This window comes from Vreelandella stevensii S18214, assembly GCF_000275725.1.
GTDB lineage: Bacteria > Pseudomonadota > Gammaproteobacteria > Pseudomonadales > Halomonadaceae > Vreelandella > Vreelandella stevensii.
On sequence record NZ_AJTS01000049.1, the window covers coordinates 112,907 to 297,715 of the forward strand.

Sequence of the window (184,809 nt, forward strand, 5' to 3'; positions counted from 1 at the left end):
TGGCGCGCGTGTGCCTGGGAGCCGAGCGGGAGCGGGTGGCGCAAGAGTCCGGACACCGTATTCATGAAGGCTTTACCCGGCCGGATGAAACCATTGCCCTGTCGGCCATGTACGCCGCCAACCACATGAAAGGGGTAGCGGCGATTGCCTGCATGACGGCGTCTGGCTATACGCCGCTCATCGCATCGCGGATTCGCTCCGGTCTGCCCATCGTGGGCCTGGCACACAACCCCATCGCTCAGCGTCGCATGGCGCTTTATCGCGGCGTGGTATCGCTGCCTTTCGATACCTCCGAGATGAGCGCCACCGAGCTGAATGACCAGGCGTTGACCCTGCTGGTCAAGCAAGGGGTCGCCAAACTGGGTGACCATGTCATCCTCACCCGTGGCGACCACATGAATGCTCACGGCGGCACCAACACCATGAAGGTGATGGTGATTACCGAGCAGCATGTGGAAAGTGCCAAGGCCTAAGCGCATGCGTTGGCTGCTGTGCCTCGGTTGCCTGCTGCTGGGTGCGCCTGCCATGGCAGGCGCACCCATCGTAGCGGCGGCCTCCAGTCTGCACTTCTTTTTGGAAGAGGCTTCTGAACGGTTTACCCAGCAAACCGGGCATACGCTGCGCCTCAACCTGGGCTCTTCCGGTAACTTCCGCCGTCAGATCGCCCAAGGGGCGCCCTTCGAGCTGTTTCTTTCCGCCGATGAGGGCTTCGTGCAAGCGCTCTACCGGGAAGGGCACGTCGAGGATGAAGGCGTGATCTATGCACGTGGGCGGCTGGCCTGGGTACAGCCTGCCGGTCGCTATCCTTCACCCGATGAACAGGCGCCCCTGGCGGGCGTGGAAGACGCCGTGGCCGCGTTGCAGAATGGCCAGCGCCTGCGGATAGCCATGGCCAGCCCCGAGCATGCACCGTATGGCGTGGCCGCCCAGCAAGTGCTGGAAAGGGCAGGGCTCTGGGAGGCCAGTCGCCCGCTGCGCATACAGGGGGAGAACGTTTCCCAAGCGATGCAGTTTGCGCTGTCCGACGACGCAAGGGGCGGGCTGGTGGCTTATTCGCTGGTGCTGGCGCCTGGGCTGGCGGCCCGTAGCGAGAGCGTGCTGATCCCCGAAGCGTGGCACACGCCGCTGACTCAGCGCATGGTGCTGACCCCTCACGCCGGAGAAACCGCCCAGGCCTTCTATGGCTGGCTGCAACAGCCCGAGGCCCAGGCCCTCTTTCGCGCCTACGGCTTCAGTACCGAGTGATGGACTGGACGGCGCTGGGGGTCTCGCTGCGGCTGGCGGCGTTGACGAGCCTGCTGCTGGTGCCACTGGGCATCTGGTGCGGGCGGTGGCTGGCCACGGCTCGGTTTCGTGGCAAGGGCGTCTGCGAAGCGCTGATTGCCCTGCCTCTGGTGCTGCCGCCCACGGTGCTGGGCTTCTATCTGCTGCAGCAGTTTGGACGCGATGCGCCGCTGGGCAGCGCCTGGGCAGCGCTCACCGGCAGCGGCCTCAACTTTACCTTCACCGGGATTCTGCTGGCCTCTTTGATTGCCAACCTGCCGTTTGCCATTCAGCCCATTCAGCGGGCCTTCGAGCATGTGCCCGTGCATTTACGCGAAGCGGCCTGGTGTAGCGGGCTCAGCCCTTGGCAGACCCTGTGGCGTATCGAACTGCCGCTGGTGTGGCCAGGCATCCTGTCGGCGACCGCGCTGACCTTTGCCCATACGCTGGGGGAGTTTGGCGTGATTCTGCTGGTGGGCGGCGCCATCGATGGCGAAACCCGAACGCTCTCCATTGCCATTTATGACCGAGTGCAGGCCTTCGACGAGCAGGGCGCGGCCACCATGTCGGCGCTGCTGCTGGCCATCTCGCTGGCGACGTTGGGGCTGGTCTATGGGTTGGCGGGCAGGCGCAGGTGGGCACGTGGCTGAGTTGACGGTGTCCGTGCATCAGGCGGGGCCCATCCCCTTGAACGCCAGCTTCCGCTGCGCGCCGGGGGAGTTACTGGCGCTGGTGGGACCATCGGGCAGCGGCAAGACCACGCTGTTGCGCGCCATTGCCGGGCTCTACCATCCTGCCCAGGGCCACATCAGCTGTGCCGGTGAGCGGTGGCTTTCGGCCGGGCAGGGGCCGCGCCAGGCACTGACACCCCAGCAGCGCAAGGTGGGCATGGTCTTTCAGGACTATGCGCTGTTCCCGCACCTGACCGCGCAGCAGAACGTCCAGGTCGCCATGGGTCACCTCCCCCCAGTGGCAAGACCCGCACGTGCCGCGCAATGGCTGGCCCAGGTGCGCCTGGAGGGGCTGGAGAACCGCTACCCCAGCCAGCTTTCGGGAGGGCAGCGTCAGCGGGTTGCCTTGGCGCGGGCACTGGCACGAGAGCCCCGCGTGCTGCTGCTGGACGAACCCTTTTCTGCGGTCGATCAGGTCACTCGGCGCCGCTTGCAGCGTGAGCTTGCGCTGTTGCGTCAGCAAATTGCCATCCCCATCGTGCTGGTCACCCACGACCTCGAAGAAGCGACGGCCTTGGCCGACCAGATCTGTGTGCTGCACAACGGCACCAGCTTGCAGCAGGGCGGCCCGGAGCGGCTGTTTCGCCAGCCTGACACGCCCCTGGTGGCGCGTTTGCTCGACCGCCACAATGTTTTTCAGGGGCAGGTGGTCAACACGGCCAGCGGGCCACGGCTGCAGTGGGGCGAGTGGTGGCTGGAAGTCGCTCGCGGCCTCGAACACTGCTCGGCGGGGGAGAACGTGACCTGGTATCTGCCGCCGTCGGATATCGTCTTGCACCGACGCGGGCGGCCCTCCCAGGGGGAGCGCGAAAACCCGGTGACGGCCACGGTGAGTGAAATGGTGGTGCTGGGCAGCATGACCTCGGTTTCGCTGCGCGTTTCGCATGGGGATATGCTACGTTTCGATATCGCTACCCACGCGGCCAAACGCAACCAGCTGGCGTTGGGGGAGCCTGTGACCGTCTCGCTGCTGGCCGAGGGAATTCACCTCATGACCTCGCCGCAGGCCACTGTATAGGAAGAAGGAATCTGTCATGACCCTGTCCCGCCGCCAACTGCTGAAAACCACCCTGGGGGTCTCCCTGGCGAGCTGCCTGCCGCTGTCGCTCGTGACCGCCATGGCCGCCGAGTCGGCCATGGTCGATACCCTGCCGCTGGCGATTCACAGCGAGGGCGGGCCGCATCGTCTGGAAGTGGAAGTAGCCGAAACGGTCGCCCAGCGTCAGCGTGGGCTGATGGGACGTGAGCACTTGCCAACCTCACGCGGCATGCTGTTCCGCTTCGAGAGCGAACAGCCTGCAGGCAATGCGTTCTGGATGTATCGCACGCTGATCCCGCTGGATATCGCTTACATCGATGACGAAGGCCGCATCGTGGCGATCAATACCATGCAGCCCTGTGAGTCCAGCACCCCGCGTGAGTGCCCCTCCTATCCTGCAGGCGTGGCCTACCATGCCGCCCTTGAGGTAAACGCGGGATACTTTGCCGAGCGTGGCATCCAAGTGGGCGACTGCGTGTCCGTGCCTGCGCTGGCCGGCTTTTGCCGCCCGGAGTAACTCCGCATACCAGCCAGCAGTGAGTGAAGACGCTGCGGCGAAAGTCGATGGCCAAAAGCAGCGGCCAGCGCTTCCCTTCACTCAGTGAGCGCCTACAATGGGGTGTCGCTGACGGGGCTTTCCCGTATGGCGCGGAGCGCCCGCCAGATCACGGCGTTCTTCACGACTCATAAAAATGAAAAAAGGATCGATAACAATGACGCTGACACGCTCCATGGCTCGTTTGACCGCTGGCTTGGCCGGTGCTGCACTGCTTTCCGCCGCTTTTTCTGCACAGGCGCGTGAACTCTCTGTTTCCACGGTGTTGTCCGATGCCTTCCCCTGGGGCCAGGCCGCTGAAAAATGGGCAGAACTGGTGGAAGAGCGCAGTGGCGGCGAACTGACGCTGCGGGTATACCCCAACTCCCAGCTGGTCTCCGGTGACCAGACCCGCGAGTTTTCCGCCATGCGCTCCGGGCTGATCGATGCGGCCGTCGGTTCGACCATCAACTGGTCGCCGCAAGTGCCGGAGCTCAATCTGTTCTCCTTGCCGTTCCTGATTCCTGACGAAGCCGCCGTGGACGCGGTGACCGGCGGTGAAGCGGGTGACATGGTCTTCGAGGCCATCGAGTCGCGTGGCGTCATGCCGTTGGCCTGGGGTGAAAACGGCTTTCGCCAGGTGTCCAACTCCCGCGGCCCCATCAGCCAGCCGGAAGATCTGGACGGCCTGAAAATTCGCGTGGTGGGCTCGCCCCTGTTCCAGGACACGTTCTCGGCACTGGGCGCAGACCCGACCCAAATGAGCTGGACCGACGCTCAGCCCGCCCTGACCACCGGCGCGGTCGATGGCCAGGAAAATCCGCTGTCGGTGTTCGACGTGGCGCGCATCGACCAGGTGGGCCAAGCGCATTTGACGCTGTGGAACTACATGAACGACCCGCTGATTTTTGCGGTGAACCAGCAAGTGTGGCGTACGCTCAGTGAAGAGCAGCAGACGATGCTGCGTGAAACCGCGCAGGAAGCCGGAGCGTGGGAAATCGCCATGACCCGCGAGCAGGAGCATGAGCGGCTGTCCGCCATTCAGGAACGCGGGGTGACCGTGACCGAGCTGACCGATGAGCAGTACCAGGCGTTCGTGGAGGCGACCCAGTCCGTCCATGAAAAGTGGGTGCCCCGCATCGGCGAAGCCCTGGTAGAAGCTGCGCAAGCGGCAATCGACGCACGCTGATATTTCGCTAGCCGCTGCCGCCGCTCCCGAGCGGTGGCTATTTGTGTGGGGTTGCCATGAAAGGCCTTCCTGATGCCCGGCCCGAACGCTGGCTGGGCGCCCTGGCGTTGATCATCATCTCGCTGATCAGCCTGGGGAACGTCATCACGCGTTACATTACCGGCGGTTCTTTCTCGTTTACCGAAGAGTTCTCGGTGTTTCTGCTGGTGGTGCTGACTTTTGCGGGCGCCTCCGTCGCCTTGCGCCACGACCGGCATATTCGCCTGGGCTTTCTGGAGCGCGCCTTGCCTCCAAAGTGGCGGGGCGTCCTGATCCTGTTCCAGGCGCTGTGTGGCTTGACGGTGTTGGCCCTGATTACCTGGTATGGCGGCAAGTTGGCCTGGCAGGAGCGGGAGTGGCAATCGACCTCGCCCGGGCTGGGGCTACCCCAATGGTGGTACTTGGTGTGGCTGCCGGTGCTGACACTGGCCATGAGCTGGCGATTGGTGCAACAGACCCGGGCGCGCTTGAAAGGGGAGTTTCCTCATGACGCCTGATATCTGGATGATTCTGGCGTTCGCGGGCCTGCTGATTGCCGGTGTGCCGGTGGCCTTCTCACTGGCGCTGGCCGGTTCTGTGGGCATTGTCGCGGGGCTCTCGCCCGACATGCTGGCGACCCTGGGCACCAACACCTATAACAGCATCGCCAAGTACCCGCTGATCGCCATTCCGCTGTTCATATTGACCGGACTGATTTTTGAGCGGGCAGGGGTCGCGCTGCGTCTGGTGCGCTTTGCTCAGGCCTTGATTGGCCCGCGCCATGGCGGCCTGGCGCTGGTGGCCGTGCTGGTATGCATGATCATGGGCGGCATGAGCGGCTCGGGCCCGGCCGATGCTGCCGCCGTGGCCATGGTCATGCTGCCCAGCATGACCAAAGCGGGCTACCCGAAACCGTTTTCTGCCACGCTGATTGCGGCCTCTGCGTCGACCGCGATTCTGATCCCGCCCTCGGTAGCGCTGATTCTTTACTCCATCGTCGTGCCGGGAGTGGACCTGCGGGCACTCTTTGCCGCTGGCCTTTTTCCGGGCGTGCTGGCCGGGTTGGCACTGCTGGTACCCGCCATGCTGGTCGCCAAGCGCTACGGCTGGGAGGGCACCCCAGTGGAGGGGGCCGAGCGGCTGAGCGTACGCGGCACCTTTCGTGATGCCCTGCCTGCGCTGTTTGCGCCGATCTTGATCCTCGGTGGCCTGCGCTCGGGCCTGTTCACGCCTACCGAGGCTGCCGTTGTGGCCGTAGCTTATGGGGCGCTGGTGGGGCTGCTGCTGACCCGTGAGCTGACGCTGCGTGATTTATGGCAGCTGCTGGGCGAAGCCGCGATCATTTCGGGGGTCGTGATGCTGATCATTGCTCTGGCCGGTATTTTCGCCTGGGCAGGCACCATGCTGGGCACGTTCCGGCACATGGCCGAGTGGATCATTGGTTTGACGGATAACGGCGTACTGCTGCTGATACTGGTGATGCTGGCCGTATTGGTGGCGGGCATGTTGCTGGATGCGATCTCCATTTATCTGATCATGATGCCGATTCTGATTCCGGTGATGCAGCATTTTGAGTGGAATCCGGTATGGTTCGGCATTCTACTGGCCATGAACATTGCCATTGGTCAGTTCACCCCGCCTGTGGCGGTCAACCTCATGGTGACCACCGAGGTCGCCAAAATTCGTCTGGAGCATACGATAGGCTGGGCCATGCTGTTCGTGCTGGCCATGGGCTGTGCGCTGGCGCTGGTGGCCATGTTCCCGAGCATTGCACTGTGGTTGCCGGGCGTGCTGGGCTATAACGTTTGATGCCTGGTGACAACACGCACAGCCCGTCGAGGATACCCTATGCAAAAATGGTATGGCCCAGGCGGGCATGTTTAACGCTGACTAAACGTTATAGATGCGCAAACCCCGCTAAACTTATTCCCAATGGCGTACCGAGGCAATCCGCCGCTGCCCTCAGCAATGAGGCGTTCACCGTTGGTTGCCCTCGACATCCAGGAGGGTGGTGGTGTTGCCTGGTGGGTAGCTAGTGAACGGTAAAAACGTCTCTCGTGGCTGCCATCGCAAGCGTGAAATGGCTGTGCGCTTCGCCAAGTGGTTTTTTTTTCGCTAAAGTAGTCACTGTCGGCAGTAATTGCCGAGGTTGATAACAGACTGTCTTGACAACGTTTTGGAACTGTAGCACCTGAAGGGAACCGTTCTGCAGGTGGTTGCAAAGCGCATAACGCTCACAACATCAAGATAAAGAGGTGTATTCATGAAACGCCATGTATTTTCTACTGCGGCCTTCTCGGGCGCGTTCATCGCTGCGGCTTCCTTCGCCTCTCCGGCGGTAGCACAGGACCGTTACATCACCATCGGTACCGGTGGCCAAACCGGCGTTTATTACGTCGTGGGTCAGTCGGTGTGCCGCATGGTCAACCGTGGCAGCGATGAGCACAACATTCGTTGTAACGCACCGTCCACCGGCGGTTCCGTGGCTAACGTCAATGGGCTGAAAAGCGGCGAGCTGGACATGGGCGTTGTCCAGTCAGACGTGCAGTACCGTGCTTACCATGGTGAAGCCAACTTTGAAGAGGACGGCGCGTGGGAAGAGATGCGTGCGCTCTTCACCATGCATGGCGAGCCGCTGACCGTAGTTGCTCGTGCCGATTCCGGTATTGAAAGCATTACCGACTTCCCCGGCAAGCGCGTCAACATCGGTAACCCCGGTTCTGGCCAGCGTAACACCATGGATGTGGTGATGAACGCGTTTGGTTGGGACGAGAGCACCTTCGCTCTGGCTTCTCAACTGGACGCTGCCGAGCAGGCGGCTGCGCTGTCTGACAACAACATCGATGCCATGGTGTACGTGGTAGGCCACCCGAACGGCTCTATCCAGGAAGCCACCACCACCATCGATGCGCGTCTGGTATCGGTCACTGGCGATGAAATCGACAGCCTGATCGAAGAGTACCCCTACTACACCCGTTCCGTGATCCCGGGCGGTCTCTACCGTGGTAACGACGAAGACGTCGAAACCTTCGGTGTGGCAGCGACCTTCGTGTCTTCCACGGCGGTAGATGAAGAGGTGGCCTACGAAACGGTCAAGGCCGTGTTCGAAAACTTCGACCGCTTCAAGCGCCTGCACCCGGCGTTCGAGAACCTGAACGAAGAAGACATGATCTCTGACGGTCTGACCGCACCGCTGCACGATGGCGCTGCGCGTTACTACCGTGAGCGTGGCTGGATCGAATAAGTACGGAAAAGCGATACTGCTGGCTAGGGTGAGCAGCGTCGTGATGAGTGATAAAGCGCGGGCACCTTGGGTGTCCGCGCTTCTTGTTGAAAGCACTGATTCACAGTGCTGACCATTAGGCAGGGCAAGCGTATGCGTGATGACAAACAACCTTCGGCAGCCGCAGGAAGTGACCTGGAGGATATGGTCGCTTCCAGCGATACAGGGGCAAGGAAACCCCTGGGGGTGCCGGGTAAGCTGCTGGTAAGTATTGCAGCCGCCTGGTCGCTGTTTCAGCTATGGATTGCATCGCCACTTCCTTTCATGCTCGGGTTCGGCGTTTTCAACTCTACGGAAGCGCGCTCCATTCACCTGGCCTTTGCGCTGTTTCTGGCCTTCATGGCCTATCCCGCGTTCAAGCGCTCGCCGCGTGATCGCGTGCCGCTGCTGGATTGGGGATTTGCTGCGGTTGCTGCCTTTTGCGGCGCCTATCTGTTTTTGTTCTTTGGTGATTTGGCGCAGCGTCCGGGCAGGCCCATCACCCAGGACGTGGTGGTCGGCGTCGTCGGCATTGTGCTGCTGCTGGAAGCCGCCCGCCGTGCGTTAGGGCCACCGCTGATGATCGTGGCCGGGGTGTTTATCGCCTACTCCCTGTTTGGGCCTTATATGCCGGGTATTCTGGCGCATCGCGGAGTCAGCCTGAACGGCTTGATCAACCACCAGTGGCTGGGCACGCAAGGGGTGTTCGGCATTGCAGTCGGCGTCTCTACCAGTTTCGTTTTCCTGTTCGTACTGTTTGGCGCCTTGCTGGATAAGGCAGGGGCCGGTAACTATTTCATCAAAGTGGCCTTCTCGATGCTGGGGCACTTCAAGGGCGGTCCGGCCAAGGCAGCGGTAGTGGCCTCGGGCATGACGGGGCTGATTTCGGGCTCCTCGATTGCCAATACGGTCACCACCGGTACCTTTACCATCCCCATGATGAAACGCGTTGGCTTTAGCTCCGAAAAAGCGGGCGCGGTGGAAGTCTCCTCATCGGTGAACGGCCAGATCATGCCGCCGGTCATGGGGGCAGCTGCCTTCCTGATGGTGGAGTATGTGGGCATTCCCTATGTGGAAGTGATCAAGCATGCGTTCCTGCCGGCCGTCATTTCTTATATTGCGTTGATCTACATCGTTCACCTCGAAGCACTGAAGGCGAACATGACTGGCCTGCCGTCCAGCAACCCGGCACGCCCGTTGATCAATAAGGTGCTGGGCTTCCTGACCGGCCTGATTCTGATCATGGCCCTCTCGTTTGCTGTCTATTACGGATTGGGCTGGCTAAAGCCGCTGTTGGGTGATGCGACCCCGTGGGTCGTCGCAGTGCTGCTGGCAGTGACCTATGTGGGCCTGTTGAAGATCGGTTCGGGCTACCCCGAGCTGGAGATGGACGACCCCAACTCCAAGGTCGTCACGCTGCCACAGACGCGTCCCACGGTCATGGTCGGGCTGCACTACATCCTGCCGGTGGTGGTACTGGTCTGGTGCTTGATGGTCGAACGGCTCTCGCCGGGGCTGTCTGCCTTCTGGGCAACCGTGTTCATGATCTTCATCATGGTCACCCAGCGGCCAATCACCGCTCTGTTCCGTGGCCGTAGCAAAATGGCCGCCGACATCAAGGAAGGTTTCCTTGACCTCTGGGATGGTCTGGTGGCCGGTGCCCGCAACATGATTGGGATCGGTATCGCCACGGCCACTGCCGGGATCGTGGTGGGTGCGGTATCCCAGACCGGCGTAGGCCTGGTGCTGGCCGACGTGGTCGAAGTGCTGTCCGGTGGCAACCTGATGTTGATTCTGCTGCTGACGGCGCTGCTGAGCCTGATTCTGGGCATGGGGCTGCCGACCACCGCCAACTACATCGTGGTGTCAGCACTGATGGCCCCCGTTATCGTGCTGCTGGGCCAGCAGAATGGCTTGATCGTTCCGCTGATTGCCGTGCATCTGTTCGTGTTCTACTTCGGCATCATGGCCGACGTGACGCCACCGGTGGGCCTGGCATCGTTTGCGGCCGCAGCGGTATCCGGCGGTGACCCCCTGCGAACGGGCTTCCAGGCGTTCTATTACAGCCTGCGCACAGCGGCGCTGCCGTTCCTGTTCATCTTCAATACCGACCTGCTGCTGATCGACGTGTCGTTTATGCAGGGGATCGTGATTTTTGTCATCGCGACCATCGCCATGCTGATCTTCGCGGCGGGTACTCAGGGGTACATGCTGGTCCGCAGCCGCTGGTACGAGTCGCTGCTGCTGCTGCTGGTCGCCTTCACCCTGTTCCGCCCCGGCTACTGGATGGACCGCATCCATGATCCGTACGAGTCGGTGCCGCCAGCTCAGTTCGCGGAAGCGCTCGGCCAAGTCGAGGATGGCAGTAATCTGCGGGTGCAGATCGCCGGTGAGGACAATTTCGGCGACCCCATGACCACGTATATTCTGGTGCCCGTACCGCGTGGCGATTCCGCTGAAGAACGCATGGAGCGTCTGGGCATGGAGCTGTGGGTAGACGGTGATCAGGCCACGGTCGACTTCGTGCAGTTCGGCGGTCTGGCGCAGGATCTGGGCTTCGACTTCGATCAGGAAATCATCGAAGTATTGGCGCCCGTCGACCGTTGGGCGAAAGAGTGGATGTGGATTCCCGGGTTCGCCCTCTTTGCTTTCGTTGTGTTACTGCAACGCCGCCGTCGCGACAAGGAACGTGCGGCAACGACTTCGGCGGCCACCTGAGGAGATGACGATCATGTATCAGAAAATCCTGTTACCGGTGGATCTGAACGAAGAAGCGTCTTGGAAGAAGGCCTTGCCCACGGCGATCACGCTGTGTCAGACCTTCGGGGCGTCGCTGCATATCGTGACGGTGCTGCCGGAGTTCAAGATGCCCATGGTGGGCGCCTATTTTCCGAAGAACTTCTCGGAAAAAGCTCACACGGCCATCAAGGAGGCGCAGCACACGTTCATCAAGGAGCATGTGCCCGAAGGGATCAAAACCCAGAGCGTGATCGTCGACGGCTCGCCCTGGGAGGCCATTATCAAGGTCGGCAAGAAAATCGATGCCGACCTGATCGTGATGGCCTCGCATACCAAGCGTAAGTTCGTCGATTACGTGCTGGGGCCCAACGCCGAGCATGTCGTGCACCATGCCAAGGTGTCGGTCATGATCGTGCGCTAGCCGCGCGCTCCGAAAGCTCCGACGCAACGCGCCAGGCATCTTGCCTGGCGCGTTTTTTTGCATATTAACCCGCGCTAACGCATCGAATTAATCGTTGGTAATCGGCCCTGTTGAGGATTTTTTGTACGCGACTCCGTCAAAACACGTCGCTCCATGGCAACTCAACTACATTAAAAGAGCATTAAGCCATTAACGTGGAATTAATGGTGTCATCACGCAGGGTAACGTTTTGCTTGCCTGGGTGTTTGGTGCAACAACGCCATTTGGGGTAAATCACGGGAGTTACGCCATGAATGCAACAACAAAAACACAGCCAGTGGCAGGTGTGCCCAACGTCAAGATCACCATTAACAAGGTCGGGATGGACAGGCCGCGGGCCTGGCTGGCCGCGGGTGTGGAAGATTTTCGTCGCGCGTCCGCCATCAGCCTGGCGTACGGGCTGTTCTGGGTGGGCTTGAGCATTGCCATTACGGCAGGTGCCTTTACGCTGGGTTACTGGTATTGGCTGCTGCCGATGATTGCCGGGTTCATGTTCGTGGGCCCGCTGGTGGCGGTAGGCTCTTACGGCATCAGCCGGGCACTCGAGCAGGGGCGTGCGCCCACCCTGGGGGACGCTTTTGGCAGTTGGAAGCCCCACGCGGGGCAACTGGCCATGATGGGCGTCATGATGATGATTTTCTTCCTCGCCTGGATTCGTCTGGCCACGCTACTGTTCGCGCTGTTTTTCGGTTTCGAAGTGCCTAGTCCGGCTACCCTGTATACCGCACTGCTCACTACGCCCGAAGGGCTAGGCATGCTGGCGGTGGGCACCGTGGCAGGTGGTGTGCTGGCCTTTGGCGCATTTGCCATCAGCGCCGTGGCCATTCCAACCCTGATGGATCAGGACTTGACCTTCATGGAGGGCATCGAGGCCAGCGTGCGCTGCGTGGCGCGTAACTTCCGCCCCATGCTGCTATGGGCTGCCATTCTGACTGGCTGTGTGCTGGTGGGCGTGATGACGTTCTACATCGGCCTGGCGCTGATTCTGCCTGTACTCGGTCATGCCAGTTGGCACGCCTACGAAGAGCTGGTGCGCTTTGAACCCGTTGAGCAGCTGAAAAGCTGAAAAGCTGACGGTACCTTGAGGCCACTGCTTCACCTGGCTGGCAGGATGTAACCGGCTCTTTACCAAAAACATCGTCATTAGCCTGACCCGGGAATCGAGATGGCGTACCCTAAGCGCCATCTCTTTTTATTTGTGCCTGTCGCAAGGTTTGGGCGAAGGGTGCGCTCAGCACAATACGATACGAGGGCTTGTTAGTGAAAGCGTTGTTATTGGGGTGCTTCATGCTGGCGTTCAGCATTCCTCATGCGGGGCTGGCAGAAATGACTGCGCCACTGGCGTTGCCAGAAGGACATGTCATGCTCACCGTCGATGGTCGTGTTGGGGCCACTAACGTAGGGCATCAAGCGCAATTTGATCGCGAGTTGCTGCTGACATTGCCTCAGCATTCGTTTACCACGGGAACCCCGTGGACAGAGGGCAAGAGTGACTATCGCGGCCCTTTGATGCGCACCCTGCTGGAGTTTCTGGAGGCAGAGGGCGAGACAGTCAAGGTGGCCGCACTGAATGGTTACGAGGCGGAAATTCCGGTCAGTGATTTTTACGACTACGATGTCATCCTGGCGCTCGCGCGTGACGATCGTGACATTCCAATTCGTGAGTATGGCCCCTTATGGGTGCTTTATCCCTTTGATCAGGACGAAGCACTGCTGAGCGAGCGGATGCGCTTCAGGTCGGTCTGGCAGGTCATGCATATCCATGTCGGCCAGTGAGCCTACGGCGCGGGCGCCACGTTTGCTGCGTTACCCACGGCGTCTCAAGCTGCTGGCCATCGTCACGGTGCTGCTGTTCGCGGCGGCGCTGGTGGTGGCGGGTCTCTCCGCCTGGCGCCAGGACAACCTGACCCAGAGCCTGCGCGAAGATACGGCCTGGGTGGTCTACAAACTCGACCGTGACGCCGTGCAGCTATTGAACCATTTGCTGGCGGAAACACGTACGCCACTCTCTGCGGCGGCCCAGGATGCGCTGAATCTGCGTTTCGAGCTGCTTTACAGCCGTATCAACCTGCTGCAAGAGGGCGAGGTCAGTTCACTCTTGCAGAATATTGGCGCGGCGCGTGAGCTGTTGGCATCGATTCAGCAGCAGTTGGATCGGTTGGATCCGATGTTCGAACCTTATGCCGAGGGGACGCCACTGCCCGTTACGGCGCTGGAAAGCGAGCTGCAGGCCCTTACCCGATTGACCGAGCGCTTCGTCATTGCCATCAATGGCTATCTCGCCGAATCGGCAACGGAAGAGCGCGCCTTGTTGAGCACACTCTACAAGCTACTCATTACGCTGCTGTTCGGGATGAGTTTTGCCGTCCTGCTGGTGATTGCGTTTCTGGTACGCGAGATGCGTGAAAGCGCGGCCGCGCGTCGTGAGCAGGAACAGCTGGGTAAGCAGCTTCAGGTGACCGCTCGCCAGGCGCAGGCCGCCAACCATGCCAAATCCGATTTCCTGGCCATGGTCAGCCATGAAATCCGCACGCCTCTGAACGGCGTGATCGGGATGAGCGAACTGCTTCGTGAGCCTGCCAGCCCCGCTCAGGTAGAAGATTACGCCCGCACGATCCACGAGAGCGCTAATCAGCTGCTGGCCATGATCAACGAGATTCTCGATTTCTCCAAGATCGAGGCAGGTCATTTGACGCTGGAAACGGCCCCCACGGCGCTCGCCCCCTTGGTGGAAGGCGTCATGGCACTGTTCGAACCCAGGGCTCAGGCCAAGGGCGTGCAGCTTTCGCTGGATATCGATGCGCTGGTACCGGCTTGGGTCATGATAGATGCAGGGCGCTTGCGTCAAATTCTGCTCAACCTGATCGCCAATGCCATCAAGTTCACCGATTACGGTAGCGTCACCATTCGGGTCAGCTCGACGGTCAACGTGCTGGTGTTTGAAATCCATGATACGGGCTGTGGGATCTATCCCGAGCAGCAGGCTGCCTTGTTCGAGCCCTTTCAGCAGGCTGACGAGAGCGTGGCCAGACGGTATGGCGGCACCGGGTTGGGGCTAGCTATTTGCAAACGCTTGTGTGAAGCCATGCAGGGCCGCATGGGGGTGACCAGCGAGCCGGGCCAAGGCAGCACGTTCTGGTGTGAGCTGCCGCTGGTCGAGGCGACCCCCGTCGATACCCCGCTACCTGCCGTTCCCTCCCGAGACTTTGCCGGTTTCTCGCTGCTGTTGGTAGAAGACAACGCCGTCAATCGGAAAGTCGCGGTGGGCTTATTGTCGCGGCTGGGGTGTGAAGTGGTGTGTGCCGAAAATGGCCGTGAAGCATTGAACATGGTCACGCGGCAGTCGGTGCATCTGGTGTTCATGGATATTCAGTTGCCCGATATGAGCGGCATCGAGGTCACGCGTCGACTGCGCCAACAGGCGGGGTGGTGTCAGCAGGTGCCCATTATCGCCATGACCGCGGGCGGCGCGGACGATGATCGTCAGCGCTGTCTGGCCGCTGGGATGAACGATTACATCACCAAGCCGCTATCGCTGTTGGCATTGAGCAATGTGCTGGCACTACACCTGACAGGTCAGCAGGGTCAGCCTCTGCCCAGTATGACCGACACGCGCGAGGAGCATGATGACGCGTGCCTGTTGGACGAAGCCGCACTGCAAACACTGTTGGCCTCGTTGGGCAGCGAGAGTGTGACGCAACTGATCGTGCTCTATCATCAGCAGATGAGTGACTATACCGCGCAGTTGGCGGGCTACTTTTCCAGCGAGGGGAGTATGGACAGCGATCAGGCACTGCAAGTGAAGCGGCTAGCGCACCAGCTGCGTGGCGAGTCGCTAAGCGTCGGCGCCGAGCGATTGGCGGCCGAGGCCAAGCGACTGGAACTGATGGCCGATATGCCCTCGCCCGAAGGTGAGCAACTGAGCCGGGCATTCAGCAGCTTGCGCCACTGCGCAGGTCGTACTCACGCTGCGCTGGAGAAGTGGCGACGTGACCATCAGCTATACTGACAACGGGATTCTAACTGCCGCGAGCTGCGCTACCGATCCGGCTCAAGCCGCCGCAGAGCTGGCTGCCCAGCTATATCATGCCGAGGCAGGCTTTCTGCTGTTCTTCTGTAGCGCAGAGTATTCGCTGGAAGCCTTGGCTGCGGCCCTCAACGAAGCGTTTGGGGCGCTGCCGATCAGCGGTTGTACCACGGCCGGCGAGCTGGCCCCACAAGGCTATGAACGGGGCTCCATTGTCGCGATCTGTCTGGATCGGCGGCTCTTCGCCGTCGAAACGGCGCTGATCGACGACCTCGAACAGTTCGACCTTGCTGTGGCTCAGTCACTGGTCGACACTCTGCTGGACCGCTGCCGACATCAGGCGGTGGCGCCGGTTAATGAGCACAGCTTTGCGCTCACGCTGCTGGATGGCTTGTCGAGCCGAGAAGAGCAGGTGCTGGCCACTCTGGACGCCGCGCTGGGCCGCATTCCCAGCTTCGGAGGCTCGGCCGGTGACGACAATCACCTGTCCCATACCCATGTCTACGCGAAGGGCCGTTTTCATACCCAAGCGGCCGTCGTGGTAATGATCAATACCCGGTTGCCGTTCGAGGTGTTTTCCACACACCACTTGCAGCCGCTGGAGCACAAGCTGGTGGTCACGGCGGTTGACCATGCGCAGCGGCGGGTGCATGAGCTGAACGGGCTGCCAGCGGCCCAGCTCTATGCCGAGCTGGTAGGGCGTCCGGTGGCGGCGCTGGACCCCGTGGTGTTTGCCCAGCACCCGCTGGCCGTGCGATTGGGAGGCCAGCACTACATTCGCTCCATCCAGCGCGTCAATGACGACGACAGCCTGAGCTTTTACTGTGCCGTTGAAAACGGCATCGTCCTCACCGCCATGCAGCCGGCCCCTCTGCTGGAGAATCTGGCGACCATGCTGGCGCGGGTGGAAACTCGGCTAGGGCCTCCAGTGGCCGTCATCGGCTGCGACTGCTTTTTGCGGCGCATGGCGCTCGAGTCGTTGGGCCAACTGGCTCAGGCCTCGATGCTGCTGCGCCATGCCAACGTGGTCGGTTTCAATACCTATGGTGAGCAGCACCATGGCATGCATGTGAATCAGACGTTTACGGGGGTGGCCTTTGGCGCTCTTCCAGCCTCCTGAGCAACACGGTGAACAGCCGACTCTGGCAACGCTGCAGGAGGAAAATCGCCGTTTGCGCAAAGTATGCCAAGCGTTGATGGAGCGCGTGGAGTCAGGCGGCAGTCCCAGCGGCGCCCCGTATGCCGCGTTCGAACGCTCGGTACTGCTGGCCGAGCAGGTGCGTGAGCGCACTGATGCCCTGCACCGTGCGCTGGACGAACTGGGGCGTGTGAATGCTCGGCTGTTGGCTGCCAATGCCCAGGCCGAAGCCGCCAACCTCTCCAAGACCCGCTTTCTGGCGGCGGTCAGCCACGATTTGCTGCAGCCCTTGAACGCCGCGCGGCTGTTTGCCAGCGCCTTGGAAACGCATACGTTGCCCGATGCCTCGCAGGCGTTGGTGGGGCATATCGGCCGCTCCTTGAAGGATGTCGAAGGCCTGCTGGGCACGCTGGTGGACATTTCACGGCTGGACGCCGGGGTGCTCCACGCCGACAAGGCACCCTTTGCCGTGAGTACCCTGCTGGATGCGCTGGCCGAGGAGTATCGTCAGGTGGCTGCCGTGCGTGGCTTGTCGTTTCACTACGTGGCGTCCCGGGCCTGGGTGGACTCGGATCTGGCGCTGCTGGCGCGAGTGGTGCGCAACTTCCTGAGTAACGCCGTGCGCTACACCGAGCAGGGGCACCTGTTGCTGGGGTGTCGGCGACGCGCCAACGGGCTCGAGATCATGGTGGGGGATACGGGCACCGGCATTCCTGAGGCGCAGCGGCGGGCGATCTTTCTCGAATTTCGCCGTGCCAGCCAGCCGCAGGGGGACCACAACCGCGGGCTTGGGCTGGGCCTGGCCATCGTCGATCGTATCAGCGCCATGCTGGAACACCCGATTGCGCTTACGTCGCGCCCCGGGCGCGGCTCCCTGTTCTCCATTCTCGTGCCCTATGCGGGAGCGGCCGGTGCAGCGCCTGCAAGTGGTGTGGGCGCTGGTTGGTGGCACGAAGACCCTCTACAGGGCTGCGTGGTGTGGGTGGTGGATGATGACCCGGACATCCTCGCGGGCATGCAGGCACTGCTCGGCGGTTGGGGTTGCCGCGTGCGTGCTGCCGCCACGGTGAGTGCGCTGGAGGCGGCCAGTGACGGGGAGCGACCTGCGGTTCTGCTGGTGGATTATCATCTGGGTGAGCATCGCGAAAATGGTATCGATCTGGCCGCGCGACTGCGGCGGCGTTACCCCGGCCTGGCGACCGTCGTCATTACCGCCAACCACGAAGCCGCGGTCAAGCGCGCCTCTCGGGAAGCAGGCCTGTACTACTTGCTGAAGCCTCTGAAGCCCCTGCGGCTCAAGATGCTGCTGGGAACGCTACTGGAGAACCATCCGCCAGGATAGGGCACGTTGGCTCAAGGGGAGGGCTTGCCCGACAGGCTGGCCGTACGCTGGGCAATATGGCTGCTCAGATCCTCTTCGCTGGCCAGCACGATGGCATGCACACGGCTGGACGCGCCCAGTTTGCGCAGGATGGCGGAAACATGGGTCTTGACGGTGGTTTCGGCAATCGTCAGTTCCCGCGCGATCTGCTTGTTCGACATCCCCTGGCTCATGCAGCTCAATACATCCAACTGCTTGTCGGTCAAGCGCGGTAGGCGCCCGGGTCGTTCGACGTCCTGGAGGGCGGTCGACGAGGAGACGCTGGCCGCGGCAGGAGCGCGCTGGGCAGGAGGGCGGCGCATGATATCGGCAGGCAGATACAGCTGGCCCTGGAGTATCTGCTCCAGCGCCGACAATAGCTGCTCGCCAGGGGTGGACTTGGGGATATAGCCCACCGCGCCCTGGGTGATGGCATCCAGCACCAGTTGGCGCTCCTGATGCGCCGAGACAATGGCCACCGGCAGCCAGGGAAAGGCGCTGCGCAACGTTTTCAACCCTTCCAGGCCGTCGGCATCCGGCAGGCTCAAATCCAGTAGCAGCAAGTCCAGCGTGTCGTGTGCCTCGATATGCGCCATGGCTGCCGCCAGGCTGTCAGCCTCCAACAGCTGCGTGTCGGCCAGCCCGCCGCGGATGACCGCTTGAAGCGCGTCGCGAAACAGCGGGTGGTCATCGGCCACTAGTAGCGAATACATGGCATCTCCTACCAAGGAATGAGGGTACATCCTGCCATTGGGCGATACCGGGATTGCCTTCGGTGACCAACACTGAATAGGCACCTTTTAATAATCATAATACTCAGGAGCAGCACCATGATCTACGCCAACCCAGGTGAATCGGGCTCAGTCGTCTCGTTCGAAAAACGCTATGGCAACTACATCGGCGGTGAGTTCGTACCTCCGGTGAAGGGCCAATACTTCGACAACATTAGCCCAGTCAATGGCAAAGTGTTCTGTGAAATTCCCCGCTCCAGCGCCGAAGACATCGAAAAAGCGCTGGATGCCGCCCATCAGGCAGCGCCTGCCTGGGGCAAGACCTCCGCGCAAGAGCGCAGCAACATTCTGCTCAAGATCGCCGACCGCATAGAGCAAAACCTCGAAATGCTGGCCGTGGCCGAAACGTGGGATAACGGCAAGGCCGTGCGGGAAACGCTCAATGCCGACATTCCGCTGGCGGTCGACCATTTCCGTTACTTCGCGGGCTGCCTGCGGTCCCAGGAGGGCACCGCGGCCGACATCGACGCCAATACCGTGGCCTACCACTTTCACGAGCCGCTGGGGGTCGTCGGGCAAATTATCCCCTGGAACTTCCCCATTCTGATGGCTGCCTGGAAGCTTGGCCCCGCGCTGGCTGCCGGGAACTGCGTGGTGCTCAAGCCCGCCGAACAGACGCCCGTTTCCATTTTGAAAGTGGCCGAGGTGATCGGTGACCTGCTGCCGCCTGGCGTGCTCAATATCGTCAACGGTTTCGGCGCGGAAGCCGGTCAGGCGCTGGCGACCAGCAAGCGTATTGCCAAGATTGCCTTTACCGGCTCGACGCCCGTAGGGTCGCATATTCTCAAGTGTGCGGCCGAGAACATCATTCCCTCTACCGTCGAGCTGGGTGGCAAGTCGCCCAATATCTACTTCGCCGATATCATGCAGGCCGAACCGTCCTTCATCGATAAGGCGGTCGAGGGCCTGGTGCTGGCTTTCTTCAACCAGGGCGAAGTGTGTACCTGCCCGTCGCGTGCGCTGATTCAGGAGAGCATGTACGACGAGTTCATGGCCAAAGTGCTCGAACGCACCAAAACCATCAAGCGCGGCAACCCGCTGGATACCGATGTCCAGGTGGGCGCTCAGGCCTCTCAGGAGCAGTTCGACAAGATCATGTCCTACATGGACATCGCCCGTGACGAGGGCGCGGAGTTCCTCACTGGGGGTGACAAGGAGACCCTCGACGACAGCATCAACAGCGGTTACTACATTCAGCCCACGCTGCTGAAAGGCAATAACCAGATGCGCGTGTTCCAGGAAGAGATCTTTGGCCCGGTGGTGGCCGTCACGACCTTCAAGGACGAAGAGGAAGCGCTGGCCATCGCCAACGACACCGAGTTTGGCCTGGGGGCAGGCGTGTGGAGCCGCGACATCAACGTGGCCTTCCGCATGGGGCGTGGCATTCAGGCAGGCCGCGTGTGGACCAACTGCTACCACCAGTACCCGGCCCATGCGGCCTTCGGTGGCTACAAGAAGTCCGGGGTTGGTCGTGAAACCCACAAGGTCGCGCTGGAGCACTACCAGCAGACCAAAAACCTGCTGGTCAGCTACGACATCAATCCGCTGGGCTTTTTCTAGCCTGCGTCTATGTATAACGCCGCCCGGCAGCTGCCGGGCGGTATTGTCAGCCCCCCCTGACGCTGACTCTATCGATAAGAGCCGTTTTCAAATGGCCGTATCGACCATCAAGAGGAGTTGCACATGGATAGCACAATGCGCGCGGCAGTGGTTCGCGAGTTTGGCCAGCCGCTGGTCATCGAAGAAGTCGATGTACCTCGTCCCAAACAGGGCGAAGTATTGATGAAAGTGGCGGCCTCCGGGGTTTGCCATACCGATTTACACGCCGCCCACGGTGATTGGCCGGTCAAGCCTTCGCCACCGTTCATTCCCGGGCATGAGGGCGTCGGCTACATCGTGGCCGTGGGAGAGGGCGTCTCCCATGTCAAAGAGGGGGACCGCATAGGTGTTCCCTGGCTCTACTCCGCCTGTGGCTACTGCGAGCACTGCCTGGGCGGGTGGGAGACGCTGTGCGAATCTCAGCAAAACACCGGCTATAGCGTCAACGGCGGCTTTGCCGACTATACATTGGCAGATGCAGGCTATGTGGGGCGCCTGCCGGAGTCGGTGGATTTCATCGACATCGCTCCGGTGCTGTGCGCTGGGGTGACGGTCTACAAAGGCTTGAAGATGACCGACACTCGCCCGGGCCAGTGGGTAGTGATCTCCGGGATTGGTGGGCTGGGGCACATGGCCGTGCAGTATGCCAAGGCCATGGGGCTGAACGTCGCAGCGGTGGATATCGATGACGGCAAGCTGGCCCTGGCTGAACGCCTGGGAGCGACGGTGACGGTCAACGCCATGAAAACCGACCCGGCGGCCTATCTGAAGAAGACCATTGGCGGTGCTCATGGGGCATTGGTCACGGCCGTTTCACCGAAAGCCTTCGATCAGGCGCAAAACATGCTGCGTCGCGGTGGCACGCTGGTGCTGAATGGGCTGCCGCCCGGTGATTTCCCGCTGCCGATCTTCAGCACGGTACTCAACGGCATTACCATTCGCGGGTCCATCGTCGGTACACGCAGCGACCTGCAGGAAGCGCTGGACTTCGCCGCCGAAGGCAAGGTCACGGCCACGGTAGCCACCGACACGCTGGACAACATCAACGACGTTTTCCAACGCATGATCGACGGCAAGATCGAAGGCCGTATCGTATTGGACATGGCGAGCTAATCGCCAGTGAATGGCATCACCTCAGGGGAAGGCTACTTCCCCTGTTTCAGTACTTCACCCAAGGTGCGCTATCGGCCACCACCTAGCCAGCGGCGAGACATACGTTCCGCGTGAGCAAGCGTACGGACGACCGCCAGTTTGCCTGTTTCACGCTTGATGCCTGCGCGCTTCAGTTTCAACGCCAGGCGTGGCGGCAGCCCCACGAAGATGATCCCTACGCCTTGCTCGCCCAGCTCTCGGCGCAGTGACGCCAGCGCCACGATGGCGGTGGTGTCCAGGCTGGGCACCTCGTGCATGTCCAGCACGACCATACGAACGTCGGGGTCCACGGTGCGTAGCGTGGCGATGGCCTTTTCAGCGGCGCCAAAAAACAGCGGGCCACTCATTCTGTAGAGCGCGGCCTCTGGTGGAAAGCACTCCCCTGTAGAGGGTGAGGCCAGGCGCTGAGTATGAGTCAGTTGAGCCATTCGGCGAATGAACAGGGCGGCTGCCAGCCCGATACCGACCGCCACCGCGATGACCATATCGAAAATCACCGTCAGCCCGAAGCAGATGAGCAGCACCGCCACATCGCTGGCGGGGGCGCTTTTCAGCGTATGCATGAAGTGGCGCGCCTCGCTCATGTTCCAGGCAATGATGAACAGCAGCGCCGCCAGAGAGGCCATGGGAACAAACCCCAACAGGCCTGCCAATGCCACCACGGCTAGCAATACCACCAGCGAATGCACCACGGCAGCGATAGGTGAAAAGGCACCGCTCTTGACGTTGGTGGCAGTCCGAGCCAAGGCCGCCGTGGCGGTAATGCCACCAAAAAAAGGCACCACCATGTTGCCCAGACCCTGGCCAATAAGCTCGGCATTGGGATCATGTCGGGTGCGTGTCAAACCATCCGCTACAACGGCACACAGTAGCGACTCGATGGCGGCCAGCAGCGCGATGGCCAGGGCGGGGCCTAGCAGCGCCTGAATCAAGGCAAAGTCGATCACCAGTGGCTGGCCATCCGCGCCGGGAAAATGCCACGGAGCGCTTATGCCTAGGGCGAAAGGGGGAATGCCGTTGCCGTGTTCACCGCCAAGCTCCCAACTGAAGCGAGACGCAATGGTGTCCACTTCTATTCCGCCCCACAGTAACAGCGTGGCGGCCAACGTACCGATGGCCAGGCCTGCCAGCGGCGCGGGGATGGGAGTGTGCAAGCGTGGCCAAACCAATAGCACGGCCAGCGTGACCAGTCCCACGCTGAGCTCTTCCAGCGACAGGCTCGGCAGTGCCTGGCCAATCAACAGCAGGTTGTGCAGGGTACTGTCGCCGAGCGTAATGCCGCTCAAACCCAGAAAGTCAGGCAGCTGCAGCAGCGCAATCACCACGCCGATGCCCGCTGTAAAGCCCAGAATGACCGGGTAGGGCACGTATTGGATCAGGCTGCCCAGCCTGGAAAGCCCGAGGGCCACCAGGATGACGCCCGCCATGAACGTGGCAATGAGCAGCCCGCCGAGACCATGGTGAGCGACGATAGGAAAGAGGATGACCACGAACGCTGCCGTTGGGCCGGAGATATTGAACCGCGACCCTCCGGTCAAGGCAATGATGGCACCGGCGACGATGGCGGTGTAAAGGCCGTGTTGTGGGGGCACTCCTGTGGCTACGGCCAAGGCCATGGAGAGGGGCACCGCGACTACGCCGATGGTCAATCCCGCCAGAACATCGCGCTTCAACCGATCCAGCGTATAGCCTTCACGCCACGCCTGTAACAGAGCACTACCAGGCATCGGGAATACATATCCCGACGTGCGAGCGTCACGAGACATGGGAAAGCCTCCTCAACGATAAGCCAAACAAGCTCTTACGCTACGCCTGAGCCTGCGTTCTCACAACAAGGCGTTAGTCTCGACCGTTCGTCTCGAACAGGCATAAAAAAATCCCGGCACGGTGGCCGGGATAGAGATTGCAGGGAGAACGTGCTGACGCTACATCTGGGCGTCTTCTGGTGGCTCGCCGATGGTGCCGGGCATGGCTTGCACATGGCCCATCTGCTCCCCGGCCAGGGTCAGGAAGTGCAGGTGGCGTTCGTACTCGGCCACCAGGTCGCCAATCACCTGACCACGGGTATAGCCGTTGAGGTCTTTATCCTGGCCGCCTTCGGCCAGATAGACATCCAGGCGCACGTAGAAGTCATCGTCTGCCGGGATGAAGCTCGGGGTGCGCATGCGGTGCGGGCAGACCTGATAGACAAAGCTGGTGGCTTCGCCAAAGTCGACCTGCAGCGTCAAGGTGGGCAGCGACTCGCCTTCCACCTGCTCTTCGGTCACGTTGGCGGTTTGGCCACGGCTTTCGAGCTCCTGGGCAAACTGGATCATGGCGGGACGAATCGCATGCTCGATGGTGGCCGCTGCCCCAGCACGGTTGGAGGTATCCAGCGCACGGTCCAGGCGCTCGCGCCAATCGCCGCCAGGCGCACTACCTGCAATCATGCGGCGTGCATCGGCCTTGCTGCCTTCCAGCTTCAAGGCTTTGTAGGTGCCTACCATGATGGCAAAAATCACCACCGAGAATGGCAGGGCGGTGATCACCACGGCGCTTTGCAGCGCGTTCAGTCCGCCTGCCATCAGCAGTGCCACGGTAATCAGGCCGATCACGGCCGACCAGAAAATGCGCAGCTTCACCGGGGCATCATGGTTCACGTCGCTCAGAATCGAGGTGAAGTTGGCCAGTACCAGGGCGCCGGAGTCGGCGGAGGTAATGAAGAACACAATGCCCAGCACGGTGACCACGGCGGCAGTGATACCGACGTAGGGGTAGTACTCCAGCAGCGTGTAGAGCGTGGTTTGCGGCGAGTTCAACGCCTGTTCGCCCAGCTCGACGACGCCTTGATTGGCGACCAGCTCGATACCGCTGTTACCGAAAATGGACATCCACACCATCATGAACGACAGCGGAATGAACAGCGCACCGGCGACGAATTGGCGAATGGTGCGGCCACGAGAAATACGCGCCAGGAACAGGCCCACGAAAGGCGTCCAGGCAATCCACCAGCCCCAGAAGAAAATGGTCCACCACATTTTCCACTCTTGGGCGCCTTCGTCGGCAAACGCATAGGTATCGAAGCTGGCAGTGACAAACCCGGAGAGATAGTCACCGGCGTTGTTCACCACTTTGTCGAGCAGGGTCAGGGTATCGCCGGAAAACAGCACGAACAGCATCAGCGCCAGCGCCAATAGCATGTTGAACTCGGAGAGGCGGCGAATGCCCTTCTCGACCCCGGTCACCACGGAAATGGTGGCCAGCACCACGACCAAGCCAATCAGGATGATCTGTACCGTCAACGTCTCGGGAACGTCGAACATGTAGTTGAGGCCGTAATTGAGCTGCAGAACGCCAATCCCAAGGCTGGTGGCGATACCGAACACGGTGGAAATGACCGCCGTGATATCCACGGCATTACCGATGGGACCGTGGATGCGCTTGCCCAGCAGTGGGTAGAGGGCGCTGCGGATCGCCAGTGGCAAGCGGTGGCGGTAGCTGAAGTAGGCGAGTGCCATGCCCATCAGCACGTAGAGCCCCCATCCCGAAAGCCCCCAGTGCAGGTAAGTCTGAACGACAGCGTTGCGCATGGCCTCTTGGCTTTCAGGCGTCAGGTCCGGCGGGGCCAGGTAGTGGGCCACCGGCTCTGCCACGCTGAAAAACAACAGGTCAATGCCAATGCCGGCGGCAAACAGCATGGCGGACCAGGAGAGCAGCGAGAACTCCGGGCGTGAATGGTCCGGGCCCAGGCGTATGCTGCCGAAGCGCGACATGCCGATCAGTACCACGAACACCAGGTAGGCGACGATGGCGAGCATGTAGTACCAGCCGAAGGTGGTGCTGACCCAGGCCAGGCCCGCGTCGAAGAAAGCGCCTGCCTGCTCGGTAAACAGCATGGTCATCACCAGAAAGATGAGTATACCGGCGACGCTGCCGTGGAACACCACGGGGTTGAGTCGATCCCGCGAGGGGAGGGTCGAGTTGTCTTTCGCCATGGAGGCGGACTCCTGTTGTTAAGACAAGGGGAAGAATTATTTTTGAATGAACGTTCAAATAAAATACGCGGTTTGCTACGCCAGTTCAAGTGACGAACCACTCACGTAAAATGAACGAAACAGGAGTATAGATAGCCCTGCGCCCAGCAGAGCTGGGCGCAGGGCGGTAGGACGAACGTTAAATCAACGCTTATTCAGCATTGGCCTGATCACCGTGGCGGCCACCACGCTTGCCGTGCTCCTGACGGTATTCGGCGTGCACGTCGTGCATGGCATCCCGCAGTGCCTGCTGCTCTTCATCTGACAGAATTTCTGCAACGCGGGCCTGATGCTCCTCACGCAGCGCCATGACCGCTTCACGATGCTCGGCATGGGCCTGATTCAGCGCGGTTTGCTGCTCTTCGCTCAGCTCGGCGCGCTGGTAAACTTCCTGGCGGCGCTCTTCCATGCGCTCATGCATGGCTTCACGGTCCATGCCACGGTGCTCATGATGGTCGGCTTGCGCGGTGAACGCCAGGGGCATCAGGGCAATGGCCAGAAGGGCGGGAGCAAAACGTTGGCTAAGAGACATTTTCATGGCATACCTCATGGGTCATTAATGGGCTAATGTTGACCATGGCAGTATCCAGGGGCTTGGTGTAAATCGGTTGCAGGAAGTGTGCAACAACCGTGGTCTTATGCGGAGGGGCAAGGATCACGCCACAGGGTGAGGGGAACAGGCAACAGGAGAACACCATGCCAGAACTTGGATTCATTGGCCGCTATGTGCGCCTGGGCGCGTTGGTAGCGCTGCTCAGTGGCTGTGGCGCCACCCATCAGGCCAGCCAGGGTGAACCGGCCATCGAACGCCAGGGCCTGCGGGAGGCGCTGCCGTTTACGGCGCTGGTCCAGCAGCGCTATACCCCGGACGACTGGCCCGAGCCGCTGGTGGCCGATGTGCTGCTCCCTCGCACCGAAGGCACGGGCCTGCGTCCGGCCGCCCTGCTGGTGCATGGGGGAGGTTGGCGTAACCGCAGCCGTGACGACATGGCAGGCATTGCCCGGCAGCTGGCTGAACAGGGCTATGTCACCGTCAATATCGAACACCGCTTCGTACCGGAATATCGTTTCCCCGCCCAGCTGCACGACTTGCAGCAGGCCATGGCCTGGCTGCATCGCCATGCCGACGAGTGGCAAGTGGATACGAACCGCATTGTCGGCGTGGGCTTTTCCTCAGGGGCCCACCTGGTGAGCCTGTTGGCGCTGGCGGGCAGTGAAGGCCCCTTGGCAGACCCCTACGGCGGCGAGCATGCCCGGCTTGCGGCGGTGCTGGCCGGTGGTTTACCCAGCGACTTGCTGAAGTTCAACGATGGGCGGCTGGTGGTGGACTTCATTGGTGGTACGCGCGCTGAGAAGCGTGACGCGTATGCCCTGGCATCGCCCGCGCGGCAAATCACTCCTCAAGCACCTCCCTTCTTCTTGTTTCACGGCCGCTGGGATCGGCTCGTGCCCGTCGATCACGCCACCGATTTTTATGCCGCGCTTCAGGCGCAAGGTACGCCCAGCGAGCTGTATCTTCAGCGTGGCCGAGGCCATTTCGCCAGCTTCCTGCTGCGCGGCAGTGCCATCGAGGCAGGCATTGCGTTTCTGAATCAGCAGGTCCAGTCGGAGGGTAGGCGCGGGGACTAGATGTTAGAGGGTTGTGTGAGGGCCGAACTGACGGGGCCAGTGCGTCTTGCGCTTGGCCCGTTTTTTTATTTGACGCCCCGCCTGGCGAAAGCAAAAATTAAAACGGTTGACTTAAACTCAGCGGCTGCGTTATTCCATGGAGAGCCTGTGCGGTAGAAAAACATGTAGAAAGCTAATAAAAACAATGGCCCCTTCATGAAAGGGCCCCAACGAAGAGAATGTGCATGTCAAATGATCACTTCTATGACAGCGCGCCGTGGGCACATCTTTATGGCACCAGCCATCACGCAATAGGTGACCAGCCGCAGCCGCGCTTTGCCAGTATTCCCGCGATGGTCACTGCGGCAGCCCAACAGTATGGCTCCCTCACCGCGTTCACCACCTGCATGCCCAACGGCATGAATGGCACGCTTGCTTATCGGCAGACGGACACTCTCTCCGATGCGTTTGCGGTTTACCTGCGTGAAATCCTGGGACTTGCCAAAGGCGACCGCGTTGCGGTGCAAATGCCCAACTGTCTCGCGCTTCCGGTGGCCATTTTCGGCGTTTTGAAAGCGGGCTGTGTGCTGGTGAACGTCAATCCGCTCTATACGCGTCGAGAAATGGAGCATCAGTTCAACGATGCTGGCGTCAAGGCGCTTGTCATCATGGATATGTTTGCCGACAAGCTGGAGGACGTGCTCCCCAACACTGGCATTCAGCACGTCGTACTCACTTCGCTTTCACAATGGTTTTCACCAGTCGTACGCACGGTATTGGATGCCGTACTGAAATATTGGAACAAAGCCATCCCCCAACACTCGCTGAACGCCGTGACGTTGAGCCAGGCCATTCAAACGGGCAGTGCACGGCAAGCCGAACAAGGCATTGACGTGGCGCGCTACTGGCAGGCTATCGCGCGTGAAGACACCGCGCTGTTGCAGTACACCGGCGGCACCACCGGTGTCAGTAAAGGGGCAGAGTTGACGCACGGCAATCTGCTGAGCAATTTAGAACAGGTCGATCTGGTGGTTGGCAGCCACATAGAGGTTGGCAAAGAGTGCGTTCTCACCGCACTACCCATCTACCATATTTTCGCGTTCACGGTGAACCTGCTGGCGTTCTACAGCAAAGGGGCGCACAACGTGCTCGTGCCCAGCCCGCGGCCTATTCAGAACTGCCAGCGCGCTTTTGATAACTACCCGATCTCCTGGATTTCAGGCGTCAATACGCTGTTCAACGCGCTGCTCAACGAAGAGTGGTTCACCGTGTACCCGCCTAAAAACATGAAAGTGGCGATGGCGGGCGGCACCGCGCTACATAAATCCGTCGCTGAGCGCTGGCGCGCGGTGGTCGGCACACCGATTGCCGAAGGCTACGGGCTAACAGAAAGCTCTCCGGTGATCTGCTTCAACCCGATTGGGCATGAGCGTGCTAACAGCATCGGCATTCCCGCGCCGTTTACTCAGGTGCGCATCGTCGATGAACAGGGCGTGACGGTTGCCCCGGGCGAGCCTGGCGAGATTATCGCGCGCGGCCCACAAATCATGAAAGGTTACTGGAACAACCCGGAAGAGACCGCCAAAACGTTAAAAGGTGGCTGGCTTTACACCGGCGATGTGGGAACCATGTCAGAGGATGGTCACTTTCAAATCGTCGACCGTAAAAAAGATATGATTCTGGTCAGTGGATTTAACGTTTACCCCAACGAAGTAGAAGACAGCATTGCGCGCTTACCTCAAGTGCAAGAGTCCGCCGTCATTGGTGTCCCCGACGATCAGACAGGCGAAGCGGTTCACGCCTACGTCGTGCTGCGTGAACAGGGGCTAAGCGCCAAGGACGTTATCCGGCACTGTAAAACAGAGCTTGCCGCCTACAAGGTTCCCAAAAAAGTGGTGTTCTGGGATGAGCTGCCCAAAACCCCTGTTGGCAAGGTGCTGCGCAAAGAAGTGCGTGCCATCGTGCAGGGCACTCACGCCGAGACTAAACAACAATAACCGCAAACAGCGGCAGGCTACGGAGTTACAGCACTATGCTAAGCCCATTGGAAGAAAGCTTACTGTCGATCATGATGGTGATCATCATGTTCGGCATGGGGGCATCGCTCACCTTCAAGGACTTCAAACTCTCCATGCGCCACCCCCAGGCCATTGGGGTTGGCTTTTCATCGCAGTATCTGCTGATGCCTTTTATCGCCTTTGCCCTGGCGCGCCTTCTCGACCTGTCGGTTGAACATACGGTAGGGCTAGTGCTGATGGGGTGCATGCCGGGCGGCACGACCTCCAATATTTTTGCCTACTTCTCACGAAGCCTGCTCAGCCTCAGCATCATGATGACCATCTGCTCCACGCTGGCGGGCTTTGTTCTGGTGCCGCTGTGGATGGCGTTTTATACCCAGGGGATCGATGACGCCTTCCGCATACCGCCCGACCAAATTGGCCGCCTGCTGTTCGTACTGCTGATTCCAACGCTGTTGGGCATGTGGATACGCCGTAAAAATGCCAACCTTGGCGCCGTCATTGAGCTGGTAGGCGGCGTGTTGGGGGCTATCGTGATCGTGTTTCTGGTGGTGACGTGGGCACCGCGCAACTGGCGCTTGCTGATGGAGACCAGTTGGCAGGTATATGCAGCGGTGATTCTGCTCGGTTTGGTGGGTTTTCTGTTCGGTTATTTATTCTCCCGCGTGCTCAAACTCAACCCGCAAAAAGCCCGCACGGTATCTCTTGAAACGGGGATTCAAAACGGCCCGCTGGCCGCATTGATCGTCATCATGACGTTCAGTGGCGAAACACAGCAGCTGATTCTGCTCATACCCGTCATGTATTCGCTGTTTATCGTGCTGAATTCCACAGCCGTAGCGGTGTTTTACCGCAAGCTAACGAAAAAGGAGGAATTGGCCCGCGATCAAGCCAAGGTCGAACCTTCGTAGGTCGGTCGGAAGGTTCAGCCGGAGGGCAGGCGCGGGGACTAGACTTTAGTTGGTTTTGATCCCCGTGCAAGGTTGATGACAGTTTCGTGGGATAGCGTTGTTCTCTACAGGCAGCCGCCTGATTCTAATAACACGCACAACAAGAGACATCGCTATGCTCAAGCAACCTGTCAGCTCGTTTCCTCGCGCGATTAAATCCCTGCTGGTGGGCGCCACCGTCACGGTAGCGTCACTGGCCATGGTGCTACCTGCTGCGGCAGACAGCTACCCGGAACGCCCGCTCAACATGGTCGTCGGGTTTGGTACCGGCGGCAGCGCCGATCGGTTGGCCCGTTTGATGTCGGGATACATCTCCGAAGAGATTGGCGTACCCATTCAAGTCACCAACCGCCCAGGGGCGGGAACTCAGGTCGCTTCCAACTACGTGCTGAACGTACCGGACGACGCCTATACCGTTTATGCCTCTACCTTTGCCCCTTACCTGACCAACTCGATTCTGACGGGTGGGGCCAATTTCAGCGTGGATGACTTCTCTTACATCAATTTTCAGTGGTTCGACCTCGACCTGATCGCAGCCAACAAGGACAGCGGTTACGACGACCTGCCTTCGCTTTTGGAGGCGATTCGTGAGCAGCGCGGCCAGGTGCGCGGTGCCGTGGTACAAGGCTCGGCGGGCCACCTGATGGTGCGGTTGCTGCTGGAAGAAGCGGGCATCCCCCAGGAAAACCTCAACCTGGTGACCTACAACAGCGGTGGTGAAGCGCGTTCGGCGGTGGCCGGTGGCCAAGTGGATTTCGTCTCCATCAGTGCACAGGGCAGCGAAGGCATTCGTGAGTTCCTGACGCCGCTGGCCATCGTCAACGACGAGCGTATCGAGCAGTGGGATGCACCGACCATCAATGAGGCCCTTGCTCCCATGGAGCTGGAAGTGCCTGTGCTGCAAGGCTCCATGCGCGGCTTCGCGGTGACCAGCGAAGTCGAGCGCCAGCATCCGGGCCGTTACGAAGCCCTCGCGGATGCCATCCAGAACGCGCTGGCGCGTAAGGACGTGCAAGAGCATCTGGAGCGCAATGAAATGGGCGGCGTATGGGTAGGCCCCGAGCGTTCCAATGAGCTGATGCGCGAAAACTACGACGTGTTCGAGAAGTACGCCCACCTGCTCAACTGATCACCCCATCGTCTGACGATCCTGTAGTGGCAGGCACCCTAAAGGGGTGCTTGCCAGGAGTTTACCCATGACGGCACAAAAACGTGACTATGGGGACGCGCTCGTCCTCATCGGTCTGGCGAGCTTTACGCTGTGGTATCTGATGGATGCCATTCGCGTCTCCGCGACCCCCCAGAACTTACTGCTGATTCTTCCCATGGCGCTGCTGGTACTGGCGCTGATTGCCCTGGAGGTGGTACTGCGCCTGAAGAAAGGCACGCTGCTGACCCAGGACCAGCAAGAGGAACCCCTGCTGCGTACGCTGCCGGTGGTGGGCCTGTTTGCCGCTTACGTGATGTCGTTGGAAACCCTGGGTTTCGACCTGGCGACGGTGGCGTTCATCGCGTCTTTTCTGATTCTCAAGGGTGAGCGCAACTGGCTGGCGGTATTCGGCTTCAGCGCGCTGTTTGGCCTTGGTGCAGCGTTCTTTTTTTCGCGAATGCTGCCTTACCCCATGACGCTGCTGCTGCTGCCCAGCTGAACGCATCGAAGGAGGCAACATGATTGATTTTGGTGCCGTCGAGCAGAGTATGAACCTGCTCTTCTCCAGCGCAGGCCCTTGGCTCGTGGTGATTCCCGGTATCGTGCTGGGGCTGATTTTTGGGGCAACGCCGGGCCTGCAGATCTCCATGGCCATGGCGATCTTCTTGCCCATGACCATGTACATGGACTTCATTCAGGCCATGCTGTTCTTGACGGCGATTTTTACCGGCGGCTCGTTTGGCGCAGGGATCCCGGCCATTCTAATGAATATCCCCGGGACTTCCTCGGCCATTGCCACGGCCTTTGACGGCTACCCGATGGCGCGACGCGGGCAGCACAACCAGGCGCTGGGAGTGGCGTTGGCCGCCTCGGTGGTCGGTTCGCTGATGGGCTACGTGGTGCTGTTCTTCATGATCCAGCCGCTCTCCTATATGGTCCTGCGCCTGGGGCCCGCCGAGATGTTCGTGGTGATCCTCTGGGGCATGACGCTGATCGCCAGCCTCAAGGGTGAACAGGTGCTCAAAGGCCTGGTGGCCGGTTTCGTGGGGCTGCTGGTGGGAACCATCGGGTTCAACGAGATTGGCCTGGCCCGTGGCACCATGGGGCAAACCTACCTGCTGGATGGGGTGCCGGTGATTCCTGCCATGATGGGCATGTTTGCGGCGTCCGAGCTGTTCAAGCTGGCCAACAAGGGGTTCATCGTCGAGTCGGCGGATGCGCGCAAGGTGCGTGCCAGCGAAATTTTTCAGGGCTGCAAGATGGCGCTGCGTCATCCTGTGGTGATGATTCGCGGTGGTTTGATCGGTGTGCTGGTGGGTGCGGTGCCCGGCGTCGGGTCGTCGGTTTCCAATCTGCTCTCCTACATCGAGACCAGGCGGCGGGATAAAGACCCGGACTCCTACGGCAAGGGCAACCCCAAAGGGGTCGTCGCGTCCGAGGCCGCCAACAGCAGCTCGGAGGGCGGCTCCATGGCAACCCTGCTGGCGCTGGGTATTCCCGGCGGTGGGGCAACGGCGGTGATGCTGGCCGCGTTTGCCATGCACAACATTACCGGTGGCCCGCAGTTCATCCGCCAGCAAACGGACGTGGTCTACGCCATCATCTTTGCCAACTTCGCCCAGGTATTCTTGCTGGTCATCGTGGGGATTTTGTTCATTCCGCTGCTGGCCAACATCGTCAAGGTGCCCATGCGCTATCTGATTCCTTCCGTGCTGGTATTGGCGGTCATGGGGTCGTTCGGGCTCACCGGCAACATGACCGGGCCTGCCACGGTGCTGGTGTTTGCCGTGATCGGCTGGATCTTCCGCCACTACGGTTACTCGGTGCCTGCGGCGGTCATTGGCATGCTGCTGGGGGCTCTGGCGGAGAAGTCGCTGCTGCACTCCTACCAGATCAGTGGCGGGGACATCACCTACGTGCTGGAGCGGCCTGCGACCCTGGCCATCCTGGCGCTGTTGTTGATTTCGCTGTTTGGCCAGCCGCTGGTCAAGCGCTTTCAGTCGCGGCGTGCGGCGGCCCGGGCGTAGCGCAGCAACGGGGGAACGGGTGAAAAAAACGCTGAAAACCATTGGTTTGGGATGTTTGGGTGGCCTGGTGGCCACCCTTTTTTCGCTGCCGCTGGCGTGGATGCTAGGGGCGCTGTTCATGGTCATGGGCGTTTCGCTGGCAGGCGTTCGCACCGGGGTAGACAAGCGCTTGCATCGCGTGGCCATTGCCCTACTGGGACTGTTCATCGGTAGTCGTATCCACGCGGACGAGCTGGTGAGCCTGGTGCAGTGGTACCCCAGCGTGCTGGCCATGCTGGCCTACATGGTGCTGATGCTGGCAGGAGGGTACTGGATCTTTGCTCGTGCCCGCGTCGGCAGCCTGAACGCCATGTTCTGTGCCTACCCAGGCAGCATGAACTCGGCCCTGGTGCTGGCCGAGCGTGCCCATGGTGACCTGCGCTGGATCGCCATTTCTCACTCGCTGAGGCTGGTCACCGTGGTATCGGGCGCAGCGCTGCTGGCCAGCCTGTTCGTCGACAGCGTGGCCTTGCCGCCCTCGGCCGAGCCGCTGTCGCTCATGGGGGTGCTGCCACTGCTGCTGGCTCCTGCTTGCTGGTGGCTGGGTCGCCTGATCCGCTTGCCGCTACCGGAGTTTCTGGGGCCGATGGCGGCAGGTGCCTTGATTGCCAATGTGGGCGTAGCCTACACGCTGCCCAATGAAATCCTGCTGGTGACCTTTCTGGTGCTGGGCTCCTCGGTGGGCTCGCGTTTTTCAGGCACCCACTGGAAACAGGTGGTGCGGGTAGGGCGGTTCGGCATGCTGTATGCGCTCTTTGCGCTGGTGGTGGCCGCGTTGATGGCCTGGCTGGTGGCCAGCGTCACGTCATTGCCGTTCGTGGCGGTGATGCTGGCGCTGATTCCGGGGGGCGTCGGGGAGATGGCGGTCATCGCCATGGTCATGGGGATCGACCCGGTTTACGTGGTCTCTCACCATATTCTGCGGCTGCTGTTGCTGATCTTCATGACGCCGCTGATGATCCGCCTGACGACGCTGGCAGCACCGGAAACGCCACCGTGACTTCCAGCCCGCCCTGAGGGCGATTGCGCACGGTAAGCTGGGCGCCGTGGGTAGTGGCCACCTGTTCGACGATGGCCAGGCCAAGGCCGCTGCCCGGTGCATGGGCGTTATCGCGGAAAAACCGTTCGGTGAGCTGCGGCAGCCGGGCGGGGTCCACCCCCACGCCGTCATCGTGCACGCTGAGTCGTACCGTATCGGCGTCATGGGTGAGGCCAATGGTAATGGTGCCCTGGTAAGGGAGCGCGCCGCCCGCGTGGAGGCTGGCGTTATCGATCAGGTTGATCACCAACCACTGCAGCAAAATGGGGTCGCCATGAATGGAGGGCAGGGACTCGGGCTGCTCGAAGGCCAGCTCCTGGCCCTTTTGGTAAATGCCGGTGGCGACCTGCTGGCAAGCCTGCTGGCATAGTGCGATCAGGTCAACGGCCTGCAGCTGGGTGAGTTCGAACAGCTCACTGCGGGTCTTGGCGTATTTCAGCAGCTGTTGCACGGTGTGCCCGGCATGCTCGGCAATGCGCTGAATCTCCAGCAGGTTGGCCCTGTTGGCGGGTGATTGCTCGCTCTTCAGGGTCATTTCCGTGAGTGCCCGAATCTCTGAAATGGGCGTGCGTAGCTGGTGGGAAACGTCGGCGTTGAGCTGTTGGGTGCTGGTAATACTGCTTTGCATGCGTTGCATCAGGTAATTGATGCTTTGCGTCAGGGGACGTATTTCCCTGGGCACGCTGTCGCGGATGGGCTGCAGGTCGTGGGGCGAGCGCTGGCGCAGTGCGCGGCTGATGGCGTTCAAGGGGGCAAGGCCACGGTGGATGGCGAGGAGCGCCAGCGTGATCGCCAGCAGCCCGGTCACCGCCGTGAGCCCGGCCAGGGTGACCATGAAGTCGTGGGTCAATGAGTGCCGGGTCTCTTTTGATTCCGCCACGATGACTTCGATGTCCACGACATCACGCCCGCGGCGAAAAGGGAAGGTCAAGGCCACGGCCCGCAGCTCGTTGCCTGCGTAAGCCACGTCGTAAAACAGCGGCGCGTCGAGGGAGTCGGGCGGATCGCCCAGCCCTTGAAAACCGGCAATCATGCCCCCCTGGGCTTCCCGGATACGGTAGAAAATCTTGCCCTCCCCACGACTGCCCAGCGTGCTGATGCTGAAGTAGTGCATGTTGATGCGTAGCTGGCCATCGGCGGTATATACCCGACGCTCCAGGCGCTGGGCGGCATTCAGCAGCATGGCGTCGAAGGCTTCGTTGATCTGCTTGCTCAGCAGCAGGTAGCTGGAGAGCAGGGCCAGGAAGGCCAGGGCGGTGAACGGCAAGGCAATCCACAGCAGCAGGCGACTGCGGATGGAGCGGGGTGTCTGGGTCAAGGCGCGCCTTCCTCCGAGGCGGGTGGGGCCAGGTAATAGCCCAGCCCTCGCACGGTTTTCAGGCCGAAGTCATGGCCGATCTTTTTGCGAATACGTGAAATGTAGGTTTCCACAGCGGCGTAGCTGATGGCTTCATCCGTCGAGGAGAGCCGGTCGATGATCTGGTCCTTGCTGACCAGCCGATTCTGATTGATCAGCAGGTATTCGATGACCTCCAGCTCACGGCGGTGTAGCGTGAGGGCCTGGCCGTCCACGCGCAGCTCCATGGCATCCGGAAAGAACTCCAGGCGCCCGCAGCGCAAGCTCTCACCGCCAAAATGCTTGGCTCTTCTGACCAGCGCGCGGGCTCTGGCGGCTACCTCGTTCAGCGAGAAGGGCTTGCACAGGTAATCGTCCGCACCGACTTCCAGCCCCAGAATGCGCTGGTCCAGGGTGTCGCGGGCGGAGATGATCAAGACGGGAATGGTGTTCTGCTGGTGGCGCAACAGGCGCAGCAACGACATGCCATCGAGCAGCGGCAGCCCCAGGTCGAGTACCAGCAGGTCATACCCCCCTTGCTGCAGCATGAGCAGCGCTTTTTCACCATCGCAGGCCACGTCGATGGTGAAGCTGGCCTCTTCTAACGTCGAGGCAATCGAGCGCGCAAGATTGTCGTTATCTTCTACGATGAGCGCTTTCATGGTGCATTGACCCGTAGCGGTGCCCAAGTGCGCCTGTCGACCTGCCAGGCTTACCCTTCGGGCTGATATTTGTAACCCACACCATACACCGAGCGAATGATTTCCTGCTCGGGCAGGGCTTCGGTGATCTTTTTGCGCAGCTTCTTGATATGGCTGTCGACGGTACGTTCGGACACGATGCGGTTGTCGCGATACATGTGGTCCATCAACTGCTCGCGGCTGAAAATACGCCCCGGCGACTGCATCATAACGCGTAATAGCTGAAACTCCACGGCGGTGAGCCCCAGGTCCTGGCCATTGACGAGGGCCTGCCAGCCCTCTTCATCCAGGGTGACCGGCGCTTGCCGTGTGGTCGGGGTGTGGCCGGTGGCCTCGGCAATGGCTTGGCTGCGGCGCAGCACGGCCTTGACCCTGGCCACCACCTCGCGGGGGCTGAACGGCTTGCAGATGTAGTCATCGGCGCCCAGCTCCAGCCCCAGCAGCCGGTCCACCTCCTCGACCTTGGCCGTCACCATGATGATGGGCAGCAGCGGCCACTGCTGGCGTATTTCCCGGCACAGGGTGAGGCCATCCTTGCCGGGCAGCATGACGTCCAGCAGTACCAGCGCCGGTGAGTGCTGGGTGAGCCAGGGCATCACGTCGCTGCCATGGCCGATGATGGTGGGGGCGAAGTTATGGCTGCCAAGGTAGTCCGCCATGAGCCTGGCAATTTTGGGTTCGTCTTCGACGATCAGCAGGGATGCTTCCTGGGTCATGGTCAACTCGCATTCAGTAAGGGTCAGAAGAAATCAGCGGAAAGCGCAGTGTCCAGGCCAGCCCGCCCAATGTCGAGGCGCTGGCTTCCATGGTGCCCCCGTGAGCACTCACCAGGGCGCTGGCAATTGACAGGCCCAGGCCGCTACCGCCGCTGGCACGGTTACGCGACCCCTCGACCCGATACAGGCGTTCGGTGAGCCGCCCCAGCTCGCTGTTGGGGACGCCGGGGGAGCTGTCCTGCCAGACGATGACGGCCTGACCGCGCGCGCAGCCGAGCGTGACGCGCAGCGCCCCAGGCGATTGCGTATAGGCACAGCTATTGTCCAGCAGATTGCTCCACAGCTGGCGCAGGCGTTGGGCATCGCCGCGAATCATGATGTCCTCTTCCAGCTGGCAGGTCAGGCTCAGGCCGCTCTGCTCCAGCCAGCGGTCGGCGTCGGTCAGGCGGCTGCCCAGACTGTCGCTCAGGTTCAGCGGGGCCAGCTGGATGTCCAGCGCTCCCGCATCGCTTTGCGAGAGCAGTCGCAAGTCGGAGACCAGGCGCTCCAGCTGAGCCACTTCCTGGGCCAGCGAGCTCAGGTTTTCCTGATTCAGCGGGCGAATACCATCCTGCATGGCTTCGATTTCACCGCGCAGTACGGCCAGCGGCGTGCGCAGCTCATGGGCCGTGTCCGACACCCAGCGTGCCCGGGCCTCGCGGCTGGCTTCCAGGGTGGCCGCCAGCACGTTGAAATCCCGGGCCAGGCGAGACAGCTCATCGCGGCCGCGTTCGGGCAAGCGGGTATGGTAGTCGCCTTCGGTGAGCCGCAGGGTGGCACCGGCCAGCGCCCGCGTGCGTCGGCCCAGCCACCAGGAGAGTCCGCCAGCCAGCAGCAGAGAGGCCAGGCCCAGCGAGACCACGATCAGGATCAGGTTGCGCTGCTGGCGCTCCAGAAAGCGGCTCTCCATGCGCTCCATCATCTCCTGGGGCGGGCGAAAGCCGAGGGCGCCAATGGCTTCACGCTGGCCATTGGGCGCCAGATCGCTGTAGAGGGTCATCCAGTGCCAGTTGCGGGAGCCCCGTGGAGTATCGCTGGGGGGAATGATGGCGTGGCCATCGGCATCCTGTAGAGCGAAATCCTGCGCCTCCCCCAAGGGAGATGGCCGATCACGATGCTCCTGGCCCAGCTCGAAGCGCACGATGTAGGGCCAGCGGTCGGGGGCCTCTTCCAGCCACGCCCAGCTGTTCTGAGTTTCCCAACGGGTAATGAGGCCGTCGGCCAGCAGCGTGGCACGGCGCTCCTGGGCCTGGTTCAGGTAGTCGAGAAAGCCGCGGTCGATACTGTAGGTGACCGCCAGAAATACGCTGGCGGCAATGGCCACATTGACGCTCAGGATGGCCGCGAACAGCTTCATGCCCAGCCGCGAAGGGCGCCACTGGCGCAGGCTATGTAACGCCTTCATGGGTTAGCCCTCTCGGGTTCGGGAGGGGGCGGTGCGCTGAGGCGTTCGCGCAGATTCTCCAGGCTGAGATAGAGGCAGGGCACCAGAACCAACAGAATGACCGTGGCGAATAGCATGCCAAAACCCAGAGAGATGGCCATGGGAATCATGAAGCGTGCCTGTCGCGAGGTTTCCAGAATCATCGGTGCCAGCCCCAGGAAGGTCGTCAGTGTGGTCATCATGATTGGCCGCAATCGGCGTGTGGCGGCGGCCACGATGGCTTCCCGAGGCGCCATGCCTTCGCGCCGCTTGCGGTTGGCGTAGTCGATCAGCACCAGGGCATCGTTGATGACCACGCCGGACAGCGCCAGCATGCCCAGCAGGCTGATGATCGACAAGCCAAAACCCATCAGCATATGTCCCCCAATGGCACCTACGATACCAAACGGAATGGCGGCCATCACCAGCAGCGGCTGCAAGTAGCTTCGGAAGGGAATCGCCAGCAGGGCATAGAGTGCCGCAATCATCAGCCACATGGCCTTGCGCAGCGTGGCCAGGTTGTCGGCGGTATCCTGCTGGCGGCCACCCATGCTGACTTCGAGGCCCGGCCAGGTATTGCTGAGGGTGGGGAAGACATCCTCCTGCAAGGTGGCGAGCACCTGATTGATGGCCTGGTCGCCCTCGGAGTCGGCGGTGACGGTGATGATGCGCCGTCCGTTGATGCGTTGCAGGCTGCTGGACGCCTGGCTGAGGGTGATGTCGGCCACCCGCGACAGCGGCACGCTGAGCCCCTCGGGGGTGCGTACGGGAAGCCGGTACAGCTCACTGAGACTATCGCGAGAGGCTTCCGGTAAGCGCACTTCGACGCTGACCTCTCGGCGGCCGATGAACTGCTCGACGGCGGTGGCGCCTTGCAGCGGACCACGCAGGGCCTGTGCCAGGTCACTGCCGGTCAGCCCCAGCGAGCGGCCTTCGGCCGACAGGCGCATTTCCAGCTGTGGCTTGCCGTCACCCAGGCCGCTGTCGATGTCCGTCAGCCCGTACTCTGCCAGCTGTTCGGCCAATCGTGTGGCGGCTGCCTCCAGCACCTGGGTGTTGGGGTGAGAAAGCCGCAGGCTCAGCGCGGCGCCGCTGCCGGGGCCGCCAAAGTCGGATTCGAAGCGGACCGATTGCGCGCCCAGCAGGTCGCCGGTCAGTTCACGCCACTCGCGGGCAATGCGTGAGGGTGGCCAGCTCTCCAGGCTTTCCGAAGCGATGTCGAGGCGTACGGAGAGGCTTTCGCCATCCAGACGGCTACGGGTGCTGGTGAAGCTCAACCCCTCTTCACGCTCGCTCAGGGCCGTGGCGGCGTCCAGCAATTGCTGGCTCAATTCGCGGCTGACGCTGATGTGGCTGCCAATCGGCAGGGTGACGCTGGCCTGCACCTGGTCGGATTCCACCCGGGGCATCAGCGAGAAGCCCAATCGGCCGCTCATGGCCCATGCTAAGGTGATCGCCAGCAGCGCCACGCCCAGCGAGACGGTCAGCAGGCGCTGGTTCAGTGCACCCTGCAGAAAGGGCTCGAAGCGCCGGTAGGTGAAATGATGCAGCCCCTGCTGCATGCGTAGCCGCACGGCCTCCAGAGGGCGCTGCCAGGCTGGAGTTTGCCTCGGCTTGTTGGCGTGGGCCAGGTGCGCGGGCAGGATCAGCAGCGCTTCCACCAGCGAGATCACGAAGACCGTGATCACCACGACCGGCACCGTGGCAAAGATCAGCCCCAAAAAACCGGGCAGGAACAGCAGGGGCAGAAAGGCCACGATGTTCGAGAGGATCGCAAAGGTGAGCGGCGTGGCAATTTCCTGGGCGCCCTTGACCGCCGCATCGCGGAACGAGTAACCCTCTTCGCGATAGCTGTAGATGTTCTCGCCCACCATGATGGCGTCATCGACGACGATGCCCAGCGCAATGATGAATGCGAACATCGACATCATGTTGAGCGAGACGCCTATCCAGGGCAGGAACAGCATGGCCCCGAGAAACGCCGTGGGAATGCCCAGCGTCACCCAGAACGCCAGTCGCGCTTCGAGAAACAGCGCCATCAGCACCAGCACCAGCGCCAGGCCCATCCAGGCGTTCTTGAGCAGCAGGCCGAGCCGGTCTTCGTAGACTTCCGAGCTGTCCCGGGCGATGTCCAGGCTCACGCCGTCGGGCAGGTTGGCGCGCAGCCTTTCCAGCTCGCCGCGTACCGCGTTGGAAATGCTGGTCGGAGTCTGGCCGCCAATCTGGTACACATCCACCGAGATGCCTGGCTGGCCGTTGTAGAACTCCTCTCGGTCGGTTTCGGCAAAGCCTTCACTAACCTGGGCAATGTCACGCAGCAGCACCGGCGAGCCCTGGGCCGTGGTCAGAATGGGCAGCTCGGCGAACTCTTCGGCGCTATTGCGGCGCCCCTGGTAGCGGATCAGCCATTCGCCCTCGGCGGTGGTCAACTGGCCGCTGGCCAGATCCAGTGCTTCGGCGGCGATGCGGCTGGCCAACTGCTGATGATCGAGCCCGTAGCGCTCAATGGCTTCATCGTCCAGGTGCACCTGGATTTCCCGGTCCCGGTTGCCGGAGAGCTCCGCCCGGGAGATGCCGCTGGTGGCCTGTAACTCGGCCCGCACGTTCTCGGCGGCGTCGTGCAGGGCTTCCTGGCCCACCCTGCCGTACACCTGCAGGCTGACGACGCTGCGCGAGCGGCCTGCCAAGGTAATGCGGGGCGGGTCGGCAGCGGCGGGCAGGGTGGTAATGGCATTAACGGCCTGTTGAATGTCCTGGTAGGCGCGCATCACATCCACGCCGTCGATCAGCGTTGCGCTGACCACGCCGCTGCCTTCGCTGGCGCTGGCGGTCATCTCGTCGATGCCTTCCACGTTGGCGATGGCGGCTTCCATGGGCAGCAGCAGGCTTTGCTCGATATCTTCCGGGGTGGCGCCTGGGTAGCTGATGGAGACCTGGACGATTTCCGTTTCGAACTCCGGAAAGACCTCTTTCTTGATGGCCATCGAGGCCATCAGGCCGCCCACGATGAACAGCACCATCATCAAGTTGGGGGCAACGCCGTGATCCACCATCCACGCCAACGGGCCTTTACGCATCATTGAGCGCTCTCCTGATCACGTGCCGGGGTGTCGCCGCGTTGGCGCAGGCGAACTTCCTGCCCCTCGCGGGGCTGCGCCAGGCCTGCAACGACCACGCGCTGGCCCGCTTCCAGGCCCTCCCGGATCAGTACGTCATCCTGGCCGCGATAAGCGAGAGTGACGCGGGTACTGCGCAAGCGGTTGTCGTCGTCCACCCACCAGACCTGCTCGCCGGGGCGAAGCGCGGCAGAGGGTAGCCTGATCAGTGGCTCCTGGGCCCGGGTGTGGAAGGTGAGCCGCATGACGTCGCCCAGCCGTAGGGCGGGACCCTCATGATTCAGGGCCAATGGGTCGTTCACGGCAATCAGCAGCTGGGCCTGCAAGCCGTTCTCTTCCAGGTTGGGCAGCACGGAGAGCAGCTCGCCCTCCCGTTCGGCCTGATCGGGCCAGCCTTGGCTGGTGAGCGTGACGCGACCGCCACTCTCCAGCCAGGCCAACGTATCGCCGGGCAGCGACGCGCGTACCCAGAACTGCTCGACACCCACCAGGCTGAGCACTTCGGTGCTTTGGCTCAGCAGGCTGCCAGCCCCCACCAGGCGCTCCTGAACCATGGCGCGCCAGGGCGCCGTGAGGGTGGCTCGTTCCAGGTTTAGCGCCGCCTGGTCGCGGACTACGCGCGCCTGGGTCAGCTGCGCCTGGGCCTGGCGCAGCTGGGGTTCACGCAGCACCAGCGCACGCCGTTCGGCGCTGAGCTGCCTGCCGAACGACTCGTACTCACTGCGGGCGCGCTGCTGTTCGGCCTGCTCCAGGGCCAGCTGGGCTTCGGCGTTTGCCAGTTGAGCCTGGGCATCCTCCAGTGCCAGCTGCAGGTCGGCCTGGTCGATGTAAGCCACCGGTGCTCCCTGCTCGACCACACGGCCGGGCAGTACGCCTTCGGCAAAACGTTCAAGCTGCCCGGCCACGCGGCTGGCCAGCAGCGTCGACTGTTCCGCTTCGACACGGCCAAAGCCACTCAGGGTAGGCGACTGTTGGCGCTGTTCGACGGTCATCACGTCGACCACCGGGGGCACGGGCGGTGGCGGTGGCCTGCGCTCTACCCTGGGTGGCTGGCTGATGATCCACCAGGCCACGGCAAGGCCGCCTGCCAGTACCAGCAAGGCGGCCAGGGCACCCAGGCCCAGGCGGCCTTGCTGTGAGGAGGCAAAAGAGCGAGGTGGAGTCATGGCCGGGGGGTATCCATTGGCTGAAGGCAAAAATGCCCGAGAAGTGGCAAGATCGTGCTAGCATCACCGATTCCTACGCAGCGATTAGGCAAGCATTGTGCAAATAGCGTGCAACCCAAACGCTGACGCGGTTTCCGATACCTGTCATCATTGACGTGAAAAACCATAGACTTCCTGGTCTGCATGACGCTATGAAAAACACCGCCACGCGCGATAAGTTGATTGATACCGGCGCTGAGCTGATTGCCCAGCAGGGCTATAACGCCACGGGTATCAATGCCGTTCTAAAAACCTGCGGTGTACCCAAGGGTTCGTTTTACCACTATTTTGCCAGTAAAGAGGACTTTGGTCTGGCGGTGATCGAGCGGTTTGCCAGCCAATACGATGCCAATCTGGCCACCTTGATGGAAGATTCGGCCGTGCCGCCCCTCGAACGTCTGCGTCGCTACTTCGCGGCAGGTAGGGCGCATATGCTCGACTGTGACCACTCCACGGGCTGCCTGATCGGCAACCTGGGGCAGGAGCTGGCGGGCCAGAACGACACCTTCCGCGATGCGCTCAACGTGGTCTTCCAGCGCTGGGAAAAACGCCTGGTCACGTGCTTGAGCCAAGCGCAGGCAGACGGCAGCGTGCCGGAAGCGTTGTCACCTGACACGCTGGCCAGCTTCATTCTCTCGGGGTGGGAAGGTGCCATCCTGCGCGCCAAGACGCTCAAGTCGCTGGCTCCCATGGAGCAGTTCGAAGCCATTCTGTTTTCCCACGTGCTGACGACTGCGACGCCACCGCCTCGTTAATGGCGCGCACGAAAATGGTACTCCCCTGCGGCGATATCGTTCTGAATGGCGGCCAGTAGCGCCGCATCCAGGGATGGGTCGTCCAGTGCCAGTAGCCCGCACTGGGCGAGCGCTTCGCGCAGGCTGGTCTGTTCATCCAGCCGCTGATACACCACTCTCACACAGCAGGGCATGCGCTCGCTGTTGTCTGCCACGCCCATCTTCAGCCCCGTCAATCGCGTTACCTGGCTTTGAAAGCTGGGAAACAGAATGGTCTGGGTGATCTCGTGACCGTTCAGAGTTTCGTGGTCGATCAAGAACAGCCGGTCCGCGAGTTTGACTGCCGCCCCCACATAGCGGTTATGGCAGGGGCGTTTGCCGGGGGCCACTGGCATCTGCGGCGACTACCGCGCCAGCGCGACTATCGATTTAGAGCACGATCAGGCGGATATCGACGCGGGTGTGAAGCTCACCTGCCCGATCAACGTGATGTGGGGTGCCCAAGGCGCGATTGAAGCCTGCTTCGATGCCTTGGCTGAATGGCGCAAGGTAGCGACGCAGGTAGAGGGCAAGGCGCTGCCCTGCGGGCACTACATTGCCGAGGAGGTTCCTGACCTGCTGCTGGAAGAGGCGCTGCCGTTCTTGCTGGATCCGCAATAAGCGATTCAAGCGACTGCCCAAGACGAAGCGGGCAAAAAACTGGATAATGGCCGCCATTCGCCTGATGCGTTGGCGCTCAGGCACACTCATTACTCCGGACGCCCGCTTATGGAAATCAAAGTTAACTATCTCGACAACCTCCGCCTGGAGTCCAGGTTCGACGACTTTACGGTCATCTCCGACCAGCCGATTCGCTACAAGGGCGACGGCTCGGCCCCTGGCCCGTTTGACTACTTCCTGGCGTCGTCGGCCATGTGTGCCGCCTACTTCGTCAAGGTGTACTGCAACGCGCGCAATATTCCCACCGAGAACATTCGCCTGTCGCAAAACAACATCGTCGACCCGGAAAACCGCTACAAGCAGATCTTCAAGATTCAGGTCGAGCTGCCGGAAGATATCTCGGAAAAAGATCGCGAAGGTATTCTGCGCTCCATCGACCGCTGCACGGTGAAGAAGGTCATCCAGACCGGCCCCGAGTTTCAGATCGAGGTGGTCGAGAACATCGACGAAGACGCCCAGGCGCTGCTGATGGGGGCACCCGAGGGTGGCAGCACCTTTATCCCCGGCAAGGACCTGCCGCTGGAGCAGACCATCGCCAATATGAGCGCGATTCTGGCGAACCTCGGTATGAAGATCGAGATCGCCTCCTGGCGCAATATCGTGCCTCACGTGTGGTCGCTGCATATCCGCGATGCGGCGTCCCCCATGTGCTTTACCAACGGCAAAGGCGCGACCAAAGAGAGCGCGCTGTGCTCGGCGCTGGGCGAGTTCATCGAACGCTTGAGCTGCAACTTCTTCTACAACGATCAGTTCTTTGGCGAAGAGATCGCGAACAGCGAATTCGTGCACTACCCCAATGAGAAGTGGTTCAAGCCGGGGCCGAATGACGAGCTGCCCGCCGAAATTCTCGACGAGCACTGCCTGGCGATTTACAACCCGGAAGGCGAGCTGGGTGGCTCGAACCTGATTGATACCAACTCGGGCCGTGAAGACCGGGGCATCGTTTCGCTTCCCTTTGTGCGCCAAAGCGATGGCGAAACGGTCTACTTCCCTTCCAACCTGATCGAAAACCTGTTCCTCAGCAATGGCATGAGCGCGGGCAACACGCTGGTGGAAGCTCAGGTGCAGTGCCTTTCAGAGATTTTCGAGCGGGCGGTGAAGCGGGAAATCCTCGAACAGGAATTGACCCTGCCCGACGTACCGCAAGAAGTGCTGGCCAAGTACCCCAGCATTGTCGAGGGCATCAATGCCCTGGAAGCCCAGGGCTTCCCGGTGCTGGTGAAGGATGCCTCCATGGGCGGGCAGTTCCCGGTAATGTGCGTGACGCTGATGAATCCGCGTACCGGCGGGGTATTCGCTTCCTTTGGTGCCCACCCAAGCTTCGAGGTGGCGCTGGAGCGCAGCCTGACCGAACTGCTGCAGGGGCGCAGTTTCGAAGGCCTGAACGACCTGCCGCTGCCGACCTTCAATTCCCAGACCGTCTCCGAGCCGAACAACTTCGTCGAGCACTTCATCGACTCGGTGGGCGTGGTCTCCTGGCGCTTCTTCAGTGCCAAACCCGACTTCGAGTTCAGCGAGTGGGACTTCTCCGGCAGCAACGAGGAAGAAGCCGAGACCCTGTTCGGTATTTTCGAGGAGCTGGGGGCCGAAGTGTACATGGCGGTACACGAAGACCTGGGCGCACCGGTGTGCCGCATTCTGGTGCCGGGCTACTCCGAGGTGTACCCCATCGAAGACCTGATTTGGGATAACACCAACAAGGCGCTGGATTACCGCGAAGATATCCTCAACCTGCACCGCCTGGACGACGCACAGCTGACCGATCTGGTCGAGCGGCTGGAAGAGAGTCAGATGGACGACCACGCCGATATCATCACGCTGATCGGTATCGAGTTCGACGAGAACACCGTGTGGGGCCAGCTGACCATCCTTGAGCTGAAGCTGCTGGTCTACCTGGCGCTTGGCCGTCATGAAGAGGCGCTGGACTGCGTGCAGATGTTCCTGCAGTACAACGACAACACCGTCGAGCGTGGCCTGTTCTATCAAGCCGTGAACGCGGTGCTGGAGATTGCCCTGGACGACGAGCTGGCGTTGGACGACTACCTGCCCAACTTCCAGCGCATGTTCGGCGAAGCCACCATGGCGGCGGTGGTTGGCTCGGTGGATGGCAGCGTGCGCTTCCACGGCCTTACTCCCACCAACATGCAGTTGGAGGGGCTGGAGCGCCACCAGCGCCTCATCGAAAGCTACAAGAAGCTTCACGCGGCCAGGGCGGCAAACGCGGGCATTGCGTGCCCCTAATCGGTGGTAATGATGTTACGGATGTAGGGGTTGGCGATGTATTAAGCACTCCGTAAGCTAAGCGTTATCCACGCCCTGGGCAGTAAGCTTTCCCACATATCTCGGGATAAGCCGACCCCTGGGGCGTTTTTCGTTTGAAGAAGGAAAAGAAGCCATGCCTACAGCAATGTTGATCGATGGTGGCTATTTTATTAAGCAGTTCAAGCGGATATTGTGATCAGCTCTCAATGTACCGCGACCCGGTAGGCCGCAGCGAACTTGTCCGCCATATCCGCGAGACGCTTGTCTAGCGTCCATAACTGCGTATCGGGCGTGATAAGTGTTGAGGCAAGTAAGCACATGTCGACTAAGCCGCAGCCCAGGCCATAGAGCTTTTCACGTTCGATGAAGTCCATCACCTCCGACAAACTAGCCTGATGACAGGGCCGCAAGAGGGCAACACTCTTTAGCGTTTGAGTGCGCGGGGAGGGAGGTGTCCCGCAGGCAAGCTCAGCTAAAACCATGGGGTGGTTGAGCACAAGATCTTTTTCGATCAATCCGATCAGGGCATCGTTTCGTTTTCTGAAATGATCCACCCAGACCGATGTGTCGACTAGCACGTTCATTGCGTTGAAGGCGCCTCGCGACGGCGGGGTATGTCGGGCATCTCTGGCGCAGTCCCACCCAAGGCTGCAAGGCGTCGACCGGCTTGCACGCGGACATAGGTCTTCATGGCCTCGCGAAAGAGGTCTGACGGTTTATCCATTCCCGGCTCGGCAAACGCCAATGCCTGCTCGTAGAGCTCATCGTCAATGGTAACAGTGGTTCGCATCGTTCACTCCTGCCTGGTCGTGCACTCGCTTGCATCGATATTGATGTTATTTAACGTCAATCGGTGCATCTTCACAAGTGGGCATCGCAGTAACATCATCAGATGACTGCTCGGTACATTCTCTCTAGCAGTCTGTCGGACTTGAGGTTAATGGATGAGCTGAGGCGTGGGTTCTTCACCCCCCCCTGTGTTGGTGTTGGTGTTGGTGCTGTTGTGTGGCTCTTAACCTGCCCCTCAGCTTCTGCAAGGCGGTTCTGACGCCTTGCCTGCTGGCCGGTTGGGCGCGGCGAGCCCTCAGCCCGCCGTCAACCGGTGCATCCGCTTGATATTCCACGCCATGGTGGCCAATCGCCACTCGCCGCTGACCTTATCCAGTCCGCGTAGCGAGAACTGCCGGAACCCCATCACGTGTTTGATGATCCCGAAGACCGGCTCCACGGTATGTTTGCGCAATGCGTAGAGCGCTCGGCCCGCCTGCGTCTTCAAGCGGTGTGCCATCTGTTCGACGGGGTCCTCGCTCTCCGGGGCAGGCGGATCCGCGGCGAAACGTTCAAAGACCGGAAGGTGATGGACGTCTCGCTTCATCGCCAACAGCGGTTCGATACCATGGTCATGGCAGGCCTGGATATTGCTGGCACTGAAGTAGCCGGTATCACCCAGCAGGTGGTCAGGTTTTCCCAGCGTTTCCGGGTAACCTTGCCAGGCCGTCAGTAGCGGCATGACTTGCTGCTTGTCATTGGTCGCCTGCGTGACGTGGACATGGGTCACCAGCAGACTCTCGGTATCAACCGCGGCTTGGGCGTTGTAGCACTGATCAAACCCCTTGCCGGTGACCGGCATGATGCGCGACTGCGGGTCGGTGAAATTGATCTGATCCTTGTCACGCGGGCCACCAGTGGGCGGTTCGGGGTCACGCCCACGGGGCTTCTTGCCGGCCTTGCGCTGCGCCTCCCGCCGCGCCACCTTTTCCTGATAGGCGGCTTGCTCGGTGGCGTCCCGCTCCTCGGCGCGCGCCTCGATCTTGGCCTTCGCCTCAGCGATGGCCGCCAGGCGGGCTTCACGGCGGGCAATCTCGGCGGGGATATCCATGCCGTCGGCCGCGTCCTCCTTGTCCGCCGACTCGGCCCGCTCGGTCAGCGCTTTCACCTCTGCCCTGAACTGTGCCTCCAGCTTCTTGGCATGGCCATACGACAACGCCTTGTGCTTGCTGGCGTTGGCCTTGAGCTTGGTGCCGTCCAGGGCGATGGTGCCAAGCTTGAGCAGCTTCATCTCGCGGGCCAGCAGCAGCACCTGTACGAACAACTGTTCCAGTTCCGGCAGAAAGCGGCGGCGAAAGGTGGCCAGCGTGTCATGGTCGGGATGGGTATTGGCGGCCAGGTAGCGGAACGCCACCGAGTCATAGGTGGCACGCTCGATCTTGCGGCTGGAGACCACCCCGGTGGCGTAGCCGTAGATCAGCAGGCTCAGTAGCACCGCCGGGTGATGTGCCTTGGAACCCCGCCCCATGTAACGCCGGGTCAACGTCGAGAGGTCCAGTTGTTCGACAACATCGACAACGAACCGCGCCAGGTGACCATCGGGCAACCACTCGTCTACCGAAGGCGGCAGCAGGTAATCGGTCTGGCGATCCACAGGGATGAAGCGGCTCATGGCGATCTTCTCAGCTCGGCGATGACGGTGGTCAGTATCTCACGGTGCAACGGAAAGACCGACAGGCTGCTAGCAGTCATCATCTCGCGGGGGCTGTATACGCCTGATGCACTGTGATGCACCCACTGGCGCAGTGAGTGCAACCAACTGCATCGCTGCGCCAAGCGTCATCCCGCTTTTGGCTTGGTACAACACTCTGCGCGCCTTTCAATCGCAAACAAGGACGCGATTACAACCATAACGCCAATATAAAAATGCGGAGACTATCCCATGCTCGATATGCTCAACGACCTCCTCTGGGGGAGGGTTCTGCTCGTATTACTGGTGGGCGTTGGTATCGGTTTTACCGTTGCCTCCCGCTTCGTACAGTTTCGTTATTTTGGTCAGATGTTCCGAATTCTGGGTTCCGGTCAAGCCTTCAAGCGTAATCAGCACGGCCACTTGAGCTCGTTTCAGGCGCTGGTACTGTCGGTAGCGGGGCGCGTGGGCGGCGGTAACATCGCCGGCGTGGCCGTGGCGATTACGCTGGGCGGCCCGGGGGCGATTTTCTGGATGTGGATCGTCGGTTTGATGGGCATGGCCACCAGCTTTCTAGAGTGCACCCTGGCGCAAACCTACAAACAGGCGGAAGGCGACGGTACCTACCGTGGTGGTCCGGCGTACTACATCGTCAAAGGTTTGGGCAAGCAGTGGCGCTGGCTGGCAGCGTTCTACTCGGTACTGCTGTTACTCACCTTCGGTTTTGCCTTTACCGCCTTGCAATCCTATGCCGTTGCCACTTCGTTTGGCGACGCCTTCGGCGTGCCGGTGCTGTACAGCGGTATTGCGCTGGCAATGCTGGTGGGCCTGATCATCTTTGGCGGCATCAAGCGGATTGCTCGCATCTCCGAATTCCTGGTGCCCTTCATGGCCGTGGGCTATATCGCCGTGGCGCTGTTAGTGATTGCCATGAACCTGGGGGATATCCCCGCGGTGATTGCCCTGATTGTCAAGAGCGCCTTTGGCCTGGAGCCGCTGGTGGGTGGTGGGATTGGCGCTGCCATCATGATGGGCTTGAAGCGTGGCCTGTTCTCCAACGAAGCGGGCCTGGGCAGTGCGCCCAACGTGGCTGCCGTGGCGTATGTGCCACACCCGGCCAACCAAGGCATCGTGCAGGCGTTCTCGGTGTTCATCGATACGGTGATCATCTGCTCGGCCACGGCGTTTCTGATTCTGCTCAGCGGCGTGTATGACCCCGCCGCCGGGGCGGGTGTCGAAGGTATCGCGCTCACCCAGGCTGCCTTGGCAGACCACGTGGGCGAGTGGGGCCGCACCTTCGTGAGCCTGGCGCTGCTGCTGTTTGCCTTCAGCACCATCCTCTACAACTACTACCTGGGCGAAAACAGCCTGAACTTCTTCAGCCGTGACAACCAGAACCTGTTCAACGCCTTCCGGGTGGCGATTGTACTGCTGGTGTGCTGGGGCGCGACCACCGATCTAGGCACCGTGTTTGGCTTCGCCGATGTGACCATGGGCCTCTTGGCAGTGGTCAACCTCGTGGCGCTGATCCTGCTGTTCAAGTGCGGCCTGCGCATTCTGAACGACTTTGATCGCCAGCGCCGCCAGGGCATCAAACAGCCGATTTTCGATGCCAACCAGCATCCTGATCTCGATCTGGACCCCAAAGCGTGGGAGCTGGATCCGGAAGAAGCTGAAGCGCTGAAGCAGCGGCTGGAAAGCGCGCCCGCGAAGTAAGTGCGTTTGTATTCAATTCGATAAGGAGTCCCCATGCCCCGCGTCCTCATGCTTTACACGGGTGGCACCATTGGCATGCAGCCATCGCCACAAGGTTATGTGCCCTGCGCGGGGCTGGCCGAGCGCCTGGCGGCACATTTGGCCTTGGGTGACCCCTACCGGCTGCCTGCCTTCGAGGTGGTGGAAATGCAGCCGCTGATCGACAGCGCCGAGCTGATGCCCGAGGCGTGGAATCGACTGATCGCGGCGCTGGAAGCCCACTGGCAGGTCTACGATGCCTTCGTGATTCTGCACGGCACCGATACCATGGCCTACAGTGCGTCGGCGCTGTCGTTCATGCTCGGGGCCTTGAACAAGCCGGTGATCTTCACCGGCTCTCAAATTCCGCTGGGTGAGCCCAGAAGCGACGCGCTGAACAACGTGGTCAGCGCGCTACAGCTGGCGGCTCATCCGGCCACACCCTGCGAAGTGAGCCTGGTCTTCCATGACCGACTGCTACGCGGTAACCGCGCCCGCAAGGTGCGTACTCAAGGCCTGGATGCCTTCGACTCTCCCAACTTCCCCTGGCTGGCCGAGATCGGCATTGGCATCACCTTTCCCCAGCCCTCGGCGCTGCTCAGCGGGGAGCCCAACTTTGCTCCCATCGAACTCGATGACGAGGCGGTAGCGGTGCTGCCGTTGCACCCGGGTATGGCGCTAACGCGCGCAAAAGCGCTATTGGCAGACGACACGCTGAAAGGCGTGGTGCTGCACAGCTACGGTGTGGGGAACCCGCCCAGCTTTGACGGTGCACTGCTCGACGCCTTGAAAGCGGCCCATGAGCGGGGCGTGGCGCTGCTCAACGTCACGCAGTGCGCTCAGGGAGAGGTCATTCAAGGCGCCTACGCCACCGGGGCGGCGCTCAATCAGGCGGGCGTGATCGCTGGAGGAGACATCACGTTGGAAGCCGCCGTGGCCAAACTCATCGTTCTGCTTGGCCGTGGGCTTTCCGGGCCAGCGCTGCGCAAAGCACTCAGCGCAGCGATGCGTGGCGAACGATCTTGCTGATTCAGCCAAAGAACCAGTAACACACCAGAATGGCGGTGGTGATGCCTGCCACATCGGCGACCAGGGCGCATCCCAGTCCATGGCGAATGCGGCTAATGCCTACTGCGCCGAAGTAGACCGCCAGCACATAAAAGGTGGTTTCGGTGCTGCCCTGGAACGTGGCAGCCAGTAGCCCAGGGAAGCTATCGACACCAAAGGTGTTCATGGTCTCGATCATCATGGCGCGGGAGCCGCTGCCGGAGAGTGGCTTTACAAAGGCGGTGGGAAGGGCATCGACAAAGCGGGTATCCCAGCCAATGCCTTCCACCAGCCAGCGAATGCCGCCAAGCCCGGCATCCAGCACGCCGCTGGCGCGCAGCACCCCAACAGCCACCAGCATGGCAATCAGGTAGGGTAGCAGGGTGATGGTAAAACTCAGGCCTTCTTTGGCACCCTCGATAAAGGCGTCATACACCTTCACGCCGCGCAGCGCGCCCACGACCAGGAACATGATCACAATGCTGAACAGCGTGAGGTTGCCAACCAGCGTGGAAGCGGCGGCCAGCGCTTGAGCCGACATCCCCGCCAGCGTGGTGATCAAAAGCCCCAGGGCCAGCGCAGCGGCCAGCAAGTACCCCAGCACCACCGGTTGCCAAAGCTTCAGACGCTGCATGATGGCCACCGCCAGCAGCCCGGCGAGGCTGGATGCACTGGTCGCCAGCAGAATCGGCAGGAACACCAGCGTCGGCTCTGCCGCCCCTTGCTGGGCGCGGTACATGAAAATCGTGACGGGCAGCAGGGTCAGCGACGAGGTATTCAGTACCAGAAACAGGATTTGCGCATTGCTGGCGGTATCGCGGCTGGGGTTCAGGGTTTGCAGCGAATGCATCGCCTTGATGCCAATGGGCGTCGCAGCGTTATCCAGGCCTAGAATGTTGGCGGCAAAGTTCATGCTGATCAGCCCCATGGCCGGGTGGCCGCGGGGCACTTCGGGCATCAAGCGGCAGAACAGCGGGTCGAGCACTCGCCCCAGCAGGCGGATTAACCCCGCCTTTTCAGCAATGGCCAGAAATCCCAGCCACAGCGTCATGGTGCCCAGCAGCACCAGAATGATATCGACGCTGACCCTTGCCATTTCGAACAGCGACTGCACCAGGCGGGCAAACACCTCGCTGTCGCCACCCACCAGCCATTGCCAGAGCGATGCCGCAAAGGCGGCAATGAAAAAGCTTAACCAGATTCCGTTGAGCATGGTGGGTGGGCGTCCTTGATGATCGAAGCAATACGCTAGCTGCGTATCCTACCCAAGGAGCGCCCGCTCACGCTAACCCGACAGCGAAAGAAAGAACAGAATCAGCGGCGGGGAGAGTAGCGAGAGGATAAAGCCGCTGACCACGGCAATGGGCACACAGGCCACGCCGCCATGCTGCTGAATCACGGGCAGGGTGAAGTCCATGGAGGTGGCCCCGCCATAGCCAATTGCCAGCGCGGTGTGGCGGTGGATGACCAGAGGAATCAGTATGAACGCCAGCAGCTCGCGGGTCAGGTCGTTGAAGAACGCTACGCCGCCCATCAGCGGGCCGAGCTGGTCGCCAATCAGAATGGCCGACAGCGAATACCAGCCAAACCCGGAGGCCATGGCCAGGCCTTCGTTCCAACGCAGCGAGAGCAGAGGGGCGGCGGCCAATCCTGCCAACAGCGAGCTGAGCGCCAGGGTGACCGCAATGGCGAGCCCCAGGCGGTTGAGCAGAATCTGCTTGAGCGGCATGCCCGAATTACGCAGCTGGCAGCCAATCAACACCAGCAGCACGTAGAGCACCCACTCTGCCAGCCAGTCCGCCATGGTAAACAGCGTTTCCCCCAGCACAGGGCCGAGCAGCAGTCCCAGCGCCACGCCACCGGCCACCACGGCGACGAGCATCAGCGAGCCGCCCATGGCCGCCAGTTTGCTGGTGGGGGCGTCCTTGACCACGGGAGAGCTCCCCGCGCTCAGGCGTACGCGTCTGGACAGCCACCAGAGGGCGGCAAGATTGAAGAGGGTGGTGATACTGAACAGCAGCAGGGCGTTACCCCCGAGGCGAGACAGCTGGCTACCCAGATTTTCAAGCCCCGCCAGGCTCACCCCCATGAACAGCAGTATCAAGTACACCGAGCCACTGACGGCTCGGTTGATGAGATTCAGCCACGCCGTGGAGCGAACGCGAACCAGATAGCCCAGAAACAGCGGCAACAATACGATCAATAATCCTGAGAGCATCTAGCGTTCATTACCCTCGTCAGGCGTGAAGCGTGTCATGGTGATGGCGGTCTGGCGACGCCCCTCCTTTTGGTACTCCGCAGAGAGGATCAGCCCGGGCCAGTCAGGGTGAAAATTGATCACCAGGTGACGGTCGGGTTTCTCGGCATCTACCAAGGTGACCGGCTGGGCATCGAAATCCCCAGCGGGGACGCTGACGCTGGCCGGGGGATTCAGGTAGTACTGGAAGTGCTCGTCTCGGCCCCGGTGGTCCACGAACGAGATATCGCAAGGCGCTTCTTGGGTGCAGTCTTCATGGCCGACCCGCCGTGACAGGTCGAACAGAGCCGTCTGGCGGTCCAGCGAGTGGATATCGGCTTCGTTCAGCTGGTAGCTGTCGCCCACGCCAAACAGCGAGTAGCTGCTGTTATAGAGCAGCGAGCGTGTGGCGTCATCGTCCACCGCAAAGCGGCTGCGCTCTTGGCCGCGCGCCACGGCCACGGAAAAGCTCATGTCGCTGAGCCAGTGCAGGCCTTCGTTGGATAGCGTATGGGTGATGGTCGCGCCCGGCCAACCACGAATCTCCAGCCGGTACTGTGCTTCGAACGGCTGCGGGGCAGCCCAAGCAACATCCTCGACGGGCTGCTCTGCGACGGCGGCTGTCATGCCAGACATACTCAGGGCACCCACGGCAATGCTCAGCCAGCGGCGAGCCGCAGTGACGTTAATATGACGCAAAGGCCATTCCTCCATTGAATATATGATCCTCAGAGCCCTTGACTCAGCCCTTGGTTCCCCTGCGTCGCTGGCCCGTTCTCAGCAAACGATAGCACTTGGCAAAGTATAACGTGCCGAGCAGTGGGCGTCAGTAGCCCGCCTCAGGGTTGACGGTGGCGAGAGGTTCACCGGCATCGAAGGCATGCAGATAGGAGATGACCTGATCGATGGCGTCATTCAACGGGGTCGGGGCCGCCATATGCGGCGTCACGATCACCCTAGGGTGCTGCCACAGTGGGTGGTTGGCAGGCAGCGGCTCTTCGTGGAAGACGTCCAGCAGCGCACCGCGCAGGTGGCCTGGCTGCTGTTCCGTGCCAAGGGCTTTCAACAGGGCTTGTTCGTCGATCAGACTCCCGCGCCCAGGGTTGATCACACTTGCCCCTGGCGGAAGTTGCGCCAGCCGGGCGGCGTTCAGGATATGCCGAGTGGCCGGGGTATCCGGCAGGATGGTCACGACGCTTTGCACCTTGCTTAACAGCTGGTCCAGGCCCTCGTCACCATGCAGGCAGCGTACCCCGCTGATCTGTTTGGCAGAGCGGCTCCACCCCCAGACCGGAAACCCTGCCTGCTGTAGCGCACTGGCCACGTAGCCACCAATGGCCCCGAGCCCCAGCACGCCCACCGGCCAGTCGGCCTTGTCGGCGACTGGCTGCGGCGCCCACTGGGCGTGGGCCTGCTGTTCGCGGTAGCGGTCCATGCTGCGGTAGAAGTGCAGCACGCCGTATAGCGCGTAGTCGGCCATCAGTTCGCTCATGCCCGCGTCGCGCAGCTTGACGATGGGCACGCCTTCAGGAAGGCCCGGCGTATTGAGCAAGTGGTCGACGCCTGCTCCGAGATTGATGATGCCCTTCAGGCGCGTTTGCTCCTGCAGCAAATGGGCAGGTGCCTTCCAGACGGCCAGGTAATCGGCATTGAGCCGCTCGCTGGCCGGGGCACCGCTGGTCAATACCGTGGCCTGCGGCAATGCGTCGGCAATAGCGGCCTGCCACTGCTCGGCATTGTCGATATGGACGACAATTTTCATGAAGGCTCCTTAGCTGCGGCTTCTGGGGGAAGCTCTATCATGAGCGAGAGAACCCGAAGACCGCAACCCATGCGAGGCGCGTCGCTTCGCGGTCAACGCCTCGTTAGAAGCGATGTTAACGGTCTATGCAATTTTTGACATAAAGGCTTTGACCGCTGACCAAGGAGGGGTGCTAGTATCGGGGCAAGGCGACATTGGCGGGCCAGCAGCGGCGGTGACCAGGTCGATCCTGTGGCCCAGTGCCGCGACTTACCGCGGGCGCTGGTTCTAAGTGATCTTTTATTGGCGAGTTGCCCGATGACAGAGGTTTCCCTGCCTTTCACCCGTGAAGAGTACGCCAGCCGTTTATGGAAAGTGCGTGCTGAAATGGCCGGTCGCGGCATCGATGTGTTGATCGTCAGCGACCCTTCCAACATGGCGTGGCTGACCGGCTACGACGGCTGGTCATTTTATGTGCACCAGTGCGTGCTGGTGGGGTTGGAGGGTGAGCCGGTGTGGTTTGGTCGCCGGATGGATGCCAATGGCGCGCTGCGCACCTGCTGGATTCACCCCGATAACATCACCTATTACCCGGATTACTACGTCCAGAACCCCGACATGCACCCGATGGAGTATCTGGCGCAGTCGATCATGCCCGACCGTGGCTGGCACACCGGCGTGGTGGGCATGGAAATGGACAACTACTACTTTTCCGCCAAGGCTTACCAAAGCCTGCTCAAGGAGCTTCCCCACGCGCGCTTCATGGATGCCAATGCGCTGGTGAACTGGTGCCGGGCGATCAAGTCTCCCCAGGAAATTGCCTATATGCGGGTCGCCGCCAGGATCGTCGAAGGCATGCACTCGCGCATTCTGGAAGTGATCGAGCCGGGGCTGCCCAAGAGCAAGCTGGTGTCTGAAATCTATCGCGTGGGCATCGAAGGGTTCATCGACGAAAACGGCAAGGTGTTTGGCGGTGATTACCCGGCCATCGTGCCCATGCTGCCTACGGGCAAGGATGCGGCGGCGCCACACCTGACCTGGGACGATACGCCGTTCCGCAATGGTGAAGGCACCTTCTTCGAAATTGCCGGGGTGTTCAAGCGCTACCATGCGCCCATGTCGCGCACCGTGTTCCTTGGCACGCCGCCCACCGACTTCATCCGCGCCGAATCGGCCTTGCTGGAAGGCATCGAAAACGGTTTGGCCGTTGCCAAGCCCGGCAATCGCACGGCCGACATCGCCATGGCGCTGGGGGCGGCCATGGACAAGTACGGTTTTGACCGCGGTGGCGCGCGCTGTGGCTACCCGATTGGCATCTCTTACCCCCCTGACTGGGGCGAGCGCACCATGAGTCTGCGCCCCTCGGACGAGACGATCCTGCAGCCGGGCATGACCTTTCACTTCATGCCGGGCCTGTGGGTCGATGACTGGGGGCTGGAAATTACCGAAAGCATACTGATTACCGAAGACGGCTGCGAAACGCTGGCAAACTTCCCCCGCCAGCTGTTCGTGAAATAGCCGCTCGTTCAATAAAAAGGATTTACCATGACGCTTCAACCGAACTCACTGCGGCCCAGCCCCATCTCTGCCACCGTCGACTTCGACGCCGACGGCGTGCAGCACGGCTTCTTGAAGCTGCCAATCTCCACCGATGAATCCGCCTGGGGGGCGGTGATGATTCCCGTGACCGTGGTGAAGAACGGCGAAGGCCCCACGGCCCTGTTGACGGGGGGCAACCATGGTGACGAGTACGAAGGCATAACGTCGCTGCTCAAGCTCTCCTCGACGCTCAAGGCCGAGGAGGTGACTGGCCGTGTGATCATCGTGCCCTGCATGAACACCCCGGCGGTGATGGCAGGCAAGCGCACCTCGCCGATGGACAAAGGCAACCTGAACCGCAGCTTTCCCGGCGACCCTAACGGCACGGTGACCTCACAAATTGCCGACTACTTCACCCGGGTGTTGGTGCCCATGAGCGATGTCGTGCTCGACCTGCACTCCGGTGGCCGCACGCTGGATATCCTGCCGTTTGGTGCGTCTCACGTACTGGATGACAAACACCAGCAGCAGGCGGCGCTGGAAGGCGCCAAGGCCTTCGGTGCGCCTTATGCCATGGTGATGTTCGAGCTGGATGCCGAAAAGTTGTTCGATACCGCCTGCGAACGTCAGGGCAAAGTATTCGTGGCCACCGAGCTTGGAGGCGGCGGTACCTCCACCCCGCAAAGCATCGCCATTGCCGAGCGCGGCGTGCGCAACTTCCTGATTCATTACGGTTTGGTAGAAGGCAACGTGGAGATGCCCGAAGGCGGGCAGATGTACCTGGATATGCCGGACGCCAGCTGCTACGTGCAGAGCCAGCACGCCGGCGTGTTGGAGCTGCTGGTGGCACTGGGCGACGAAGTGAAGAAGGGCCAGACCATTGCCTACGTTTATGACATGACCCGCAGCGGGTCGGCACCGGTAGCGTACCAGGCCGAGCGCGACGGCATTCTGATGGCGCGCCGGGCCCCTTCGTTGATCAATATGGGCGACACCCTGGCGGTGATCGCCGACGTTGTCGAACGCCTGGAGGCATAGCCCTCGGCATGATGAAACTGGATCGCTATGATTTAAAAATCCTCGATATCCTCTCCCGGGATGGACGGATCACCAAATCGAAGCTGGCCGAGGCGATCAATCTCTCGGTCAGCCCCTGTTGGGAGCGGGTGAAGCGCCTGGAGAAGGCGGGTGTGATCGAAGGCTACACGGCACGCATCAATGCGGACGTATTGGTGCCGCGCAACCCCGTGTGGGTGCAGATCGAGCTCAAGCAGCACAACGCCGAAAGCTTTGCCCGTTTTGAAGCGCTCGTGATGGCTACCCCCGAGGTCACCGAATGTGTGGCCGTGGGCGGTGGCGTTGATTATCTGGTGAAGTTCGAGGCCCGCACCATCGACAGCTACCAGCGGCTGATGGACAAGTGGCTGGTATCCGAGGCGGGGATCGAACGCTATTTCACCTATATCGTCACCAAGACCGTCAAACGCCAGTCCATCGCCATCGATAGTGATTTGTGCAGCCCGCTATAAGGTTGGCTGGGTTCCAATGGTCTCGTCAGGAGAGACGTTGCTGCCAGGGTTTGCGAGCGTGCCCGACCTGACGCGATTGCGGCCTTCACGCTTGGCCTCGTACAGCGCGTCGTCGGCCGCTTTGATGAGCCTGTCAATGTGTGCATCAGGGGCCACAGGGCCTGCGCATACTCCCACGCTCACGGTCACTTTACCCTCGGTGGTCGGGGCATGAGGCACTCCCAGATGAGCGACTTTCAGTCGAATGCGCTCGGCCAGCGCCACGGCGTTGGCCACGGTGGCGTGTTCGCAGCTCAATACCAGAAACTCTTCGCCACCAAACCGGCAGACGATACCGCTGCCCTGACAGGCTGCCTGAAGCGCGCCTGCCACCGCGCGGAGGCAGCGGTCCCCCTCGGAATGACCGTAAAAGTCGTTGAAGGCTTTGAAGTGATCCACATCGACGATGATGACGGCGACTGCCAGTGGCGTATCAGGCTGCGTCAAGGTGGAGGCAAAGCGCCCTAGGCCTCGGCGGTTGGCAAGCCCGGTCAGGGGATCCAGATAGGTCATTTTCTCCAGTTCGGCATTCCGGGCAGCCAACTCGGTACGCAGCTGCTCTACGCGTGTGTTTTCAAGGTAGAGCCGCAACGATTCGGACGAGAAGCGATAATTTGCCATGAGCGAGAGTACCAGCACCGGAACGCCCAAGGAGAGGTGGTTCATCACATAGTCAGGATGAGCCCCAGGCAAGAAGAATATCATGCTGTACAGGCAGGTAAAGATGAACAGCGAACCATAAAGGCTATATTCGAAGGGCGGTGTTGAGACGATGGTAATCACCAGCAAAAAGACGAGCCCTGCGTAGAAGTAGCCCAGCACGTCCGGGTCTTGTGAACCCAATAAAATGGCGCACCACACCACCGTGCCCAAGCAGACCACCAGTACCCCGGCCAGCTCTTTCTGGCGGATGGGCACGGGACGTCGATAATAGGAAAATAGCAGAAGGGTGGCGGGCCCCATCAGCAGAAAGCGCATCGCCAAAGAGCGCAAGGCGATATCGGGGAGCAAGTAGATATCCACCAATGTGTACGAAAAATAAAACAGCGCGAGCCAGCCCGTGAGCATTTTCATCGAGCGCAGCCGTGTCTCATGGCGATCCTGATCGTAGCGTTCTCGAACGGTCAGGTGGCCGATATGCTCGGAGAGCTGCTGAAAGTAGGGAAGTCGATACACGGCGTTATCTCTTGAGCGGCAAGCAGAGGCCAGCGGCAAGTTCAGGTGCGTGACTAGATCTCATATTACGTCAGAATCGCCCTGACAGAAGGCGGCAGCCATCATTTGCCACAATATTTTATATTCTTGTACAAGTTATATGGCAGGACGTGCGTCACCCAAAAAAAACGCGTGAAAATGCCCGTTCCACAAAAAAATCCCGCGTTTAAACGTTCACTTTCAAAAACACTTCGTGGGCTATCTCCCTTACGCTACAGGCATTGCAGCAAGCCCGCAGAGCGGCAGCTGAAACCCCTTTCTTGTAGCGTCACGGTCGTTGCCAATACCTGCTCTCAGCGTCGTGGCAGCCTCCTGGAGAAGAGTCATGACCACACTATCCACTGCCCTCGTGAAACGTCTGGAAGATCCACGCTTGTTCCGTCAGTACGCTTATGTGAACGGCAAGTGGACCCATGGCGAAGGTGGCCGTGAAGAGGCCGTGTACGACCCGGCAACCAACGAAGCCATTGGCCATATTCCGCTGCTGGAAGCGAATCAAATCACGGCGGCGGTGGATGCGGCTGAAGCGGCATTCGTCCACTGGCGGGCGCTGCGCGCCGATGAGCGTTGCGAACGTCTGCTGGCGTGGTACGACCTCATTCAAGCCAACCGCGAAGACCTCGCTACCATCATGACCCTGGAGCAGGGCAAACCACTGCCCGATGCTCGTGGCGAAGTGGAGTATGGCGCAAGCTTTGTGCGCTGGTTCGCGGAAGAGGGCAAGCGCACCTACGGCGAGACCATCCCGAGCCACATTCCCAATGCATCGCTCGGCACCATCAAGGAGCCGGTGGGCATTGCGGCGATGATCACGCCTTGGAACTTCCCGCTGGCGATGATCACGCGTAAAGCCGCCGCTGCGCTGGCGGCTGGCTGCCCGGTGATTGTGAAACCGGCCAACGAGACGCCATTTACAGCGCTGGCGCTGGCTGAACTCGCCGAGCGTGCGGGTATTCCAGAAGGTATCTTCAACGTCGTGCTGGGCGAGCCTGCGGAAGTCTCGAAAATTCTGTGCGGCGAGCCGCGCATCCGGGCGCTTTCATTCACTGGTTCCACCCGTGTTGGCCGCTTGCTCATCGAGCAGAGCGCCAACACCGTGAAGCGGCTTTCGCTGGAGCTGGGCGGCAACGCACCCTTTATCGTCGGGCCGGATATGGACCCCAAAGAAGCGGCCTACGCTGCCGTGGCCGCGAAGTTCCAAACCGCCGGGCAGGATTGCCTTGCCGCGAATCGTATTCTGGTACACGAATCCATTCACGATGAGTTCGTTGCCCAGTTCACCGAGCGCATGGCGGCACTCACCGTAGGCAACGGCCTGCACGGCGAAGTGGATCTTGGCCCTCTGATTCACCGCCAAGCGGTCGAAAAAGCGGCTGCGATTGTGGACGATGCCATCTCTAAAGGTGCCACCCTGATCGCGGGCGACCAAAGCCAAGCGCCGGGCGACAACTTCTTCATGCCGGTACTGCTGACCGGTGTGACGCCAAAAATGAAGGTATGGCGGGAAGAGAACTTTGCCCCGGTGGCCGGCATTACCGCTTATAGTAGCGACGACGAAGTCATCGAGATGGCCAACGACACCGAGTACGGTCTGGCCGCGTATATCTACACCCATGATATCCGCCGCATCTGGAAGCTGATGCGCGCTCTGGAGTACGGCATGGTGAGCGTCAACTCGGTGAAAATGACCGGGCCGCCCGTGCCTTTCGGCGGCGTCAAACAGTCCGGCCTTGGCCGTGAAGGTGGCGCGACGGGGATCGATGAGTACCTGGAAACGAAGTACTACTGCCTGGGCGCGCTGGGATCGGTATCGGGTAGCTAGGTTTGGGAGCCACAGCATCGCGTGCTGAAGCACCCTCCCACAACCCCCGTTAGGCGCTTGAATGGGCCCTGTGGGAGGCCGGCTCTGCCGGGCGAAGGCACCGCGAGGTGCCCATCATTAAGTCAGTCACCAAAGATAAAATACCCTCCCCAACAGTGGGGAGGTTTATCGTACAGAGAGAGTATTATGAGCTTGCATCAGGATCTGATTGAACGCGACCGCAAAGTCACCTTCCACGCCTCTACCCATCTGCGTGATTTCGCCCATGGTGATGCGCCGGGCCGTGTGATTACCGGCGGTAAAGGCATCCACATCGTGGACAAGGATGGCCGCGAGTTCATCGATGGTTTTGCGGGCCTTTACTGCGTCAACATCGGCTATGGCCGCACCGAAGTGGCGGAAGCGATCTACAAGCAGGCGCTGGAACTCTCCTACTATCACACCTACGTGGGCCACTCCAACGAGCCGCAAATCGAGCTTTCCGAGCGCGTGCTGAAAATCGCAGGCCTCAACATGTCCAAGGTCTACTACGGCATGTCGGGCTCTGATGCCAACGAAACCCAGCTCAAGATCGTGCGTTACTACAACAACGTGCTGGGCCGCCCGCAGAAGAAAAAGGTCATCTCGCGCATGCGCGGTTACCACGGCTCAGGCATCGCGTCTGGCTCGCTGACTGGCCTGAAGGCGTTCCACGACCACTTCGACCTGCCCATCGATACCATTCGCCATACCGAAGCGCCGCACTACTACCTGCGCGCCGCCGAGCAGCACGGCATGACCGAGCTCGAATTTTCTGCCTACTGCGCGGACAAGTTGGAAGCCATGATTCTGGAGGAAGGGCCGGACACCGTGGCTGCCTTCATCGGCGAGCCGGTGCTCGGTACTGGCGGTATCGTGCCCCCGCCGGAAGGCTATTGGGAAGCGATTCAGCCGATACTGGACAAGTACGACGTGCTGCTGATTGCCGACGAAGTGGTGTGCGGTTTTGGCCGTACCGGCTCCGACTTCGGCAGCCACCACTACAACATGAAACCTGACCTGATCACCATCGCCAAAGGCCTGACCAGCGCCTATCAGCCTCTTTCAGGTGTGATCGTTGGCGACAAGGTGTGGAAAGTGCTGGAGCAAGGCACCGGCGAATTCGGCCCCATCGGCCACGGCTGGACCTACTCCGGCCACGCCCTGGGCTGTGCCGCAGGCCTTGCCAACCTGGATATCATCGAGCGTGAAAACCTGGTAGGCAACGCGGCAGAAACCGGCGCTTACTTCCAGCAGCAGCTAAAAGCGACCTTCGAAGGTCACCCGCTGCTGGGCGACGTGCGCGGCGTTGGCTTGATGGCGGCGCTGGAGTTTTCGCCGGATGCCAAACAGCGGCTGCACTTCGACCCCATGCTGAAAGTCGGCCCGCGCGTCGCGGCGGCGGCCATGGAGGAGAACCTGATTGCCCGCGCCATGCCTCAGGGCGACATCCTCGGCTTTGCGCCGCCGCTGACCATCAACCGTGGAGAAGTGGACGAGATGATTGGCCGTGCCAAGCGTGCCATCGACCGAGTCACTGATGAGCTGGTGCGCTCAGGCGATCTGAAAACCGGCCAGCAGGAAGCCGCCTTTACCGTTTAATCGCCTGCGTTAGCCCTTTAAATGCCGCTGCCGATGCAGCGGCATTTTTGTTTTTGATCATGGCGTCTATGCTGAACAGTGTGAATAGCTGGACAGTGTAAATAGACAATAGAACGTTGATCGTTGAGGAGACGCTCACCATGCAACCGGTACTCGCCTTTGATGTATACGGCACGTTGATTGACACTCAGGGCGTCACCGTTGAGCTGGAACGACGCTTGAAAGATACCTCACAAGCGCTTGAGTTCGCCAAGCGTTGGCGCGAAAAACAGCTGGAATACAGCTTTCGCCGCGGGTTAATGGGGGCCTACGTGCCGTTTTCTGACTGTACTCGCGAAGCGCTGGTATTTACGAACCGTGCGCTGCAAGCCGGGCTATCCGATAACGATCACGACCACTTGATGGCCGTGTATACAGAACTGCCCGCATTCCCCGATGTAGTGCCTGCGCTGGACCAGCTGCGCGATGCAGGGATTCGCTGCGTGGCGTTTTCTAACGGCACATCAGACGCGGTGAACCAGCTCTTGAGCCGTGCAGGCGTGCAGCGCCATATGGATGCGGTGGTGAGTGTGGACGATATCAAACGCTTCAAACCCGACCCCGCCGTGTACGCTTATTTACGCAGTCAGCTTGAAGCGCGCCCAGAAAATACCTGGCTGATTTCAAGCAACGCCTTTGACGTGATTGGTGCCACGCAAGCGGGCCTGCGCAGCGTTTGGGTGCGTCGCCAACCGGATGCGCCCTTCGACCCTTGGGGTGGCGAGCCGGATATGACGGTGTCTGATCTGGAAATGTTGGCTGATCGTATGGTGCCATAGGTTGGTATCTGCACCTCCTGGTCGCATAATGAGTCGTGATTCCCCCTATCTGGAAGACAGCATGTCGAAAAAAATCTATTGCACTGCCAGCTTCAAACCCAAGCCAGGCAAAGAAGAAGCGGTCTTCAAGGCACTGCAAAGTCTCGAGCCCAACGCGCACCGTGAAGATGCTTGCCTGCTGTACACGGTGACTCGCCAGATCGATAACCCGTTTGCCCAGGGCACCAGCTACCCCATCGTGTTCCACGAGATTTGGGCCAGCCGTGAAGAGTTCGAAGCGCATTGCCAGCGTAAAGAGATCCAGGAATTCTTCGCCCAGCACGTCGAGTCGCCGGATGGTGACATCGAAGACGCCAACGTATGTGTCTACACCGATGAGCCGTGGAATTTCGACGCCCCCAAGGTGTCATGAGTGCACAACGTGTAGAATAGCCCCGCGAACGAGAGCGACTACGGAGCCAACATGACCGAAAAAAAGATGAACGTCGAAAGCTTTAACCTGGACCACACCAAGGTGAAGGCACCCTATGTGCGTCTGGCCGATATCAAGGAAGGCCAGCACGGCGACCGTATCCACAAATACGACCTGCGTATCTGCCAGCCCAACAAGGAGCACATGGAGATGCCCGCGCTGCACTCCCTGGAGCACCTGATGGCAGAGCTGTCGCGCAACCATACCGATAAAGTCGTCGATATCAGCCCGATGGGCTGCCAGACCGGCTTCTACATCGCGTTGATCAACCACGACGATTACGATGACGTGCTGTCGATCATCGAGCAGACGCTCAACGACGTCTTGACCGCTACCGAAGTGCCTGCCTGCAATGAGATGCAGTGCGGCTGGGCCGCCAGCCACAGCCTGGAAGGTGCTCAGGAACTGGCGCGTAACCTGCTGGCCAAGCGCAGTGAATGGACCGAGGTGTTTGCTTAAGCAGCCTTGAGTCGACTCAGCATGCAGAACGCCCCATCCGGGGGCGTTCTAGTGTGAGTTTGAGAAGCTGAGGGCAACTAGCGATGGGTTGATGAAAATGGGGTTGAAACGGCCTTGAGAATGATGTGCTGCCCCAGTTGCTCTGGCAGTACCCGAGCTGAGTACTCGCCCTCTATTTCTTGGCAGATCTCTCGATATGCGTGCAATTTAGGACCTTTTTGTACCTTCGGAGCCTGACTAATAAACACCATATCGTCAGGGTTATGGCCAGAAGCTTTAAGGCGGCGTAAATGCGCTAGCCACTTATCGCCCTTCTCAATAATTTTGCTGGCGTCATCCAAATCAAAGCTGATGGGTTTAATGGCCTGCCGTATGTGCGCGCCTTCCTGCCAGACAAACGGCAACTTTACACGCACGATATCGTTTCCTAGCGTTTGCTCTGTGTAACGACGGTTCAACGATTTTAGCCATTGCGTGACATCTTTGGTGAGCTGCTCTTCTGGTGATGCTACGTGCTTAAAATCATGATGAACATAGCGGTTGAATAGTTCATCTAGCGCTGCTTGTGGATCCTTTGCGGCTAGCGTGCCAGGCCTGCTAAAGCGAAACATGGCTTCACGAGGCTCTATCAAATCTTTGAAAATGCGCAGCTGCACCTCAGGTTGGGCTTGGTGTTGATTGGCTAGATCAACCGTCCTCTTGAGCTCTGTGACGAAATGTTGGCGTGCCTGAGTAAACACTTTCGCTGGCAGTTTATCGAAAAATTGTGTGATGCGTTTTCGAGCAACGGTTTCAACGCGTTGCAGGAACACACCGTTATTGCAGAGCATGATGACTCCCATGTTCGCGAACTCGCCCGTGTCCAGGTAGGGCTGAAAGCGCAGCACTGCATAATTACAAATAATGGCGCTCATATCAGGCTCCAAAAGGAAGGGTCGCGTAACCGTGCTAATAGATTGAAGCGCTCTGCCAGTGAGGGATATATCTCTGAGGTGGCATCGTCTATGTCGTAATAGATCCACTCGAGAGGAATCGAATCAATGATCATATCCCAATCGTTCAGGGCCGCGTCAAGCACCGCCTCGTGGCGTGCCCGCACCTCCAGGTCCGCAAAACAGGCACGCTGATGGCTAAATACATGATTTTCAAAATCGCCGTTAGCGTCGATAGGATCGAAAGCTAGATTATGATCAATCACCACCAAACCGCTCATTGAGCTCCATAGCAGGTTGACGTTGCCACCTTGAGCGCTCAGGCGACGATCCTCATTGTTAACCCACATATCGAATAGCAAAAGCCGCTGCTGTGTCACTTCATCGACTTCTGAGATTTGTGAAAAAAGCAGATCCTGACTATGCGAAGCGACCTTGGAGGCAAATGCCAGCCCACCCTTCAGGTCGTCGGCGCGAGGTTCCATGGAAAAATCTAGCATGCCTGCCGGAAATCGCATCAAAGCGTACTCAGCGATGGGTAATTCACACCGCCGTGCCAATTCAGCGCAAATAAGCTCAGCGACCAATGACGGCTGGCCAACGCCATTGATGCCTTTGACCACGTACTGTTCGTCCATGACATCACGCACAATAAATGGCTGCGTGCGGCCTTGAGTTGATTGGCGCAGAATTTCCTTGGCTTCTACGATGCGGGGCTTTTCCATCATCACCTCACCAGCCGCCAGTGTTCGTTTTCTTGCTGTGCCTAGCCGAGTGTATCGCGTGGCACGCGACTCGGGTGGCAAGGACTCTGGGCCAAGCGGTTTTAATCTTGGGGGCTGTTGGAATGCTTACCTCAGCTCCAGTGCTTTGCAGCTTGATTTGGGCACGAGAGGTTTCCGTGTCAAACATCAGCAAGCATCCTTTCAGGCAGGGGTTTAACCACGTTAAGTGGGGTTAGATAGTAGCATGCTTGAAGGCTGATAAAAGAAGTATGACGTGAGGGGGGCACGTCCCTGTGCATGAAAACGTTCTGCTCAAATATGTGTGTCAGCGGCCAGTTGCTCGATGGAGTGGGCGACATGGCGGGCGTCTTGCAGAATCTTGTTCACGATGGCATCGATTTCGCTGACGCTGGATTGGCTGGCTTTGCCTTGTTGAATCACCTGTTGCATGGCTTGCGTCGTGCGCTCTACCAAATGGCTGTTCTCTTTCAAGACACGGGTAATCTGCTCGACGGCTTCTGAGGCTCCTTTGGCTAGCTGACGCACTTCATTGGCTACGACGGCAAACCCGCGACCTTGCTCCCCAGCTCTGGCGGCCTCTACGGCAGCGTTCAAAGAGAGCAGGTTGGTTTGGCTGGCAATGTTGGCAATCGATTCCGTGATCTTGTTGATGCTCTGCGATTGCTTGTGCAGAGCATCGATCAACTCTTGTGCCTGTGCCAACGTCTGGGCTGCCTGCTCAGAGCCTTTGACCATCTCATCCAGGTGGTCCAGGCTGTCCTTCGCGGTGCGCTCTATTTGCGAAGTGCTGCTTTGAGCGGAACTGATGGTGCCCGACGTGGCATTGACCTTCTCGACCAAGGGGGTGATGTCGCTGGCAAACTTGACGACTTCTACGACATTGCCATCGCTATCCCTGACGGGGTTGTACGTGGCTTCCAACCAAATGCTTTTGCCCTGCGCCGTTTTGCGCTCGAACCGGCCCTTGGTGAAATGCCCTTGTGCCAAACGTGCCCAGAAGTCTGGATGCTCACGATAAAAGTTGTCGTGGCAAAACATGCGGTGGTGTTGCCCCACATATTGATTGGCACGGTAGCCAATAGCCGCTTCGAAGTTTTCATTGGCCTCCAGTATTTCTCCCTGAGGAGTAAACTCGATGACGGCCATCGAGGCATTCAAGGCTTTCAATACGGCTTCCTAGCGCTGAGCCTTTTGATGTCTTGCGGTGACATCGTTGGCAATCTTGAGCACGCTCTTTACCGTGCCGCGATAGTTGGTGATCGGCACGTACATGGCTTCCAGCCACACTTCTTCACCGCTGTCTTTGAAACGCCGGAATCGCCCGGTGAAACTCTCCCCTGATGCCAGCGAACGCCAGAACTGCTGGTACGCTGGCTGTTGAGCGTCTGTAGGGTCACAAAAGATGCGATGGTGCTGGCCTTTGATCGCGCTCAACTGGCAATCCATGACCTTGAGAAACGCAGGGCTTGCATGCTTGATCATCCCCTCTGGCGTGAACAGGATGCAGGCGGTATGGCCGAGTAACGCATGATAGAGCGGTGCATTGAAAAAATGGGTATCCATATTTTCCTTCTCTATAGACTGTTAGCTTGCTTAAGAGAGGGCAAGGGGAGGCTCCTAAGCTAACCATGGCACAGCAACTGCTTTTGAGCTAATTTATATTAGCCGCATGCTGTCCTGTCATTCACTCATTGGTATGAGGTTATGTTTGACAATATAGCAAGGCTTGTCTCATATTTGTTCAATTGTAAATGTTAAAAAAAGTGAATTTTCTTTCTATAAGTTGCTGATAAATAAAGATGGTGACGCTTTTCTTGAGGTCTTTGCAAAATCCGGTGGAAGACGCCAAGCCAAAGGGTCGCTTGTCTACTCTGGAAGCGGTAAGTGAAACGTACTGCGGGCCAGTGACATGAGGCGGGCATGCTAAATCAACGTTGGCAGCACATCAGCAAATACAAGCTCACCCAGGAGAACGAGTCGGATGCCCTGGATCATCTGATCGCTTCGTTGGCAGACTTCTTCGAGTTCCCTGTTGCATTGATCTCGGTGCTTGGCCAGAAGCAGTGGTTGATCGCCAAGGCGGGGCTGGACATGGATTTCACTTCTCTTGAGGATTCCTTCTGTCGCCATGTCGTCGAACGGCGCGCTCCGCTGGTCATCGAGGATGCCAGCCAGCACCCGGACTTTTGTGATAACCCCCTCGTGCTCTCCAGCCCATATATTCGCTTTTATGCAGGCGTGCCATTGGTGGCTGGCGGGCGAGAAGTCGGTGCTGTGTGCTTGATCGATGATCGGCCCAATACGCTGACCGCCAAAGACCTCAAATTTTTAGAATCGCTTAGCGTATTTATCAGTGATTACATCCGGCTCATCGACAAGCAGCGTGTCAGGTTAAGCAGCGCCGACTTTTCATTGATGATCGAGGCCGCTGATGTCGGCGTCTGGGATTGGGAAATTCCCAATGACCATAATGCCTTCAACCAACGTTGGTGTGAGTTACTGGGGCTCAAGCGCGATGAGGTGGAGAGTCGCTCGTCTTTCTGGAAAGGCAGGGTGCACCGTGACGATTACGTGCGGCTTAACGATGCGATACGTGCTCATTTGGCAGATGAAAGTGACGTTCTGAATGTGGTGGAGTACCGGCTTCGCCATGCGGAGGGTCACTGGCTATGGGTCAACACCTATGGGCGCACCGTGGCCAACGATAGTGCAGGTCGCCCACTACGCGTGACCTGCGTGATTCGTGATATCAGCGAAAAGAAGCGTATCGAGCTGCGCGAATACAAGCAGGTACAACTGCTGAATTTCATGAATCGTGCGCAGAGTGTCTTTCTCCAGGAGAAGAGTATTCGTCACTCCTGCGAGCTGATTTTCGATGATTTATTGGCTCTGGCGGAAAGTCAGTTCGGTCTAATCGGCCAAGTTGTGGTGCAGGAAGAGTTGGGCAAGACCCTGTTTATTCATGCACTTTCTGATATTAGCTGGAGCGAGGAAACGAAAGAACAGTACCGCACGTATCAGCGCGGCGAGCTGTTTTTCAATAATCTCGATAACCTGTTTGGCCACGTGGTGACGTCAGGTAACGTGGTCATGGCCAATCAACCCAGACGCCACCACGCGTCACGTGGAACGCCGGCTGGCCATCCTCCCCTCAAGCGCTTTCTGGGCCTTCCTATCAAGATCGGTGACGAGACCGTCGGCATGATCGGGCTGGCCAACAAGGAAGAGGATTACTGTGAAGAAGACGCGCTTTTCCTGCAGCCGCTTCTGGATACGTTAGGGGCTCTGTTCTACGCCTTGGAGGTCGAGCAGTCACGACTCGATGCCGAGCGTAAGTTGCGCTATCTGGCTGAAACGGACGTGTTGACCAAACTGCCTAACCGGCGTGCTTTTATCGAACGTATCCAGGGGTTCTATGCCCATGATGCCAGCGTGGCCAGAAGCTTCTGCATTGCCGTCATCGATATCGACTATTTCAAGACGATCAACGATCAATATGGGCACCAGGTGGGCGATGAGGTGCTTCAAGAAGTCGCTTTCCGCCTGAGCAGTAGCGTGCGCTCCGATGATCTGGTCGCACGCTTGGGAGGAGAGGAGTTTGGAGTAGGGATGTACGATACCAAAGAGGGCTGTTCGCTGGAGCATTTGCGCAAAGCGGTGGCCTTGACTCCCATCGTGACCAGCGAAGGCCCGGTAAACATCACCGTTAGCATCGGGGCTTGCCAAGTGAAGCCTGGCAGCGCACCTGCACAGTGGGAAAGCGACCTGCGCAGCGCCGATCTTGCCCTGTATCGCGCAAAACGCGAGGGCCGCAATCGAGTGAAATGGCACATGCCCTCTTCGGTCATCAACCCTTGAGGGGTCAGGCAGGGTCGATGGTCAGCAGTAACCGCTTTTGACCCTCTTGCAGGGCGGGGCTTCGATGCACCAGGCCATGCTGTTCTGAACCTTCCCAGGCGCTGCCCTTGATCAAGGCAATATCGCCGGGTTCCAGACGCTGTATGGCGTTCTCATCCAGCACGATCTCGGGGCGGTCGGGGTGCGGGGCGCCCAGACCTTGTCGGTTGACCGCGTCATTAGGCAGCCACTCGCTGCCTGGTCCTGAGTAGGTGCACACCAGTCGTACCCCCAGGTTATCGCAGTGAAAGCGGGGGCACATGGCCGCTGTGAGCAGGCGCAGGCGAATACCGACGCTGTCGGTATCGAACAGGTAGGCAATGGCCTGGGCAATGGTCGCCACATCCTCCACCAGCGCATCGCCTGCCTCAGGGGAGGGCAGCTTGCGTTTTAGGTCAGCCATGAAGGCTTCTTCCGGCGCTCCCAGCCAGGCATAGTGCCAATCGCGGGTGGTCTGAGACTGTGCATTGGCGCTTACTGCCAGCTCGGCGGGTAGCTTGCGCTGAAAAATGGCAATATTGATAGGTGCTTCAAAAATCTGTGGCAGGACGCTGATGTCATGCCCTTGGGCGGCATGAGAGGGCAGAGGCTGGGTCGGCGTTGAGAGCAACGGCGTCATGATGGGCTCCTCGGTAGAATCTGTTTGTGCTCATTTTGATATGTTATAACATGTTTTTAATGAGTGGCCACAGAGGGTAAGGGGCTTCCCTTCGGTGCCCGCCAAGACACGCACGAGGTTGCCATGCATGATACGACGCTGATCCCCGTCAACGTCCTGACGGGATTTTTGGGCAGTGGCAAGACCACGCTGCTCAATCGCTGGGTTCGTCAGGCCTCCATGCGCAATACGCTGGTGGTGATCAATGAGTTTGGAGAAATAGGGCTCGACCACCAGTTGCTGACCCATAGCGATGAGCAGGCGGTCGTCGAGATGAGCAGCGGCTGCCTGTGCTGTACGCTGCGGGGCGACTTGAGCCGTACCCTGCAACAGGCCCTCGACGCTCAGGCTGCGAAAGGCAAGCCTGCCCCTGAGCGAGTCGTGATCGAAACCACTGGCCTTGCGGATCCTGCCCCGTTATTGCAGCTCATGATGACGGACCATTGGCTGGCGCACCGCTTTCAGCTCGATAGCGTGATCTGCTGTATCGATGCCGCCAACGGTGATGCCACGCTGCGTACCCATCGAGAGTCTCAACGCCAGGTGGCCGTGGCCGATCGGCTATTGATCACCAAAACCGATCTGGTCGATGAACATCGTCTTACGGCACTGGCCAATCAATTGGCCACGCTGAATCCGGCGGCTGAGCAGTGGCAGGTGCTATCCGGCAACCTGAACCCTGAACTGCTGGTAGGCGCCGGGCTTTATCAAGCGGGTACAGGTCGATATCGCGTGGAAAGCTGGCTCAAGTCGGCGAGCTATCACACCACCTTGCTGGCCAGTGGGCAGCCGGAGGATTCTGGTAAGCAGCAGAGCCTCGCTCCCCTGGCGCCGCCCGCTGCGTCGGCGCATCACGACGATCAAATCAAGGCCTTCTGCTTCAGCGTAGAGGAGCGCATCAGCCCGGAAGCATTGGAGAGCTGGCTGGATCTGCTGATGGCCATGATGGGCGACAGAATGCTGCGCATGAAAGCCATCGTGCATCTGCAAGATCGAGACACACCGCTGGCGCTGCATGGCGTGCAGCATATCTTCCACCCACCGGCGTCGTTACCTGCCCACAGCGTCAGCGATCAGGTCTCCCGGTTCGTGTTCATTACCCATAACGTTTCCCCGGACACGGTGCGTCAGCTATATACGTTTTTCAACGCGAAAGCGGACAGTGTGGCTGTATTGTCTTAGCTCAAAAAGTTCTATAGTGAAGGGCGCTAAAGTCATATAAGGTATGAAAACCGGATACCCTTACTTGAGGAGCCACCATGTCACTACGCATCAATGCCGTTGTACCTGACTTCGAAGCGGAAACCAGCCAGGGGCCGATTCGCTTTCATGAATGGATAGGCGACAGCTGGGCGATTCTGTTTTCCCACCCCAAGGATTTCACTCCCGTTTGCACCACCGAATTTGGCGCGGTGGCTACCCTGAGCGCCGAGTGGGAAAAGCGTGGCACCAAGGTGATCGGGGTGTCCGTGGACGGTGTCGAAGATCACAAGCGCTGGGCGGGCGATATCGAGACCGTCAGCGGCAGTGCCGTGAGCTTCCCTATCATCGCCGATGAAGGGCTCAAGGTCTCCAAGCTGTTCGACATGCTGCCGGAAGACGCCTACTTGCCCGATGGCCGCACGCCTGCCGATAGCGCGACGGTGCGCTCGGTTTTCGTCATTGGCCCGGACAAGCAGCTGAAACTCTCCATGACCTACCCGATGACCGTCGGGCGCAATTTTGCCGAGATCCTGCGCGCGCTGGATGCGCTGCAAACCACCGCCAAGCACGGCGTGGCCACGCCTGCGGATTGGAGTGTAGGGCAGGATGTCATCATTCCTCCCAGCGTTTCCAATGAAGATGCTCAGCAGAAATTTGGTGAATTCGACGCGGTACTGCCGTACCTGCGTAAAACCAAACTGCGCTAAACCGTAGCACGCCCCGCCAGCCTGAGCTGGCGGGGTAGCTCAGCTCGCTTCGAGCGCGAGTCGCTCGATCGAGTGAGATACGCTTTGCGCTCCCTGCAATATCTCGTTAACGATCGCCTCAATCTCCTTTACGCTGTTCTGGCTATTCTGGCCCTGTTCCACCACCTGCTGCATGGCTTGTGTCGTCTTGCTCACCAGGGCGTTGTTCTCCTTGAGCACTCGGGTAATCTCACTCACGGCATCGCTGGAGCCCTTGGCCAACTGGCGAACCTCGTTGGCCACTACGGCAAAGCCACGACCCTGCTCGCCTGCGCGTGCAGCTTCTACCGCGGCATTCAGCGACAACAAGTTGGTCTGGCTGGCAATCCGAGCGATGGAGCTGGTGATGCTATTGATCTGGGCAGCCTGCTGATTGAGGGCGTTGATCAGTTGCTGTGCTTCGACCAGCGTCGAGGCGGCCTGTTGCGAGTCGGCAAGCACCTTCTGCAGGTGCGATAGCCCCTCTTGAGCGATGCGCTCGGTTTGGCTGGATGACGTTCTGGCGCTGCCGACGGTCGCCCTGGCGGCCTCGGCGGCGGTCATTTCGGCCGTGACGTCGGTGGCGAACTTGACCACTTTGACCACGCGCCCTTCAGCATCGAAAATAGGGTTGTAGGTCGCTTCCAGCCAGACTACCTGCCCTTGGGCATTGAGCCGGACGAACTTGCCCTGCTTGAACTCGCCGCGGGCCAGCTCTTGCCAGAAGTGGGGATGCTGTTGATAAAACTGGGGCTCACAAAACAGGCGATGGTGTTCACCGCGAATGCGGCTCAGAGAGTAGTCCATGGCCTGCTCGAAATTGTGGTTGGCTTCCAGAATGTAGCCATCAGGGGTGAACTCGATGACCGCCATGGAGCTGTCGAGCGCTGCCAGAATGGCCCGCTCCCGTGCCGCGTTCTGGTGTTTCTCGGTCACGTCGATGGCCACCTTGAACACCTGCACCACCTTGCCACGGCGGTTCTTGATCGGCAGGTAAGTCGCTTCCAGCCAAACCTCTTCCCCTTGGGCATTCACCCGGCGAAAGCGCCCCTGTTGGCTCACTCCTGCGGCCAGCGCTTGCCAGAAAGCCTGGTACTCCTGGCGGTTGGCATCTTCGGGAAAGCAGAACATCCGGTGGTGCTGCCCCTTTGTCTGTGCCAGTGAATAGCCCACCGTACTCAGAAACAAATGGCTGGCATCTTGAATCACGCCCTCAGGAGTAAAGTAGATGCAAGCAGTGTGTTGTGACAGTGCACTGTGCAACTGGTCAGATTTCAGGGAGGTAAGCATGGCCGTAAAATTCCGGGAGCGTTGTTATAAACGCTCCTAGAATAGACCAGTTGATTATAAAAAACACTGTTTTGTATCTTTATGGCACAAAATGTCACGTTGGTAATGTAAGGTATCTATTTTAATAATTATTAATTATTGACCTGCTCCACCAGGGCTTGAGCAAAGGTCGACGTCGTGCCAGTGCCGCCCATGTCGGGGGTGACCATGTCTCGGCGGGTTTCGAGCACTGCTCGGATGCCGTTGCGTATGGCGTCTCCCTTCTGCTGCATGCCCAGGTGGTCCAGCATTTGTGCTGCTGCCAGTAGCAGCGCACAGGGGTTGGCCATGTTTTTGCCTGCAATGTCGGGAGCAGAGCCGTGTACGGCTTCGAAGATAGCGGCTTTTTCACCGATGTTGGCGCCCGGAGCAAGGCCAAGACCGCCCACCAGACCGGCGCACAGATCCGAGAGAATGTCGCCAAACAAATTGGTGGTCACCACTACATCGAACTGATGTGGGTTTATGACCAGCTGCATGCAGGCGTTATCCACGATCATTTCCTGAAATTCGATCTCCGGATACTCGCTGGCGACTTCCCGGGCCACGTCCAGAAACAGGCCGGAGCTGGTCTTGATGATGTTGGCCTTGTGGACAGCCGTCACCTTTTTACGCCCGTTCTGCTTGGCCAGCTCGAAAGCGTAACGCACGATACGTTCGGAGCCCTGGCGGGTCACCTTGATCACGGAAAGCCCGGTATTGCCGTTGTCCACCATTTCCTGGCCATCGGAGAGGTAGGCACCTTCGGTATTTTCCCGCACGGTGATCATGTCGATGCCATCGTAGCGTGAGCGCGTGCCGGGAAAACTGATGGCCGGGCGAACGTTGGCATAAAGGTCAAAATGGCGGCGCAGCTGAACGTTGATGGAGGAGAAGCCCTTGCCAATGGGGGTCGTCAGCGGCCCTTTCAGGGCGATACCGTGTTTCTCGATGGCATCCAGCGATGCTTGAGGCACCAGCGTGCCGTGCTTTTCGAGCGCGACCAGTCCCGCATCGATAAACTCATACGTCAGCCCGCACTCCAGGGCCTCCAGCACCTTCAGGGTGGCGTCCATGATTTCGGGGCCGATGCCGTCGCCTTTGATCACTGCTACTGTCTGGCTCATGGGCGGATCCTCTTGTGAAGTGGTTGAAAAGTGATGGAGAGCAGGCGATGGGCCCGCTATTTGAGTGTCATGGTAAGCGATACTTCGGGGGCGGGTCATCGTCTAAACGTCCAGGGAGATGGGTGCGAAGCCCCCTGTTTACTGATAAAATGCTGCGCTCATGGCGGCCTCTCCGTCGCCGGACACGATAAAGCAGCAAGGTTTCTGTGTAATGAACGACACCATGGCAGCCATCGCTCTGCCGATACCAGGGCTGATGACTCCACCCTAGGTTTTCCTTCCTTTTCGGCGCCATGACGCTCTTCGTGTCATCTCGGTGCCATGGCATTCCGTTGCCGTTATTTGGCTATCGGCGCATTGGCGTCTTCGTTTGGTAGCCATCCTCTAAAAACTTTGATAACGCTGTGCTCACTCACTGCCTCTGTGCGGTCCTGGGGCGCAATATATATCACCCTCAAACCATGGATTCCCTGAATGGCACTTTTCAGCAAACATGAGTGGTTCTCCAATATCAAGGGCGACACGCTCTCAGGTATTGTCGTCGCGCTGGCGCTAATTCCTGAAGCCATCGCATTTTCGATCATTGCGGGCGTCGACCCCAAGGTGGGGCTGTATGCCTCGTTCTGTATTGCCGTCATCATCGCTTTTACCGGTGGCCGCCCAGGCATGATTTCTGCCGCCACCGGAGCGATGGCGCTGCTAATGGTCACGCTGGTGAGAGAGCATGGCCTGGAGTATCTGCTGGCGGCCACGCTATTGACGGGCGTATTGCAGATAATTGCGGGCTACCTGAAGCTGGCGGAGCTGATGCGCTTCGTTTCGCGCTCGGTGGTCACCGGGTTTGTGAACGCGCTGGCGATTCTGATTTTCATGGCCCAGCTGCCGGAGCTTACCAACGTGACCTGGCATGTCTATGCCATGACAGCCGCCGGGCTAGGCATCATCTATCTGTTCCCCTATTTACCGGTGGTGGGTAAGTCGATTCCGTCACCGCTGGTGTGCATCGTGGTATTGACCGTGGTGTACATGGTCAGCGGTATGGAAATTCGCAGCGTCGGCGATATGGGCGAACTGCCGGATACGCTGCCCGTTTTCCTGTGGCCGAACGTGCCGCTGAATCTTGAAACGCTGATGATCATTTTCCCTTACGCGGTCATGCTGGCGGTCGTGGGCCTGTTGGAATCGATGATGACGGCCACGATCGTGGATGACCTCACCGATACCTCCAGCGATAAAAATCGCGAGTGTAAAGGTCAGGGCATTGCCAATATTGGTTCTGGTTTAATGGGCGGTATGGCGGGCTGTGCCATGATTGGCCAATCGGTGATCAACATCAAATCCGGTGGTCGCACGCGCCTATCCACGCTGATTGCGGGTGTCGTGCTGCTGCTGATGGTGGTGTTCCTGTCGGAGTGGGTGTCGCAAATCCCCATGGCCGCGCTGGTGGCGGTGATGATCATGGTGTCGATTGGTACCTTTAGCTGGGAGTCCATTCGCGATCTGAAGAAACACCCGATGAGCACCAATATCGTCATGCTGGTAACCGTCGCCGTTACGGTGAGTACTCATAACCTGGCGATGGGTGTCTTTGTGGGTGTACTGCTGGCGGCCATGTTCTTCGCCAATAAAGTCGGCAACATCATGTACGTGGGCTCCAAAGAGCTCGTGCCTGGAGAGAAGCGCGAATATCAGGTGGTCGGGCAGGTGTTCTTTGCGTCGTCCGAGCGCTTCATGGCTGCGTTCGATTTCAAAGAGAGCGTCGACAAGGTCACCATTGATCTATCGAAAGCGCACTTCTGGGATGTGACCGCTGTGCAGGCCCTCGATCGCGTGGTGATCAAATTCCGCCGTGAAGGCACCGAGGTCGAGCTGGTAGGCCTGAACGAAGCTAGCGCCACCGTGGTAGATCGCTACGCGGAGCACAACGACCCGGAAGCGGTTGAAAAGCTGATGGGCGGCCACTGAGCACGGTAAGGAGAACAGCATGACTGAACAGGTAATCGCCGCCATTGACGGCTCCCAATTTGCCGAAGGCGTTTGTGACTACGCCGCCTGGGCCAGCCTGGCCCTGGAAGCACCTTTGACGCTTGTGCACATCGTGGATAACCACGCAGGCGTGCCCGAAGCGCAGGATTTGTCCGGCAGCCTGCGTTTTGGTGCCCGCGAAAAGTTGATGGAAGAGCTTTCGGCGCTGGATGAGCAGCGTGCCAGGGTAAACCGAGAGCAAGGCAAGCTGATGCTCGAAGCTGCCAGTGCCAGAGCGGTAGAAGGTGGTGTGAGTGCGCCCACTCTCCGCCAACTGAATGGCACGCTGGTGGAAACGCTGGTGGCGTTGGAGAAAGAGATGCGCTTGCTGGTAGTGGGCAAGCGTGGTGAAACCGACCATCAGGCAAGCGGGCATCTGGGCGCCCACCTGGAGCGTATGGTGCGTGAAATGCACCGTCCGATTTTGATGGTGCCCAGAGCCTTCAAGCGTCCAGAGCAGGTGCTGATAGCCTTCGACGGCAGCAAAACGGCCAGGAAGGGGGTCGAAATGTTGGCCCGCTCCCCGCTGTTTGCCGGGGCAACCTGCCATGTGCTGATTGTCGGGTCAGACACGGCGGAACATCGCAGCGAGCTGGCATGGGCGCTTGGCACCTTACGCGATGCGGGACATCATGCGCAGGGAGAAATTCGTGCCGGGGAAGTGGATGACGTTTTACAGGCGTATGAGCAAGAAAACGCCATCGACCTGCTGGTCATGGGCGCTTACGGGCACTCGCGGATTCGTCATTTGTTGGTCGGCAGCACAACCACGACCATGCTGCGCAATAGCCGAATTCCGGTACTGATTCTGCGCTGACCTACCATCTGCCGTCAGGAGTGTCATGCATGCCAGTCTTTATTCGAGACTGGCGTGTGCCTGTGCGCTTGGCACACAGACGTCACGGTGTGGGCGACGAGGCAAGCGCCCAGCGCTCTCCGGCCCAGGCGGCCAGCAGCCATAGCGGGACGCTGACCAGCACGTAGAGCGGTGCCAACCACCACTGGGGCTGTTGGGCGAGGTAGAGCGTTTCCAGGCTGAACAGTGAAAAGGTGGTGAAGCCGCCACAAAAGCCTGCCACCAGCAGAGGTTGGTGGCGTGCCAGCGCTCGGTGAGGAAAGCGCGAGGCGGTGGCTGCCAGCCAGCCGATCAGCAGCGAGCCCACGATATTGACCAGTAGCGTGCCCCAAGGGAAGTAGCTGCCAAGCGCTGACAGGGAGGCCAGTGACACCCCGTAACGCAGCAGGCTGCCTACGGCGCTGCCGAGCCCAACGGCCAGATAGGCGTTCATGACAACCCCCCGCCCAGCCACCAGCCCAGGGTAGCCATCAAAAGCCCCAGACCTAACGTACTGGCAACGTTAAGTGCCGCCCGAGCGGCTTGGCCGGACTGGTACAGCTCCAGGGTTTGCAGGCTGAAGGAGGAGACGGTGGTATAGCCGCCCAGCAGGCCGATGATGGCGAAGGCCCAGATGGGGTCGTGATGCTGCAGGCCATAATGTGCCAGCAGCCAGCCCGCCAAGAGCGCGCCGCTGGCATTGACGATGAGCGTGCCCCAGGGGAAGGCTTTGCCTAGCCGTTTCGCGGCGGCATTGGACACGGCAAAGCGGCCCATGCCGCCAAGCGCGCCTCCCAGCGCAATCAGAAAAAGACTGGCCATGCCAGTGTCCATGGTGGCCTCGTGTGGAGAGCAGAATCAAGGTCAAAAAGTGTAGCATGTTCGGCAAGGCCCTGAGAAAGGGCCTTGCTTGCTCTTATGCCTCAACCGTCATGTCGCAACCGTTGAAGGTCAAGCGGTGGCCATGGAGGAGTGCTCGACGGGGGCCTCGCTGGATGCCGCCATGTTGGCCATGTTGATGCCTGACAGCACGGCCTTGAGCGAGGCACTCACGGTGTCGCTATCTTCTGCCACGGCGCACACTCGTTGGCCGTCGATGTTTAGCTGCACGAAGGCAATGGCATTGGCCTCGCTGTTGCCCCCCAGTGAGTGCTCACTGTAGTCCAGAATGGCCACGTGGCTGCCGGTATGCTGCTTCCAGGCGTCGGTGAACGATGACATGGCCCCGTTACCCGTGCCGGAAAGGCGCAGCGTTTCAGTGCCGTGCCACAGGGTGATGTCGATGCCTTCCTGGTGGCCTTTGGAAAGCCGGTAATCCGCCAGAGAGAGTGGTGCATCCAGGGCAAACTGATCGAACATCACCTGGCGGACCATGGCGCTGGAGAGTTCGCTGTTGCGCCGCTCGCTCTCTTTCTGCACATAAGGGGCCAGTGCCAGCATCATCCAGCGGGGCAGGTGAATGCCGTAGTCCCGCTCCAGCAAAAAGGCCATGCCGCCTTTGCCTGACTGGCTGTTGACCCGGATCACCGCCTGGTAGTCGCGGCCGATGTCATGGGGGTCGATGGGCAGGTAGGCCACTTGCCATGGCTCATCCGGCTTCTGATGCTTGAGCGATTTACGAATGGCATCCTGGTGGCTGCCGGAAAACGCGGTGTAGACCATCTCGCCCACCCAGGGGTGGCGGGGGTGAATGGCAATGCCGGTGCACTCATGCACGACCTGGATGATCTCGTCGGGGTTGGAGAGGTCCAGCGCCGGGTCGATGCCCTGGCTGTACAGGTTCATGGCCAGCGTCACGATATCCATGTTGCCGGTACGCTCGCCGTTGCCCAGCAGCGTGCCCTCGACGCGATCGGCACCCGCCAGCAGGGCCAGCTCGGCAGAAGCCACTGCGCCGCCCCGGTCGTTATGGGTATGTACCGAAATGATCACGCTATCCCGACGGCTGATATGCTGGCAAAAGTACTCGATCTGGTCGGCGTGGTGGTGCGGGCCGGCCACTTCCACGGTAGTGGGCAGATTGAGGATGCACGGATTGTCCGGCGTGGGCTGCCACACATCCATGACCGCTTCGCAAATGGCCAGTGAAAAATCGATCTCCGTGCTGGAGAAGCTTTCAGGGGAGTACTGGAAACGCCAATCGACGTCGGGGTACTGCGCGGCATGGGTCTTGACCCAGGTGGCGCCCTGAACGGCGATGTCGGTAATGCCGTCGCGGTCCATCTCGAAGACCCGTTCGCGCTGAATGGTCGACGTGGAGTTGTACAGGTGGATGATGGCGCGCTTGACGCCCACCAGCGAGGCAAAGGTTTTCTCGATCAAATGCTCTCGGCACTGCACCAGCACCGCAATGGTGACGTCATCGGGAATCTGGTTCTCTTCGATCAACCAGCGCACGAAATCGTAATCCGGCTGGCTGGCGGAGGGAAAGCCGACCATCACTTCCTTGATACCGACCTTGATGATCTGGTGCCAAAAGCGCTGCTTCTGCTCGACGGTCATTGGCTCCAGTAGCGCCTGGTTGCCATCGCGCAGGTCCTCGCTCACCCAGATGGGAGCGTGGGTCAGTTCCCGGTCGGGCCACTGGCGATTGAACGCGGGTACCCGCGGGGCAGGGCGATACTTGCGATGATCGAAGGCAGACATGGTGAGTTCCTGAAAGCATGAGGTTGTTTGAGGCGGCCGCTTGTGGCGTGAGCCGCGTGCCAGGCCTCCGGGTAAGAGGCCCTGGGAGCAGCTGCTTTTGGCAGCCATGCTAGTGTAACCAGAATGCCGCGAAAGGTTATTGCGAAAATAAGCCAGTAGGCAAAAAAAGTGGCAGAATATGGCGGTTTTATGGATTTCATTAGTAGAGGCTGTCGAGCATGTCGGTGAATCCCCTGACGCTGGATCGTTATGACCGTCGTATCCTGGCTATTCTCCAGCAGGAAGGGCGCATCAGTAACCAGGAGCTGGCCGAACGCATAGGCCTTTCGCCATCCCCCTGCCTGCGCCGGGTTCGAGCGCTGGAAACCCATGGGCTGATTACCCAGTATCGGGCCGTGGTAGACGCTCGGCCGCTGGGCTATCAACTGATGGCGCTGCTGCATATTTCCATGGACCAACACACCCCCGAGCGCTTCGATAACTTCGAGCGCCACGTGCGTGACATCCCCAACGTGGTGGAGTGCTTGATCATCACGGGTCAAGCCGCCGACTTTCAGCTCAAGATTCTGGTCAAGGACATGGATGACTACCAGCATCTGCTGCTGCATGTCATCAATCGGATCGAAGGGGTCACGGGGGCGCATACCAGCTTTGTGTTGCGCCGCGTCTTCGAGCACCGCCCGGTACCTACCTGAAACGGGCAGTTCGATATGACCGGTCAGTTCGATATGGCATAGGCAGTGGCTTGCTGGCGGTTTACACTGCTTTTTTTAATCGATACAGGAGATTGAACCATGAGTATTCAGCGTCATGATACAAAAGCCCGCATGAGCCGTGCCGTGATCCATGGCGGCGTGGCGTATCTGTGTGGCCAGGTGGCGGGGCCAGAGGCGCGCCATGGCGATATCAAGGAGCAGACCGAGAGCATGCTGGCGCGGGTGGATGCGCTGTTGAAGGAGATCGGCTCCAGCCGCGAGCAGTTGCTCAACGCGACGATCTACCTCAAGGAGGGCAGCGATTTTGCGGCCATGAACGAGGTTTGGGATGCCTGGGTACCGGAAGGCCATGCACCGGCACGCACCTGCGTGTGTGCACCGATGCCTGCCGATGAGTTGAAAGTCGAGATTACCGTGACCACGGCGGTGGATGCGTAGTCGCCGCGTTACTTGGCTGGCTTTTCGGCCGGAAAACGCGTACCGCGCAGGCTGTCCTTGATCTTCTTCAGGTGCGGCAAAAAGTCTTCGCCGCGCCTGAGGGTGACCCCCGTGGCCAGCGCATCGATCAAGGTGAGCTGAATCACCCGAGAGGTCATGGGCATGTAGTGGTCGGTATCTTCGGGGGTGGCGACTTCCAGGGTCGCGGTGCACTCTCGTGAGAGCGGAGAGTCCGGTGCGGTAATCCCCAGCACCACGGCGCCTGCTTCGCGGGCCACCCTGGCGATATCGACCAATTCCCGCGTGCGGCCCGTGTAGGAAATGATCACCACCACATCACCCGTATGGCAGGCGGCAGCCACCATGCGTTGCATTAGCACATCCACATACGCCATGACCGGCAAGTTGAAGCGGAAGAACTTGTGCTGCGCATCCTGGGCCACGGCACCGGAGGCACCCAAGCCAAAAAAGTGAATCTGCTTGGCCTGGGTCAGGTAATCCACCATGCGCTCGACGGCGGCCATGTCCACCTCGCGCTGGGCTTCGTCCAGGGCGGCAATGGTGGCTCCAAAAATCTTGTGCGTGTACTGAGTGGCCGTATCGCCGGGCTCGACGGCACGGGTCACGTAAGGCGTTCCGCCGGCCAGGCTCTGCGCCAGCTTGATCTTGAAATCGGGATAGCCCTTGGCGCCGAAGTTGCGGCAAAAACGGTTCACAGTAGGTTCGCTGACGCTGGCCGCCTGGGCGAGGCTGGCAATGCTCAGGCTGGTGGCGGCTGCCGGGTCCTCGAGAATCACGTTTGCCACCTTGCGCTCCGAGCGGTTCAACTCTTCCAAGCGTTCTCTGAGGCGGTCTAGCAGATCATGCGCCATTAACTGACTCCGTGGCAGGCATTGAGGGTAAACGAGGCGTCCACTGGGTGTACCAGTGATAGAACTCATCGGCAGGTAGTGGACGAGCATAGTAATACCCTTGCGCCGCTTCGCAACCTATCCCTGAGTGTGTGAGCGTATCCAATCAAAGTATATTAGATAAATGTCGGGCGTTGGCCTGTAATCTTTAGCCGAGCCTGAGCAATTTCAGCAGCCAGCGGCGATAAGGAGGTCGCAGCCAGCGGCTGTTGGCGCGTTTGGCTTGATAAAACACTCCCCGCATATGGCTGAAACGCTCGAAGCCGTGGCGGCCATGATAAGCCCCCATGCCGCTTTCACCTACCCCCCCGAAGGGAAGCGAAGGCACGGCGTGGTGCAGCAATGTTTCGTTGAACACCAGCGCGCCCGAGCGAGTGCCCTCAAGCAGCCGCTGCTGCAGCGTCTTGTCATGGGTAAAGGCATACAGCACCAGCGGCGCTGGGCGAGCGTTGATGAAGCGCAGCGCGTCCTCCTGATGCTGTACGCTGATGATCGGCAAGGCACGGCCAAAGATCTCCTCTTGCATCAGAGGAAGCCCCTGATGGGGGTCGATCACCAGCGCGGGAGCATGCGAGCCGTGATCGATCACGCGGCAGCCTTGATCACGCGCTTGCTCGATCAGGCGCTCACTGCGTGTGGCGAAGTGTTCACTGACATGGCCGGTGGCTTCCCTGGCATTGGGGCGCTGCTGGCGTATGGCCTGCTCCAGTGCCTTGATCAGCGCTTCCAGGCGGCTGGCTTCTACAAGAACATAATCGGGAGCCAGGCAGGTTTGGCCGTTGTTGAATCCTTTGCCGAACACGATGGCTTCGGCGGCGCTCCCCATCTCCGCATCGCTGGCAACCAGCGCAGGCGACTTGCCGCCCAGCTCCAGCGTCACCGGGGTCAAGTTGGTCGCAGCGGCGGCTGCGACCAGACGGCCCACGCGGCTCGAGCCGGTAAAGACCAGATGGTCGAACGGCAGTGCGCTGAAGGCGGCGGCAACGTCCTCGCCTCCCTCGATCACCACGAACTCGTCATCGGTAAAGTATTGCGGCACCAGCTGGGCCAGCAGCGCGCTGGTATGCGGCGCCTGCTCGCTGGGCTTGAGGAACACGGTATTACCCGCGGCCAGCGCGTCCACGATGGGCATCAGCGCCAGGCACCAGGGGTAGTTCCAGGTGGCCATGACACCCACCACGCCCAGCGGCTGGGGCGAGATGCGTGCACGGGCTGGCCACAGCCGCCAAGGCATGGTGGCGGCTTGCGGGCGCATCCAGTGCCACAAGTGCAGGCGGGCGTGGCGAATGGCGTGCAGCACCGAGCTGATCTCGGCCAGGCGAATTTCCACTTCACTGCGCTGACCAAAATCCGCTTGAATCGCCTGGATGATCGCCCGTTGATGGCGCCGTGTCATGAGTGCCAAGCGTGCCAGACGCTCACGCCGAATGGCGAGGGTCGGGTAGGGCGCAGTGGCGGCGGTTTCCCGCTGCGCAGTCAGTAGGGTCTTGAGATCACGCTTCATGGCCACTCCTTGGAATCGTTCGACATTGACCATACTGGCAGGTTATAGAGGGGAAAACCCTCGGCGCCAGACATTGACAATTGTTCACATCGTTAATGGTAAAGTAAGCCATCCACGGCGTCTGCCCGTGCCCTGGGAGTTGTCATGCCTTCTCTGTCGTTGACCATTCTACCTGCCATCGAGGCCGTTTCGGCAAGCCAGTGGGATGCATTGGCTGCGCCGGGTCAGCCGTTCATGCGTCATGCGTTTCTCCAAGCGCTGGAGCAAAGTGGCTCGGTCAGTGCTGCCACGGGATGGCAGCCTAGTCATCTGTGCGTCTGGCAAGGGCAGCAGCTCGTCGGGGCGCTGCCGCTGTATCGCAAATACCACTCCTACGGTGAGTACGTGTTCGACTGGGGCTGGGCCGACGCGCTGGAACGGGCGGGAGGGCAGTATTACCCCAAGGCGCTGAGTGCGGTGCCGTTTACCCCCGTGCCTGGGCCACGCACTCTGATCGCCGTGGAGGCACCTGCTGCTGAGGTATACGCCTGTCTGGCCCAGGGCATCGAGCAGCTGTGTGAAGCCCGGGAGCTCTCCAGCTGGCATCTGCTGTTTGCCCATGAGCAGGAGGTGGGTGCCTGGCAACGCCAGTGGCCGCAACTTATCACTCGTGAAGGCGTACAGTTTCAGTGGCGTGACCAGGGGTTTGGGGATTTCGAAGGCTTTCTGGCCTCGCTGGCCTCCAAGCGCCGCAAGACGATCAAACGTGAGCGCCGATTGGTGGCCGAGCAGGGGATTACCCTGACGCGTTTGGTGGGCAGTGAGATCAGTGACGCAGACATGGCACACTTCTACCGCTGCTACACCATTACCTACCATGAGCGTGGTCGCCCACCGTATTTGAATCACGCCTTTTTCGAGCGCCTGCGTCATACCATGAGCGAGTCGCTGGTGCTGATCCAGGCCCGGTTGGAAGACCGCCCGGTGGCAGCGGCGCTCTGTTTTCAGGATGCCACGACCCTCTATGGCCGTTACTGGGGAAGCGAAGTGGTCGCCGACTGCCTGCACTTCGAAGCTTGCTACTATCAAGGTATCGAGTACTGCCTGGAAGCCGGGTTGACGCTGTTTGACCCCGGCACGCAGGGAGAGCACAAACTGGTGCGCGGCTTTGCCCCGCAGCGGGTGCGTTCGCTGCACTACATCGTTCACCCCGGGCTGGCCGCCGGGGTGGGGCAGTTTTGCCAGCAGGAAGCCGAGCATGTTCAGGCGTATCGGCAGGCGGCCAGCCAGTCTTTACCCTATAAGTCGCCTCTGGCGTCGCAGGACCCTGCGGCTTGATGGCATAATGCGCGCCGCTCTGGCTTTTATACAGGAACACTCTCATGCACAGATGGCTCTTGGTGATACTGCTGGCAGTGCTTGGCCTGATGCAGTACCAGTTGTGGCTGGGCAACGGCGGCTGGCGCGACCTTCAGCGGGTCGAAGAGCGTGTGGCTGAACAGGAAGCGGCCAATCAGCCCCTGCGCGAGCGTAACGCCCGACTGGCGGCCGAGGTCACGGATTTGAAAACCGGGCTGGCCGCCATCGAAGAGCGTGCACGCAGCGATATGGGCATGGTGCGTTCCGACGAGCAATTTTTCTGGGTGCCTGGTGTCGCCATCGAAAACGAGCTGCTGGGGATTCATGCGGGGTTGATCGCCCAGCCTGGGGTTATTCCACCGCGTGAGCGCGAAGGCGGTGAGCCATGAGTGAAACGCTCTGGCTGGTGGTGCCCGCCGCAGGGCAGGGCAAGCGCATGGGGGCTGATCGGCCCAAGCAGTATTTGTCGCTTGATGGGCAGCCGATCCTGGCCCATACCCTGGCCAGGCTAGCCCAGGCTTTTCCCGAGGCCCATCTGGTACTCTGCCTGGATCGCGACGACGGCTGGTTCGACCCGCATAGCGTACCGTTCAAGCGCTGGCAGCGGGTCGATGGCGGCCAGGAGCGCATGCATAGTGTGCTCAACGCGCTGCGTGCCATTCCCGCTCGTGCGGATGACATCGTCATGGTGCATGACGTGGCGCGCCCCTGTATCACCCAGCAGGATTTGCTGGCGCTGCATGCGGCCATCCAGCGCCACTCGGCCGGTGCGCTGTTGGCCATGCCGGTGGCCGACACCATGAAGCGTGACCGAGGTGATCAGTGCAGCCTGCGCACCGAACCCCGCGACGGGCTGTGGCATGCGCTGACTCCGCAAGGCTTTCGTTACGCGCTGCTGCTGCGCGCCCTGGAGCAGGCTGTAGAGCACGGTACGCTGGTCACCGACGAAGCCTCTGCCGTCGAAGCATTGGGAGAAGCCCCGCGGCTGGTCAGCGGTCGTCGCGACAACCTGAAAGTGACCCACCCCGGCGATCTGGCGCTGGCGGGTGCCATCTTACACACTCAACAAGCCGCCGCGTCGATGGCGGATAACGGCAACAGGAGCGCCTAATGCGAATTGGCCATGGATTTGACGTGCATCGCTTTGGTCCCGGCGACCATCTCATGATTGGAGGCGTCGTGCTGCCCTTCGAGCAGGGGTTCGTGGCGCACTCCGATGGTGATGTGCTGCTGCATGCCATCAGCGATGCGCTGCTGGGTGCCTGCGCGCTGGGCGATATCGGCCATCATTTCCCGGATACCGACCCCGCCTGGAAAGGCGCCGACAGCCGTGGCCTGCTGCGTCACGTCATGTCGCTGGTGCGCCATGCCGGCTACGAGGTGGGCAATCTCGATGCCACTTTGATGGCACAGGCCCCTAAAATGGCGCCTCATATCCAGGCCATGCGAACCGTCATTGCCCAGGATCTGGAAATCGCCCTGGGCCAGGTGAACGTCAAAGCCACCACTACCGAGCGGTTGGGCTTTACCGGGCGGGGTGAAGGTATCGCTGCCGAGGCCGTGGTGCTGCTGACCCCGCGAGCGTCAGCGGATGCTTGAACTTCCTGATTGGCAGCGCAGCCTGACGGCCGATTTCGGCCTGCCCGCCCCAGGCCACTACCGCACCGCGCCGGAAGATTTTCGGGTCGACGAGCAGCTCGACTTCATCCCCGAAGGGCAGGGTGAGCATCTCTGGCTGCGGGTGGAGAAGCGCAACCTGACCACGCTGGAGGTGGTCAGACAGCTCAGCCGACTATGCAGCGTGGGGCAGCGCGACATCGGCTACTCAGGAATGAAAGACCGGGTCGCCGTCACGCGACAGTGGCTCAGCGTACATCTGCCGGGGCGCCCAGCGCCTGAGGGGCTGGCAGCCGCTCTGGCCGAGCTGGGCATTCAGGTGCTGGAGCAGGCGCGCCACCCGCGCAAGCTGAAGCGCGGCGTGCACCGCACCAACCATTTTCAACTGCGGCTCAGTGGCGACGCCGTGCAGCGGGAAGACTTTACCGCGCGATGGGAAGCGCTGTGCCGTCACGGCGTCCCCAACTATTTTGGCCATCAGCGCTTTGGCGCGGGTGCCCGCAACTTGCAGCGAGCCCAGGCGGTGCTGGCCAAGGGCTGGCGCAAACGCGATGACCGCCAGGGCATGATGCTCTCGACCGCCCGCAGCTTTCTGTTCAACGAACTGCTCAGCGTGCGCTTGCAGGAGGGCAGTTGGTGCTGCCCGTTGGCAGGTGACACGCTGATGCTGGAAGGAACCCAGAGCGTGTTTGCCGTCGATTCAGTGGATAAGGCGCTGATCGAGCGGGCCGCCGCGATGGATCTTCACCCCACCGGGGTGTTGTGGGGTGTTGGTGAATTGGCGCAGGGGGCGGCGGCGGAGTATGAGACATTGCTTCGACAGCGGCATCCAGCGCTGTGTGAAGGGCTTGAAAAAAGTGGCGTCAAGCGTGCTCAACGGGCACTGAGGGCCTGCCTGGTGGCGCCCAGCATCACCCATGAAGACGGCGCTGTGCTACTCTCATTTGCCCTGCCGCGAGGTAGTTTTGCCACGGCGGTGATCGGCGAGTTGATCCACCATCCCGATACCGCCTGATGTACGTGTAAGGAGACCAACATGCGGCGACTGCTGCTTTCCAATGACGATGGCGTTCACGCCCCCGGCCTGAAGGCGCTGCATGATGCGCTCACGGCCCATGCGCACCTGCGCGTGGTTGCCCCTGACCGCGATCGTAGCGGGGCCAGCAATTCGCTGACCCTGTCTCGGCCGCTGTCGCTGACCGCACTGGACAGCGGTTTCTATAGCGTCGATGGCACCCCGGCCGACTGCGTCTATCTGGGCGTGAACGGCCTGTGGGACGAACGGCCAGACCTGGTTATCTCCGGCATCAATCATGGCAGCAACCTGGGCGATGACGTGCTCTACTCCGGGACGGTAGCCGCCGCCATGGAGGGCCGTAACCTGGGCATGACGGCCATCGCCATGTCGCTGTGCGGCACCCAGCACTTCGATACGGCCGCGCACGTAGCGGCCAGCCTGGTGGGGGCCTCTGATCGACTGTCGCTGCCGCCGCGTACGCTGCTCAACGTCAATGTGCCCGATTTGCCTTGGGAAGCCATCAAAGGCGTCAAGGTCACTCGGCTAGGGTATCGCGGCCCCGCTGAAAAGCCCGTGCCGGTGCAAGACCCCCGTGGCCGCACGCGCTACTGGATTGCCCCGGTGGCGGCCAACGCCGATGATGGCGAGGATACCGATTTTGCGGCGGTCGAGGCGGGCTATGTCTCGATTACCCCGCTGCAAACTGACCTGACGCGCCACCCGGCGCGCCGTGATGTACAGGACTGGTTGGATGCCTTTGCCTGATCTATCGCCTGGCGAGTTGAGAGGGCGTGGTATGACCTCTCAGCGCACCCGAGATCGCATGATCGAACGGCTGCAGCAGCAGGGCGTACAGGATACGCGGGTGCTGGAGGTCATGGCCCGTGAGCCACGCCACCTGTTCGTGGACGAAGCACTGGCGCACCGCGCCTATGAAGACACCGCGCTGCCGATTGGTTTTGGACAGACCCTGTCGCAACCCCTGACCGTAGCGCGCATGACCGAGCTGGTCTTGAAGGCGTCGCCCCGGCGTGTGCTGGAGGTCGGAACGGGTTCCGGCTACCAAACGCTGATTCTGTCGCGCCTGGTCGACACTCTCTACTCCGTAGAGCGCATCCACGCGCTGCACGCGCGTGCGGCAGAGCGGCTGTGGCGGCTGGATGCTCCGGCGACTCTCGCCGTGGCCGATGGGGGCGAAGGGTGGCCGGAAGCCGCCCCTTTCGATGTGATTTTGCTCACTGCCTGTGCGCAAACGCTACCCCAGGCATTGCTTGAGCAGTTGACGCCAGAAGGCGCATTGATTGCGCCGCTGGAAGAGTCCGACGGCAGCCAATGGCTGACCCAGGTCAAGCGCATTGGCTGTGCATTTGAAAAGCGCCGGCTCGAACCCGTGCGCTTTGTTCCCCTGTTGCAAGGAGTTGTGGATTGAAGCGTCGAGCGATAGAACTTTTTTTCAAAGGCGCTGGCATGGGAGCCGCCGATGCCGTTCCCGGAGTGTCCGGTGGCACCATTGCGTTCATTACCGGTATCTATGAAGAGCTGATCAACACCATCAAACAGTTTGGCCCCAGCGCCCTGGGGGCCTGGCGTCATGGTGGGCTGCGCGGGCTTTATGTCCACCTCAACCTGGCCTTCCTGACGCCTCTGCTGGCCGGTGTCGCCATCAGCCTGTTCAGCGTCGCGCACTTGGCGCTTTGGCTCATGGAGGCCCAGCCGCTGCTGCTGCAAGGCTTCTTTTTCGGGCTGGTGGCGGCCTCGGGGCTGGTCGTCGGGCAGGCGGGGGAGCGCTGGAAAATAGCCTATCTGCTGCCGCTCACCCTGGGGTTGCTGCTGGCTCAACTGCTGCCGGGCATGATGCCCCTGGTGTTGATGATCGGTAATGAAGCGATGGTCGTGGTGGTCGCAGGCGCCATCGCCATCAGCGCCATGCTGCTGCCGGGCGTGTCGGGGAGTTTTCTATTGCTCACCATGGGCCTCTACGGCACCATCATGGGCGCGATTCGCAGCTTCGATCTGGGTATCATCATCCTGTTCGGCATGGGTTGCCTGCTGGGACTCGCCCTGTCCTCACGGCTACTGTCATGGCTATTGAAGCGCTATCATGGGGCAACTCTGCAGCTGCTACTAGGGTTTATCGTCGGTTCGTTGCCGGTTCTCTGGCCTTGGCGTGAGCTGTTACGCTACCAGCTGGGCTCGGAGGGGCAAATGATTCCGCTGGCCTATCGCTATCTGTTACCCAGTGACTACGCCGTGCTGACCGGCGAGTCCGCGCAGGTCGCTGGTGTCGTATCGTTGATGGTCTTTGGAGCGCTGCTGGTCGTACTATTGAATCGTCGCGCAGTGACGCACTCCTCACGCTCAACGACCCCGAGCCATTGAGCGGGAATCGAATCATCGAGTGTGAGCGCACGGCATTGAAAAGGAGTAGGGATTGCATGCGTAAGGTTTTTATCGTGTCGGTGTTGGCGCTGGCGATCAGCGGCTGTGCCAACCAACAGCAGGGTACGCCACAGGTACGCGATTTGAGTGAAGCACGTCGCGTGGTTGAAAATACCCCTCAATACACCGTCAAGGCAGGCGATACCCTGTATGGCATTGCCTGGCAGCACAACCTGGATTATCGCCAGTTGGCGGCCCTGAACAACATCAGCCCTCCTTATCAAATTCACCCGGGACAAACCATCGCCCTGCGGGAAGGCGCGGGTGCCAGCACGGCCCCCAGTCAGGCACCTGCCACGGCGTCGCGGGGTGTGGTGGCCACTGGGTTACAGCCTCAGGCCACGGCCGTTGCCAGTAACGAGCAGGAACTGGACTGGCTGTTGCCCGATGAGAGCGCCATCGAGCGTAACCAGCGCCTGACGGCGGAGCCTCGCGCCGTGGAAGCTGCGCAGCAGGTGGCTGCCAATACAGCGCCGTCAGAACCGCCTGCATCGGCTGCTGCTGAGCCGCCGTCTGAACCTGCCGCCGAGCCCGAGCCGGCTCCCGAGCCCGCGCCCGCCGCAACGCCAGAGCCAACGCCTGCGGCGCAGCCTGCTCAGGCCGCTCGCCCGGATCGCTCCTCGCGTACCTTCACGCCTGTCGATAATGTCGACTGGCGCTGGCCTACCGATGGAGAGATTACCGGTGAGTTTGGTCAGGGTGGGAGCATTACTGCCGGGATTGATATCGCGGGGCAAAAGGGGCAACCTGTGCGAGCGGCAGGCCCCGGTATCGTGGTGTACGCGGGCAGCGGTGTGCGTGGCTACGGTAACCTGATATTGTTGAAGCACAACGATCAATACCTCAGCGCCTACGCACACAACGACAGTTTAAGTGTCAAAGAGAACGATGTCGTCGAGGCCGGTGAGGTCATTGCCACCATGGGCGATAGCGACGCAGATAGTGTCAAGCTGCATTTTGAGGTGCGCCGCGATGGCCAGCCACAGAATCCACTCGACTATTTGCCCGCTCGCTAGGCACCACGCTCTGAAGGTAACGTATTAGCTCGATCAAGGTAACCCGGACAGCTAACTAAGGCGTCATATAACAATAAGGTGCACGCGCACAGGGAGTGCGACCACCCTGACTTTTTCGAATGGCGGATAGGTGAGACAACGGGGGTATGACCATGAGTATGCTGGAGAAGGACCTACAGGAGATCGACCTCGACGAGGTTGAGGAAGCGCTGGATGAGGCCGATGACGATGCCACGGCTGAGGAGGCAGAGTTCGAGAAAGCGCTGGGTCGGGACGACCGCCAATCCACTCAGAGCCTCGATGCTACCCAGATCTACCTCAATGAAATCGGCTTTTCGCCGCTACTGACGCCGGAAGAAGAGGTCTATTACGGACGTCTGGCGCGCAAGGGGGATGCCCTGGGGCGCTCACGGATGATCGAGTCCAACTTGCGTTTGGTGGTCAAGATTGCTCGGCGTTATTTGAACCGTGGCTTGACGCTGCTGGATTTGATCGAAGAAGGTAATCTCGGGTTGATTCGCGCGGTGGAAAAGTTCGACCCTGAGCGCGGCTTTCGCTTTTCCACTTATGCCACCTGGTGGATTCGGCAAACCATCGAACGCGCCTTGATGAACCAGACACGCACCATTCGTCTGCCGATTCATGTGGTCAAGGAACTGAACATCTACCTGCGCGCGGCCCGTGAGTTGACCCAGAAGCTCGACCACGAAGCCACCGCAGAAGAGATTGCCGAGCATCTCGACAAGCCGGTGGAGACCGTCAAGAAGATGTTGGGGCTCAACGAACGTGTGTCTTCGGTGGACTACCCGATGGGCGGTGAAAGTGACAAACCTCTCATCGATACTCTCACCGATGATGACGTGCAAGGACCTGAGGCGTGCCTCGTGGATGGCGACGTGCGTGAGCATGTCGACCACTGGCTGGACGAGCTCAGCGAGAAACAGCGCGAGGTGGTGGTGCGTCGCTTTGGCCTGCGTGGGTATGAAGCCGCCACGCTGGAAGAAGTGGGTGCCGAAATCGGTCTGACCCGCGAGCGTGTTCGTCAGATTCAGGTGGAAGCGTTAAAGAAGCTGCGACGCTCGCTGGAAAAGCAGGGGCTTTCTCTGGATTCGATTTTCGAGGCGTAGCCTCGTCGAAGCCACTTGCCCCGGCCAGCACGTTCGACATGCTAGTCTACAGCGCACCGAGCATTTCACTCGGTGCGCTGTTTTTGATAGCCAGTTTGTCTGGCAACCGGGTAACACCCGCTAAACCCATATCCGTTCGCTAGCCGTGCGGATTATCAGCATCGCGCTGTCGTACGAGCGCTCTGATAAGTGAGATAGCCATGCGCCCGTTAGTGGCCCATATCGATCTGGACGCGCTGCGTCACAATTACCAATTAGCCTGCCGCTGTGCGCCTCAGAGCCGCTCGGTAGCCGTCATCAAGGCCGATGCCTATGGTCACGGTGCGCTGGCCTGTGCCAACGCCCTGGAAGCCGAGGTGCCCGCGTTTGCGGTGGCCTGTATCGAAGAGGCGTTGAGCCTGCGTGAAGGCGGCATCAAGGCCCCCATCATCCTGTTGGAAGGTATCTTTAGCGCTGACGAGCTGGCGCTGGTCGACCATCATGGCCTGTGGATCAGCGTGCACAGCCGCTGGCAGGTAGAGGCGCTTTTGGCCTATTCCCCGCAGCGACCGATTCCCGTCTGGTTGAAGGTCGATTCCGGCATGCACCGACTGGGGTTCTCACCCGAAGAGGCACCGCTGGTTTGGCAGCGGCTGTGCGATGCTCCGCAGGTCACCGCGCTGCATCTGATGAGCCACTTCGCCAACGCTGATGCCCAGGATGCCAGCTACTTCGAGCATCAGATGGGCGTGTTGCAGACCCTGGCGGCCACGTTGAAGGCACCGCTTTGCCTGGCCAACTCACCTGCCACCCTGGCCCGGCCAACGGCCCATGGCGACTGGAACCGGCCGGGTATCATGCTGTATGGCAGCGACCCCCTGGAAGTCGCCAGCGAGCTGACCCGGCAGCTGCGCCCGGTAATGACGCTGCGCTCGGAAATCATCGCCCTGCGTGAGCTGGCCGTCGGCGAACCAGTGGGCTACAGCGGACGCTGGAAGGCCCCACGCCCCTCGAAAATTGCCGTCGTCGCCGCAGGCTATGGGGATGGTTATGATCGCCATGCCGTGGATGGCACCCCGGTACTGGTCAACGGCCAGCGCTGTCCCATCGCCGGTAAGGTCTCCATGGACATGCTCACGGTGGATGTCACCGAGGTGCCCGACGCCGCCATTGGTAGCGAGGTCGTGCTGTGGGGGCGCGCCTCCCAGGGCAGCGTGCTGTCGGTGGACGAAGTGGCCCGCTACTGCGATACCATCAGCTATACCCTGCTGACCGGCGTGCTGCCCAGAGCACCTCGGCAGTACCATGGGGCCAACGTCTAAACGGTTATCTGTATGTCGAAATCTTATCCGCGCTCTTTTGCGCACCCCCGCTACTGGCCGACCTGGCTGGCCATTGGTGCCATGTACGTGGCGGCCTGGTTGCCCTGGCGAGTCAAGCTTTGGGTAGGCAAGATGATAGGCCTGCTGGCGTGGCGGCTTGCCAAGCGTCGGCGGCACATCACGGCCACCAACCTGGCGCTCTGTTTCCCCGAGAAAAGCGCCGATCAGCAGCGCCAGCTGGTCAAGGAAACCTTCATCGCCAACGGTATTGGGCTGGTGGAAACCGCCACTGGCTGGTGCCGCGATGCCGAAGGCCTGCGTCATCGCGTGGCCTATCATGGCCAGGAGCACCTGGCCCATGCCAAGGCTCAGGGCAAGGGCGTGCTGGTGGTTGGTATTCACTTCTCGACGCTGGACCTGGGTGGCGCGCTGCACTCGCTGTTTTTCCCGGCGGACGTGGTCTATCGCCCCCACAACAACCCGCTGTTTGAACGCTTCATGACCCGGGCACGCTCGCGCATTTTTGGCCAGGCCATCGACCGTCACGACCTGCGTGGCGTGGTGCGGCGGATCAAGGCGGGACATATCGTATGGTACTCCCCGGATCAGGACTTCGGTCGCGATGTCAGCGTCTTCGCTCCGCTGTTTGGTCAGCAGGCGGCGACCATTCGCCTGACGGCCAAGATCGCCCGCATGACCGGAGCGCCGGTGGTACCGCTGATGTTTCACCGCAATCCGGACAACCGTACCTACACCATCGAATGCCTGCCCGCCTTCGAAGACTTCCCCAGCGGCGATGAAGTGGCCGATGCCACCCGGGTGAACGAATTCATCGAGCGGGCCATTCGCAAGCACCCCGAGCAGTACCTGTGGCTGCACCGGCGCTTCAAGACGCGTCCTGAAGGCGACGCCGGGTTTTATTAGCGCGACCCCGGGTGTCGAGCCTGATGTCGAGTACTGAACGAGCATGAAAAAAGCCGCCCGGAAGCGGGCGGCTTTGCGTTATGCCAGCGGAAACTTTTGCCCGCAACCTCAGTCGAGATTGCGCGAGTAGAAGATTTCCAGCATCTCTTTGCGCAGACGGCCTTCGATATCGCGGGCTTCTTCGAAGGTGATGTCGCGGCGCGACGTGCCGAACAGGTAGTTGTCCAGCTCGAAGTCCTTGAGCAGCATCTTGGTGTGGAACATGTTTTCCTGATACACGTTCACATCGATCATCTGGTAGGCCTGCTTGGTATCTTCTGCCAGATAGTCCTGAATCGAAGTGATGTCGTGATCGATGAACAGCTTCTTGCCATCGACGTCACGGGTGAAACCGCGCACGCGGTAGTCCATGGTGACGATGTCGGAGTCGAAGCTGTGGATCAGGTAGTTCAACGCTTTCAATGGGCTGATATGCCCACAGGTGGATACATCGATATCCAGACGGAAGGTGCTGATGCCGTTGTCGGGGTGCGACTCGGGGTAGCTGTGTACCGTCACATGGCTTTTGTCCAGGTGAGCCACGACCGTTTCCGGCAGCGGGCCAGGTCCTGGCTCGGTTTGCCCTGGCGTCGGGTCATCCAGCTCGTGCTCGGCAATCAGAATGGTCACACTCGCGCCATGGGGCTCATAATCCTGACGCGAGATGTTCAGTACATGAGCGCCAATGATGTTGGTGACGTCTTTCAGGATCTGCGTCAAACGTTCGGCGTTGTAAAGCTCATCGATATAGTCGATATAAGCCGCACGCTGCTCTTCGGTTTTGGCGTAACAGATGTCGTAAATATTGAAGCTCAAAGAGCTGGTCAGGTTGTTGAACCCGTGGAGTCGGAGATTATCTGACACTTCCGAACCTCCCTATGGCAGATGAGGACACCCCGACGAGCCAGCGCCGGAACCGATAAACACTTGTCACCGTGCTAACGCAGCCGCCTTGTAAGCGACCCCGCACTACGCAGTAAAGGGAAAAACAAGCGGGCGTATTATGCCCGCCCAGGGCGTGGCTTGCATCCAGCCACGCCATTTTTTTTGATGCCGCAGCGTCACCCTCGTGGCCAGCCGACCTACGACGGCTCAAGCTTCGCGGATCTCATAGGAGTGAGTGATGTCGACACCGCCTTTGACCAGCATGATCGAGGCGCTGCAGTACTTCTCGGCAGAAAGCTCCACGGCGCGCTGGACCTGCTTCTCTTTCAGGCCGCGACCAGTGACCACGAAGTGGACATGGATCTTGGTGAAGACGGCGGGGACTTCATCGGCGCGCTCGGCATCCAGCTCGGCCACGCAGTCGGTGACCTCTGCCCGTGCCTTGTCGAGAATGTTGAGAATATCAAAAGCGGTACAGCTGCCCATGCCCATCAGCAGCATTTCCATGGGGCGAGGCCCCGTATTACGGCCACCGTGGTCAGGTGGGCCGTCGATCACAACGCTGTGTCCGCTTCCAGACTCCGCCACGAACTGGCGTCCATCGGTCCATGCTACCCGTGCTTTCACGTTGCTCTCCTCATGCTGGCGACGAAAGGTAAGTCGCGCAGCATAACATTTCCAGGCGCAGACGCACGGCTTCTCTCCATGTCGCCTGCACGTCCTCTATCGCAAACCCGTCAGGCAAGGTGGCGTTCCAGCGCCGCCAGCCGCTCTGGCGTGCCCACGTCCACCCAGTGGCCAGCGAAATGCTCGCCCGAGACACGCCCTTCGGCCATGGCCTGGCGCAGCAGCGGCGCCAGGGCAAACGCCCCAGGCGGCTCGCTGGCCACCAGAGCGGGGCGCAGCAGGCTGATGCCCGCAAAGGTCAGGCGTGACGCTCCAGCGCTCGCCACCCGGCCCTGATGCAGCGCGAAGTCGCCCTCAGGGTGTTGCACCGGGTTGTCCACCAGCACCAGATGCGCCAGATCCTCGGCGGCCAGCGCGGCAGCGTCCGGCAGGTAGTCGCACCACACATCGCCGTTGATCAACAGAAAAGGCGCCTCGCCCAGCAGCGGCAGTGCCTGGCGAATACCGCCGCCGGTTTCTAGCGGAGATGGCTCGTGGCTCCACTGGATGGATACCTGATGGGCGCTGCCGTCGCCCAGCGCGGCCATGATCTGCTCGGCACGATAGCTGACATTGATGACCAACTCATGAATGCCCGCCTGCCGCAGGCGCTCGATGTGATGCACGATCAGCGGCTTGCCCGCGACGGGCAGCAGCGGCTTGGGGCAGTGGTCGGTGAGCGGGCGCATGCGCTTGCCAAGGCCTGCGGCCAGGATCATGGCCTTCATGCGCTCTGCTCCGCCAGGCGCTGCATGATGGCGGGGCGCAGTACGCTGCTGGCCCACTCGGCAAACGCGCGATGGTCAGGCAGGGCCGCCAGGCTATCTTCCAGGTGATCGAGGAAGTGGGGCAGGCGGGCCAGGTAGCCCTGCTTGGCGTCGCGTAGCGTCAACCGACAAAAAATGCCCAGTACCTTGAGCGAACGTTGGGCTGCCATGGCATGGCACTGGACCAGAAAGTCCGCTTCCGAGGTGGTGCGGAGCAGTCGTCCCTCCTGGCGAGCTTGCTGGTAGAATAGCGATACCAGCTCGGCAAACTGGCTGGCGCTGAAACGGCAGTAACGCCCCCGCAGCAGCGAGATCAGGTCGTAGCTGAGCGGACCAGCTACGGCATCCTGAAAGTCGATCATCGTCAGCTGCTGAGTCTGGCACATGAGGTTCATGGCATCGAAGTCCCGATGCACGCTGACCACGGGCTGTGCCAGCGCGCTATGGATCAACGCCTGACGCAGCGCGGGCCACGACTCGGGGGCGGCCAGCCCTAGCCAGCGTTCCAGGCACCATTCGGGGAACAGATCGAGTTCACGCCCCAGCAGGGCCTCATCGTAGGCGGGGAGCGCCGCAGGGTCGGCACGATTCTGCAGCTGAGCAATCAGCGCCATGGCTTCCAGGTGGCGCTGACGGGTGCTGTCAGGGTCCGTGAAGGTGTCCTGAAGCGGGGTGTCGCCCAGATCCTCCAGCAGCAGGAAGCCCGCGTCCAGGTCGCTGGCGTGGATGTAGGGAACCGCTAGCCCGGCGGCATGCCAGCGTTTGCCGATGGCCACAAAAGGCGCCGAGTCCTCCTGGGCGGGCGGCGCGTCCATGACGATACGCGTGCTGCCATCGGGGAGCGTGAGGCGAAAATAGCGCCGAAAACTGGCGTCACCGCCCGCCGGTGCCAATTGAATATGCGCGGGCTCAAGGCCATGATGCTGCGCTGCCCACTGGGTGAGGGCGTCGATCCTGGAAGAGGACATGCAAGCTCCTTGCTGGTCGGGCATGATGCGGGCTGTATAATACCGATTCTGGATGCCAAGGATAACGAACATGGGCAAGCGAATCTCGCGCACCACTCCGGTTGCGCAAACGCTGTTGGGCAGTGTGCTCGCCGGTGCCTCGCTGTCAGCGGTGGCGCAGGGGCAGCCATTGCCTGCTGACGCGCTGGACTGGCAGCCCTGGGGGCAGGACGAAGCACGCCAACAGCTGTGTCGTGGGCGCTATGTGATGCCCGACTATCGTTTGCCTGCGCAAGAGAACCCGGAAACGCTCTCGGTGGAAACCGATGAAGCGGATTATGCCGCGGATGGCGAAGCGCTGCTGCGCGGCGATGTGGTCTTGCGTCGCGGCAATACCGAGCTGCAAGCCGATCAGGTCTTTGTTCCGGCGGACCGCCAACGCGTCGATGCCGAAGGTGACCTGGTCATCCGTGACGGTCAGGCCATGGTGCGTGGTGAGCAGGCCACGCTGATGCTCAACGAGGATCGTGCCTCGCTGCGCAATAGCCATTACGTGCTCTATGAGCAGCACCTGCGCGGCCAGGCCAGCCAGCTGGAGCAAACCGGAGAAGAGCAGTATCGCCTGCGCGATGCCACCTTCACGACCTGTGATCCGGGTGCCAACAGCTGGCAACTGGTGGGTAGCGATATCCAGTTGAATCAGGCCACCGGATTCGGCACGGCGCGTCACGCGCGCCTGCAGGTCAAGGACGTGCCGATTTTCTACTGGCCCTGGCTACGTTTTCCCATCGATGACCGCCGCCACACGGGGCTGCTGTCACCCACGCTGAGCTTCTCCAGTGACGGCTTTGACTATGCTCAGCCGTTTTACTGGAACATTGCGCCTAACCATGACGCCACCATTACACCGCGTTGGATGTCGGACCGTGGGCTGCTGCTCAATGGCGAGTATCGCTACCTGTTCGAGCAAAGCCAGGGGATCGTGGAGGGTGGTTTCCTGGGCAGCGATGGTGGCAGCAGCACTGGAGACAATCGCTTCGAAGGCGAAGAGCGCTGGTACATCGATGCGCAGCACGCCGGTGCCTTGGCCCCGCGCAGCGACTATCAATTGCGCTACGGAGCGGCCAGCGATGGGCGCTATTTCGACGACTTTGGTGGTGAGTTCGGCAGCGGTGATCGGGTCAGCATGGAGCGTCTGGCGCAGGTGGACTACCGCGGCGAGCGCTGGCAGCTGGACGCCAGGGCCCAGGGGTTTCAGCGCCTGGAAGACCCGCTCAGCGATACCGATCGCCCTTTCTACCGCCTGCCCAGCCTGACCGCCAATTCGGATTGGCAGCTGGGCAGCGGGTTTTATACCCAGTGGCGCTCCAACGCGACCTATTTCTGGCGTGACGTGGACGAGCGCCAGGTCCCCGAGCGGGAAGCCGCCATTGGTACCCGTCTGCATCTGACTCCCAGCGTGGGCTGGCGCTATGAGCAGCCCTGGGGCTATATCGAACCGCGCAGCGAGCTGTGGCATACCGCCTACGAGCTGGATTACGGTGACCGTGTCACGGACCGCGATACGTCGCCCTCGCGTAATGTTGCGATTACCTCCATCGACGGTGGGCTGATCTTCGAGCGCGAGCTGGAGCTGGGTGGGCGTGACTATCGTCAGACCCTCGAGCCCCGTATCAACTACGCCTACGTGCCGCGTACCAACCAGACCCAACTGCCGGACTTCGATAGCCGCGAACGGGCGTTCTCCTGGGATCAGCTCTGGTCCCCGCACCGCTTCTCGGGGGCTGACCGGGTCGGTGATCTGAATCGCGTCTCGTTGGGCGTGCAGTCTCGGTTGATCGAAGACAGCGCCGGGCGTGATCGTTTGACGCTGGGCGTTGGCCAGAGCCTCTACTTTGCCGAGCGGCGCATCGACAGTGACGGTGACCCGAGCACGCTGCCGCCGCGCCCGGAAGACGCCCCCGACGCCAATCCGCTGAGCCGCTATCAGGCCACGCGGGATCGCTCGCCGCTGGTGACCCGGCTGGACTGGCAGATCAATGACCGTTGGAGTACGGGCTATGAATGGCTCTACGACGATGAGCGTGAGCAGACCGAACGCTCCAGCGTCGACCTGCGTTATCGTCATCCTGATGGCCACGTAGTGAACCTTGGCTACCGCTGGGAGATCGAAGGGTTCGATCCTTCCGTGGTGCCCGGTGACGACGGCTTCCGCGACTACAGTCGTGAAGAGTGGGACCTGTCGCTGGCCTGGAAAGCCAGCCCAAGGATTGATTTGATTGGCCGCTACCTGCACGATCAAACCAACGATCGTCCTCTGGAGCAGTTGGCGGGCTTGCAGTGGAACGACTGCTGCTACGGCGTACAGCTTGTCTGGCGGGAGTGGATAGACGACAACGATACCGCCAGAGTGGAAGACGACTTTAGCGACCGTGGCCTGTTCCTGCGCTTTGTCTTCCGTGGTCTTGGCGGTGTTGGCCAGGAAGCCGACAGCTACTTTGAACAGGCGATCCCAGGCTACCGCCCCACACCCCTTTAACGATCACCTTGAATGGCGACTGAAAGAGACTTTTTATGACGATCAGAAAGACCCTGCGGACCCGCAAGCTCACCCAGCGGGCAAGACAGCTTTCAGCGGGCACCATGATGACGCTGTGCCTGGGCGCTGGCGCTGCCCTGGTACCCTTGACCGTTCAGGCCCAGAGCTTCGAGTCCACACAGCGTCAGCCGCTGGATAGCGTCGTGGCCGTGGTCAACGATGGTGTCATCATGCGCAGCGAGTTGAACGAACGCATCGCGGAAATCGAGCAGCAGGCGGCCGCTCAAGGCGGCCAACTGCCGCCCCGCAGCCAGTTGGCCCAGCAGGTGCTGGAGCGCATGGTGATGGACGAAATTCAGCTGCAGATGGCCAGCCGCGCCAACCTGAGCGTGGACGACACCGAGCTTAACCGTCAGCTGCGTAGCATTGCTGAGTCCAATGGCATGAGCCTGGATCAGTTTGCCGATGCCGTGGAAGCCGATGGCATGAGTCTGGCCAGCGTGCGTGAGGAAGTGCGGCGCGAAATGCTGATGCGTCAGGTGCAGCAGCGTCAGATCAGCCAGCGGGTCTCTGTCTCGGACCGGGAAGTGGAGCGCTTTCTCGAGCAGCAGCCCTCTCAGCAGGGCCAGTCGTTCATCGAAGAGACCCGTGCGCGCCACGTGCTGGTCGAGCTGACGCCCACCCGAGACGAAGCGCAAGCGCGTAGCCGTGCAGAGCAGGCTCGCCAGCGCCTGCAGCAGGGCGAAGACTTTGCCACCGTTGCCCGTGAGCTCAGCGATGACCGGGGAAGCGGCATGAACGGTGGCGACCTGGGTTGGGTACGCCCCGGCCAGACGGTGCCTGCCTTCGAAGAGGCCATGAGTTCGCTCAGCCCCAACCAGCTGTCCGAGCCGGTGCGCTCGCAGTTTGGCTACCACGTGATCGAAGTGCTGGAGCGCCGTCGTCAGGACGTGACCGAAGAGAGCCGTCGCGAGCAGGTGCGCCAGGCCATCTTCCAGCGTCGTGCCAATGAAGAGCTGGAAGTATGGCAGCGTGAAATTCGCGAACAGGCCTTCGTGGACATTCGCCTGTAATGGCGCTGCCGCTGCTGATCACCACCGGGGAGCCCGCCGGTATCGGCCCCGAGCTGACGCTGATGCTGGCGGCCCAGGGGCGTCTGAACAACACCGTGGCGGTAGGTGACCCGACGCTGCTCGCCCAGCGGGCGGCGTTGCTCGCGCTCACGGTGGAGATCGTGGTCGCCGAGCCGGGCAGCCAGCAGGTCTCCTCGCCAGGGCGCCTGGTGGTGTGGCCGGTCGCCTTGCGCGCACCGGCCACGCCCGGCGTGCTGGACCCTGCCAATGCAGGCTATGTGCTGGACACCCTGCAGACGGCAGTGGAGGCCTGCCTGGCCGGACACGCGGCGGCCATGGTGACTGCCCCGCTGCACAAGGGCGTGATCATCGAAGGCGGCTACCCGCACTTCACGGGCCACACCGAGTGGCTGCGTGACGCCTGCGGCGTGGATGAGGTGGTCATGCTGTTGGCCACGGACGCTGCGCTGCACGCCACGTCGCCACAGTGGCAGGGCGAAAGCGACCTGCGGGTTGCTCTGGTGACCACCCATCTGCCGCTGCGCGATGTGGCGGATGCCATCACCGGCGAGCGCATTGCGCGCATCAGCCGTCTACTGGTGGCGGACCTGCAGCGTCAATTCGGCATTGCCCAGCCTCGGGTGGCGGTGTGTGGGCTCAACCCCCATGCGGGTGAAGATGGCCACCTGGGCCGCGAAGAGCTGGAAATCATCACGCCCACCCTGCAGGCGCTGCGTGCCGAGGGCCTGAACGTGGAAGGCCCGTTTCCGGCCGATACCCTGTTTACCCCACGCCATCTGGCGGAGGTCGATGCGGTACTGGCGATGTATCACGACCAGGGCCTGGCAGTGCTAAAATACGCAGGCTTTGGTCAGGCTGCCAACATCACCCTGGGGCTGCCGCTGGTACGCACCTCGGTGGACCATGGCACGGCGCTGGACTTGGCAGGCCGCGGTATTGCCAACCCCTCTAGCCTGGGCGTGGCGGTGGCACTCGCCCAGCGGCTGGCCACCCAGCGTGCCTCCTCTCAGGCCGCCCCATGAATCAACCCTCCAAGGAACACTGTTAGATGTCTCAAGTGCCCCAGCAGCACCGTGCTCGTAAACGCTTCGGTCAAAACTTTCTCCGTGATCTCGGGATCATTTCACGGATTGTCCGTGCCATCGGGCCGCGTGAAGGCGATCGGCTGGTCGAAATCGGTCCCGGCCAGGGCGCGCTCACTGCTCCCTTGCTGGAAGCGACCGGCACGCTGGAAGTCATCGAGCTGGATAGAGATCTGATTCCGGGGTTGCGGGTGCAGTTTTTCAACTACCCCGAATTCGTGATTCACGAAGGCGACGCGCTGAAGTTCGATTTTGCCGCCCTCAAGGGCGATGGTCAGCCGCTGCGCGTGGTGGGGAATCTGCCTTACAACATTTCGACGCCGCTGATCGTGCACCTGCTGACCATGGGGTCAGCCATCGCCGATATGCACTTCATGCTGCAAAAAGAGGTGGTGGAGCGGCTGGCGGCCGAGCCCGGCAGCACCGATTGGGGGCGGCTCTCGGTGATGGCGCAGTATTACTGTCAGGTGGACCAGCTGTTCATCGTGCCACCGGAAGCCTTCGTGCCCCGTCCCAAGGTCGATTCCGCCATCGTGCGGCTGACGCCCCATGCATCGCTACCCCAGGTGGCCGATGATCCGGCCCTGCTTTTCGAGCTGGTCAAGCTGGCCTTTGGGCAGCGCCGCAAGACGCTGCGCAACAACCTGAAGGGGCGGGTCAGTGCAGAGGCCCTGGAAGCGTTGGGCATCGACCCTGCCCGGCGCCCGCAAACCCTGACCGTGGCGGAATACGTGACCATCGCCAATCATGTGGCCGCCAATGAGGACGTGGAACAGCGGAGTGGTGACGCGTGAGCGGGCTGGAGATCGAGGTCAGCGTCACGCCAGAGTTTCAGGACGCCGAGTCGAGTGCCAGCGAGGCCCGCTACGTGTTCAGCTACACCGTGACGGTGCACAACCAAAGCCCCCATAGCGTGCAGCTGATGGCACGCTACTGGAAAATCACCCAGGGCAATGGCGACAGCCAGGAAGTGCGCGGCAAGGGCGTGGTGGGTCAGCAGCCGCTGATTGGCCCGGGGCAACGGTTCCGCTATACCAGCCGAGCGATACTGCAAACCCCGGTAGGTGTCATGGAGGGTGCTTACACCTTGTTGAATACCTACACCCAGCGGGCGTTCGATGTGCCCGTCTCGCCCTTTCGGTTAGCGGTGCCCCGCCAGCTGCATTGAGGCGGGAGCCTTCGTCGGCGGTTTTCCATGCTCGGCAAGCCGCCCACGCCAGCCAACTCCGTCAATGCGTCAACAGGCCTTTACCCATGAGCACTTATGTCATTGGCGACCTGCATGGATGTCATGCCGAGTTTGTCGCCTTGCTGGATAAAATCAGCTTTGATCCCGCCCGCGATACGCTCTGGCTGGTGGGCGATTTGATCAACCGGGGGCCTGGCTCCCTGGCCTGCCTGCAGGAAGTGAGAGCGCTGGGCAGCGCCGCACGCAGCGTGCTGGGGAACCACGATTTCCACCTGCTGGTGGTGGCACGGGGGGGCGGCAAGCTCAAGCGCCACGACACACTGGACGACATTCTGTCTTCGCGGCACCGTGACGATTTGCTGGACTGGCTGCAAAGCCTTCCTCTTGCGGTACAGGCCGATAACACGCTGATGACCCACGCCGGGCTGCTGCCCAGTTGGAGTGCTGAACGGGCGCTGGCACTGAGCGGAGAAGTACAAGCAGCGCTGGGCAGCGAGCAGGCGGGGGCTTTCCTGAGCCAACTGTTCGGCAATCAGCCTGACCGCTTCCACGACCAGCTCGAAGGCATGGACAGGCTGCGCTGCATCGTCAATGTGTTCACTCGGATGCGCTTCATCGATGCTCAGGAGCGGCTCGATTTTGCTGCCAAGGAGGGGTTGGAGAGCGCGCCTGCGGGCTTTGCGCCCTGGTTCCAGTTTCCCCGTGCCGACGATCTGCGCCTGCTGTTTGGCCATTGGGCGGCGTTGGAGGGGCGCACCCCTGGCGCGAAGGTGGATGTGCACGGGATCGATACCGGGTGCGTGTGGGGTGGTTCGCTGAGCGCGCTGGTGCTGGAGAGCGGCCAGCGTGTCAGCGTGCCCAGCCAGCAGGGAGGCCGCTGATGTTTCAGCTGGATGCATACACTCAAGGGCTGGAGGTCTACCGCGTGGGGGGGGCCGTGCGGGACGAGCTGTTGGGATGGCCCGTGGTGGATCACGACTGGGTGGTGGTGGGGGCAACCCCCGACATGATGCAGCAGCGTGGATTCAAACCTGTAGGGCGCGATTTTCCGGTGTTCCTGCACCCGACCACCCAGGAGGAGTACGCGCTGGCGCGTACCGAGCGCAAGTCGGGCCATGGGTATGGCGGGTTCGAGGTGCACGCCAGCCCCGACGTGACACTGGAAGAGGATCTCTCCCGTCGGGATCTGACCATCAATGCCATCGCCCAGGCGGCGGATGGGCATTTGACCGACCCTTATCACGGACAGCGGGACATCGAGCAACGCTGGCTTCGCCATGTCTCCCCCGCCTTCAGTGAAGACCCCTTGCGCGTACTGCGGACTGCGCGTTTTTTAGCCCGCTATGCCTCCATGGGGTTTGCCGTTGCTCCGGACACTCTGGACTTGATGCGCGCGGTCAGCCGCAGCGGAGAGCTGGCGCATCTGGCAGCCGAGCGCGTGTGGGTCGAGACCGAAAAAGCGTTGGCCGAACCCAGCCCCGAGTGCTATTTCACGACTCTGGCCGCGTGTGATGCCTTGGTCGTCTGGTGGCCTGAGCTGGCAGCGAAAGCGTGTCTGGCTCAGGCCCTGGAGGCCATGCAGGCAGCTCCCGAACAGCGCGAGCCGCCGCTGGCGTACTGGCGCTATGCGCTGCTGGTGTCGGTGCTGAGTGAGTCACAGCGCGAAGCCCTGGCCGTGCGTTTGAAGTTGCCCAATAGCGTTGCGCAGCTGGCACGGCATAGCGCCTTGAGCAAAACATTGCTGGCAGCCCCACTGGAGGCCGAGAAAGTGCTGGGCTGGCTGGAGCGTCTGGATGGCTGGCGCAAGCCTGCCCAGGTCAGCGCGCAATTGCAGTTGCTGGAGCGGCTTGCGCCTGGCTTGCGCCCCGTGCTGGAGGCGGCCTGGCAAGCCGCCTGCGCGGTCAGCCCTCAGGTGTTGATGGGCGAAGGCTACCGAGGGGCAGCCTTGGGAGAAGCGCTGCGTCAACGGCGGCGCGAGGCCGTGGAGGCATCGCTTTAGCGCGCGTGGACCTTGCGCGGCAAGGGGTCGGCCTGGGAAACGAAGCGCCCTTGCCAATGAAACTCGATGGCCCACAGTCGCTGATGGCCCAGGGAAAAGCGTTGCCACAGCGTGGCGTAAGGCGTATCGCAGCGAGGGTGTCGCTCGTCGGGCAGCAGCTCGGCCAGCGGTTGCAGTACGAAAGCGTTCTGGGTGATTTCAGCCCGGGGCAGGGCTACGTCATCGACCACACCACAGGCATTTCCCACGGTCAGCAGGTCGATATCCAGGGCGCGCGGGCTACACTTGACCATGTCAGGCGTCCGCCCATGGGCCATTTCCAATGCCTTGGCCCAGGCCTGTAGTCTGGCCACGGACCAGTTGCTGTGGAACGCCACCACCAGATTGTAAAAATTGCGGCTATCCTTGAATCCGACCGGCTCGCTCTCGAAAATGCGCGATATCTGCAGTTCGCCAAACGTCTCTGCCAGGGCGTCCAGGCACAGGCGGATGTGTTTTTCCGGGTCGATATTGCTGCCCAGGCTAAGCGTGACCAGGTTCATGGGTCGCTATCCTTGCTAGCCTTTGGCAGGCTGCCGCGGGTGATTTCCAGGCCGACACTGGCCGCCTGGGGCACCGCACCGGGCTTGCGCACACGCAGGTGCAGCCAGCTAATCGGAAACTCGTGCTGTAAACAGGCGGCCAGCCGCTCGGCAAAGGTTTCGACCAGCGCAAACTGGTGCTCATCGGCGAACTGCTGGATTCGCTGGCAGATCGCGGCATAATCGAGGGTCAGACGCAAATCATCGGTGGCGGCGGCAGGCCGGATATCGGTGGCCAGCGAGAGATCCAGGCTCAGCGATTGCGTGATGGTGCGCTCCCAATCGTATACGCCAATCACGGTATCTACGGTGAGTGCTTCAATCAATATGCGGTCCACAGGCCATTCCCCAGCGTCGACAAGCGGGCGATTGTACTTGAGGACGACCATAAACGACAGTCAGGCGGCGGCGCTGGCTGATGAGAGGCAGGGTGAGCAGGGGATGCTGTGGATCGTCTTGGGGTACTTGAGCGGCAGTTGGCTGGCGGCAGTGAGTGTCTGTCGCTGGGCAGGCGTGGCCGACCCGCGCTTTTGCGGTTCCTGTAACCCCGGATTTTCCAACGTGTTACGGCTGTATGGCCCCCGGCTGGCGGCGGCCACCCTGGCGCTGGATGCCTTGAAGGCGGTGCCGGTGGTCTTGGCCGCCAAGTGGCTGGCCTTGCCGATTATGTGGCAGGGGCTGGTAGGGCTGGCGGTGCTGCTGGGCCACAGTTTCCCGCTCTGGTATGGGTTTCGAGGTGGCAAGGCCGTCGCCAGCGCCTTCGGGGTGTTGCTGGTGCTGGTGCCCAGCGTTGCGCTGCTCAGCGCCCTTGCCTGGGCGCTGATGGCATGGCGGTTGGGTACCGCTGCGCTGGCGTCGGTTGCGAGCGCGCTGTTGGCGCCGCTGCTGTGCGCCTGGCTGGCGCCAGCCTACACCGGCGTGGTGGGCGGCTTCAGCCTGCTGGTACTGGCCCGCCACGTGCTCAATATTCGTCGCTGGCGGCAGGGGGAAGAGCCCCACCTGCGCAAATAGGTCAACGGGTTATCGGGTGGTACTGAGGGGCGCTGTCAGCGTGTCCAGTGGCCAGCGCGGGGTGGCCTGCATGATACCGCTTTCGTCGCGCTCTCCTGCCGCCAGACGCTGGGCGCCCACGTAGGCAATCATGGCGCCATTGTCGGTGCAGAAGCGCCCACGAGGGTAGTAGGCACGGGCCTGGCGCTTTTGGGTCTCCAGGGCCAGGCGCTCGCGCAGCCGCGTATTGGCACTCACACCCCCCGCCATCACGATGCGTTTCAGGCCGGTCTCGTCCAGGGCTCGGCGGCACTTGATGACCAGCGTGTCCACGACGGCCTCTTCGAAGGCGCGCGCCACGTCGGCTTTGGCCTGCGCGTCCAGTTCGCCTGCGGCTTCCAGCTGGCGAATCGTCGTCAAGGTGTGGGTCTTCAGGCCTGAAAAGCTGAAGTCGAGCCCGGGGCGGTCGGTCATGGGGCGCGGGAAGCGAAAGCGTTTAGGGTCGCCCTGTTCGGCCAGTTTGGCCACCAGCGGGCCGCCTGGGTACGCCAGGCCCAGCATCTTGGCGGCCTTGTCGAAGGCCTCACCGGCCGCATCGTCTACCGACTCGCCCAAGAGTCGATAGCAACCCAGCCCCTGTACTTCCACCAGCTGGGTGTGGCCGCCGGAGACCAGCAGGGCCACAAAGGGAAAGGCAGGAGCCTCCTCCTCAAGCATGGGGGCCAGCAGGTGGCCTTCCATGTGATGCACCCCCAATACGGGGATGTTCAGCGCCCTGGCCATGCCATGGGCGGTGCTGGCACCGACCATCAGCGCCCCCACCAATCCCGGGCCCGCCGTATAGGCGATGCCGTCCAGGTCGTGGCGGGAAAGGTTGGCCTCTTTCAATACCTGTTCGATGAGCGGCAGCAGCTTGCGTGTGTGATCCCGAGAGGCCAGTTCGGGCACTACGCCGCCATATTCGGCGTGCATGGCGATCTGGCTATACAGGGCATCGGCCAGCAGACCCTGACCGCCGGTGTAGGCCGTGTCGTAAATGGCGACGCCGGTTTCGTCGCAGGATGTCTCGATGCCCAGTACACGCATGGCAAAAGCACTCATCTGATTGAAAAGGCAGGTACTCGAAACCGGCTAGTCTAGCATTGTCGTGCCCGCTGGGCGTAAGCATTTGCAAAGATGGCCAACCACGACTAGACTACTGTGCGCTGTAAAACTGGGTCGTACACCGTCTTGTTCGGTGTGCGTACTATCCGAACTCAAGACTCCTTAAGGTAGGTGAGTGCTTAATGCCTTCTGTAAAAGTACGTGATAACGAGCCGTTTGACGTCGCCCTGCGTCGCTTCAAGCGTTCTTGCGAAAAAGCTGGCGTTCTGTCTGAAGTACGTCGTCGCGAGCACTACGAGAAGCCGACTGCTGAGCGCAAGCGCAAAGCGGCAGCTGCCGTAAAGCGTCACGCCAAGAAGTTGCAGCGTGAGCGTAAGCGTTTCGAACGGCTCTATTGATCCGTACCTGGAGAGAGCCAGAGCAGTTGGCTGGTTGTCTCAAGAGGGATGCCAAGCGGCCGCCACCAGGTGGCCGTTTGTTTTTCGTTTCGTGTTGTCTGTTTTGCGCGGTTTAAGGTGATCAGGCGCGTGGCCTGATGACGTTAGACCCGCCCACAAGCGTGTTACGCGAGGATGCCCTCAGCCCATGGCAGGTCAAATTCCACAGCGATTTATCGACGATCTGCTTGGCCGCGTCGACGTGGTCGAGGTGGTGGGGGAGCGCGTACAGCTCAAGAAAGCGGGCCGTAATTTTTCCGGCCTGTGTCCTTTTCATCAGGAAAAAACACCTTCGTTTACCGTTAGTGCCGACAAGCAGTTTTATCACTGCTTTGGCTGTGGTGCCCACGGTAATGCGCTACGCTTTTTGATGGAATACGACAAGCTGCCCTTTCCCGAGGCAGTCGAGCAACTGGCCGGACGGCTGGGGCTGGACGTGCCCAGGGAAGGGGCGGACGACCCGCGTGCCCAGCAGCGGGAGAAAAAGCGCAAGGAAGGGGTCAATCTTCTCGAGGTGGCGGCCAGCTTCTATCGCGAGCGATTGAAGATGCAGGAGGGCCAGGCGGCCCAGCGCTACTTGCAGGGGCGCGGCCTCTCGCCAGATGTGATGACCACCTACGGGATTGGTTATGCCCCCGGCGGGTGGGAGGCGCTGAAGCAGCACCTGAGCGCCAAGGGCATCGGTGAGTCTGTGCAGATCGAGTACGGTCTGCTGATTCACCGCGAGGACACCGGGCGTACCTATGATCGCTTCCGCGACCGGGTGATGTTCCCGATACGCGATTTGCGCGGTCGGACCATCGCCTTTGGCGGTCGAGTCATGGGAGATGAGCAGCCCAAATACCTCAACTCGCCGGAGACGCCTGTCTTTCACAAGGGGCGCGAGCTCTACGGCTTGTACGAGGCGCGTCAGGCGACCAGCAAGTTGGAACAGCTGGTGATGGTCGAGGGCTACATGGACGTGGTGGCGCTGGCGCAGTACGGCATTCATAACGCCGTGGCCACGCTGGGCACCGCCACCACCGAAGACCACCTGACGCGCCTGTTCCGCCTGGTCAGTCGCGTGGTGTTCTGTTTCGACGGTGACCGCGCCGGGCGTCAGGCAGCCAGCCGTGCGCTGGAAACCGCGCTGCCGCAGATGATCGATGGCCGCGAGGCACGGTTTCTGTTCTTGCCGGAAGGGGATGACCCGGATTCGCTGGTGCGCCGCGAGGGTCGCGAGGCCTTCGAAGACCGCGTGACCTGCGCCATGCCGCTGTCGGAGTTTCTGTTCGAACAGGCTGCCCAAGGGCGCGACCTGCAGACGGTGGAAGGCCGCGAGCGCTTCGCCAGTCACGTGCTGGAGGCGCTGCAGAAGGTCCCGGAAGGCATGCTGAAGTCACTGCTGCTGGAGACGCTCGCCAAGCGAAGTGGGTTGGCCCAGGCGCAGTTGCAGGGGTTGCTGGACAAGCGCGTGGCGGCGGCCTCCAGGGTGTCGCCCCAGTGGGAGCCGGTCGATGCGCAGGCGGCGCCAGAAGAGCAGGCCCGCCCGCGCGGCGGTCGGCCATCGCGACAGGCGAGCACCTCGCGGACGCTCTCCACCGTAGGTCGCATCGTGCAGCTGTTGCTGCATGAGCCGACGCTGGTGGCGGCTCTGCCGGAAGCGCAGGATTGGCTGCCTGGCCAGGACCCGCAGGCGCCGCTGTGCCGCGACCTGATTGCCCTGCTACGCGCCGGACGCTACCGCAGCCCGCAAGTGGTACTGGCGCATTTTCAAGGCAGTGAAGAGGGGCGCGTGCTGGCAGAGCTGGCCGCGCGGGAGCTGCTAATTCCCAGGGCGACTCGTGAAGCCGAGCTGACCGGGCTGGTCGAGCACCTGGTCGAGCAGCAGCGCAAGCGTTCGCCTCAGGAAGAGTACGATGCCTTGCTGGCGCTGGAGCGCTCAGGGCAAAAACTGGATAAGGAGCAGCGGCAGCGGTTGGCCGGGTTGGTGTTGGAATTGACCCAGGGCCGCTAATGCACAAGGTGGTTGCAAGAGGTGAGGGGTTGAAATCTCGAACTTCAGGGCCACATAGAGGTTATGCCGCCAAGTATTGGCTAACCGAACAACCTAACACACCTGAATGATCGCGCAAATACGTTTCGCTGGAAAAAATCCAGCTATTTACGCTATACTGTTCGGCTTGTTGAGTTTAATCGATTCAGCGCCCCAGGTGTTTCATTCTTCTTCGTCGAGATAGGGTTTCTATGGCTGGAAATGCGCAGCAGCAGTCACGTCTGAAGGAGTTGATCGCGCGCGGCAAGGAACAGGGCTACCTGACCTATGCCGAGGTCAACGACCATCTACCCGAGGATATCGCCGACCCGGATCAAGTGGAAGACATCATTGGCATGATCAACGACATGGGTATCAGTGTCGTTGAAGAAGCGCCAGATGAAGACACTTTGATGATGTCGGATCACTCCACGGACGAATCCGCTGCGGAAGAGGCCGTTGCGGCACTCGCCGCCGTGGAAAGCGACGTCGGTCGCACTACCGACCCGGTCCGCATGTACATGCGCGAGATGGGCACGGTGGAGCTGCTGACCCGTGAAGGCGAAATCGAAATCGCCAAGCGGATCGAAGAGGGCACGCGGGAGGTCATGTCGGCGCTTGCGTATCTGCCCGGTGCCGTTGCCTCCATCCTCGAAGCCTACGACGCGACCCAGGACGAGGAAGCGCCAGGGCGCCTTTCCGACCTGTTCTCTGGCTTCATCGACCCCGACGAAGGCATTCCTGGGGTGGCCGAAGCGGAAACCCCTGAGCCGGAAGTCGATACCGAGCTGAGTGATGACGATGATATCGACAGCGACGATGACGATGATGACGAGGACACCAACGCCAGCGAAGGTGGCCCGGACCCGGAAGAAGCCAAGGCGCGTTTCGAGCAGATCCGTGAGCAGAACGCCGCCGTCGAAGCGGCGCTGGCCAAGTTTGGTCGTGGCAGTAGCGAGCTGAAGGCCGAGCAGGCACGTCTGGCCGAGCTGTTCTCGCCCATCAAACTGGTGCCCAAGCACTTCGAGCGTCTGGTGGGGCAGATCCGCATCAGCGTGGAGCAGGTGCGTGCCCAGGAAAAGGCGGTCATGCAGCTGTGCGTCAAGAAAGCCAAGGTGCCGCGCAAGACCTTCATCAAGTCCTTCCCGGGGCATGAGTCGGATTCATCGTGGCTGGACGCTTTCCAGGAAGCGCAGCCCAAGTATGCCGACCGTCTTGAGCCACTGCGTGCCGACATCGCACGTTCTCAGCGCAAGATTGCGTTCGAGGAAGACATGGTGCAGCTGACGGTGGCGGACCTGAAGGAAGTCAACCGCAAGCTCTCCATCGGTGAAGCGAAGGCGCGCCGGGCCAAGAAAGAGATGGTCGAGGCCAACCTGCGCCTGGTGATCTCGATCGCCAAGAAGTACACCAACCGTGGCCTGCAGTTCCTGGATCTGATTCAGGAAGGCAATATCGGTCTGATGAAGGCGGTGGACAAGTTCGAGTATCGCCGTGGCTACAAGTTCTCCACCTACGCGACATGGTGGATTCGTCAGGCCATTACGCGCTCCATCGCGGATCAGGCGCGGACCATTCGTATTCCGGTCCACATGATCGAGACCATCAACAAGCTCAATCGTGTCTCTCGTCAGATGCTGCAGGAAATGGGCCGTGAGCCGACGCCTGAAGAGCTGGGCGAGCGTCTTGAAATGCCGGAAGACAAGGTGCGCAAGGTGCTCAAGATCGCCAAGGAGCCGATCTCCATGGAGACGCCGATTGGTGATGACGACGACTCTCATCTGGGCGACTTCATCGAGGACAGCACCATGCTGCTGCCCATCGATATGGCGACCGGCGAAGGACTGATCGAAGCGACCCGTAACGTCCTCGGTGGTTTGACCGCTCGCGAAGCGAAGGTGCTGCGCATGCGTTTCGGTATCGACATGAATACCGATCACACCCTGGAAGAAGTCGGCAAGCAGTTCGACGTGACCCGAGAGCGGATCCGCCAGATCGAAGCCAAGGCGCTTCGCAAGCTGCGTCATCCCAGCCGTTCCGAGCCGCTGCGTTCTTTCCTGGACGAGTAATCCTGGACGAGTAAGCGTCGCTCGAAAAAAGCCCGCCGTGGAAACACGGCGGGCTTTTTTGTGGGTGGCTGTTGGGCAAGGTGCCAGTAGCACCTTGCCGCCTTTTGTTGAAGCCTTTACAGGGTGTAGTGAGTCGCGGCGCCCGGTCCTACGGGCAGACCCAGTACGAATACCCAGAGGAAGAACAGAAGGCTCCAGCCGATCAGCATGAACAGGGTATAAGGCAGCATGAGCGCTACCAGAGTGCCAATGCCCATATCCTTGCGGTAGCGGGTCGCTACGGCCAGAATCAGCCCGAAATAGCTCATCATCGGGGTGATCAGGTTGGTGACCGAGTCGCCGATCCGGTAGGCGGCCTGAATCACTTCCGGGGCGTAGCCCATCAGCATCAGCATGGGCACGAAGATGGGTGCCGTCACGGCCCACTGCGCCGATGCGCTGCCCAGCGACAGGTTGATGAAGGCGCACATGATGATGAACAGCGCAAATAGTCCAGGCCCGCGCAGCCCCAGGGACTCCAGCAGGTCGGCTCCGGCAATGGCGGTCACCGTGCCAAAGTTGCTCCAGTTGAACAGCGCCACGAACTGAGCGGCAAAAAAGACCAGCACGATATAGAGGCCCAGGCTGCTCATGCTCTTGGCCATGGCGTTCACCACGTCGCGGTCATTGTGCATGGTGCCTGCCAAGCGACCATAGATGAAGCCCAGCACGCTGAACGAAACGGCCACGATCACCACGATGCCGCGCAGGAAGGGGGAGCCGCTGATCAGCCCGGTCTCGGGGTCGCGCAGAATGCCGCCTTCAGGCACCACCATGATGGCCACCAGGGCGATGAGTGCCAGAGTGGCCAGGCCGGTGCCCTTCAGTGCCCGCTTTTCGGTGTCGGACAGGCCCTCCATGCGCTGCTGATCGATATCGCTGTCGGCATAGGCCGTGTCGAACTTGCCCAGCTTCGGCTCGACGATGCGTTCCGTGACCAAACCGCCAATCAGGGTGACGAAGAACGTGCTGGCAAACATGAAGAACCAGTTGGCTTCGGCTCCGACGATATACGCCGGGTCCAGCAGACGAGCGGCTTCCTGAGTGATGCCCGAGAGCAGCGGGTCGACGGTACCGATCAAGAGGTTGGCGCTGTAGCCGCCGGAGACGCCACAAAACGCGGCTGCCAGACCGGCCAGCGGATGTCTGCCCAGCGAATGAAAGATCATCGCCGCCAGCGGAATCAGCACCACATAGCCAAGCTCGGCTGCCATGTTCGACATGATGCCCGCAAATACCACGGCATAGGTGACGATGCGCGGTGAGCGGTTGAGTACCAGCGCGCGCATGCTGGCCGACAGCAGGCCCGAGTGCTCGGCCACACCCACCCCCAGCATGGCCACCAGCACGGTACCCAAGGGCGCAAAACTGGTGAAGTTGGTCACCATTTCGGTGACCAGGCGGCGCAGGCCCTCGGCGTTGAGCAATGAATTGACGGCAATCCACTCGCCTTCATTGGCTGGGCGTGGGTCGGCTACCGATACCCCTAGCGCCCCCGCAATGCCGCTGCCGACCACCACCAGTACACACAGGATGGCGAACAGTGTCACCGGGTGAGGCAGCAGATTGCCCAGCCATTCGACGCTATCCAGGAAGCGAGTGAACGCCCCGCGTTTTAGCGTATTTTCACGATTGTTTGGTGTATTCATAACGTTTGTGTCGTCAGTTGGTTGTTTTTTAGCAAAATTGCCCAAAGCGGTGTGGGGGACGACACTACGTGGATGGTCAAGGGGGCGCAAATGGCTTTACGTATAGCGGGATGTAAAAAATGAAATGCCGTCTCTGGTGGTGCTCCCAAAGACGGCAAAAAGAACCGATTGGCAGGGTGTCAGGCGCTTTTCTGGCGAGCAAGGTGCAGGCGTCGGGCCAGCAGGAGCAGCTCGATCATGGCAAACAGAATCAGGCTATAGCCCAGCAGCTCGACCACTTCTTCTGCCACATCCTTGAAAACCCGGACGTACTGCTCCTCCAATACGGCGCGCCAAAACACTTGCCTGCCATATAGACGTGAAAATACATAAGTAACCAGTACGCCGCCTGCAAACAGCCCAAAGGCAAAGCTATTGCTGAAGTGGCGAAACTCCTCCAGAAAACGCTGGCGCTGGTACACGACCCAGGCCAGTGAGGGGAGGATGATCATGGCGACCAGGATTTTCCAGGTATGCCGTGCGATGTACTCATCGAGAAAGTAGTCCTGCTCACGTACCAGCGAGGCAGCGAGGAAGGCCAGCAGCAGCAGGGTCACCGTGGGCCATACTTTCAGCACATGGCGTACGTAGAGGAGCAGGGTACAGCAACTGATCAGAATGAAAGTCTGGGTCAGCTCGGTGAACCCCAGCTCGGTATAGCGCACGCTAGGCAGATACAACGCTTCCAGATACGCGCCCTGGGCGATGCCTCCGATGAAGAGTATATAGAGTGTCGCGCGCAGCAGCGCAGTGCGAAAATCAATAGGCCAGGAGGGTGGCATCACGGTTCCTCTACGTCAGGCGAAATCAGTCAAACAACAAACATACATGAATGCATGTCCATTATATCGTCACTTTTCTGTGCTGACACGTCGAACGTGCCAGGAATGTCTCGACGAATGGCGAGCAACACTGCAAAGTAACGACATGAAAGCAATAACGACCGTTGAGGGGCGGATGTCACCATGGCCATTAGCGTCTTTGATCTGTTTCGGATAGGCATTGGCCCGTCCAGCTCGCATACCGTGGGGCCCATGCGCGCGGCGCGGGATTTCGTGATGGCGTTGCCGGAAGCGCCCGTGTCACGGCTGGTGGTGCGGCTGCACGGGTCGTTGGCCGCGACTGGGGTAGGCCACGGCACCGACAATGCGGTGGTGATGGGCCTGATGGGTGAAATGCCCGAGTCCATCGAGCCCGACAGCATTGCCGGACGCCTGGCGGCGCTGGACGACGGGACGCCACTGACGCTGCCCAATGGGCATTCGCTGCCCTTCGACCGTGCGCGAGACATCGAGTGGGACGAGACCTGTCTGGCCTTTCATCCCAATGCCATGGTGATCACGGCCTACCAGCAAGAGCGGGTCATCGCGACCAACACTTACTACTCGCTGGGCGGCGGCTTCTATGTCGACCAGGCCTGTGCCGATCAGGGCGGGCTGGATGAGGACAAGACGGCGCTGCCTTATCCGTTCGAATCGGGTAACGAGCTATTGGCACTGTGCCAGGCGAATGATTTGCGTATCAGCCAGCTGATCCTGGCAAACGAGAAAGCCTGGCGCAGCGAAGACACCATCCGTACCGAACTGCTGAAGATCTGGCACGCCATGCGTGACAGTATCGAGAACGGGTTGAAAGCCACCGGGCGGTTACCCGGCGGGCTGAATGTGCGCCGTCGCGCCAACGCCCTGCATCAGCAACTGCTTTCGCCGCCCGCCCAGCAGCGTCTGATCGTCAGCAGTTTCAGCGTGATGGATTGGGTCAACCTGTTTGCGCTGGCCGTCAATGAAGAGAACGCGGCCGGCAAGCGCATGGTCACGGCGCCCACCAATGGGGCTGCCGGTATCGTTCCGGCGGTGTTGGCCTATTACCTGAAGTTCGAACCCGACGCCTGCGATGCCGACGTGGTCGATTTTCTGTTGGCGGCGGGCGCCATGGGCATACTGTGCAAGAAAAACGCCTCGATCTCCGGGGCGGAGGTGGGCTGCCAAGGGGAAGTCGGCTCGGCGTGCGCCATGGCGGCGGCCGGATTGGCCGAAGTGCTGGGCGGTACGCCGCGGCAGGTAGAAAACGCTGCGGAAATTGGCCTGGAGCATAACCTGGGGCTGACCTGTGACCCGGTGGCGGGGCTGGTGCAGGTCCCCTGTATCGAGCGCAATGCCATTGCGTCGGTCAAGGCCATCAATGCCGCCCGCATGGCGCTGCATGGTGATGGCGACCACTTCGTCTCGCTGGATAAAGTGATCAAGACCATGCGCGATACCGGACGCGACATGCAGGACAAATACAAGGAGACCTCCAAGGGAGGGCTCGCGGTCAACGCCATCGAGTGTTAATCCGGCAGCGCGTGTCAGGCCTGGGGCAGGGTGCGGCCGATATTGGCCACCAGATAGTCCACCAGTTGACGAATCTTGGGTGACAAGTGGCGGTGGCGCGGGTAGACCGCCCACACCGCCGTATCGTGGTGCTGGAAGGGTTCCAGCACCGAGATCAGTTCACCATTGGCCAGATGCGGAGCGACGTAGTAATCCGGCAACTGAGCCAGGCCCAGCCCTTTCAGGGCCGCATCCAGCAGGGCTGGCCCCGAGTTGCCGCTCCAGCATCCCTCCACCTTGACCTCTCGCCGCTGGCCGTTCACTTCGAACAGCCAGTTGGGGCGCGACCCCAGCAGGCAGCGGTGTTGGCTCAGCTCGCCCAGCGTGTGGGGGCGGGGCGCCTGACGAAAATAGGCCTGTGAGCCCACCACGTATTCGCGGCGTTCGCACAGCCGCCGAGCAATCAGGCTGGAGTCTTTCAGCACCCCCATGCGAATGGCGATGTCGAAACCCTCTTCGATCAACTCCACCGGGCGATTGGTGAAGTGCATGTGTACTTCGAGCTGAGGGTGCAGGCGCTGGAAATCATTGACCAGCGGGGCAACGTAGCGCTCGCCGAAGGTCGTTGCCGAGGTCAGTTTCAGTAGCCCATGGGGTTTGGCCTGCAGCTCGCTGATTGCCTGCTCGGCATCACGCAGCCCATCGAACAAATGGCGGCAGTGCTCCACGTACAAGGCCCCGGCATCGGTCAGCCGAATCTGCCGTGTGGTGCGATACAGCAGCTGAACGCCCAGCTGATTCTCCAACTGGCTGACCAGCCGACTGATATGCGAGGTGGACACCTTCAAGTGGCGAGCCGCGGCCGAAAAGGTGCCGAGCCGTACGACTTCCACGAACGCTTCGATACGATCCCAGCGCTGCATGGCGCTCCTCATGTCCATCTGGCGGTGAAGGGTGGCAGCGAATGAGCAACGCGATTGTTGCTCAGTGGCAATAATCTTGTGAGTGTATCCCACTTTATCCCTTTCGCCTAGCTGGCCTACACTGCAAGCACGTTTATCCATCCACTTTATCGAGCGCTGTTGCGCCCAGCCAGTGGAACGTCGCTGCGCAACACCTCGGGGAGATTTGCATGAAATCACGTGCTGCGGTTGCACTCGAAGCGGGCAAGCCGCTCGAACTGGTCGACATCGATGTGGAAGGCCCCAAGGCGGGCGAGGTGCTGGTGAAGATGGCGGCCACCAGCGTCTGCCATACCGATGCCTATACCTTGTCGGGCGCCGACCCGGAAGGCAACTTCCCGGCGGTACTGGGCCACGAAGGTGCGGGTATCGTACAGGAAGTGGGCGAAGGCGTGACCAGCCTGAAGCCAGGCGACCACGTCATTCCGCTATATACCGCTGAGTGCGGCAAGTGCAAATTCTGCCTGTCCGGCAAGACCAACCTGTGTGGCAGCGTGCGCGCTACCCAAGGTAAAGGGGTCATGCCCGATGGCACGTCGCGCTTCTCGCTGGAAGGCAAGATGCTGCACCACTACATGGGCACCTCCACCTTCAGTGAGTACACCGTGCTGCCGGAAGTCTCGCTGGCCGTGGTTTCCAAGGAAGCGCCGCTGGACAAGATCTGCCTGCTGGGCTGCGGTGTCACCACAGGGATTGGTGCCGTGTTGAACACGGCCAAGGTCGAGCCGGGCTCCACCGTTGCCGTGTTTGGCCTCGGGGCGATCGGTCTGGCGGTGATCCAGGGTGCCGTGATGGCCAAGGCCGCCAGGATCATCGCCATTGATGTCAATCCGGACAAGTTCGAGCTGGCCAAGCAGTTCGGGGCGACGGACTTCGTCAACCCGAAAGACTACAGCGACCCGATCCAGCAAGTGATCGTCGACATGACCGACGGTGGCGTGGACTACTCCTTCGAGTGCATCGGCAATGTCAACGTGATGCGTTCCGCCCTCGAGTGCTGCCACAAGGGCTGGGGTGAGTCGATCGTCATTGGCGTGGCGAGTGCCGGTGAAGAGGTCTCCACGCGCCCCTTCCAACTGGTCACCGGCCGGGTATGGAAAGGCTCTGCGTTTGGCGGCGTGAAAGGGCGTAGCGAGCTGCCGGGTTATGTAGACCGTTATATGAACGGCGAGCTGAACATCGACGACTTCATTACCCATGACATGCCCTTCGAGAAGATCAACGAAGCCTTCGATCTGCTCCATGCCGGCAAGAGCATTCGTACCGTTCTGCATTACTGAGTATGATGAAAGCAGCCTGAAAGAACGCGGCCGGGGCGACCCGCCGCGTTTCACTGTTTAAGGAGCCTGCCTATGAGCATGAGTGAAACGTTGGAGCTGGTGTCGGCAAACCGCAGTTTTGGCGGTTGGCACAAGCGCTACCGCCACTACTCCCGAGCCCTGGACTGCGACATGGTCTTTGCGGTGTACCTGCCGCCACAAGCCGAAAACGAGCGGGTGCCCCTGCTGTGGTGGCTGTCGGGGTTGACCTGCAATGACGAAAACTTCATGCAGAAAGCCGGCGCGCATCGCATTGCGGCAGAGCTGGGCGTGGCGATCGTATGCCCGGATACCAGCCCGCGCGGCACGGAGTTGCCCGGCGAGCATGAAAGCTACGATCTGGGGTCCGGCGCAGGTTTCTACGTGAACGCCACCCAGGCGCCCTGGAAGCCTCACTACCGCATGTACGATTACGTGGTCGAAGAGCTGCCGTCCGTGGTGCGTCAGCATTTTCCGGTCAATGGCCGCGAGTCGATCAGCGGGCACTCCATGGGAGGGCACGGTGCATTGATTCTGGCGCTGCGTCATCCGGGGCGCTTCCGTTCGGTATCGGCCTTTGCGCCGATCGTGAACCCGATGAACTGCCCTTGGGGGCAAAAAGCCTTCACCAGCTACCTTGGGGAAGATCAGACCCGCTGGCGCCAGTACGATGCCTGCGAGCTGGTGGCCAATGGCGCTTCCCGGCAACGGTTGTTCATCGATCAAGGGGAAGCCGATCAGTTCCTGGAAGAGCAGCTGATGCCCGAGCGTCTGGAAGCGGTATGCGCCGAGCATGATCACCCGCTAACGCTGCGCCGTCAGCCAGGCTACGATCATAGTTACTTCTTCATCGCCTCGTTCATCGAGGACCATTTGCGCTATCATGCGGAGCACCTCATGAAACGTTAAGGGTACCGAGACATGGTCAATCGCGCGCTGCGCCGAGTTCTTCGTCTGCTTTGGCGTCTTGTTTGGCGTGGCGCGCTGGCCTTTGTGCTGCTCTCGGTGGCGCTGGTGTGGCTGTTTCGCTTCGTGCCGCCGCCGGGTTCCATGGTGATGGTGGAACGCAAGGTACAAAGCTGGGTCCATCGCGAACCCATCACCATCCAGCACCAGTGGCGTAGTTGGGACAATCTCTCGAATAACGCCAAGCTGGCGGTGATTGCCGCCGAGGACCAACGCTTCCCGATTCATCGTGGTTTCGATGTGGTGGAGCTGCGTCGTGCCTGGGAGGCCAGCCGCGATGGCTCGAGGCTGCGGGGAGCCAGTACGCTCAGCCAGCAAACGGCCAAGAACGTTTTCCTATGGAGTGGGCGCAGCTGGCTGCGCAAAGGGCTGGAAGCGTGGTTCACCCTGCTGATCGAAACCTTCTGGAGCAAGCAGCGGATTCTGGAGGTGTACCTGAACGTGGCCGAGTGGGATACCGGGGTGTTTGGGCTGGAAGCTGCCGCCGACCACTACTTTGGTGCTTCCGGAAGTGCCTTGACCGAGCGCCAGGCCAGCCTGCTGGCGGCCATCCTGCCTAGCCCGCGCACTCGCAGCGCATCGCGACCCGACGCCCAGGTCGAGCGCCGCGGCCAGTGGATCCGCCAACAGATGCGTAATCTGGGTGGCACGGCTTACCTCGAACGGCTTTGAACCTTCTTCAATCGTATTGCTCGTCAGCCACGCTGGCCAGCACACCTACCTGTGGCCTGGCGAAATAGTACCCCTGCTGTACCGAAATGCCCAAGGCCAGCAGGCAGCGTGACTCTGCCCGTGTCTCGACCCCTTCGGCCACCAGTTGGGTGCCCAGCGTGCGCGCCAGGGCGACCAGGCTTTTGAGAATGGCCTGCCGCCGTGGATTGCCGTCGCAGCCCATGACCAGCTCTCGGTCTACCTTCAGCGTATCCGGTCGCAAATCGGTCAACAGGTTCAGGTTGGCATAGCCGTTGCCAAAATCATCCAACGACGTGGTGAACCCCATGCGGCGATAGCTATCGATGATGTCGCGCAGGTGTGTTCGGTCGACCACCCGTTCGGTTTCGGTGATTTCGAAGTTCAGCCGCTCGGTGGGCCAGCCCACCCGGCGTGATGTCTCCAGGGTGGATTGAATACAGGCTTCGGGTTCGTAAACGGCATTGGGTAGAAAGTTGATCGAGAGGCGCGCTTCCATCCCCAGCGCACTGGCCAATTCGATGGCTTTGACCCGACACGCCTGGTCAAAGCGATACAGCAGGTCGTCGGTCACCTGCTCAAGAATGGAAAAAGCGGACTCACCGTTGACGCCTCGTACCAACGCCTCGTAATAGATCACTTCACGACGTGCTACGTCCACGATGGGCTGAAAGGCCATGGTAAACGCGAACGGTACCGGTGTGTCGCAGCGGTTGCAGACGCCGTTTACCCTGGCGCAATGAGGTTGTGCTGTCATGTTCTTCCAAGCCCTGGAACGATCAAAATTATTAGGTTATTTGCTGGCGGATTTGACGACCATCACCACCCCGGCGATGGCAATGAGCATGCCGATGAGCCCCATCAGCGGCAGCCGCTCATCAAATAGCCACCACGCCTGTAGCGCGGTCACGGGAGGCACCAGATAAAAGAGGCTTGCCACGCGAGAAGCCTCCCCCTTCTTTATCAAGGCCATCAGTAACAGGATAGCGGCAATTGACAGAATCAGCACGAGCCAGCCCAGGGTCAGCAGGAAGGTTGTGCTCCACATTATGGAGCGGGTCTCGAACAACAGCGCCCCCAGGCCCAGCAGGGTGCCTGCTGCCAGGTACTGAATCACTGCACCCGACAGCAGCGGCATGCTGGTGCAGTAGCGTTTCTGGTACAGCGTGCCCAATGAAATACCCAGCAATGCGGCCAGTACACTGACCAGTGCCCCCATGCCAAAGCCGCTGAACAGCGAACTGCCAAACTCCAGTTTGCTACCCAGTACCAGGCAGATGCCCACCAGCCCCAGCGCCAGGCCTAGCCACTGCCGCGCGCCCAGGCGTTCGCCCAGCAGTGGGCCTGCACAGGCGGCGGTCAACAGCGGCTGCAAGCCCACCAGCAAGGCCGTCAAGCCTGCTGGCATTCCCAGGTAAATGCCATAGAATACGCCGCCAAGATAGGTGGCATGCACGAGCAGGCCCGAGACCCCGATATGCATCCATAGCCTTGGTGAACTCGGCCATGGAATGCGCATCAGCAAGGTCAGCGGTACGAGCAGCAGCAGCGTCAACACGAAGCGGATAAACAAAAACGTGAAGGGTTCGGCGTAGGGCAGGCCAAACTTGGCACCAATGAACCCCGTGCTCCATAACAGCACGAAGAGCCCAGGCATGGCAGCCAGCGCGAGCGAATGGCTGTGCATGTTTTGCAAGGCCTTGAAGTGGCTAGACATAAAGCTCCTATTGCCAGCGTGTTGTTTATCTGTTGTTGCGTTCTGTTCTTCTTGTAACGTGTTTTTACATAAAAGATTGAACCTGTGCCTGAACCACGCGTCCCACTGTGCACATTCATAACGCGCCAATGAGGTTTCTTACCATGCAACGTATGACTGCTTTGTTCTCTGCTGCTCTCCTTGCCACTGGCCTGATGGCGGGCACTGCCCACGCCCAGCAAGCCCAGGACCCGACACAAGATCCGATGGCGACCCAGCAGGCGCCTGCACAGGATTTTTCTGATCAGCAGCTACAGCAGTTCGCCGATGCTTCTCAAGAAATCGCCGTGATCTCTCAGGAGTACACACAGCGTCTGCAGGAAGCAGAAGACGAAGCTGCCCAACAGGAAGTTCGCGCTGAAGCCAATGACCGCATGATCGAAGTGGTCGAAGATAGCGGTCTGGACGTCGATACGTTCAATGCTATCGGACAATCCATCCAGCAGGATCCGGAAATGATGCAGCGTGTACAGGAAATGGCTAGCCAGTCATAAGCCTGTTGCCACCGCCTCTGGCGGTGGTGAACCATCGAGACAGGCAGGATAGTGCCAGATTTTCCTTAACGTGCGAAGTACCTGCCTGTTCTGTGGTCCAAAAGCCCAGCGCCAACGCGCTGGGCTTTTTTGCGTGGTTCACCCAGGTTGAAGGTTGTCCTCTACCGACGCACACGCCACACTAAATGGCTGATCATTAACCCTTTGAGCCTCTGCAGGAGAGCGTATGGACGTGGAGCTTCTGGAAATCCGCCAGCACATGGGACAGTTCCCGCCATTCGATGGGCTGTCCGATGAGCTACTGGACGCCATTGCCGCCCGGGTGGAGGTAAGTTACTTCAAGACGGGTAGCGACATTCTCGAGCTGGGCGCCCCCCTCGATGAGCTGTGCTATATCCGCAGCGGTGCAGTAGAAGTGTATCGGCGGCAGGGCGAGCTCTACAATCGTCTGGCAGAAGGAGACATCTTCGGTCATTTCAGCCTGCTGCGTAATCACAAGGTGCGCTTTCCTGCCAAGGCCATCGAAGATACGTTGATCTATTTCATACCCAACGACGTTTTCCAGCGGCTCTGTGAGGAAGACGATGAGTTTGCCGACTTCGTGGAGCTGGAGCGGCCACGGTTGGAAAGCGCTGCCGAACATCAAAAGAAGTCCAACGACATGATGGTCACGCGCATACGCAAGCTGGTGACACGTTATCCGGTGATGGTGGAGTCCACCACCAGCGTTCAGCAGGCGGCACAGCAGATCAGCGCTGCCCAGGCATCAGCCGTACTGGTGATCGAGGAGGGGAGCAATCATCCTCGCTACAGCTTTCAGGACAGCGAAGGCAAGACCTGGCAGATGTGCGGCATTCTCACCGACAGCGATTTCCGCACGCGGGTCGTGGCCGAAGGGCTGGCGCCCTCCACGCCCGTGGGCGATGTGGTCTCAGAGCGGTTGATTACCGTCCAGTCGGATGCCACGGTCTACGAGGCCATGCTGGTGATGCTGCGCAGTAACGTACATCACTTGCCGGTGTTGTATCGCCAGCGCCCGGTAGGTGTAGTGCATCTTTCCGATATCATTCGCTACGAGACCCATAGCGGGCTTTATCTGGTCAGCAATATTTTCAACCAGTCCAGCGCCCAAGGGTTGGCCAGGCTGTTGCCCGATGTGCGTGCTGCCTTTGTACGGATGGTGCAGGAGGGGGCCAATTCACAGATGGTGGGCAGCGCGCTATCGACCATCGGGCGCAGTTTTACCCGCCGTTTGCTGGAGTTGGCCGAAGAGTCGCTGGGGCCACCCCCGGTGCCTTACTGCTTCATGGTCAATGGGTCCATGGCGCGTAACGAGCAGAGCATCGTGACGGACCAGGACAATGCGCTGATCTTGTCCGATGATTTCGACCCGGACGAGCACGACGCGTATTTCCAGGCGCTGGCAGCCTTTGTCAGCGATGGATTGGCCGCCTGTGGCTACACCTATTGCAAAGGCGATGTCATGGCCACCAACCGCCAGTGGCGCCAGCCGCTGAGCGTGTGGAAACGCTACTTCCAGGACTGGATGGCCAACCCCACCCCGGAGAGGTTGCTGCACAGCTCGATCTTTTTCGACCTGGACAGTATCTATGGCGAAGAACACTACGTGGAAGCGCTTCAGGACCTGATCGCCCAGACGGCACCTCAGTCGCCGCTGTTTCTGGCCGCCATGGCGCGTAATGCCTTGAACCGTACGCCCCCGCTGGGCTTTTTCCGCACGTTCGTGATGGAAAAGGATGGCAAGCACAACAACTCCATCAACCTCAAGCGGCGTGGTACGGCGCCCATGGTAGACCTGATTCGTGTGCATGCGCTGGCCTGTGGCTCCAAAGCGCAGAACTCTTTTCAGCGGCTGAACGACATCAGCCAGACCCAGCTGTTGGCCACCGGGGTCAGCGACAAGCTGAGTTATGCCCTGGAGTTCCTGTGCATGTCGCGTATTCGCCATCAGGTCATCGACCTGCAGGAAGAGCGCGAGCCGGATAACAACATCGAACCCGAAAACGTCGAAGACAGCGAGCGGCACACGCTCAAGGATGCGTTTCAGGTGCTCAGCCATGCGCAGAAATTCCTGAAATTCCGCTATCCGATTCCCACGCAACGGCAGGGGCGCTGATATGCACGGTATTCGCCCACGCCAGAAAATCACTCAGGCCGACTGGGCTGGCTACATGGCAGCCCGCGCCCAGCGCGCGCAGGACGAGGCGCTGCAGCGCTTTTTCCGCACTCCCTTGCCAGACCCGGAGACTCCGCTGGCTCAGGTACCCATGGTGGCGCTGGACCTGGAAACCACCGGGTTGGACGAGCGTCGCCACGGTATCGTCAGCGTGGGGGCCGTGCCCTTTACGCTGGGGCGGATACCGCTTGCCCAGCGACGTTACTGGGTGGTGAAGCCTGCGCGGCCGCTGGACGAAGCCTCCATCGCCTACCACCATATCACCCACTCGGAGGTGGCTGACGCCCCTGATCTGGACGAGGTGCTGGATGAGCTGCTGGAGGTGCTGGCGGGCCGAGTGGTGGTGGTCCATTTTCGCAACATCGAGCGCCCTTTTCTGGATGCCGCCGTGAAGGAACGGCGCGGCGAGGGCGTGCTGTTTCCCATGATCGACACGATGTCGCTGGAGGCCAGGCTGCATCGGCAGACCCTGTGGGCGCGCTTTCGCCGCTGGCTGGGAAGGCCGCCGGTCTCGATTCGGCTCAATGCCAGCCGTGAACGCTATGGCTTGCCGCCCTACCAGGGGCACCACGCCCTGGTGGATGCGTTGGCCACCGCCGAGCTACTGCAGGCACAAATCGCCAACCGCTACTCACCGGATACGCCGCTCAAGGCGCTGTGGTGCTGACGGACTAGAGTGGGGGTAGTGGCAAACACAAAACGGGCAGCCCATGGGCTGCCCGTTTTGCGTAAGGCCAGCAAGAAACGCTGGCCAAGGAGGGATCAAACGGCTTTGGGTTCGCTCATCAGCCCTTTGATGATGGCGTAGCAGGCCACCAGCAGGATGATGGTGAACGGGAAGCCCGTCGATACGGCCATGGTTTGCAGGGCCGTCAGGCCGCCACCCAAGAGCAGGGCGATGGCAATGGCCCCTTCAATGATCGCCCAGAACACGCGCTGCGGCTTGGGAGCATCCACTTTGCCACCGGCCGTGATGGAGTCGATGACCAGCGAGCCCGAGTCAGACGAGGTCACGAAGAAGATGATGACCAGCAGAATGGCAATGAACGAGGTGATCTGCGACAGCGGCAACTGCTCCAGCATCACGAACAGCTGCAGGTCCACACCGGCGTCACGCACGGCTTCGATACCCTGGCTCACGTACTGGTCGATGGCAGTGCCACCGAACGTGGTCATCCATAGCACCGAGACGATCGAAGGCACCAGCAGCACCGAGATCAGGAATTCACGAACGGTACGGCCACGGGAAACCCGCGCGATGAACATGCCGACGTAGGGTGACCAGGAGATCCACCAGGCCCAGTAGAAGGCAGTCCAGCCCTGGCTGAAGTTGGCATCTTCACGGCCAAAGGGGTTGGAGAGGGCCGGTAGATGCACCACATAGTTGATCAGGTTTTCGAAAAAGCCCGTGGCAATCAGTAGGGTGGGGCCTACCGCAATGACGAAGAACAGCAGTGCCGCCGCCATGGCGATGTTGATTTTCGACAGCAGCTGTACGCCTTTGTCGACCCCGGCAACGATAGAGCCGATGGCAATGATGGTGATGCCGATGATCAACAGGATCATGGTGACATCGCTTTCCGGTGCGCCGAACAGGTAGCTCAAGCCAGCAGCGGCCTGGGTAGCCCCCAGTCCCAGCGAGGTCGCCAGACCGAACAGCGTGGCAAACACCGCCAGAATATCGATCAGGTGCCCTGGCCAGCCCCATACGCGCTCACCCAGCAGCGGGTAGAACACGGAGCGCATCGACAGCGGCAGACCCTTGTTGAAGGAGAACAGCGCCAGCGACAGCGCGACCACGGCGTAAATGGCCCACGGGTGCAGACCCCAGTGGAAAATGGTCGCGGCCATGCCCAGCGCAGCGGCAGCAGCCGTGTCACCTTCGGCCCCGGCCAGCGGTGCCCAGTCTCCGCCGTCCAGCGAGGTGCCAAAATGGGTCAGCGGCTCGTTGACGCCGAAGAACATCAGCCCGATGCCCATACCCGCCGCAAACAGCATGGAAAACCAGCCGGTGTAGGTGAAGTCAGGCTTGGCATCTGCCCCGCCGATACGAATCTTGCCGAGAGGGGATACGATCAGCCCCAGGCAAAGCAGCACGAAGATATTGGCGGCCAGGATGAAGAACCAGGCCAGGTTGCCGGTTAGAAAACCGAAAATAGAGTCGTAAAGCGGTGCGATGGTGTCCTGTAGCGCCAGCGTGAGGATCACGAACAGCAGTACCACCAGCGCCGAGATGGTAAATACCTTGCCGTGCAGGTCAAGGCTGAACCCCATGGTGCTGGTGGTAATGTTGTCCTGACCGATCACGTAGTCGGTATCGATCAGGTTGGCCGGGCCATCTGGGGCAGGAATGCCCTCCGAGACCGGCTCTTCAGGGGGACGTTTAGCGTCTGGGTTTTCCACAAAAGCCTCTCCATGTTGGACAAAAACTGCCGAAGGTGACGGGACGGACCCATGGCAGGCGAATGATGCAATTACTAGGGTAGCAAATGTTGATTAATGTTTATCAACGCAACCGCGACGTATCATGAGTGGAAAGCGTCAGTCGGGTAGCGAAAGCTTTTATAATGTGAAAGCGTGATTTTTTATTTTTTTGATTAAAAATTATTATACATGGTCTGTGCCGGTGTGTCACAACGCGACCGGTAGCTGAGCTGAAAAATGCCACATGTGTCATTTTGAACCTGCCAGATGCCAAGTCGACAGCAACAGTTGGTGTTCATTTTTTGTTTTTAAATTACTGTTTTTATTTTATTTTTATTTTTTATCGCGCTTTTGGCGTGCTGTGTGCAGTTTCTTGGTAAGACTCAGGTCAAGCAACATCTAATCAGTAGTGGAGGCAACTCTTATGGATAAGCAGATTCCCCAGACAACCAAGCGTCGTCCTCGTGTATTGACGCTCTGCATGCTCGCCGCAGCGGTCAGCACGCTGGCATTGGCAGGTTGTGGAAATGGTGAAGATGAGATGCCCCCGGCTCAGCAGCCCGAGACCATGGAACAGGATGCGACCTCAGGCCAAGTGCCCGGTACTACCGAAGGTGACAGCATGATGGGTGAAGAACCCGCTGGCACCATGGGGGACGACCCCATGGCCGCCGATCCAGGTTTGGAAGATGATGCGGCAGCCACCCAAGAGCCTATGCCCGGTGAGGGCGCTGATATGACCGACCCGCAGGAAGAACCCGGTTTCGGTGAAGGCACCGACCCAATGCCCGGCGCTAATGACGAAGTGCCTGCGGATGATGAAGACGACATGACCACGACTCAGTAAGGTTTACCGCTCCCTACGATGGCAGGTCGCCCAGCTGTCTGTTCCCTGCGGCTGCTCCACACGGCCTGTCATCCTTTCGCCCCCGCGCCCGCGGGGGTTTTTTTGCATCCTGGTCAGTAGCCGCTAAAGTTAAACAGGCAGGCGTTAAACAAGCAGGTGTTTGGCCTGCCAAATGAATTCAACGATTTCGCTTTCAATAGGGGCGTTTTCAAAAAGAAATTTTCAAAAGGGAAGGAGCACGACATGAAGTCACCAAAGCACCAGCGTGTATATGCAATGTTGTTCAGTGCGCTCTTGATGACCGGTGTATTGGCGGGGGGTGGCGACAGCTCGCCGCCTAACGGAGAGCCCGAACCGGAAGAGCCAATGAGCACCGGCCCCATGGCCAATGATGGCACCACCCCTGAAGAGACTCCTGGGGAGGGCGTGGATAATTAGGTTCTACGAAGACTGGAGTGAATCAATTGGCCTCCCACAGGGTGATTCAGGCAAGGTGCTTGCTCAGGTTGTGGGAGGGAGCTTCAGCTCGCGATGATTCCAGCACCCAGCTTGATATGGGTGCCCGCTCAGACAGTCGCCCAATAAAATTGGCCTCCCACAGGTGGGCTGGGCCATGGCTTTCACATGGCTATCCACCATAAACAAGGTTCATCGCACTTTGCCGGGAATTGCTTCGCTTCAACGAGACCGCCCCCTGACATGGGGGCGGTTTCGTTATGGCTCACTCGTCGCTGTCTTCCAGGCGACGGTAGAGCGTTCGCCGCGCGATGCCCAGAACTTCCGCGGTACGGCGCTTGTTGCCGCCAGTGGCTTCCAGTACTTTGCGGATGTAGCGTTTCTCCACCTCTTCCAGACTGGGCCAGCGGGCCGGCGCAGGGGCCGGTGCCGAGGTGCCGGGCAATACTTCGCCACTCAAGGTCGGCGTGGGGTCGTCACCGTTTTGCTGATGGACCTGGTCGCGTAGACGCTCGGGCAGGTCCTGGTGCTTCAACAGGCCCTCCTCACTCAAGGTCACGGCCCGCATGATGGCGTTTTCCAGCTCGCGCACGTTGCCAGGGTAAGTGTAGTTGAGCAGGCTGTTGAGTGCTTCGGGCTCGATATGCTCCACCTGTTTGTGCTGAGACTCGGCGTGTTTGTCGATCAGCGCAAAGATCAGGTGTTCCACATCGGTGCCGCGCTCGCGCAGGGGAGGAATACGCAGCGAGAACGTTTCCAGACGATAAAACAGGTCGCTACGGAAGTTCTCCTGCTCGATCTCCTTTTCCAGGTTGCGGTGGGTGGCCGCAATGATGCGCACGTCCACCGGTTCCTCGCGCTCCCCGCCCACCGGGCGAACGGTCTTCTCTTGCAGAGCACGCAGCAGTTTGGCCTGCAGGTTGATCGGCATTTCACCAATTTCATCCAGGAACAGGCTGCCCCCCTGGGCGCTCTGGAACAGGCCCTTGCGGGCTTCGTTGGCGCCGGTGAAAGCGCCTTTGACATGGCCGAAAAACTCGCTTTCCATCAGGTCGGCGGGAATGCTGGCGCAGTTGACGGGCACAAAAGGCGCGTCGTGGCGGCTGCTCTCCTGATGAATGGCCCGCGCCAGCAGTTCCTTGCCGGTACCGCTTTCACCCAGAATGAGAATGGGGGCGTCGCTTTTGGCCAGCCGTGAGGCATCGTGAAACAGCGACTGCATCGCCGGGCTTTTGCCCACGATGCCATGGAAGTGGCTCAACTCGGTATCGTGGGACAGCGAAAGGCGCTGGCGCTCCAGCACACGAAACACCGCTTCGCGAATCGCATCCAGATCCAGTGGCTTGGTCAGAAAATCGTCGGCCCCCAGCTTCAGGGCTTCCACGGCCTGGTCGATGGTGCCAAACGCGGTAATCACGATGATGCCCAGCTCGCTGCCGCTCTGGCGAAGCTGCTGCAAGAGCTGAATGCCGGTCATGCCCGGCAGCCGTACATCGGTGATCATCATCGCCACCGGGGTATGGCTAAGTAGCGCAATGGCTTCTTCGGCGCTGGCGACGCCTACGGTTTCATAACCCGCGTCGTGAAGCTCCTCTTCCAATAACTCACGTATAGCGGCGTCATCTTCCACCACCAAAAGCGGTAACAGGTGTTCCTGATGGGTCACAAACGTTGTCCTCAAGCGGATGCGGTTTCACAAAGGGGCAGCGTGATCTCGAAGCCAGCACCGCCCAGGGTGCTGTCAAAAACGCCAATCGTCCCGCCGTGGTCGTTGATAATGCGGTGCACCATGGACAGCCCTAGGCCACTGCCTTGCCCCACCGGCTTGGTGGTGAAAAAGGGGTCGAATACCTGATGGTGATGGGAGGGCGGTATGCCTGGCCCGTTATCCTCTACCCATAGCGTCAGCTCTTCCTCATGGGCCTCGGCGCGGACACGAATATGGCTCACGTCGGGCGCTTGCGCTGCATTGCGAAACAGGTTGGTCAGCACCTGGATGATCTGCTGGCCATTGACCAGTAAATGGGGGGTCGGTGTCGGAAGATCAATATCCAGGCGAATATTTCTTGGCTCCAGCTCTTCCTCGACCAGCTCGCTGGCACTCAGGATAAGCTGGTCCAGCGCCTGATTTCCTTTCTCTACGTTATGTTGTCGGCCCAATTCCATCAATTGGCGCACGATTTCGACGATGCGTTCGACTTCGCCGCGTATTCTGCCCAGCCGGGCGCGCTCATCGTCGCTGATGGTGTCCCGGCGTGCCAGGCGTTGGGCCTGGCCGTTGATGACGGTGAGCGGTGCGCCGATTTCATGGGCAACCCCTGCCGCCAGTACGCCCAGTTCGGCCAGTTTCTTGGATTTGCGCAGGCGCTTTTCGAGTTCGATCTCGCGGCGCTGACGATCCTCGATATCGCGGTCCTTCTCGGCCATGGCGTCCAGCATGCCGTTCAGGCCTGAGGCCAGGCGACGGTATTCGGTAGGGCCATCCGCGGTGGCCCGTTGGCTGCGGTCGCCGTCCTCTACCAGCAGCATGACGTGCAGCAGCCGGTTCAGGGGGCGCTCGATGTAACGCCGGAAGCCCCACCAGATGCTGAACACGATGCCCGCCGCACCGATGACGAAGACCAGCACGGCCACGATGCTGATGAAGCCGGTATAGTTTTCGATGCCGGTATTCAGGCGGTTGACCTGCAACACGCCCTGCACGCTGCCATCCTGGGTGCGCAGCGGGATCAGTGCCGAGTAGTAGGTCCAGCCCTCCTGCTGGCGATAGTTGCTGTAGAGGTCATCGCGTTCGATGACTTTCCGGATCTCTTCAGGGGTGAACAGGTCCTTGCCCAGCCCCAGGCCGTATACTTCGCGTCCATGGGTGTCGAACACATAGGCACCGTAGATACGGTGAAACGAGAAGGCCGACTGCAGGGCCTCCTCCAGAGGGGTGGCGCTGTCGCGGGCCACCGCGTAACTCAGCGACGTGCTCAGCGCCCTGGTGATGATCTCCACCTCGGTTTGCAGCTTGGAGCGTACGTTATCCTCCAGCGACTTGATGGCCACCAGGCTGAATACCACCAGCACGATGAAAAGCGGCACAATCACCGTGAGAATGATCAAGTTACGTAAGCGCATCGTCTATCCGTGGTGGTCAGTGAGTAGAAGCATCCTCGCGGCGATGGCGAGCCAGCCAGCAGGGCGTCCCTTGGCTGGCGTGGAGGCAGTAAGCGGGAAGACGTTCAACACAGCGGGCTGACGTTCGGACATGGTCGATTCTCCGGTCACGTTGGCTAGGTGGGTCGGTTCAGTCTAGCAGTGACTGCGACATGGGGGTGGGGTTCCCCATCCTACATCAGTAGGGCCAGCAGCAGTGGCAGGTAAATCAGTGCCAGCAGCGTAGAGCAGAAGACCAGGCTGGCCACATAAGCGGGCTCGCGCTGGGCGCGTTGGGCAAACAGATAATTGAACACGGCCACCGGCATGCACATCTGTACCACGAGGATGCTTTGTGCCAAGGGCGGCAACCCCAGCCAGGCGGCGATGAACCAGGCCGTTACGGCGGCCAGCGGGATGCGGATGAGGCTGAAACCCACGCCGGAGCGCAGGCTCTTGACCTGGATGCTGGCCAGTGAAACTCCCAGGGTAATCAGCATCAGCGGCACCGTGAAGCCCGACATCAGATCCACGGTATTGGCCAGCCAAGGGGGCAGCGGCGTGTCGGTGAGCAGCAGCGCCATGGCGATGACGATGGCATACACGGTGGGCGTTTTGGCCAGCGTCTTGAGCGGATTGCCCTTGGTATCCAGTACTGCCCCTAGGGTGAACTGAAACAGCGAGACGGTCACCATGACCGTGATGCCGTAGGCAAACCCGGCGCTACCGAAGGCATACAGCACCACCGGCAGCCCCATGTTGCCCGTATTGGGGTACATCATGGGGGCGATGACCACCCGCCAGTGGTAGCCCAGCAGCCTGGCCACCAGAAAGCTGGCGGCCCCCATGGTCAGGATGACCAGCGCAGTGGCCAGCATGACATGGCCAAAGGTGCCTGCATCGATATTGGCCCCGGACAGCGATGCCAGTACCAGCGCCGGGGTGCCGATGTTGAAGACCAGACGCGTAATGAAATCGACGGGGTAGGGGTGCCCAAGGCGTACCCAGGCATAGCCAAGTCCAGCGCCTGCCAGTACAGGGGCCATGACAGCGAACAGTTCGGCGAGCATCAACGTTCCTTGACGGGGTTCAGCGCTCTATTGTCGGTAATAATGCACCCCTCAGGCAAGCAGGGTAGCGGAGTGTCAGGCATTGACCCGTGGGCGAGTGGTTTGCCACTCGGCAGGGACTTGTTCGCGCAGAAACTCCAGCAGGGCGTTGACTCGCCGGGAGTGCTGGCCGTAGGCGTATAGCATGGTGATGGGCAGGGCCGCAGGCTCCCAGCCCGGTAGGCAGCGCACCAGATCCCCCGGGTGATGCGTTTCGCGCCGTGCCACTACCCAGTGAGGCAGCAGGCCAATGCCCTGGCCATAAGCAATGGCATCGATGTGCAGTACCGTGAGATCGACGCGTAATCGCGAGCGGGGCGCATCGAACAGGTAGTCGGGATGCTCTGAATGATGCAGCAGCAGCCCGTTGGAAGCCGTATCCAGCAGGTCGATCCAAGCGTGCTTGCCAAGTTCGCTGGGGTGCTGTGGGCGGCCTGCCTGTTTCAGATAGCCTGGGTTGGCATACAGCCCCCGCGAAAGATACCCCAGCCGCTCCTGATTGAGCCCGCATTCGTGATTGGCTCCCAACCAGATATGCACGCTGTTGCTGTGCATCTTGCTGGGCGGCGTTTCGCGGGTGTGCAGGGTCAGCTCCACTTTGGGGTAACGCGTCAGAAAGGCATCCACGACCCCCGCCATCCAGCCTCGGGCCAGGGCGCCATGCACTTCCAGGGTGACCTTGCCGCTGATCTCTTCACGCAGCTCGGCCAGCGCCTCCTGGCTATGGGCTGCCATGGCCAGCAGCTCGTTGCAGTAGCTGTGGAACAGCAGCCCCGCTTCGGTCGGGATCAAGCGATTGGCCTGGCGCCGCAGCAGCGGCTGATTCAGGCGGGCTTCCAGTTGGCTGATGCGACGGCTCAGGGTGGACTTGGCCAGCCTCAGCTTCTGGGCGCTGCGGGTCAGGCTACCCGTCGACATCACATCGGCAAATGCGGCAAGTTCATCGAAATCGTACATGGCACGGCCACCGAGCTGAGTCATGGAGCGAATAGTGTGCCATTTATTTTGATGAATGAAAATAATTTATATTTGTGTTTGTATTTGAGGTTTGGAAAAGGTCTTCTCAGCTGCGGATAAAAAAAGCCCTGGCACCAGGCCAGGGCATCAATTCAGCATTGAAACAGTAAGGGTCGTAGGCGACCTACGATCAGAACTCGTAAGTAGCAGACAACCAGAAGCTGCGACCGTTCAGCGCAACACCGTCAGTGGAGCGGCCGGTTTGGGTGTAGCGGTAGGCTGCGTAGGTGTCACCGTTGTGCTCGAAGGTGTCGTAGGCGGTGAAGTCCTTGTCCAGCAGGTTCTGGACCGCGCCGGTCAGCCGCACGCTGTCGGAGAAGCGGTAGGTGCTGCGCAGGTTGAACAGCTCATACCCGTCCAGCTTGTTGCCTAGCTGTTGATACAGTGAGAGCGTTTCACCCGACGTGGGCAGGCCTGCCGAGAAGCGCTCGCGAGAAGAGTAGTACTCGCCTTCCAGCGTGGTGCTCCAGCGGTCGTTGACCTGCCAGGTGAGGTCGGCGGTCAGCTTGTGCTTCGGCGTGTTGGTCAGAATCATCCCTTCGTTATCGCCGGAGGTGATCTCGGAGTCGGTGAAGGTATAGCCGCCGCTGACACGCCAGTCCGGGGCGATCTGATAGTTGGCGCTCAGCTCGACGCCGCGGGTCTCGGCGCGGTCGATATTGGTCGACTGCCCGAAGCTCTCCTGCTGGGTAAAGTTGCCCACGCTCAAGCAGTTGGCCAGCCCTGCATAGGGCGTATTGCCATTGCTGTCGATGAACTGGCAGTTGGGAATATCGTCAGCATCGGCAATACGATCGCGGAACTGGGTGAAGAACAGCGTTGCCCCGGCAGAGAAACGCTCCTGATCGTCGTAGATGGCGCCAATTTCATAGTTGGTGCTTTTTTCCGGCTCCAGGTCCGGGGTGCCAATATTGACCGTTGCCCCCTGGCCGCCAAATCCGTTGATGCCATCATGCAGCTGGTTCAGCGTGGGCGTCTTGTAGCCTTGGCTGATACCACCTTTCAGCGTCCAGTGGGGCGTGGTGTTCCATACCAGGTAGCCGCGCGGGCTGAAGTGCCCGCCAAAGGCGTCGTGGTTTTCGTAGCGGCCACCCAAGGTCAGCGCCAGATCATCGCGCAGCAGCCACTCGTCTTCCACGAACGCGGCCCAGCTGTTCTGCTCGAAACGCTCGTTGCCTGCCGTACCGTCTTCCAGGCGGGCGTCGATGTACTGGCCGCCGACGGTCACCATGTGGTCACCCAGCGGGGCCACGAACTTGCTGTCGACCACGATATCGCGGTTTTCCAGCAGGCGGGGTTCGCCGCCTTGTGCCACGTAGCCGTAGTCGGGGGCATTGCCCGCTGGCAGGGTGCGGCCCAGGGTTTCGGTTTCGCTATGGCTGATGCTGCTTTCCCAGGTGCCCGCTTCGAAACGTCCGGTATGGCCAATGGCGACCTGATCGCGGTTGAAGCGCATTTCGTCTTCATAACCAAACACCCGCGCGGGGGTGTCCAGGTTGCCCAGGCGGCTGTCGCTGTTGTCGTAGGTCTGGCGGGAGCGCTCGGCATCCAGCCAGAATTCGTTCGTTTCATCCGGCGTGACGTTGATGCGCCCGCCGATGGAGTAAATGCGCGCTTCCGAGGGGCGCGGGTCGCGACCTGAGCTGTTCTCGATCATGCGCTCGGAGCTGTCGCGGTCAAACAGGCGGCCGCGTAGCTGCAGACCCACGGTGTCTTCCACCAAGGGGCCAGAGGCATAGAGGTTGATGGCGGAGCTGTTGCCTTCGTCGCGATTCTGCTGGAAGGAGTTTTCCACCGACACCGAGCCTGCCCAATCCTGGCCAACGCGGCGCGTGATGATGTTGATCACGCCACCCATGGCATCGGAGCCGTAAAGCGTGGACATCGGCCCACGAATCACCTCGATACGTTCGATGGCAGAAAGCGGGGGGATGAAGCTGGTGGCGGTCTCACCAAAACCGTTCGGGGTCACATCGCCAGAGGCGTTTTGGCGGCGGCCGTCGATGAGGATCAGGGTATAGCTGCTGGGCATGCCACGAATGGAAATGTTCAGCCCGCCGGTCTTGCCCGTGCCTGCGCGAACATCCACTCCCGGTACGTCAGCAATGGCTTCGGCAATGTTGGAAAACTGCTTCTGCTCCAGCTCTTCACGGGTCACCACGGAAATACTCGCGGGCGCGTTATTGAGCGTTTGCTCATAACCGGCCGCCGTCACGACCATGTTGTTGAGCTGGGCAGTTTCCTGAGCATTGACGGCGGTGGCGGTCATGCTGACAGCAATGGCGCTGGCCAGTGCAGAGCGTGTAAAGCGTGGCATGGTGATCCCCTGAGATGAAACTTATTTGCTAATGAAACTGATTATCAAAAGAGGTTGGGATTCTAAGAAGAAAAGTTCCCATGCGCGAGGCTGTTTCATCGAACGGTGCGTTGCATGAACCGAAACGGCCCCGAGTCGCCTTCAAGCGTTGCAAGATATGCAACGGTGCATTCGCGTAAATAAGGGTGCAAGTGCTGTTGAGAATCGTTACTATCTTTCCAACACTCAATCGGGAGAGGCTTTACATGGGCCGTACGTTGCAGCGCAGAGGGATCGGGCCTAGTGGGATCGGGCGTGATGTGATCGGGTTGGCGGGTAGAACAGTCGTGGCGCTGGTGGTCGGTAGCCTGATTGCCGGTGCTGCCCAGGCGCGCACCCTGGAGACCGCTTATGGCGAGGTCGAGGTCAACGACCACCCCGAGCGTGTGGTCACCCTTTACGAGGGGGCGCTGGATGCCTCGCTGGCCGCAGGCATTCTTCCGGTGGGCGCCGTGACCACTCGGGGCGGTGACAACGTGGCAGAGTATGTAGAAGCCTACCTGGGCGAAGAGCGCCCGGCCATCGTCGGCGTCGTGCGCGAGATCAACATCGAAGCCGTGCTGGCGCAACAGCCCGATTTGATTCTGGCGGCACCGCAGCTTCCCGAAGCCCAGTACCAGCTGCTGTCGCGTATTGCGCCTACTGTCGTACCTCACACGCAGCCGCTGGCGTCCGATAACTGGGAAGCCGAAGCCCGACTGTATGGCCAGGCGCTCAACCGCGAAGCGCAGATCGACGAGGCCATTGCCGCCGTGGAGCAGCGCGCCGCAGAGCTGGCCAGTGCCATCGCTGAAGCTGGAGTAGGCGGCACGGCCGTGCTGGCTCGCTGGATGCCCAGCGGCCCCATGGTGATGTCGAAGGACCTGATTGCCACGGGCCTGCTGGATAGCGTGGGCCTGGAGGTGCAGGACGCCGGGCTGACCAAGCCAGACAGCGCCCACAGCGACGTGCTCAGCCTGGAAAACCTGTCTCAGGTAGACGGTGACTGGCTATTTCTGGCGACGCTCAACGCCGATGGCCAGGCCGCGCTGGATGCCGCCCGTCAGAGCCCGGCATTTACACGCCTGAACGTCGTCGAAAACGACCGGGTCGTGCCGGTCAACGGCCAGCTCTGGAGCAGCGCCAACGGCCCGCTGGCGGCCCAGGCCATCCTGGATGACATCGAGAACGCGTTGTTGCCGTGATGTTTGCTGCTTTTATAGGGAGCAGCGCCGCCCGGCGCTGCTCCGCAACGACCTGGATGCTGATACTGCTCACCGCCTTGCTGGCGGTGTGTGTCGTTAGCCTTGTGATTGGCGCGGGCCAGGTGGGCCCTGCGCGCGTATTGGGGCTGCTGCAAGGCGTGGACGACAGCGAAGCGCTGTTCGTGGTGCAGGAGCTGCGCGCCCCTCGTACCCTGATCGGCCTGACCGTAGGCGTAGCCCTGGGGGTCGCGGGCGCACTGCTGCAGGCCGTTTCGCGCAACCCGCTGGCCGAGCCGGGCCTGCTGGGGGTCAGCGTTGGGGCGGCATTCGCCGTGGCGCTGGCGCTGGTGCTGGGGGCCAGCGCCGCTACCCTGCGTATCTCCGTGGCCCAGCTGGGCGCACTGATCGGCTGTCTGTGCGTGCTCAGCGTGGCGCGCTTTCGCGGTGTCGGCAACGACCCGGTTCGGCTGGTGCTGGCCGGGGCAGCGTTTTCCGGGCTGTTGGGCTCGCTCAGTTCCCTGATACTGCTCTACGATCAGCGCGCTGCCGATGAAATCCGCTTCTGGGTCGTGGGCAGCCTGGCGGGCCGCCGTTTGGAGGACTGGTGGGCGGTGCTCCCCAGCCTGGCGGTGGCGGCGGCCACGGTCGCGCTCATTGCCCGCCCCCTGGCGGCGCTGGCGCTGGGCGAGCGGGCAGCCAGCGGCCTGGGGCATCGCCCCGGGCTGATTCGCTGGCTGGCGATTGGCTGTGTGGCGCTGCTGGTGGGGGCGGCCACGGCCATTGCCGGGCCGATTGCCTTCGTCGGGCTGGTGGTGCCGTTCGTGGCCCGCGCCATTGCCGGGCCGGACATTCGCCGCACGCTCTGGTTCTGCCTGCCGATAGGCCCGTTGATCGTACTCACCGCCGATATCATCTCCCGGGTCATCGTGGCGCCTTCCGAACTGCCGCTGGGCGTGCTCACGGCGCTGTGTGGCGCACCGGTGCTGATTGCCGTGGTGCGCGCTCGCCGTTTACCCATGCTGTGACCCTCTCTTCATGCTGTGCAAGCCCGCTGCTTGCCTGGACGCTGACGCTATGAAAATGACGGCAAAATCGACGTTGGGTGCAAGGCCGATGTGGCCGATGACGACCCCCGCCCCCTTGGCCACGCCCGCTGCTACCCCGGCGGGCTATTGGCGTTTGCAGAGCACGTCAGGGCGCTACCATGTGTTGCTGGAGAAGCGTGCCGTGGCGGTGAATGCGGGGTTGCTGCTGGCGCTGATGGCCGCCAGCCTACTTTATTTGAGCCTGGGCAACGTGGCGCTGGCCCCTCGTGCAGTGCTGGCGGCGCTGGCCGGGCAGGGGGAGATGATGGCCACCTTCATGGTGCGCGAGCTGCGCCTGCCGCGCCTGCTGGCGGCGTGCTATACCGGGGCTGCCTTCGCCCTGGCCGGGGTGCTGATGCAGACCCTGGCCCGCAACCGCCTGGCCACGCCGGGCATCATCGGGATCGACAACGGCGCCACTGCCTTTGCCGTGGCCTCGGTGGTGGGGTTGGGGGTGGGCATTGCCCCACCTGCCATGGCGCTGGCCGGGGCCACCACGGCGGCTGTGCTGACGTTCGGCCTGGCGGCGGGTAGCGGTACTCAGGGCTATCGGTTCATCGTGGCCGGCATTGGGGTAGGGGCCGTGTTTGGCGCCATTACTCAACTACTGCTGGCGCGGGTCGCCATCGACACCGCCAATACCGCCTACCCGTGGACGGTCGGCTCGCTCAATGCACGGCCCAGCGGCAGCGTTCAACTGTTGGGCGTGGGGCTGCTGCTGGGCCTGGTGGCGGCCATGGCGCTGGCCCGCTCCCTGACCGTGCTGCGCTTCAAGGACGCCACGGCCAGTGGCCTGGGGGTCAGCGTCACCGCCCGCCGCTTTCAGGTGCTGATGCTCTCGGTGGTGTTGACCGCCTTCGCCGTTGCCGTGGCAGGGCCGGTGGGCATGGTGGCGCTGATTGGGCCTGAAATCGCTCGCTCACTCTCCAGCGCTCGCCATGTGCCGATTCTGGCCGCCACCCTGGCCGGGGCGCTGGTGATGGTGCTGGCCGACCTGGCCGGGCGAACCCTGTTTGCGCCCATCGAGATTCCGGTGGGCATCGTCACGGCCGTGGTCGGCGGCCCTTGGTTATTATGGATTTTAATGCGCCCGCAACGGAGTCGCCCATGAGCACTGCCCCCGGTTTACCCACCCTGGCCACCGACGCGCTCAGCATGAGTTATGGCCAACGCCAGGTGATCAAGGAGCTGGGCGTCGAGCTGCCCAGCGGCAAGGTAACGGCCATCGTTGGCCCCAACGGCTGTGGTAAATCCACGCTGCTCTCGGGGCTTGCCCGGCTGCATAAGCCCGACGGCGGCGCCGTACTGCTCGATGGCCACGACATTCAGCGCCTGCCCACGCGCCAGCTCGCCACCCGACTGGCGCTGCTGCCCCAGGAAGCCGTGGCCCCCGAGGGGCTCACCGTCACCGAGCTGATTCGCTTTGGCCGCCAGCCCCACCAGGGGTGGCTACGCCAATGGTCGGCGGAAGACCAGCAGGTCGTGCAGCACGCGCTGACCGCCGCAGGCCTGGAAGCGCTGGCCAACCGGCCGCTGGAAGCTCTCTCGGGCGGGCAGCGCCAGCGTGCCTGGATCGCCATGACCATTGCCCAGCAAACGCCGCTGCTGCTGCTTGACGAGCCCACCTCAGCGTTAGACCTGGGCCACCAGATCGAAGTCTTCGAGCTGGTGCGCACGCTGGCCTGCCATGGCCGCACTGTGGTGATGGTGCTGCACGACCTGGCCAGCGCCTGCCGCTACGCCGACCACCTGATTGCCATGCGCGATGGCCAGATCGTTGACCAAGGTGCGCCAGCCGATGTGGTGACACCAGCCTTGGTGCGCGCGCTCTATCAGGTAGAATGCACGCTGTTGCTGGACCCGGATACCGGCAGCCCGCTGCTCGCCAACGTGCGCCGCGCCGAACGTTCTGAATGAGCGGAGCCCCGTGCAGGGGCTCCAGGCCAAAAAATACATGACAACACGCTAAAAGGAACCCTCGTGGCCGCTTCAACGCCCAGTTCTTCCGCCAGTTCTGCCAACCAAAGTTTTCAGGCGTTGGTCAGGCTGCTGCGCTACGCCAAGGGGTATCGTCGGCGGATTACCGCTGCCACGATCTGCTCCATCATCAACAAGCTGTTCGATATTGCCCCGGAAATTCTCATCGGTGTCGCCATCGATGTGGTGGTCAACCAGGAGAACAGCTTCGTGGCCCGCCTGGGGTTCGAAACCCCGCACGAGCAGATCGCCATCCTCGCGGTGCTGACCTTCTTTATCTGGGCGGGGGAGTCGCTATTCGAGTACCTGTACCAGGTGCTGTGGCGCAATCTGGCCCAGCGGCTCCAGGCCGACCTGCGCCAGGATGCCTATGAGCACGCCCAGCGGCTCGACATGGCGTTTTTCGAATCGAAGAGCTCAGGCCAGCTGGTGGCCACCATGAACGATGACGTCAACCAGCTGGAGCGCTTTCTGGACGGCGGCGCCAACGCGCTGATTCAGGTGGGAGTGACCGTGGTGGCGGTGGGGGCCGTGTTCTTCGTGCTTTCCCCGCTGATTGCGCTGCTGGCCTTCACGCCCATCCCGCTGATCATCTGGGGAGCGTTCTTCTTCCAGCGCAAGGCGGGGCCGCTCTACAGCGAGGTGCGTGAGAAAGTGGGCGACCTTTCCAGCCGACTCTCCAACAACCTGAGCGGCATTGCCACCATCAAGAGCTTCACCAGTGAAGCCCGTGAGGCCGAACGCCTGCGCAGCGCCAGTGAAGCCTATGTAGATGCCAACCGTCAGGCGATCAGGGTCAGTTCGGCGTTTATTCCGGTCATCCGCATGGCCATTCTGGCGGGCTTTTTGGCCACCTTCACCGTGGGCGGCATGATGGCGCTCAACGGCAGCCTCAACGTAGGCGCCTACGGCGTGCTGGTGTTTCTGACCCAGCGCCTGCTCTGGCCGCTGACCGGGCTGGCCCAGGTCATCGACCTGTTCGAACGCGCCATGGCCAGCACCAAGCGTATCCTGGACCTGCTGGAAGTCCCCATCACGGTGAAAGACGACAGCACCCAGGCATTGGCCGCACCGGTGAAAGGCGAGGTGCGCTTCGAAGCGGTGAGCTTCCAGTACGAGGCCAGCCAGGTAGGCGTGAACGGGGTAGACCTGCACGTTCCGGCGGGCACCACGCTGGCCCTGGTGGGGGCCACGGGGTCGGGTAAATCGACGTTGATCAAGCTGCTGCTGCGCTTCTACGACCCTGCCAGTGGCCGCGTGCTGGTCGATGGCCAGCCCATCACCGAGGTCAGCATGCATTCGCTGCGGCAGGCCATCGGCCTGGTCAGCCAGGACGTGTACCTGTTCGAGGGCAGTATTCGCGACAACATCGCCTACGGCATGCCCGATGCCGACGAAGCCGCCATCATCGAGGCCGCCAAAACCGCAGAAGCCTGGAGCTTTATCGAGACACTGCCCCAAGGGCTGGACACCCCGGTGGGGGAGCGGGGCGTACGCCTTTCCGGTGGCCAACGCCAGCGCCTTTCCCTGGCCCGGGCGCTGCTCAAGAACCCGCCTATTCTGGTGCTGGACGAAGCCACCAGCGCCGTGGACAACGAAACCGAAGCGGCAATCCAGCGCTCGCTGAAGCGCATTGCCCACGGGCGTACGGTCATCATGATTGCCCACCGGCTTTCCACCATCGTGCATGCCGATGAAATCGTCGTGATCGAGAAGGGCCAGGTAGCGGAGCGCGGCAGCCATGCCAGCCTGCTACAGGCCGATGGCCACTACGCCGCCCAGTGGCGGGTACAAACCGGAGCCGCCCAAGCGGGCGATGTGGAAGTGCTGGGCCGCTAGGCCGTCACATGCCACGTACTCAGGCGCCGCCCCATGGGCGGCGCTTGCGTTTAGCGGTTCACCAACAGCGCGTTCAGGGTCACCGGCACATGCTCATCGATCTGCTGATAGCCCAGCAGGGAAAGCACCGTGCGCAGCGTGCTGTTGGCCATCAGGGCATTGCCATCCAGCGCCATCGGTTCGGCATGGGTGACACGCACTTCGTTCAGCCCGACGCGGGTAAAGCGCAGCGGCACTGCTTCCTCCTGGGTCAGCCGGTCGGTTTGGACTCGAAAGGTCAGGGTTTCCACAAGCTCCTCGCCCATGTCCAAGCGGTCCAGGCGCTCGGGTGGCATCTGTGCCACCAGCGTCACCAGCGGCGTATTGGCCAGCAGGCCCACCCACGGCGGCAGGTCACCCAAACGTTGAAGCACGTCGGTCTGGCTCAGCCGGAGCGGCAGGCGCAGCGTGCCATCGGGGGAGATATCGCCCTGCAAATTGCTCACGTGATGATGATGAGTTTGCGGCGCGCTACCGTCCAACTGGGTGATGGACGCCCGCACCTGCGATTGGGCAGGGTCCAACTGCCAGTCGGCCTGAACGGGCAGCGCCAGCAGCAGCGGAAAAAGAGCAATCAAGGCTTTCACAGCGTGTCTCCATAGAAGCAGTCATCAGCAGACCCCGGCCGCGCCGATTAGTGCCCGAAGGCCCGTGGGCAACCGCATCACGTCAGGTATCGCAGCCTGCCCGAAAAAGTGCCGCCCCACCACAAGATAGCGCCCCAAGGGGTAGCCGTGCCCCCACACATTCGCTATGATATGCACGCTTTTCGGGCCTATAGCTCAGTTGGTTAGAGCAGGGGACTCATAATCCCTTGGTCGCTGGTTCGAGTCCAGCTGGGCCCACCATTAAAATCAATCGCTTACGATTCTTGCTTGGTGAGTCCCATAGTCCGAGGGTACAGTTTCGGTACACTGCCGATCCTTCAGCCCCCTGGAGATTTTCGTGGCCACCATCGTCAAGACCCCCTCTGGTAGCTGGAAAGCCGTCATCCGCAAGACAGGCTGGCCGACTACTGCCAAGACTTTCCGCACGAAGCGTGATGCCCAGGACTGGGCACGCCGCACCGAAGACGAAATGGTGCGCGGTGTCTATATCCAGCGCAGCGCCTCGGAGCGCATGACGCTCGAGGCCGCCCTCAAGCGCTACCTTGCTGATGTCACCCCCACTAAGAAGCCCAGCACTCAGAAAAGTGAGCGCCAGAAGGCCAACACGCTGAACGAGCATCTAGGCAAATACTCCCTCGCAGCCCTCACGCCGGAGCTGATCGCCAACTACCGCGACATGCGGCTCAATACCCTGGGGCGACGGGGGCAGCCTATCAGCCCTAATACTGTGCGCCTGGAGTTGGCCCTGCTTGGCCATCTCTACACAGTGGCCATCCAGGAGTGGGGGCTGGGCCTGGCATACAACCCGGTTCAAAATATCCGCAAACCCAGTCCAGGAGAGGGGCGCAACCGCCGCCTAAGTGCCGACGAGGAAAAGCGGCTCTTCGCCGTGCTGCGACAGCACAGCAACCCTATGCTGGTTTGGATCGCCAGAATCGCCCTAGAGACGGGCATGCGCTCGTCGGAGATCCTGACCCTAACTCGCTCCCAGGTCGACGTGAAACGCCGTGTGGTGCGCCTCACAGACACTAAGAACAACGAAGCCCGCTTGGTACCGCTGACCCAGGCGGCTACCGAGGTGTTCAAGCAGGCGTTGAACAACCCGGTGCGGCCGCTCGACTGTGGCTTGGTGTTCTTCGGTGAGCCTGGCAGGGACGGCAAGCGCGGCCCCTATGCCTACACCAAGCTCTGGAACCAGGCGAAGAAGAAGGCAGGGCTCGATGACTTCCGCTTTCATGATCTGCGCCACGAGGCCGTCAGCCGGCTGGTGGAGGCGGGGCTGTCTGACCAAGAGGTCGCCGCGATCAGTGGCCACAAGTCAATGCAGATGCTGCGGCGATATACGCATCTGAGAGCAGAAGATCTTGTCTTGAAGCTAGATCGCATTAAAAGCTAATAAACTAGCCTTTTGGTTATAGTTGGCTGGGTTGATACCAATGCTTTGTTGCTTTTGGGTAATGAAGTATTGATAAGTTTGCTCTGATTGTGGCTGTCTATCCATAATAATAAGAATAATAATCTTATTATTCTTATTATTATGGCCTCATTTCGGGTTCCTTGCTCTCATCGTTGTGAGATTTGTTAAATTTTGTTAATTATTTAAGCGCCTGAAATTTCGTGCTTTTTCCTCTCGTTGTTTCTTCAAAATAATACACCTTGATAATCAATTTATAACGCATTGATTGATGTGAAAGAGGAATCCGCTTGAGCTTTGGCTTTTCTTGTTTAGCATTGATTACGTCGATGTATGATTGATGGGGTGCTAGCTATGAAAGTCGAAGATTACCTTGTTGAGCGGTTCGGCTTGCTGATGAGCATATCAGACTTGGCGGACCTTCTTGGTCGTTCGCCCGATGGCGTACGGGTTTCGCTTTATTCAGATACAGAAGTCTCAAGAAAGCTGAAACCGACGATGGTAAAGGTGGGGCGTCGAGTCTACTTTCGTACGCTCCAAGTAAAAGACGCATTATGTTTGGAGTCTTCTGAATGATGCGTAATAGCTCGTCGGTAGTGAAAGAAATTTTGGGAAGAGTTATTGCCTACCATACGGCATTCACACTTCTTCCTGGAGTTTCGGTTCCAGGTGCAGTTTTTATCAGCCAAGCTTTTTACTGGAGTAAAAACTCTAAGACAAAAGCTCGTAATGGATGGTTTTATAAAAATCAACGAGGCGAAGATAGTTGGGAATCAGAAACTGGATTAACGCCAAAGCAACAGGCCAATGCTAGAAGATCGCTAGTAGAAATTGGTGTCCTCGAAGAAGAGAGGAGAGATATTCCTGCCAAAATTTGGTATCGGGTGAACTGCGATCGCTTGCTTGAGCTTCTGGCGGAGCAACTCGACGAAGAGCCTTCTGGAAGTGGTTGTAATTCTCAGTTTTTACCTTTGGTAGATTCTACTATCCCACTTGGCCAATCTGGTGATCATTATGGTCAAGCCTTGATTCTACCAAAGGTCAAATCTATTACAGAGAATACAACAAAGATTACATCAAAAAATAAAAACACGGCGCTCAATGCTGGGAGTCATCCTGGATTTGAATCAAAATTGACGCGGGCCGAGATGGCTGAGTTGCTGGGTCAGCAAAGAGCAGACCTTATAGCCAGAAACTACGGCAGCGATAAAGTTGGAGCTCCAGCTGTAGAGGAAATGCGTAGAACCCTTCGCACCTAAGATCTAAGCGGCGCGGAGCGGGGGTGATGGCCCCGACCGCGCCTAACCAAGTCTGCCTGCATAGGAGGCAACCATGGCTATCAAACAGGATACCACACGTACTCTCACTGATATTAGCTTGTCTCGGCTATGCCGATCACACGCTGTTGAACGACTCGCAATCGAGAGTGAGATTCAAACATTAATGATTACTGCTGGTTATGCCAGAGACTTTCTGGTCGAAGGGCTAGAAGCGCTGCCAGAGGATTTCTTCACATGTATTGAGGAGATGAAAGAGGTAATGGAATCCATCGACTTGAAGAGCTTGGATTTTGAGCAACGGTCTTTGACCATCAAACGAAAGAAGCGCCGTATTGAAGCAAATGCGGCCCAGCGAAAGGAGACTCAACAATGATTTCGTGCGCACGAAAAATCGCTTTTGTGACGATGGTAAGTATTGCTCTATCAGCCTGTACGGAAGATGACACTACCGCTACCGGAGCTACAAGGACTGTGGAGTGGTTTCAGGAGCATGCCGAGGAGCGCGACGCGATACTGAAGGAGTGCTGGAACAACCCTGGTGAACTGGCAGGAGAACCAAACTGCGCCAATGCTGAACAGGCATCTCGTCTGGATAGCTCTGGTACTCTTCGAGATATCGATATTCCGCCTCTCCGGTTTGGTCAGCGCGACCAAGAAAGTGATGATTAGGGGGAAAGCATGATAACTACAAACCTTTTCCAACGAGCTTTTGAGCGTATAGATAATGCCCTAAATGATTACATCATTACATCTGCCACACAGGTTATTGATTTCATTGCCCCTATATTCACTAGCCTGATGATCATTTGGATTGCCATATGGGGATATTTAATGATGTTTGGAAGAGTCGGTGAACCTTTGCAAGAGGGCGTGTTTCGTATACTCAGAATTGGCTTCATCCTGACACTGGGCCTTACAGTTGGAACTTATGCTGATGTAGTCGTTGGCGTTCTTTCGAATGGGCCTGAGACATTGGCATCTGTGGTGACCGGCGCACCACCCGGTTCAGTAGCAACATCATTAGATACGCTGTTCTCAAAAATATTTGAAGTTTCCGAAGCGGCCTGGAATAGAGCAGGTGTAATGAACGGAAATTTCGGGCTTTACATCATTGGTGCTGCCATCCTGATAGCCGGTGGAATGCTGACCGTTGTCGTAGCCTTCCTGATCCTGCTTAGCAAGATCATGACGGCAGTTCTTTTAGTTCTGGGACCTCTTTTTATTAGCATGCTTCTATTTAACGCCACTCAACGCTGGTTCGAGAGCTGGCTAGGCATGGTAGTCAACTACGGACTTATCTTGGTGATAGGTGCAGCTGTAGGCCAACTCATGGTAGAGCTGGGAGGGTATTACATTGACTCCATGTCCAATGGTGATAGTGCCACCATGGCGAATCTTGGCGATGCCGCTATGTTATGCATCATCTATGCATTGTGCATTTTGGTAGTGAAGCAAGTTCCTAGTGTGGCTTCCGCTCTCGGTGGTGGCTTAGCCCTAGCGACACAAGGTGCCATTGGCTCTGCCATGAATGCCATGCGTCCTTCTACTGTGCGGCGTCAGTACATGGGTATGCGTCGCGACGCTCGTTTCGCTGGCCGTGCGATGGCTAGCCCCTACAAGGCTGGTAAAGCAGCTCACGCCGCTTACCAAAGACGTTTCGGCACTGGCAACACCATAATGGGAGGCTAAGCCATGTCAACGATTCGGTCGCTAGTACTTCGCCTGGTTCAGGCTAGGTGGAAGCGGTTGGAAGCACATGTCAAAGCAAAAGCCGGTCAAGATCTGACCGGCCTCGAGTGGGGGCTATTCGTGCTCGGGCTTGCAGGTCAAAAACTGGTCGATGATGCCGAACAGGTTCGCACCCTATGTGTAAGAGCGATCAGGGCCTTCGCTAAGGTCGTGACAGTACTGAGTGCTATCCTCCTGCTAGCTGCATGGTTAATCAATGCCTTGTTGGGGGCGCTATGACTTATCGACGACTGACTCCTCAGGAGATCGAAGATTTGCGGGCCGAGATGCGGGCAGCAGGGGAATGGTGTAAAGCCGAGCTTGCTAGGCGGCGACGGGAGCGTAATAGGGTAGAAACCGCTGAAAATGATGTCCAGCACCCTGATCCCTTTTCTGCTGACGTGGGCCTTTCACCCCCAGGGGAGAACGACGGTCAGTGAGGAGCCAGCCTAGCGCTTGGCCCACTACGCTTGGGCTGCTATGCCCGTTCAATGGCGTTCAAGGGGATTTCGTGCGCACGAAATGGCAGCTGTGACGAGATTGGTTGAACGTGCTGTGAGACAGGTCCGTGCGTATTACTAATGGTGTAACCCCCTACTAAGGATTGTGGTTACGCCCAAGGCACACGACATTTTTCGTGCGTACGAAAAGATCATATGGGTTTGGAGCTAGGGGAGCTAGGGCAGGATTCGGCAAGTGCTGGCGTATGCCGGCAAACTTGCCAAGCCCACCTCCCAGCGGTGGAGAAAACTGGACTATGCCGAGAGTCGAAGCACGCCTGACAGAAATCGAGAAGAACGCCTGGACGCAGTTCTGCAAGGCTAACGGTCTGCGCGAGTCGGACATGCTACGGCGGATGATTCAGCGCGTTGCCGGAAGAGCAGTATCGTCGGACGACCAAGAGATCGAAACTAGATCCCGAAAACTTACGATCCGCCTATCGCCCACCCAGGAACGCTGGCTAGCACAACGCGCCCGAGAGGAGGGCTATCCCAACCGAACCAGTTGGCTCATGGCGCTGGTACTGGCTGAGTTGTATCAAGAGCCCGTGCTGACGGACGCCGAGGTGGCCGCCTTGCGGGAGTCAAACCGGGAATTGCGCGCCATAGGTAAAAACCTGAACCAGGTCACTAGGATCTTAAACATCGAATTCAGAGAGAGTGACAAGCTTAAGCGGGAGGCCATCGAGGCGCTGGCAGAGCGAATTGAGCAGCACAAAGACCAGGTGGCCAGTCTGCTGTCCAAGAGCTTGAATCGGTGGAGGGATAATGGATAAGCCGGAAGTCGTCGTTCGAATTGTTAGCAATGCCTACGATGCGGACCAAGTAGAGAGCGATTTGCTTCGCATCAGTAAGAACGGAGCCGTGGAGCTTGAGGACGAAAGCGGCCAGTTCTCCTTCACGGAAGATATGGTACGTGACTTGGCTAAAGACTGGTCGAGGTTTCAAGGTCGGCAGCGCAAGAACTCTCGTTATACCACCAATATCGTTCTGTCGATGCCGGCCGGAACCGAGCCGCAGGCGCTAAAAAGGGCCTCCCAAGCGTTCGCCAAGCGGCAGTTTGGTAAGAATTATCAGTATGCCATGGCCTTGCACACGGACACCGACACCGACAATCCGCATGTCCAACTTACGGTGCGGAATCTTGGCAATGATGGGCGTCGGTTGCATGTGGCGAAGGGCGACCCGCAGAAGTGGCGGGAGGTCTTTGCAGACGAGCTGGAACGGTGCGGGGTGGAAGCGAAAGCCACATTAAAGACCACCCGAAGGAGGAAGAATGGGTTGTCTGGCTGATGACACCATTGCCGACTTGTTGGAAGGCCCTGTAAAGCATAAGGGCAGCCGGGCTGCTAATCGGACGCGTGCGCGCCGCGTAGCAAGTCGAGTGCCAGAGGTCATGGTGAAGATCACTGGTAATGCCAAAGGAGCCGATCATGTCCATTCCCACCTGGACTACATCAGCCGCAACGGCAATCTGGAGCTTGAGGACGAGCGCGGCGACGTGATTCATGGGAAAGAAGAGGTACGGGCCCTGGCCAAGGACTGGTCGCAGGATCAGGGCAAGCGCCGGAAGAACACCCGCGACACCACCAACATCATCATGTCCATGCCCGCTGGAACTGAGCCGCGCGACGTGAAGAATGCCGTCCGAGCGTTCGCCAAGCGGCAGTTTGGTCAGAACCATCAGTATGTCATGGCGCTGCATACCGACACGGAAAGCCCCCACGTCCACCTGACGGTGAAGAGCCTGGGCTATGACGGCCGTCGATTGAACGTTAAGAAGGGCGACCCGCAGAAGTGGCGAGAGGCCTTCGCGACGGAGCTGGAGCGCCGAGGGGTAGAGGCTGAGGCCACGCCGCGTGCCACCCGTGGGGTGATCAAGAAGGGCGTTAGCCAAGTGGTTCGCCACATCCGCGAGAAAGGCCAGACGGCGCAGGTTGACCAGGCAAAGGTTCAGGAGGTCCTCGAGGACTTCCGTGAACAGCGAGCCGGTCAAGCACCGAAGTCACGCCCCTGGGAGGATCGTATCAAGGAGTGCCAGACCTATGTTCGCAAGTCCTGGCTGACGGCGGCGAAGGACCTCAATCAGAGCGAAGATCCGGAGGACCAGGAGCTAGCCAAGCACATCGCGGCTTTTGTGGACTCCATGCCGCCGATGAAGACCGAGCGGCACGAACTCCAGGAGAAGGTAGCGGGGCAGCTACAGCGTGCTCAATCGCGTCAGGGGACAGAGAAGAGAAGGAAGCAGGATCACCAAGATGAACGATAGGTTAGTCTGCTGCAACGAACTGTTGTGCAATGCAATTGTCAGGGCCTTTGATCCCCTAGCAATTTCAGCAGCCCATTCCGGGCATCTAAGTGGAATTTATTATCTTCCTTGGTGGCCATCTCGCGGAGAGGCCGAACTGCTGTTTCCGGCAGATGGCCAGAATGGGGATATCCGGTGCTTTTCCCTATGGTGATGGACACCGAGCTGTGGATCGTCTCCATTGAGCCTTCCAGGTTGAACTTGCCGCCACGACAAGGCAGCCGAGAGGGCTCCGCTTAGGTAGCGGGTACGGGTTGGTGTGTCTATTATTCAAACGGATGGCGCTGTCTAAGCACCTTTCTTAAATCCTTTCCTAGTGTTTTTATTGACTTTTTTCCTTCATGTGGCTAGAATTCCATGGTTTATTGATTTTTAGTCACTTTGTGGAGGGCGAAGGCGTGGAGCTGTCGAATGAGATGCTTGAAGTCGCAAGGCTTGCGCTTGAAGGTAAGACTTCCGACGTGAGGCTTTATCTGGCTAAATTAATACGCAGAATGCGAAAGGAAGATCCTGCATACGCTTCTAAGCTAGAGAACCTTTTGAAGTCAGAGCCAGCAAGATCAAATGGTGTATTGCGGAAAACAAATTCTAAAGAAGAAAGCTTCTATCAGGGCGAGGGGCTTTCCCTGCTTCGTGACTTCCAAAGTAAAAATGAATCTACTCCGTTGCTTGATAACTCTGTAAAAGTGCTTCTCCAGCAAATTGTGATGGAGCGGAAATACTCTGAAAAGTTGGAAGAAAATGGCCTTTATCCTACCAGTTCTATTATTTTTCAGGGGCCACCGGGTGTCGGGAAAACGATGACGGCTCATTGGCTTGCCCGCGAGCTTGATTTGCCTCTGTATATATTGGACCTCACTGCTGTTATGAGCAGTTTGCTGGGGAGGACTGGAAGTAATCTAAGGTCAGTACTTGATTATGCTAAAAGTCATTCCTGTGTATTGTTTCTTGATGAAATAGATGCTATCGCTAAAAAAAGAAGTGATGAGTCAGATGTTGGTGAGATAAAGCGCCTAGTCAATGTATTGCTTCAAGAAATTGAGGATTGGCCACAGCAGGGTGTTTTAATTGCAGCTACAAATCACCCAGAGCTTGTCGACCCAGCTCTTTGGAGAAGGTTTGACTTAGACATTGGTTTTGAGCTGCCAAGTGAAGAGAATGTTAGGAAGGCCGTTGTCGAGTTTTTAGGTGACGATATTGAGAGCTTTTCTAGTATAGTAGACCTTCTTGTTGATAGTCAGAAGGGTGAGTCGTATAGTAATATCAAAAGAACTATAAACAAGCTTAGGAAGCTAAAGTTAATAAGTCCTAAAGAGTTCGAGAAGAATTGCATTCATTATTTGTCTCCAAGTGTGAGCGAGATGTCTCGGCAAGAAAGAATTTCGTTTGCAGTAAAGCTGGTGTCAGATTTCTCTTTCCCGAAACAAAAAGCTGCTAAACTCCTCGGCGTTAGTCGAGACACTATTCGTAAAAAAATAGAACAGACTTGTGCGTGAGGGTCTAAGATGGCAAAAAAAACCAACTATCTTATCGGAAAAGCTGAGGAGCTGGCGAAAATAACCCCTCCGCCAAGAATGAGCCCACAGAGTAGGGATCTATATACAGTTGAGGAAGTCGTAGAGAGGTTGTCTCCGCAGCTAGAAAGAGTTAATAGGGAACTATCTGATCTTGACGAAAAGCTGTGCCCTAGAGGGTATGGTGTGGCGAAAATGACGCTGCACCCGTCATTCATTGCAAAAGGACATTTTCCTAAGCAGCTTATTCGGGACATGGGGGTTAGACCTATTGGGAGCAAAGCTGCAGAGGTTAAGCCCGATAAGTGGATGAGAAAGGGGGCTCCAAAACCTTCACCATCCACGACTATATTCATTGCAGGGAAAATTGATAAATTTGCTGAATTTGGGAGAAAGCTTCGCGGGGTTGATAACGACTATTATGCAATCGATGATTTAATGAAGGTGTGGAGCTTTGAGAGCATTTCAGAAATCTCAAAAATAAAGGATAACCCCGCTTCAAAGCCAGGATACTTTGAAGTAGGGGTGCACCTGATTCCTGGTGGGTCTACAGACTTCATAAAGCAATCATTTATCTCTCATGCGGAAAGCCATGGGTTTAAAGTGAGAGATGACATTTCCATCGAAGTCTCGAATCTATGGTTTATACCGGTAATTGGAGATTCAGAACTGGCAGTAGAGCTTGCTCGACATTCTTTTGTTAGAGTAGTTCGACCAATGGCGCCCCTGAGATCATTTCGGCCACTAGTCCGCTCCTTGCCAGGTTCATCAAGGGCCAAGCTGCCTTCTGCACCACCACTAGCATCTGATATACGCGTAGCTATATTGGATGGAGGCCTACCAGAATCTCATTCTTTAGTCCCTTGGTTGAATGAATACAAGCTGTCAGATCCGAACTCGAACGATTACCCAGGAGGGGTTGAGCATGGGCTTGGCGTAACGTCAGCCTTTCTGTTCGGCCCCTTGAGTCCTGATGAGGAGGCTCCTCGCCCTTACACATTTGTTGATCACTACAGGGTCCTAGATCAAGATATTTGTGGAGAAGATCCTCTTGAGCTTTATAGAACTCTAACACATATCGAAGATGTTCTTATTTCTCGTCAATATGAGTTTATTAACATCAGCCTTGGGCCTGACTTGCCAATTGATGATGATGAAATACATCCATGGACTACACTTTTAGACTCTTATCTTTCTGACGGGCAGACATTTTTGACGGTCGCCGCTGGGAATAATGGTGAAAGCGATAGTGCATTGGGATTGAATCGTGTGCAGGTTCCTTCCGATAGTGTAAATGCAGTTGCTGTTGGAGCATCCGATAGAGTTGACGAAAACTGGAATAAAGCTATTTATAGCGCATCTGGACCTGGACGGGCTCCCGGCAGAGTAAAGCCAGATTTGTTAGCTTTTGGGGGCTCGCATCATCAGTACTTTCATGTGCTGAATGGTGAAGGAGATTCAATGATTGTACCTCAGCAGGGTACGAGTTTCTCATCCCCTTACCTCCTTCGTAAAGCCGTTGGTATTCGTGCTTTATTTGGAAATAATGTGACTCCTCTTGCAATAAAGGCACTTTTGATTAACTCGGCAAAAAGGAATGCTCAACCTCAGTGCCAAATTGGCTGGGGTATGGTTTTAGATGATGTTAATGCTTTAATCGAGTCTCCAGAAGGCGTGGCTAAAATACTTTATCAGGGTGAGTTGCTGCCTGGGAAATATTTGAAAGTCCCTGTCCCGCTTCCGAAAATGGGGGTGAGCGGCATGGTTAAAATAAGTGCCACTTGTTGTTTTTCAACGCATGTGGATCCACAAGATACGTCTATGTACACAAAGGCGGGTGTTGAGATTTCATGGGTACCTAATAAAGGAAAAAAGAAAGAGTCTTTTTTCCAGCAAGTAAAAAAGGCTACTGAAGCTGAGTTGAGAAGAGATGCAGCAAAATGGGAAACAGTTTTACATGCGGAAAAGAGAAAAAATGGAAATAAGCTGAACGAGCCAGCTTTCGAAATACATTATATGGCGAGAGACTCAGGGGCGGAAGTGAGTGCAAAAAGTGCTGAGGTTATAAAGTATGCCTTTGTTGTTACGTTAGAGGCTCCAAAACACAAAGAGATCTTTTCTGATATACTTGATGCATATTCGGAAGTTCTTTCTGAAATTGAGCCAAGGATAGTATCTGATGTTGAGGTTGGAGTATAGGTATTGTTTTTGTTTTGATAATGGCGCCAGTTTGGCGCCATTATCTTATGAGGTGTCGTGATTAGGGAGAATTGCGATTAATTTGCTGGGTTTTGTGAAAGGAGTTCTTAGTTGTATCAAAATACGGAGCTGACAACGGTACACCAGCGGTACACACACCAGCTTCGTATGCTATCCTCTAACTTCGCTAAGCTACTGATTCCAAAGAACTGTACCTTTCGCTCGATTACGGTCGCTTTCCCTTGGTTATCAGTAACTTATTGATTTAAAAGCGAACTCATAATCCCTTGGTCGTAGGTTCAAGTCCTACTGGGCCCATCACCTTCCTTACTTCTTCACTCTTACCTTTTCTTCATCTTCATTATTTACCGCGCTTGAACGATTTCATCATGTCCACAATGGGCAAGACTAAAAGAGCCCCAACACGCGCCACACCCCCATCATCCTCACCCAGCCCTCGCCAGTTCCTTCAACCGCTTGGTGTACCAGTTCTCCTGGCTGCTGGTTACGAGCAGGCGGCGGCGGGCTCGGGTCATGCCTACATACAGCAAGCGGGCTTCCTGGGCTTGTTGTGCTTCATCGTTGCTGAGGGCGCCCAGCCCGCTGAGCAGCACCGTGTCGAATTCGAGGCCTTTGCTGCTTTGGCGGCTCAACAGCACCACTTCGTTGGCGTCCGGATTGTAAGCGCGTTTGTCGGCAGCGTTCTGTAAGCAGCGGCTGGGAATGCCCGCTTTTTGAAAGGCTTTGTGGAAATGAAGCCCTTGGGCGTTGTTGGTGTACACCACGGCCATGCTGTTTAACGTGCTGCCTTGTTGTTGCCACGCCTGGATGCAGTGCACGAGATAGCGGCTCTCTTGTTGGTCGCTGTCGAAGTCGCGAAACGCGGGAGGTGGGCCGCTGACCCCGGCCACTTCCGGTGCGATCAACGGCACATGGTCTTCGTCGGTGTCGTGCGCTTCGAGGAAGTCCCGTGCGAAGTCGTAAGCAAAGGTGAGAATTTCCCGGGTGTTGCGGTAATTGAGTTTGAGAATGGTGGTGCGACCGCGCGCCTGAACGCCAGCCGCCGACAGCGGGAATGACAGCGAGCCTTTGCGGTAGATGGACTGCGCATCGTCGTAGAGCAGCAGTAGCGAATTGGTGTCCGGGTCGATCATCTGGACCACCAGCTTGAGCCACTCCCGCTCGAAATCATGGCCTTCGTCAATCATCACGGCGGCGTACTGCGCGCGGGGGATCTGCTCTCGATCCACGGCGTCCATGACGCTCTCGACCTGGCGCTCGTAAGCAGGGCGGCTACCTGGCAGCAGGCTCACGTGGTAGGTCTTGAGCTGTAGGCCACACCATTCATGGAAGTGGTGAACCTGCACCTTATCGGCAATTCCTTTCTCGGCAATGAAGCAGCGGAGCTTGGCGGCCAGGGTGATGTTGAAGCACAGCACCAGAATCGGCTTGGTCGTTGCCTGGGCCAGGTGCAGGCAGCGGTAGCCAAGAATCAGGGTCTTGCCGGAGCCTGCCACGCCGTGGATCACGCGGTGGCCGTCACCCATGCTGCGCGCCAACTGTTCCTGGTGTAAATCCATGACGCGAACGATATCGGGCACGACCTCGGTCGAGGGCGTCTCGCTGCTTTCCTCGTCAGCGAACAGGTCCCCGGTGGGGGCGTTGATACGCACTTCCGGGAAGAGCTGCCAGCGAATCCTGTCGAGCTGAGGAAGGCTCAGTTTTTCGCCAAACCGATAGTTGAACATGTTCCAGAGGCGTTCCTGAAATGCCTCCGGGTCGGTGGAGGGTGCCATCTCGTCCTTGCAGATGACCAGGTGGCTTGGCAGCACTAGCTCCTGGTCGGCTTCGGCAATCGCGTTGTTCCACTGCAGCCGAGTGATGTTGGGAAAGACCACCCCAAAGCCATAAGGAAAGCAGAGTTTTCCCCGGTAACGCTCGTCGCGTTGCGTGAGCTGCGGGTCTCGCTGTAGCTGGTTGATGGCGGAAAAGGCGCATTGGCGGGCCTGAGCCAGCGGGTTACTGACGGTCTTGCGCCTTTGAGGCGTATCGATCTCGACGCTGTCGGGGGTGATCGAGCGGAACGTTTCGATCTTCCAGTCTTTTACTTCGAGAAATAGCAGCCCTCTGGCAGGGTGTAGAACGATGAAATCCGGGTAGCGGCGCTTTTGCCCCAGCGGTATGTCGTACCAGACGATGTAGTCGTCTTCCAGCAGGCTATCTAGGCGTTGCGCGACACGTCGCTCGCCAGCGGTCATGCGGGGAATGGTGGTGAGCGTGGGGATGAATTTGGCCATGGTGTGAGGGCTCCGGTATCGGGCCATCTACCCAATCATGAAGTTTTATTTGGTAATTCATTCTATCCGGCGTATCAGGTGGCTTCAATTAGAAAACCCGGAAGTGGCGATGCGGCGGGCAACCCGCGGTCACGTATATCGAAATGGCGCCATTGATTGCTGGGTATGGTGGGCTATGCCGTTGCCTGGCAGAGGCAGTGTAAGCTACCGCTGGTAACGGCGGCAGGGGGGCGGGTCAGTCGGCGTTGACAGCATGCGCCCGCCACACGACGCTTTCTGTGGGCCCCTGATCCAGGTCGGCGCAGCTATCCACACGCTGGATCGTCGTGGCTTGGCAATAAACGGTCAGCTGGCCCTGGCCATCAGGGCGCTGCCATTGCCATTGAATTCGGCGCTGCTGCTCGTCGCCTTCGTCGTTCAGCAGGGTCAGGTGGGGTTGTTCTTGTGCATCGCTCAAATGGTGCAGGGCGGCCAGTTGGCTGGTCTGCTGGGCGGGTGATAGCTGGGAGTCGCCACGATAGCCGGGTAAATAGCGCTGTTGGCGCGCCTCGCTGTGCAGGAACGCAGCCACTTCTGCAGGGGTGATGCGCCCGTACTTGCGCACGGGAGAAAGTAGCAGGAGGCTGGCCGCCAATCGGCAGCCGCCCAGGTGGCTGCTTTCCCAAACGTCGAAGGGAAGCTGCTCATCAGCCACCGTGTTGGCCAGTGCCTTGTAGGTTTGGTAGCCGTATTTGGCGCAGCATTTATCCTTTTTGCCGTGGGTGCAGCAGAGAATCAGGTCGTGCTCGGGGGGTGGCTGCTCCCATTGCACCAGTGGAAGGTCGTGCTGCCAGGCGTGCAGGAACGTCTCCAGGTGCTCGCGGGCCACGCTGAAGCGGCGCCTTTCCGGCATCAGAAATACCTGATGCTGATAGTGATCCTGATGATGCCGATGAATCAGGTTGATTCTGCGCCCGCTGGCGGCAATGCGGTCCAGCGTGTGTTTCAGCGGTTCGCTCATGTCGCTGGCATGACGCAGGGTGCGAAGCCATTTTGCTCGGGGCCAGCTGATCAGCAGGTTGTGTTCCAGGTGGGCTGCACTCCCGGCCAGAGGGTCGTTCTGCTGGCGGCTCAGGTCGGCGCAGAAGGTGTGTTTCATGAGGCCATGGCTCGCTTGAAAGGCACGCAGATGGGGCTGCCGCTGGCGGGGTCTTGCAGCACATGGGCATCCAGATCAAAGACCCGCTTGAGATTGTCGGCGGTAAAGACGTCGTTGGGCGAACCGCGCGTCACAATGGCGCCTTCGCGCATCATGACCAGTTGATCGGCGTAGGCGGCGGCCAGGTTCAGGTCATGCAGTACCAGCAGCAGCGTACGGCCATGATCGTGGGCCAGGCGAGAAAGCAGTGCCAGCAAATCGACCTGTACTTTCAAATCGAGAAAGGTGGTGGGTTCGTCCAGGAGAATCAGGTCGGTCTGCTGTGCCAGCACCATGGCGATCCAGCAGCGCTGGCGCTGGCCGCCAGACAGCGCATCCACGCTGCGGTCGGCGAACTCCGTCACATTGGCATAGGCCATGGCCTCACGGATGGCGGTGGCGTCGCGCTCGGCATCCTTGTGCCATAACCGCTGATGGGGGAACCGCCCCATGCTCACCAACTGCCGCACGCTCAAACCCTCTGGCGCCACTGGCCCCTGGGGAAGAATGCCCAACCGCTGAGCCACCTCGCGGGTGCTGCTGCGGTGTATGTCCTTGCCATCCAGATAGACGTGCCCTGCCTGCGGGGTCAGTGTGCGGGCAAGGGTTTTGAGCAAGGTGGACTTGCCGCTGCCATTGGGGCCCAGCAGTACCGTCAGCTTGCCCTCGGCCACGGCAATGTCGACCCCATCCAGCACTCGTCGCGATTCATAGCCTGCCTGCAGGGCATCGCCTTTCAAGCGAGGAGGGGGAGGGCTCGTGGCGGACATGGGCGAACTCACAAGAAAATACGAAGCTCAGCACCCTAATTCAAAACATTCTCATTTTCAATGGTGATGCCCGGCACCGAGCGCCCAAGGCAAAGCGACATACCCCTCAGTCATTTCATTATATCGAACGGTTCGTTCCCCAAGGCTAGATCTTTCTTACCTTATATGCATAATACAATCATTATCATTTAGTGATGAGTTGCGTTTGCGCAGGAAGTTCACGTCACACTGATCCACAGGGGGATAAAAAGAACATGCGTACGATGAAGCGTCAGGTATTTTGGCCGACCGTCACGTTGGCCGGTCTGGTGTCGGCCAGTCAGGCCCATGCTCAGGAGAGCATCGAGGTAGAGCCGCCAGGCAATCGCAACAATACGGAGCCCACCGTGGTGGTCTCGGCGTCGAGAACCAATACCACCAAGGAGGACTCGCCGCAGACCGTACGCATCATCAGCGAGGAAGAGATCCAGCAGCAGCTGCAGCTGACCAGCGACTCCTCGCAAATTCTCAGTAACCTGCTGCCTTCCTACTCGCCCAGCCGGCAAAAGATGAGTGGCAGTGGTGAGACGCTGCGTGGCCGTAGGCCCTTGATCCTGATCGATGGTATTCCTCAATCCAACCCGCTGCGCCCCACCGGGCGCGAAGCCCACACCATCGATTTTTCCATGGTGGAACAGATCGAAGTGATCCAGGGGGCCAACGCCACCAACGGGATTGGCGCGGAAGGGGGCGTCATCAACCTGGTGACCAAGCGCCCAGAGCCAGGGTCGTTCAACCAGCACATAGAGGCTCAGGTCACGACGCCCACGCGGGAGCTGGATAGCGATACCCTGAGCTATCGCACCACTTATGGCGTCAGCGGCAACAGCGGCAACGTGGATTATCTGTTTTCCGCCAGCCTCGAAGACCAGGGGCTGTTTCTGGATGGTAATGGCCAGGCGGTGGGGGTGGATAACACCCAAGGCGATCTGATGGATGCGCGGTCGTTCGATATTCTTGGCAAGTTGGCGTACTGGTTCGATGATGACCAGCGCCTCCAGTTCACCCTCAATCACTACAACATCGAGGGGCATAATAACTATCTGAGTGTCACCGGAGATCGCGCCAATGGCGTGGTGACCACTTCCGAGCGCGGCACGCCAGAGGGGAAAGCGCCCTATAACCGGGTCTGGACCACCGGCTTGAGCTACGACCATTACGATCTGGCAGGCATGCACTTGAGTGCCCAGGTGTTCTATCAGGATTATGAGGCGCTGTTCGGAGCCGATAATTCGGCGACGTTCCAGGACCCCGCCTATGCCCCCGTCGGCACTTTCTACGACCAGACCATGGCCGATACCTCCAAGTGGGGCACCAAGGTAAGCTTGACCCGCGAAGACCTGCTGGATGATCGCCTATCGCTCACGGCGGGCTTCGATACGCTGTTCGATGACACCGAGCAGTACCTCTATCAATCCGAGCGTACTTATGTGCCGCCGGTGGAGTACACCGACCTCTCGCCATTCCTTCAGGCGGAGTTGCGCCCGGCAGAGTCGCTGCTGCTCTCGGCGGGGGTGCGCTACGAGTACGCCAAGCTGAACATCGACGACTACCAGACGCTTTACACCCGCAATGGCGTGGATGTGGAAGGGGGCTCCCCCAGCTTCAATGAGACGCTCTACAACCTGGGAGCCGTGTGGAAGCCCGTGCAGCACTGGAGCCTGTTTGCCAACTACTCCGAAGGTTTCACCGTGCCCGACGTGGGGCGTGCGCTGCGCAGCATACAAACCCCGGGGCAGTCGGTCGACAGTATCGAGAACCTGCGCCCTATCGTCACCGACAATATCGAAACCGGTGTTCGCTACGACGACGGTCGGCTGGCTGCCGAGTTGAACTACTATGTGTCGTCGTCTGATTTTGGCAGCCGCTTGATCGAGCGTGACGACGCCTTCTTCATGTCGCGCCAGGAAACCGAGATCAAGGGGGTAGAAGCCGCCGTGGGTTACCAGTTCACGGATCAGCACGCCGGTCGGCTCTCCTATTCCCGCATGCGTGGCCGCTACGACAGTAACGACGACGGCAATCTGGATGCCTCGCTATCCGGCATCGATGTGGCCCCGGACCGCCTGGTGGCAAGCTGGTCGGCCAACTGGACCGACCAGCTCTCGACCTATGTACAAGCCAACTATGCTTTCGACATGACCTTCGACGAGCCCGAACGTGAGTTCGATGGCTACCTGCTCATGGATGCCGCCGTGGGCTACCAGCTGCCGGTCGGACGGGTGAATGTCGGGGTATCCAACCTGCTGGATGAACAGTACGTCACTTACTACTCGCAAAGTGCGCTGGTCAATGACGAACGCTATTTTGCTGGCCGAGGCCGGACATTGACGCTGGGGTACCGTCTCGATTTCTGATCGTCAGGCATGGCGCGACCGGTACAGCAGATACACGAAAAACGGCGCGCCAATGCCAGCCACGAAAATGCCTGCGGGCAGGTCCTTGGGTAGAAACATCACTCGGCCCAGAAGATCGGCAAGCACGACGATCAAGGCGCCTACCAATGCAGAGGCAGGCACCAGCCGCGCCATGGAACGGCCTACCCATTTTGCTGCCAGGTGTGGGGCAATCAGCCCCACAAAGCTGAGGGCACCGGCATAGGCCACGGCGGCACCGGCCAGGGCGACGCTACAGGCCAGCAGGCTCACTCGGCTGCGTGTGATAGCGACCCCCAACCCTGCGGCCACCTGATCGCCCAGTGCCATGACGTCGGCATGGCGAGCAAAGAAGCAGCAAAGGGGCGTCGCTATTAGCAGCCATGGCAGTATCCCTCGCACATCCTCCCACTGGGCGGCATAGAGGCTACCAGTCAGCCATACATAAGCCGACATGGCAGCAGCATCGTCGCTCACCACGATCAATAGGGTCGTACCGGCCCCCATGGTGGCTGCCAGACCAATCCCCACCAGGACCATCCGCGACGGGTGAAGACCCTCTTTCCAGGCAAGGCTAAACACCAGCAGGGCCGCTATTAGCGCACCCAACATGGAGGCCACCGGCAACCAGCGATGGCTCAAGGTGCTGCTGAGGAGGGAGAGAAACAGCACTGCAGCCAATGCAGCCCCGCTAGTGATCCCGATGACATCCGGCGAGGCCAGTGGGTTGCGCACGATGCCTTGTAGCAGCGCCCCCGCCACGGCGAGCGCTGCCCCCACCAACATGGCCAGCAGAATGCGCGGCAGGCGCAGCTCCCAGACAATGAAGGCTACCTCGCTGGTGTGGGGCGCCACCAGCGCCTGCCATACGTCCATGGCAGAGGTCGGGAAGCTGCCCAGACCTAACGACAGGGCTGCGCTGGCCAGTAGCAAGAGTGCCAGTGCGGTCAGCCTGGGCAGCAAGCGGGCCGAATGAAGGGCGGTAGGCGTTGGCGTCGCGGATAGTGGTCTCATGGGGCGGCCATGGTGCGTCTGGCAAGATAGATGAAAAACGGCGTGCCCAGCAGGGCGGTCATCACCCCAACGGGCAGCTCCTGGGGCGCGATCAAGAAGCGCGAGGCCACATCGGCCAGTAACAGCAGGCATGCGCCCAGCAAGCCACAGGCGGGCAACAGCCAGCGGTGTCCCGTGCCAAAAAGCGCCCGCGCCAGGTGCGGGACTATCAAACCGATGAAACCTATCATGCCCGCCAGCGCCACGGAGCTTCCCGCCAGCAGGATGACGGCAATCCCCAGCAGCAGCTTGGTGGTCGTGGGCGCCAGCCCCAGCCCAGAGGCCATGTCATCCCCCAGCAGCAGCGCATCCGCATGACGCACCAGCAGCGCGCAGAGGCACAGTGCACCCCCAAACAGCGGCAGCAAGGGCGCTACCAGGCCAAGGTCACGGCCGGATACCGAGCCCGCCAGCCAGTAGAGCACGTTTTCGAAACTCTGCTGATCGACCACCAACAGCCCCTGACTGAACGAAACGAACATGGCCGTCACGGCCACTCCCGCCAGAACGACGCGCAGCGGTGGCAGCTCCCCACGCGGGCCTCTGCTCAGTAGTATGACCAGTAGCGCTGCCACCAAAGCTCCCAGTAACGCCGCCCAGACGTAGTGGCCGGGGGTGGGCAAGGGAAGCAGCGAGACAGCGATCACGACAAAGCACATCGCCCCGGCATTGATCCCTAAAATGCCAGGCGATGCCAGTGGGTTGCGCGTGATGGTTTGCATCAGCGCGCCTGCCATGGCCAGACTGGCCCCTACCAGCGTGGCCACCACCGCGCGAGGTAGTCGCTCGGTGTGCAATATGAGGTGGTCCACACTGGCCGGATTTGGCGCGACAAGCGCTTGCCACAGCGTAGGCCAGGCAATTTCGGTGGGCCCCATCTTTATACTGAGCAGAAAGGCCAGCGCGAGGGCCGCTCCAGACACCAACAGGCCGCTGCTTTTGGCGGTGTGACCGGTCAGCATGTGGGCACCTCTGCCTCCGGTGCAGAGAGGGCAGCGCTGCAATCCATGGGGAGCGCATAGTGTCGGAAGAGATCGTCCAGCATGGCGTTGGCAGCCAGAATACCGCCGCCCATCATCCAGTTGACCGGGTCTACCTCGAACACACGCTGCTGCTGCACGGCTTCCAGCTGCTGCCACAGAGGGTGTGCTGACCAGCGCTGGTAGTTGCCGAGAATGGCCGGGTCCGGCTCCAGCAAAATAAACAGCACGTCCGTGTTCAACAGCGGGATGTTTTCCGGGCTGGTCAGCTTCATGCCCCAGCCATGGGTGTCTAACGTCTCGGGGTGCTCGAACCCCAGCTCATCCAGAATGTAACCAGCAAACCCACCCGAATAGAGGCGTACATGGTCACTTTTGAACCGCACGACCGCGACTTGCTGGGGCCACGCTTCGCCCAGAGCGTGGGCGATTTGCTGTTGAAACGTGTCGACACGGGCAGCCCAACGCTGTAGCAGAGCGGTGGCTTCGGCTTCGCGGCCAGTGGCTTCGGCCACCATGTTCAGAGTGTGCTTGAAGTCGAACACGTTATCGGCCGTGACCGTGGGCGCAATGGCAGAGAGCAGTGGCTGTATGCGCTGATGGCGAAAATCCGTCGCCACGATGACATCGGGTCTCAACCAGGCAATTTTTTCCAGGTTGGGCTGAGTCTCCAGGCCCACATGGGCGACCTCCGCCAGGGGCGCTCGAAGGTAGCGGTACATGGGCTTTTCCAGCCAGGCATCCACGACGCCGATGGGAGTAATGCCCAGTGCGACGGCACTGTCGGTTGCGCCCTGGTAAAGCGTAACGATCTGTGGCTCGGGTGGTTTGGCAGAGGCGGTAAGGGCGGTCAGGTAAGCCGTCAGCAGCAGCGACCACGCTGCACATAAACGGCGCCCGCCGCCCAGAGAGGAAAAGTTGGCCGTGAACATGCTTGCCCTGGAGTCCTGAAACGAGGCAAAAAGCATGACAGGTTGTAAAAAGTAATGCAAAGCATTATCAAAGGAGTGCGAATCCTACTTCCACCACCCCAAATACCGCCACCCCCGCCGCCACTGGCCAGCCCAGGGAGCGCAGGCGCCGCCATACCAGCAGCGTCACGCTCAGCCCGATGGCCGTGGCGAGCCACGAGGTCGGGCTGGGGTTGACGGGCACGATGGAAACCCCCAGCACGCCTGCAATCATCAGCGGGCCGAGAATCACCAGCCACTGGGGCATGGCATTCAGGCCGGTGTCGCTACCCAGGCGGCGCTGCATCCACAGAAAGGGCACCACCCGCATCAATAGCGTGCCCAGCGCGCATATCACCACGGCAATCCAAAGTGATGTGCTCATGGCGTGTGCTCCCGGCTGCGAAAGGTCAGGGTGTAGAAACACAAGGCGCCGCAGGCCGCCGCCAGCGGAATGGCCACATTGCTCCAGCCTGCCAGAGTCAAGCCCAGTGCGGCCAGCACTGTACAAGTGGTGGCGGCCGCCCAGCGTTTGCTGGTAAAGCGCGGTGCCACCATGGTGAGGAAGAGCGCAGGCAGGGCAAAGGGCATGATGTCTCCCAGCAATGGCCAGCGGGCGGTGACGGCTTCGCCACCGCTGGCTCCGGCGATGGTACCTATGATCCACACCCCCCAGGCCAGCAGCGACGCGCCCACGAACCAGCCAAAGCGCTTGGCCTCGGGGAGCTGCGGCAGGCGGGTGAGCGCCAGGGCAAATACCTGGTCGGTCAGGCCGTGCATCAGCCAGGGCCAGTGGCGGCTACGGGGTAGCAAAGGCGCCAGGTTCGGCCCATACACCACATGGCGCACGTTGATCAGCAGGGTCAACGCCACCACCAGCCACAGCGGCGCGCCAGCCGCGATCATGCCCACGAACAGAAACTGCGAGGCGCCAGCGTAGATAAGGGCCGAAATGATCGCGGCTTCCCAGGTCGTGAAGCCTGCCTGGGTCGCGACCAGGCCAAACGACAGCGAAACGGGCACATAGCCACCCAGCAGAGGGATGGCTTCGCGAACACCCTGAAAACCTGCGCGCAGGGCGGAATGCTGGCTCGTATCGGCTGGCTCGATCGACTGGTTCACGATGGCGTACTCCCTTGGCCGTCAGTAGGAAACGTTAGCCTGTCAACTATTATGACCTTCTGTCAGGGGCGTGTCATGCGTAGAGAAGATTTCCAGTGGCATCTTTCATGCATGGTCTGTAGCGAGTCTGCTACGAGGAAGCGCGATGTATTCATTAGCCATGCTCAATCCCGTTAAATCGATACTGCGCAGTGTGGCACTTTTGTTGCTGGGCAACGGCCTGCTCAACACGTTGCTTACCCTGCGAGGCACGGCGGAAGGGTTCTCCAGCGCGGTGCTGGGAATCATCATGTCCGGCTATTTTGTCGGTTTTATCTGCGGCACCTGGGTAAGCGGGCGCTTGATTCGGCGTATGGGGCACATTCGTACCTTTGGCTTTTCCGACAAGCATGACCGCCCCAAGGTGATGATCTGGGTGGTGCTGCTGGCGGCCTTGACCGCCGCCGCCATGCCCTTTGCACCCAGTCACGAGGTGCTGCTGGGGCTCTATTTTATCTGGGGTGGTTTGGCGTTTTCCCTCTATCCGCTGGCGGTAGCGCAGTTGATCAAATTGCGCGTCAAACCTCGGCCTTTTAGGCCGGGGAAGGATAGCGCGGCATCCCCCAGGATGCCTTTGCTGACGTTTTGTACAGTGCTATACTACCCATGTCGACACGACCTACCGAGGGGCACTCGGAAAGTTACGTCTGTGGAGACGGCGTGAGACCTGGGGGATAGGCGTTGGTTCGTCACCGTAAAAATCCCCACGGGGACGTTTCGGCGATAACCAAGCCATTCCCTCGGGCAGCTGTCCTTGAAGCAGAAACCAGGAAGGTAACAACCTGGGAATCCCCTTCCTTTCCGCCGTAGGCGGCAGCGCAAGCTGAGGGAGGGGAGGATGTCAACTTCGATGATACCCAGCGCGACCTCTTTGATGACCCGAGTTTTTATGAAGAGGATGAGCGTGAGCGTTTGGCGAGGCTGGTGAAAACATCCAGCGGGTAATACGCGAGCGTAGTTGAGAACATCGTGGGGAACCGTCGTGGGGAGGGCGCGCGGGGGAGTGGCGGGGGGCAGCCGCCACTCCCCCTAGCAAATGCCTACGCGCGCCTCGCCTCTTGCGCCCGGCAGGCGGCAGCCGTAAACAGCACGTCGGTGGACGAATTGAGCGCCGTTTCGGTGGAGTCCTGCACCACGCTGATGACAAAGCCAATGGCCACGGCCTGCATGGCGACTTCGGTGGGTATCCCGAACAGGCTCGCCGCCATGGGAATCAGCATCAACGATCCACCGGCCACGCCAGACACACCGCAGGCTGCCAGGGCCGACACCACACACAGCAGCAGAGCAGTGGGGAAGTCCACGGCAATGCTCAGCGTATGCGCCGTTGCCAGAGTAATGACGGTAATGGTGATGGCGGCGCCGCACATGTTGATGGTGGCGCCCAGCGGAATGGAGATGGAGTAGGTATCGGCATCCAGCTTGAGGCGACGGCACAGTTCCAGGTTCACCGGGATATTGGCCGCCGAGCTGCGTGTGAAGAAGGCGGTAATGGCACTGCCGCGCAGGCAGGTGAACACCAGTGGGTAGGGGTTCTGGCGGGTGACCAGATAGACCAGCAAGGGGTTGCTCACCAGGGCCACGAACAGCATGCAGCCCACGATGACCCCCAGCAATTGGGCATAGTTGAGCAGCGCCTGGAGTCCGGATTCAGCCAACGTGCCCGCCACAAGGCCAAAAATGCCTATGGGGGCCAGACGAATCACCAGCGTCACGATGCGGGTAATGGCACTGGAAAGGTCTTGCAGCGCTTGGCGCGTGGTATCGGCCGCCTGGCGCAGCGCCAGACCCAGCGCAATGGCCCAGGCCAGAATAGCGATGAAGTTGCCTTCCATCAGCGCGCTGACCGGGTTGGTAATTGCGTTCAGCAGCAAATCACGCAGCACGCTAAAAATGTCGCTGGGCGGGTTGCCGTCTACCTGGCCGGCATCCAGCGTCAGTTCGGTCGGTAGCAGGAAGCTGGCGGCCACTGCAATCAGCGCCGCGATCAACGTGCCACACAGGTATAAAAGCAGCACCGGGCGAATATGCGTGGGCTGGCCCTGACGATGGGCCGAGATAGCCGCGGCAACCAGCACGAACACCAGAATGGGGGCGACGGCCTGCAGGGCGGCAATGAACAGTTGGCCCAGCAGGGCAATATCGCTGGCGACCGTAGGGGCGAGCAGCGCCAGCAGCACCCCCGCAATAATCCCCATCACGATCTGGGGTACGAGCCCCCATTGTAACAGTGGTCGGAAGAGGGCAGTGGCGGTAGCTATCATGACGGAACTCTCAGGTAGTGGGTGCAGATAGTAGGTGCAGTAGTCGGTGGAGCCGCGAGCTGGCAAGCCGCCAGCCCGTGCCTGAAAGGGGCAGTATTCTATCAGCTACGCAGAAGCTGTGGGGGCTGCAAAAAAGCGCCTAGGGCTATCTCGAAAATGGCGGGCCAGAGATATACTGCTATTAGCGTCTTGGTTCGGTGTCAGCAGGCCTGGTGCGCTAACGTGGTTTCCTCCAAAAAAACATCAGGGATATACCCATGCGTATCAAAGTGTGGCTCTGCTCTTTACTGCTGCTGTGTGGCTCGTCGTTCGTGATGGCAGGCGACTACTATGTGGATATCACCAATCGTACCGGATACACCATCTATTACATGTACGTGAGCCCAGCATCGTCTTCCAGCTGGGAAGAGGACGTGCTTGGGAGCGATGTGTTGATGAATGGTGATACCCAGCGGGTGACGTTGACGGGCTATCGCAGCCCTTACTTCGATATTCGCCTGGTCGATGAGGATGACGATAGCTATACCTTCTGGAACATCGATGTATCGCGCCAGGATATCGTGGTCACGTTGGAGCATCTGGACTAAAAAAAACGGCTTGCGCTCAGGGGGCGCAAGCCGAAGTAAGCCTTGTAGGAAACTGGGTAGTCAGTGCATCAAGCCACGGCGACAGAAACGGATGACGTCGCTTTCATCGCTTGATTAGCGGCACTGGAAGATTCAGCGTGCTGTGCGGCGCTCAAGGTCGCCATGTCGGCATAGGCCTTTTCGGTAAGCGTGACGACCTCCGGAGAGGTGCCCCATTTCAGCAGCATGTCATCGATGTGACGTTCTGCTGCTTCGAACTGGCCGCAATGGCAGAGCAGCTTGGCGATGGTGTAATCGCACTCGGGAGTGTCGAACATTTCTTCCCTGAGTTCGCGAATGGCCAGTTGCAGTCCTTCCTGAGAAATATCGGTCAACTGTGTAAATGGCATGCCACGTCTCCTTGTGAATGCTAGTGATCGCCCTTGAAGGGCCATCTTCCCTTGCTGTATCAGCAGGTTGATGCGTCAAATTGCTCTGTGGTAGCTATTTGTACGCGTCTTGTACCAATTGAGAGTAATACAGGGAGAGACGAGAATCAATCGCCGTGTGGCAGGTAAGGAAAAAATCATATGAATTAAAAAAATCCCCACGCGGCAGGTGGGGATTTCAGTGGTGCTGTGGGTCGCTGGCGATGGGCTAAAACGTCATCATGGCCAGTAGTGTCATGGCGCAGCCCAGGAAAAACGCGCTGGTGGCAATGGCGAGCGTATCGGGCTCTTTGGCTTTTGCGCGGCTACGTTTCTGATCCATAAGGTATTTTTCTAAATGCTCACGGCTTCCTGGCTGTGTGCCTTTATAAAGATGTTGTCGCATCAGCTTACCTCCCTCAGGGTGGGTAATGTGTGTGACCCCCTCTAGCAATACTGCGGTAGCGCTTTGTCAGTGCTTGTTGTCACACTGTGTTCTGTCTTGAAAGCATAGACCATGGCGTCACGGAATAATTCATAAAAGCTATACAAAATGTTAACTATCGTGTCATGTCATCGTGATGGCGCAGGGTCCAGTAGCCGCCCCACAGCCGCGTTGCCGTGGTGATCAGGCAGGCTGCAGCGAACAGGTACGCCAGCCAGGGGAAATGGTCGGGAAACAGGCAGAACACGATCAGCGCTACCACGGTTTCCGTGCCTTCCGTCAAACCCTCCAGGTAATAGAAAGCTTTTTGCGGAAAATGCGGGCGTTCCACCTGGTGTGCTCGAGCCGCAATCGCAAACGCCAGAAACGACGTGCCTGTTCCAATGAAGGCAAACAGTAACAGGGCCGCGGGCAGTGCGTTTTGCGCCGGGGCTGCCAGCGCAAAGCCTAGTACCACGGCGGCGTAAAAGACGAAGTCCAGCCCAATGTCGAGAAACCCGCCTGCATCGCTTTGTTGCTGGCCAAGCCTTGCCAACGCGCCATCCAGGCCGTCGCCGATGCGATTGAGCACGATGGCCAGCAGCGCCCAGCCATAATGCTCGAAGGCCAGCAGGGGCAGGGCCAGCATACCGATCAGAAAGGCCGCCAGGGTCACCTGATCCGGGGTGATGCGGCAGGCATGAAGCGCGCGGGCGAACCAGCGTAGCGGAGGGTGGGTCAGGGGCATGGTAAAGCGGTCCAGCATGGGTGAACTCCTGAGCGGGGTGGGGCTCAGCCTGGAGCAGTGAAACGGATTTGTATACCTTGATTCTCTGCGGGCAACATCTTAGCCAATGCTAATAATTACGACCAAAGTGTTTAGACTTTGGTTGTAATTGCCGTCAATTTACTGGACTAATGGCTTATGGCAGTGAATAAAGGGCACCTCAAAAAAGCCAGACGCGCTGGCACATTTGTCCTTGGGTTGGCCCACACGGCGCCCATTCGTTCACCCTGACTGCGAGCGGTACTTTACAATGCGCAGAACTGCCACGATGACGCTCTGGGACTCCCTTTGGCATTCCCACGACCAAGCAAAAAACCTCCTCATGTGTGCGCTGCCCACTTCTGGCACGGGCAGCGCTGGGCGAGGTGGTTCCTCTGACGCACAGCCAGGCAATCAGCCTCCGCGTCCGCCCGCCTTCAACACGGCGCAAAAAGTAGGCCTGGTGCTAGGGCCAGCTCTCTTTGCCTTTGTTTTGCTGTTTTTCCATCCGGCCGACCTGAGCTTCGAAGGGCGCATGGTGCTGGCCACCACGCTGTGGGTTGCCGTCTGGTGGATCACCGAAGCGATTCCGATCCCGGTCACGTCGCTATTGCCCATCATCCTGCTGCCGATTACCGGCGCCCTGGATGGCAATACGGTGACGGCGGCCTACGGTAACCCGATCATCTTCCTGTTCCTTGGCGGCTTCATGATCGCCCTGGCCATGGAAAAATGGGATTTGCACAAGCGCATTGCGCTGTCGATCATTTCCATTTTGGGCACCAGCATCAACAGCATCGTCTTTGGCTTCATGGCGGCCACCGGCTTCTTGTCCATGTGGGTATCCAATACCGCAGCGGTCATGATGATGCTGCCGATTGGTACCGCCATCGTCTTCCAGGTAACGGAAGAGCTGAAAAAGAGCTCGGAAGACCACAGTGCCGAAATCGACAAGTTCAGCAAGTCGTTGATTTTTGGTGTGGGTTACGGTGGTACCATCGGTGGCCTGGGCACCCTGATCGGCACCCCGCCCAACATCATTCTGGCCGCTATCGTCAGCGAGCTGTTTGGTGTCGAAATTTCCTTTGCGGGCTGGCTGATGTTTGCCTTCCCGGTGGTGGTGATTCTGCTGTTCATCGGCTGGATCATGCTGACGCGCTTTATTTACCCCATCAAGCTGGCCAAGTTGCCGGGTGGCCGTGCGCTGATTCGTAAGGAGAAAGAGGCGCTGGGCAACATCTCCTTCGAAGAGAAGGCGGTGCTGGGGGTTTTCCTGTTTGCAGCGTTCTTCTGGATCACCCGTTCGTTCCTGTGGCAGGGGCAGATCATCAATATCCCGGGTATCAATGACACCATGATCGCGATTACCGCGGCCATTGCGCTGTTCCTGATTCCTTCGCCCTCCAAAGGCGGCTGCCTGCTGGACTGGAGCGTAGCGAAAGACGTGCCCTGGGGCATTCTGCTGCTGTTCGGGGGTGGCTTGGCCATTGCGGCGGGCTTCGGCTCTTCGGGCCTGGCGTCCTGGATTGGCGGTCAGATGAGCGTTCTGGAAGGCGTCAACTTCCTGCTGGTGATTCTACTGGCCACGGGCATGGTGCTGTTCCTCACGGAAATCACCTCGAACACGGCTACGGCCACGATGATTCTGCCGGTACTTGCGTCGTTGGCGCTGGCGCTGAACATCCACCCCTTCGTACTGATGGTACCTGCGGCCATGGCGGCCAACTGTGCCTTCATGCTGCCGGTGGGCACGCCGCCCAACGCGATCATCTTCGCCACGGGCAAGATCAAGATCATCGAGATGGTGCGCAATGGTTTCTGGCTCAACATCATTTCCATGCTGCTGATTGTGGCCGCGGTTTACTTCCTGTTGCCGGTACTCTGGGGCGTGGACTTGACCACATACCCGGACGCGTTCCGCAACTAACCCGGTGTGTCGCCGCTGGCTCCTCTGGTGGGCCAGCGGGAAGCCACCAGGCTCCGGCCCCGCCCTCGTGCGGGGCTTTTTGTGCTCGGCGTTTGTGCGTCGTGGGTCATCAGGTTGGTATGATGCGGTCATACTTTCTGGATCGAGCCTGTCATGCGACTACTTCATACCGCCGACTGGCATTTGGGTCGGCTGTTTCACAATCTCTCGCTGCTGGACGACCAGCGTCATGTCCTGCAGCAGCTGCTGACGATCATCGACCGTGAACGTGTGGATGCGGTGCTGATTGCTGGCGATATCTACGACCGCTCGGTGCCTCCGGCGGCGGCGGTGACCCTGCTGGATGACATACTGGCCGAGCTGTGCGAGCAACGTGGCCTGCCGGTCATCATGATCTCTGGCAATCACGATGGCGCCGCGCGGCTGGGGTTTGGGGCGCGTCATCTGCGCCAGGCCGGGTTACACATCCTCACCGATTTAGCCACCTGCGATCAGCCGGTGACGCTTGCCGTCGATGGCGTGACGGTGGATGTCTTCGGCATTCCCTACGCCGACCCGGAGTACGTGCGCAGCGCGTTTGGCGCCGACGTGCGCGATTTCGATGCCGCCCACCGCTACCTGCTGGAGCGTATTCACGCCCAGCGCCATCCCGCACGCCCGGCGCTGCTAATGAGCCATTGCTTCGTGGAGGGCGGGGCGGCCAGCGACTCTGAACGCCCGCTCACCCTGGGCGGTGCGGAAAGCGTTGCCTGGGAACCCATGCAAGACTTCGATTACGTGGCGCTGGGGCACCTCCATGGCCCCCAGTATCGCGGGAGCGAGCACATCCGCTATAGCGGCTCGCTGCTCAAATACAGCTTCTCCGAAGCCAGTCAGCGCAAAGGCGTCACGCTGGTGGATCTTGATGCGACTGGCGTCACTCGGATTGAACAGATCCCATTACTACCCCGCCGTGAAGTGCGCGTATTGGAGGGCGAGCTGGATGCATTGATCGCCCGGGGGCGAACAGATCCGCAGGCGGATGACTATCTGCTGGTGCGGCTTACCGACCGCCACGCGATACTCGACCCCATGGGCAAGCTGCGTGAGGTGTATCCCAACGTCCTGCATTTGGAGAAGCCCGGCATGTTGGAGGCCCGTGGCAGTCAGCAGCTTGACCGTGAGCGGCTGACATTCAGTACGCTGGATATGTTCAGCGACTTCTTCGCCCAGACCAGCGGCGAGCCCATGACGGATCAACAAACCGAGGCGATAAGCACTCTGATAGGCGAGCTTAGCCGTGACGAAGAGGCTCAGGGATGACACCGCTAACCCTTACCATGCAGGCGTTTGGCCCTTTTGCGGGCAGTGAGACCATCGATTTCACCGCGCTGGGCAGAAGCCCACTGTTTTTGATTAACGGCCCCACAGGCGCCGGTAAAAGCTCGATTCTCGATGCGCTCTGTTTTGCCCTGTATGGTCAAACAACCGGCAATGAGCGCGAGCCTACCCAGATGCGCTGCGACCAGGCCGACGCCACGCTATTAACGGAAGTCTCGCTGGACTTTCACCTGCGTGGGGTCGATTACCGGGTGCGTCGCGTGCCCCAGCAGGAGCGCCCCAAAGCGCGCGGTGAAGGCACCACCACCCATAACGCCGAAGCCCAGCTGTGGCGATTGAAAGCCGATGGCGAGGTAGACACCTGCCTGGTGGCGCGCAAGGTGAATGATGCCACTACGGAGCTGCAAACCCTGATTGGCCTGGATGCTAACCAGTTTCGTCAGGTCATGGTGCTACCCCAGGGCAAGTTCCGCGAACTGCTGCTGGCGGGCTCCAAAGAGCGCGAAGTGATTTTTTCCCAGCTGTTTCAAACCCGGATTTTTCAGCGTATCGAAGAGCGCCTGCGCACCCAGGCCAACCAGATCGAACGGGCGGTGAGTGATCATCGCCAGCATATTAGCGGCATTCTCGCGGGGGGTGAACTGGAAAGCGAAGCCGCATTAGCGCAGGAGCAACAGGCGCTGGTGCCCCAGGTAGACCAGGCGCGGCAACACTTCGAAACCGCCCAGCAGCAGCGCCGTAGCGCCGAACAGCAGCGCGATGAGGCCATGGCCCTGCAGCGCCAGTTTGAGGCCCGGGAGTCGCTTGCGGCGGAGAAAGCCCGCCATCTTGAGCAGCACGCTGAGATAGATAGCGGTAAGGAGCGTTTAGCGCAAAACTCTCACGCCCAGGCGCTGCGCCCCCAGAGGGTGGCCTTGGGCCAGGCGCAGCAGGCGTTGACCACCCACCAGGCCGAGCAGCGCCAGGCGCAAGCTGCGTTAGCCACTCAACGTCGTAACGCCGACCAGGCGCAGCAGGCGTTAGAAGTGGCACGCCAGCGTCAGGCAGAGCTTCCCTCGCTCCAGGAGCGGCATCGCCAATTGGGCGAATTTATTCATAAAAGCCAGCAGTTAAGCGCGCTGCAGGCACGCTTTCAAACGGCGCAGGCCGCATGGCAGCAAGCCGATGGGGTGCTTAAACGGGATGAAAATCAGCTAGAAAGCATCCGCCAGCAGGGCGAAGCGATTAGCGTGAATCTGGAACGCTTACAGACAGAATTCCAGCAACTGGCCAGTGCCCCCACTGAGCTAAGTCGCCATAACGACCTGTTGACCCAACGCCAAGCGCTGGATGAACTCGCGCGGCAAGCACGTGAGTTAACCCGCCAACAGCAGCAGGCAGCTGACGCACTCAGCCGTCAGAACAGTGCCACAGAACGAGCGCAACGCCATGCCACTGAGCAGGAGATGCGCTGGCACCAAGGGCAGGCCGCGCTGTTAGCGCTCACTCTTGAACAGCATGCGCCTTGCCCAGTGTGCGGCAGCTTGGAGCATCCCTCCCCAGCGGTTAACCGTGCCGAACTGGTCACGCAGGCCCAGGTTGAAGAGGCCAGATCGGCTCAGGAGCAGGCTCGTCAAGCACAACAGCGCGCCGAGCGTCACCACCATCAGCTCACTCAGCAGATCAACTACAACGCAGAGCAGACCCAACGGTTGACCCAACAGCTGGGCGAGTGGGCGAGCCAACCGCTGCTTGAACTGCAAAATGCCTGCGCAGGCTTGCGTTGCCAAGTGCAGCGCCGGGCAAGTGTCGAACGTGAGATTAGCCAGCAAATTGCCGCCCGGGATGCGCTGCGCCGGGAGTGGGGCGCGCTGGATCAGCAGCTCAAAACCCAGCGACCCGCGGTGGAAAAGGCTAAAGAGGAGGCGATGCGCCTGGAGAGCCAGTGCGACCAGTTGAGTCAATCACTGCCAGAAGATGCCCGCGACCCTGAGGCCATGCACCGAACCCTCGCTGAGCTTGAACAGCAAATCGCCCAGCTCGAAAAAGTCTGGGAGAGCGTTCAGCAGGGAGTATCGGTCGCTCAAACCCAGTTGGCTCGGGCGGAAGAGCAGTTACGCGGCGCGAACGAGCGGGTCGAGCGTAGCGAGCAGTCGCTTCAGCAGGCGCAAGCCGAGTGGCAAGCCGCGCTGCAGGCCAGCCCCTTTGACGATGACGCCGCGTTTCAGGCGGCGCAGTTGGAGGATAACCAGCAGCAAGCGCTGACGCGTCAGGTAGAGGCTTACCAACGCCGTCTGGCCGAGCTTGAAGGTGCGCTGGAGAACTACCAAACCCAGCTGGCGGAAAAAACACCGCCGGATCTGGCCGCGTTAACCAGCCTGGCCGAGGCCGCCCGGGCGGAAGAGAACACCCAGTTAGAGGCGTGGCGAACGCTTGATGGAAGGCTGACCACGCTCAACGCCATTCACCAAAAGCTGGCCGCCGCCCACGCCGCCCAGGCCGAACTGGAAGCCCAGTACCAGCTGTGGGGAACGCTCAGCGAAGTGGCCAACGGGCGCACCGGGAATCGCATCAGCTTGCAGCGCTTCGTGCTGGGCGTGCTGCTGGACGATGTGCTGATTCAAGCCTCCGCACGCCTGGTGCGCATGAGCCGCGGGCGCTATCAGTTGGTGCGCCGGGAAGACCCTTCCAAAGGCAATAAAGCCTCTGGCCTGGAATTGGATGTGGCCGATACCTATACCGGCAAGAACCGTCCGGTGGCGACGCTCTCCGGCGGCGAGTCGTTCATGGCTGCGCTGGCGCTGGCGCTAGGGCTTTCCGATGTGGTGCAGGCCTACGCAGGCGGTATTCAGCTGGATACGCTATTCATCGATGAAGGCTTTGGCAGCCTCGACCAGGACGCGCTGGACCAGGCCATCGCCATGCTCAGCGAGCTGCAAATGAGTGGACGCATGATTGGGGTGATCTCCCATGTCAGCGAACTCAAGGAGCAGATGCCGGTGCGTATCGACGTGCTGCCCAGCCGTCAGGGCAGCACGGTCGTGGTGAAAGGTGAAAGGTGACGAGCCCGGCGGTTCACGTTGCGTTCATGTTCGATGCTTTATAACCAGAACCGATCAATTCACGATGATGACCCGAAGGGAGAGCAAGGATGAATGCGAGCAAGATTCTCCAGCAGTTGATGAATCAGGCCAGTGGTGGCAAAGGCAACCGTGGTGGCATGGACGTGCAGGGCATCATGGATGGGCTGTCGCGGCAGTTGGGCGGCAGCGACAGCCAAGCGGCGCGCTCCGGCGGCAGCTCGGGTGGGTTCGACATGAAGAGCCTGCTGGGTGGCGGGGCCATGGGCATGCTGATTGGCTCCAAGCGAGGCCGCAGCATGGGGGGCAAAGCGCTGAAGTATGGGGCCATTGCCGGGGTTGGCGTGTTGGCCTGGAAAGCCTGGCAACGCTCCCAGGCCAACGGCGGTGCCACGGCGGCGTCGGCAGAAGGGGAGCGTGTCGAGGTACTCAGCGGTGAGTACCAGGAGCGCCGCAGCCTGGAGCTGTTGCAAGCCATGATCATGGCAGCCCGCGCCGATGGCCATATCGATGAACAGGAGCAGGCGCTGATCACTCAGCAGATCGATGCGCTGGGTGCCGACGAAGAGATGCACCGCTGGGTAGAGCAGCAGCTGCGCGCCCCGCTGGACGCCAGGGCACTGGCTCGCGAAGCAGACTCCCCCCAGGCCGCCCGTGAAATGTACCTGATCAGCGTGGCGGTGACCGACGACCAGAACCCCATGGAACGTGCCTGGCTGGACCAGTTGGCCAGCGCCCTGAACCTGTCGCCCGATATAGTGGCAGAGCTGGAACATCAGGCCCAGCAGGCCAGCTGATGCTCGATATCGTTGGCACTGCCAACTTGTGGCTAGCCACCGGTTTTGGACTGGGGCTGATGCCCGTGGCCCCAGGCACGTTTGGTTCCTTGCTTGGCATGCCGTTGGCCTGGTGGCTGTCAGGTCGCTCGACCCGTCAGCAGGTGGTCATCATCACGCTGATGCTGTTGGCCGCCGTGCCGGTGTGCCACATGGCGTCCCTGCATTTTGATGGACAGGATCATGGCAGTATCGTCGCCGATGAATATGTGGCTTTCCCCTTGGCAGTGCTGGGGCTAAAAGCTGCCCGCCATCCGCTGGTGTTGGCCTTGGCGTTCGGCGTCTACCGCTTCTTTGATGGCCTGAAACCACCGCCTATTCATCTGGCGGAACATGTTACCGGGGGAGTGGGGATCGTGCTGGATGACGTGATTGCTGCGCTGGTAAGTTGGCTGGTGGTCGCGTTGCTGGTGACACTATGGCAGCGTCGGCAGCAAAAACTCGCCTAACGCCACTTTTAAAATGCGCCACTCATAAAGACGCCGCAGGTCGAGAAAACGACACTGCGGCGTTTTTATGGGTTAGCCCATCGTGAGCCGATGGGCTTGGTGATGTTAGCTTTGCACCACAATCACCGATTTAGCGTTGACGAACTCGTGCATGCCAAAGCCGCCGTGCTCACGGCCGTAGCCTGAATCCTTCACGCCGCCAAACGGCATCTCGGGCGTTGCCACACCAAAGCCGTTGATGAACACCATGCCAGTATCGAAATACTTGCTGGCCAGCTCGGTGGCACGTTTCACGTCCCTGGAGATGATGCCGCCGCCCAGGCCGTAGCGGCTGTCGTTGGCGATGCGCATGGCGTCGTCGTCATCCTTGGCGCGAATCAGCGCCGCCACCGGGCCAAACAGCTCGTCGTCGTAGGCGGGCTGACCGGGGGTAACGTCATCCAGCACCGTGACCGGGTAGAACGCGCCTTTGCCTTCCGGCTTTTCACCGCCGCAGAGGATTTTTGCGCCCTTGCGCACGCTCTCTTCCACCTGCTCGTGAAGGGTATCGCGCAGATCCACGCGGGCCATGGGGCCCAGGTCGCTGTCTTGCTGGGTTGGGTCGCCCGCTTTCAGGTCCTTCATGCGCGCCACGTAGCGCTCCTTGAACGCTTCGTAGTTCTTCTCGGTGACCACGAAGCGTTTGGCGGCCACGCAGGTCTGGCCGCCGTTGAATACGCGACCGGTCACGCAGGTGTCGATGGCCACGTCCAGGTCGGCGTCGTCCAGCACCAGATAAGCGTCGTTGGAGCCCAGCTCCAGCACGGTTTTTTTCAGGTGCTCGGCGGCCTTGGCGGCCACTTTACGGCCAGCGCCGTCGCTGCCGGTCAGGGTCACGCCTCGCACGGCCTTGTGGGCAATGACGTTGTCGGACACTTCATGGGAAATCACCAGCACCCGGAATACGTTTTCCGGCAGGCCCGCTTCACGATAGATCTTTTCCAGCAGCAGGCCGCTACCGGTGACGTTTTCGGCGTGTTTCAGCAGCACGCCGTTGCCCGCCATGAGGTTATCGATGGAGTAGCGCACTACCTGATAGGCAGGGAAATTCCAGGGCTGAATGCCGTAAATCACGCCCATGGGCGAGTAGGTGACAAAACCGCGCTCGCCATTACCGGGCTGGCGCTCTTCATCGGCCAGCTTGGTGGGGCCGTGCTCGGCGGTGTAGTCACAAATGCCCACGCACAGATCCACTTCCTGACGGGCCTGCTCCGGCAGCTTGCCCATCTCTTTCACCATGAGCTGGGCCAAGTCTTCCCGATGCGCTTTCAGCGCCTGGCCAATGGCCTTGACCACACGGGCGCGTTCGTCCAGAGAGGTCAGCCGCCAATCGAGAAAGGCCTCATGACAGGCCTCGACGACCTGCTGAGCCTGCTGGTCATCCATCAGTGTGTAGGATTCGAGGGTATCACCCGTGGTGGGATTGACGGTCTTGATCGTGTTGCTCATAAGATCTCCTATCTTTAGATCAACGGGACGTGAGGGGGTAGACCATACAGCGGCTAATCGTTCCTTTAGGCTTGGTACGAAAACTGCCTACGCTCGCCCATACTGCGTTAAAAATTGGCTCAAAGTACTTATTTACACCCCGTAAACTCCGTCTTTTCGCCAATTTTTGCCTTGTCTGGCCATCGCTCGACGATTTTTCGTACAAGCCTAGGCCGACTGGTCTATTCACGCTGATTTTCCACTTTAGTAGAAAAATCCCCATTTGCCCAAATTTTGCGGTCTGTTCACCCGCTCAGCCTCTGGCGCTTTTTATGGCGCCAGGGAAGGGCGGTGGGCCCACACGGTATCCAGGGTGTCCAGCGCTGCCTTGATGGTGGGCTCGATGGCGCGATCCTGTCGCCAGATCAGGCTCAAGGCGCAGGGCAGGCGAACGTGCTCGGCCACTGCCAGCCCGCTCTCCTGGCGCTCGGCCATGGCCAGCGCGTCGCGGGCCAGGCTCAGGCCGACCCCGGCGCGCACCAGGTCCAGCATGCAGGCTTCCTGGTCGACCTGTGCCACTCGGTGCGGCGTGGCGCCGCTGGCAGCCAGCGCACGCTGGAGCAGGCGCGAGTGGGCCGACACGCTGGGGGTGACGATCCAAGGGAGGCTGGCCAGCGCTTCCCAGCGGGTGTCGGCCAGCTTGGCCTCCCAGCCCGGGGGCGCCACCACGTGGTAATGAAAGTGGGTCAGCTCACGCCAGGCCAGGGCGTCATGGGCTGGGCCTTCACCGGGCGGTGCCAGAAAGAAGCCCACATCCAGCTCGCTGTGCACCACGTCTTCCAGCACGCTGCCGCTCATGCCGTGGTGCAGCTCCGTTTCCAGCTGGGGCGCGCGGGCCATCAGGCGGCTCAAAAAATCGCCCAGGCGGATGAATTCAGGGTCCACGATGGTGCCGATGCGCAGCTTGCCACGCAGGGTGCTGTGCAGGGCACTGGCGCTTTGTTCGAATGCCAGCGCACTGGCCAGGGCGTTTTCGGCGGCGGGCAGCAGGGCATAGCCATCGGCAGTGAGGCGCAAGCCCTGAGGGCGGCGGGTGAACAGCGTCAGGCCAAGGTGTTGTTGAAGCTGCTTCAACTTTAGGCTGACGGCAGGCTGGGTGAGGTGCAGCTGTTCAGCGGCGCGAGACACGCTGCCGGTATGGGCAACGGCCACAAAGGCCCGTAGCGTGGCGTACTCCTGCATGGTCGATGCCCTTCGTTGTTATGTTATTAGCAGAGCTTATATCCGGGTTAAAAATTACTCAATTGCTTGGCCTGTGGCGCCGGGTAGTCTAGGGCAGATTCTCCTCATCACTTAAACGACGTTTATAAAGGTAGCGACAATGACAACTCACGCCATCCACCACTTCATCAACGGCCAGCGCAGCGAAGGCACCTCCGGTACTGCCCAGGACGTTTTCAATCCGGCCACGGGTCAGGTCACCGGCCGCGTGGCACTGGCGTCGGCGGCGGATGTGGACACGGCCGTACAGGCGGCCCAGGCGGCCTTCCCTGCCTGGGCCGACACGCCCCCCATTCGCCGCGCTCGGGTGATGTTCAAGTTTCTGGAGCTGCTCAATACACACAAGGATGCGCTGGCCGAAGCGATCACCAAAGAGCACGGCAAGGTGTTCACCGACGCCCAGGGGGAAGTGGCGCGTGGCATCGATATCGTCGAGTTTGCCTGCGGCATCCCTCAGCTGTTGAAGGGTGACTATACCGAGCAGGTGAGTACCGGCATCGACAACTGGACCGTGCGACAGCCGCTGGGCGTGGTGGCCGGGATCACCCCGTTCAACTTCCCGGCCATGGTGCCCATGTGGATGTTCCCCATCGCGATTGCCGCCGGGAATACGTTCATTCTCAAGCCCAGCCCGCTGGACCCCAGCGCTTCGCTGATGATTGCCGACCTGTTGCAGCAGGCGGGACTGCCGGACGGCGTGTTCAACGTGGTGCAGGGCGACAAGGACTCCGTGGAAGCGCTGATCGACCATCCGGAGGTGAAGGCGCTGTCGTTCGTCGGTTCCACCCCCATTGCCAACCTGATTTACGAGCGCGGCGCGAAGCACGGCAAGCGCGTGCAGGCGCTGGGCGGCGCCAAGAACCACATGGTGGTGATGCCCGATGCCCACCTGGACAAGGCCGTCGATGCGCTGATCGGTGCCGCCTACGGCAGCGCCGGTGAGCGCTGTATGGCCATCAGCGTGGCCGTGCTGGTGGGCGACGTTGCCGATAAAGTCGTGCCGATGCTCACCGAGCGAGCCCAGGCCCTGAAGGTCAAGGATGGCATGCAGCTGGATGCCGAAATGGGACCCATCGTGACCCGTCAGGCCCATCAGCGCATTACCGGTTACATCGAAAAGGGCGTGGCCGAGGGTGCACGGCTGATCGTCGATGGCCGTGAATTCGACGGCGCCAACGCGGGAGAGGGCTGTGCCGAGGGGTTCTGGATGGGCGGCACGCTGTTCGATCACGTGACCCCCGACATGACGATCTATAAAGAAGAGATCTTCGGCCCGGTGCTGGTGTGCGTGCGCGTGCCGGACGTGGCCACCGCCATTCAGCTGATCAACGACCATGAGTTTGGTAACGGCGTGAGCTGCTTCACCGAAAGCGGTAGCGTTGCCCGTGAGTTTGGCCGCCGTATCCAGGTGGGCATGGTCGGTATCAACGTGCCGATTCCCGTGCCCATGGCGTGGCATGGTTTCGGCGGCTGGAAGCGCTCGCTGTTTGGCGATACCCATGCCTATGGCGAAGAGGGCGTGCGCTTCTATACCAAGCAGAAGTCGATCATGCAGCGCTGGTCTGACTCCATCGACGCCGGTGCCGAATTCGTGATGCCCACGGCGAAGTAACGCCCGCTCTTCACCGGAGTCATCTGCATGTCCAACAATACAACTACCCCCATGGCGGCTCATGCCGCCATGCAATGCTTTGACTATATCGTAGTAGGCGCAGGCACCGCAGGGTGCCTGATGGCCAACCGACTGAGCGCCGACCCGAACAATCGGGTGCTGCTGATCGAAGCCGGTGGCAGAGACAACTACCACTGGATTCATATACCCGTCGGGTACCTGTATTGCATCAACAACCCGCGCACCGACTGGCTGTTTCGCACGGAGCCCGACCAGGGATTGAACGGTCGCTCGCTGATCTATCCGCGCGGCAAGACCCTGGGCGGCTGCTCCAGTATCAACGGCATGATCTACATGCGCGGCCAGGCGCGGGATTACGACCACTGGGCGGAAGTGACCGGCAGCGATGCCTGGCGCTGGGAGAACTGCCTGCCGGACTTTATCAAACACGAAAACCACTACCGATTGGATAAAGGCAGCGACGGTGATGACACTCACCGCGCGTTTCATGGCCACGGCGGCGAGTGGCGGGTGGAGAAGCAGCGCCTGAAGTGGCAGGTGCTGGATGACTTTGCCGAAGCTGCCGTTCAGGCCGGTATTCCTCGAACCGAGGACTTCAATCGAGGTAGTAACGAAGGCGTTGCCTATTTCGAAGTCAACCAGCGCGACGGCTGGCGCTGGAACACGGCCAAGGCGTTCTTGCGCACGGCCTTGAAGCGGGACAACCTGACGCTGTGGCACTCCACCCAGGTGAACCGGCTCTGCTTCGAGCGTGATCAGGCCGTCCCCCGCTGCGAAGGAGTCGAAGTGGTGCGAGAAGGCAAGACTCTGCAGGTGCAGGCTAGCAAGGAAGTCGTGCTGTGTGCCGGCGCGATTGGCTCGCCCCACCTGCTGCAGTTATCGGGCATCGGTCCCGCCGAGCACCTTGCCGAGCACGACATCGAGGTCGTGCACGATCTGCCGGGGGTGGGTGAGAACCTGCAAGATCACCTCCAGATACGTTCGGTGTATCGTGTCAGCAATGCCAAAACGCTGAACGCCATGGCCAGCACGTTATGGGGCAAAGCCGGTATCGGATGGGAGTACCTCACGCGGCGCACGGGGCCCATGAGCATGGCGCCGTCGCAGTTGGGCGCGTTCACGCGTAGTTCCGACGACCAGCCGTATCCCAATATCCAGTACCACGTGCAGCCGTTGAGTCTCGAAGCCTTTGGGCAGCCTCTGCACCCGTACCCTGCGATTACCGCCAGCGTGTGCAACTTGAACCCTACCAGCCGAGGCACCGTGCGCCTGAAAAGCGCCGACCCGCGCCAGGCACCTGCAATCGCGCCGAACTACCTGAGCACGCCCGAGGACCGCAAGGTGGCCGCCGATTCGCTGCGGGTGACGCGACGCATCGCCGAGCAGCCCGCCTTTGCCAGATACGCCCCGGAAGAGATCAAGCCGGGCGTGGAGTACCAGACCGACGAGGAACTGGCCCGCTTGGCCGGGGATATTGGCACGACGATTTTCCATCCGGTCGGCACCACGCGGATGGGAAAAGACGACGACCCCATGGCCGTGGTGGATGCGCAATTGCGGGTTCGCGGGGTGTCTGGACTGCGGGTGGCCGACGCGGGAGTGATGCCCACCATCACCAGTGGTAACACCAATTCGCCGACGCTGATGATCGCTGAAAAGGCCGCTGGATGGATTTTGGAAGAAAAGTCATTGCACTGACATTTTTTTCCATCATAGTGTTGACGTGCAGCGTCGTTAAGCGCATGCTGCATGCAGTTGGTTAGCAAGTCGAACGTAGTCAGCAGTATCGAAACGCTCTCGCGTTGAGTCTGGTGAAAGTTTCTTGTTCTACCCACTGCAACTCGGGTATTACCCGGCTCTTCATTAAGCTACATCGAGGATTTCGATCATGGCAACTGGTACCGTTAAGTGGTTTAACGACACTAAAGGCTTCGGCTTCATTTCTCCGGACGACAATGGCGACGACCTGTTCGCGCACTTCTCCGAAATTCAAGCTGACGGCTTCAAAACTCTGCAAGACGGCCAGAAGGTTTCCTTCGACGTCACCCAGGGTAAAAAAGGCCTTCAGGCTTCCAACATCAAAGTTCTGTAATCTGAACGAATGATGTTGTCAGCTGACCTACGGGTCAGTCTGTAGAAAAACCCCGCCTTCGTGCGGGGTTTTTTGTTTGTCGCGATT

At 60.1% G+C, this 184,809-nt stretch carries 167 protein-coding genes, 1 tRNA gene and 1 pseudogene (1 of these 169 running past the window's edge); 105 read left to right on the plus strand and 64 right to left on the minus strand.

Annotation, left to right across the window (positions count from 1 at the left end; genetic code table 11):
* From pyk to HSS18214_RS0115750, 16 genes are all read left to right on the plus strand, one after another.
* Window positions 1-473, plus strand: the 3' end of a protein-coding gene (pyk, locus tag HSS18214_RS0115670; RefSeq protein WP_016916216.1) for a pyruvate kinase. Its footprint begins 1,012 nt before the window's first position; only the last 473 of its 1,485 coding nucleotides appear in the window; its start codon lies beyond the left edge, outside the window; its stop codon occupies window positions 471-473.
* 4 nt (window positions 474-477) lie between these two features.
* Window positions 478-1,245 carry a molybdate ABC transporter substrate-binding protein gene (modA, locus tag HSS18214_RS0115675; RefSeq protein ID WP_016916217.1) on the plus strand — a complete coding sequence of 256 codons (768 nt, stop codon included), beginning with the start codon at window positions 478-480 and terminating at the stop codon, window positions 1,243-1,245.
* Window positions 1,245-1,913 carry a molybdate ABC transporter permease subunit gene (gene modB, locus HSS18214_RS0115680; RefSeq protein WP_016916218.1) on the plus strand — a complete coding sequence of 223 codons (669 nt, stop codon included), beginning with the start codon at window positions 1,245-1,247 and terminating at the stop codon, window positions 1,911-1,913. Before modA ends, modB begins: the two co-directional genes overlap by 1 nt.
* On the plus strand, window positions 1,906-3,012 hold the full coding sequence (locus tag HSS18214_RS0115685) for an ABC transporter ATP-binding protein (RefSeq protein WP_016916219.1): 1,107 nt from the start codon (window positions 1,906-1,908) through the stop codon (window positions 3,010-3,012). The genes modB and HSS18214_RS0115685 overlap by 8 nt, the downstream gene beginning before the upstream one ends.
* A gap of 16 nt (window positions 3,013-3,028) precedes the next feature.
* Window positions 3,029-3,550, plus strand: a complete 522-nt coding sequence (locus tag HSS18214_RS0115690; protein WP_016916220.1) for a DUF192 domain-containing protein — start codon at window positions 3,029-3,031, stop codon at window positions 3,548-3,550.
* Between the two features lie 196 nt (window positions 3,551-3,746).
* Entirely contained in the window at window positions 3,747-4,757 is a 1,011-nt protein-coding gene (locus tag HSS18214_RS0115695; RefSeq protein ID WP_016916221.1) for a DctP family TRAP transporter solute-binding subunit, read from the plus strand.
* A 56-nt stretch (window positions 4,758-4,813) separates the two neighbouring features.
* Window positions 4,814-5,293 (plus strand): TRAP transporter small permease, encoded by a 480-nt coding sequence (locus tag HSS18214_RS0115700; protein ID WP_016916222.1) that lies wholly within the window; start codon window positions 4,814-4,816, stop codon window positions 5,291-5,293.
* Window positions 5,283-6,584 carry a TRAP transporter large permease gene (locus tag HSS18214_RS0115705; protein ID WP_016916223.1) on the plus strand — a complete coding sequence of 434 codons (1,302 nt, stop codon included), beginning with the start codon at window positions 5,283-5,285 and terminating at the stop codon, window positions 6,582-6,584. The genes HSS18214_RS0115700 and HSS18214_RS0115705 overlap by 11 nt, the downstream gene beginning before the upstream one ends.
* A gap of 454 nt (window positions 6,585-7,038) precedes the next feature.
* Window positions 7,039-8,019, plus strand: coding sequence for a TAXI family TRAP transporter solute-binding subunit (locus HSS18214_RS0115715; RefSeq protein WP_016916224.1), 981 nt, complete (start codon window positions 7,039-7,041; stop codon window positions 8,017-8,019).
* Between the two features lie 132 nt (window positions 8,020-8,151).
* Complete coding sequence (locus HSS18214_RS0115720) at window positions 8,152-10,755, plus strand: TRAP transporter permease (RefSeq protein WP_026001988.1); 2,604 nt, start codon at window positions 8,152-8,154, stop codon at window positions 10,753-10,755.
* A 13-nt stretch (window positions 10,756-10,768) separates the two neighbouring features.
* Window positions 10,769-11,197, plus strand: a complete 429-nt coding sequence (locus HSS18214_RS0115725) for a universal stress protein (RefSeq protein ID WP_026001989.1) — start codon at window positions 10,769-10,771, stop codon at window positions 11,195-11,197.
* 289 nt (window positions 11,198-11,486) lie between these two features.
* Complete coding sequence (locus HSS18214_RS0115730; RefSeq protein WP_026001990.1) at window positions 11,487-12,302, plus strand: DUF2189 domain-containing protein; 816 nt, start codon at window positions 11,487-11,489, stop codon at window positions 12,300-12,302.
* Between the two features lie 221 nt (window positions 12,303-12,523).
* A complete protein-coding gene (locus HSS18214_RS0115735; protein WP_016916228.1) occupies window positions 12,524-13,012 on the plus strand; it encodes a putative pterin-binding protein in 489 nt (162 codons plus the stop codon).
* Window positions 12,999-15,245, plus strand: coding sequence for an ATP-binding protein (locus HSS18214_RS0115740; RefSeq protein WP_016916229.1), 2,247 nt, complete (start codon window positions 12,999-13,001; stop codon window positions 15,243-15,245). Before HSS18214_RS0115735 ends, HSS18214_RS0115740 begins: the two co-directional genes overlap by 14 nt.
* On the plus strand, window positions 15,226-16,383 hold the full coding sequence (gene nosP, locus HSS18214_RS0115745; protein WP_016916230.1) for a nitric oxide-sensing protein NosP: 1,158 nt from the start codon (window positions 15,226-15,228) through the stop codon (window positions 16,381-16,383). Before HSS18214_RS0115740 ends, nosP begins: the two co-directional genes overlap by 20 nt.
* Entirely contained in the window at window positions 16,361-17,743 is a 1,383-nt protein-coding gene (locus HSS18214_RS0115750; protein ID WP_026001992.1) for a hybrid sensor histidine kinase/response regulator, read from the plus strand. The genes nosP and HSS18214_RS0115750 overlap by 23 nt, the downstream gene beginning before the upstream one ends.
* A gap of 11 nt (window positions 17,744-17,754) precedes the next feature.
* Here the strand turns inward: HSS18214_RS0115750 and HSS18214_RS0115755 are convergent, their stop codons facing one another.
* The gene (locus tag HSS18214_RS0115755) at window positions 17,755-18,474 is read right to left on the minus strand and encodes a response regulator (protein ID WP_016916232.1); all 720 of its coding nucleotides are present in this window, start codon (window positions 18,472-18,474) and stop codon (window positions 17,755-17,757) included.
* A 117-nt stretch (window positions 18,475-18,591) separates the two neighbouring features.
* Here HSS18214_RS0115755 and exaC point away from each other — a divergent pair, with 117 nt between their 5' ends.
* The gene (gene exaC / locus HSS18214_RS0115760) at window positions 18,592-20,112 is read left to right on the plus strand and encodes an acetaldehyde dehydrogenase ExaC (protein WP_016916233.1); all 1,521 of its coding nucleotides are present in this window, start codon (window positions 18,592-18,594) and stop codon (window positions 20,110-20,112) included.
* Between the two features lie 123 nt (window positions 20,113-20,235).
* Entirely contained in the window at window positions 20,236-21,264 is a 1,029-nt protein-coding gene (gene adhP, locus HSS18214_RS0115765; protein WP_026001993.1) for an alcohol dehydrogenase AdhP, read from the plus strand.
* Between the two features lie 68 nt (window positions 21,265-21,332).
* Here adhP and dauA read toward each other — a convergent pair whose 3' ends face one another.
* The 3 genes from dauA to HSS18214_RS0115780 form a co-directional block, all read right to left on the minus strand.
* Window positions 21,333-23,069 (minus strand): C4-dicarboxylic acid transporter DauA, encoded by a 1,737-nt coding sequence (dauA, locus tag HSS18214_RS0115770; protein WP_040461294.1) that lies wholly within the window; start codon window positions 23,067-23,069, stop codon window positions 21,333-21,335.
* 159 nt (window positions 23,070-23,228) lie between these two features.
* On the minus strand, window positions 23,229-25,277 hold the full coding sequence (betT, locus tag HSS18214_RS0115775) for a choline BCCT transporter BetT (RefSeq protein ID WP_016916236.1): 2,049 nt from the start codon (window positions 25,275-25,277) through the stop codon (window positions 23,229-23,231).
* Window positions 25,278-25,467: 190 nt separating this feature from the next.
* Window positions 25,468-25,854: a hypothetical protein gene (locus tag HSS18214_RS0115780; RefSeq protein ID WP_016916237.1), complete on the minus strand. Its 387-nt coding sequence runs from the start codon at window positions 25,852-25,854 to the stop codon at window positions 25,468-25,470.
* Window positions 25,855-26,012: 158 nt separating this feature from the next.
* Here HSS18214_RS0115780 and HSS18214_RS0115785 point away from each other — a divergent pair, with 158 nt between their 5' ends.
* The 7 genes from HSS18214_RS0115785 (at window position 26,013) to HSS18214_RS0115815 (ending at window position 34,108) form a co-directional block, all read left to right on the plus strand.
* Complete coding sequence (locus tag HSS18214_RS0115785) at window positions 26,013-26,945, plus strand: alpha/beta hydrolase (protein WP_016916238.1); 933 nt, start codon at window positions 26,013-26,015, stop codon at window positions 26,943-26,945.
* A 224-nt stretch (window positions 26,946-27,169) separates the two neighbouring features.
* Window positions 27,170-28,921 carry an AMP-binding protein gene (locus HSS18214_RS0115790; RefSeq protein ID WP_016916239.1) on the plus strand — a complete coding sequence of 584 codons (1,752 nt, stop codon included), beginning with the start codon at window positions 27,170-27,172 and terminating at the stop codon, window positions 28,919-28,921.
* 35 nt (window positions 28,922-28,956) lie between these two features.
* The gene (locus tag HSS18214_RS0115795) at window positions 28,957-29,853 is read left to right on the plus strand and encodes a bile acid:sodium symporter family protein (RefSeq protein ID WP_016916240.1); all 897 of its coding nucleotides are present in this window, start codon (window positions 28,957-28,959) and stop codon (window positions 29,851-29,853) included.
* A gap of 154 nt (window positions 29,854-30,007) precedes the next feature.
* Complete coding sequence (locus HSS18214_RS0115800) at window positions 30,008-31,021, plus strand: Bug family tripartite tricarboxylate transporter substrate binding protein (RefSeq protein WP_016916241.1); 1,014 nt, start codon at window positions 30,008-30,010, stop codon at window positions 31,019-31,021.
* A 67-nt stretch (window positions 31,022-31,088) separates the two neighbouring features.
* Window positions 31,089-31,541 carry a tripartite tricarboxylate transporter TctB family protein gene (locus tag HSS18214_RS0115805; protein ID WP_016916242.1) on the plus strand — a complete coding sequence of 151 codons (453 nt, stop codon included), beginning with the start codon at window positions 31,089-31,091 and terminating at the stop codon, window positions 31,539-31,541.
* Between the two features lie 19 nt (window positions 31,542-31,560).
* On the plus strand, window positions 31,561-33,069 hold the full coding sequence (locus HSS18214_RS0115810; protein WP_016916243.1) for a tripartite tricarboxylate transporter permease: 1,509 nt from the start codon (window positions 31,561-31,563) through the stop codon (window positions 33,067-33,069).
* 19 nt (window positions 33,070-33,088) lie between these two features.
* Window positions 33,089-34,108 (plus strand): AbrB family transcriptional regulator, encoded by a 1,020-nt coding sequence (locus HSS18214_RS0115815; RefSeq protein ID WP_016916244.1) that lies wholly within the window; start codon window positions 33,089-33,091, stop codon window positions 34,106-34,108.
* On the opposite strand, the gene HSS18214_RS0115820 is transcribed toward HSS18214_RS0115815, so the two are convergent.
* The 6 genes from HSS18214_RS0115820 to HSS18214_RS0115845 are packed head-to-tail and all read right to left on the minus strand — an operon-like array spanning window position 34,050 to window position 42,644.
* A complete protein-coding gene (locus HSS18214_RS0115820) occupies window positions 34,050-35,465 on the minus strand; it encodes a sensor histidine kinase (RefSeq protein ID WP_016916245.1) in 1,416 nt (471 codons plus the stop codon). The two genes, HSS18214_RS0115815 and HSS18214_RS0115820, sit on opposite strands and share 59 nt — an antisense overlap.
* Window positions 35,462-36,145: a response regulator transcription factor gene (locus tag HSS18214_RS0115825; protein WP_016916246.1), complete on the minus strand. Its 684-nt coding sequence runs from the start codon at window positions 36,143-36,145 to the stop codon at window positions 35,462-35,464. The genes HSS18214_RS0115820 and HSS18214_RS0115825 overlap by 4 nt, the downstream gene beginning before the upstream one ends.
* Before the next feature lie 50 nt (window positions 36,146-36,195).
* A complete protein-coding gene (locus HSS18214_RS0115830; RefSeq protein WP_016916247.1) occupies window positions 36,196-36,900 on the minus strand; it encodes a response regulator in 705 nt (234 codons plus the stop codon).
* 13 nt (window positions 36,901-36,913) lie between these two features.
* On the minus strand, window positions 36,914-38,344 hold the full coding sequence (locus HSS18214_RS0115835; protein ID WP_016916248.1) for an ATP-binding protein: 1,431 nt from the start codon (window positions 38,342-38,344) through the stop codon (window positions 36,914-36,916).
* Window positions 38,341-41,442 carry an efflux RND transporter permease subunit gene (locus tag HSS18214_RS0115840; protein WP_016916249.1) on the minus strand — a complete coding sequence of 1,034 codons (3,102 nt, stop codon included), beginning with the start codon at window positions 41,440-41,442 and terminating at the stop codon, window positions 38,341-38,343. Before HSS18214_RS0115840 ends, HSS18214_RS0115835 begins: the two co-directional genes overlap by 4 nt.
* The gene (locus tag HSS18214_RS0115845; RefSeq protein WP_016916250.1) at window positions 41,439-42,644 is read right to left on the minus strand and encodes an efflux RND transporter periplasmic adaptor subunit; all 1,206 of its coding nucleotides are present in this window, start codon (window positions 42,642-42,644) and stop codon (window positions 41,439-41,441) included. Before HSS18214_RS0115845 ends, HSS18214_RS0115840 begins: the two co-directional genes overlap by 4 nt.
* Before the next feature lie 191 nt (window positions 42,645-42,835).
* On the opposite strand from HSS18214_RS0115845, the gene HSS18214_RS0115850 reads away from it, so the two are divergent.
* A complete protein-coding gene (locus tag HSS18214_RS0115850) occupies window positions 42,836-43,438 on the plus strand; it encodes a TetR/AcrR family transcriptional regulator (protein WP_016916251.1) in 603 nt (200 codons plus the stop codon).
* Here HSS18214_RS0115850 and HSS18214_RS18350 read toward each other — a convergent pair.
* Window positions 43,435-43,812 (minus strand): hypothetical protein, encoded by a 378-nt coding sequence (locus tag HSS18214_RS18350; protein ID WP_193365627.1) that lies wholly within the window; start codon window positions 43,810-43,812, stop codon window positions 43,435-43,437. The two genes, HSS18214_RS0115850 and HSS18214_RS18350, sit on opposite strands and share 4 nt — an antisense overlap.
* On the opposite strand from HSS18214_RS18350, the pseudogene HSS18214_RS19305 reads away from it, so the two are divergent.
* Window positions 43,793-44,077, plus strand: a pseudogene (locus HSS18214_RS19305) (alpha/beta hydrolase); the annotation flags it as partial. The gene HSS18214_RS18350 and the pseudogene HSS18214_RS19305 sit on opposite strands and share 20 nt — an antisense overlap.
* 108 nt (window positions 44,078-44,185) lie before the next feature.
* A complete protein-coding gene (locus tag HSS18214_RS0115860; RefSeq protein ID WP_016916254.1) occupies window positions 44,186-46,378 on the plus strand; it encodes an OsmC domain/YcaO domain-containing protein in 2,193 nt (730 codons plus the stop codon).
* Window positions 46,379-46,602: 224 nt separating this feature from the next.
* Here HSS18214_RS0115860 and HSS18214_RS0115865 read toward each other — a convergent pair whose 3' ends face one another.
* The 3 genes from HSS18214_RS0115865 to HSS18214_RS0115875 form a co-directional block, all read right to left on the minus strand.
* Entirely contained in the window at window positions 46,603-46,983 is a 381-nt protein-coding gene (locus HSS18214_RS0115865) for a type II toxin-antitoxin system VapC family toxin (protein WP_016916255.1), read from the minus strand.
* Entirely contained in the window at window positions 46,980-47,189 is a 210-nt protein-coding gene (locus tag HSS18214_RS0115870; protein ID WP_016916256.1) for a type II toxin-antitoxin system VapB family antitoxin, read from the minus strand. The genes HSS18214_RS0115865 and HSS18214_RS0115870 overlap by 4 nt, the downstream gene beginning before the upstream one ends.
* A gap of 294 nt (window positions 47,190-47,483) precedes the next feature.
* Window positions 47,484-48,839 carry an IS1182 family transposase gene (locus HSS18214_RS0115875; RefSeq protein WP_016913619.1) on the minus strand — a complete coding sequence of 452 codons (1,356 nt, stop codon included), beginning with the start codon at window positions 48,837-48,839 and terminating at the stop codon, window positions 47,484-47,486.
* A 270-nt stretch (window positions 48,840-49,109) separates the two neighbouring features.
* On the opposite strand from HSS18214_RS0115875, the gene HSS18214_RS0115880 reads away from it, so the two are divergent.
* Together HSS18214_RS0115880 and HSS18214_RS0115885 are read left to right on the plus strand one after the other, a co-directional pair.
* Window positions 49,110-50,573 carry an alanine/glycine:cation symporter family protein gene (locus tag HSS18214_RS0115880; RefSeq protein WP_016916257.1) on the plus strand — a complete coding sequence of 488 codons (1,464 nt, stop codon included), beginning with the start codon at window positions 49,110-49,112 and terminating at the stop codon, window positions 50,571-50,573.
* Between the two features lie 33 nt (window positions 50,574-50,606).
* A complete protein-coding gene (locus tag HSS18214_RS0115885) occupies window positions 50,607-51,620 on the plus strand; it encodes an asparaginase (protein WP_016916258.1) in 1,014 nt (337 codons plus the stop codon).
* 1 nt (window position 51,621) lies between these two features.
* Here the strand turns inward: HSS18214_RS0115885 and HSS18214_RS0115890 are convergent, their stop codons facing one another.
* The 4 genes from HSS18214_RS0115890 to HSS18214_RS0115905 all read right to left on the minus strand — a co-directional run bounded on the left by HSS18214_RS0115890 (window position 51,622) and on the right by HSS18214_RS0115905 (window position 55,636).
* Window positions 51,622-52,851: a spore maturation protein gene (locus tag HSS18214_RS0115890; protein WP_016916259.1), complete on the minus strand. Its 1,230-nt coding sequence runs from the start codon at window positions 52,849-52,851 to the stop codon at window positions 51,622-51,624.
* 72 nt (window positions 52,852-52,923) lie between these two features.
* Window positions 52,924-53,856, minus strand: coding sequence for a LysO family transporter (locus tag HSS18214_RS0115895; RefSeq protein ID WP_016916260.1), 933 nt, complete (start codon window positions 53,854-53,856; stop codon window positions 52,924-52,926).
* Window positions 53,857-54,573: a hypothetical protein gene (locus HSS18214_RS0115900; RefSeq protein ID WP_337459493.1), complete on the minus strand. Its 717-nt coding sequence runs from the start codon at window positions 54,571-54,573 to the stop codon at window positions 53,857-53,859.
* 127 nt (window positions 54,574-54,700) lie between these two features.
* Window positions 54,701-55,636, minus strand: coding sequence for a 2-hydroxyacid dehydrogenase (locus tag HSS18214_RS0115905; protein WP_016916262.1), 936 nt, complete (start codon window positions 55,634-55,636; stop codon window positions 54,701-54,703).
* Window positions 55,637-55,933: 297 nt separating this feature from the next.
* Here HSS18214_RS0115905 and doeA point away from each other — a divergent pair, with 297 nt between their 5' ends.
* The 3 genes from doeA to HSS18214_RS0115920 are packed head-to-tail and all read left to right on the plus strand — an operon-like array spanning window position 55,934 to window position 58,683.
* Window positions 55,934-57,133 (plus strand): ectoine hydrolase DoeA, encoded by a 1,200-nt coding sequence (gene doeA, locus HSS18214_RS0115910; RefSeq protein WP_016916263.1) that lies wholly within the window; start codon window positions 55,934-55,936, stop codon window positions 57,131-57,133.
* Between the two features lie 27 nt (window positions 57,134-57,160).
* The gene (gene doeB, locus HSS18214_RS0115915; protein ID WP_016916264.1) at window positions 57,161-58,192 is read left to right on the plus strand and encodes a N(2)-acetyl-L-2,4-diaminobutanoate deacetylase DoeB; all 1,032 of its coding nucleotides are present in this window, start codon (window positions 57,161-57,163) and stop codon (window positions 58,190-58,192) included.
* An 8-nt stretch (window positions 58,193-58,200) separates the two neighbouring features.
* Window positions 58,201-58,683 (plus strand): Lrp/AsnC family transcriptional regulator, encoded by a 483-nt coding sequence (locus HSS18214_RS0115920; RefSeq protein WP_016916265.1) that lies wholly within the window; start codon window positions 58,201-58,203, stop codon window positions 58,681-58,683.
* On the opposite strand, the gene HSS18214_RS0115925 is transcribed toward HSS18214_RS0115920, so the two are convergent.
* The gene (locus HSS18214_RS0115925) at window positions 58,678-59,898 is read right to left on the minus strand and encodes a GGDEF domain-containing protein (protein ID WP_016916266.1); all 1,221 of its coding nucleotides are present in this window, start codon (window positions 59,896-59,898) and stop codon (window positions 58,678-58,680) included. The two genes, HSS18214_RS0115920 and HSS18214_RS0115925, sit on opposite strands and share 6 nt — an antisense overlap.
* 364 nt (window positions 59,899-60,262) lie before the next feature.
* Between HSS18214_RS0115925 and HSS18214_RS0115930 the strand changes: the two genes are divergently transcribed.
* The 5 genes from HSS18214_RS0115930 to HSS18214_RS0115955 all read left to right on the plus strand — a co-directional run bounded on the left by HSS18214_RS0115930 (window position 60,263) and on the right by HSS18214_RS0115955 (window position 65,128).
* Entirely contained in the window at window positions 60,263-61,759 is a 1,497-nt protein-coding gene (locus tag HSS18214_RS0115930; protein ID WP_016916267.1) for an NAD-dependent succinate-semialdehyde dehydrogenase, read from the plus strand.
* 186 nt (window positions 61,760-61,945) lie between these two features.
* A complete protein-coding gene (locus tag HSS18214_RS0115935; RefSeq protein WP_016916268.1) occupies window positions 61,946-63,379 on the plus strand; it encodes an aspartate aminotransferase family protein in 1,434 nt (477 codons plus the stop codon).
* A 140-nt stretch (window positions 63,380-63,519) separates the two neighbouring features.
* On the plus strand, window positions 63,520-64,197 hold the full coding sequence (locus HSS18214_RS0115945) for a haloacid dehalogenase type II (RefSeq protein WP_016916270.1): 678 nt from the start codon (window positions 63,520-63,522) through the stop codon (window positions 64,195-64,197).
* A 61-nt stretch (window positions 64,198-64,258) separates the two neighbouring features.
* Window positions 64,259-64,609 carry a putative quinol monooxygenase gene (locus tag HSS18214_RS0115950; RefSeq protein WP_016916271.1) on the plus strand — a complete coding sequence of 117 codons (351 nt, stop codon included), beginning with the start codon at window positions 64,259-64,261 and terminating at the stop codon, window positions 64,607-64,609.
* A 51-nt stretch (window positions 64,610-64,660) separates the two neighbouring features.
* Window positions 64,661-65,128 (plus strand): S-ribosylhomocysteine lyase, encoded by a 468-nt coding sequence (locus HSS18214_RS0115955; protein ID WP_016916272.1) that lies wholly within the window; start codon window positions 64,661-64,663, stop codon window positions 65,126-65,128.
* 77 nt (window positions 65,129-65,205) lie between these two features.
* Here HSS18214_RS0115955 and HSS18214_RS0115960 read toward each other — a convergent pair whose 3' ends face one another.
* From HSS18214_RS0115960 to HSS18214_RS19740, 4 genes are all read right to left on the minus strand, one after another.
* Window positions 65,206-66,042: a DUF3037 domain-containing protein gene (locus HSS18214_RS0115960; protein ID WP_016916273.1), complete on the minus strand. Its 837-nt coding sequence runs from the start codon at window positions 66,040-66,042 to the stop codon at window positions 65,206-65,208.
* The gene (locus HSS18214_RS0115965) at window positions 66,039-66,788 is read right to left on the minus strand and encodes a HipA family kinase (RefSeq protein ID WP_016916274.1); all 750 of its coding nucleotides are present in this window, start codon (window positions 66,786-66,788) and stop codon (window positions 66,039-66,041) included. The genes HSS18214_RS0115960 and HSS18214_RS0115965 overlap by 4 nt, the downstream gene beginning before the upstream one ends.
* Window positions 66,789-67,097: 309 nt before the next feature.
* The gene (locus HSS18214_RS18355; RefSeq protein WP_016916275.1) at window positions 67,098-67,973 is read right to left on the minus strand and encodes a methyl-accepting chemotaxis protein; all 876 of its coding nucleotides are present in this window, start codon (window positions 67,971-67,973) and stop codon (window positions 67,098-67,100) included.
* A gap of 9 nt (window positions 67,974-67,982) precedes the next feature.
* Window positions 67,983-68,369 (minus strand): PAS sensor domain-containing protein, encoded by a 387-nt coding sequence (locus HSS18214_RS19740; protein ID WP_016916276.1) that lies wholly within the window; start codon window positions 68,367-68,369, stop codon window positions 67,983-67,985.
* 357 nt (window positions 68,370-68,726) lie between these two features.
* Between HSS18214_RS19740 and HSS18214_RS0115975 the strand changes: the two genes are divergently transcribed.
* Window positions 68,727-70,664, plus strand: coding sequence for a diguanylate cyclase (locus HSS18214_RS0115975; protein WP_016916277.1), 1,938 nt, complete (start codon window positions 68,727-68,729; stop codon window positions 70,662-70,664).
* Between the two features lie 4 nt (window positions 70,665-70,668).
* Here HSS18214_RS0115975 and HSS18214_RS0115980 read toward each other — a convergent pair whose 3' ends face one another.
* A complete protein-coding gene (locus HSS18214_RS0115980) occupies window positions 70,669-71,322 on the minus strand; it encodes a DUF1826 domain-containing protein (RefSeq protein ID WP_016916278.1) in 654 nt (217 codons plus the stop codon).
* A 123-nt stretch (window positions 71,323-71,445) separates the two neighbouring features.
* Here HSS18214_RS0115980 and HSS18214_RS0115985 point away from each other — a divergent pair, with 123 nt between their 5' ends.
* Both HSS18214_RS0115985 and HSS18214_RS0115990 read left to right on the plus strand, forming a co-directional pair.
* Window positions 71,446-72,543 (plus strand): CobW family GTP-binding protein, encoded by a 1,098-nt coding sequence (locus HSS18214_RS0115985; RefSeq protein WP_016916279.1) that lies wholly within the window; start codon window positions 71,446-71,448, stop codon window positions 72,541-72,543.
* A 77-nt stretch (window positions 72,544-72,620) separates the two neighbouring features.
* Window positions 72,621-73,271, plus strand: coding sequence for a peroxiredoxin (locus HSS18214_RS0115990; RefSeq protein ID WP_016916280.1), 651 nt, complete (start codon window positions 72,621-72,623; stop codon window positions 73,269-73,271).
* A 39-nt stretch (window positions 73,272-73,310) separates the two neighbouring features.
* Here HSS18214_RS0115990 and HSS18214_RS0115995 read toward each other — a convergent pair whose 3' ends face one another.
* Window positions 73,311-74,579 carry a methyl-accepting chemotaxis protein gene (locus HSS18214_RS0115995; RefSeq protein ID WP_016916281.1) on the minus strand — a complete coding sequence of 423 codons (1,269 nt, stop codon included), beginning with the start codon at window positions 74,577-74,579 and terminating at the stop codon, window positions 73,311-73,313.
* 131 nt (window positions 74,580-74,710) lie between these two features.
* On the minus strand, window positions 74,711-75,724 hold the full coding sequence (locus HSS18214_RS0116000) for an isocitrate dehydrogenase (RefSeq protein WP_016916282.1): 1,014 nt from the start codon (window positions 75,722-75,724) through the stop codon (window positions 74,711-74,713).
* A gap of 474 nt (window positions 75,725-76,198) precedes the next feature.
* On the opposite strand from HSS18214_RS0116000, the gene HSS18214_RS0116005 reads away from it, so the two are divergent.
* A complete protein-coding gene (locus HSS18214_RS0116005; protein ID WP_016916283.1) occupies window positions 76,199-77,689 on the plus strand; it encodes a SulP family inorganic anion transporter in 1,491 nt (496 codons plus the stop codon).
* A gap of 19 nt (window positions 77,690-77,708) precedes the next feature.
* A complete protein-coding gene (locus tag HSS18214_RS0116010) occupies window positions 77,709-78,566 on the plus strand; it encodes a universal stress protein (protein WP_016916284.1) in 858 nt (285 codons plus the stop codon).
* An 82-nt stretch (window positions 78,567-78,648) separates the two neighbouring features.
* Here HSS18214_RS0116010 and crcB read toward each other — a convergent pair whose 3' ends face one another.
* The 3 genes from crcB to HSS18214_RS0116025 form a co-directional block, all read right to left on the minus strand.
* Window positions 78,649-79,038, minus strand: a complete 390-nt coding sequence (crcB, locus tag HSS18214_RS0116015) for a fluoride efflux transporter CrcB (RefSeq protein WP_016916285.1) — start codon at window positions 79,036-79,038, stop codon at window positions 78,649-78,651.
* On the minus strand, window positions 79,035-79,418 hold the full coding sequence (locus tag HSS18214_RS0116020) for a fluoride efflux transporter FluC (RefSeq protein WP_016916286.1): 384 nt from the start codon (window positions 79,416-79,418) through the stop codon (window positions 79,035-79,037). Before HSS18214_RS0116020 ends, crcB begins: the two co-directional genes overlap by 4 nt.
* Window positions 79,419-79,535: 117 nt before the next feature.
* On the minus strand, window positions 79,536-81,230 hold the full coding sequence (locus tag HSS18214_RS0116025) for a 2-isopropylmalate synthase (protein WP_016916287.1): 1,695 nt from the start codon (window positions 81,228-81,230) through the stop codon (window positions 79,536-79,538).
* 218 nt (window positions 81,231-81,448) lie between these two features.
* On the opposite strand from HSS18214_RS0116025, the gene HSS18214_RS0116030 reads away from it, so the two are divergent.
* On the plus strand, window positions 81,449-81,925 hold the full coding sequence (locus tag HSS18214_RS0116030; protein WP_016916288.1) for an Lrp/AsnC family transcriptional regulator: 477 nt from the start codon (window positions 81,449-81,451) through the stop codon (window positions 81,923-81,925).
* A 99-nt stretch (window positions 81,926-82,024) separates the two neighbouring features.
* Window positions 82,025-82,384, plus strand: coding sequence for a RidA family protein (locus HSS18214_RS0116035; protein WP_016916289.1), 360 nt, complete (start codon window positions 82,025-82,027; stop codon window positions 82,382-82,384).
* 8 nt (window positions 82,385-82,392) lie between these two features.
* On the opposite strand, the gene HSS18214_RS0116040 is transcribed toward HSS18214_RS0116035, so the two are convergent.
* A complete protein-coding gene (locus HSS18214_RS0116040; protein WP_016916290.1) occupies window positions 82,393-83,256 on the minus strand; it encodes a MurR/RpiR family transcriptional regulator in 864 nt (287 codons plus the stop codon).
* A gap of 187 nt (window positions 83,257-83,443) precedes the next feature.
* Window positions 83,444-84,799: an aldehyde dehydrogenase family protein gene (locus HSS18214_RS0116045; RefSeq protein WP_016916291.1), complete on the minus strand. Its 1,356-nt coding sequence runs from the start codon at window positions 84,797-84,799 to the stop codon at window positions 83,444-83,446.
* 144 nt (window positions 84,800-84,943) lie between these two features.
* Between HSS18214_RS0116045 and HSS18214_RS0116050 the strand changes: the two genes are divergently transcribed.
* The 12 genes from HSS18214_RS0116050 to lpxL all read left to right on the plus strand — a co-directional run bounded on the left by HSS18214_RS0116050 (window position 84,944) and on the right by lpxL (window position 95,579).
* Window positions 84,944-86,116 (plus strand): GNAT family N-acetyltransferase, encoded by a 1,173-nt coding sequence (locus HSS18214_RS0116050; protein ID WP_016916292.1) that lies wholly within the window; start codon window positions 84,944-84,946, stop codon window positions 86,114-86,116.
* Window positions 86,117-86,160: 44 nt separating this feature from the next.
* Window positions 86,161-86,526, plus strand: a complete 366-nt coding sequence (ftsB, locus tag HSS18214_RS18360; RefSeq protein WP_016916293.1) for a cell division protein FtsB — start codon at window positions 86,161-86,163, stop codon at window positions 86,524-86,526.
* On the plus strand, window positions 86,523-87,248 hold the full coding sequence (ispD, locus tag HSS18214_RS0116060; RefSeq protein WP_016916294.1) for a 2-C-methyl-D-erythritol 4-phosphate cytidylyltransferase: 726 nt from the start codon (window positions 86,523-86,525) through the stop codon (window positions 87,246-87,248). Before ftsB ends, ispD begins: the two co-directional genes overlap by 4 nt.
* Window positions 87,248-87,736 (plus strand): 2-C-methyl-D-erythritol 2,4-cyclodiphosphate synthase, encoded by a 489-nt coding sequence (gene ispF / locus HSS18214_RS0116065; protein WP_016916295.1) that lies wholly within the window; start codon window positions 87,248-87,250, stop codon window positions 87,734-87,736. The genes ispD and ispF overlap by 1 nt, the downstream gene beginning before the upstream one ends.
* Complete coding sequence (gene truD / locus HSS18214_RS0116070) at window positions 87,729-88,769, plus strand: tRNA pseudouridine(13) synthase TruD (RefSeq protein ID WP_016916296.1); 1,041 nt, start codon at window positions 87,729-87,731, stop codon at window positions 88,767-88,769. The genes ispF and truD overlap by 8 nt, the downstream gene beginning before the upstream one ends.
* Before the next feature lie 21 nt (window positions 88,770-88,790).
* Window positions 88,791-89,537, plus strand: a complete 747-nt coding sequence (surE, locus tag HSS18214_RS0116075) for a 5'/3'-nucleotidase SurE (RefSeq protein ID WP_016916297.1) — start codon at window positions 88,791-88,793, stop codon at window positions 89,535-89,537.
* On the plus strand, window positions 89,524-90,201 hold the full coding sequence (locus tag HSS18214_RS0116080) for a protein-L-isoaspartate(D-aspartate) O-methyltransferase (RefSeq protein ID WP_016916298.1): 678 nt from the start codon (window positions 89,524-89,526) through the stop codon (window positions 90,199-90,201). The genes surE and HSS18214_RS0116080 overlap by 14 nt, the downstream gene beginning before the upstream one ends.
* A 38-nt stretch (window positions 90,202-90,239) precedes the next feature.
* Window positions 90,240-91,151, plus strand: coding sequence for a DUF368 domain-containing protein (locus tag HSS18214_RS0116085; RefSeq protein ID WP_371827797.1), 912 nt, complete (start codon window positions 90,240-90,242; stop codon window positions 91,149-91,151).
* Window positions 91,152-91,207: 56 nt separating this feature from the next.
* Window positions 91,208-92,227 (plus strand): peptidoglycan DD-metalloendopeptidase family protein, encoded by a 1,020-nt coding sequence (locus HSS18214_RS0116090; RefSeq protein ID WP_016916300.1) that lies wholly within the window; start codon window positions 91,208-91,210, stop codon window positions 92,225-92,227.
* A 152-nt stretch (window positions 92,228-92,379) separates the two neighbouring features.
* Entirely contained in the window at window positions 92,380-93,354 is a 975-nt protein-coding gene (rpoS, locus tag HSS18214_RS0116095) for an RNA polymerase sigma factor RpoS (RefSeq protein WP_026001995.1), read from the plus strand.
* 200 nt (window positions 93,355-93,554) lie between these two features.
* The gene (gene alr / locus HSS18214_RS0116100) at window positions 93,555-94,655 is read left to right on the plus strand and encodes an alanine racemase (RefSeq protein ID WP_016916302.1); all 1,101 of its coding nucleotides are present in this window, start codon (window positions 93,555-93,557) and stop codon (window positions 94,653-94,655) included.
* Between the two features lie 12 nt (window positions 94,656-94,667).
* Window positions 94,668-95,579 carry an LpxL/LpxP family Kdo(2)-lipid IV(A) lauroyl/palmitoleoyl acyltransferase gene (gene lpxL, locus HSS18214_RS0116105; RefSeq protein WP_016916303.1) on the plus strand — a complete coding sequence of 304 codons (912 nt, stop codon included), beginning with the start codon at window positions 94,668-94,670 and terminating at the stop codon, window positions 95,577-95,579.
* Window positions 95,580-95,687: 108 nt separating this feature from the next.
* Here lpxL and speD read toward each other — a convergent pair whose 3' ends face one another.
* From speD to HSS18214_RS0116125, 4 genes are all read right to left on the minus strand, one after another.
* Window positions 95,688-96,482 carry an adenosylmethionine decarboxylase gene (speD, locus tag HSS18214_RS0116110; RefSeq protein ID WP_016916304.1) on the minus strand — a complete coding sequence of 265 codons (795 nt, stop codon included), beginning with the start codon at window positions 96,480-96,482 and terminating at the stop codon, window positions 95,688-95,690.
* Between the two features lie 228 nt (window positions 96,483-96,710).
* Entirely contained in the window at window positions 96,711-97,130 is a 420-nt protein-coding gene (locus HSS18214_RS0116115; protein ID WP_016916305.1) for an OsmC family protein, read from the minus strand.
* Between the two features lie 110 nt (window positions 97,131-97,240).
* Window positions 97,241-97,897: an N-acetylmuramate alpha-1-phosphate uridylyltransferase MurU gene (gene murU / locus HSS18214_RS0116120; RefSeq protein ID WP_016916306.1), complete on the minus strand. Its 657-nt coding sequence runs from the start codon at window positions 97,895-97,897 to the stop codon at window positions 97,241-97,243.
* Window positions 97,894-98,904 carry an aminoglycoside phosphotransferase family protein gene (locus HSS18214_RS0116125; RefSeq protein ID WP_016916307.1) on the minus strand — a complete coding sequence of 337 codons (1,011 nt, stop codon included), beginning with the start codon at window positions 98,902-98,904 and terminating at the stop codon, window positions 97,894-97,896. Before HSS18214_RS0116125 ends, murU begins: the two co-directional genes overlap by 4 nt.
* Window positions 98,905-98,974: 70 nt before the next feature.
* Here HSS18214_RS0116125 and HSS18214_RS0116130 point away from each other — a divergent pair, with 70 nt between their 5' ends.
* The 7 genes from HSS18214_RS0116130 (at window position 98,975) to HSS18214_RS0116160 (ending at window position 106,786) form a co-directional block, all read left to right on the plus strand.
* Window positions 98,975-101,422, plus strand: coding sequence for an LPS-assembly protein LptD (locus HSS18214_RS0116130; RefSeq protein ID WP_016916308.1), 2,448 nt, complete (start codon window positions 98,975-98,977; stop codon window positions 101,420-101,422).
* 35 nt (window positions 101,423-101,457) lie between these two features.
* Window positions 101,458-102,495, plus strand: a complete 1,038-nt coding sequence (locus HSS18214_RS0116135) for a peptidylprolyl isomerase (protein ID WP_016916309.1) — start codon at window positions 101,458-101,460, stop codon at window positions 102,493-102,495.
* A complete protein-coding gene (gene pdxA / locus HSS18214_RS0116140) occupies window positions 102,495-103,538 on the plus strand; it encodes a 4-hydroxythreonine-4-phosphate dehydrogenase PdxA (RefSeq protein ID WP_016916310.1) in 1,044 nt (347 codons plus the stop codon). The genes HSS18214_RS0116135 and pdxA overlap by 1 nt, the downstream gene beginning before the upstream one ends.
* A 26-nt stretch (window positions 103,539-103,564) precedes the next feature.
* The gene (gene rsmA / locus HSS18214_RS0116145; protein ID WP_016916311.1) at window positions 103,565-104,392 is read left to right on the plus strand and encodes a 16S rRNA (adenine(1518)-N(6)/adenine(1519)-N(6))-dimethyltransferase RsmA; all 828 of its coding nucleotides are present in this window, start codon (window positions 103,565-103,567) and stop codon (window positions 104,390-104,392) included.
* The gene (gene apaG, locus HSS18214_RS0116150; protein ID WP_016916312.1) at window positions 104,389-104,766 is read left to right on the plus strand and encodes a Co2+/Mg2+ efflux facilitator ApaG/CorD; all 378 of its coding nucleotides are present in this window, start codon (window positions 104,389-104,391) and stop codon (window positions 104,764-104,766) included. Before rsmA ends, apaG begins: the two co-directional genes overlap by 4 nt.
* Window positions 104,767-104,852: 86 nt before the next feature.
* Entirely contained in the window at window positions 104,853-105,668 is an 816-nt protein-coding gene (locus HSS18214_RS0116155; protein ID WP_016916313.1) for a symmetrical bis(5'-nucleosyl)-tetraphosphatase, read from the plus strand.
* On the plus strand, window positions 105,668-106,786 hold the full coding sequence (locus tag HSS18214_RS0116160; protein WP_016916314.1) for a tRNA nucleotidyltransferase/poly(A) polymerase-related protein: 1,119 nt from the start codon (window positions 105,668-105,670) through the stop codon (window positions 106,784-106,786). Before HSS18214_RS0116155 ends, HSS18214_RS0116160 begins: the two co-directional genes overlap by 1 nt.
* Here HSS18214_RS0116160 and folK read toward each other — a convergent pair.
* Window positions 106,783-107,328 carry a 2-amino-4-hydroxy-6-hydroxymethyldihydropteridine diphosphokinase gene (gene folK / locus HSS18214_RS0116165; RefSeq protein WP_016916315.1) on the minus strand — a complete coding sequence of 182 codons (546 nt, stop codon included), beginning with the start codon at window positions 107,326-107,328 and terminating at the stop codon, window positions 106,783-106,785. The two genes, HSS18214_RS0116160 and folK, sit on opposite strands and share 4 nt — an antisense overlap.
* Window positions 107,325-107,705, minus strand: coding sequence for a dihydroneopterin aldolase (gene folB / locus HSS18214_RS0116170; RefSeq protein ID WP_016916316.1), 381 nt, complete (start codon window positions 107,703-107,705; stop codon window positions 107,325-107,327). Before folB ends, folK begins: the two co-directional genes overlap by 4 nt.
* Window positions 107,706-107,808: 103 nt before the next feature.
* On the opposite strand from folB, the gene HSS18214_RS0116175 reads away from it, so the two are divergent.
* The gene (locus tag HSS18214_RS0116175; protein ID WP_016916317.1) at window positions 107,809-108,378 is read left to right on the plus strand and encodes a glycerol-3-phosphate acyltransferase; all 570 of its coding nucleotides are present in this window, start codon (window positions 107,809-107,811) and stop codon (window positions 108,376-108,378) included.
* A 9-nt stretch (window positions 108,379-108,387) separates the two neighbouring features.
* On the opposite strand, the gene tsaD is transcribed toward HSS18214_RS0116175, so the two are convergent.
* Window positions 108,388-109,443: a tRNA (adenosine(37)-N6)-threonylcarbamoyltransferase complex transferase subunit TsaD gene (gene tsaD / locus HSS18214_RS0116180; protein ID WP_016916318.1), complete on the minus strand. Its 1,056-nt coding sequence runs from the start codon at window positions 109,441-109,443 to the stop codon at window positions 108,388-108,390.
* Between the two features lie 200 nt (window positions 109,444-109,643).
* Between tsaD and rpsU the strand changes: the two genes are divergently transcribed.
* From rpsU to rpoD, 3 genes are all read left to right on the plus strand, one after another.
* Window positions 109,644-109,859, plus strand: a complete 216-nt coding sequence (gene rpsU, locus HSS18214_RS0116185; protein WP_016416934.1) for a 30S ribosomal protein S21 — start codon at window positions 109,644-109,646, stop codon at window positions 109,857-109,859.
* Window positions 109,860-110,046: 187 nt separating this feature from the next.
* The gene (gene dnaG, locus HSS18214_RS0116190) at window positions 110,047-111,894 is read left to right on the plus strand and encodes a DNA primase (RefSeq protein WP_016916319.1); all 1,848 of its coding nucleotides are present in this window, start codon (window positions 110,047-110,049) and stop codon (window positions 111,892-111,894) included.
* 230 nt (window positions 111,895-112,124) lie between these two features.
* Entirely contained in the window at window positions 112,125-113,981 is a 1,857-nt protein-coding gene (rpoD, locus tag HSS18214_RS0116195) for an RNA polymerase sigma factor RpoD (RefSeq protein ID WP_016916320.1), read from the plus strand.
* A gap of 116 nt (window positions 113,982-114,097) precedes the next feature.
* Here rpoD and HSS18214_RS0116200 read toward each other — a convergent pair whose 3' ends face one another.
* Window positions 114,098-115,669, minus strand: coding sequence for an AbgT family transporter (locus HSS18214_RS0116200; RefSeq protein WP_016916321.1), 1,572 nt, complete (start codon window positions 115,667-115,669; stop codon window positions 114,098-114,100).
* Window positions 115,670-115,848: 179 nt separating this feature from the next.
* Entirely contained in the window at window positions 115,849-116,490 is a 642-nt protein-coding gene (locus tag HSS18214_RS0116205) for a hypothetical protein (protein ID WP_016916322.1), read from the minus strand.
* 183 nt (window positions 116,491-116,673) lie between these two features.
* On the opposite strand from HSS18214_RS0116205, the gene HSS18214_RS0116210 reads away from it, so the two are divergent.
* The gene (locus HSS18214_RS0116210) at window positions 116,674-118,041 is read left to right on the plus strand and encodes an L-serine ammonia-lyase (protein ID WP_016916323.1); all 1,368 of its coding nucleotides are present in this window, start codon (window positions 116,674-116,676) and stop codon (window positions 118,039-118,041) included.
* Between the two features lie 14 nt (window positions 118,042-118,055).
* Here HSS18214_RS0116210 and HSS18214_RS0116215 read toward each other — a convergent pair whose 3' ends face one another.
* A complete protein-coding gene (locus HSS18214_RS0116215) occupies window positions 118,056-118,943 on the minus strand; it encodes a LysR family transcriptional regulator (protein WP_016916324.1) in 888 nt (295 codons plus the stop codon).
* A gap of 209 nt (window positions 118,944-119,152) precedes the next feature.
* Here HSS18214_RS0116215 and HSS18214_RS0116220 point away from each other — a divergent pair, with 209 nt between their 5' ends.
* The 3 genes from HSS18214_RS0116220 to mtgA all read left to right on the plus strand — a co-directional run bounded on the left by HSS18214_RS0116220 (window position 119,153) and on the right by mtgA (window position 121,918).
* The gene (locus tag HSS18214_RS0116220; RefSeq protein WP_016916325.1) at window positions 119,153-120,262 is read left to right on the plus strand and encodes an S-(hydroxymethyl)glutathione dehydrogenase/class III alcohol dehydrogenase; all 1,110 of its coding nucleotides are present in this window, start codon (window positions 119,153-119,155) and stop codon (window positions 120,260-120,262) included.
* 72 nt (window positions 120,263-120,334) lie between these two features.
* Window positions 120,335-121,189 carry an S-formylglutathione hydrolase gene (gene fghA, locus HSS18214_RS0116225; protein ID WP_016916326.1) on the plus strand — a complete coding sequence of 285 codons (855 nt, stop codon included), beginning with the start codon at window positions 120,335-120,337 and terminating at the stop codon, window positions 121,187-121,189.
* Between the two features lie 12 nt (window positions 121,190-121,201).
* Window positions 121,202-121,918, plus strand: coding sequence for a monofunctional biosynthetic peptidoglycan transglycosylase (mtgA, locus tag HSS18214_RS0116230; RefSeq protein ID WP_016916327.1), 717 nt, complete (start codon window positions 121,202-121,204; stop codon window positions 121,916-121,918).
* A 7-nt stretch (window positions 121,919-121,925) separates the two neighbouring features.
* On the opposite strand, the gene HSS18214_RS0116235 is transcribed toward mtgA, so the two are convergent.
* Together HSS18214_RS0116235 and HSS18214_RS0116240 are read right to left on the minus strand one after the other, a co-directional pair.
* Window positions 121,926-122,693, minus strand: coding sequence for an EAL domain-containing protein (locus HSS18214_RS0116235; RefSeq protein WP_193365628.1), 768 nt, complete (start codon window positions 122,691-122,693; stop codon window positions 121,926-121,928).
* A gap of 36 nt (window positions 122,694-122,729) precedes the next feature.
* The gene (locus HSS18214_RS0116240; protein ID WP_016916329.1) at window positions 122,730-123,653 is read right to left on the minus strand and encodes a DMT family transporter; all 924 of its coding nucleotides are present in this window, start codon (window positions 123,651-123,653) and stop codon (window positions 122,730-122,732) included.
* A gap of 143 nt (window positions 123,654-123,796) precedes the next feature.
* Here HSS18214_RS0116240 and HSS18214_RS0116245 point away from each other — a divergent pair, with 143 nt between their 5' ends.
* The 3 genes from HSS18214_RS0116245 (at window position 123,797) to HSS18214_RS0116255 (ending at window position 127,050) form a co-directional block, all read left to right on the plus strand.
* Window positions 123,797-124,186, plus strand: a complete 390-nt coding sequence (locus HSS18214_RS0116245; RefSeq protein ID WP_016916330.1) for a DUF4168 domain-containing protein — start codon at window positions 123,797-123,799, stop codon at window positions 124,184-124,186.
* A 226-nt stretch (window positions 124,187-124,412) separates the two neighbouring features.
* Entirely contained in the window at window positions 124,413-126,323 is a 1,911-nt protein-coding gene (locus HSS18214_RS0116250; RefSeq protein WP_016916331.1) for a DUF294 nucleotidyltransferase-like domain-containing protein, read from the plus strand.
* Window position 126,324: 1 nt separating this feature from the next.
* Complete coding sequence (locus HSS18214_RS0116255; RefSeq protein WP_016916332.1) at window positions 126,325-127,050, plus strand: 3'-5' exonuclease; 726 nt, start codon at window positions 126,325-126,327, stop codon at window positions 127,048-127,050.
* 95 nt (window positions 127,051-127,145) lie between these two features.
* Here the strand turns inward: HSS18214_RS0116255 and HSS18214_RS0116260 are convergent, their stop codons facing one another.
* Window positions 127,146-128,786, minus strand: a complete 1,641-nt coding sequence (locus HSS18214_RS0116260; RefSeq protein WP_016916333.1) for a BCCT family transporter — start codon at window positions 128,784-128,786, stop codon at window positions 127,146-127,148.
* 445 nt (window positions 128,787-129,231) lie between these two features.
* Here HSS18214_RS0116260 and HSS18214_RS0116265 point away from each other — a divergent pair, with 445 nt between their 5' ends.
* Both HSS18214_RS0116265 and HSS18214_RS18365 read left to right on the plus strand, forming a co-directional pair.
* Window positions 129,232-129,654, plus strand: coding sequence for a hypothetical protein (locus HSS18214_RS0116265; RefSeq protein ID WP_016916334.1), 423 nt, complete (start codon window positions 129,232-129,234; stop codon window positions 129,652-129,654).
* Window positions 129,655-129,897: 243 nt separating this feature from the next.
* A complete protein-coding gene (locus HSS18214_RS18365; RefSeq protein ID WP_016916335.1) occupies window positions 129,898-130,092 on the plus strand; it encodes a hypothetical protein in 195 nt (64 codons plus the stop codon).
* A 283-nt stretch (window positions 130,093-130,375) separates the two neighbouring features.
* On the opposite strand, the gene HSS18214_RS0116275 is transcribed toward HSS18214_RS18365, so the two are convergent.
* From HSS18214_RS0116275 to HSS18214_RS0116295, 5 genes are all read right to left on the minus strand, one after another.
* Window positions 130,376-131,776 carry a sigma-54-dependent transcriptional regulator gene (locus HSS18214_RS0116275; RefSeq protein WP_016916336.1) on the minus strand — a complete coding sequence of 467 codons (1,401 nt, stop codon included), beginning with the start codon at window positions 131,774-131,776 and terminating at the stop codon, window positions 130,376-130,378.
* Window positions 131,777-131,787: 11 nt separating this feature from the next.
* Window positions 131,788-133,233, minus strand: coding sequence for a sensor histidine kinase (locus HSS18214_RS0116280; RefSeq protein ID WP_016916337.1), 1,446 nt, complete (start codon window positions 133,231-133,233; stop codon window positions 131,788-131,790).
* Window positions 133,234-133,445: 212 nt separating this feature from the next.
* On the minus strand, window positions 133,446-134,321 hold the full coding sequence (locus tag HSS18214_RS0116285) for an AEC family transporter (protein ID WP_016916338.1): 876 nt from the start codon (window positions 134,319-134,321) through the stop codon (window positions 133,446-133,448).
* A 75-nt stretch (window positions 134,322-134,396) separates the two neighbouring features.
* On the minus strand, window positions 134,397-135,317 hold the full coding sequence (locus HSS18214_RS0116290; protein ID WP_026001996.1) for a LysR family transcriptional regulator: 921 nt from the start codon (window positions 135,315-135,317) through the stop codon (window positions 134,397-134,399).
* Window positions 135,318-135,507: 190 nt separating this feature from the next.
* Complete coding sequence (locus HSS18214_RS0116295) at window positions 135,508-137,694, minus strand: TonB-dependent receptor domain-containing protein (RefSeq protein WP_016916340.1); 2,187 nt, start codon at window positions 137,692-137,694, stop codon at window positions 135,508-135,510.
* Between the two features lie 245 nt (window positions 137,695-137,939).
* Here HSS18214_RS0116295 and HSS18214_RS0116300 point away from each other — a divergent pair, with 245 nt between their 5' ends.
* The 5 genes from HSS18214_RS0116300 (at window position 137,940) to HSS18214_RS0116320 (ending at window position 143,818) form a co-directional block, all read left to right on the plus strand.
* The gene (locus HSS18214_RS0116300) at window positions 137,940-138,917 is read left to right on the plus strand and encodes an ABC transporter substrate-binding protein (protein WP_016916341.1); all 978 of its coding nucleotides are present in this window, start codon (window positions 137,940-137,942) and stop codon (window positions 138,915-138,917) included.
* Window positions 138,918-138,973: 56 nt separating this feature from the next.
* Window positions 138,974-139,942, plus strand: coding sequence for a FecCD family ABC transporter permease (locus HSS18214_RS0116305; protein WP_016916342.1), 969 nt, complete (start codon window positions 138,974-138,976; stop codon window positions 139,940-139,942).
* 88 nt (window positions 139,943-140,030) lie between these two features.
* A complete protein-coding gene (locus HSS18214_RS0116310) occupies window positions 140,031-141,113 on the plus strand; it encodes a FecCD family ABC transporter permease (RefSeq protein WP_016916343.1) in 1,083 nt (360 codons plus the stop codon).
* Window positions 141,110-141,919 (plus strand): ABC transporter ATP-binding protein, encoded by an 810-nt coding sequence (locus HSS18214_RS0116315; protein ID WP_016916344.1) that lies wholly within the window; start codon window positions 141,110-141,112, stop codon window positions 141,917-141,919. Before HSS18214_RS0116310 ends, HSS18214_RS0116315 begins: the two co-directional genes overlap by 4 nt.
* 63 nt (window positions 141,920-141,982) lie before the next feature.
* Complete coding sequence (locus HSS18214_RS0116320; protein WP_016916345.1) at window positions 141,983-143,818, plus strand: ABC transporter ATP-binding protein; 1,836 nt, start codon at window positions 141,983-141,985, stop codon at window positions 143,816-143,818.
* A 50-nt stretch (window positions 143,819-143,868) separates the two neighbouring features.
* On the opposite strand, the gene HSS18214_RS0116325 is transcribed toward HSS18214_RS0116320, so the two are convergent.
* Window positions 143,869-144,444 (minus strand): hypothetical protein, encoded by a 576-nt coding sequence (locus tag HSS18214_RS0116325; protein WP_016916346.1) that lies wholly within the window; start codon window positions 144,442-144,444, stop codon window positions 143,869-143,871.
* Between the two features lie 184 nt (window positions 144,445-144,628).
* Here HSS18214_RS0116325 and HSS18214_RS0116330 point away from each other — a divergent pair.
* From HSS18214_RS0116330 to HSS18214_RS18370, 12 genes are all read left to right on the plus strand, one after another.
* Window positions 144,629-144,705 (plus strand) — tRNA-Ile (locus HSS18214_RS0116330).
* A gap of 97 nt (window positions 144,706-144,802) precedes the next feature.
* Entirely contained in the window at window positions 144,803-145,861 is a 1,059-nt protein-coding gene (locus tag HSS18214_RS0116335) for a tyrosine-type recombinase/integrase (RefSeq protein ID WP_016916347.1), read from the plus strand.
* A gap of 372 nt (window positions 145,862-146,233) precedes the next feature.
* A complete protein-coding gene (locus tag HSS18214_RS18925) occupies window positions 146,234-146,455 on the plus strand; it encodes a plasmid-related protein (protein WP_083844222.1) in 222 nt (73 codons plus the stop codon).
* The gene (locus HSS18214_RS19145; RefSeq protein WP_156808539.1) at window positions 146,452-147,138 is read left to right on the plus strand and encodes a hypothetical protein; all 687 of its coding nucleotides are present in this window, start codon (window positions 146,452-146,454) and stop codon (window positions 147,136-147,138) included. The genes HSS18214_RS18925 and HSS18214_RS19145 overlap by 4 nt, the downstream gene beginning before the upstream one ends.
* 73 nt (window positions 147,139-147,211) lie before the next feature.
* Window positions 147,212-147,532 (plus strand): hypothetical protein, encoded by a 321-nt coding sequence (locus HSS18214_RS0116340; protein ID WP_016916348.1) that lies wholly within the window; start codon window positions 147,212-147,214, stop codon window positions 147,530-147,532.
* Window positions 147,529-147,828, plus strand: a complete 300-nt coding sequence (locus HSS18214_RS18930; protein WP_083844220.1) for an EexN family lipoprotein — start codon at window positions 147,529-147,531, stop codon at window positions 147,826-147,828. The genes HSS18214_RS0116340 and HSS18214_RS18930 overlap by 4 nt, the downstream gene beginning before the upstream one ends.
* A 9-nt stretch (window positions 147,829-147,837) precedes the next feature.
* Window positions 147,838-148,848, plus strand: coding sequence for a TrbL/VirB6 family protein (locus HSS18214_RS0116350; RefSeq protein ID WP_016916350.1), 1,011 nt, complete (start codon window positions 147,838-147,840; stop codon window positions 148,846-148,848).
* Window positions 148,849-149,644: 796 nt separating this feature from the next.
* Window positions 149,645-150,163, plus strand: a complete 519-nt coding sequence (locus HSS18214_RS0116360; RefSeq protein WP_016916352.1) for a plasmid mobilization relaxosome protein MobC — start codon at window positions 149,645-149,647, stop codon at window positions 150,161-150,163.
* On the plus strand, window positions 150,156-150,680 hold the full coding sequence (locus HSS18214_RS0116365; protein ID WP_016916353.1) for a relaxase/mobilization nuclease domain-containing protein: 525 nt from the start codon (window positions 150,156-150,158) through the stop codon (window positions 150,678-150,680). Before HSS18214_RS0116360 ends, HSS18214_RS0116365 begins: the two co-directional genes overlap by 8 nt.
* Window positions 150,681-150,783: 103 nt before the next feature.
* Window positions 150,784-151,656 (plus strand): relaxase/mobilization nuclease domain-containing protein, encoded by an 873-nt coding sequence (locus HSS18214_RS0116370; protein WP_237718637.1) that lies wholly within the window; start codon window positions 150,784-150,786, stop codon window positions 151,654-151,656.
* 380 nt (window positions 151,657-152,036) lie between these two features.
* Window positions 152,037-153,191 (plus strand): AAA family ATPase, encoded by a 1,155-nt coding sequence (locus tag HSS18214_RS0116380; protein ID WP_016916356.1) that lies wholly within the window; start codon window positions 152,037-152,039, stop codon window positions 153,189-153,191.
* Window positions 153,192-153,200: 9 nt separating this feature from the next.
* Window positions 153,201-155,408, plus strand: coding sequence for a S8 family peptidase (locus HSS18214_RS18370; protein ID WP_040461301.1), 2,208 nt, complete (start codon window positions 153,201-153,203; stop codon window positions 155,406-155,408).
* 446 nt (window positions 155,409-155,854) lie between these two features.
* Here HSS18214_RS18370 and HSS18214_RS0116390 read toward each other — a convergent pair whose 3' ends face one another.
* From HSS18214_RS0116390 to HSS18214_RS0116400, 3 genes are all read right to left on the minus strand, one after another.
* The gene (locus tag HSS18214_RS0116390) at window positions 155,855-157,705 is read right to left on the minus strand and encodes a 3'-5' exonuclease (RefSeq protein ID WP_016916358.1); all 1,851 of its coding nucleotides are present in this window, start codon (window positions 157,703-157,705) and stop codon (window positions 155,855-155,857) included.
* A gap of 235 nt (window positions 157,706-157,940) precedes the next feature.
* The gene (locus HSS18214_RS0116395; protein WP_016916359.1) at window positions 157,941-158,843 is read right to left on the minus strand and encodes a sucrase ferredoxin; all 903 of its coding nucleotides are present in this window, start codon (window positions 158,841-158,843) and stop codon (window positions 157,941-157,943) included.
* A complete protein-coding gene (locus tag HSS18214_RS0116400) occupies window positions 158,840-159,652 on the minus strand; it encodes an ABC transporter ATP-binding protein (protein WP_040461304.1) in 813 nt (270 codons plus the stop codon). Before HSS18214_RS0116400 ends, HSS18214_RS0116395 begins: the two co-directional genes overlap by 4 nt.
* 263 nt (window positions 159,653-159,915) lie before the next feature.
* On the opposite strand from HSS18214_RS0116400, the gene HSS18214_RS0116405 reads away from it, so the two are divergent.
* Complete coding sequence (locus HSS18214_RS0116405; protein WP_016916361.1) at window positions 159,916-162,048, plus strand: TonB-dependent receptor; 2,133 nt, start codon at window positions 159,916-159,918, stop codon at window positions 162,046-162,048.
* A gap of 3 nt (window positions 162,049-162,051) precedes the next feature.
* On the opposite strand, the gene HSS18214_RS0116410 is transcribed toward HSS18214_RS0116405, so the two are convergent.
* The 5 genes from HSS18214_RS0116410 to HSS18214_RS0116430 form a co-directional block, all read right to left on the minus strand.
* Window positions 162,052-163,080, minus strand: a complete 1,029-nt coding sequence (locus HSS18214_RS0116410; RefSeq protein WP_040461307.1) for a FecCD family ABC transporter permease — start codon at window positions 163,078-163,080, stop codon at window positions 162,052-162,054.
* Window positions 163,077-164,081 (minus strand): FecCD family ABC transporter permease, encoded by a 1,005-nt coding sequence (locus HSS18214_RS0116415; protein WP_016916363.1) that lies wholly within the window; start codon window positions 164,079-164,081, stop codon window positions 163,077-163,079. Before HSS18214_RS0116415 ends, HSS18214_RS0116410 begins: the two co-directional genes overlap by 4 nt.
* The gene (locus tag HSS18214_RS0116420; RefSeq protein WP_016916364.1) at window positions 164,075-165,031 is read right to left on the minus strand and encodes an ABC transporter substrate-binding protein; all 957 of its coding nucleotides are present in this window, start codon (window positions 165,029-165,031) and stop codon (window positions 164,075-164,077) included. The genes HSS18214_RS0116415 and HSS18214_RS0116420 overlap by 7 nt, the downstream gene beginning before the upstream one ends.
* Window positions 165,032-165,098: 67 nt before the next feature.
* Entirely contained in the window at window positions 165,099-165,434 is a 336-nt protein-coding gene (locus HSS18214_RS0116425) for an AzlD domain-containing protein (protein ID WP_016916365.1), read from the minus strand.
* Window positions 165,431-166,171 carry an AzlC family ABC transporter permease gene (locus HSS18214_RS0116430; protein ID WP_016916366.1) on the minus strand — a complete coding sequence of 247 codons (741 nt, stop codon included), beginning with the start codon at window positions 166,169-166,171 and terminating at the stop codon, window positions 165,431-165,433. The genes HSS18214_RS0116425 and HSS18214_RS0116430 overlap by 4 nt, the downstream gene beginning before the upstream one ends.
* Before the next feature lie 145 nt (window positions 166,172-166,316).
* Here HSS18214_RS0116430 and HSS18214_RS0116435 point away from each other — a divergent pair, with 145 nt between their 5' ends.
* Window positions 166,317-166,874 (plus strand): MFS transporter, encoded by a 558-nt coding sequence (locus HSS18214_RS0116435; protein WP_026002001.1) that lies wholly within the window; start codon window positions 166,317-166,319, stop codon window positions 166,872-166,874.
* A 376-nt stretch (window positions 166,875-167,250) separates the two neighbouring features.
* On the opposite strand, the gene sstT is transcribed toward HSS18214_RS0116435, so the two are convergent.
* The gene (sstT, locus tag HSS18214_RS0116440; RefSeq protein WP_026002002.1) at window positions 167,251-168,474 is read right to left on the minus strand and encodes a serine/threonine transporter SstT; all 1,224 of its coding nucleotides are present in this window, start codon (window positions 168,472-168,474) and stop codon (window positions 167,251-167,253) included.
* A 257-nt stretch (window positions 168,475-168,731) separates the two neighbouring features.
* On the opposite strand from sstT, the gene HSS18214_RS0116445 reads away from it, so the two are divergent.
* Window positions 168,732-169,061, plus strand: coding sequence for a hypothetical protein (locus HSS18214_RS0116445; RefSeq protein WP_016916368.1), 330 nt, complete (start codon window positions 168,732-168,734; stop codon window positions 169,059-169,061).
* A 68-nt stretch (window positions 169,062-169,129) separates the two neighbouring features.
* On the opposite strand, the gene HSS18214_RS0116450 is transcribed toward HSS18214_RS0116445, so the two are convergent.
* From HSS18214_RS0116450 to HSS18214_RS0116460, 3 genes are all read right to left on the minus strand, one after another.
* Window positions 169,130-169,450: a hypothetical protein gene (locus HSS18214_RS0116450; protein WP_016916369.1), complete on the minus strand. Its 321-nt coding sequence runs from the start codon at window positions 169,448-169,450 to the stop codon at window positions 169,130-169,132.
* Between the two features lie 247 nt (window positions 169,451-169,697).
* Complete coding sequence (locus tag HSS18214_RS19150) at window positions 169,698-169,874, minus strand: hypothetical protein (protein ID WP_156808540.1); 177 nt, start codon at window positions 169,872-169,874, stop codon at window positions 169,698-169,700.
* Between the two features lie 154 nt (window positions 169,875-170,028).
* Window positions 170,029-170,658 carry a CDP-alcohol phosphatidyltransferase family protein gene (locus HSS18214_RS0116460; protein WP_016916371.1) on the minus strand — a complete coding sequence of 210 codons (630 nt, stop codon included), beginning with the start codon at window positions 170,656-170,658 and terminating at the stop codon, window positions 170,029-170,031.
* A gap of 343 nt (window positions 170,659-171,001) precedes the next feature.
* On the opposite strand from HSS18214_RS0116460, the gene HSS18214_RS0116465 reads away from it, so the two are divergent.
* The 5 genes from HSS18214_RS0116465 (at window position 171,002) to HSS18214_RS0116485 (ending at window position 178,249) form a co-directional block, all read left to right on the plus strand.
* Complete coding sequence (locus HSS18214_RS0116465; protein WP_016916372.1) at window positions 171,002-172,585, plus strand: SLC13 family permease; 1,584 nt, start codon at window positions 171,002-171,004, stop codon at window positions 172,583-172,585.
* Window positions 172,586-172,738: 153 nt separating this feature from the next.
* Entirely contained in the window at window positions 172,739-173,887 is a 1,149-nt protein-coding gene (locus HSS18214_RS0116470) for an exonuclease SbcCD subunit D (RefSeq protein WP_016916373.1), read from the plus strand.
* Window positions 173,884-176,946: an AAA family ATPase gene (locus tag HSS18214_RS0116475; RefSeq protein WP_016916374.1), complete on the plus strand. Its 3,063-nt coding sequence runs from the start codon at window positions 173,884-173,886 to the stop codon at window positions 176,944-176,946. The genes HSS18214_RS0116470 and HSS18214_RS0116475 overlap by 4 nt, the downstream gene beginning before the upstream one ends.
* 89 nt (window positions 176,947-177,035) lie before the next feature.
* Entirely contained in the window at window positions 177,036-177,761 is a 726-nt protein-coding gene (locus tag HSS18214_RS0116480) for a tellurite resistance TerB family protein (protein WP_016916375.1), read from the plus strand.
* An 8-nt stretch (window positions 177,762-177,769) separates the two neighbouring features.
* Window positions 177,770-178,249: a phosphatidylglycerophosphatase A family protein gene (locus tag HSS18214_RS0116485; RefSeq protein WP_371827798.1), complete on the plus strand. Its 480-nt coding sequence runs from the start codon at window positions 177,770-177,772 to the stop codon at window positions 178,247-178,249.
* A gap of 105 nt (window positions 178,250-178,354) precedes the next feature.
* Here HSS18214_RS0116485 and HSS18214_RS0116490 read toward each other — a convergent pair whose 3' ends face one another.
* Window positions 178,355-179,737 carry an NAD-dependent succinate-semialdehyde dehydrogenase gene (locus HSS18214_RS0116490; protein ID WP_016916377.1) on the minus strand — a complete coding sequence of 461 codons (1,383 nt, stop codon included), beginning with the start codon at window positions 179,735-179,737 and terminating at the stop codon, window positions 178,355-178,357.
* Between the two features lie 309 nt (window positions 179,738-180,046).
* Window positions 180,047-180,958 carry a LysR family transcriptional regulator gene (locus HSS18214_RS0116495; protein WP_016916378.1) on the minus strand — a complete coding sequence of 304 codons (912 nt, stop codon included), beginning with the start codon at window positions 180,956-180,958 and terminating at the stop codon, window positions 180,047-180,049.
* 139 nt (window positions 180,959-181,097) lie between these two features.
* Here HSS18214_RS0116495 and HSS18214_RS0116500 point away from each other — a divergent pair, with 139 nt between their 5' ends.
* From HSS18214_RS0116500 to HSS18214_RS0116510, 3 genes are all read left to right on the plus strand, one after another.
* Window positions 181,098-182,609, plus strand: coding sequence for a CoA-acylating methylmalonate-semialdehyde dehydrogenase (locus HSS18214_RS0116500; RefSeq protein WP_016916379.1), 1,512 nt, complete (start codon window positions 181,098-181,100; stop codon window positions 182,607-182,609).
* Between the two features lie 51 nt (window positions 182,610-182,660).
* Window positions 182,661-184,328 (plus strand): GMC family oxidoreductase, encoded by a 1,668-nt coding sequence (locus tag HSS18214_RS0116505; RefSeq protein WP_016916380.1) that lies wholly within the window; start codon window positions 182,661-182,663, stop codon window positions 184,326-184,328.
* Between the two features lie 190 nt (window positions 184,329-184,518).
* Complete coding sequence (locus HSS18214_RS0116510; RefSeq protein ID WP_009101184.1) at window positions 184,519-184,722, plus strand: cold-shock protein; 204 nt, start codon at window positions 184,519-184,521, stop codon at window positions 184,720-184,722.
* Window positions 184,723-184,809: the final 87 nt, after the last annotated feature.

What these genes read in the sequence shown, in the direction of transcription:
- modA (WP_016916217.1), top strand. Translation starts at nt 478, where the DNA reads ATGCGTTGGCTGCTGTGCCTCGGTTGCCTGCTGCTGGGTGCGCCTGCC.
- modB (WP_016916218.1), top strand. Translation starts at nt 1,245, where the DNA reads ATGGACTGGACGGCGCTGGGGGTCTCGCTGCGGCTGGCGGCGTTGACG.
- HSS18214_RS0115690 (WP_016916220.1), top strand. Translation starts at nt 3,029, where the DNA reads ATGACCCTGTCCCGCCGCCAACTGCTGAAAACCACCCTGGGGGTCTCC.
- HSS18214_RS0115695 (WP_016916221.1), top strand. Translation starts at nt 3,747, where the DNA reads ATGACGCTGACACGCTCCATGGCTCGTTTGACCGCTGGCTTGGCCGGT.
- HSS18214_RS0115700 (WP_016916222.1), top strand. Translation starts at nt 4,814, where the DNA reads ATGAAAGGCCTTCCTGATGCCCGGCCCGAACGCTGGCTGGGCGCCCTG.
- HSS18214_RS0115705 (WP_016916223.1), top strand. Translation starts at nt 5,283, where the DNA reads ATGACGCCTGATATCTGGATGATTCTGGCGTTCGCGGGCCTGCTGATT.
- HSS18214_RS0115715 (WP_016916224.1), top strand. Translation starts at nt 7,039, where the DNA reads ATGAAACGCCATGTATTTTCTACTGCGGCCTTCTCGGGCGCGTTCATC.
- HSS18214_RS0115720 (WP_026001988.1), top strand. Translation starts at nt 8,152, where the DNA reads ATGCGTGATGACAAACAACCTTCGGCAGCCGCAGGAAGTGACCTGGAG.
- HSS18214_RS0115725 (WP_026001989.1), top strand. Translation starts at nt 10,769, where the DNA reads ATGTATCAGAAAATCCTGTTACCGGTGGATCTGAACGAAGAAGCGTCT.
- HSS18214_RS0115730 (WP_026001990.1), top strand. Translation starts at nt 11,487, where the DNA reads ATGAATGCAACAACAAAAACACAGCCAGTGGCAGGTGTGCCCAACGTC.
- HSS18214_RS0115735 (WP_016916228.1), top strand. Translation starts at nt 12,524, where the DNA reads ATGCTGGCGTTCAGCATTCCTCATGCGGGGCTGGCAGAAATGACTGCG.
- HSS18214_RS0115740 (WP_016916229.1), top strand. Translation starts at nt 12,999, where the DNA reads ATGTCGGCCAGTGAGCCTACGGCGCGGGCGCCACGTTTGCTGCGTTAC.
- HSS18214_RS0115755 (WP_016916232.1), bottom strand. Translation starts at nt 18,474, where the DNA reads ATGTATTCGCTACTAGTGGCCGATGACCACCCGCTGTTTCGCGACGCG.
- exaC (WP_016916233.1), top strand. Translation starts at nt 18,592, where the DNA reads ATGATCTACGCCAACCCAGGTGAATCGGGCTCAGTCGTCTCGTTCGAA.
- adhP (WP_026001993.1), top strand. Translation starts at nt 20,236, where the DNA reads ATGGATAGCACAATGCGCGCGGCAGTGGTTCGCGAGTTTGGCCAGCCG.
- dauA (WP_040461294.1), bottom strand. Translation starts at nt 23,069, where the DNA reads ATGTCTCGTGACGCTCGCACGTCGGGATATGTATTCCCGATGCCTGGT.
- betT (WP_016916236.1), bottom strand. Translation starts at nt 25,277, where the DNA reads ATGGCGAAAGACAACTCGACCCTCCCCTCGCGGGATCGACTCAACCCC.
- HSS18214_RS0115780 (WP_016916237.1), bottom strand. Translation starts at nt 25,854, where the DNA reads ATGAAAATGTCTCTTAGCCAACGTTTTGCTCCCGCCCTTCTGGCCATT.
- HSS18214_RS0115785 (WP_016916238.1), top strand. Translation starts at nt 26,013, where the DNA reads ATGCCAGAACTTGGATTCATTGGCCGCTATGTGCGCCTGGGCGCGTTG.
- HSS18214_RS0115790 (WP_016916239.1), top strand. Translation starts at nt 27,170, where the DNA reads ATGTCAAATGATCACTTCTATGACAGCGCGCCGTGGGCACATCTTTAT.
- HSS18214_RS0115795 (WP_016916240.1), top strand. Translation starts at nt 28,957, where the DNA reads ATGCTAAGCCCATTGGAAGAAAGCTTACTGTCGATCATGATGGTGATC.
- HSS18214_RS0115800 (WP_016916241.1), top strand. Translation starts at nt 30,008, where the DNA reads ATGCTCAAGCAACCTGTCAGCTCGTTTCCTCGCGCGATTAAATCCCTG.
- HSS18214_RS0115805 (WP_016916242.1), top strand. Translation starts at nt 31,089, where the DNA reads ATGACGGCACAAAAACGTGACTATGGGGACGCGCTCGTCCTCATCGGT.
- HSS18214_RS0115810 (WP_016916243.1), top strand. Translation starts at nt 31,561, where the DNA reads ATGATTGATTTTGGTGCCGTCGAGCAGAGTATGAACCTGCTCTTCTCC.
- HSS18214_RS0115825 (WP_016916246.1), bottom strand. Translation starts at nt 36,145, where the DNA reads ATGAAAGCGCTCATCGTAGAAGATAACGACAATCTTGCGCGCTCGATT.
- HSS18214_RS0115830 (WP_016916247.1), bottom strand. Translation starts at nt 36,900, where the DNA reads ATGACCCAGGAAGCATCCCTGCTGATCGTCGAAGACGAACCCAAAATT.
- HSS18214_RS0115835 (WP_016916248.1), bottom strand. Translation starts at nt 38,344, where the DNA reads ATGAAGGCGTTACATAGCCTGCGCCAGTGGCGCCCTTCGCGGCTGGGC.
- HSS18214_RS0115840 (WP_016916249.1), bottom strand. Translation starts at nt 41,442, where the DNA reads ATGATGCGTAAAGGCCCGTTGGCGTGGATGGTGGATCACGGCGTTGCC.
- HSS18214_RS0115845 (WP_016916250.1), bottom strand. Translation starts at nt 42,644, where the DNA reads ATGACTCCACCTCGCTCTTTTGCCTCCTCACAGCAAGGCCGCCTGGGC.
- HSS18214_RS0115850 (WP_016916251.1), top strand. Translation starts at nt 42,836, where the DNA reads ATGAAAAACACCGCCACGCGCGATAAGTTGATTGATACCGGCGCTGAG.
- HSS18214_RS18350 (WP_193365627.1), bottom strand. Translation starts at nt 43,812, where the DNA reads ATGCCAGTGGCCCCCGGCAAACGCCCCTGCCATAACCGCTATGTGGGG.
- HSS18214_RS0115860 (WP_016916254.1), top strand. Translation starts at nt 44,186, where the DNA reads ATGGAAATCAAAGTTAACTATCTCGACAACCTCCGCCTGGAGTCCAGG.
- HSS18214_RS0115865 (WP_016916255.1), bottom strand. Translation starts at nt 46,983, where the DNA reads ATGAACGTGCTAGTCGACACATCGGTCTGGGTGGATCATTTCAGAAAA.
- HSS18214_RS0115870 (WP_016916256.1), bottom strand. Translation starts at nt 47,189, where the DNA reads ATGCGAACCACTGTTACCATTGACGATGAGCTCTACGAGCAGGCATTG.
- HSS18214_RS0115875 (WP_016913619.1), bottom strand. Translation starts at nt 48,839, where the DNA reads ATGAGCCGCTTCATCCCTGTGGATCGCCAGACCGATTACCTGCTGCCG.
- HSS18214_RS0115880 (WP_016916257.1), top strand. Translation starts at nt 49,110, where the DNA reads ATGCTCGATATGCTCAACGACCTCCTCTGGGGGAGGGTTCTGCTCGTA.
- HSS18214_RS0115885 (WP_016916258.1), top strand. Translation starts at nt 50,607, where the DNA reads ATGCCCCGCGTCCTCATGCTTTACACGGGTGGCACCATTGGCATGCAG.
- HSS18214_RS0115890 (WP_016916259.1), bottom strand. Translation starts at nt 52,851, where the DNA reads ATGCTCAACGGAATCTGGTTAAGCTTTTTCATTGCCGCCTTTGCGGCA.
- HSS18214_RS0115895 (WP_016916260.1), bottom strand. Translation starts at nt 53,856, where the DNA reads ATGCTCTCAGGATTATTGATCGTATTGTTGCCGCTGTTTCTGGGCTAT.
- HSS18214_RS0115905 (WP_016916262.1), bottom strand. Translation starts at nt 55,636, where the DNA reads ATGAAAATTGTCGTCCATATCGACAATGCCGAGCAGTGGCAGGCCGCT.
- doeA (WP_016916263.1), top strand. Translation starts at nt 55,934, where the DNA reads ATGACAGAGGTTTCCCTGCCTTTCACCCGTGAAGAGTACGCCAGCCGT.
- doeB (WP_016916264.1), top strand. Translation starts at nt 57,161, where the DNA reads ATGACGCTTCAACCGAACTCACTGCGGCCCAGCCCCATCTCTGCCACC.
- HSS18214_RS0115920 (WP_016916265.1), top strand. Translation starts at nt 58,201, where the DNA reads ATGATGAAACTGGATCGCTATGATTTAAAAATCCTCGATATCCTCTCC.
- HSS18214_RS0115930 (WP_016916267.1), top strand. Translation starts at nt 60,263, where the DNA reads ATGACCACACTATCCACTGCCCTCGTGAAACGTCTGGAAGATCCACGC.
- HSS18214_RS0115935 (WP_016916268.1), top strand. Translation starts at nt 61,946, where the DNA reads ATGAGCTTGCATCAGGATCTGATTGAACGCGACCGCAAAGTCACCTTC.
- HSS18214_RS0115945 (WP_016916270.1), top strand. Translation starts at nt 63,520, where the DNA reads ATGCAACCGGTACTCGCCTTTGATGTATACGGCACGTTGATTGACACT.
- HSS18214_RS0115950 (WP_016916271.1), top strand. Translation starts at nt 64,259, where the DNA reads ATGTCGAAAAAAATCTATTGCACTGCCAGCTTCAAACCCAAGCCAGGC.
- HSS18214_RS0115955 (WP_016916272.1), top strand. Translation starts at nt 64,661, where the DNA reads ATGACCGAAAAAAAGATGAACGTCGAAAGCTTTAACCTGGACCACACC.
- HSS18214_RS0115960 (WP_016916273.1), bottom strand. Translation starts at nt 66,042, where the DNA reads ATGAGCGCCATTATTTGTAATTATGCAGTGCTGCGCTTTCAGCCCTAC.
- HSS18214_RS0115965 (WP_016916274.1), bottom strand. Translation starts at nt 66,788, where the DNA reads ATGATGGAAAAGCCCCGCATCGTAGAAGCCAAGGAAATTCTGCGCCAA.
- HSS18214_RS19740 (WP_016916276.1), bottom strand. Translation starts at nt 68,369, where the DNA reads ATGGATACCCATTTTTTCAATGCACCGCTCTATCATGCGTTACTCGGC.
- HSS18214_RS0115975 (WP_016916277.1), top strand. Translation starts at nt 68,727, where the DNA reads ATGCTAAATCAACGTTGGCAGCACATCAGCAAATACAAGCTCACCCAG.
- HSS18214_RS0115980 (WP_016916278.1), bottom strand. Translation starts at nt 71,322, where the DNA reads ATGACGCCGTTGCTCTCAACGCCGACCCAGCCTCTGCCCTCTCATGCC.
- HSS18214_RS0115985 (WP_016916279.1), top strand. Translation starts at nt 71,446, where the DNA reads ATGCATGATACGACGCTGATCCCCGTCAACGTCCTGACGGGATTTTTG.
- HSS18214_RS0115990 (WP_016916280.1), top strand. Translation starts at nt 72,621, where the DNA reads ATGTCACTACGCATCAATGCCGTTGTACCTGACTTCGAAGCGGAAACC.
- HSS18214_RS0115995 (WP_016916281.1), bottom strand. Translation starts at nt 74,579, where the DNA reads ATGCTTACCTCCCTGAAATCTGACCAGTTGCACAGTGCACTGTCACAA.
- HSS18214_RS0116000 (WP_016916282.1), bottom strand. Translation starts at nt 75,724, where the DNA reads ATGAGCCAGACAGTAGCAGTGATCAAAGGCGACGGCATCGGCCCCGAA.
- HSS18214_RS0116005 (WP_016916283.1), top strand. Translation starts at nt 76,199, where the DNA reads ATGGCACTTTTCAGCAAACATGAGTGGTTCTCCAATATCAAGGGCGAC.
- HSS18214_RS0116010 (WP_016916284.1), top strand. Translation starts at nt 77,709, where the DNA reads ATGACTGAACAGGTAATCGCCGCCATTGACGGCTCCCAATTTGCCGAA.
- crcB (WP_016916285.1), bottom strand. Translation starts at nt 79,038, where the DNA reads ATGAACGCCTATCTGGCCGTTGGGCTCGGCAGCGCCGTAGGCAGCCTG.
- HSS18214_RS0116020 (WP_016916286.1), bottom strand. Translation starts at nt 79,418, where the DNA reads ATGGACACTGGCATGGCCAGTCTTTTTCTGATTGCGCTGGGAGGCGCG.
- HSS18214_RS0116025 (WP_016916287.1), bottom strand. Translation starts at nt 81,230, where the DNA reads ATGTCTGCCTTCGATCATCGCAAGTATCGCCCTGCCCCGCGGGTACCC.
- HSS18214_RS0116030 (WP_016916288.1), top strand. Translation starts at nt 81,449, where the DNA reads ATGTCGGTGAATCCCCTGACGCTGGATCGTTATGACCGTCGTATCCTG.
- HSS18214_RS0116035 (WP_016916289.1), top strand. Translation starts at nt 82,025, where the DNA reads ATGAGTATTCAGCGTCATGATACAAAAGCCCGCATGAGCCGTGCCGTG.
- HSS18214_RS0116040 (WP_016916290.1), bottom strand. Translation starts at nt 83,256, where the DNA reads ATGGCGCATGATCTGCTAGACCGCCTCAGAGAACGCTTGGAAGAGTTG.
- HSS18214_RS0116045 (WP_016916291.1), bottom strand. Translation starts at nt 84,799, where the DNA reads ATGAAGCGTGATCTCAAGACCCTACTGACTGCGCAGCGGGAAACCGCC.
- HSS18214_RS0116050 (WP_016916292.1), top strand. Translation starts at nt 84,944, where the DNA reads ATGCCTTCTCTGTCGTTGACCATTCTACCTGCCATCGAGGCCGTTTCG.
- ftsB (WP_016916293.1), top strand. Translation starts at nt 86,161, where the DNA reads ATGCACAGATGGCTCTTGGTGATACTGCTGGCAGTGCTTGGCCTGATG.
- ispD (WP_016916294.1), top strand. Translation starts at nt 86,523, where the DNA reads ATGAGTGAAACGCTCTGGCTGGTGGTGCCCGCCGCAGGGCAGGGCAAG.
- ispF (WP_016916295.1), top strand. Translation starts at nt 87,248, where the DNA reads ATGCGAATTGGCCATGGATTTGACGTGCATCGCTTTGGTCCCGGCGAC.
- truD (WP_016916296.1), top strand. Translation starts at nt 87,729, where the DNA reads ATGCTTGAACTTCCTGATTGGCAGCGCAGCCTGACGGCCGATTTCGGC.
- surE (WP_016916297.1), top strand. Translation starts at nt 88,791, where the DNA reads ATGCGGCGACTGCTGCTTTCCAATGACGATGGCGTTCACGCCCCCGGC.
- HSS18214_RS0116080 (WP_016916298.1), top strand. Translation starts at nt 89,524, where the DNA reads ATGCCTTTGCCTGATCTATCGCCTGGCGAGTTGAGAGGGCGTGGTATG.
- HSS18214_RS0116085 (WP_371827797.1), top strand. Translation starts at nt 90,240, where the DNA reads ATGGGAGCCGCCGATGCCGTTCCCGGAGTGTCCGGTGGCACCATTGCG.
- HSS18214_RS0116090 (WP_016916300.1), top strand. Translation starts at nt 91,208, where the DNA reads ATGCGTAAGGTTTTTATCGTGTCGGTGTTGGCGCTGGCGATCAGCGGC.
- rpoS (WP_026001995.1), top strand. Translation starts at nt 92,380, where the DNA reads ATGAGTATGCTGGAGAAGGACCTACAGGAGATCGACCTCGACGAGGTT.
- alr (WP_016916302.1), top strand. Translation starts at nt 93,555, where the DNA reads ATGCGCCCGTTAGTGGCCCATATCGATCTGGACGCGCTGCGTCACAAT.
- lpxL (WP_016916303.1), top strand. Translation starts at nt 94,668, where the DNA reads ATGTCGAAATCTTATCCGCGCTCTTTTGCGCACCCCCGCTACTGGCCG.
- murU (WP_016916306.1), bottom strand. Translation starts at nt 97,897, where the DNA reads ATGAAGGCCATGATCCTGGCCGCAGGCCTTGGCAAGCGCATGCGCCCG.
- HSS18214_RS0116125 (WP_016916307.1), bottom strand. Translation starts at nt 98,904, where the DNA reads ATGTCCTCTTCCAGGATCGACGCCCTCACCCAGTGGGCAGCGCAGCAT.
- HSS18214_RS0116130 (WP_016916308.1), top strand. Translation starts at nt 98,975, where the DNA reads ATGGGCAAGCGAATCTCGCGCACCACTCCGGTTGCGCAAACGCTGTTG.
- HSS18214_RS0116135 (WP_016916309.1), top strand. Translation starts at nt 101,458, where the DNA reads ATGACGATCAGAAAGACCCTGCGGACCCGCAAGCTCACCCAGCGGGCA.
- pdxA (WP_016916310.1), top strand. Translation starts at nt 102,495, where the DNA reads ATGGCGCTGCCGCTGCTGATCACCACCGGGGAGCCCGCCGGTATCGGC.
- rsmA (WP_016916311.1), top strand. Translation starts at nt 103,565, where the DNA reads ATGTCTCAAGTGCCCCAGCAGCACCGTGCTCGTAAACGCTTCGGTCAA.
- HSS18214_RS0116155 (WP_016916313.1), top strand. Translation starts at nt 104,853, where the DNA reads ATGAGCACTTATGTCATTGGCGACCTGCATGGATGTCATGCCGAGTTT.
- HSS18214_RS0116160 (WP_016916314.1), top strand. Translation starts at nt 105,668, where the DNA reads ATGTTTCAGCTGGATGCATACACTCAAGGGCTGGAGGTCTACCGCGTG.
- folK (WP_016916315.1), bottom strand. Translation starts at nt 107,328, where the DNA reads ATGAACCTGGTCACGCTTAGCCTGGGCAGCAATATCGACCCGGAAAAA.
- HSS18214_RS0116175 (WP_016916317.1), top strand. Translation starts at nt 107,809, where the DNA reads ATGCTGTGGATCGTCTTGGGGTACTTGAGCGGCAGTTGGCTGGCGGCA.
- tsaD (WP_016916318.1), bottom strand. Translation starts at nt 109,443, where the DNA reads ATGCGTGTACTGGGCATCGAGACATCCTGCGACGAAACCGGCGTCGCC.
- rpsU (WP_016416934.1), top strand. Translation starts at nt 109,644, where the DNA reads ATGCCTTCTGTAAAAGTACGTGATAACGAGCCGTTTGACGTCGCCCTG.
- dnaG (WP_016916319.1), top strand. Translation starts at nt 110,047, where the DNA reads ATGGCAGGTCAAATTCCACAGCGATTTATCGACGATCTGCTTGGCCGC.
- rpoD (WP_016916320.1), top strand. Translation starts at nt 112,125, where the DNA reads ATGGCTGGAAATGCGCAGCAGCAGTCACGTCTGAAGGAGTTGATCGCG.
- HSS18214_RS0116200 (WP_016916321.1), bottom strand. Translation starts at nt 115,669, where the DNA reads ATGAATACACCAAACAATCGTGAAAATACGCTAAAACGCGGGGCGTTC.
- HSS18214_RS0116205 (WP_016916322.1), bottom strand. Translation starts at nt 116,490, where the DNA reads ATGCCACCCTCCTGGCCTATTGATTTTCGCACTGCGCTGCTGCGCGCG.
- HSS18214_RS0116210 (WP_016916323.1), top strand. Translation starts at nt 116,674, where the DNA reads ATGGCCATTAGCGTCTTTGATCTGTTTCGGATAGGCATTGGCCCGTCC.
- HSS18214_RS0116215 (WP_016916324.1), bottom strand. Translation starts at nt 118,943, where the DNA reads ATGCAGCGCTGGGATCGTATCGAAGCGTTCGTGGAAGTCGTACGGCTC.
- HSS18214_RS0116220 (WP_016916325.1), top strand. Translation starts at nt 119,153, where the DNA reads ATGAAATCACGTGCTGCGGTTGCACTCGAAGCGGGCAAGCCGCTCGAA.
- fghA (WP_016916326.1), top strand. Translation starts at nt 120,335, where the DNA reads ATGAGCATGAGTGAAACGTTGGAGCTGGTGTCGGCAAACCGCAGTTTT.
- mtgA (WP_016916327.1), top strand. Translation starts at nt 121,202, where the DNA reads ATGGTCAATCGCGCGCTGCGCCGAGTTCTTCGTCTGCTTTGGCGTCTT.
- HSS18214_RS0116235 (WP_193365628.1), bottom strand. Translation starts at nt 122,693, where the DNA reads ATGACAGCACAACCTCATTGCGCCAGGGTAAACGGCGTCTGCAACCGC.
- HSS18214_RS0116240 (WP_016916329.1), bottom strand. Translation starts at nt 123,653, where the DNA reads ATGTCTAGCCACTTCAAGGCCTTGCAAAACATGCACAGCCATTCGCTC.
- HSS18214_RS0116245 (WP_016916330.1), top strand. Translation starts at nt 123,797, where the DNA reads ATGCAACGTATGACTGCTTTGTTCTCTGCTGCTCTCCTTGCCACTGGC.
- HSS18214_RS0116250 (WP_016916331.1), top strand. Translation starts at nt 124,413, where the DNA reads ATGGACGTGGAGCTTCTGGAAATCCGCCAGCACATGGGACAGTTCCCG.
- HSS18214_RS0116255 (WP_016916332.1), top strand. Translation starts at nt 126,325, where the DNA reads ATGCACGGTATTCGCCCACGCCAGAAAATCACTCAGGCCGACTGGGCT.
- HSS18214_RS0116265 (WP_016916334.1), top strand. Translation starts at nt 129,232, where the DNA reads ATGGATAAGCAGATTCCCCAGACAACCAAGCGTCGTCCTCGTGTATTG.
- HSS18214_RS18365 (WP_016916335.1), top strand. Translation starts at nt 129,898, where the DNA reads ATGAAGTCACCAAAGCACCAGCGTGTATATGCAATGTTGTTCAGTGCG.
- HSS18214_RS0116280 (WP_016916337.1), bottom strand. Translation starts at nt 133,233, where the DNA reads ATGCGCTTACGTAACTTGATCATTCTCACGGTGATTGTGCCGCTTTTC.
- HSS18214_RS0116285 (WP_016916338.1), bottom strand. Translation starts at nt 134,321, where the DNA reads ATGCTCGCCGAACTGTTCGCTGTCATGGCCCCTGTACTGGCAGGCGCT.
- HSS18214_RS0116290 (WP_026001996.1), bottom strand. Translation starts at nt 135,317, where the DNA reads ATGTACGATTTCGATGAACTTGCCGCATTTGCCGATGTGATGTCGACG.
- HSS18214_RS0116295 (WP_016916340.1), bottom strand. Translation starts at nt 137,694, where the DNA reads ATGCCACGCTTTACACGCTCTGCACTGGCCAGCGCCATTGCTGTCAGC.
- HSS18214_RS0116300 (WP_016916341.1), top strand. Translation starts at nt 137,940, where the DNA reads ATGGGCCGTACGTTGCAGCGCAGAGGGATCGGGCCTAGTGGGATCGGG.
- HSS18214_RS0116305 (WP_016916342.1), top strand. Translation starts at nt 138,974, where the DNA reads ATGCTGATACTGCTCACCGCCTTGCTGGCGGTGTGTGTCGTTAGCCTT.
- HSS18214_RS0116310 (WP_016916343.1), top strand. Translation starts at nt 140,031, where the DNA reads ATGTGGCCGATGACGACCCCCGCCCCCTTGGCCACGCCCGCTGCTACC.
- HSS18214_RS0116315 (WP_016916344.1), top strand. Translation starts at nt 141,110, where the DNA reads ATGAGCACTGCCCCCGGTTTACCCACCCTGGCCACCGACGCGCTCAGC.
- HSS18214_RS18925 (WP_083844222.1), top strand. Translation starts at nt 146,234, where the DNA reads ATGAAAGTCGAAGATTACCTTGTTGAGCGGTTCGGCTTGCTGATGAGC.
- HSS18214_RS19145 (WP_156808539.1), top strand. Translation starts at nt 146,452, where the DNA reads ATGATGCGTAATAGCTCGTCGGTAGTGAAAGAAATTTTGGGAAGAGTT.
- HSS18214_RS0116340 (WP_016916348.1), top strand. Translation starts at nt 147,212, where the DNA reads ATGGCTATCAAACAGGATACCACACGTACTCTCACTGATATTAGCTTG.
- HSS18214_RS18930 (WP_083844220.1), top strand. Translation starts at nt 147,529, where the DNA reads ATGATTTCGTGCGCACGAAAAATCGCTTTTGTGACGATGGTAAGTATT.
- HSS18214_RS0116350 (WP_016916350.1), top strand. Translation starts at nt 147,838, where the DNA reads ATGATAACTACAAACCTTTTCCAACGAGCTTTTGAGCGTATAGATAAT.
- HSS18214_RS0116360 (WP_016916352.1), top strand. Translation starts at nt 149,645, where the DNA reads ATGCCGAGAGTCGAAGCACGCCTGACAGAAATCGAGAAGAACGCCTGG.
- HSS18214_RS0116365 (WP_016916353.1), top strand. Translation starts at nt 150,156, where the DNA reads ATGGATAAGCCGGAAGTCGTCGTTCGAATTGTTAGCAATGCCTACGAT.
- HSS18214_RS0116370 (WP_237718637.1), top strand. Translation starts at nt 150,784, where the DNA reads ATGGTGAAGATCACTGGTAATGCCAAAGGAGCCGATCATGTCCATTCC.
- HSS18214_RS0116380 (WP_016916356.1), top strand. Translation starts at nt 152,037, where the DNA reads ATGTGGCTAGAATTCCATGGTTTATTGATTTTTAGTCACTTTGTGGAG.
- HSS18214_RS18370 (WP_040461301.1), top strand. Translation starts at nt 153,201, where the DNA reads ATGGCAAAAAAAACCAACTATCTTATCGGAAAAGCTGAGGAGCTGGCG.
- HSS18214_RS0116390 (WP_016916358.1), bottom strand. Translation starts at nt 157,705, where the DNA reads ATGGCCAAATTCATCCCCACGCTCACCACCATTCCCCGCATGACCGCT.
- HSS18214_RS0116395 (WP_016916359.1), bottom strand. Translation starts at nt 158,843, where the DNA reads ATGAAACACACCTTCTGCGCCGACCTGAGCCGCCAGCAGAACGACCCT.
- HSS18214_RS0116400 (WP_040461304.1), bottom strand. Translation starts at nt 159,652, where the DNA reads ATGTCCGCCACGAGCCCTCCCCCTCCTCGCTTGAAAGGCGATGCCCTG.
- HSS18214_RS0116405 (WP_016916361.1), top strand. Translation starts at nt 159,916, where the DNA reads ATGAAGCGTCAGGTATTTTGGCCGACCGTCACGTTGGCCGGTCTGGTG.
- HSS18214_RS0116410 (WP_040461307.1), bottom strand. Translation starts at nt 163,080, where the DNA reads ATGAGACCACTATCCGCGACGCCAACGCCTACCGCCCTTCATTCGGCC.
- HSS18214_RS0116415 (WP_016916363.1), bottom strand. Translation starts at nt 164,081, where the DNA reads ATGCTGACCGGTCACACCGCCAAAAGCAGCGGCCTGTTGGTGTCTGGA.
- HSS18214_RS0116420 (WP_016916364.1), bottom strand. Translation starts at nt 165,031, where the DNA reads ATGTTCACGGCCAACTTTTCCTCTCTGGGCGGCGGGCGCCGTTTATGT.
- HSS18214_RS0116425 (WP_016916365.1), bottom strand. Translation starts at nt 165,434, where the DNA reads ATGAGCACATCACTTTGGATTGCCGTGGTGATATGCGCGCTGGGCACG.
- HSS18214_RS0116435 (WP_026002001.1), top strand. Translation starts at nt 166,317, where the DNA reads ATGTATTCATTAGCCATGCTCAATCCCGTTAAATCGATACTGCGCAGT.
- sstT (WP_026002002.1), bottom strand. Translation starts at nt 168,474, where the DNA reads ATGATAGCTACCGCCACTGCCCTCTTCCGACCACTGTTACAATGGGGG.
- HSS18214_RS0116445 (WP_016916368.1), top strand. Translation starts at nt 168,732, where the DNA reads ATGCGTATCAAAGTGTGGCTCTGCTCTTTACTGCTGCTGTGTGGCTCG.
- HSS18214_RS0116450 (WP_016916369.1), bottom strand. Translation starts at nt 169,450, where the DNA reads ATGCCATTTACACAGTTGACCGATATTTCTCAGGAAGGACTGCAACTG.
- HSS18214_RS19150 (WP_156808540.1), bottom strand. Translation starts at nt 169,874, where the DNA reads ATGCGACAACATCTTTATAAAGGCACACAGCCAGGAAGCCGTGAGCAT.
- HSS18214_RS0116460 (WP_016916371.1), bottom strand. Translation starts at nt 170,658, where the DNA reads ATGCTGGACCGCTTTACCATGCCCCTGACCCACCCTCCGCTACGCTGG.
- HSS18214_RS0116465 (WP_016916372.1), top strand. Translation starts at nt 171,002, where the DNA reads ATGTGTGCGCTGCCCACTTCTGGCACGGGCAGCGCTGGGCGAGGTGGT.
- HSS18214_RS0116470 (WP_016916373.1), top strand. Translation starts at nt 172,739, where the DNA reads ATGCGACTACTTCATACCGCCGACTGGCATTTGGGTCGGCTGTTTCAC.
- HSS18214_RS0116475 (WP_016916374.1), top strand. Translation starts at nt 173,884, where the DNA reads ATGACACCGCTAACCCTTACCATGCAGGCGTTTGGCCCTTTTGCGGGC.
- HSS18214_RS0116480 (WP_016916375.1), top strand. Translation starts at nt 177,036, where the DNA reads ATGAATGCGAGCAAGATTCTCCAGCAGTTGATGAATCAGGCCAGTGGT.
- HSS18214_RS0116490 (WP_016916377.1), bottom strand. Translation starts at nt 179,737, where the DNA reads ATGAGCAACACGATCAAGACCGTCAATCCCACCACGGGTGATACCCTC.
- HSS18214_RS0116495 (WP_016916378.1), bottom strand. Translation starts at nt 180,958, where the DNA reads ATGCAGGAGTACGCCACGCTACGGGCCTTTGTGGCCGTTGCCCATACC.
- HSS18214_RS0116500 (WP_016916379.1), top strand. Translation starts at nt 181,098, where the DNA reads ATGACAACTCACGCCATCCACCACTTCATCAACGGCCAGCGCAGCGAA.
- HSS18214_RS0116505 (WP_016916380.1), top strand. Translation starts at nt 182,661, where the DNA reads ATGGCGGCTCATGCCGCCATGCAATGCTTTGACTATATCGTAGTAGGC.
- HSS18214_RS0116510 (WP_009101184.1), top strand. Translation starts at nt 184,519, where the DNA reads ATGGCAACTGGTACCGTTAAGTGGTTTAACGACACTAAAGGCTTCGGC.